The organism is Streptomyces sp. NPDC017095, from assembly GCF_044332325.1.
GTDB lineage: Bacteria > Actinomycetota > Actinomycetes > Streptomycetales > Streptomycetaceae > Streptomyces.
The window spans coordinates 1-230,686 of record NZ_JBIROU010000008.1; the positions used below are offsets into that span (position 1 = coordinate 1).

Genomic DNA, 230,686 nt, shown 5'->3' on the forward strand with positions numbered 1-230,686 from the left:
GAACACGATCGCGGCCAGCACCTCGCGGTCACCGTGCCGGCGCCGGCCACCGCCCTGCGGTCGCGACGGGGCCTCCGGCACCACCCGCTGGAACAGCTCCCACAGCTCATCCGGCACCAGCCGCTCAACTATCCCTGCCACGGCCGGCAGCCTACCGAACCAAATGAGATGACCTGTAAGCCGCGCCGAGAGCTTCGACGATCTCGCCTGCGTTGTGCTCCCAAGTGTTCTCGACCTTCAGCTGGAAGTGCCGCTCGGACCAGTCGGCGGAGGCCGTGCGGTGGACCGGGCTCTGCCGTCCCTCGACGTGCCCGGCGTCCTGCGGCCCGGTGGCGCCCCGGAGTTGGAAGTCGGCGCCGGTCCGGTCGATGTACGCCACCAGGCAGAGCGGGTCCTGCCCGGCCAGTTCCAGCAGCGGCGTCAGGCGTGGCAGCGGCGCCCAGCAGACGATCGGGCTCTGCGGCGGCCGGGAGAGGCGGCAGCCGAGCACCACGTCGCCTCCGGCGGCGAAGACGACCCGGCCCGCGGGGTCCTCCCGGGGCGTGATCGCCGTCAGGGCCTCGCGCACTGCCTGGACGGTCGCCGTGTCCGCGCCCTCTTCCTCCAGCGTCCGGCAGACGTCCCGTACGGCCAGCTCACGCCGTTTGGCGCCCGACTCGTCGTTCTGCCCCGGGCCGAAGTAGACGGTGGCCCACGGACCGTGCCGGTCGAGAAGTGGTTCAAGGAATGACAGCTGCACGGTTCCTCCTCATACGTACCGGGTCCCGGCCGAGTGCCCAGAGGACGCCGGAGGACACGGGACCGCGGGCCGGCAGGCCGCCCGGGTGCGGGACGGAACCACCGGCCGCCCGGTGTGGGACGGGACCGTCAGCCGCCCGGGTGTGCGACGGGACCGCCGGCCGCCCGCGTGCGGCCGGCGACCGCGCCGTCGCCGTGTTCACCGTCCGCGGGCGGCACGGCTCCGGCTACTCGTTCTGGAAGACCGCCTTCTGCACGTCGTTGGGGCCGTCGAACGCGTCCTCGGGTGCGTCGGCGATCTTCTGGACGAGGGTGTCGTCCGCGCCGTTGTCCTTGGCGAGCGCGATGAGGTCGTCGCGGCGGGCCGGGTAGTCGGCACCCTTGAGCGCCTTCTGCAGGTCGATCGGACTGATACTCGCCATGGCGGTCTCCTTGCTCTCGTGATGACGTGCTCGGCCGGATCCGTCGTGCCGGGTCACCGGCACGTACATCGTGACCAAGCACCCCACACCGCGCACGTCGACGCAGCGGACGAGGGTGTCGCCAGCGGCCGGGCAGCAAGGTGCACCCTGCGTGTCCGGGCCGGGCGTGGGCACTCAAAGGTCATGGAGATGCCGACCTCGCCCCTGATCGACCGTTCCCTGCCGGCTCTCGTCCAGGGCTACGCCTGGCTGCCCGGCCTGCTGCGCGACCGCCCCGACGGCGTGGCGCGCACCCGGGTGATGGGCAAGCCCGCGCTCGTCGTGCGCGGGCCGGAAGCGGTGCGTTTCTTCTACGACGAGCACCACGTGTGCCGCGGCGGCGCCCTGCCCGAGCCCGTGCTCAGTACCCTGTTCGGCCACGACGCCGTCCACACCCTCGACGGTGGCGCCCACCGCGCCCGCAAGGAGTTCTTCCTTCCGCTGCTGCACCCCGACCGGATCGCCGGCCTCGTCGAGCAGGTGACCGCCGCGTGGGACGAGGCGGTACGGGAGTGGAGCGGCGCCGAGCAGGTCGTCCTGTTCGACGCGGCCGCCCTGGTGCTCACCCGCGGGGTGTGCCGCTGGGCGGGCGTGCCGCTCGACGGAGGCAGCGCGGAGGAGGAGCAGCTCGCCCGTGACCTGATCGCCATGGTCGACGGCTTCGCCACCGCAGGGCCACGGCACTGGCGTGCGCGGCGCGCCCGGAGCCGTCAGGAGCAGCGCTTCGCCCGGCTGGTCGAGGACGTGCGCTCCGGCAGGACCGCCGCCCCCGACGGATCGGTGCTCGCCGCTGTGTGCGAGCACCGCGAGGGCGGCGAGCTGCTGCACCCGCACACGGCCGCCGTCGAGCTGCTGAACGTCGTCCGTCCCACCGTCGCGGTCAGCTGGTTCGTCGCCTACTCGGCGCACGCGCTGCATCTTCAGCCGAACCAGCGCGAGCGGCTTCGCCGCGGTGACACGGCCTACACGGCCGCGTTCGTGCACGAGGTGCGCCGCTTCTACCCGTTCGCGCCGTTCCTCGGCGGCCTCGCCGTCCGCGACCTGTCCTGGCGGGGCCTGTCGGTGCCGGCCGGCGGGATGGTGCTGCTCGACGTCTTCGGCCAGAACCACGACGAGAAGCTGTGGGGCGACCCGTACGTCTTCCGCCCGGAGCGGTTCCTGGAGCACGCGGTCGAGCGGGACGAGCTGATCCCGCAGGGCGGTGGTGAGCCGCGCACCGGTCACCGCTGCCCCGGGGAGGGCCTGACCATCGGGCTGCTCGAAGCCCTCGCGCTCCGCCTGGCCGCTCTCGACTGCGCCGTCCCCGACCAGGACCTCAGGATCTCCCTGCGGCGCATCCCGGCGCGGGTGCGCAGCGGCTTCGTCGTACGGGACGTGCGGGTGCCGAGCGCGCGCACGCTCACGACCGTGTGAACCCACCCCCCTGTCCGCCCCACCCTGCCCCGCCCCGCCCCGGCCGCCGGGCGGGGCGGACCTCCTCGACAGCCGGGCGCTACGGCGACGCAGGCGCCCCCCGCCTCAATCCCGCTGCTCGGAAGCGTCGGCCCCCGGCTCCCCGGTGCCCGGTTCCGCCAACCGCCGGTGGGCCGCCGCCTTGACCGCGTCGGGCAGCACCTTCCCGGCCAGGCCCTGCGCCTTGGTCTTCAACGACCCGGTCACGGCCTTTGTCTCGCCCTTCACGATCGCCTCGTACGCCTGCTCGGCCACCTGCGCGGGATCGTCCTTCTTCATCGTGCCCATGCGGGTGTCGTCCGCCATGCCCGCCCGGCGGAAGAAGTCCGTGTCCGTGGGGCCCGGCATGAAGGCGGTGACCGTCACGCCGGTGTCCTTCACCTCCTCCGCCAGGGCCTCGGCGAAGGACTGCACGAACGCCTTGGAGGCGTTGTACACCGGCTGGAAGGAACCGGGCATCGTCGAGGCGACGGACGAGGTGAAGGCCAGCCGGCCCGCGCCGCGCGTCACCATGGCCCGCAGCAGCGTCTTGGCCAGCCGTACGGTCGCGGTGACATTGAGGTCGATGACCTCCTGGTCGTCGGCGAGGTCGGTGTCCACGAAGGCACCGCCCCGGCCCACCCCCGCGTTGAGGACGGCGGCGTCGAGCGTCAGGCCGTCGAGCGCGTCCAGCAGCCGGAACCGTCCCTCGGCGGCGCGGAGGTCGGCCCGCACCGCGCGGACCTCCGCTCCCGTCTCCCGCAGGTTCTGGGCGGCGGACTCCAGCCGTTCGTCCTCGGCGTTCACCACGAGGTCGTAGCCGTGCAGCGCGAACTGCCGGGCCAGTTCATAGCCGATTCCGCTGGACGCACCGGTGATCAAGGCGAGTGGCCGTGTGTCAGTCATGGCGAACGGGTAACCGCCGCGCCCTGTGCCACGCCTCGGCGAGGCGCTCAGGGCGTGAGGACTTCCTGGTCCGGGTCGCGCCATTCGGCGAGCAGGACGGTGGCGTCGTCCTCGACGTGCCCGTCGTGGTGGCCGAGTACGGCGTGCATCAGCCGCCGCAGCGTCTCGTGGACGGTGAGACAGTCGGCGTGGTGGCGCACGAGGTACTCGGCGAAGCGCTCCAGGCCGAACTGCCGGCGCTGCGCGTCGCGGGCCTCGACGACGCCGTCCGTGTAGAGGACGAGCCGGTCACCGGGTTGCAGCTGCTCCTGGCAGACGGTCACGGGCAGTTTCAGGCCGACGCCCATGGGTCCGGCCGGCGGACACACCAGCTCGTGGGACCAGCGTCCTGCCCGTACGAGCACCGGCAGGGGATGGCCCCGGTTGATCCAGGTGAGCCGGCCGCTCTTCATGTCCAGGTCGGCGAGGATGCCGGTGACGTAGCGGGTGGTGCCGAACTGCTCGATGAGGGTGTCCTCCACCGCCTGGGAGACGGCGACGAGGCCGGCGCCCTGGCGACGGGCGTTGCGGCAGGCGGCGACCGCCATGTTCGCGGTCAGGCCCGCCCGGGCGTCGTGTCCCATCGCGTCGAACACGGACAGGTGCAGCACGCCGTCGGCCACCGCGTAGTCGAAGGCGTCCCCGCCGACGTCGTAGGCGGGCTCCGACAGCGCGGCGACGGTGGTGGCGCGGCCGGCGAACGCCGAGGGCGGCGTCAGGTGCCACTGCATCTCGGCGCTGACGCTCATCGGGGCCGTCCGCACCAGCCGGGCGTAGGAGTCGCTGAAGGCCCGCTTGCTCAGCACGAGCAGAGCGACCATCGACGCCACCTCGCGCAGCGCGTCCCGGGTCGTCCCGTCGTCCCCCTCGGTGTCCGCCCGCAGCACGCCGAGGCGTTCCACGCCGTCGGTGATGGGCAGCCACCACCGGCAGCGCTGCCGCCCGCCGGCGCGGTCCGGCTCGGCCACCAGGTCGACCCGCTGGAACGCGAGTCCCGCCAGGGTGGAGTCGACGGCCAGTTCCGCGCCGCCCGCGCCGGCGTCCAGGCCGCCGCCGGTGACCTCCCGCAGCACCTTGCCCTGGAGGTCGGCGAGGAAGAACGACACCTCGTGCAGGCCCACCGCTTCCAGGCGGTCGGCCACCATCCGCGGCAGCTCCTCCAGCGTCCCCACATGGCTGGCCATCATGAGGTCGGTCAGTGCGCGCCCCACCTCTGCCGGACCACTCACCTGTCAGGTCTCCCCTCGGCTCCACGTCCCGGCGGCCGCCGGCCGGACGGCAGACCTACCGTCTGCCCAGCGCGGCAGACCTACCGTCTACCCAGCACGACGCGCCTTGCGCACGCCACCGCGCGGCCAGTGGTCGCCCGCGGTCACCCGCCGCCGGAGCGCCGCTGCCAACCGGTTCCGGGATGAGCGGCGGCTTTCCGCCTGGCTCGCACCGGTACGGGTACTCGTGTCGTGATCGCGCACCGGAAGAAGCGACGTGCGGAGGTGTCGGCGATGCGGACCAGGCCCTTGCGGATACTCGGAGCGGTGACCTTCGTCTACGGGATCGCGACGGCGTACCGTCCGGGATTGCTCGCCCGTCCCACGGGGCTGGTGGACGCGCACGGCGACGTCGCCCGGCACACGGCGACGGTGCTGCGCCCGCTGGCCTGGCGTGATGCCGCCACCGGTCTGGCGATGGTCCTCGCTCCGCAGGGCCCGGCGCTCGTCACGGCCTCCGCCGTGCGCCTCGCCTCGGACGTCGGTGACGCCGTCCTCTTCGGCGCCGCGCTCCCCGGCCGGCTGCGCCGGGCCGGGGCGGTCGTCAGCGCTCTGGGCTGGGCCGCTCTGACGGCGGCGAGCCTTGTCGCCGCGCCCGAGGAGCCGGTGCGGCCGGGCGACTGAGCGGCCGTCGCGCCGGCCGGGTGCCGGACGGTTCCGCGGCGGGCGACTGAGCGGCTGCCGCACCGGCCGCGCGGCGGACAGCCCCGCGGCGCTCGCTCCCGCGCCGCCTGCCGGATCCGGCAGGCGGCCTGCCGGGACGCATGACCGGCCTCGTGCCCTCACTCCGGTCCTGAAGCGACACCTCACTCCGGTCCTGAAGTGAAACCACCCTCCGGTCCTGAAGCGAAACCACTCCGTCCAGCGAAACCACTCCGTGCAGGAGCGAAACCACTCCGTTCAGCGGTGCCTCCGTGGTGACGTCCCGCATTCGTGGCCCGCCGAACGAGTGAACCCGCGTGTGCCCCGGCCCGCCCGGAAAGCCCGGGACACGGTGCCGGAGCCGCTTTCCGGTGCGCGGGAGGGCCCGCGTTGAGTGGCAGGGTGCCGTCCGGCTGGCGAGACTGAAATCGGCGGTTCGCGATCGAAGTGGATCCAGCCGGGCATTGGCGATCCACATGTCTTCAGGAGATGGAATGGTGGAGCAGTCCTCCGAGGTCCCCATATCCGGGCCGGACGAACCCGCCGTCACCATGAGCGAGACCGGTCCGGACCGAGGGGAGACCGAAAGGAAACTCGCGGCGGCACTGGCCGAACTCGTGGAGGCCGACCATGTTCCGGCCGACAGCCACTTCTTCACCGATCTGGGTGCCAATTCCCTGGTCATGGCGCAGTTCTGCGCCCGGCTGAGGAAAATCCCGGAGCTGCCTTCGCCCTCCATACGGGACATCTACCGGCATCCCACGATCCGGGGTCTCGCGGCGGCGCTCGCGCCGGTCGGGCCCGTCACCAGCGGTCCGGACGGGCCGCCCGCGGAGCCGGTGGCCGTCGCGACGGCCGCGGTGCCCCGGGCCGGCGCGTCGGCGCACCGGCTGTGCGGAGCTTTCCAGCTGCTGGCCTTCCTGGTCTACTCGCTGGTCTCCGGGTATGTCACGGCCGGCGGATACGAGTGGATCTCCCGGGGTTCCGGACTCGGCGACGTCTATCTGCGTTCCCTGCTGTTCGGCGGCATAGGATTCCTCGCGCTGTGCGCCTTCCCGGTCCTCGCGAAATGGGTGCTCATCGGCCGCTGGAAAGAACGCGAGTTCCCCGTCTGGGGAATGACGTACCTGCGTTTCTGGCTCGTCAAGGTGCTGCTGCACGCGAATCCGATGGTGTTTCTCGCCGGCACTCCGCTGTATGTGCTGTATCTGCGGGCCCTCGGCGCCCGGATCGGAAAGGGCGTCACGATCCTTTCCCGGTCGGTGCCGGTCTGCACCGACCTGCTGACGATCGGCGCCGGGACGGTGATCCGCAAGGATTCCTTCTTCCTGGGCTACCGCGCCCACGCGGGCCGTATCCAGACCGGCCGCGTCTCGCTCGGCCGGGACGCGTTCGTCGGCGAGAAGACCGTCCTGGACATCGACACCGCGCTGGGCGACGGCGCCCAGCTGGGCCACTCCTCCGCGCTGCACCGCGGCCAGAGCGTCCCGGACGGCGAGCGCTGGCACGGCTCCCCGGCGGAGCCCGGCGGCGTCGACTACGTACGGGTCCCGCCGGCCGGGTGCGGCACGCTGCGCCGGGCCTGGTTCGGCACGCTCACGCTGCTGCAACTGCTCTTCCTGTACATACCGCTCGCCGTCGGCGGGCTGTACATGCTCTTCACCGAGGTGCCGGCGATCGGCAAGCGGCTCGATCCGCAGACGGCCGCGCTGACCCGGGCCGAGCTGGTCCCCGACGCGCTGGCCGTCTCGCTCACCGTGTTCTGCGGGTTCCTCGTCCTGGGGCTGCTCGCCCTGTACACGGTCCCGCGGCTGCTGAGCCGGATGGTCAGGCCCGGCCGGGTCTATCCGCTCTACGGCTTCCACTACACGCTGCACCGCGCGACGGCCCGGATGACCAACGTGAAGTTCTTCGCCTGGCTGTTCGGCGACAGCTCGTACATCGTGCACTACCTGCGCGGACTCGGCTACGACCTGTCGCAGGTCGAGCAGACCGGCTCCAACTTCGGCACCGAGGTGCAGCACGAGACGCCGTTCCTGGTCACCGTCGGCAGCGGCACGATGGTGGCCGACGGGCTGTCGGTGGTGAACGCCGAGTACTCGGCCACGTCCTTCCGGCTGTCCCCGGTGACGATCGGGCCGCGCAACTTCCTCGGCAACAACATCGCCTACCCGGCGGGCGGCCGCACCGGGGACAACTGCCTGCTGGCGACGAAGGTGATGGTGCCGCTGGACGGCGAGGTGCGCCAGGGCGTGGGGCTGCTCGGCTCGCCGTGCTTCGAGATCCCCCGCTCGGTGGACCGCGACGCCCGGTTCGACCATCTGCGCACGGGCGAGGAACTGCGCCGCCACCTGGGCGCGAAGAACCGCTACAACCTGCTGTCGATGACGTGGATGCTGTTCGTGCGCTGGCTGCACGTGTTCCTGCTGACGCTGTTCGCGCTCGTCTCCGTGGACCTGTACGGCGTGCTCGGCCATGTGGTGATCGCCGGCTATCTCGCGCTGACGCTGCTGTTCTCCACCGCGTACTACGTCCTGGTGGAGCGCTTCATGACCTCCTTCCGCCCGCTGCGGCCCCAGTTGTGCTCCATCTACGACCGCACGTTCTGGCTGCACGAGCGCCTGTGGAAGGTGCCGGTGCAGTACCTGAACCTCTTCAACGGGACCCCGTTCAAGAGCCTGGTGTGGCGGCTGCTGGGCGTGCGGATGGGCCGCCGGGTGTTCGACGACGGCTGCTTCGTCACCGAACGGACCCTGGCCGCCGTCGGCGACGAGACCACCCTCAACGCCGGCAGCAAGATCCAGTGCCACTCGCAGGAGGACGGCACCTTCAAGTCCGACGGCATCACGCTCGGTGCCCGCTGCACGCTGGGCGTCGGCGCCCATGTGCACTACGGCGTGACCATGGGCGACGGCTCCGAGCTGGCGCCCGACTCCTTCCTCATGAAGGGCGAGGAAGTCCCGGCGGGCGCGCGGTGGGGCGGCAACCCGGCCGTGGACATGCCGGAGACCGGCGGCCGGGCCGCCGGCGCGGGCCGCGCCCCGCACACGACCGACGCCGCTGCGGCTGTCACCAGGTGAGGAAGGCCATCCGATGGGAACGCGCGTGGAAACCGACCGGGAGTTCTGGAGCCGTGTGCTGACCGCGGGCGGCGCGACCACCGTGCCGCGCTGGGCGCGGGAGCCGGTGCCGGGCACGCTGGAGCAGGAGGTGCGGGTCCCGGACGACGTGACCACCGCGGTACGCGCCGTGGTGCGCCGGTCGGGACTGCCGCTGAGCGCGCTGCTGCTGGCGGTGCACGCCAAGGTGCTGGCCGCGCTCTGCGGCGAGCAGGAGGTGGTGACGGGCTACACCGCCGGTGTGCGCGGCGAGCCGCTGCCGTGCCGGCTGACCGTGCCGCCGGGCTCCTGGCGGGCGCTGGTGTCGGCCGCCGAGCGCGCCGAGGCGGCGGTGCTGGCCCACCGGGAGTTCCCGGTGGCCGGGCTGCGCCGGGAGCTGGGCCTGACCGAGCCGCCGTACGAGGTGGTGTTCGGACCGCTGGGCGCCGAGGAGGCGTACGGCGACGACGGTGTGCTCCAGGTGCGCTGGTCCGACCGGGGCGGGCGGCTGGTGCTGCGCCTGCGGTACCGCACGGACGTGCTGGACGCCGACGCGGCGGAGCGGATCGGCGGCTACCACCTGCGGGCGCTGGCGCTGCTGGCGGCCGGTCCGGATGCCGGGCACGCCCAGCAGAGCCTGCTGTCGGCCGCGGAGGTGCGCGAGCAGTTGGAGGGGCTGGCCGGGGCGGAGCGGCCGCTGCCGGACGTGCGCGCCCACGAGCTGTTCGAGCGGCGGGTACGGGAGCGTCCGGACGCGGTGGCCGCGGTGCACGGCAGCCGCGCGTGGACGTACGCGGAGCTGAACGCGCGCGCCAACCGGCTGGCGCGGGCGCTGCTGGCGCGCGGGCTGGGCCGGGAGGACGTGGTCGCCGTCGTCGCCGAACGCGGTCTCGACTGGCTGGCGGCGACGCTGGCGGTGTTCAAGGCGGGCGGTGTCTACCTGCCGGTCGAACCGCACTTCCCGGCCGGCCGGATCGCGGCCATGCTGACGCGGGCGGACTGCCGGCTGGTGCTCACCGAGTCGGACACCACCGGGAGCCTGGACGAGGCGCTGGCCGGTGTGCCGGGAGCACGGAAGCTGCCGGTGGAGACGGCGTACGCGGAGCCGCACGCGGACACCGACCCCGGGGTGCCGGTCGACGCCGGCCAGGTGGCCTACATCTACTTCACCTCCGGCTCCACCGGCGAGCCGAAGGGCGCGATGTGCGAGCACGCGGGTCTGCTCAACCACCTGTACGCCAAGATCGGCGACCTGGGCATCGGCGAGGACACGGTGGTGGCGCAGACGGCGCCGCAGTGCTTCGACATCTCGCTGTGGCAACTGCTGTCCGCGCTGCTGACCGGCGGGCGGACGCTGCTGGTGGGCCAGGACGTGATCGTGGACGTGGAGCGGTTCGTGGACACGCTGGTGCGCGGCCGGGTCGCCGTGGCCCAGGTGGTGCCCTCCTATCTGGAGGTCGTGGTCGCGTACCTGGAGCAGCATCCCCGCGCGCTGCCGGACCTGCGGTGCGTGTCGGTGACCGGTGAGGCGCTGAAGCGGGAGCTGGCGCAGCGCTGGTTCGCGCTCCAGCCGGACATCGGGCTGCTCAACGCCTACGGGCTGACCGAGACCTCCGACGACACCAACCACGAGCTGCTGACCGGCGTGCCCGAGCGGGTGCTGCTGGGCCGGGCGGTGCCCAACGTGCGCGTGTACGTCGTGGACGAGCAGTTGTCGCTGGTGCCCCTGGGCGCCCCCGGCCTGATCGCGTTCTCCGGTGTCTGTGTGGGCCGCGGGTACGTCAACGATCCGGAGCGGACCCGTGAGTGCTACCGCACGGACCCCTACCGGCCCGGTGAGCGGCTGTACGTGGGCGGCGACCGGGGCCGCTGGCACCCCGGCGGCCGGCTGGAGTTCCTCGGCCGCCGGGACAACCAGGTCAAGATCCGCGGCTTCCGCATCGAGATCGGCGAGATCGAGAACACCCTGCTGCGGGTGGCCGGGGTGCGTGACGGCGCGGTGGTCGTGGCCGAGCTGGGCGGCGGGAACAAGCACCTGATCGCCTTCCACACCGGGCGGCGCGTCGCGCCGGAGACGCTGCGCGAGGCGCTGGCGGCGGCGCTGCCCGGCTACATGGTCCCGTCGGCCTTCCACTGGCGCCAGAGCCTGCCGCTGACCGCCAACGGCAAGACCGACCGCAAGGCGCTCACCGCGTGGGCGCAGCAGGAGGCGCGGGCCGGACAGCCCGTCGCCGCCGGGACGGGCGGCGCGGAGCGGGACGCGCTCGGTCCGGCCGAACGCCGGCTCGCGGCGGCCTGGGCGCAGGTGCTGGGCGTGCCCGAGGAACGGATCGGCCGCACGGACCACTTCTTCGACTGCGGCGGCACCTCGCTGTCGGCCGTCCGGCTGAGCGTGGCGCTGGACCGCGCGGTGTCGCTGAAGGACATCACCCGGCACCCGGTCCTGGCCGATCTGGCCGCCGTGCTCGACGGCGCCGGCCGGCGGCGCCCGGAGCTGCTCCAGACCCTGTCGGACCCGGACGGCGCCGCGGGCTGCGCGCTGGTGTGCTTCCCGTACGCGGGCGGCAACGCGGTCAACTACCGGCCGCTGGCGGACGCGCTGGCCGGCAGCGGTGTGGCGGTGCTCGCGGCGGACCTGCCCGGTCACGACCTGGCGGCCCACCGGGAGCCGTTCGCGTCGATCGCGGACGTGGCCGGACAGGTCACCGAGGAGATCACCGCGCGCGGGCTGGACCAGGTCATGCTGTGGGGCCACTCCTCGGGCGCCGCGCCGGCCCTGGAGACGGCCCGCCGGCTCCAGGAGCGGGGCGTGCGGGTGACGCGGGTCTTCCTCGGCGCGCAACTGCTCGGCACCGCCGACGAGCGCGGCGCCGCCCTCGCCGCGCTGACCGCCGGCGGCGACGCGGAGATCGCGGCGCGGCTGGCCGAGGACAGCGGCTACCCGGAGCTGGCCGAGCTGAACGAGCGGCACGCCGAGCACATCGGCGCCGCCTACCGGCACGACTGCGTGGCCGCACACCGCTATCTGCTGGCGGCCCTGGCCTCCCCGCCGCCGGTGCGGCTGTCCGCGCCGGTGACGGTGGTGGTCGCCGCCGACGACCCGCACACCGCCGGCTACGCCGAACGCCACCGGGACTGGCTGCTGCTGGCCGAGCGGGTCGAGCTGCACGAACTGGCCGACGGCGGCCACTACTTCCCACGCACCCGCCCGGCCGGCGCGGCGCGGGCCGTGCTGAGCGCGGCCGTGCCCTTGGCCTCCACCTGAAAGGCCCGTGCCACCACCCGACGGGCGACCGGAAAGGAAACCGAGATGCCGTCCTCATCCCTGGCAGCACCGCTCGACGTGGAGCTGCGGCCGGACAGACCAGCGATGCTGCGCGTCGCTTCGCCAGGCGACGCCGCGAGCTGGGCGGCCGAGCACCGGGAGGCGGTGCGTGCCCAGGTCACCGAGCACGGGGCGCTGCTGGTGCGCGGCCTCGGCCTGGCCCGGACGGAGCAGGCCGGCGCCGTCTTCACCACCCTGGCGGGCCCGCTCATGCCGGAGACGGAGGCGTTCGCCCCGCGCGAGGCGCACGGCGGGGGGCTGTACTCCGCCACGCCCTGGCCGGCCAACCAGCCGATGTGCATGCACCACGAGCTGAGCTACCGGCTGGAGGTGCCCGGCCTGATGCTGTTCGCGTGCCTGACCCCGCCCGAGGAGGGCGGGGCGACGGCGGTCGCCGACGCCGAGGAGGTCCTGCGGGCCCTGCCCGCCGGCCTGACGGAGCGCTTCGAGCGGGAGGGCTGGCTGCTGACCCGCAGCTACAACGACGAGATCGGGGCGTCCCTGGCCGAGTCGTTCGGCACCGACGACCGCGCCGCGGTCGAGCGCTACTGCCGCGCCCACGCCATCGACTTCGCCTGGCAGACCGACGGCTCGCTGCGCACCGAACAGCGCCGCCGCGCGGTCGTGCGGCACCCGCTCACCGGCCGGCGCTGCTGGTTCAACCAGATCGCCTTCCTGAACGAGTGGACGCTCGCCCCGGAGATCCGCGAGTACCTGGTGGACGAGTACGGCCCGGACGGCCTGCCGTTCAACACCCGCTACGGCGACGGCAGCCCGATCGGCGAGGACGTCGTCGAGCTGCTGAACGGCACCTACGAGGAGCACACCCGGCGCGAGCCCTGGCAGGCCGGTGACCTGCTGCTGGTGGACAACATCCGCACCGCGCACAGCCGGGAGCCCTTCGCCGGCGAACGGCTGGTGGTGGTCGGCATGGCCGAGCCCGCCCGCCCGGCCGACGGCTCCCCCGCCCAGGAGGTGAGCGGACGATGACCGATCTGCTGCCCCGGACCGGCCGGGCGGACCGGTCCGGCCCGCCCGCCGCGCCGTCCTTCGCGGTGATCTCCGGCGAACAGGTGACGAAGGCGCTGGAAGGGGCCGAGAAACAGCTCGTGGAGCTGGTGGAGGAGACGTACCGGCTGCACGGCGCCGGGGACTCGGTGAACCCGCCGTCGTACTTCCTGCGTTTCCCCGACCGTCCCACGGCCCGGATCATCGCGCTGCCGGCGTCCATCGGCGGGTCCCTCCGGGTGGACGGCCTGAAGTGGATCTCCAGTTTCCCGGAGAACGTGGCCACCGGGCTGCCCCGGGCCTCCGCGGTGCTCATCCTCAACGACCACGACACGGGCTATCCGTTCGCCTGCCTGGAGAGTTCCGTGATCAGCGCGACCCGGACCGCCGCGTCCGCCGCGCTGGCCGCGGACCGGCTCAGCCGCGGGCGGCCCCGGCCCACCCGGGTCGGGTTCTGCGGCACGGGCCTGATCGCCCGGTACATCCACACCTTCCTGGCCCGCACCGGCTGGACCTTCGAGGCGATCGGCGTGCACGACGTGTCCGCCGCCAGCACCGGGGGTTTCTGCGGCTACCTGCGGCAGAGCGGGGCCACCGAACCGGTCACCGTCCACGACAGCGCGGAGGCGCTGATCCGCTCCAGCGACCTGGTGGTCTTCGCCACCGTCGCCGGCCGGCCGCACGTCGGCGACCCGGACTGGTTCGGCCACAACCCGCTGGTGCTGCACGTGTCGCTGCGCGACCTCGCCCCGGAGGTCCTGCTCGCCTCGGCCAACTTCGTGGACGACGTCGAGCACTGCCTGAAGGCGGACACCTCCCCGCACCTGGCCGAACAGCTCACCGGCAACCGCGACTTCCTCGACGGCACCCTCGACGACGTGCTCCAGGGCCGCATCGCGCCGCCCCGGGACCGGCCGGTGGTCTTCTCGCCGTTCGGTCTGGGCGTGCTGGACCTGGCCGTCGGCAGTTACGTCTACGACCGGGTGGCCCGGGCCGGACAGCTCCGCGTCATCGACGACTTCTTCCACGACCTGCGCCGGTACGGCTGAGGCAGATGCCCTCAGCCCTGGCACCAGGAGGCCCGCCGTGCCCGTGATCACCGCTCCCCACGCCTTCAACGAAGGAAGCCTCTTCGTCGATCTGGAGTCGATATTCGGATACCGCCTCTACCTCAAGTGCGAGGGCTTCAACTTCGCCGGCTCCATCAAGCTGAAGGCCGCGAACGAGATGGTGGAGAGCGCCGAGCGGGACGGAACCCTGACGCCGGATTCCATCCTCGTGGAGTCCTCCTCCGGGAACCTGGGCGTCGCGCTCAGCATGATCGCCGCGAGCAAGGGCCACCGGTTCCTGTGCGTCACCGACCCCCGGTGCAACCTGTCGACCAAGCTGCTGATGGAGGCCCTGGGCGGCCATGTGCACGTGGTGACCGACCAGGACTCCAACGGCGGTTTCCTCGGCACCCGGCTGGAGTACGTCCGCTCGCTGTGCGCGTCGGACGACCGGTACGTGTGGCTCAGCCAGTACACCAACGCCGGGAACTGGCGGGCGCACTACCGCACCACCGCGCCGGAGATCGCCGCTCAGTTCCCGCAGCTCGACGTGCTGTTCGTCGGGACCGGCACCGCCGGCACCCTGATGGGCTGCGCCCGCTACTTCCGCGAGTGGCACCGGCCGGTGCGGATCGTCGCCGTGGACAGCATGGGCTCGGTGGCCTTCGGCGGCAAACCCGGCCGCCGGATGATCCCCGGCCTGGGCATGAGCATGCGCCCGCCGCTGCTCGACGAGTCGTACGTCGACGAGGTGATCCAGGTGGAGGAGGCGGACACCATCCGCACCTGTCACCGCCTGGCCCGGCGCGGCTACCTCTTCGGCGGCTCCACGGGGACGGTGGTCAGCGCGGCGACCGACTGGCTGGCCCGGCAGGACGCGCGCGGGCTGACCGCGGTGGCCATCGCCCCCGACCTCGGCGAGCGCTACCTGGACACCGTGTACCAGACCAACTGGCTCCAGGACCTCTACGGCGACCGGCTGCTCGACGCGGCCGGGCCGGCCGCCACCGTCTGGGACGAGGAGCCGGCCCCGCGGACCCGGCAGGCGCGCCGCCGCCGGACGTAGCGCTCAGGTCTCGGCGAGCGCGGTGGTCCGCGACCGCCAGGGGATCCAGAACGCGGTCGCCGTGACGACCAGGGCGCAGGCCGCCACGGTGGCCATGCCCAGGGTCAGGTTCGCCGCGCTCGCCACGAAACCGATCAGGGCGGGACCGCCCAGCAGGCCGGTGGTGCCCATCGCGGCGACCAGGGCGAGCGCGTCCGAGCCGCGTCCGGCCGCCGCCACGTACACGCACGGGGTGACGGCGGCCGCCCCGAGGCCGACGCAGGCGAAGCCGAGCAGCGTGGGCACCACTCCCCCGGCGAGCAGCGCGAGGGCCAGTCCGGCGGCGGCCACCGCGCTGCCGGTGCGCACCACGCGTCCGTCGCCCCAGCGGGTGCGCCAGCGGTCCGCGCACACCCGGGCCAGCAGCATCATCACGGAGACGACCGCGATGCCGAGCGGGGCGACGCTCGCCGGCGCCTTGACGACGTCCTTCATGTACAGCGTCGACCAGTCGTTCATCGCGCCCTCGGTGACCGTGCCGAAGACCATGGCGCAGCCCATCAGCAGGGTCGTGCCGGAGGGCAGGCCGCGCCGGGCGCGCCGCTTCGGCCCGGCCGCGGCGGCGGAGTCCGGCTGCGGCCTAGGGGCCGGCAGCAGGCCCGGACGGGCGCCGCCGAGCAGGAGCAGCAGCAGGGCCCCGGCGACCGCGAAGTGGACCGCGACGGAAGCGGTCAGCGCGGTGACGCCGGAGGCCAGCAGGGCGGCGGCGAGCAGACCGGCGCTGAAGGTGGCGTGCAACTGGGACATGGCGGTCCGGTCGTACGTCTTCTCCAGGGCGGCGCCCTGCGCGTTCATGGCGACGTTGAGGCAGCCGACCGCGACACCGTCGGCGCACACCGCGAGCAGCGCCAGCGGGTAGTCGGGCACGACGGACAGGGCGGCCAGTACGGCGACCAGGGCCGCGGCGGAGACCAGGGACAGCAGCCGCGAGCCGAGCCGCCGCATCAGCACGGCGACCAGCGGGAAGGAGGCCGCCGCGCCGGCACCGCAGGCCATCAGCAGCAGCCCCACCTCGCCGGCGCCCAGGTCCAGCCGGGTCTTCAGCGCGGGCAGCCGGGCGATCCAGGTGCCGTACTGGAAGCCGAGGAAGCAGAACAGCGCCGCGATCGACCACTTGGCGCGCGGGAAGGACGGTGCGGGCATCACACGGCCTCCCGGGCCTGCCGGGGGCGGGGCACGGCGGGCACCCGGGCGGACATGTAGACGGCGTCGGGGCCGTAGTCGGGCGGGACCGGGGTCGCGGGGTGGGCGTGGTAGCCGTTGGCCCACCAGAACGGCTCCTTGCCGGCGACGGCGACCAGCGAGATGGTGGCGAAGCCGCGGACGCCGGCGGTCTCGGTCAGCCGGCGCACCAGCCGGGTGCCGAGCCCGCGGCGCCGCAGCGGCGCGCTGACGACCAGGTCGTGCAGGTGGAGGTTGGCGCAGTCGTGGTCGGCCGGGTCCGGGCGGGTCAGGTCGGGGCAGCGGAACCGGGGGTAGGGCAGGGCGAGGACGTAGCCGGCGAGCCGGCCGTCGAGGTCGAGGACGAGACAGGTGCCGGCCGGGCCGCGGGCCCGGGAGCGCAGCAGCTCCTCGCCCTCGGCGAGGGAGAGGTCCGCGTACGCCTCGCTCTCCAGCGCGGCCAGCCGCGGCCAGTCGGCCTCGGTGACGGCCCGGATGGGGTCGCTCATGTCAGTGGGGTCCTTCCGGGCCGGGTACGCACACGCACGGCAGCGGGCTGATGCCGTTGAAGCCCTGGGTCGTGTAACTGGTGGCGTAGGCGCCGGCGGACAGGATCCAGACCGGGTCGCCGGAGGCCAGGGACCGGGGCACGCGCACCGGGTGCCGGCCGCCGCCGTAGGCGTCGTCGCTGTCGCAGGTGGGGCCCGCGACGATGGCCGGGACGTACTCCTCGGTCTCCCGTCCGGGGAAGACCATCGGGTGGGTGACCTGGTCCATCTCGTACAGTCCGTTGAACTTGCCCGCGCTCAGGTACAGCCACCGGGCGAGGCTGCCGTCCGGCCGGGTGCGCTCGGTCAGCCGCAGCACGTGCGCCCGGACCGCGCCGTGGTCGGCGACCAGGTGCCGTCCCGGTTCCAGTACGAAGCCGAGCGGGGCGGCGGCCAGGCCGGCCAGGCGTTCCATGCCCTCGCGGAGCACGGTGAGGATCTTGTCCAGCGGCGGTTCGAGCGGGTCGCCGCGCCGGTCGAGGTAGCCGAGCGCGGGCAGCCCGCCGCCGAGGTTGACGTGGTCCGGTGCGATCCCGAGCCCGGCCAGCGTCTCCAGCACCCCGGCGAGCGAGTCCAGGGCCTGCTGCCAGGCCTCGGTGGTCATCTGCTGGGAGCCGACGTGCAGGGACAGCCCGGCCGGGACGAGACCGGCCGCGCGGGCCGTCGTCAGGATGCGCACGGCGTCGTCCGGGGAGCAGCCGAACTTGCGGTCCAGGCCCCACAGGGCGCCCTGGCCGCTGGTGGCCAGCCGGCAGAACACGCGGGCGCCGGGGGCGTGTACGGCGATCGCGGTGACGTCCTCGACGCTGTCGGTGGCGAAGTCGCGGATGCCCAGGCGGTGGGCCTCGGCGATGTCCTGGTCGGACTTGGCGGTGTTGCCGTAGTGGACGCGGTCGGGCCGGGCGCCGGCCCGCAGGGCCTGGGAGATCTCGGCGGGGCTCGCCGCGTCGAAGCCGGCGCCGCGGGCGGCGAGGCAGCGCAGGACGTCGTCGACCGGGCAGGCCTTGACGGCGAAGCGGAGGGTGGCGCCGGGGAGTTCGCGCAGGAGGGTGTCGTACTGCCGCTCGATGCCGGTGAGGTCGTACAGGACGCGGTCGGTGTCGGCGGCGGCGAGGGCCGCGGCGAGGGCGCCGGGCCGCCGGGGGGCGCTCATCGCCGGGCCGCCTCGACGAGGGCGGGCCAGGCCTGCGTCAGGGTGGCGAAGGCGTCGATGTCCCGCTCCGCCCGGTCCAGCAGCTCCTGGCGCTGCGCCGCGAGCCGGTCGGCGAACGCCGTGTAGCGGCCGCCCAGTTTGCGGTAGGCCGTGTCCACCCGGTCCAGGCGCCAGACGTTCTCGTCGCGGGGCAGTGCGGTGCTCTCGCGCAGGAGTTCCACGATCCGCTCGGGGCGGACCCGCTGCCCGCCGTCCAGCAGGCCGGCGCCCTCGGCCGCCATCCGGTCGTAGACGTGGTGGAAGTAGAGCATCGACAGCAGGAACTTCACGAAGCGGCGCTGGTAGGCCGGGAAGCCGGTGTCGGTGCGGCGTTCGGGCGTGTGGAAGTTCTCGATGTGGCGGTTGTGCAGGATGCCGGGCAGGCCCGCGTCGTGGACGAGGTGGAGGAGGAAGTAGTCGCTGCCGATGGTGTCGGTGGCGGGCGGGAGCGGGACCCGTTCGTAGACCGCCCGGTCGAAGGCGACGTTGCACATGTCGACCCGCATCGGGTCGACCAGGGTGAGGGTGGCGTGGTCGCCGGTGAACGGGGCGGTGCCCGCGCCGGTGAAGGACTCCTCCACCAGCTCCCGTTTGCGGTCCTCGGGCCAGTCGCCGGGCGCCCAGAGGCTGACGACGTCCTGGTAGACGGTCTCGTCCAGCCGGCGTATCTCGCTTATGTCGACGGAGAGTTCGCCGATGAAGGAGGCGCCGGCCAGGGAGACGGGGCGGTGGGCCAGGGCCGGGTCGAGGTCGGTGCGGGTGCCGGCGGCCGTGGCGTCGGCGGCGGGCCGGCCGAGCCAGGGCAGCTCGTGGTGGATCGGGAACACCGGCTGCCCGGCGCGGAGTTGGTAGGTGCTGTCGGAGTCCCTGCGGTGCACCGAGTCGCAGCCGAGGGCGGCGGCCAGCAGGAAGGCGCGGTTGGTGCAGGCGCCGTAGGAGACGGCGGACGGCAGCATGAGGCGCAGGAGCCGGTCCGGTCCGGGCAGGCCCGCCTCGCGGATGACACGGCCGAGCAGGTCCCGCTGGGCCTCCTCGTCGAGGTGGTGGACCCGCACGCCGGGCTCCGCGGGCAGGGCGGCGACCGTGCGGGCGTGCGCGGCCCGGTCGCCGGGGCCGGCGGAGTCGAGGACGAGCAGCTCGACCTCGGCGCCGAAGGTCCGTACGGCGTAGGCGGCTTCGGCGTGCAGGGCGGTGATGGCGGCCGGGCAGGCCCGGTTGGTGGGCAGGGTGAGGCAGACGCGGTTCACCGGTCCCCTTCCCCTTCCGCGGCGGCCCAGGAGTCCAGGCCGAGCAGCTTGCGGCCCAGGGCGTTCAGTTCGGCGGGGCCGTAGCGCCGGGCTTCCGGTTCCCGGGCGTCGCCGAGCAGGGTGGCGTTCCAGTCGGGGGTGGCGAGGGTGCGCCAGGAGTGCACGCGCGAGTCGCGCAGCGCGGCGTGCTCCTCCAGCGCGGGCATCATCGACAGGTACTGGACGGCCCGGACAGCGTTGTCGGAGCGGTTGGGCGCCACACCGTGGGCGAGCAGCCCGTTGAAGATCAGCAGGTCACCGGCCTGGAGGTCGGGGCGGACCACCGGGAACTCGGCGCGGTCGGCGGCGGGCCGGACGGGGTCGCGGCCGGACGGCTGGGCGAGGCGCCACTCCTCGAAGCGGCGGAAGAGCTCGGGCGCGCACTGGAAGCCGCCGAGTTCGGGGCGGGTGTCGGTGAGCGCGATGATGCCCTGGACGCGCTGCGGCAGCACGGCGAGGGTGCTGTCGACGTCCCAGTGCAGCTCGATGTCGAAGCCCTCGTCGGTGGGTTCGATCAGGGAGCGGGAACGGGTGCGGACGTTGGGCGGGTTGAGGTTGAGCCGGTCCAGGGTGACCCACAGCTCCGGGCTGTCCCAGACGTCCACGAAGGCGTCGTAGACCCGTCGGCTCTGCCGGCTGTCCCACAGGAGCTGGTGGTGGTAGGCCTCGACGAAGCCGTAGATGTACAGGTGCCGGTCGAGTTCGGAGCGGAACTCCGGCTCCTCGTACCAGGTGTCGGGGCGGTCCGGGTCGAGTCCCTGGAACCGCCAGGCGAAGTCGAGGAGTTGTTTGGCCTCGCCGGGGGTGATGGCCTCGCGTACGACGACGTAGCCGTAGGTCTGCCAGAAGGCGAAGTCCTCCTCGGACAGCACGCGCAGCGGCTCGGTCTTGACGAGGTCGCGCAGCGGGGTCGGGGCGAGGTAGGTCTCGGCGTCGGCGCTGAAGTAGGGGCGGCCGGTCGCCGCGCGGTGGAGGTAGGGGGCGGGGTGGTGCATGTGTTCACTCCGGTGTGGTCGGTACGGCGACACCTTGGAAGGACGTGAGACATGTGCCGGTGGCATGCGTCGGAGCGCGCCGAAGGAGCCACCGGGTTCCCGGTACGCAGGAGAAAAGGGGCCGCCCGCGCAAAGGGGCGGGCGGCCGGGCGGGCGGGTCAGCCGGCGAGGACGGCCTCGGCCGCGGCCACCCCGCAGACACGGGCGGCGCCGTAGGTGGCGATGTGCAGGGCGCCGCGCGGCGGGGCCTGCGGCAGGCCCATCTCGACCACGACGGTGTCGGGCCGGGCGGCGAGCAGGGTGTCGAGCGCGGCGCGCATCCAGTCGTGCCGGTGCGCGTCGCGGACCACGGCGACGATCCGGCGGCCGCCGGACGCGGCGAGCACGGCGTCGCCGGCGCCGTCGCCGGTGAACGCGCCGGAGCCGGTGCCGGGCAGCCGCCGCTTGAGTTCGTCGGCGACGCCCCACGGGGTCTGGTCGCCGACGGCGATGTTCGGCTCCGGGTTGAACTGGGCGACGAACACCGGTGCGGTGACCGGTGCGGGGCCGCCCGCGCGGGTCACGGTCAGGGCGCGGCGGGCCGCGACGAGGCCGATCTCCGGTTCGGGCGTGGTCTTCCCGGCGTCACCGCGGGACGCGGCGGTCCAGGCGGCCAGGTCGCGCACCCGGGCCGCGGCGTCGGCCAGCCGCTCCGCGGGCAGTTCACCGGAGCGCACGGCGGCGACGAGCGCGTCCCGCAGGCCGAGCACGGTGGCCTCGTCGCACAGTCCGCCGCCCACGCAGATGGCGTCGGCGCCGGCCGTGATGGCGAGGACCACTCCGTGCTCCAGGCCGTAGGTGCCGGAGATGGCGCGCATCTCCATGCCGTCGGTGACGATCAGGCCCTGGTAGCCGAGTTCGCCGCGCAGCAGCTCGGTGAGGATGCGCCGGGACAGGGTGCCCGGGCGCTCCGGGTCGAGGGCGGGCACCAGGATGTGGGCGCTCATCACGGCCCGGGTGCCGGCGGCGATGGCCGCGCGGAACGGGGGCAGTTCGCGGGCGTAGAGGGTGTCGGCGTCGACATCGATGCGGGGTACGGCGTGGTGGGAGTCGACGTTGGTGTCGCCGTGGCCGGGGAAGTGCTTGGTGCAGGCGGCGACGCCGGTGGACTGCAGGCCCTCGACCCAGGCGGCGGTGTGCCGGGCGACCAGGTCGGGAGCGGTGCCGAAGGAGCGGACGCCGATGACCGGGTTGTCGGGGTTGGCGTTGACGTCGGCGGAGGGCGCCCAGTCGAAGTTGACGCCGCAGGCGGCCAGGCGGCGGCCCAGCTCGCGGGAGACGGCCCGGGTGAGGTCGGGGTCGTCGACGGCGCCGAGGGCGTGGTTGCCGGGGAAGGAGGAGCCGGTGCGCACGTCGAGCCGGGTGACGTCGCCGCTCTCCTCGTCGATGGCGACCAGCAGGTCGTCGCGTTCGGCGCGCAGCTGCGCGGTGAGCGCGGTGACCTGCTCCTCGCTGACGACGTTGCGGCCGAACAGGGCGACGGAGGCGAGGCCCTCGCCGATGCGGCGGCGGACCCAGTCGGGCGCGGTGGTGCCGTCGAACCCCGGTTGCAGCACCGCGAGGGCGTCCCGGGCGAGGGTGTCGCCGGGGGCGTCCGACGCGGTGGTGGCGATGGTGGTCATCGGGGCGTCATCCCTTCACGGCGCCGTCGGTCAGACCGCTGACAGCCTTGCGTTGCAGGAAGATGAAGAGGATCAGGATGGGCAGCGCGAACAGGGACGAGGCGGCCATGGTGGCGCCCCAGTCGTCGCCGAACGCGGTCTGGAACTGCGACAGCCACAGCGGCAGGGTCTGCTTCTCGGCGTCCTTGTTCAGGATCAGCACGAGCGGGAACTCGTTCCAGGCGGTGACGAAGCCGAACAGCGAGGTCGCCATCAGACCGGGCGCGAGCAGCGGGAAGATCACCTTGACGAAGGCCTGGAGGCGGGTGCAGCCGTCGATCATCGCCGACTCCTCCAGCTCCTTGGGCACGGCGGCGACGTAGCCGCGCAGCGTCAGGATCGTCAGCGGGAGCACCATCACCGTGTAGAAGGCGGTGAGCGGGATGAGGCTGTCCAGCATGTCGTTGTCGCGGACGAGCATGTAGATGGCGATGATCATGACCTCCCAGGGGGCCATCTGCGCCAGCATGAACGTCACGATGAGACCGCGCCGGCCCTTGAACCGCATCCGCGCCAGCGCGAAGGCCGCGAACAGGGCGATGACGAGCGAGAGGAGGACCGACAGGACGGTGACGGTGACCGAGTTGAGGACCAGGGTCCAGAAGTTCTCGGCGTCGACCGCCTTCTTGAAGTGGGTGAAGGTCGCGTTGACCGGGAACCACACCGGGTCGTCGGCGATGATGTCGCCGGTCGGCTTGAAGGCCGTGGCGAACATCCAGTAGACGGGGAACGCGAAGCCGGCGAAGAGGACGACGGCGGTCGCGTTGGGCCAGATGCGGCCGAAGAGCGAGCGCTTCACAGCTCGTCCTCCTCTTGCTTGAGCACCATGCGCAGGTAGTACGAGGTGATGGCGAGCAGGACCAGGATGGTGAGGAAGGAGATGGCCGCGCCGAGTCCGAAGTGCTGGTTGCCGACGCCCTCGACGTAGGCGTAGATCGGCAGGGTCTCGGTCAGGTGGTCGGGGCCGCCCTCGTTCATCGCGAAGATCTGCGCGAAGGCCTTGAACACCCAGATGACCTGGAGGAACGTCGTGGCGTACAGGAACGGCCGCAGGAAGGGCAGGGTCACCGAGGTGAAGCTCTTCCAGGAGCCGGCGCCGTCCAGGGAGGCGGCCTCGTACAGTTCGCGCGGGATCGTGGTGGTGGCCGCGTAGAGGTTGATCGCCACGAAGGGTATGGACTGCCAGACGATGAGCAGGGTGACCACGGCGAAGGTGGAGAACTGGGTCTGGAGCCAGTTGTGGTCGGCCATGGAGTGCCAGCCCAGCTTGTCCAGCACCCAGTTGACGACGCCGAAGCGCTGGGCGAACAGCCACTGGTAGACGGTGGTGGCCGCGACGACCGGCATGGCCCAGGCGAGGACGAGGCCGACCATGAGCAGCAGCCGCATCTTCGGGCCGAGCCGGGCCAGCAGCAGGCCGGTCAGGGTGCCGAGCGCCATGATCAGGACGACGTTGACGGCGGTGAAGACGACGGAGCGCTCGACGACGTGCCAGAACTCCGTGGAGGTCAGCACCTCCCGGTAGTTGTCGACGCCGTTCCACTCGGTGAGGTGCTGGATGAGCTGCCGCGGGTTGAGGTTCTGGAACGACAGCATGCCGTTCTTGACCAGCGGCCAGCCGAGCAGCACCAGGGTGGCCAGCAGCGCGGGCAGCAGGAGCAGGTAGGGGGTGGCGGCGCGGCGCCGGGACGGGTCCGCGGGGGTCCGGTTGTCACCTCGCGGCGGGACCGGCACCCCGGCGTTGCGGACAACGGGCTCCCCGGCCGTGCCCGTGCCTTGGGTCTGCACTGACATCAGTTGCCATCTCTTCCGTGGCCGTACGAAACCACGGCCGTGCGCGCGCACGGCGCATGGGTGGGCCGGGGACGCCCCGTCGTGGCGTCCCCGGCGCGGGTCTAGTTCTGCTGGGCCAGGCGCTTGTTGATCTCGTCCTCGACCTGCTTGGCGGCGTCCGCCGGGGACTTACCGTTCAGCACGGCCGTCATGTAGGACTTGATCGGGTTCGGGTTGTTCTCCACCGCGCCCCACTCGGGGATCAGCGGGGTGGTGCCGCCGACGGCGGCGCCGGGAGCGGACGCCTCGGCGAAGGCGTTGCCCTTGAGGTTGCTCTCCAGCGACTTCTTGTTCGGGATGACGCCGTTGAGCTTGGCCAGCTCGCCCTCGTACTGGTCGGACAGGGCGATCTTCAGGAACTCCTTGGCCAGTTCCTTCTTCTTGCTGCCCTCGGCGACGGCGAGGTTGGAGCCGCCGAGGAAGACGCCTTCGGGCTTGTCCGCACTCTCGCCCGGGAGGGTGAAGTAGCCGAGGTCCCTCTCGATGGCCTTGTTGGCGGTGACGGCCGTGCCGGCCTCCCAGCCCAGGCCGATGAAGGCGCCGGTCTTGCCCTTGGCGAAGACCTCGGCCTGCTGCGGGGTGGCCTCGTCCTTGTCCTTGGGAGCCTTGGAGAAGGAGGCGTACTTCTTGTAGATCTCCATGGCCTTGGCGACCTTGGGGTCGGCGAGGTTGGAGACGTACTTGTCGCCGTCCTTCTTCACCAGGTCGGCGCCCTGGCCGATGGTCAGACCGTCGAAGAAGTACCAGTTCTGGCCGGGCAGGTACAGCGGCTCGGCGTCGGTCTTCTTGTCGATCGCCGCCAGGTCCTGGAAGAACTCGTCCCGGGTCTTCGGGGTGTCCTTGATACCGGCCTTGGCCCAGATCTTCTTGTTGTAGATGACCGTACGGCTGACGAAGTACCAGGGAGCGGCGTACTGCTTGCCGTCGTAGACGGAGGACTGCGAGACCGACGGCGTCCAGTCGGCGCCGATCTCCTGCTTCAGGTCGCTCAGGTCGGCGAGGCCGCCGGTGACCGCGTAGGCCGGGGTCTGGGTGTTGCCGACCTCCAGCACGTCCGGCGGGTTGGACTCGGAGAGGGCGGTGGTGATCTTCTGCTGGATCCCGTCCCACTTCTGCGTCTCGAACTTCAGCTTCGCGCCGGTCTTCTTCTCGAAGGCGGCCGTCACGTCCTTGACCCACTGGTCCGGCGTGGAGCCGTCCATCGCCCAGACCGTGAGCGTCTGGCCCTTGAAGCTGTCCGGCCCGGCGTTCTTGCCGCTGTCGTCGTCGCCCCCGCCGCACGCCGACACGGAGACCATCATGCCCGCGATCGCGATCGCGGCCGCAAGATTGCGCTTCACGCCACCCTCCTCAGGGATGCCACTAACCCCCCACGCCCTCGGCGGTGACCTGCATACGACGCTGTTGCACGTAGGGCTCGGGACCTGGCCACTAATGGTGTAGACCAGTACGGTGGAGCTTGGCCTAGACCTTTTGGAGTGTCAAGGGTGGTTCGGGATGCCGGTCCCGGCCGTTACGAGAAAGTCACCGGAGCGCGTCCGTCCGCGTTCCGTCCGTTTCGCCCGGACCGTTCATTTGGACTAGACCATACGGGAGTTGGTCGCTATAACGGGAGCCCATCGACACAGCCGGGAAGGCAGGCATGACCACCGACGTGAGCAGCGCCCAGCCGCACGGAAGGGCGACCGGCCGCACCGCGCGCGTGCCGAAGTACTACCGGATCAAACAGCAGCTCCTCTCGATGGCCGAGGCGCTGCAACCCGGTTCGGCCATGCCCGCCGAACGGCTGCTCGCCGTGCGGTTCGACACTTCGCGGACCACCGTCCGGCAGGCGCTGCAGGAACTCGTCGGCGAGGGCCGGCTGGACCGCATCCAGGGCAAGGGCACCTTCGTCGCCCAGCCCAAGCTGTACCGCACGCTCCAGCTCACCTCGCACACCGAGGACATGCGCGCCCAGGGCCTCACCCCGGCCTCGCAGATGCTGGACATCGCGGAGGTGCCCGCGGACGAGAAGCTGGCGGGCCTGCTGGACATCGGGCTCGGCGAGCGGGTGCTGCGCATCGAGCGGCTGCGGCTGGCCAGCGGCGACCCGATGGCGATCGAGACGACCCACCTGTCCGTGCGGCGCTTCCCCGGGCTGCGCCGCTCGCTGGCCACCTGCCCGTCGCTGTACACCGCGCTCGCGGAGGTGTACGGCGTCCATCTCGCCGAGGCCGACGAGACCATCGAGACCTCGCTGTCGACTCCGCGCGAGGCCCAGTTGCTCGCCACCGACGTCGGCATGCCGATGCTGCTGCTGTCCCGGCACTCGCGGGACGCGCAGGGCACCCCGGTGGAGTGGGTGCGCTCGGTCTACCGCGGCTCCCGCTACAAGTTCGTCGCCGCCCTGCACCGGCCGGGCGCCCCGGTGATCCGGCGCAGGACGGCTCCCCCGGACCGGGACGCGCTCGGCCTCACCTGACCCGGCACACGCCCCGGACGGAGACGCCGGGACGGCCGGTACCGCGCCGGCCGGTGCGGGGACGGCCGGTGCGGGGACGGCCGGTGCGGGGACGGCCGGTGCGGGGACGGCCGGTGCGGGGACGGCCGGTGCGGGGACGGCCGGTGCCGGCGGGCCGCCGTCACCCCTGGGTCAGGGTGACGTCCTGGTCGGTCAGGGCGTGGAAGGACGGCAGCAGCAGGATGCCCGTGGGGCGCAGCTCCATGAGGGTGGCCTGCACCCGCGCCGGTCCCGCCGCCGGCGCCTCGGTCGAGATCTTCCCGGAGTTCTGCCAGCGGTGCTCGGCGCCGTCGCACTGGGCGAGACCGCCGCCGATGCCGTGCCGCACACGGGCGTCGCCCTGGCTGAGCGAGGAGCTGACGAACACCGGCCCGGTGCCGCCGGTGCAGCGGTAGCTGCCGGACAGGGTCACCGTGCCGTCGGGCGCGATCCGGCCGACGGGGTCGACGGTGACGAGTTCGGCGGGGTCGGCGGCGGCCGGGACGGCGGCGGCGCACAGCAGCGCCGCGGCACCGAGGGCCGCGGCGAGGACGGGCCGGCTTACGCGCATGGAGTACCTCCCTGTTCAGGGGTTCGGGGGTTTCCACTGGTACCGGGCGGCCGGACCGGCGGGCGTGACCGTCACCCCATCGGTGGCGCGTCATTCCACCGGCCGCCGGGTGCGCGGCTCCGTGGACGCCGACGGGCGCACCCCCGGTCCGGTCCGGCGGCCGGCGGGGCGACCGCGCCTTGAAGCGCGGTCAGGGCAGGACCGCGAATCCGTCCAGCTCCACCAGCGCCCGCTCGTCCCACAGCCGTACCACCTGGACCACGGCCATCGCCGGATAGTCGCGGCCCGCCGCCTGCCGCCAGATCCCGCCCAGCCGGCGCGCGTGGGCGCGGTAGGCGGCCACGTCCGTGGTGTAGACGGTGACCCGGGCGAGGTCGGCGGGCGTGCCGCCGGCCGCGCCGAGGGCGGTGAGGAGGTTGCCGAGGGCCTTCTCGAACTGCTCGGGCAGGGTGTCCCCGGTGAGCGTGCCGTCGGCGCCGAGCGCGGTCTGTCCGGCGAGGAACACCACGCGGGAGCCGGTCGCGACGACGGCGTGCGTGAAGCCCGTGGGCGGGGACAGGCCGGGCGGGTTGACGCGTTCGGCCGTCATCGGTCCTCCTCGCGGGCGGCGGCGTACAGCTCCTTGGCGATGATGCTCCGCTGCACCTCGCTGGCGCCCTCGTAGATGCGGGGCGCGCGCACCTCGCGGTAGAGGTGTTCGAGGAGGTGGCCGCGGCACAGGGCGCGGGCGCCGTGCAGTTGGACGGCGGTGTCGACGACGTACTGCGCGGTCTCGGTGGCGAGCAGTTTGGCCATCGCCGCGCGCCGGGGCACGTCGGCGGCGCCCGCGTCGTAGGCCGCGGCCGCCGCGTACACCATCAGCCGGGCCGCCTCGGTGCGCAGGGCCATCTCGGCGACCTGGTGGGACACGGCCTGCAAGGCGCTCAGCGGTCCGCCGAACGCCTCGCGCCGGCGGGTGTGGGCGAGGGTGGCCTCCAGCGCGGCCTGGGCCATGCCGACCGCGAACGCGCCGACGCTGGGCCGGAAGAGGTTGAGGGTGCCCATGGCGACGGCGAAGCCGCGGTCCGGCGCGCCGAGCAGGTCGGCGGCGGTGACGGGCACGGCGTCGAAGTCGAGCGCGCCGACGGGGTGCGGCGCGAGCATCTCCAGCGGCCGGCCGGTGAGCCCGGGCCGGCCGGCGGGCACGAGGAAGGCGGTCACACCGCGTGCTCCGGCGCCGGGTGTGGTGCGGGCGAAGACGGTGTAGAAGTCGGCTTCGGGAGCGTTGGAGATCCAGCACTTGGCGCCGGTGAGCCGCCAGCCGGCGCCGTCGGGCTCGGCGGCGAGGGCGAGGGCCGCCGCGTCCGAGCCGGCGCCGGGCTCGCTCAGCGCGAAGGCGGCGACCGCGCTGCCGTCGGCGACCCGGGGCAGCCAGCGCTCCCGCTGGGCCTCGGTGCCGTGGGTGTGCACCGGGTGGGCGCCCAGGCCCTGGAGGGCGAGGGCGGTCTCCGCCTCGGTGCAGGACCGGGCGAGGGACTCGCGCATCAGGCACAGGTCGAGCGCACCGGAGGTGAACAGCCGGCCGAGCAGGCCGAGCCGGCCGAGTTCGGCGAGGAGCGGCCGGTTGACGCGGCCGGGCCGGCCCCGGCCGGCCAGCGGGCGCAGGCGCTCGGCGGCCAGCGCGCGCAGCTCGGCGCACCACGCGGTCTGCTCCGGTGCGAGTGCGAAAGCGGACACGACCGGTCCTCCCTCCGGGTCGCCCTGCGCGGCGGGTTCCTCGTGCCCTTCCCGCTCACCACCCGAGGCTATCGCGTGCCGTTGACTGCCGTCACCAACGCGATACGCTCGGGGTGCGAGCCCACCACGCAGCCCGTCCGGACAGCCGTCTGGGACCTCTGTCACGGCAAGGGGGCGCCACCGTCATGCATCCCTCGGCCCATGTCGACACGTTCGCGCGCGACCACCTGCCCCCGCCGCACGAGTGGCCCGAGCTGCGGTTCGACCTGCCCTCACTGCGCTATCCCGCCCGGCTGAACTGCGCCGCCGAGCTGCTGGACCAGGCCGGCGCGGACCGCCCGGTGTTCCGCGTCCCGGCCGGCCCCGCCTGGACCTACGGCGAGCTGCGCGCCCGCGTCGACCGGATCGCGCACGTGCTCACCGGCCCGCTGGGCGTCGTCCCGGGCAACCGGGTGCTGCTGCGCGGCCCCACCACGCCCTGGCTCGCCGCCTGCTGGCTGGCGGTGCTGAAGGCGGGCGCGATCGCGGTCACCGTGCTGGCCCGGCAGCGCCCGCACGAGCTGGCGGCCGTGTGCGCGATCGCCCGCGTCGGGCACGCGCTGTGCGACGTCCGGTCGGTGGACGACCTGGCGAGAGCCGCGGTGCCGGGGCTGCGCGTCACGACGTACGGCGGCGCCGGCCCCGACGACCTGCTGCGCCGGCCGGCGCCCGCCGCGCCCTACCCGGCGGTGGACACCGCGGCCGACGACGTCGCCCTGATCGCGTTCACCTCCGGCACCACGGGCCGCCCGAAAGGGTGCGCGCACTTCCACCGGGACGTGCTGGCGACGGCCGACACGTTCTCCCGGCACGTGCTGCGCCCGCACCGGGACGACGTGTTCGCCGGCAGTCCCCCGCTGGGGTTCACCTTCGGTCTCGGCGGACTGGTGATCTTCCCGATGCGGGCCGGGGCCAGCAGCCTGCTGCTCGAACAGGCGGGGCCGCGGCACCTCCTGCCCGCCATCGCCGCCCACCGCGTCTCCGTCCTGTTCACCGCGCCGACCGCCTACCGCGCCATGCTGGAGCGGCTGGACGGCCACGACGTGTCGTCCCTCAGACGCTGCGTGTCGGCCGGCGAACACCTGCCCGCCGCCGTCTGGCGGGCCTGGCACGAGCGCACGGGCCTGCGCCTCGTCAACGGCATCGGCGCCACCGAGCTGCTGCACATCTTCCTCGCCGCCGCCGACGAGCACACGCGGCCGGGCAGCACCGGCGTACCGGTGCCGGGCTGGCAGGCACGCGTGCAGAACGCCGGCGGCAGGCCCGTGCCCGACGGCGAGCCGGGACTGCTGGCCGTGCGCGGCCCGGTCGGCTGCCGCTATCTGGCCGACCCCCGGCAGCGGGAGTACGTCCGGGACGGCTGGAACATCACCGGCGACACCTGCGTCCGCGACGCCGACGGCTCCTTCCGCTATGTGGCGCGCGCCGACGACATGATCGTCTCCGCCGGCTACAACATCGCGGGGCCGGAGGTGGAGGAGGCGCTGCTGCGCCATCCCGACGTGGCCGAGGCCGCGGTCGTCGGCCGGCCCGACGAGGCCCGCGGCCAGGTCGCCGTGGCCTATACGGTGGTGCGTCCCGGGGCCCGGCGCGACGCGGAGGCGCTGCGCGCGTTCCTCCTCGCGGAACTGGCGCCCTACAAGTGTCCCCGCGCGTTCGTCTTCCTCGACGCCCTGCCCCGCACGGCCACCGGCAAGGTCCAGCGGTTCCGCCTGCGTACCCGAAGTGACCAGCAATGATGCCGACGAACTAAAATGATCAACGTGTCCGAGCAGCACGCCCCCAGGTCCCTCATCGTCACGCTCTACGGCGCGTACGGCCGCTTCCTGCCCGGCCCGGTGCCCGTCGCCGAGCTGATCCGGCTGCTGGCCGCGGTCGGCGTGGACGCGCCCTCCGTGCGCTCCTCGGTGTCCCGGCTCAAACGGCGCGGTCTGCTGCTGCCGGCCCGCACGGAGTCCGGCGCGGCCGGGTACGGACTGTCCGCCGAGGCACGCCAGCTCCTGGACGACGGCGACCGGCGGGTCTACGCGGGCACGCCGGTGGCGGACGAGGGCTGGGTGCTCGCGGTGTTCTCGGTGCCCGAGTCGGAGCGGCAGAAGCGGCACGTGCTGCGCTCCCGGCTGGCCGGGCTCGGCTTCGGCACCGCGGCCCCCGGGGTGTGGATCGCCCCGGCCCGGCTGCACGAGGAGGCGGAGCACACCCTGCGCCGGCTGCGGCTCGATCCGTACGTGGACTTCTTCCGCGGTGAGCACCTGGGCTTCGCGCCCACGGCCGAGGCGGTGGCCCGCTGGTGGGACCTGACCGCGATCGCCAAGGAGCACGAGCGGTTCCTGGACGCGCACGCGCCGGTGCTGCACGCCTGGGCGGGCCGTGCCGACACCCCGGCCGAGGACGCCTACCGCGACTACCTCCTGGCCCTGGACTCCTGGCGCCATCTGCCGTACACCGACCCGGGCCTGCCCACCCGGCTGCTCCCGGCCGACTGGCCGGGCGTCCGCTCGGCGGAGGTCTTCCGCGGTCTGCACGAACGGCTGCGGGACGCGGGAGCGCGGTTCGCGGGGCTGTGACGCCCCTGCCGCGGCCCGCGTCTTCAGTCCGCGCTCTGCCGGGCGTCCGGTCCGCCGAGCGTGAGCCGGGGCCTGGGGGCCTCGGTCCGTCCGGTGCGCGGGGGCCGGCTGCCCGCCCGGTACGGCGCAGGCCAGAGCGCTCCGGGGCCGGTGTAGCCCTGTTCGGCCGCCGCGTGCAGGGTCCAGTGCGGGTCGTACAGGTGCGGCCGGGCCAGCGCGCACAGATCGGCGCGGCCGGCGAGGATCAGCGAGTTGACGTCGTCCCAGGAGGAGATGGCGCCGACCGCGATCACCGGGACGCCGGCCTCGTGCCGGATCCGGTCGGCGAACGGCGTCTGGTACGACCTGCCGAACTCCGGGCGTTCCCCGGCCACCACCTGCCCGGTGGACACGTCGATGGCGTCGGCGCCGTGCGCGGCGAAGGCGCGGGCGATCCCGACGGCGTCCTCGGCGCTCGTCCCGCCCGCCGCCCAGTCGGTGGCCGAGATACGGACGGTCATCGGCCACTCGGCCGGCCACACCGCGCGTACGGCGTCGAAGACCTCCAGCGGGAACCGCAGCCGCCGCTCCGGTGAACCGCCGTAGGAGTCGGTGCGCAGGTTGGTGAGCGGGGAGAGGAAGCCGGAGAGCAGATAGCCATGGGCGCAGTGCAGTTCGAGCAGGTCGAAGCCGGCCCGGGCGGCCCGCCAGGCGGCCGCGGCGAACTGCTCGCGGATGTCGGTGAGCTGGGCGCGGGACAGCTCGCGCGGCGTCTGGCCGCCCGGCCGGTACGGCAGCGGGGAGGCGGCGACGACCGGCCAGTTGCCGGTGGGCAGCGGCTCGTCCATCCCCTCCCACATCGGCCGGGTGGAGCCCTTGCGCCCGGAGTGCCCGAGCTGCACGCCGATCGCGGTGCCCGGTGCGTGGCGGTGCACGAAGTCGGTGACGCGCCGCCACGCCGTGGCCTGCCGGCCGGTGTAGAGGCCGGTGCAGCCGGGGGTGATCCGGCCCTCCTCGCTGACGCACACCATCTCGGTCAGCACCAGGCCGGCCCCGCCGAGGGCGCGGGCGCCCAGGTGGACGAGGTGGAAGTCGCCGGGGACGCCGTCGGTGGCGGAGTACATGTCCATCGGGGACACGACGACCCGGTTGCGCAGGGTCAGACCGCGCAGCCGGTACGGGGTGAACATCGGCGGGGTGCCGGGCGGGCAGCCGAACTCGCGCTCGACGGCCTCGGTGAAGCGGGCGTCGCGCAGCCGCAGGTTGCCGTGGGTGACGCGGCGGCTGCGGGTGAGCAGGTTGAAGGCGAACCGGCGCGGCGGCTGGCCCAGGTACAGCCGCAGGTCCTCGAACCACTCCAGGCTGGCCCGGGCGGCCCGCTGGGTGGAGGCGACGACGGGCTGCCGTTCCGCCTCGTAGGCCGCGAGCGCCGCCGGCGGGTCCGGGTGCTCCTGAAGGCAGGCGGCGAGGGCGAGGGCGTCCTCGACGGCCAGCTTGGTGCCGGAGCCGATGGAGAAGTGGGCGGTGTGGGCGGCGTCGCCGAGGAGGACGACGTTGCCGTGCGACCAGCGCTCGTTGACGACCGTGCGGAAGGTGGTCCAGGCGGAGCCGTCGGAGCGCAGCGGGCGTCCGCCGAGGGCGTCGGCGAACACCTTGGCGCAGCGTTCGACGGACTCCCGCGGGCCGGCCTCGGCGTATCCGGCGGCCCGCCAGACCTCCTCGCGCATCTCGATGACGACGGTGGAGGCGTCCGCCGCGTACGGGTAGCCGTGCAGCTGCATCACGCCGTGTCCGGTCTCGGCGATCTCGAAGCGGAAGGCGTCGAAGGCGAAGTCGGCGGCAAGCCAGATGTAGCGGCAGCGGTGCGCGGTCACCCGGGGCCGGAACTCCGCCGCGAGGCTCGCGCGGGTGGCGCTGTGGACGCCGTCGGCGGCGATGACGAGGTCGTACTCCCGCGCGAGCCGGCCGGCCGGCGGTGCCTCGGTGCCGAACCGCAGCTCCACGCCCAGTGCTCGGCAGCGCTCGTGCAGGACGCGCAGCAGCCGGTGCCGGCCCAGCGCGGCGAAGCCGTGGCCGCCGGAGCGGTGCCGTACGCCCCGGTGCACGACGTCGATGTCGTCCCAGCGCACGAAGTGCCGGCGCAGGGCCTCGTGGACGACGGGGTCGGCGTGTTCGATGCCGCCGAGGGTCTCGTCGGAGAGGACCACGCCGAAGCCGAAGGTCTGGTCGGGGGCGTTGCGCTCCCAGACGGTGATCTCCCGGGTGGGGCCCAGCCGTTTCAGCAGGGCGGCGGCGTAGAGCCCGCCGGGGCCGCCGCCGATGACCGCCACGCGCACTCCGGCTCACCTCCCCCGCCACTTCGGAGGCCGCTTCTCGGTGAAGGCCGCGTGGAACTCGGCGTAGTCCTCGCCGTTCATCAGCAGGGCCTGGGTGGAGGCGTCCAGTTCGACCGAGGCGGCGAGCGGCATGTCCAGCTCGGCCGTGAGCAGGGCCTTGGTCTGGGCGTGGGCGAGGGCCGGGCCGTCGGCCAGGCGGCGGGCCAGGGTGTGGGCGGCCGCGTCCGCGCCTCCCTCCTCCGTCAGCTCGCTGATCAGCCCGATGCGCTCGGCCTCGGGCGCCCGGACCGGGTCGCCGAGCAGGAGCAGGCGGGTGGCGTGGCCGAGGCCGACGACCCGGGGCAGCAGATAGGCCGCGCCCATGTCGCCGCCGGACAGGCCGACCCGGGTGAAGAGGAAGGCGAAGCGGGCGGAGGGGTCCGCGACGCGGAAGTCGGCCGCGAGGGCGAGGACCGCGCCGGCTCCGGCCGCGACGCCGTGCACCGCGGCGACCACCGGGAACGGGCACTCGCGGATCGCCCGCACGACCTGTCCGGTCATCCGGTTGAAGTCGAGGAGCTGGGCGGTGTCCATGGCCAGGGTGGCGCCGATGATCTCGTCCACGTCCCCGCCGGAGCAGAAGCCGCGGCCCTCGCCGGCCAGCACCAGCGCCCGCACCGACCGCTCGCGGGACAGTTCGGCGAGCAGGTCGCGCAGGTCGGCGTAGGCGCCGAAGGTGAGGGCGTTGAGCCGGTCGGGGCGGGCGAGGGTGACGGTGGCGACGCCGTCGGTGCACCGCACCCGCAGGTGCTTCCAGTGGGCGGTGCGGGCGGCCGAGCCGGTGAAGGGACTCATGACGTGCGGCCTCCTCGGGCGGTGGTGCCGTACGTTGCTCCCGTCGAAGTTATCACCCTTCCGTGACTGTCGTCACGACCGCGCGACATACGGACCGGGGGCCGTCCGGCCGGGCCTCGCGGGGCGGCGCCCGGCTGCGGCCCGGCGCCGCGGGACCCGTACCATGCCTGGAGTCGAAAAGCAGGACCGCCTGCTGCACGAACGGACCCGCCTTGTACGAACGCCCCGCCGGATCGGCCTCCTGGCGCATCGCGCTGCCGCACACCGCGGCGGCGGTGCCCGTGGCGCGTGCCCTGGTGCGCTCGGCACTGACCGACGTGGAGCACGTGGCCGACCCGGACACGGCGGAGCTGCTGACCGCGGAGCTGGTGGCGAACGCGGTGGAGCACACCGCCGGGCAGGGCCCGATCGAGCTGGTGGTGGAGCTGGCGCCGAGCGGCTGCCAAGTGGAGGTGCACGACCCGGACCCGGCGCCGCCCGGCCAGCTCACCCGGCCGGTGCTGGAGGAGCCCGACGTGTGGCAGGAGGGCGGGCGCGGGCTGCTGCTGATCCGCGCCCTCAGCTCGTCCTGCGGTCACCGCCCCACCGCGTCGGGCAAGGCGGTGTGGTTCAGACTGCCTGTGGTTCCCGCTCAGCGGCGGCGGCCGGCGTGACCTTGGCGGCGGACCGGGCCAGCGTGGAGTGCCGGCGGCCGTAGCCGCCGTAGACCGCCAGGCCCACCGCGAGGAACACGGCGAACTGGAGCCAGGTGCGCCAGCCCGTCTCGTACATCAGGTACGCGCAGAAGGCGACGCCGAGCAGCGGGGCCACCGGGTACAGCGGCACCCGGAAGCTGCGCTCCAGGCCCGGTTCGCGGCGGCGCAGGGCGATCACCGTGATGTTGACGGCGGCCATGATGGCGAGGGTGCCGATGGTGCACAGGTTCATCACGGCGTCGAGGGAGGCGAAGGCCGCCGGGAGCGCGAAGACGAGCGCGACGATCAGCGTGCCGGCGACCGGCGTGGACGTCCTCGGGGAGACCTTCTCGAAGACGCGCGGGACGAGGCCGTCGCGGGACATCGACATCAGGATGCGGGTCTGGCCGTACATCACGGCGAGGACCACCGAGGCGATGGCGACGACCGCGCCGAAGGCGATGACACCGCCGCCGACGGCGGAGCCGGTGACCTCGTTGACGACGTAGGAGAGCGCGGCGGGACGGCCGGCGACCCGGTCGCCGCCGACGGCGCCGATCGCGGCGAGCGCGACCGCGCAGTACAGCAGGGTGACCAGGCCCATGCAGACGAGGATCGCGACGGGGATGTGCCGGCGCGGGTTCTTCGCCTCCTCGCCCGCGGTGGTGATCGCGTCGAAGCCGATGTACGAGAAGAACGCCGCGGTGGTGCCCGCGCCGATGCCGCCGAGGCCTGCCGGGGAGAACGGGGTGAGGTTGCCGTGCTTGAAGGCGCTGTAGCCGATGGCGCAGAAGGCGAGCAGGACCGCCAGCTTCACCGCGGCCATGGCGGCCGTCGCCCGGGCGCTCTCCCGTACTCCGCGCACCAGCAGGACGGAGGCCAGGGCGATGACGATCACGGCCGGCAGGTTGACGACACCGCCCCCGCCGGGGCCCGCGGACAGCACGGCCGGGAGCTGCCGGCCGGTGAGGCTGTGCAGCAGCTCGTTGACGTACTCGCTCCAGCCGACCGCGACGGCGGAGATCGAGACGCCGTACTCCAGCAGCAGGCACCAGCCGACGAGGAAGGCGGTGGACTCGCCGAGCCCGGCGTAGGCGAAGGAGTACGAGGAGCCGGAGACCGGGATCGCACCGCCCAGCTCCGCGAACGAGAACGCGGTGAAGACGCAGGTCAGGGCGGCGAGGACGAAGGAGACGACGACGGCCGGGCCGGCCTGGGCGACCGAGTCGGACAGGCCGACGAAGATGCCGGTGCCGACGATGGCGCCGACGCCGAAACAGATGAGCTGGAAGAGGCCCATGGTGCGCTTCAGGCCGTGTCCTTCGCGGTCGGCGCCGGATTCGGCGACGAGCAGGTGCGGGGACTTGATGCGGGGAGCGGGCATGCGGGTGGTGCTCGTTTCTGGTGGTGCGGGCGGCCGTCGTGGGGCCGCGGCGACGGCGCCGGAAGGGGTGGTTCCGGGCCGCCGGTCAGGATAAGGCCTGGTGAGGCGGGTCAGGCAAGGCTTTCCCGGGCGAGTGTGGCCACCAGCACCGCCTTGATGGTGTGCAGCCGGTTCTCGGCCTCGTCGAAGACGACGGAGTGGGCGGACTCGAAGACCTCGTCCGTCACCTCCAGCGAGCGCAGCCCGTGCGAGGCGTGGATCTGCTGCCCGACCGCGGTGCCGAGGTCGTGGAAGGCCGGCAGGCAGTGCAGGAACTTCACGTCCGGGTTGCCGGTGGCGCGCAGCACGTCCATGGTCACCGCGTACGGCGCGAGGGCGGTGATCCGCTCGTCCCAGACCTCCTTGGGCTCGCCCATGGAGACCCAGACGTCGGTGGCGACGAAGTCGGCGCCCGAGACACCCTCGGCGACGTCCTCGGTGAGGGTGATCCGGGCACCGCTCGCGGCGGCGAGTTCGCGGGCGCGGTCCAGGATCTCCTGGGCGGGCCAGTAGGACTTCGGGGCGACGATCCGGACGTCCATGCCGAGCAGTGCGCCGGTCACGAGGTAGGAGTTGCCCATGTTGAAGCGGGCGTCTCCGAGGTAGGCGAAGGCGATCTGGCGCAGCGGCTTGGCGCTGTGCTCGGTCATGGTGAGCACGTCGGCGAGCATCTGGGTGGGGTGCCAGTCGTCGGTGAGGCCGTTGTAGACGGGCACGCCGGCGTACGCGGCCAGCTCCTCGACCTTGGCCTGGCTGTCGCCCCGGTACTCGATGCCGTCGAACATCCGGCCCAGCACCCGGGCGGTGTCCCGCACCGACTCCTTGTGCCCGATCTGGGATCCGGACGGGTCCAGGTAGGTGGTGTGGGCACCCTGGTCGGCGGCGGCGACCTCGAACGCGCAGCGGGTGCGCGTCGAGGTCTTCTCGAAGATCAGGGCGATGTTCCGCCCGCGCAGGTACTGGGTCTCGGCCCCGGCCTTCTTCGCGGCCTTCAGCTCGGCGGCCAGCTCGATCAGGCCGCGGAACTCCGCCTCGGTGAAGTCCAGCTCCTTGAGGAAGTGGCGGCCGGCGAGGGCGGTCGGGACTGTCGCCATGGGGGCGCTCCAGGGGTATGACTACAGGGGACAATGGAAGTCTATACGACTCTTCACATTTCTATACAGGGTCGCGTTCGACCGGACAGCTCATGCACCGGGGACCGCCCCGGCCCCGGCCCAGCTCGCTGCCCGGGATCTCTATCACCTCGATGCCCTGCCGGCGCAGGTGCGTGTTGGTGGTGGCGTTCCGCTCGTAGGCGACGACGACGCCGGGCTCCACGGCGAGGACGTTGCAGCCGTCGTCCCACTGCTCGCGTTCGGCGGCGTGCACGTCCTGCGTCGCGGTCAGCACCCGGATCTCGCCGAGGCCGAGCGCGGCGGCGATCGCCCGGTGCATGTGCTCCGGCGGGTGGTCGGTGACCTTCAGCTCCTGGGCGCCGACGCCCGGCTCGATGGTGTACGAGCGGAGCATGCCGAGACCGGCGTACTGGGTGAAGGTGCCGGCGCCGACCATCGTCATCACCGTGTCCAGGTGCATGAAGGCGCGCCGCTTGGGCATGTCGAGCGCGACGATCGTGCGCGCGGAGCCGGCCGCGAACAGCTTGTGCGCCAGCATCTCCACCGCCTGCGGGGTGGTGCGCTCGCTCATGCCGATCAGCACGGCGCCGTGGCCGATCACCAGGACGTCCCCGCCCTCGATGGTGGACGGGTAGTCCGCCTGGCCCTCGGACCAGACGTGGAAGGTCTCGGCGCGGAACAGCGGGTGGTGGCGGTAGATCGCCTCGAAGTGGACGGTCTCGCGCTGCCGGGCGGGCCAGCGCATGGCGTTGATGGAGACGCCGTCGTAGATCCACGCCGAGGTGTCGCGGGTGAACAGATGGTTGGGCAGTGGGCGCAGCAGGAAGTCGTCCAGCTCCATGACGTGGAAGCGGACGGAAGCCGGTTCCGCGTGGGCGTCCAGGAACTCCCGCTTGGTCATGCCCCCGACCAGCGCCTCGGCCAGCTCGCCCGGGGGCATCCGGTCGAAGGCGTCCCGCAGATGGCCGGTGGCGAGCGGGCCGTACTCCTTCTCGTCGAAGACCCGGTCCAGGACGAGCGCCCGGGCCTCGGGCAGCGCCAGGGTCTCGGCGAGCAGGTCCCCGAAGAGGTGCACGGCGACCCCGCGGTCGCGCAGCACGTCGGCGAACCCGTCGTGCTCGGCGCGCGCCCGGCGCACCCAGAGCACGTCGTCGAAGAGCAGGGCGTCCTTGTTGCTGGGGGTGAGCCTCTTCAGTTCGAGATCGGGCCGGTGCAGGATGACCCGGCGCAGCCGCCCGGCCTCGGAGTCGACATGGAATCCCATGCCTCCATCCTGACCACCGAACCCCCGCTTCACCCCCTGCCCGACCGTTTCCACGCCACGCACACCGAAAGCGGGCCGGCACATGGCACGGGCCGGCGCCGGACACAGGCTCGGCTCGCGACGCACGGCACCGGTTGGCGCCGGATGCGCGGGCGGCAGGGTTACCGCCCAGCCGCTGGCCAGGACCAGGCGTCCGGCGGCGAGGAGGGGGCCGCCGGAAGTCGCCGGGGCGCCCACGCCCGGGATACGGCACGCCGGGCCGGGACCAGGGTGCTCGGCCTCGCCGCCGAAGCCGAGCACAGCGCACCCGGTGCGCAACGCCACCGGCGCCGGGCCCGGGGCGGCCCGGGGCGGGAAGCGCGGTGGCCGGAGCGGGCGGCGTTCACGGCGGGAAGCTCGGTGACCGGAGCGGCCGGCGTTCGCGGCGGGAAGCCCGGTGACCGGAGCGGCCGGCGTCTGCGGCGAGGAGCGGGGCGGCCCGGCCGCCGGGCCGGGCCGTGCGTTCGGGATGCGGTCGGGGCGCGCGTCCGGGGTTCAACCTGGCCGCACGGCCCCGGGTATGGCCGGGCGTGCGGCCCGAACGCGACTGGACCGTGGCCCGGATACGGCCGGAACCCGTGACCCGAACATGGCCGGACCCATGGCCCGAACATGGCCGGACCCGTGACCCGGACGTGGCCGGACCCGTGACCCGGACGTGGCCGGACCCGTGACCCGGACGTGGCCGGGCCCGTGTCGTCAGGTTTTGTCGGTGATGATTTCGTGGGCGTGGGTGACTGCCTGGTGGTAGGCCGTCCGGCGGGCCTCCAGTGCCTTCCTGTGGCCGGTGATGGCGGACTTCTGCGCGCGGCTCTCCAGGGCGTGCACGGTCTGGATGTAGTCGGTGTCCAGCTTGCAGCGGGCGTCGGCGGAGGCGGTCTTCTTCTCCTTGGCCGACGGTTTGCCGGTGCCGAACCAGTCGGTGTCGACGGACGCCTCGTCCGGGTCGGGGTAGCGGAAGCCCTCGTCCTTCATGCAGTCCGACCAGGCGCGGTCGGCCTTCTTCCAGGCGGCGTCCTTCTTCGCCCGCTGGCGCGCGTCGGACCACAGGTACATGGCGAGCGTGTACGGGCCGGTGAGCCGCGTACCGTCGATCTTGACGGCTTCCAGTTCGGCGTCGAAGAGCTGCCGGGTCGCCTCGCCCGTGCAGCCGCCCCGGGGAATGGCGTGGCCGTGCGCCTGGTGGCTTTCGCCGGCCTCGAACACCCCGGTGAGGGCCGTGTACTGGTCGGCCGGCCACTCCATGGGCTGCTCCGCGGAGTCCTCCTCGCGCCGGTTGTGATAGCCGTACTCGGCCGCCAGGTCCGGGTCGTCCACCCCGTACGGCGTGTCGTCGCCGACCTTGCTGCGGCCGGAGACGGTGCCCTGCCGCACCGGGTAGGTCGACTCGACGGTCCGCACGTCGAGCGACCGGAAGCCGGTGAACCCGAGCCGGACCATGCACTGCCGGGCCAGGATCCACTGCGCCGTACTGACGGTTTTGCCGTCCCCGGAGGCGGGATCCGGCAGATAGGCCTGGAGCGGGAACGACTTCATGGTGTTGAGGCCGCGGGCCGTGTCGTCGGCGTCGTCGTCGCCGGCGATCTGGCAGGCCGACACGGCGAACAGGCCGGTCAGCACGAGAGGGAGGAGTTTACGCACCGGGTCATATGATCAGCCCTCGACCGGCCACGCTGTGACGGAGCCCACAATTCCGTTACGGGACACGCACAGGACGGCCATGTGATCTCCGTTATGGCCGCCGGGAGCCGGGGCTGATGGACTGACCCCTCGTCAACTGACCACTGACAGAGGGGGAACCATGACCAACGGCCAGGGAATCCGGGTACGCGGGAGAGCCGCCGTCGCCGTGACGGCCGGTGCCGTACTGGGCGCGGGGGTCCTCGCGGCCGTCCCCGCCCAGGCGGCGCCCGCCGCACAGGCACCCGCAGCGCAGAAGCCCGCCACGCAGAAGCCCGTCACGGTGCCGCAGGTGTCGGCCCAGGGCGCGTACGCCATGAACGCCGCCGGCGGCAAGCAGCTCTTCGGCAAGGCGCCGGACGGCCGGCTGCGCACCGGCTCCACCACGAAGATCATGACGGCGCTCGTGGTGCTGTCGCAGCGGAAGGTGGACCTCGGGAAGAAGGTGAAGATCAAGAAGGAGTACACGGACTACGTCATCGACCCGGCGACCGGCCAGCAGCGCTACTCCAGCGCCAACCTGATCCTCGGCGACTCGATGCCGGTCGGCGACCTGCTGTACGGCCTGCTGCTCCCGTCGGGCTGCGACGCGGCCTACGCGCTGGCCGACACCTACGGCACCGGTACGACGATGGCCCAGCGGACCAAGTCCTTCATCGCCAAGATGAACAGCAAGGCGCGTGAACTGGGCCTGGACAACACGCACTTCGACTCCTTCGACGGAGTGTCCAACGGGAAGAACCACTCCTCGCCGCGCGATCTGGCCAAGCTGGCGGGGGCCGCGCTGAAGAACAAGACGTTCAAGAAGGTCGTCGGCACGAAGGTCTACGCCGACATGAAGTCGTACCGCCCCGCGGGCGGGACGCACGCCATGAACCCGTGGAACAACTCCAACAAGCTCCTCGGCACCTACCGGGGCGCGTTCGGCGTGAAGACCGGCTCCGGGCCCGAGGCGAAGTTCTGTCTGGTGTTCGCGGCCACCCGCGGCTCCAAGACCGTCGTCGGCACCGTCCTCGCGGCCTCCTCGGCGGACGAGCGGTTCAAGGACGCGACGAAGATCCTCGACTACGGCTTCACCCGCATCCGGTAAGACCCGTCCGCGCCGCCCGGCCGCGGCGGGGCGCGCCGGGACCCGCCAGCCGGGTCCCGGCGTCCGTGGGCGGCGGCCGTGCCGGTTACCGCAGCTGGGACTGCACCTGGGACGAGATCAGTTCCAGGTGGTCCAGGTCGCCGAGGTCCAGGATCTGGAGGTAGATCCGCCGGGAGCCGATGGCGGCGTACCGGCCGATCTTGTCGACGACCTCGGCCGGGGAGCCGGCCAGTCCGTTGGCCTTCAGCTCGTCCACCTCGCGGCCGATCGCGGCGGCGCGGCGGGCCACCTCCTGGTCGTCCTTGCCGACGCAGACGACGAGGGCGTTGGAGTACGTCAGGCTGCCGGCCTCGCGCCCCGCCTCCGCCGCCGCGGCCCGCACCCGGCCGAACTGCCGCTCGCTGTCCTCGACCGAGGCGAACGGGATGTTGAACTCGTCGGCGTACTGCGCGGCGAGCCGCGGGGTGCGGGTCGCGCCGTGACCGCCGATGAGCACGGGGACCTTCTGCTGGGCGGGCTTGGGCAGCGCCGGCGATCCGGTGAGGTCGTAGTACGCGCCATGGAAGTCGAAGGTCTTGCCCGCCTCGGTGGCCCAGAGCCCGGTGACGATCGCGAGCTGCTCCTCCAGCCGGGCGAACTTCTCCTTCGGGAACGGGATGCCGTACGCCTTGTGCTCCTCCTCGAACCAGCCCGCGCCGAGACCCAGCTCGACCCGGCCGCCGGACATCTGGTCGACCTGGGCGACCTGGATGGCGAGCACACCGGGGAGGCGGAAGGTGCCGGCGGTCATGAGCGTGCCGAGACGGATGCGCTTGGTCTCGCGGGCCAGGCCGGCGAGCGTGATCCAGGCGTCCGTGGGGCCGGGCAGGCCGTCCACGTTACCCATGCGCAGATAGTGGTCCGAACGGAAGAAGGCGTCGAAGCCGAGGTCCTCGGTGGCCTTGGCCACGGTGAGCAGGGTGTCGTACGTGGCCCCTTGCTGGGGCTCGGTGAAGATTCGAAGGTCCATACACCTATCCTGCACGGCGTCGGCCGCGGCAACCGCGCGGGGACCGTCCGGCGGGGCCGTCTCCGGACGGGTGAAAACCGGCCGGTCCGTGCCCGGACGCCGGTCGGGGGTTCCGCGTCCGCTCCGGCGCGCCCCTCGTCCCGCCGCGGCGGACCCGGCCGCCGGTCATACGCCGGACGGGCTGCCCTGGGTGTCCTGGCTGTCCTGGGTGTCCGGCGACAAGAGTTCCTCCCGGGCCGCCAGTTTGCGCAGCATCTCGCGGACGCGGTCGCGGGACTCGTCGGCGGCGTCGATGGCCTCCATGCACTGCCAGTACGTCGCCTCGTCGGCGGCGCCGCTGGCCATGCCGACCAGGGATATGCCGACCTCGCCGAGCAGGCCGCCGAGGCAGAGCAGCGTCTCGCGGGCGTCGGCCAGTTCGGTGAGCTGGGCGGCGCGCAGGTCGCCGGGGTCGAGTTCGGGTGGGTCCAGGACGCCGCAGCCCCGGCCCGCCAGCTCCGTCAGCCCGAGAGCCTCGCCGCGCAGCTCCGGCGGGCCGGAGACCGCGAGGCGGCTGCCGATCGCCTGGGCCAGGGCCTGCGCCTGCCAGACCTCCGCCATCATCTCCCCGGTGTCGGTGCCGCGCGCCAGGGCCCGCCTGCTCGCGAGGATGAGCCGTACCGCATCCATCCGGTGCCCCCGTCCCTCCGCCGCGCCCTGTCGCACGGCCCTTGGTGACTCTCTGGTTGTCCACTACCCAGAGTGAAGGCGGTTGAGGCGAAAAGCTAGAGGAAGACGGAAAATGTGGACAACAATTCGGAGTCGGCGGAGAATTCGAGTACGGAGAGTGATAACGGAATCTACGACTCCGGCTGTTGCTCCTCCGGTTCCGCGGCCTCCGCGTCCCCGGTGTCCGGCACCGGGAAGCGGTGTTCGTTGCGGTCGATCTTCGCGGCCAGCGCGGTCAGCGGGTCGATGCCCAGGACGTCGCAGAGCTGGAGGAGATAGGCGAGCACGTCGGCGACCTCGTCCGTGACGCGGTGCGCCGTGCCGGGGTCGTCCATCACCCGCGCGGACTCCTCCGGCGTCAGCCACTGGAAGATCTCGACCAGTTCGGATGCCTCCACCGACAGGGCGGCGACGAGGTTCTTGGGCGTGTGGTACGGCTGCCAGTTCCGCGCGGCGGCGAATTCGGCCAGTCTGCGCTGGAGCCGGGCCAGGTCGGGGTGTTCCGTCACGTGTCCAGGTGTACCACCGTGACGCCCGGGACCCCGGCGGCCCATGAGGCGTCGTGCACCGCGGCCACGCAGCGGATGTGCCCGCGCTCGCCCATCCGGGCCGCCGTGCGCAGCAGTTCGGCGCGCTGGACGGGATCCAGGCCGCGGTCGAAGCCGTCGGCGAGGACGGTGAGGGTGCGCAGGGCGTCCGGCACCTCGCCCGGGGCGTCCATGTCCAGCACGCCGGGCCCGGTCAGCAGGACCAGGGTGAGGGCGAGATAGCGCAGTTCGCCGTCGCCGAGCCGGGCGATCTCGGTGCGCGGGCCGTCGCCGCGGTCGAGCAGCGCCCGTACCGTGCCGTCCGTCCCGGGCTCGGCCACCAGGTCGGCCACCCGGCCGGCGCAGCCCGCGCGCAGCGCCTCGACCAGCCGGCCGTGCCGGCGGGCGCACTCCGCGCGGGTGCGCCACAGCACGTCGGCGAGGTTGTCGCAGCCGGGCAGCAGCCGGCCCGAACCGGTGGGCACCGGGACGCGCATGTGCTCGGGGCGCGGATCGCACGGGAAGACGGAGCGCAGGGCGACGACCATCTGCTCGGCGGCGGCGAGCACATGGCGCTGCCCGTCGGTCTTGCCGGCCACGCGCAGCGGCAGCAGGGCGGTGCCCAGGCGGTCGTCGGGGAGCGGGGCGCGGGTCACCGGGGCGGAACCGGCCGTGTGCCAGGCCGCCTGGACGGTACGGCGCCCTGGGTCGCGCAGCGCGGTCTCCAGCAGGACGACTCCGCGCGCGCTCAGCCGCTCGCCGACGATCCGCAGCTCCGGTTCGGCCTGTACGGCGAGGTCGAGCCGGACCGGGCCCTCGGCGCCGTCGGCCGTGCAGCCGATCCGGAAGCCCCGGCGCCCCTGGGCGTCCGGACGCGCCCGCTCCGGGACACGGGCGGCCGGGTCCGGGAACGCCTCGGCCAGCGGGGCTCCGCCGCCGAGCCGGGCCAGCGCCTCGTAGGCGGCGAGCGCGGAGGTCTTGCCGGCCCCGCTGCGCCCGGCGAACAGGGTGACCGGCCCGAGCGGGAACACGGCACCCCGGTGCCCGGCGAAGGCCGACAGCCGCAGCTCGGTGATCCGGGAACGGAGATCCACGGACGGACGGGAGGACGCGGGGAGGGCTTCGGCGGACACGTCGGCCGGGAGCGACTCGGCGGACACGTCGGCCGCGAACGGCTCGGCGGGCACGTCGGCCGGGAGCGGCTCGGCGAACAGGGAGGGCACGGAGGGCACGGCCATGTGCGGACCGTAGAACTCCGCCGCCACGCCGAACCGTTTCCCCGTCGAAGCGTTCCCACGATCGAGCGACACCCACGGCGCGGCGCCGGGGGCGCGGTGCCAGGGGCCTCGGTCCCGTAGCCGCGGCGCCAGGGGGCCGAGGAAGCCGGGCCGTTGCCCGGGGGTCAGGTGCCGGTGATGCCTGCGCTTTCCATCAGGCCGCTGACCTCCGTGCCCGGTGGGGTGAGGAGGAAGACGTTGCGGTCCACGCGGTGCATGCCGCTGCCCAGCCCGAAGACCACGCCCGTGCTGAAGTCGAGGACGCGCTTGGCGACGTCGCCCTCCGCGCTGGACAGGTCCAGCAGCACCGGCACTCCCGCCATCAGCGTCTCGGCGACCTCGCGGGCGTCCGCGAAGACGTTGACCCGCAGGACCACGAACCGGCGCCGGGTCTCGGTCTCGGCATCCGGCAGCGAGCGGTGGCTCACCGCGGACGGCCAGGAGTCCCGGCCCCGCAGCGGCACGACCTGGGCGAGCCCTTCCCACTGTTCATCGGTGACGTCGTAACGGCTCACCGGCTCCCCCCGACCTGACTCGCACTGAATCGTTGCACCAGCCAATTCTTACGCCAAGTCACCCGTTCGGCCCAACAACGACACGGTGGGCGATCGGTCCGGCCCGGCCTTACTGGTCATCGTTCGGGGGATATCGGCGGAAGAGTCCGGTTCCCGCCCGGTCCCCCACCCGGTCCCGGCCGCCCGGGCCGGTGTGAGCGGCGCAGGTCACGACCGCAAGAAGAGAAACCTCACAGCCCGCGTTCCATCCCGCTTTCAGCCCCCTGCCCTAGCATCCGAGCCATGACGGTCCTGCCTGACGACGGGCTCTCACTGGCCGCCGAGTTCCCTGACCCGACACACGAGCAGTGGCAACGCCTGGTCGAGGGCGTGCTGCGCAGGTCAGGCAGGGAACTTTCCGGCGAGGCAGCCGAGGACGCCCTGTCCACGACGCTGGAGGACGGGCTGCGCACCCGCCCCCTGTACACCGCGCGCGACAGCGCGCCCGACCCCGGCCTGCCGGGCTTCGCCCCGTTCGTGCGGGGCAGCCGCCCGGAGGGCACCGGCGCGAGCGGCTGGGACGTGCGCCCGCGGCACACGGCCCTCGCCGGCGGCGCGGCGGACGCCGTGCTCGCCGACCTGGAGAACGGCGGCACCTCCCTCTGGCTGGTACTGGGCGAGGGCGGCATCCCGGTCGCCGACCTGGACCGCGCCCTCGACGGTGTCTACCTAGACCTCGCGCCGGTCGTCCTGGACGCGGGCCGCGACACCGGGCGGGCCGCCGAAGCCCTGCTGCGGCTCTACGCGGACAGGGGCACCGGCACGGAGGCCGTACGCGGCAACCTGGGCGGCGACCCGCTCGGGTACGAGGCCCGCACCGGCACCGCGCTGGACTTCGCGCCGTACGCCGCGCTGGCCGCGCGCTGCGCCGAGGGCTACCCGGGGCTGCGCGCGCTGACCGTGGACGCGCTGCCGTACCACGAGGCGGGCGGCTCGGCCGCGCAGGAACTGGGTGCCTCGCTGGCCACCGGCGTGGCCTATCTGCGGGAGCTGACCGAGGCCGGGCTCGGCGTCGAACAGGCCGCCGCCCAACTGGAGTTCCGCTACGCGGCCACCGCCGACCAGTTCCTGACCATCGCCAAGCTGCGCGCGGCGCGCCGGCTGTGGGCGCGGGTCGCCGAGGTGTGCGGGGCGCCGGGCGCGCAGCCGCAGCACGCGGTGACCTCGCCGGTGATGATGACCCGCCGCGACCCGTGGGTGAACATGCTCCGCACGACGATCGCGGCCCTGGCCGCCGGGGTGGGCGGCGCCGACGCGGTGACCGTGCTGCCGTTCGACCACGCGCTGGGGCTGCCCGACGCGTTCGCCCGGCGGATCGCGCGCAACACCTCCTCCATCCTGATCGAGGAGTCGCATCTGGCCCGCGTCATCGATCCGGCGGGCGGCTCCTGGTACGTCGAGCGGCTGACCGACGAACTCGCCGGGGCCGCCTGGGAGTTCTTCCGGTCCATCGAGCGCGACGGCGGACAGGCGGCCGTACTGCGCTCCGGGCGGCTGCGCACCGACCTGGCCACGACCTGGGCGGCGCGGTCCAAGAAGCTGGCCAGCCGGCGCGAACCGGTCACCGGTGTCAGCGAGTTCCCGCTGCTGGCCGAGAAACCGGTGGAGCGGGCGCCCGCGCCCGAGCCGCCGTCCGGCGGGCTGCCGCGGGTGCGCCGCGACGAGGCGTACGAGGACCTGCGCGCCCGTTCCGACGCCCATCTGGCGAAGACCGGCGCCCGGCCCCGGATCTACCTGGCGACGATCGGTTCGCCGGCCGAGTACACCGCGCGGGCCTCGTTCGCCGCCAACCTCTTCCAGGCCGGCGGCATCGAGCCGGTCACCGAGGGCGGCTTCGCGGACAGCGGCGCCACGGAGGCCGTGCTGTGCTCCAGCGACGCCCGTTACGCCGAGGAGGCCGGGCAGGCGGCCGAGGCGCTGCGCGCGGCCGGTGCCCGGCACGTGTTCCTCGCGGGCCGGGGCGACCACCCCGGCGTCGACGCCTACGTCTTCGCGGGCTGTGACGCCGTGGACGTCCTGTCCGCGACCCTCGACCGCATGGGAGTGTCCTGATGGGAATCCCCGACTTCTCCGGCATCGAGCTGGGAACCCCGGTCGCCGACGGCACCGACGACGAGTGGCGGGCGGCGCGCGAGCGCGCCACCGGCGGCGCGGAGCCCCTGTGGGAGACCCCGGAGGGCATCGGGGTCAAGCCGCTGTACACCGGCCGTGACCTGGAGGGCCTGGACTTCCTGGGCACCTACCCGGGCATCGCGCCGTATCTGCGCGGCCCGTACCCGACGATGTACGTCAACCAGCCCTGGACCATCCGGCAGTACGCGGGCTTCTCCACCGCCGAGGAGTCCAACGCGTTCTACCGGCGCAACCTGGCGGCCGGCCAGAAGGGCCTGTCGGTCGCCTTCGACCTGCCCACGCACCGGGGTTACGACAGCGACCACCCGCGGGTGACCGGCGACGTGGGCATGGCCGGCGTGGCCATCGACTCGATCTACGACATGCGGCAGCTGTTCGACGGCATCCCGCTGGACCGGATGAGCGTGTCGATGACGATGAACGGCGCCGTGCTGCCGGTGCTGGCGCTGTACATCGTGGCGGCTCAGGAGCAGGGCGTCGCACCCGAGAAGCTGGCCGGGACCATCCAGAACGACATCCTCAAGGAGTTCATGGTCCGCAACACCTACATTTATCCGCCGAAGCCGTCGATGCGGATCATCTCCGACATCTTCGCGTACACCTCGCAGCGGATGCCCCGCTACAACTCCATCTCCATCTCCGGCTACCACATCCAGGAGGCGGGCGCGACGGCCGACCTGGAGCTGGCGTACACGCTCGCGGACGGCGTGGAGTACCTGCGCGCCGGCCGCGCGGCCGGGCTGGACGTGGACGCGTTCGCGCCCCGGCTGTCCTTCTTCTGGGCGATCGGCATGAACTTCTTCATGGAGGTCGCCAAGCTGCGGGCGGCGCGCCTGCTGTGGGCGAAGCTGGTCAGGCAGTTCGACCCGCAGAACGCCAAGTCGCTGTCGCTGCGCACCCATTCGCAGACCTCGGGCTGGTCGCTGACCGCGCAGGACGTCTTCAACAACGTCACGCGCACCTGTGTGGAGGCGATGGCGGCCACCCAGGGCCACACCCAGTCGCTGCACACCAACGCGCTCGACGAGGCGCTGGCACTGCCGACCGACTTCTCCGCGCGGATCGCCCGCAACACCCAACTGCTCATCCAGCAGGAGTCCGGCACCACCCGGGTCATCGACCCGTGGGGCGGCAGCGCCTACGTGGAGCGGCTGACGTACGACCTCGCCCGCAAGGCGTGGGCGCACATCGAGGAGGTCGAGCGGGCGGGCGGCATGGCGCAGGCCATCGACGCCGGCATCCCCAAGCTGCGCGTGGAGGAGGCGGCGGCCCGCACCCAGGCCCGCATCGACTCCGGCCGCCAGCCGGTGATCGGCGTGAACAAGTACCGGGTGGACAGCGACGAGCAGATCGAGGTCCTCAAGGTCGACAACTCCTCGGTGCGCGCCCAGCAGATCGAGAAGCTGCGGCGGCTGCGCGCGGAGCGGGACGAGACCGCCTGCCGGGACGCGCTGGACGCGCTGACCCGGGCGGCCGACGGCACGGACAACCTGCTGGAGCTGGCCGTGCGCGCGGCCCGCGCCAAGGCGACGGTCGGTGAGATCTCCGACGCCCTGGAGAAGGTGTACGGGCGGCACGCCGGGCAGATCCGTACGATCTCCGGTGTGTACCGCAACGAGGCAGGCCAGTCGGAGTCGGTGGACCGCACCCGGGCCCTGGTGGACGCGTTCGAGGAGGCCGAGGGGCGCCGGCCGCGCATCCTGGTCGCCAAGATGGGCCAGGACGGCCACGACCGGGGCCAGAAGGTGATCGCGACGGCCTTCGCCGACCTCGGTTTCGACGTCGACGTCGGCCCGCTGTTCCAGACGCCCGACGAGGTCGCCCGGCAGGCGGTCGAGGCGGACGTGCACGTGGTCGGGGTGTCGTCGCTGGCCGCCGGACACCTCACGCTCGTCCCGGCGCTGCGCGAGAAGCTGGCCGAGGAGGGCCGCGAGGACATCATGGTCGTGGTCGGCGGTGTGATCCCGCCGCAGGACGTGCCGACGCTGCGGGAGATGGGCGCGGCGGAGGTGTTCCTGCCCGGGACGGTGATCCCGGACGCGGCCCACGACCTGGTACGGCGGCTGGCGGCCGACCTCGGCCACGAGCTGTAGCGCCGATGGCAGCGATCGATCTCGACACGTACGTCAAAGGTGTGCTCGACGGGCGGCGGGCCCTGGTGGCCCGTGCCATCACGCTCGTCGAGTCCACCCGGCCGCAGCACCGGGAGCTGGCGCAGCGGTTGCTCACCGAGCTGCTGCCGCACAGCGGCCGGGCGCGGCGGATCGGGGTGAGCGGGGTGCCCGGTGTCGGCAAGTCGACGTTCATCGACGCGTTCGGCACGATGCTGACCGCGCTGGGCCACCGGGTCGCGGTGCTCGCCGTCGACCCGTCCTCGACCCGCACGGGCGGCTCCATCCTGGGCGACAAGACGAGGATGGAGCGGCTCGCGGTCGACCCGGCGGCCTTCGTGCGCCCCTCCCCCAGCGCGGGCACGCTGGGCGGGGTCGCCAAGGCCACCCGGGAGTCGATCGTGGTGATGGAGGCGGCGGGCTACGACGTGATCCTCGTGGAGACCGTCGGCGTCGGCCAGTCGGAGACGGCGGTCGCCGGCATGGTCGACTCCTTCCTGCTGCTCACCCTGGCCCGCACCGGCGACCAGTTGCAGGGCATCAAGAAGGGCGTCCTGGAGCTGGCCGACGTGATCGCCGTCAACAAGGCGGACGGTCCGCACGAACGCGACGCACGGGCCGCGGCCCGGGAACTGGCGGGCGCGCTGCGGCTGATGCACGGCACGGACGCCTTCTGGACCCCGCCGGTGCTGCACTGCTCCGCCCGGGAGGCGGCCGGTCTGGACACCGTGTGGGAGCGGCTGGAGCAGCACCGCACGCTGCTGGACGCCACCGGGCGGCTGGCCGCCAAGCGCCGGGACCAGCAGGTCGGCTGGACCTGGGCGATGGTCCGCGACGAACTGCTGGGCCGGCTGCACGCGGACCCGGCGGTGCGCGCGGCCGCTCCCGAACTGGAACGGCAGGTGCGGGAGGGCCGGTTGACGGCGACCCTGGCCGCGGAACGGATCCTGGCGGCCTTCGAGACCCGCCCGGCCACGCCGTCCGGGACCTGAACGAGGAGAGCGGACGCCCGCCCGGCGCCTCCGCGGCGCGCCGGCGGGCGTCCGCCGCTACGGCCCTCAGCCCTGGGCCGCGATCAGCTCCCGGTACCAGTGGTAGCTGTCCTTCGGCAGGCGCCGCTGGGTGGCGTAGTCGACGTACACGAGGCCGAACCGCTTGCTGTAGCCGTACGCCCACTCGAAGTTGTCCAGCAGGGACCACACGTAGTAGCCGCGGACGTCGACGCCGTCCGCCAGCGCGGCGGCGACGGACCGGAGATGGCCGTCCAGGTAGGAGATCCGGTCGGTGTCGCGGACGGTGCCGTCGGGCTCCGGCAGGTCGTGTTCGGCGGAGCCGTTCTCGGTGATGTGGACCGGCGGCAGCGCGTCCCCGTAGCGCTCCTTCAGGCCGGCGAGCAGTTCGCGCAGGGTGTGCGGGGCGACCGGCCAGTCCATGGCCGTGTGCCTGGCCTGCGGCATGCCGATGCCCTCGAAACGGTTGTCGTCCGCCTGCCGGGTGAGCGGGTCCGGGTCCCGGTACGGCGCGTCCCGGACGACGGAGGGCGTGTAGTAGTTGATGCCGAGGAAGTCCAGCGGCGCGGAGATGACGTCCAGGTCGCCGGCGCGGCGGAACGACCGGTCGTGGAGCAGCTCCGCCCAGGTGTCGTCCTCGGATTCCGGGTAGCGGCCCTTGAGCAGGGGCTCGGTCCAGATCAGGTTGCGCTGGGTCTCCGCCCGCAGGGCCGCCGCCACGTCCCGGGGCCCGCTCGTGGCGGGGACGACGCGGTCGAGGTTGAGCGCGATCCCCGCCTCCCGGACCCCCGCGTCGCGCAGCACCGGCAGGGCCAGCCCGTGGCCGAGCAGCAGGTGGTGCGCGGCGGCGAGCGCGGGTGTCCCCTCGCGGGCGCCCGGGGCATGCAGGCCGTTCGCGTAGCCCAGGAAGGCGCTGCACCAGGGCTCGTTGAGGGTGATCCACCGCGGTACCCGGTCGGCCAGGGAGTCGGCGACCAGCCGCGTGTAGTCGGCGAACCGGTAGGCGGTGTCGCGGTGGCGCCAGCCGCCCTTGTCCTCCAGCTCCTGGGGCAGGTCCCAGTGGTAGAGGGTGACGGCGGGCTCGATGCCGGCCTCCAGCAGGCCGTCGACCAGGCGGTCGTAGAAGTCGAGTCCCGCCTTGTTGCCCGAGCCCGCGCCCGTGGGCTGCACGCGCGCCCAGCTCACGGAGAACCGGTAGGAGCCGACGCCCAGTTCCTTCAGCAGGGCGATGTCCTCGCGGTAGCGGTGGTAGTGGTCGCACGCCACGTCACCGGTGTCGCCCCCGACGATGGCGCCGGGACGCCGCGCGAACGTGTCCCAGATGGAGGGGCCGCGGCCGTCCTCGTCCGCCGCGCCCTCGATCTGGAAGGCGGCGGTGGCCGCACCGAAGACGAACCCGGGCGGGAAGGAAGGGAAGTCGCTCACGAGGATGCCTGCCTCCTGGTCGCTTACGGTACAGCCAGGATCCTGAAGAACTAAACCGGTTCTGTAAAGGTAGTAGCCTCTTCTCACCGCGCAATTTACTAAACGAAGGCTTAAGGGACCTCGCTCGCTGGACAACGTTGTCAGGCGCCGGGCAGAGTGTCCGCCCCGGGATGGCGATCCCGGTCCGCTCAAGGAAGGGCTGATGTGATGGTCGTGTACGGAGCACTCGACATCGGTGGCACCAAGATCGCTGGGGCGCTCGTGGACCCGGAGGGCCGGCTGGTCGTCCGGGCGCATCGCCCCACCCCGGCGCGCGAACCGGCCGAGACGCTGATGGCGGCCGTCACCGCCGTGCTGGACGAGCTGTCCGCGCATCCCGCCTGGGCGGCCCTGACGTGTCTCGGCATCGCGAGCGCGGGCCCGGTCGACACGGCCGCCGGCACCGTGAGCCCGGTCAACATCCCGGGCTGGCGCGGCTTCCCGCTGGTCGAGCGGATCCGCTCGCACCCCCGGGTGCCCGCCCTCGCGCCCGTCACGCTGATCGGGGACGCCGTCGCCATGGCGGCGGCAGAACACTGGCTGGGCGCCGCCCGCGGCGTGGACAACGCGCTGTGCATGGTCGTCTCCACGGGCGTCGGCGGCGGACTGGTCCTGGACGGGCGGCTGCACGCCGGACGCTCGGGGAACGCCGGGCACATCGGGCACATCTCGGTCGACCTGAACGGCCCGGCGTGCCCGTGCGGCGCCCGGGGCTGCGTGGAGGGCATGGCCAGCGGGACGGCCATCGCCGCCCACGCCCTGGCCTCCGGCTGGACACCGCCCGCGGGGACCGCCGCGACCGCGGCGGACGTGGCCGCCGCCGCCCGGCGGGGCGACCGGATCGCCCGGGCGGCGTACGAGCGGGCCGCGCAGGCGCTGGCGGCGGGGATCGCCGCGACGGCCGCGCTCGTCGAACTCGACCTCGTCGTCATCGGCGGCGGCGTGGCACAGGCCGGCGACACGCTGTTCGGCCCGCTGCGCCGCAGGATGGCGGAGTACGCGGTCCTGGACTTCGCCCGCGACCTGCCGATCGTGCCGGCCGGCCTGGCCCTGGACGCGGGCCTGGTGGGCGCCGCCGCGGCGGCCTCCGCGCTGTCGACGGGGGGCGCGGCGGGCGCGGGTGCCGTGACTGTCGTCGGTGCGGGAGCGGGCGCCGGTGCCGCGTCCGTCCTGGATGCGGGACCGGGGTCCGGTGCCGCGACTGTCGTCGGTGCCGCTTCGGCCGGCGGTGACCCATCGGCTGTCGGTGCCGCTTCCGCTGGCGGTGGCACATTGGCTGTCGGCGGAGTGACCGCCGGTGGCGCGGGGACGGCGCGCGGTACGGCCGGTGTGCGGTGAGCGGGCGCGGTACGTCCCGCCCGCGGCGGCAGCCCGGGGAAGGGCCGCCGTCGGGTCAGCGGGCACGGTACGACCCACAGCGGTGAGCGCCTGCGGTACGGCCGGTGTGCGGCATCCACACGCGGTACGACCGGTGTGGGATGACAGCTCACGGGAGCGGGCGCGGTATCGCCACCGGTGCGAGTGTCCGTCGCGTGGTGCCACCATCGCCCTCTCCGGACGGGACGACCGCCGAGCTGTCGTACGGCACGGCCCGCCGCCTGGCCCCCCGGCCTACGGCGCACGGGTACGGCCACCGTGCCGGGTGACCGCGGCACGCTGACCACCTCGCCCGGACGGGATGACCGGCCGCCCTGGCCCTACGAGGCGGCCCGCCCGGCCCGGCCGTAAGGCCACACGCGCCCGCAGGGGACAACCGCCGGTCCTCTCGAAGGGGACGGCCGCGCGGCCCCCGCCGGACCGCACCCTCCCCAACACGCGGGCGCCCCCGACGACCCTCCCCGGAACGAACACCACCCGGCCCGACCTCACCCCACTCTGCTCCTTCCTCCCTCCCTCTCCTCCCCCACCGACTCCCCCTCCGAAAGGAACCCCGTGGACCGTCTCACCAACGCCGTCCGGCCCTATCCCTGGGGCTCGACCACCGCGCTGCCCGCCCTCATGGGGCTTCCGCCGGACGGCTCGCCGCAGGCCGAGATGTGGATGGGCGCGCATCCCGCCGCGCCCTCCCGAGTGGAGCGCGCCGGAAGGCAACTGGGGCTCGACCGGGTCATCGGCGCCGATCCGGCGGGCGAGTTGGGCGACGGCCTCGTGCGGCGCTTCGGGCCGCGGCTGCCGTTCCTGCTCAAACTGCTGGCCGCCGACGCCCCGTTGTCCCTCCAGGTGCATCCCGACGCGGAACAGGCTGCCGCCGGCTTCGCGCGGGAGAACGCCGAGGGCATCCCGCTCGACGCCCCCCACCGCACCTACCGGGACGCCCAGCACAAGCCGGAGATGATCGTCGCGCTCACCCCGTTCACGGGTCTGTGCGGGTTCCGGCCGCCGCGCGAGAGCGCCGAGCTGCTGGACGGCCTCGGGGTGGACCGGCTGGCCCCATACGCCGCCACGCTCCGCTCGGCCCCGGAGGAGACGGCGCTGCGAGAGGTCTTCTCCGCCTTCCTCTCCCTCGGCTCCGACGCGCCGGACCTGCCGGCCGAGATAGGCGGCGCGCTGGCGGCGGCGGCGCGGCGGCCCGGGCCGTTCCGGGAGGTCTACGAGGTGTACGAGGTGATCGCCCGGGCCTATCCGGGTGATCCGGGTGTGCCGGCGGCCCTGCTGCTCCGGCAGGTCCGGCTGGCGCCCGGCGAGGCCCTGTTCCTCGGGGCGGGCGTACCGCACGCCTATCTGGAGGGTCTGGGGGTGGAGGTGATGGCGGCCTCGGACAACGTGCTGCGCTGCGGGCTGACGAGCAAGCACGTGGACGTGCCCGAGCTGCTGCGCGTCCTGCGCTTCAGCGCGCCGCCGACGCCGGTGACGCGTCCGGTGCGCGGGGAGGGCCGCGAAGAGGTGTACCCGGCTCCTGTCGACGACTTCCGGCTGTCCCGTCTCGTGGTGGACGGACCGGACGGGCCGGAAAGCGTGCACGCGTTGCCGGGTGCGCGGCCGCAGATCCTGGTGTGCACCGAGGGCACGGTCCGGCTCGCCGGCGCCGCCGGAAACGAGGTCGTGCTCACGCCGGGCGGCTCCGCCTACGTGCCGGCCGGCGAGGAGATCACGGTCTCCGGTGCGGGCACGGTGTTCCGGGCCACCACGGCCGTATAGCGACAACCGGCCCGGTACTCCCGTATAACGACAACTGAACCGGGACTAAACTTAACCGGTTTGGTCCGGGTGGTTGTCTCCTCAAGAAGTCTCGTTCTAGCCTCTCTCCCAGCCGCCGACCGAGGCATTGCCGCGCATTCCCCACCTGACGCGACGTCAATCTGTGCTTCGGCGGTGACGTGTCGTCCCGCTGCCCGGTGTGAGCCGCATTCCGACGCCCGGGCAGCGGGATCACCAGACCGGCTCGCGTGCATTCCTCTCCGGCGCACGCGCCACCATCTTGGGAGCACAGATGAGAAAGAGACTGGCCACCGCGGCGGGAGCGCTGCTGGCCCTGGCCGCCTCGGTACTGGCCGCGGCACCGGCCGCGCAGGCGGACGCGCAGGCCACGCCGGGCTTCCACGTCGCCGACGGGCGGCTGCTGGACGCGAACGGCGGGGACTTCGTGCTGCGCGGTGTGAACCACGCGCACGCCTGGTACCCCGACCGGACGGCGCAGACCCTGAAGGACGTCAAGGCGCTGGGCGCCAACTCCGTGCGCGTGGTGCTCGCCACCGGCGACCGCTGGACCAAGAACGACACCGCCGACGTCGCGGCCGTCGTCGCGCAGTGCAAGCAGAACCGGCTCGTCTGCGTCCTGGAGGCGCACGACACCACCGGCTACGGCGAGCAGGCCGGCGCCGTCTCCCTCTCCCGCGCCGTCGACTACTGGACCAGCGTCAAGTCGGCGGTGCAGGGCCAGGAGAAGTACGTCATCCTCAACATCGGGAACGAGCCGTACGGCAATACCGGGTACGCCTCGTGGACGGCCGACACCAAGAACGCCATCGCGCGGATGCGGGCGGCGGGCTTCACGCACACGCTCATGGTCGACGCCCCGAACTGGGGCCAGGACTGGTCCTTCACCATGCGGGACCACGCGGCCGAGGTATTCGCCTCGGACTCCGCGAAGAACACGGTGTTCTCGATCCACATGTACGGCGTGTTCAACACCGCCGACAAGGTGAAGGACTACCTGAACCGGTTCACTTCGCAGCATCTGCCCATCGTCGTCGGTGAATTCGGCAATATGCACTCGGACGGCGACCCGGACGAGGACGCGATCATGTCCACCGCGCGCCAGCTCGGCGTGGGCTACCTCGGCTGGTCGTGGAGCGGCAACGGCGGCGGTGTCGAGTACCTGGACATGGCGACCGGCTTCGACGCCTCCCGGCTCACCGCCTGGGGACAGCGGATCTTCTCCGGTGCCGACGGCATCAAGCAGACCGCCAAGGAGGCCGGCGTCTTCTCCGGCACCGGGCCGGCCACCGGGAGCTGCGCGGTCGGTTACCGCATCAGCGACTGGGGCAACTCGTTCAACGCGGACGTCACCATTCGCAACACCGGCGCGGCGGACGTCAAGGGCTGGCAGCTCGCCTTCGCCTTCCCCGGCGGACAGCAGCTCGGCTCGGTCTGGAACGCCAAGGCCGTCCAGCAGGGCACCCAGGTCCAGGCCGGCAACGAGTCCTGGAACGAGACCATCCCGGCCGGCGGCACCGTGAGCTTCGGCTTCAACGGCTCCTCCACCGGCACCAACGGCGTACCGGCCGCCTTCACCCTCAACGGCGCCGCCTGCGCGAAGAGCTGACCGGGTTCCATGGCACGGCGAGAGGGCCGCGTCCGGTGCGGACGCGGCCCTCTCCCGCGCGCACCGCCTACGAAGCCGCCCCCGGCGCCGGCGCGGTGGAGCCGCGCGGTGTCAGCGACGGCGTCGGCGCCTGGTGGTCACCGGTGTGCGTGCCGTCGATCACGTCGAACAGCACGCGCGTCACCTCGGCGCCGAAGTGGTGCACGTCGTGGCTCATGGCCGACATCGTGGGGTGGGTGATCCGGCAGAGCTGGGAGTCGTCCCACGCCAGCAGCGACAGGTCGTCGGGGACGGTGAAGCCCATCTCCGCGGCGACGCCCGCCCCGGCGACCGCCATGATGTCGTTGTCGTAGACGATCGCGGTGGGCCGGTCGCCGGCGAGCAGCAGGCTGCGGGTGGCGCGGGCGCCCTCCTTCTCGTCGAAGCCCGTGGCGATCTGCCGCGCCTCCTCCAGGCCCAGCTCCCGGACCGTGTCGGCGAAGGAGCGGGCCCGGATGGCGCTGTGCCCGAGTTCGGCGGGGCCGCCGACGCGGGCGATACGCCGGTGGCCGAGGGCCGCCAGATAGCGGACGGCCTCGGCGACCGCGGAGGCGTCGTCCGTCCACACGGCCGGGAAGGGCCCCGTCAGGGAGGGATGGCCGACGGCGACCACGGGAAGGCCGAGCCCGCGCAGGGCGGGCACCCGCGGGTCGTCCTCGCGGAAGTCGACCAGGATCGCGCCGGCGATCATCCGGCCGCGCCACCACTCCTTGTAGACCGCGACCTCCTCGTCGGTGTCGCGCACCAGGCGCAGCAGCAACGAGCAGGACCGCTCCACGAGGACGCTCTCGATCCCGGAGACGAAGTCCATGTAGAACGGTTCGAGTCCGAGCAGCCGGGCGGGCCGGCACAGGGCCAGCCCGATGATGTCGACCCGCCGGCTGGACAGGCTGCGCGCGGTGGCGCTGGGGGCCCAGCCCAGCTCCCGGGCCACCGCGAAGATCCGCTCGCGGGTGGCCTGGGAGACACCGGGCTTGTGGTTGAAGGCGAGCGAGACCGCTCCCTTGGACACGCCCGCCCGGGCCGCGACGTCCTTGATGGTGACCCGCTGGTCGGATTCGCTCACACCACGTCCACGCAGAACAAGGCGGCCCGGACGGCGTCGACGGTGACGGGGCCGCAGCCGTGGACCGGGATGCGCGCCTGTTCGCCGGGCAGCAGGGTCTGCCGGCCGCTGTCACAGGCGGCGTCCGGGCCGAGCCGGTCGGGCTGGAGCAGGAGGTCCCTGACGAGAGTATGTGCGCTCACCACGACGTCGACTCTATCCCCCCGGCCGGGCACGGGCTCCAGCGTGACGTCGTAGCGGGGCCGGGGGCAGGCGAAGTCCTTGTCGGCGACCGGGACGTGCAGGGCGCGCAGGGCCGTCCCGGGTCCCGGCCCGTCCGCGCCGGAGGGCTCCGCCGCGTCGGCGACCAGGAACTCCTTCGCGGACCGCGCCTCCGGCAGCAGCCGTTCGGGCACCGCGGTCCGGGCGACGGAGCGCGGTTCGGCGCTCACCTGGAGGACGGCCTCGGCGACGGTGGTGCCGTCGGTCCGCATCCGCCGCAGCGTCACCGCCGTACGCCAGGGCGCCGCCGACTGGTTGACCGCGGCGAGCACCAGTCCGTCCGCGGCGGGCCGGAGGGTGAGGAGGTGGTCGGCGTAGAGGCGGCGCAGCTCGTGGTAGAGCGGCTTGGGGCGGCCGTCGCCGTCGACGGCGGACCAGGAGGTGACCGGCCAGCAGTCGTTGAGCTGCCAGACGATCGTGCCCGCGCACACCGGCCAGTGCGAGCGCCAGTGCTCGACGCCGGCCGCGACCGCGCGGGCTTGGACGAGCTGGGTCAGATAGTGCCAGCGGTCGAAGTCGTTCTCGGGCAGCGGGAGATGGCGGGCGACACCGCGGTTCAGCTTGCCGTTGCCGTCCTCGGCCTTCTGGTGGTGGAGCATGCCCGGGGAGTCGGGCGCGAGCCGTTCGCCGGGCAGCGCGCGGCGCAAGGTGGCCAGCGCGGGCGGTGCCTGCCAGCCGAACTCGGCGACGAACCGGGGCACGCTCTCCAGGTAGTCGGCGTAGTCCCGGCGGTTCCACGCCTCCCACGAGTGGTGGGTGCCGTGCGCGGGGTCGTTGGGGTGGTGGTCCCAGGAGCCGGACCAGGGGCTGCCGGCGGCGTAGGGGCGGGTGGGGTCGAGTTCGGCGACGATCCGGGGCAGCAGGCCCAGGTAGTAGCCCTCGCCCCAGGAGTCGCCGGCGAGCGGGGCCTCCCAGTCCCAGTCCCGGAAGCCCCACAGGTTCTCGTTGTTGCCGTTCCACAGCACGAGCGACGGGTGCGGCATGAGCCGGACGACGTTGTCCCGCGCCTCGGCCTCCACCTCCGAGCGCAGCGGCTGTTCCTCCGGATAGGCGGCGCAGGCGAAGAGGAAGTCCTGCCAGACCATGAGGCCCAGTTCGTCGCAGGCGTCGTAGAAGGCGTCGTCCTCGTAGATGCCGCCGCCCCAGACCCGCACCAGGTCGACGTTGGCCTCGGCGGCCTGGGTGAGCCGGGTGCGGTAGCGCTCGGGGGTGACGCGGGAGGGGAAGGCGTCGTCGGGGATCCAGTTGACGCCCCGGGCGAAGACGCGCACGCCGTTGACGACGAAGGTGAACCCGGTGCCGTGCTCGTCGGCCGAGCGGTCCACCTCGACCGTGCGGAAGCCGATCCGGCGCTGCCAGGTGTCGAGCGGGCCGCCCTCCTCGTCGCTCAGGGCGACGGCGAGGTCGTAGAGGGGCTGGTCGCCGTAGCCGCGCGGCCACCACAGGCGCGCGTCGGGCACCTCCAGGCGCAGCACCGCCTCGTCACCGGTGAGGACGGTCTCGGCGCGGGCCCCGGCCACCTCGGCGGTCACCCGCAGGGCGCGGTCCCGTCCCCGCGCGGTGCGCTCCACCTCCAGCCGTACCTCGACCCGGCCGGTTGCGCCGTCCACGGTGACCAGGGGCCGGACCCGGGCGAGGCGCGCGGTGGACCAGTGCTCCAGCCGGACCGGCCGCCAGATGCCCGCCGTCACCAGCGTCGGGCCCCAGTCCCAGCCGAAGCTGCACGCCATCTTGCGGATGTACTGGGAGGGTTCGGGATAGACGTTGGGCCGCTCCCCCGTCACCGCGCGGACGGCCGCGGCCTCGTCGTAGGCGGAGGCGAAGCGGACCTCCAGCGCACCGGTGCGTCCGGTGACGTCGAACCGGTAGCCGCGGTGCATGTTGCGGGTGGTGCCCAGGGGCCGGCCGTCCAGGGTGAGGGAGGCGGCCGTGTCGAGCCCGTCGAAGACGAGGTCGGTGCGTTCGTGGCCGCTGTCGTGCCCTAGGTGCCGGACGTAGCTCCAGGCCTGGCGGCCCACCCAGGCGACCTCGGTCTCGTTGCGGCCGAGGAAGGGGTCCGGGATGACCCCGGCCGCCAGCAGATCCGTGTGGACGCAGCCCGGCACGCGGGCCGTGAGCAGTTCCTCCCCGTGGCGCAGGCTCCAGCCCTCGGTGAGCTGGGTGACGTCCTTCATGGTGCGGCTCCAATCGCCTGACTCAGGCCGGTCGAGGGACAACGGCGCACAACCTAACGCCCTGATCAACGCACTGTCCATAAACCGGTCTAGCTACGAGACCGTAGGTCACCGAGCGGAAACCCGCATTCCACGGGACTGGTCACTCATCGACGGTAACGATTAGGCATCGCGGTCGAAACTTGAGCTTTACCGGTTAACCAGAGGCTGACATAGTGCCGACATCCCACTCGCAGAGCTGAGCCGCGACCCTGAAGGAGCTGGGCACATGGACAAGAGGAAGGCGCTCACGGGAGCGCTTCTGGCCGTCACGGTCCTCACCGCCGCCGGATGCGCCGGGGGAGGGACGGTCTCCGGTGAGACGGCGAAGGCACCGGCCGACCCCTCCGACGCCTCCGGCACCATCAAGGTCCTCACCCACCGCACCGACCTCGTCCAGAACGGCACGATGGCCCGGTACGCCGCCGAGTTCAACAAGACCTACCCCAAGGTGAAGGTGAAGTTCGAGGCCCTCACCGACTACGAGGGCGAGGTCAAGATCCGGCTGAACACCGAGGACTACGGCGACGTCCTGATGATCCCGGCCGCCGTCGCCAAGAACGACTACCCGAAGTTCTTCGCCCCGCTGGGCACCGCGAAGGAGCTGGGCGGCACCTACCGCTTCAGCGACAAGACCGAGGTCGGCGGCAAGGTCTACGGCATCGCCCAGTTCGGCACGGCCAACGGCTTCCTCTACAACAAGGCCGTGTGGAAGAAGGCCGGCATCCGCGCGTGGCCGGCCACCCCGCAGGAGTTCCTCGCGGACCTGAAGGCCGTCAAGGCCAAGACCGGCGCCGTGCCGTACTACACGAACTTCAAGGACGGCTGGCCGCTGACCGCCTGGAGCAACGACATCGGCTCGGTCACCTGCGACGCCAAGGCCAACGACAAGCTGGCCGGACCGGTCTCGCCGTGGCGCAAGGGCGGCGAGCTGCACACCATCGACTCCCTGCTCTACGACATCGTCAAGGGCGGCCTGGCGGAGAAGGACCCCAGCACCACCAACTGGGAGGCGTCCAAGGGCCTGATCGCCCAGGGCAAGGTGGCCACCATGCAGCTGGGCTCCTGGGCCGTCAACCAGATGCGCGACGCGGCGAAGAAGGCGGGCACGAACCCGGACGACATCGGCTTCATGCCGTTCCCGGTCCAGAAGGACGGCAAGTTCTGCGCCGTCCTCGCCTCCGACTACCAGCAGGCGGTCAACGTCCACTCCTCGCACAAGGAGGCCGCCCGCGCCTGGATCGACTGGTTCACCCAGAAGTCGGGCTACTCGGCGACGGAGGGTGCCGTCCCGGCCCTGAAGTCCGCTCCCATGCCGGGCACGCTCAAGGACTATGTTGACAACGATGTCACCTTCCAGGAGCGCTCGGAGGCGAAGACCGGCGAGGTCAACACCATCGACAACGCCGCGGAGATCGGCCTGAACAAGCCCGACTACCGGCAGAAGTTGGTGGACCTGGCCCGCGGCGCGCAGAAGGGCAGCCTGGACGACTTCTTCGCGGACCTCGACAAGCGGTGGGACGACGCGGCCCGGTCCGCCGGTTCCTGACCGGCACCGGCGTCCGTCCCGTACCGACCGAAGCCAGGCGGGCGGGCGGCGGCTTCGCGGCAGCGGGCGGGACGGCCCCGGCGGCTTCGCGCGCGGCGGACGGGATCGCCGTCGGCGCCGGACCCGGCGGACGCCGGACGGCACCGGCGGGCGGCCGGGTCCGCGGCGGACAGCGGCGGTGTCCGTTCCCCGTCGCCGCGCGGCGCCGTCGGTGCCCGCTCCCCCGCGCCGTACGAGGCCGCCCGCCGCTGCCGGTGCACCGCACCGCCGGTGCCGCCGCCCGTCGTACCGCCGTGAAGACGAAAGGCCCCCGATATGACCGAGACGACCCGAACGGCACCCGCGAAGGTGCCGCGTGCCGCCGCACCACCCCGCCAGACGCCCGGCCCGGACGGCGGCCGGGGCGGACGGGTGCTGCGCCGGCTCACCCCGTGGCTCTTCCTGGCCGTCCCGCTGGCCCTGCTGGTCACGTTCACCTACGTGCCCGTGGGCAACATGATCTACTACAGCTTCACCGACTGGGACGGCGTCAGCCCCGACCGGAACTTCACCGGGCTCGACAACTACGAGCAGATCTTCACCCGGCCCGAGCTGTTCCGGGTGTTCTTCGTCAGCTTCTACTACCTCGCCGCCTCGGCCGTGCAGATCGTGGTCGCGCTGTACTTCGCCACGGTGCTCAGCTTCGACCTGCGCCTGCGCAACCTGTTCAAGGGGATCCTGTTCTTCCCCTACCTGATCAACGGCGTGGCGATCGGCTTCGTGTTCCTGTACTTCTTCCAGGACGGCGGCACGCTGGACTCGGTCCTGTCCTGGTTCGGCGCCGGCTCCGACCACGCCTGGCTCGGCGATCCGGCCTCGGCGAACACCTCGCTGGCGGGTGTCTCCGTCTGGCGTTTCACGGGGCTGAACTTCGTGCTGTTCCTCGGCGCGATCCAGTCGATCCCCGGCGAACTCTACGAGGCGGCCCAGCTCGACGGGGCCTCGCGGTGGCAGCAATTCCGGCACATCATCGCCCCGAGCATCCGCCCCGTGGTCAGCCTCAGCGTCATCCTGGCGATCTCCGGGTCCCTGTCGGTGTTCGAGATCCCGTACATCATGACCACCGGTGCGACCGGCACCACGACCTTCGTCATCCAGACCGTCAAGCTGGCCTTCCAGTTCAACAAGACCGGCCTGGCCTCGGCCGCCGCCGTCGTCCTCCTCCTGATCATCCTGGTGATCACCTGGATCCAGCGCCGCCTCGTGCCCGACGAGAAGGTGGACCTCGTATGACCACGCCCCTGCCCGCCCGGCGCCGTCGCCTGTCCCCGGCCCTGACCTATCTGACGCTGGTCCTGGCGTCGCTGGTCGTCCTGGTGCCGCTCGTCGTCGTCTTCCTGACCTCCCTGAAGACCTCGAAGGAGGTCACCGACGGCGGTGCGCTGTCGCTGCCGCACGACTGGCTCAACTTCCACAACTACGCGACGGCCTTCCACGACGGCAAGATGCTGTCCGCCTTCCTCAACACCACCGTCATCCTGCTGTTCTCGATCACCGGCACGGTGCTCATCGGCTCGATGACCGCGTACGCCATCGACCGGTTCGACTTCCGGGCGAAGAAGCCGGTCATGGCGCTGTTCCTGATCGCCACCCTGGTGCCGGGAGTCACCACCCAGGTGGCGACCTTCCAAGTGGTCAACAGCTTCGGGCTGTTCAACAGCCTGTGGGCGCCCATCCTGCTCTACATGGGGACGGACATCGTCTCGATCTACATCTTCCTGCAGTTCATCCGGGGCATCCCCGTCTCGCTCGACGAGGCCGCGCGCCTGGACGGCGCGAACTCCTTCACCATCTACTGGAAGATCATCCTGCCGCTGCTGAAGCCGGCCATCGCGACGGTCGTGATCATCAAGGGGATCACCGTCTACAACGACTTCTACATCCCCTTCCTGTACATGCCCTCGGAGGACCTGGGCACCATCTCCACCGCGCTGTTCCGCTTCAAGGGCCCGTTCGGGGCGCACTGGGAGGACATCTCGGCCGGCACGATCCTGGTGATCGTCCCGACCCTCGTCGTCTTCCTCTTCCTCCAGCGCTACATCTACAACGGCTTCGCGCAGGGCGCGACCAAGTGACGGACGTGCCGTCAGGACGCGACCCGCCGGCAGACCTCGTCGACCAGCTCGCCGGCCGCGTCCAGCGCGGTGCCCAGGGTGTCCGGGCCCGTGCCGAGCGCGGCGAACACGGCGTGGGCCCGGGCGGCGAACCCGGGCGGAGCGGACGGCAGTTCCCCCGCGGCCCGCACCGCGCCCTTCTCGTTCAGCACCCAGCGCCGGCCGTGGGCGTGCAGGGCGTGCGCGAGCAGCCCCACCGCGCGGAAGAGGCAGCCGGCGACATAGAAGGTGTCGCCGCGCGCCGCCCCCTTGCGGGCGCACGCCAGGATGAACGGAGCCTCCCAGCGCGCCTGGGCGATCAGGGCCGCGCGCAGCGGTTCCGGATAGCGGCGTGTCTCGCGCCGCAGGGCCGTCAGCTCGCCGCCGGGGTCCGCGAGGACCTGCCCGAGGGCGACCTCGCCGGCGTACGCGTGTGAGTACACGCCCAGCGGGTGACCGGGCTGGGTGCCGGTCTCGAAGCGTCCCGCGCGGCAGTCCGCCCACACCCGGCGCACCCGGTCCAGGTCCCGGTAGATCCAGTCGACGCGGTGGCCGTCGACGGTCAGCCACGCCCCGCCGTCCACCCACGGCCCCCAGCCGCCGGGTTCGGTGACCTCGACCGGCGCGCCGGTCAGCTCGGCCGCCAGGCGCCGCAGGGCGGCGGTGTCCAGGGGCGGCCGGTAGTACAGGCCGAGGTCGTAGTCGGAGCCGGGGCCAGGGGTGCCGCTCGCCCGGCTGCCGCCCAGGGCGACCGCGACGACTCCGTCGATGTCCGCCAGCCGCCCGGCGATCTCCCGCAGACGTTCCATGCCCGGCAGCCTGCCCGAGCGCGGCACCGTCCGCGACCCGTTTACCGGCGGCCGGTCCGGGTGCGGCACCGTCCACGGCCCGATTACCGGCAGCCTGCCCGAGCACGGCACCGTCCACGGCCCGTCTACCGGCGGCCGGTCCGGGCGCGGGCACCGCACGCCGGTGCGTACTTGACATAATCAGCCGGTTTTCCATCTCGTTTCCGGCCAACCTGGCCTGCCCCCGGCGCGGGACGCTCACGCCCCCCGCGGCACGGCCGCCCGGCGGGCACACGCCGTACGGCAGGGCCGGGAGCGCTCCTCGCCGCCATCGGGCCGGACGGCTCCGCCACACACGCCGACGCGGTGTTTTCCGGTCGGTGTGAACATCCTGTGGAGCAGCGGGCGACGCGGCCCATAAGGTTGACGCGTAGCAGCCATGGCCGAGCGGTCCGGGAGCCGGCGGCCGCGGTCAAGGGCTTCCAGCTACCCCCCACCGAGGCGGAACACCATGACCATCCGGGTACTCATCTGCGACGAACTGCCCGTCATAGGGAACGGCTTGAGAACGCTGCTCGACGCCGTACCGGACATCGACGTGATCGGCACCACCGACAGCGGTGTGGAGGCCCTCGTGCTGGTCCGCACCAAGCGGCCCGATGTCGTGGTCACCGATCTGAGCCTGCGCACCATGTCCGGTCTGGAGCTGATCCGCCGGCTCGGCAAGGAGGTCGCCGCGCCCCATATCGTCGTCTTCACCGGGTCCGACACCGACCAGACGGTGAGCGACGTGCTGCACGCCGGCGCGAGCTGCCTGCTCGGCAAGGACGCGAGCCCGCAGGAACTGGTCACCGCCGTCCGGGCCGCGGCCGCCGGCCGGACCATGCTCGCCCCGGACATCGCCCACCGCCTGGTCACCTGGTTCCGCGAACAGCCCGCGGCCCGGCAGTCGCGGGCCTACCCGGAGGTCACCGAACTGACCCCGCGGGAGAAGGAGATCACGCGGATGGTGGCCCGGGGCATGTCCACCGAGGAGGTGGCCCGCGAGCTGACCATCGGCGTGGCCACCGTGCGCACCCACCTGTACCGGGTGCGCACCAAACTCGGTGTCCGCGACCGCGCCCAGCTCGTCTCCCTGGCCTACCGGTCCGGGCTCATCCACTCCGCCGCCGGGGCCGCCGGCGAGGCACGGACCGGACCGCGCGAGGACGTGTACGCCGGCTGATCTCACCGGGGCCCCGGCACCGTCCCGGCCGCAAGTCCGGTGCCGTCGCCGGTGCCGTCGTCGTCACCGCCGCGCCGGGCCAGGTCGAGACGGGCGGCGCCGGCCTGCCGCCACAGCGCGGCCGGTGCGCCGTACCGGCCGGACTCCGCCGCGGCCAGCCGGAAGTAGCGGTGCAGTCCGAGTTCCGCGGTCATCGCCCGTACGCCGCAGCTCTGCATGCACACCCGCACCACGTCGCGCGCGGTCTCGGCGGCCATCGCCAGCGCCACCACCGGCGCGGTGCCGGTCCCTTCGGGCGCGTTGTCGACCAGCCACGCCCCCCGGTACACCGCCGCCCTGGTCGCGCGCACCGCCACCATGGCGCGCGCCAGCGGGAAGGCCACCGCGGGCAGATCGCGCAGCCTGGTGTCGAACTGCCGCCGGACGCCGGCGTAGCGGACCGCGGCCTGGTGCGCGCCGTCGGCGATGCCCAGCAGATAGGCGGCCTGCCGCAGCCGGGCCCGGGCCAGCGCGCCGGTGGGCGAGTCGTCCAGCTTCGCGACCACGTCCGCCGCGGTGACCGGCGTGGCCTCGAACCGGACGACCGGCGGCCAGCAGGTGTCGTCCACGCTGCGGCCGGGCGCGCCGGACGGCACCGCGAACAGCACCGGCTCGCCGTCGGTCCGGGCGGCCACCAGGAGCGTGCCGGGCGCGGGGTCGTCGGCCGTGGCGGTGCCGGTCAGCTCCCAGCCGCCCGCTCGCGGTGCCGCGGTGATCCCGGCGCCGGCCGGCAGCGCCTCCAGTCCCGCCAGCGCCGCGTCCGCCGGGCCGCCCGTGTCGGCGGCCAGCGCGCCGGCCCGGTAGGAGTTCCCGCGTGCCGCGTAGCCGAGTTCCTCGCTGACGAGCACCCCGGCCGTCAGGCCGAGGTCCAGGCCGCCGGCGGCGGCGGGCCGTTCGAAGTCGGCCGCGCCCAGGGCGTCGAGGACCGTCCGCGTGGGGCCGAGGGCTCCGTCGGTCACCGGCGCGCCGTGCACCCCGGGCGGGGCGGGGACGCCGGCGAGGGCCGTGCGCAACGCCTTGCGCACCTGGACGTGGAGCGGATCGGGGGTGAGGTCCATGTCAGCGCTTCTCCTGTCCGAGGTTGTCGAACGAGGCGGCCATGATCTGGAGCATCACCTCGGAGGTTCCCGCCGACAGCGTGAGGCCGGGCGCCTCCCGGCGGGCGGAGTCCAGGATGACGGCCGCCCGGGTGCGGCCGGCCCGCTGCGCGGCGTCCGGGATGTCCGCGGCCCACGCGGCGATGTCCTGGGCGAGTTCGCTGCTGTGGTACTTGGCGACGGCGGCCGCGACCGGGTCGACCCGGTCGGCGGCTAGCCCGGTGAGCACCTCCCAGGCCAGGGCGTGGTCGGCGGTCAGCGCGCCGTCCCAGCGGCCGATCCGTTCGAGGTGGGCGTCGTGCGGCGCGTCCGGCTCGCGGTCGAGCAGCGCCTCCAGCGCGGCCTGGAGCCAGTACTCCGCCTTGAGGTGGTAGTCGAGGCCGGTGCGTTCGATGGCCAGGGCCTGGTCGAGCAGCGGCCAGCCCTGGTCGCGCGCGCCGAGGAGGTCGTCGCCGGACACGCGCACCGCGTCGAGGTCGACCCGGTGGAACTGCTCGTCACCGATGCCGGGCAGCACCGACACGGTCACGCCGGGGGCTTTCAGGTCGACCAGGAACAGGCTGATCCCCTGGTACTTGCCGGCACCCGGCGTCGTCCGGGCCGCGCACAGCCCGAGGTCGGCGAAGCGGGTCTTGAGGCTGAACACCTTGGTGCCGGTGATCCGGTAGCCGTCGCCGTCCGGTTCGGCCACGGTGCTCAGCGCGCCGAGGTCCGATCCCGCGTCCGGCTCGGTGTAGAGCACGGACGCGAAACGCTCCCCGCGGGCCAGCGCGGGCAGGTGCCGCCGCCGCTGTTCGGGGCTGCCCGCCATCAGCAGGAACTGGCCGACGATCTGGATGGTGTTGACGTGCGGCGTGTCCGGCACGCCGGCGCGCACCAGTTCCTCGGCGACGATCGCGGCGTCGGTGAGCGGGCGGCCCGCTCCGCCGAACTCCTCGGGCCAGTGCACCGCGAGCAGTCCCCGTTCGCCGAGCAGCCGGTACAGCGGCCGCTGGTCCGGCTCCACACCGGCCGCGGGCACGGCCCCGGCCACCGCCGCGCGCACCTCGGCGGAGCGCAGCGCCTGTCGCACCCGAGCCCGGAACCGCTGTTGTTCCTCGGTGAATCCGTACCGCATGGAGGTCTCCTCAGGAGGCGAGCGTCTGTTCGATCGCGGTGACGATCCGGCCGAGCGCCGGTTGTGTGAACAGGGTGTAGTGGTCGCCGGGCAGGTCGCCGGTGTGGAACGGGCCCGTGCACACCGCCCGCCACCGCTCGGCGAAGACGGGGGCGTGGGCGGCGGTGGCCAGCAGGGTCACCGGACCGCCGTAGGGACCCGGCGGGTGATACGCCTCCAGCGCCAGCGCGCAGAACCGGAAGACGGCGTAGCGGTCGGCCAGCTCCTCGTCGGTGAGGCCGGGTTCGACGCCGAGCGAGGTCAGTGTCTCGCGCAGGCCGGCCTCGCCGGCCCGCGGGTCGTCCAGTACGGCGCGCACCTTTGGGCCGTCCCGGCCCGCCAGCCGGGCGACGTCGTGCACGAACCGCCGCCGTACCGTCGGCTCGTCCAGCGGCACGTCGTCCTCCGCGTAGGAGGCGTCCAGCAGCACCACCGGCGGCCGGCGGCCGGTGTCCCGCTCCAGTTGCCGGGCGGTCTCGAAGGCGAGCACACCGCCGTAGGACCAGCCGGCCAGGCAGGCCGACTCGGGCAGGCCGGCCGCGGTCAGGGCCCGCGCGATCCGGGCGGCGGTCGCCGTCAGCCCGTCCCCGGGAGGCAGCGCGGTGTCCTCGGGGTCGGCGGCGAACCCGGCCACGCCGATGCCCTCGCGCAACGCCCTGACCAGCGGGACGTAGCAGAACAGCGCGCCGCCCGAGGGGTGCAGCAGGACGACCCGGGCCGGGCCGGGCGGCCGCATGGACACCGGTGTCCGGCCGGCCACCGCCGCCTCGGCCTTGCGGCGGTCCGCCAGCAGGCGTGCGAGCAGCGCCTTGCGCGGTCCGGTCAGCCGGTCCGCGCGGTCTCCCGGCGCGGGGTTCACGAGCGCTCCCCCAGACCCTCGATCATCCGGGCGGCCTCCTCGTCGGACAGGTTCTCCAGCAGGTCGAGCAGTTCGTCCTCGCCGAGCCGCGCGGCGCTCGCGGTGTCGACGGCGGTGGCCAGGTGCGCGACGGTGGGCGAGGTGAAGAAGTCGGAGAGCGCGATCTCCACCCCGAACCTGCGGTTGATCGCCGACATCAGCTGGGCGGCCTGGAGGCTGTTGCCGCCCGCCTGGAAGAAGTCGTCGTGCACACCGAGCCGGTCGCTGCGCAGCAGCGGCGCGAGCACCTCGCGCAGCAGCACCCGTTCGGTCGCGGTACGCGGCTCGCCGCCCGCCCGGTCGCCGGCCGCCGCCGGGTCGGGCGCGGGCAGCCGGCGCCGTTCGACCTTGCCGCTGCTGGTGAGCGGGAGTTCGGGCAGGCAGACGAAGTACGACGGGATCATGTACGAGGGCAGGAGCGTGCCGAGCCGCTCGCGCACCGCCGGCACCTGCTCCCCGCTCACCCCGGTCACATAGCCGACCAGGTGCTTGTCGCCGGCGTCGTCGGTCCACGGCCGTACGGTGGCCTGGCCGACGCCGGGCACGGCGGCCAGCGCCGCTTCCACCTCGCCCAGTTCGATCCGCAGGCCGCGGATCTTGACCTGCTGGTCGAGCCGGCCGAGGAAGACCAGCCGTCCGTCCGGCAGCCGCTTGACCAGGTCCCCGGTGCGGTACAGCCGCCCGCCGGGCGCGGTGCCGAACGGGTCGGTGACGAACTTCTCCGCGGTCAGCTCGGGCCGGCCCAGGTAGCCGCGGGCCAGTCCGGCGCCGCCGATGACCAGTTCGCCCGGCACGCCGACCGGCACCTGGCGCAGGTCGCGGTCCAGTACGTGCGCGACGTGGTTGGTCATGGGCAGGCCGATCGGCGGCGAGGTGTCCCAGGTGCCGGCGCACTCCTCGACGATCATCGTCACCGTGCACTCGGTCGGGCCGTAGCCGTTGAACAGCCGCCGGCCCGGGTTCCACCGGTTCACCAGTTCGCCGCTGAACGCCTCGCCGCCGACGAACGCGATGTGCAGCGCGGTGAACTTCTCCGGGGCCAGCAACGGCATCACGGTCGGCGGCAGGTCGACGACGGTGACGCCGGCGCGTTCCAGCAGCGACTGGAGCCGGTCCACGGAGAGCCGTTCGTCCTCGGTGGCCAGGCACAGGCGGGCGCCGGTCAGCAGCGCGGAGAACGTCTCGAACACGGAGACGTCGAAGGTGATCGACGCGAAGCCGAGCACCCGGTCGGCGGGGGTCAGGCCGAACAGCTCCCGGGTGGAGTCGATGAAGTTGACGACCCCGCGGTGTTCGAGGAGGACTCCCTTGGGCCGGCCGGTGCTGCCGGAGGTGTAGATGATGTAGGCGACGTCGCCGGGTCCGGCCGCGAGCGGCGGGTCGCCGGCGGGCATCGTCTCGAGCCGCGCGCGGACCTCGTCCAGCGTGACGACGGGCGCGGCGACCTCGCTCAGCGCCCCGGCGGCCCCGGCGTGCGCGACCACCGCGCGCAGCTCGGCGTCGGCGGCGATCTCCGCGACCCGGGCGGGCGGGTGCGCCGGGTCGAGCGGCACATAGGCCGCGCCGGTCTTGAGCACCGCGAGCACCGCCGTCGGCAGGTCCGCGTTCCTGCGCAGGCACAGGCCGATCCGGGTGCCCGGGCCTGCGCCGTGCTCGCGCAGCAGGGCGGCGAGCCGGTTGGCGCGGGCGTTGAGTTCGGCGTACGTGGTCTCGGTGTCCGCGACGACGACGGCCACGCTGTCCGGGGCCTGCCGGACGCGGGCCTCGAACTCGGCGACGACGGTGGTCTCGCGCACCGGCCGCACCGGTCCCACGGCGATTTCGGCGAGGAACGCCTTGTCCGCCGGGCTCAGCATGTCCGCGGCGGAGAGCGGGGCGTCGGGGCCGGCGGTCAGGCCGCGCAGCAGCGTGTCGTAGTGCCGGGCGAACCGGGCGATGCTCTCGGCGTCGAACAGCCGGGTGTTGTACTCGATGTCCAGCAGCCCGTCGGCGCCGGGAGCGGCCGGTTCCGCCAGGTGCCAGCTCATGTCGAACCGGGAGGTGCCGGTGCGGGCGGTCTCGGGCGAGGTCACCAGGCCGGGCAGGCCGGGCTCGGGCGCCGCGTCGCGCAGGGCGAAGAGGATCTGGAAGAGCGGTGAGCGGGACGGGTCGCGGGCCGCGTCCACCGCGTCGGCCAGCCGGTGCAGCGGCAGGCCGGCGTGCGCGTGCGCGTCCGCCGTCACGCGTTTGACGCGCCGGACCAGTTCGCGGAAGGCCGGGTCGCCGCAGACGTCCGCGCGCAGCACCGTCAGGCCGGTGAAGCGGCCGATCAGCGCGGACACGGACGCGGGCCGTCCGGCGCCGTCCGGGGCGCCGATCACCAGGTCGTCCAGGCCCGAGTAGCGGTGCAGCAGGGTGAAGAAGGCGGCGGCGAGGACGTCGTAGACGCTCGCGTCCTCCTCGCGGGCCAGTTCCCGCGCCCTTGCCAGGCCCTCGTGCCCGACCGGGAAGCGGCCGCCGGCGCCCGCGAAGGTCTGCGTGTCGCCGCGGGGCCGGTCGGCCGGGAACTCCAGCACCTCGGCGCCCGCCAGTGTGTCCCGCCAGTACGCGGCCAGTTTGTCCGGTTCGCCGCCGTCCAGTCCGTCGCGCTGCCACACCGCGTAGTCCGGGTACTGCACGGGCAGTGCGGGCAGCCGGGGGGCTTCGCCGGCGCGCAGCGACCGGTAGGCCTCGGCGAGTTCGGCGGTCAGCAGGCCGAGCGAGGCCTCGTCGGCCACCAGGGCGTGCGCGTCGAACAGGAACAGGTGGTCGTCCGGCGCCACCCTGATCAGCTCCGCGCGCCACAGCGGCGCCCGGCTCACGTCGTACGGTGCGCCGAGCCGCTCGGCGACGAGGGCGCGCGCGGCGGCGAGCCGCTGTCCGGGGCCGTCGCCCGCCGCCTCGGTCAGCGGCAGTCCGACCGGGACCTCGGGCGCGACCACCTGGGCCGGGGCGCCCTCGCGCGGCACGATCGCGGTGCGCAGCGCCTCGTGCCGGGCGACGACCGCGGCCAGTGCCGCACGCAGCGCGCCCACGTCCAGGGCGCCCCGCAGCCGCAGGCACCGCGACACGCGCGGGGCCGGGCTGTCCGGTGCCGTCCGGCCGAGGAACCAGACGGTCTCCTGCGCGTGCGACAGCGGTGCCGGGCCGGTGTCCCCGCGGGGCGCCGGGCCCTGCCGGCCCGCGCCGTCGGTCTGCTCCTTGAGCCGGGCGAGGAACTGCGCGCGGCGCTCCGCCGGCAGCGCGGCGAGACGCTGGGTCATGTCGGTCATCGCAGGCTCCTTGCGGGCAGCGGCGCGTCGGTGACCTGGTCGGCGCGGCGGGCGGGCAGGTGCGCCAGCTCCGTGAGGGCGATGGACAGCACGTCGATGCCGCGCAGGTAGTCCGAGAGCACGATGTGCTCGGTGTCGGCGTGGTCGAGCCGGCTGTCGCCGGGGCCGTAGGTCGCCATCGGGATGTCCCAGACCTCGGCGAGGGTGTTCATGTCCGAGGTGGCCGTCTTCACCACCATCCGGGGCTGGGCGTGCAGCCGCCGGATGCCGGTCACCAGCGCGCGGACGGCCGGGTTGGACCGGTCCGCCCGGCAGGCCGCGACCGCGTTCAGCACTTCGAGGTGGCCGACGGGCAGGCGCTCGCGCAGGTCGCGCACCAGGCCGTCGATGTCGAAGCCCGGCGGGGTGCGGACGCTGAGGTCCGCCGTCGCCGAGGTCAGGTCGGCGTTGAGCTGGCAGAGCGTCGCGCCCGGCCGGGCGAAGGCGTCGTGGCCCGCGTCCGGACCGAGCAGGTCGACCAGCGCGGCCCAGCAGGCGACGGCCAGTTCGGACGCCTTCGGTGCCGGGTTGCTCGGGTGGGTGGCGGGACACTTGACGGTGTAGCGCAGGTCCAGCTTGCCCTTGTAGCCGAGGACCACGCTGGACCAGCCGCTCGGTTCGCCGATGAGCAGCGCGTCCGGCCGGTCGTGGGTGGCCCGGATCGCCATCGCCCCGCGGGAGCCCGGCGTCTCCTCCTCCACGACGCCGATCACCACGATCCGGCCGGGGAAGTCCACGGCGCTGGCCGCGGCGCAGATCATCGCCGCGAGCGGCCCCTTGGCGTCCACCGCGCCCCGGCCGTACAGCTTGCCGTCCTCGGAGCGGACCGGGAGCTGGCCGGGGACGGTGTCCAGGTGTCCGAGCAGCATCAGGGTGGGGCCGTCGCCGCGTTCGATCACGCCGATGACGTTGCCCACCCCGTCGATGTGCGCCTGGAAGCCCAGGTCCGTCATCGCCTCGGCCAGGAAGTCGGCCAGCGCGCGTTCCTGGTAGGAGGAGGACGGGATCTCCAGCATGCCGCGCAGCAGCCCGACGGCGTAGGTCTCGGTGACGTCACCGGACGAGGTGAAGGCCCAGTTCATCGTTGTGCTCGTTCCAGTAGGTGTCCGACGATGCGGTCCGCGACGTCGACCCGGTCGCCGAGGGCGGCCTGGAAACCGGTGAACTCGACCCGGTGGTTGACCTCCAGCACCAGCAGCCGGCCGTCCCGGTCCTCGATCAGGTCGACTCCGGCGATGTCGGCGCCGACCGCGTCGGCGGCGGCGACGGCCAGCTTGGTGATCTCCGGTGTCGCCTCGCACGGCAGGGTCGCGGCGCCGAGCGCCACGTTGGTGCGCAGCGACTCACCGGTCCGGTAGACGGCGCCCAGCAGGTCGCCGCCGACCACGATCGCCCGGATGTCCCGGCCGGGTTTGTCGATCAGTTCCTGTACGTAGCCGAGGTGCGACTGGGGGCCGGACAGCGCGGCGACGTACTCGAACACGCCTTCCGCGGCGGCCCGGTCGCGCAGCGGCACCACCAGCCGGCCCCACGAGCCGGTCAGCGGTTTGACCAGCGCCGGATAGCCGATGGTCTCCAGCGCGTCCAGCGCGGCCTGCGGAGTGAGGCCGAGCGCGGTGCGCGGGACCGGCAGTCCGGCCGCCCGCAGGGCCAGCGTGGTGCGCCACTTGTCGCCGCACACCTCGGTCGCGTCCGCGCTGTTGACCACCTCGACGCCCGCCGCGGCGAGACTGCGGGCCGCGTACGCGGCGCGGACCTGGCCGATCTCCCGGTTGAGCACGAGACGCCAGGGCAGGTCGCGCCGCCCGTCCAGGAACCACTGTCCGCGCGTGTCCACCTGGTCGAAGGCGACACCACGCCGGTCGAGCGCGTCGAACAGCCGTTTCTCGTCCGCGCCGACCCTGCTGGCGAGTACGGCGATCCCGCCGTCGCCCGGATGCTCTGGTGTCACTGACACGTGACCTCCGTAGTAGGACCAGTGGTTGGCCGGACGGCGCAACCGGTCTGCCGCGTCACAGTGGACGGTACGGGCGGGAGGTGCGGTGCGCGTCCGCGACAAGTGCAGCCGCGGGGACGCTTTGTGTTTACTCCGCCCGTCCGCGGCTGCGTGTTTCGCTTACCCGGGCCGGGCGCCGCCCGTGCCACTCTTGACTGGATTCCGGCCACCCGCCGCACCGGCGCCGCGCGTTTTCCGCCCGGCCGCCCAGGAGCCCACGCAGAGGGAAGGGGAAACCGTGGACCACGAAGCAGAACGGATACCGGTGCTCGCATTGTGGAGCGCACCGCGCAGCCGTTCCACCGCGTTCGCGCGGATGATGGCGGAACGGGGCGACCGCGTCGTCGTGCACGAACCGTTCTCCCAAGTGGTCGACTTCGGCGAGGTGAAAGTCGGCGAGCGGGTCGCGCACACGGAACAGGACGTGCTCGCCGAACTGCGTGCCCTCGCCGCGCAGAAGCCGGTGTTCTTCAAGGACACCACGGACTTCGCCTATCCGGCGCTGCTCGCCGACCGGGAGTTCCTGGCGTCCGCGACGCACACCTTCATCATCCGCCACCCGGCCGAGGCCATCGCCTCGCACCACGCGCTCAACCCGCAACTGGGCCGCGACGAGATCGGCTTCGCCCGGCTGTACGAGATCTTCGCGGCCGTGCGGGACGCCACGGGCGCCACGCCGGTGGTGATCGACTCCGACGACCTGCTGGACCGGCCGGCCGAGACCGTGCGGGCCTACTGCGCGGCGGTGGGCATCCCCTTCCTGCCCGAGGCGCTGAGCTGGCAGCCGGGCATGCGGTCGGAGTGGCAGGCGACCAGCCGGTGGCACGAGTCGACCAGCCGGACCGCCGGCTTCACCCGGGGCCCGGACCGCGGCGCCGACGCGGTGGCGGCCGACCCGGTGCTCGCCGCCTACCGCGACTACCACCTGCCGTACTACGAGCGGCTGCGCGCCGCCGCGCTGCGGCCGTGACCGCCCGGCCGCCACGGCCGGCCCGACGGCCCGGCACGGTACGGCGGCATGGCGTCACGGAAATCCGAGGTAATCACCGTGTGGACGAACCGCGCGCATCAGCGGCTTAGTCTGCGCCTACCGAACGGCATTCCAGTGAGGGGGATCACGTGACGGACATGCCGGTGGCCTCCGCTATGACCCGGCTGTGCGATCCGCTCGATATTTCCGGGCATCGCAACAACACGGCCATCTCCGCGGCAACGGAGACAAAAGCGGGGGCATTCAATGTATGGGGAAACTCGTTTGCCGCCGAGTACCTGCCCGCGGGCGGAAGTCTCGTCCAGGTGGCCGGTATTCCTTTCCGGTTTCCTCCGGTCTGCGACGGACCGGACAACATCCGCTGCGCCGGGCAGTTCCTCGGCGTGCCGGAGGGCCGCTACGACTGGATCCATGTGCTGGCGGCCGCCGAACGGCGCTGCGAGGACACGGTCGAGCTGCACTACGCCGACGGCTCGGTCGACGCGGAACCGCTGCGGGTCTCCGACTTCTGGGCGGCGCCCGCGTGGTTCGGCGAGGTGAAGGCGTTCGAGAGCCTCGTCATGCACTATCCGCACCATGTGCAGCGGGACGTCTGCGCGGTCATGTGGGCGCAGCGCGTACCGGTCACCCGGCGTGCCGCCCTGGCCGGCGTCCGCCTGCCGCGCAACGTCGCGGTGCACCTCTTCGCGGTCACCCTCCAGCGAGCGGAGGCCGGCGCATGAGCGAGGAGGTGACGGCACGCACGTCCATGATCACCGGCCCGGCGCCCGAGCTGTGGTACCGCGACCTGATCAGCTGTCTGCAGGCCACCTTCGGCACGGTGCTGGCCCGGGCGGGCGCCGATCCGCTGGCCGTGCTCGGCGCGGGCTGGCGGTTCCTGCACCTGCCGGGCGACGTGCGCTCCGAGGAGTTCTACTACCCGTGCCCGCCCGACGCGTCCGGTGACACCGACCTCGGGGCCGCGCTGGCCCCGCACCACGCGCTGCGCGCCCGCTGGTGGCAGCCCGCCGACGAGGACGACGTGTGGGCGGAGATGCGCGCGGCGCTGGCCGGGGACCGGCTGGTCATCGCCGCGGTGGACAACTTCCACCTGCCGTTCCGGCCCGCGTACGGCGATGTGCACGCCGCGCACCTGGTGGTGGTCTACGGCCTGGACGAGGTGCGCGGGGTGGTGTACGTCTCGGACGCGATGCCGCCCGCCTTCCGCGGTGCCGTCCCGGTCGAGGCGTTCCTGCGCAGCTGGGGCTCGGCCAACCCGACCGACGTCCAGGACGCGTTCTTCAGCGACTCCCGGATCGCCCGGCGCTGTCTCGACGTAACGCTCGACGCCCCGGCGCCGCCGCTGACCCCCGAGCTGCTCGGCGGTTTCCTGCGCACGGACGTCGAGGACTTCACCACGGCCGCGTCGGCCCGTACCGGTCTTGCCGGTTACGACGCGTTCGCCGCCGAGCTGCTCGACCGGTGCCGGGCCGGGGACGCCGGCGCGCTGCGCGAGCTGTACCCGTTCGGCTGGGGCATGCAGGCGCAGGCGTCGCTCCACGGTGAGCTGCTGCGCCGCTGCGGCCACGAGTGGGGCGATCCGGCGCTGGCCGGGGCCGGGCGGGCGGTCGAGTCCGTCGCGCACGCGTGGACCGGGCTGCGGATCACCGGCGCGCACGGGCTGGGCGACGCGCGTGCGGCCGCGGCCGACATCGCGCACCACGCCACCGCGCTGCGCGGCGCGTACGCGCGTGCGGTCGACGCCGTCGGCGCGGCGGCGGCGCGGCTGTGACCGCGCCCGGCCGGAGGCACCGTGACCATGTCGAGAGGACAGTGATGAGCAAGCTGGCAGCGTTCGGCGGTGCCGCGGTGGTGCCGAAGGACCGGCGCCACGTGGACTGGCCGCTGGTCGAGGACGAGGACCGCAAGGCCGTCCTCGACGCGCTCGACGGCGCCAGACTGGTGTCCAACACGGACGGCGCGAACCCGGTGTCCACCCTGGAGGAGCGCTGGGCGCGGCGGTTCGGCTACGGCCACTGCGTCGCGGTGTCCACCGGCACCGCCGCGCTGTCCCTCGCGCTGGCCGGGCTCGGGGTCGGGCCGGGCGACGAGGTGATCGTGCCCGCGCTCAGCTTCATCGCCACCGGGCTCGCGCCGGTGCACCAGATGGCCGTGCCGGTGTTCGCCGACGTCGACCCGGTCACCTTCAACCTCGACCCGGACGACGTGGAGCACCGGATCACCGGCCGGACCAAGGCGATCATCCCGGTCCATCTGCACGGCGCTCCCGCCGACATGGACCGGATCACGGACATCGCGCGCCGGCACGGCCTCGCCGTGATCGAGGACGCGGCGCAGGCGCCCGGCGCGACCCACCGCGGGCGGCCGGTCGGCGGGATCGGCGACGCGGGCGCGTTCAGCCTCCAGGCCACCAAGAACATCCCCACCTGCGGCGAGGGCGGTCTGCTGGTGACCGGCAGCGCCGAGCTGGCCGAGTCGGTGCGCCGGGGCCGGCAGTTCGGCGAGGTCATCGAGAGCGGCCGCGAACGCGACTACGTCTCCTACGGCCTGGGCTGGAACCACAAGATGAACGCGCTCCAGGCCGCGTTCACCGACGCCCAGCTCGCCCGGTTCGACGACTACGAGCGGGCGCGGCAGCGCAACGTCACCGCGTTCCTCCGGCGGCTCGCGCGGCTGCCCGGGCTGCGCGTGCCGACCGCGCTGCCGGGCACCACGCACGCCTGGCATATCCTGCGGTTCCGGTTCGACCCGGCCGCGTTCGGGCTGGACGGGGTGCGGCCCGAGGCGCTGCGCTCGGCGCTGCGGCGGCTGCTGCGCGCCGAGGGCGTGCCGATGTCGCAGTACCAGCTCATGCCGCTGCCCGACCAGAAGGTCTTCGTCGACCGGGTCGGCTTCGGCGGCGGCTATCCGTGGGCGGTGACCGGCGCGTCCGCCCCGGTGGCCAGTGCGGGCTACCCGGTGGCCCGCGCGGTCATCGCCGACTCGCTGACCTTGCAGAAGCGTCATCTGCACCCGGGTTCGGGGCAGTTGCTGGAGCTGTACGCGGAGGCGTTCGAGAAGGTGTGGGCCAACGCCGGCGCGGTGGCGACGCTCGCGGCGGCCGCGTCATGACGGCCACCCGGGCTCCGGCGCGCGAGGCGCTGGAAGCGGTCGCCGCCCGTATCCGCTCGCACGTGGTCGACATGTGCGCGGGTCCGGAGGGCGGCCACCTCGGCGGCGCGTTCTCCTCGGTGGAGGTGCTCACCGCGCTGTACTTCTCGGTGCTGAACGTGGACCCGCTGCGGCCGGAGGACCCGGAACGCGACCGGTTCCTGCTCAGCAAGGGCCACGCCGCCGTCGGCCTGTACGCGACGCTGGCCGAGCGGGGCTTCCTGCCGGTCGGGGAACTCGCCGGTTACGCGCGGCCCGGCAGCAGGCTGATGGGCCATCCGGTCCGCGCGGTGCCCGGGGTGGAGCTGCCCACCGGGTCGCTCGGCCACGGACTGGCGCTGGCCTGCGGGTTCGCGCTGGCCGGCCGGTACGCGGGCCGGGACGCGCGCAGCTTCGTCCTGCTCGGCGACGGCGAACTCCAGGAGGGTTCGGTCTGGGAGGCGGCGATCGCGGCCGCGTCGCTGCGGCTGGACCGGCTCGTCGCCGTGGTGGACCGCAACGGGCTGCAGCTCACCGGGTCCACCGAGCGGATCGCGCCGATGGAACCGCTGGCCGAACGCTGGCGCAGTTTCGGCTGGGCGGTGCGCGAGGCGGACGGCCATGACGCGGCCGGGCTGGCGGAGCACCTGGCCGCCGCCCCCTGGGAGCCGGGCAAGCCGAGCGTGCTGATCGCCCGCACGGTCAAGGGCCACGGGCTGCCGTTCCTCGCGGGCCGGGCGGCCGGCCACTACGTGACGCTGTCGGAGCGCAATCACGCCAGGGCCAAGGCCGCCCTACGGACGAGGGGCACGACCGGATGAGCCGCGCGACCCGAGAAGCGTATCGGGACCGTCTGCTGGCCCTGCTGGGCCGGCACCCCGAGCTGATCTGCCTGGACAGCGACACCGGCCTGTTCAGCGCGGACCACGCCACGGCGGCCGGCGAGCAGTACCTCAACCTGGGCATCGCCGAGCACAACCTGATGGGCATGGCCGCCGGACTGGCCGCGTGCGGGCGGATGCCGTATGTCAACACGATGGCCGCCTTCGCCGCGTCCCGCGCGCTGGAGGCGATCAAGATCGACATCGCCTACAACCGGCTGCCGGTCCGCATCATGGCCACCCACGGCGGGCTCGCCGCGGGCCACCTCGGTCCGACGCACCAGGCGCTGGAGGACCTCGCCGTGCTCCGGGTGCTGCCGGGCATGACCGTGGTGGTGCCGGCCGACGCCGCCGCCACCGAGGCGTTCGTCGAGCAGAGCGTGCACCTGCCCGGACCACTCTACGTCCGGCTCGGCCGCAAGGCGACACCGCCGCTGCCCGCCGCCCCGCCCCCGGTCATCGGGAAGGCGCAGACGCTGCGGCAGGGCGACGACGTGGTGCTCGCGTGCTGCGGTCCCTACCCGGTGCTCGCCTGTCTCGCCGCGGCGGACGCCCTGGCCGGACACGGCGTCGAGGCCACCGTGCTGAACCTGCACACGCTGCGGCCGCTGGACACCGAGGCCCTGGTGGCCGCGGCCCGGCCGGCCCGGCTCGTGGTGACGCTGGAAGAGCACTGGCGCGCCGGCGGCCTCGGCGGCGCGGTGGCCGAGACGCTCGCGGAGGCCGCGCCCACCAGGGTGCTGCGGCTGGGCGTGCCGGACCGGTTCGTCGACACGGTCGGCAACCAGGAACACCTCGTCGAACACTACGACCTCACCGCGGAGCGGGTGGTGAGGACGGTCCGTACCGCCCTCGGCACAGCCGCCCCCTCCCACCCGACCGATCGAAAGGACATCACCGTATGACCACCCCGCAGACCTGCCCGAAGTGTGAGGACGACGTGCGGCTCGGCGAGTCGGTGCGGCTCAACGAGATCGTGGAGTGCCCCGGCTGCCGCAGCGAGCTGGAGGTCGTGGCGCTGGACCCGCCGGTGCTCGCCCTGGCGCCCGAGGTCGAAGAGGACTGGGGAGAGTAGGCGTGCGCGGACACACGACGTGTACCGGGGCCGGGCCGTGATCCGCGTCGCGGTGGTCGGCGCGGCCGGCTACATCGGCGGCGAGCTGCTGCGGCTGCTGATCGGCCATCCCGAGGTCGAGGTGGTCGGCGCGGTCTCGTCCCGGTTCCCGGGCAAGCGGGTCGACGGCGTGCACCCGAACCTGCGGTCCGCCACCGACCTGGTGTTCTGCTCGGCCGAGGACGTGGACGAGTGCGACACCGTGTTCCTCGCCACGGCCCACCGGGCGGCCATGGGCCAGATCGGCCACTGGACGAAACGCGCCCGGCAGGTCATCGACCTGACCGGGGACTTCCGGCTGGACGACCCCGAGGTCTACCGGCGCTACTACGCCACCGAGCACGAGGCGCCGGAGCTGCTCGGCGCGTTCGTGCCCGGCATCCCGGAGCTGCACCGCGAGCGCCTGCGCACCGCCGACCTGGTCAGCGTGCCCGGCTGCATGGCGGTGGCGGGGGTGCTCGCGCTGTACCCGCTGACGGCCCGTGACCTGGTGGAACCGGTCGCGCAGTTCGACGCGCGCACCGGCTCCAGCGGGTCCGGCGCCACCGCGGGCCCGGCCAACCTGCACGCCGAACGCAGCGGCGCCATGCGGGTGTTCGCACCGACCGGGCACCGGCACGAGGCGGAGATCTCCCGGCACCTGGGCATCACGGCCGCGATGACGGCGACCGGGGTGGAGGCGGTGCGCGGGGTGCAGACCCTCTGCCACGCCACGCTGCGCCCCGGCGTCGACAAGCCGGCGGTGCGGCGGGCGTTCCGCGAGCAGTACCGGGACGAGCCGTTCGTGCGGCTGGTCACCTACGAGCGCGGCACGTTCCGCTACCCGGAGCCGAAGATCCTGCTGGGCTCGAACTTCTGCGACGTCGGGTACGCCGTGGACGAGGGGACCGGACGGCTGGTGACCATGGCCGCGCTGGACAACCTCGTGAAGGGCGGCGCGGGCAACGCGGTCCAGTGCCTGAACATCCGCAGGGGGTGGCCGGAGAACCTGGGCCTGTCCTTCCCCGGCCTGCATCCCGTCTGAGCCCCGGTGACTGGAGACACTGTGACCACCAGACCGCTGACCGTCGTCAAGTGCGGCGGCAACCCCGCCGTCGACGCGGCGGGCATCTGCGCCGACATCGCCGGGCTCGTCCAGGACGGCCAGCGCGTCCTGCTGGTGCACGGAGGGTCGGGCGAGATCGCCCGGCTGTCCGGCAGGCTCGGCGTACCGCAGCGCACTCTGGTCTCCCCGGACAAGGTGACCACCAGGTACACCGACCCGGCGACGCTGGAGGTGGTCGTCCTCGCGCTGGCCGGCGGGGTCAAACCGAAGCTGGTCGCGGAGCTGTCCCGGCTCGGGGTGCCCGCGGTCGGCCTCACCGGTCTGGACGGCGGCATGCTGCGCGCCCGCCGCAAGTCCGCCGTCCGGGCCGTGGTGGACGGCCGTACGACCCTGGTCCGGGACAACCACAGCGGCCGGCTCGGCGAGGTGCGCACCGAACTGCCCGACACCCTGCTGCGCTCCGGATTCGTGCCGGTGGTCTCCCCGCCCGCGGCCGACGAGCACGGCCTCCCGGTGAACGTCGACGCCGACCGGGTCGCGGCGGCGCTCGCCGCGGCCCTCGGCGCCGACCGGCTGGTGCTGCTGACCGGTGCGCCGGGCGTGCTCGCCGACCCCGGCGACGACACCAGCGTGCTCGATGCCTACGAGGTGCCGGCGACCGGCGCGCCCGGCCGGTTCGCCGGCGGCGGCATGGCGCTGAAACTCATCGCGGCGCGCGAGGCGCTGGCCGGCCGGGTGGCGTCGGTCCGCGTCGCGGACGGGCGGGTGCCCGACCCGGTGAGCCGGGCGCTGGCCGGCTCCGGCACCACGGTGACCATGGCGCCCGCGGAACCGGCCACCACCCGCATGGACGAAAGGGGGCACCGAACATGACCGGACCCCACGGCACACCCGCCGTGTGGCAGGGCGGCACGGTCTGGCTGACCGGACTGCCGAGCGCGGGCAAGACCACCCTCGCGCGGGGCCTCGCCGAGCGGCTGCGGGCCGACGGGCACCGCGTCCAGGTGCTCGACGGCGACGAGGTCCGCGCGGCGCTGTCCGCGGAACTGGGTTTCTCGAAGGAGGACAGGGACACCAACGTGCGGCGGATCGGCTACGTGGCCGCGCTGCTCGCCGGTCACGGCGTCACCGTGCTGGTGCCGGTCATCGCGCCGTACGCCGGCTCGCGCGCGGCGGTGCGCGAGCGGCACGCGGCGCGCGGTGTCCCCTATCTGGAGGTGCATGTGGCGACCCCGGTGGAACTCTGCGCCGAACGGGACGTGAAGGGCCTGTACGCCAGGCAGGCGGCGGGCGGACTGAAGGGCCTCACCGGGGTGGACGACCCCTACGAGGCGCCGGTCGACCCGGACCTGCGGATCGACACCGGGGGCCGGACGGTCCAGGAGTCGGTCGGCCGGCTGCGTGCCCTGCTCACGGCACGCGGGCTGTCGTGAGCGCCGCCGCCCGGGCCGTGGTCGGCGACCCGCCCGCACCCGCCGGCCGGGAGCCCGCTGCCCGGACCGCGCCGCTGACCCACCTGGAGATGCTGGAGAGCGAGGCGGCGCACATCTTCCGCGAGGTGGCCGGCGAGTTCGACCGGGCGACGCTGCTGTTCTCCGGCGGCAAGGACTCCATCGTCATGCTGCACGTGGCGCTGAAGGCGTTCGCGCCGGCGCCGCTGCCGTTCTCGCTGCTGCACGTGGACACCGGCCACAACTTCCCCGAGGTGCTCGCCTACCGGGACCGGATCGTCGCCCGGCACGGCCTGCGGCTGGACGTGGCGTCCGTGCAGGCGTACATCGACGACGGGCTGCTGCACGAACGTCCGGACGGGACCCGCAATCCGCTCCAGACCGTGCCGCTGCTGGACGCGATCCGCGACGGCCGGTTCGGCGCGGTGTTCGGCGGCGGCCGGCGCGACGAGGAGAAGGCCCGCGCCAAGGAGCGCGTGTTCAGTCTGCGCGACGAGTTCGGCGCCTGGGACCCGCGCAGGCAGCGGCCCGAGCTGTGGCAGCTCTACAACGGCCGCCACAAGCCGGGCGAGCACGTCCGTGTGTTCCCGCTGTCCAACTGGACCGAGCTGGACGTCTGGCAGTACATCGAGCAGGAGGGCATCGAGCTGCCCGCGATCTACTTCGCGCACCGGCGGTCGGTGTTCCGGCGCGACGGGATGTGGCTGGCGCCCGGCGACTGGGGCGGCCCCCGCGACGGCGAGCCCGTGGCCGAGCGGCGGGTGCGGTACCGCACGGTCGGCGACATGTCCTGCACCGGCGCGGTCGACTCCTCGGCTTCGACGGTGGCGGAGGTGATCGCCGAGATCACGGCGAGCCGGGTGACCGAGCGCGGCGCGAGCAGGGCCGACGACCGGCTGTCCGAGGCCGCCATGGAGGACCGCAAGCGAGAAGGGTACTTCTAGACGTGTCAACGGACGTTGCGGAAGCGGAGGGCCGGACCGGCCCGTCGCCCCGGCCGTCGGGCGGCCTGCTGCGGCTGGCCACCTGCGGTTCGGTCGACGACGGCAAGTCCACCCTGGTCGGACGGCTGCTGTACGACACCAAGTCCGTGCTCGCCGACCAGCTGGCGGCCGTCGAGGAGGCGTCCCGCCGCCGCGGCCAGGACGGCCCCGACCTGGCCCTGCTCACCGACGGCCTGCGCTCCGAGCGGGAGCAGGGCATCACCATCGACGTGGCGTACCGCTACTTCGCGACGCCCCGGCGGCGGTTCGTCCTCGCGGACACGCCGGGCCATGTGCAGTACACGCGGAACATGGTGACCGGCGCCTCCACCGCGGACCTGGCGGTGATCCTGGTCGACGCGCGCAAGGGCGTGGTGGCGCAGACCCTGCGGCACTGCGCGATCACGGCGCTGCTGCGGGTCCCGCAGGTCGTGCTGGCGGTCAACAAGATGGACGCCGTCGGCTACCGGGAGTCCGTCTTCACCGGGATCGCGGCCGAGTTCACCGAGCGGGCCCGCGAACTGGGTCTGGCCCAGGTCACCGCCATCCCGATGTCGGCGCTGGCCGGCGACAACGTGGTCGCGCCGTCGACGGCGATGGACTGGTACGACGGCGAGACGCTCCTGTCCCACCTGGAGAGCGCGCCGCTCGGCGCGGACCCGACCGGCAAGCCGCTGCGGCTGCCGGTGCAGTACGTGATCCGCGCACCCTCCGAGGACCGGCGGACGGTGGAACGCTGGCTGGCCGGACAGCTCGCCTCCGGGGTGCTGGAGGTCGGCGACCGGATCGTCGTCCAGCCGGCCGGGACGGCCAGTACGGTCGTCGGCCTCACCGTGCTCGGCCGGCCGGCCCGCCTCGCCTGGGCCCCGCAGTCGGTCGCGGTCCGCGTCGCCGACGACCTCGACATCGCACGGGGCGACGTCCTGGCCGCCCAGCCCGCCGCCGCCCCGCTGCGGCAGCTCGACGCCACCGTGTGCCACCTCGACGAGCGTCCGCTGCGGCCGCGTCAGCGGGTGCTGCTGCGGCACACCACGCGGACGGTGCCGGCGGTCGTGGAGCACATCGACTACCGCATGGACGTCACCGTCGCCCGCCGGCTGCCGTGCGCGGACGGGCTGTCCGCCAACGACATCGGCGGCGTGCGCCTGCGCACCGCCGAGCCGCTCGCCGTGGACGACTACGCCGACAACAGACGCACCGGTTCGTTCCTGCTGATCGATCCGCAGGACGGGGCTACGCTCAGTGCCGGAATGATCGACGCGAGGGCGGACCACCAGCCAGCCAGTCAGTGATCCACTGCCGAGAGGGTGTTACGACGCGATGACCACCACTGTGAGCGGCACCGCCAGTTCCCCGTCCGACCACGCGGCCGCCGCCGAGCGCTGGGCCGCGCCCAACTACCACCCGCTGCCCGTGGTGCTCACCGAGGGCGAGGGCGCCTGGGTGACCGACGCGCACGGCCGGCGCTACCTCGACTTCGTCGCCGGGTACTCCGCGCTGAACTTCGGCCACCGGCACCCGGACCTCGTCGCCGCCGCCAAGGCGCAGCTCGACCGGCTGACGCTGACCGGCCGGTCCTTCCACAACGACCAGTTCGGGCTGTTCTGCCGGGAACTGGCCGAGCTGACGGGCACCGAGATGGTGCTGCCCGCCAACACCGGCGCCGAGGCGGTCGAGTCGGCCGTCAAGGTCGCCAGGAAGTGGGCCTACCAGGTCAAGGGCGTGCCGGACGGCGCCGCCGAGATCGTGGTCGCGGGCGCCAACTTCCACGGCCGCACCACGACCATGGTGTCGGTCTCCACCGACCCGACCGCCCGCCACGAGTTCGGCCCCTTCACCCCGGGCTTCCGGGTGGTGCCGTTCGGCGACGCCGAGGCGCTGCGCTCGGCGATCACCGACAACACGGCGGCGGTCCTGCTGGAGCCGATCCAGGGCGAGGCGGGCGTGGTCGTCCCGCCGAAGGGCTACCTCGCCGAGGTCCGCCGGCTGTGCGACGAGACCCGGACGCTGTTCATCGCCGACGAGGTGCAGTGCGGGCTGGCCCGCGCCGGCGCGACGCTGGCGCTGGACCACGAGGGGGTCCGCGCGGATCTGTACGCCCTGGGCAAGTCGCTGGGCGGCGGACTGTTCCCGGTGTCCGCGGTGATCGGCCGGGCCGACGTCCTCGGGGTGCTCAGGCCCGGCGAGCACGGCTCGACCTTCGGCGGCAGCCCGCTGGCGAGCGCGGTCGGCCGCGCGGTGGTACGGCTGCTGGCCACCGGGGAGTTCCAGGAGCGGTCCCGGGAACTGGGCGCGTACCTGCACTCCCGGCTCGGGGAGCTGGACGGTGTCGCCGAGGTCCGGGGCCGCGGTCTGTGGGCCGGGGTGCAGATCGCCGAGGGCCGCGCGGCCGGGCACGGGGTCTCCGAGGCGCTGGCCGAACGGGGACTGCTGTGCAAGGAGAACCAGGGCCATCTCCGGGTGGCGCCGCCGCTGGTGATCACCCGCGAGGAGATCGACCGCGGGGTCGACGCCATCGCCGGCGTGCTCGGCTGACGGGTCCGCCCGCCGGGTGCGAGTCCTCGCGCGGACGGCCTCCGGAACGCTCAAAACTCCAGCGTTCAGGGGGAGTTGACCGTGATACTGTTTCGGCCGGTGATCCCGTACCACGAGGACCAGCACTCCGTCTGGCCCAGCCGACAGGGGACGAGCCGTCCGGCTGGGCCATCGTCGGGGATCCCGCGCCGAAGTCCGACTGCCCCGATCGCACGCGGGCGGCCATGAGGCCACCGAGCCCGCGCCCGGCGCACCGCACGGAGGTGCCGGACTGATCCTCTCCCCCAGCCGTGCCGCCGTCCCCGGCGCCCGGCCGGATCGCCGGTCTGAACATGACAGGAGGAGCCACCTTGTCGAACGATGTCGCGCCCCACGGCGAACGGTCCCCGGCGGATGCCGCCGAACGGCCGCGCGTGCTGGTCATCGGCGGCAAGCTGAAGCTGGTGCGCAAGGCCCGCGAACTGGGTCTGGACGTCGTGCACGCCCAGTACCCGAACGCCTACGACAGCGGTCACTGGCCCTATGTCGACCAGGCGCTGCTGGTCGACTACGGCGACATCGACCGGCTGCTGCCGCTGGCCGCGTCGCTGCACGAGGCGTACCCGTTCCAGGCGGCCGTGTCGCTGTTCGAACTGGGGCTGCTGCCGGCGGCGCGGATCAACGAGGCGCTCGGCCTGAGCGGCGAGTCCGTCGACACCGTGGAACTGCTGCTGGACAAGTGGCGGATGCGCCGGCACCTGGCCGCCAAGGGCATCAGCCCGGTGGCCTCCGCGATCGGCCGTTCCCCGCAGGACCTGCGGGAGTTCGCCGCGGCGCACGGCTTCCCGGTCATCGTCAAGCCGGTCCGCGAGTCGGGCAGCGTGGGCGTGTTCTGCGTCCGCGAACCGGCCGACGTGGACGCCGTGGCCGAGCGGTACCGCTCCCTGGACGACGCCGACTGGGCCACCGGGGACCTGTTCAGCGACGACTCCTTCGAGGAGTTCCTCATGGAGGAGTACCTGGACGGCCCGGAGGTCAGCGTGGAGACGCTGAGCTTCGACGGCCGGCACGTGGTCGTCGCGGTGACCGACAAGGAGGCCTTCGGCGGCGGCTCCGGCTTCGTGGAACTGGGCCTCACCCAGCCCAGCCGCGCCCCGCAGGAGACGCTGCGCGAGGTCACCCGGCTGGTGACGGACTTCCTGGACGCGGTGGGGCTGCGCAACGGACCGGGGCACACCGAGATCAGGCTGACCTCGCGCGGCCCGCGGATCATCGAGTCGCACAACCGCATCGGCGGTTACGCGCTCAACGAGATGGTGGAGTCCGCCTACGGCGTCGACATGGAGCGGTACGCGCTGGGCATCAGGTTCGGCCTGGTGGAGCCGCTGGCCGAGTCGCCGACGCCGCGGGGCGGGGCGGCCCTGCGGGCGCTCACCCCGGAGCCCGGCCGGGTCGTGGAGATCACCGGCGTCGAGGCCGTACGCGCGGACCCGGCCTTCGTCGACCTGCATCTGAAGGTCCGGCCCGGCGACGAGGTGCGGCCGCTGACCTGGAACGAGGACATCGGCGGGTACGTCGTCGCCCGGGGCGCCGACGCCGCCGAGGCGATCGCCCACAGCAAGCGGCTGGCCGAGGCCATCCACGTGCGCACCGAGCCCATCACGTGAACACCGCGCCGGACCGGTCGAGCGTCGCCGAGCCGCGATTCCGCGACGCGCTGCGCGGCCTGCCCGGCCGGGTGTGGATCATCAGTCTCGGCATCCTGGTCAACCAGGTCGGCAACTTCCTGCCCGTCTTCATCGTGCTGTACCTGACCGAGCGGGGCTATTCCGCCGGTGCCGCCGGGCTGGTGCTGGGCGCCTCCGGGGTGGGCAAGGTGCTCGGCAACGCGGTCGGCGGCTCGCTCGCCGACCGCATCGGCCGGCGGTGGACGATCGTGCTGTCCGCGGTGACCACCACCGCCCTGACCGCGGTCGTGCCGTCCCTCGGCCCGCTGCCCCTCATCGTCGTGGTGGTCGGTCTGATCGGCGTGACCTCGCAGATCTACCGGCCGGCCGCGTCCGCCGTGCTGGTCGACTCGGTCTCGACCAACCAGCAACGCCTCGCCGCCTTCGGGGTGTTCCGGTTCGCGATGAACCTCGGCTCCGCCCTCGGCGGGGTCATCGGCGGCGTGCTGGCCAGCACCTCGTACACGGAGCTGTTTCTCGGCAACGCCGCCGCGTGCCTGCTGTTCGGCGTGGTCGTGGGGCTGCTGCTGCGGGACGCCCCCGGGCCGCGGGCCGGGCAGGACGACGCGGACGCCCGGGCCGACAAGGCGGTGGGGTACCGGCGGGCGCTCGCCGACCGCGCCCTGGTGCGCTTCCTGCTGATGACCGTGTTCGCCGAGTTCGTCTACGTCCAGTCCACCGTCGCCCTGCCGCTGCACGTCGACGCCGTGGGCCTGGGCGAGCGCGACTTCGGTCTGCTCATCGGGCTCAACGGCCTGCTGGTACTGATCCTCGAACTGCCGCTGACCGGCCTGGTCGCCCGGTTCCGGCCGGAGTACGTGCTGGCCGTGGGCAACCTGCTCATCGGCGCCGGTCTCGCGCTGACCGGGCTCATGACCACCATGGGGCTGCTCGCGGCGACGGTGCTGCTGTGGACGTTCGGCGAGATGATCTCCACCTCCGTCGCCCAGGCGTACCTGGGCAGCCTGGCCCCGCCGCGGCTGGTCGGGCGCTACCAGGGCCTGTACGGCGTCGCGTACACGACCGGTACGGGCGCAGGTCCGCTCGTCGGCGGCGCCGTGTACGCGATCGGGCCGTGGGCGCTGTGGACCCTGGTCGGTGCGGCCGGGCTGGTGGCCGCCCAGCTGTGCCTGCCGCGCCGCCGTCCGGCGGCCGCGGTGGCCGAACCGGAATCCTGACCTGAGGGTCGTATCCCTGATGGTCCTGAACGGACAGGAGTGAACTCGTGAGTGACTTCGAAGGACTGGTCGCGCTCGTCACCGGCGGTGCCTCGGGCATCGGGCTGGCCACGGCGGAACTGCTGCGCAGCAGGGGTGCCCGGGTCGCCGCGCTGGACCTGAAGCCGGACGGGCTGCCGGACGGCATCCTGGGCGTGCAGGCCGACGTCACCGACGACGCCCAGGTCAAGTCCGCGGTGGACACGGTGGCCGAGCGGTTCGGCCGGCTGGACGTGGTGGTGAACAACGCCGGGATCGGCGCGGTCGGGGACGTGGCCGCGAACAGCGACGAGGAGTGGCTGCGCGTCCTGGACGTCAACGTGGTCGGGATGGTCCGGGTCGCCCGGCACGCGCTGCCGCACCTGCGGCGCTCGCCGGCCGCGGCGATCGTGAACACCTGCTCGATCGTCGCCTGGGCCGGGATGCAGCAGCGGACGCTGTACTCGGCCAGCAAGGGCGCGGTGTACGCGCTGACGCTGGCCATGGCGGCGGACCACGTCCGCGAGGGCATCCGGGTCAACTGCGTCGCCCCGGGCTCGGCGGACACCCCGTGGATCGACAGGTCGCTCCGCCAGGCACCGGACCTCCAGGCCGCGCGGGACGCGCTGAACGCCTTCCAGCCGATGGGCCGTCTGGTCACGGCCGAGGAGGTGGCGGGCGCGATCGCCTATCTGGCGAGCCCGCTGTCGGGCGCCTCGGTGGGCACCGTCCTCGCCGTGGACGGCGGCATGCACGGCATCCGGCTGCGCCCGCCCGCCGGACAGTAGACCCGCGGGAACCTCGTGGCGGACCGCCGCCGACGACCTCGTACGACCCGGAGCAGCATGATGAGCCAGCAGTCCGCCGAACAGACCGGCCCCGAGGCCGCCGCCCGGCCGCCGCGGAGCAGTCTGTGGCGGCACCGCTCCTTCCTGCTGCTCTGGTCCGGGGAGACGGTCTCCCAGACCGGGGCGCAGATCTCGCTGGTGGCGGTGCCGCTGACCGCGATCAGCGCCCTGCACGCCGGACCGACCGAGGTCTCCTTCCTGACCGCGTTGCAGTACGCGCCGGTGCTGCTGATCACGCTGTTCGCCGGGGCGTGGCTGGACCGGCACCGGCGCAGGCCCGTGCTCGTCGCGACCAACCTGGTGCGTTTCCTGCTGATCGCGCTGATCCCGGTCAGCTATCTGACCGATTCCCTCTCGCTCGGCCTGCTGTACCTGGTGACGTTCGTGATCGGGCTGCTGACCGCGGTCTCGGACGTGGCGTACCTGGTCTACCTGAACTCCCTGGTCTCGCGGGAGCAGTTGATCGAGGCGAACGCGAAACTGGAGGGCGCCTACTCGATCGCGCAGATCGGCGGGCCCGGCCTCGGCGGTGTGCTGGTGCAGGTGGTGACCGCGCCGGTGGCGCTTCTCGCCAACGCCGGGACCTATCTGCTCGCCGCCCTGACGTTCCTCGGCATCCGCGCCCCGGAGACGGTGGCGGAGGCGGAGCGCGAACGGCCGCGGCTGCGCACCGAGATCGCGGACGGGCTGCGGGCGATCTTCGGCCACCGGGTGCTGCGGCTGCTGGCCGTCCAGTCGGCGGCCTACAACCTGTTCGAGCAGATCGTGCTCACGCTGTACCTGCTGTTCGGGGTCCGCGAACTGCGGCTCTCGGCGGGCGAGCTGGGTGTCATCCTCACCACGGCCAGCGTCGGCGGTCTGGGCGGCGCGCTGCTCGCCGGGCGGGCGGCGAAGGCCCTCGGCATCGGCCGGTGCATCGTCGGCTCGATGGTGGTCGCCGCGGCCGGTCTGGTGGTGGTCCCGTTCGCCCCGGCCCGGCCCGCGGTCGCGATCCCCCTGCTGATCGGCGGCTTCGTGGTGTACGGGTTCGGCCTGGGCATCTTCAACGTGCACTCCCTGACCGTGCGCATCGCGCTGGCCCCGGCCGGCCTGCTGGGCCGGATCACCGCGACCTTCCGCCTGATGATCTACGCCACGATCCCGGTCGGCGCGCTGCTGGCCGGCGCGCTCGGCAACCTGGCCGGCATCCGCACGGCGATCACGCTGGGCGCGGTACCGCTGCTGGGGCTGTCGGTGCTGTTCTGGTTCAGCGCGGTACGCCACGCCGAGATCCCGGCGGACGGGACGGACGGCGAGAGCGGTGGCGAGAGCGGTGGCGAGAGCGGCTGAGCGGGGTGCCGCCGGTCAGGGCCGGGCCGGCAGACGCCACTGTGTGAGGTCGGCGACGCCGCCGGCGAGCGTGCTGTCCGCGAGCAGGGCGGCGAGGTACTCCTCGTTGCGGGCGTGGACGTCCTCCCGCGCGGCGGTGAGCGGGCTGTCCTCGGCGAGGTCGAGCAGCCACAGCGGCCGCAGGACGGCGCCGCGCCACACCTTGGCCTTGGTCGCCTTGAGCCCGGCGTGTATCCACCGCACGCCGCGCCCGGCCGCCCACCGCAACTGCTCGTAGTACAGCACGTTGAAGTACTCGTAGGCGCCGCGCAGCCGCGTGTAGTCGAAGCCGGCCCAGCGCAGGAAGACGGTGTCCCCCCACACGTAGTACAGGCAGAAACCGACAGGGGTGTCGTCCAGGGTGCACAGGGCGACCATGGCGGCGTCGCCGAGGGACCGCTCGTGGTTGCGGAACGAGGTCAGGTCCTCGTCCGGCGTGGCCTGGTAGCCGTACTTGGCCTCCGTGCGCACCGCGAGCGGCGCGATGTCCGTGCTGCACTCCCGCAGCGGCAGATGCCGGATGCGGTAGCCCGCCGCGCCGAACGCGGCGATCTCCTTGCGGACGGCGGTGCGCCGCTTCGCGGTCAGGGTGGCGATCCAGGCGTCGAATCCGCCCTCGGGGACCGGCAGCCAGGCGTCGGCCTCCAGCAGCACGGCGGGCGCCGGCACGCCCGCCGCCTGGAGCAGCCGGACGTCCTCGGTGCTCAGGTACATCGCCACGCAGCCCCGCTCCCCGGCCCGCGCGCGGACGCCGGCGAGCAAGCGGGCGACCGCGCCGGGGTCCGGCTCGGGCGTGGCCCGCAGCAGGTGCGTCTGGTAGCCCTCGCGCGGGCCGGCCAGCAGTCCGTCGGCGGCGAGCAGCGGCAGGGAGCGGTCGGCGAGCCGGGCGTTCCAGTCGTACGGCGAGCCCTTCAGGTCCGTCCCGTGGAACAGCGGGAGCGCGACCGCGTCCGGGCCGTCGCCGGCGACCACCGCTTCGACCTCTCCGGCGTGTTCGGTGGCGCAGAAGTCGAGCCAGTCGGCGCTGGAGTAGAAGTTGCGTCCGGTCAGTTGGTCCCAGCCGGCCCGCGAGATGGTGTCGGGACTCCATCGGTCAGACATGCTCCGCCTCCCCCGTCAGCGCCACATCACGGCGTGGACCTTATCGGCCAACTGGGGGGAACGCCACAGGCGCAGGTGACGGCTCGGTCAGCCGACGCAGAACTCGTTGCCCTCGGGGTCGCGCATCAGCACCCAGAAGCCGATGGGCTCGTCCACCTCGCGGACGACCTTGGCGCCGGCGTCGACCAGCCGGGCGACGTGCCGGGCGATCCGCTCCTGGCCGGCCGGTGAGCGGTGGCCGTCGGGGTGGCTGATCTGGACGTCGAGGTGGACGCGGTTCTTGACCTCCTTGTCCTCGGGCACCTTCTGGAAGAGCACCCGGGGGCCGTCGCCGTCCGGGTCGACCACGGCGGCGAGTGTGTCCCAGCGGTCCTCGGGCAGGTCGATGGAGCGCGCGAACTCCTCCCAGGACGCGTGCGGCGGCGGTGGCGGCTGCACCACGTAGTCCAGTGCGACGGCCCAGAACTCCGCCTGTTCGCGCGGGTTGCGGGCGTCGAAGGTGACCTGTGCGCGGATCGCCATGACGATGTCCAGGGTGTGGTGGGGAACGGCCCGGCCCCGGCGGGGCCGGGGCCGGCCTGACCCGTTCATCGTGCACCGCCGGGCGGCACCGCCCAAACGCCGCTACTCCTTTCGGGCGATGACGGCGCCATTCGCCCCGGGTCCGTCGAACGGCACGGTCCGCACCGCGCGGAAGCCCGCGTCGCGCAGCCAGCCGCCGTACTCGGCGGCCGTGTAGTTGCGCCCCCAGGTCCCGGCCAGCATGTTCATGCTCATCAGGGCGGCGTCCAGCGGGCCGGTCCGGTCGTCGTCGACCAGCAGTTCGCTGATCACGATCAGTCCGCCCGGCGGCAGCGCCCGGTGGCAGGCGGCGAGCAGCCGCCGGTTCCGCGGCTCGTCCCAGTCGTGCAGGATCATGGAGAGCAGCACCGTGTCGTGCCCGGCGGGCAGTCCGGGGTCGGCGAAGAAGTCCCCGGGGTGCGTGGAGATCCGTTCGGACAGGCCCGCCGCCGCCACCCGTTTCCCGGTGTACGCGCACACGTGCGGCAGGTCGTAGACGGTGGTGCGCAGGTCCGGGAAGCGGCGGCACAGCTCGATGGCGAAGGCGCCGCCGCCCCCGCCGACGTCGAGCAGCCGGCGGCTCCCGGTCAGGTCGACGGCCGCGCCCAGGGCACGCGCGGTGAGGCTGGACAGCGGGAACAGGCCGTCCCAGAAGGCGGTGGACCGGTTCTCCTCGTCGAAGATGCGGTCCTGCTGCTCGGGCGCCCAGCGGCTGGGGGTGTCGGAGCGCAGGGCCTCGGTGATCCGCAGCCAGCCGGGGGTGGTGTGGTCGCGGACCATGAGGATGTAGTCGCCCAGGTAGTGCGGGCGGGCGCGGACCAGGTAGGTGTCGGCGTCCGGGCCGTTGCGGTAGCGGGGGCCCGCGGCGGGGCCGTCCGGGAGCGGGGTGCCGTCGGTCCGCAGCAGGCCGAGCGCGGCGCAGGCGGTCAGCAGCACCTCGGCCGGGCGCGCGCCCAGGCCGAGCCCGGCGGCCACTTCCGGGGCGGTCGCGCCGTCGGTGGCGGCGAGCCGGGTGAACAGGCCGATCTCCACCGCGGCGGCCAGGGTCTGCGCCGCCCACATGCCGCTGGTGATCCGCAGCAGCCCGGCCGGGCCGGGCGGCGCGGCGTCCGGGGGCCTCGTCGGCTCAGTCATCGTTCTCCTCTTCCGCGGCCGGGCCGCCGAACCGCACCCGCACCTGGTCGAAGACCACGTGCCGGCCGTTCTCGAAGTGCCGTTCGGACTCGCCGGCCAGGTGGTAGACGGGGTGCCGGGCGAGTTCGGCCAGGACGGCCCGGAACTCCAGCCGGGCCAGGCCGGCGCCCAGACAGTGGTGGATGCCGTGACCGAAGCTCAGGTGCTGGTGGGAGGTGCCCCGGTCGAGGGAGAAGCGGTCGGGGTCGGGGAACTTGGCGGGGTCCCGGTTGGCCGCGTCCAGCAGCAGCACGACCCGGGAGCCGCGCGGGATCGTCGTACCCGCGATCTCCACGTCACGGGTGGTGACCCGGGTGAACCGGTCGGTCGGGCACCAGCGGCGCATCGTCTCGTCGCCGACCACGGGGATCAGTTTGGGTTCGGCGCGCAGCCGGCGCTGGACGTGCGGGTTGCGGGCCAGGTTCCACAGCATCCGGCTGATCGTGTTGAGGGTGGTCTGGTGGCCGGCGATGCACAGCGACACGATGATCGAGTGCAGCCGCTCCTCCTCCAGCGGCTCGCCGTCGACGGTGGTGCGGGCGAGCCGGGCCAGGTAGTGGTCGCCGGGGTCGGCGCGGGCCGCGCGGACCTCCTCGGCCAGCAGGTCGCGGAACTGCGGCCAGAAGCCGTCGGCGTCGCCGTCCCGGGACAGGCGCTGCCACAGGTTGCTGGTCAGTTCGCGGACCTTGTCCCGGGCGTTGCCGGACAGCCCGATGGCCAGGGCGAGGACGCCGATGGCCAGCGGGTGGGCCAGTTCGGAGACGAAGTCGCCGTGGCCGCGGGCGGCCATCGGGCCGATCAGTTCGGCCGCCAGGGCGGTGACGGCGACCTCCAGCCGGCGCACCTCCTCGTTGTGCAGCGGCGGCGCCATCAGCCGGCGCAGCTCGCCGTGTTCGGGCGGGTCGAACTCGATCGGTGAGAACAGGGGCATCCCTGCGGCCCTCGGGTGGAACACACCCGAGCCGGAGCTGAAGACGGTGTGGTCCTTCAGGGCCGCCCGGACGTCGTCGTGGCGCGACAGGATCCACAGTCCGCCGTGCGCCGGGGTCCAGCCGACGGCTGAGCGCTCCCGGATCAGGCGGTTGACGTCCTCGGCCAGGTCGGGGGTGTACTCGGGGTCGTGCCAGTCGAACTCCCGCACCAGGCGGTCGACGGCGTCCTGTCGTGCCGTGGTCATCGGTGGCTACTCCTCCTCGTCGGCCCGGGTCACGGTGGCCGCTTCGGTCGTTTCGGCCGTCTCGGCGGACTGGGCCGTCTCGGCCGCCTGCCGGGCCAGTTCCTGGGCCAGGAAGCCGGCGAGCGAGGCGACCGTCGGGTTGCTCCACAGGATCGTCGGCGGCAGGTCGATGCCGAACCGGCGGTTGAGCCGGACCCGCAGGCCGACGGTGAGCACGGAGTCGACGCCGAGGTCCACGAGCGGGCGGTTGGCGTCGATGTCCGCGGCGGGCAGGTTGAGTTCGGCGGCGACCTGCTCGTTCACCTCCGCGAGGGCCTGTTCGGCGAGTTCCTCGCCGGTCAGCGAGAACCAGTCGACGGCGCCGCCCGGGACCGCCGCGTCGTCCTCGGCGGCACTGGTCAGTTCGCTGAAGACCGGCAGCCGCCGCTCGGGCAGCACGCGCAGGACGGCGTAGTACGGGCTGTCGAAGCGGTCCGCGAACGACCAGGCGCGGAAGGCCTCGGCGATCGAGATGCTGCCCAGGCCCCGGGACTCCGCCTCGATGGTGGTGGTGCCGGCGGTGGTCTCGGCCATGCCGGCGCCCCGCCAGGAGGTCCAGGCCAGGCTCACGGTCTCGGTGGCTCCCTGCGCCCCGCGGTAGGCGGCCAGTCCGTCCAGGAAGGAGTTGGCCGCCGCGTAGCTGGCCTGGCCGGTGAGCCGGGCGAGCTGGCCGCAGGAGGAGAAGAACACCATGAAGTCGAGCGTGCCGGGCGGGAACATCCGGTGCAGGTTCATCGCGCCGAGCATCTTCGGGGCCATGGCCTGGTGGAGTCCGGCCCGGTCCACGTGGTCGACCAGGGCGTCGGCGACCACGCCTGCGGCGTGCACGACACCGCGGATCGGCGGCAGGTCCAGGGCGGAGGGGTCCAGGGCGGCGGCGACCCGGTCCGCGTCGGCGATGTCCAGGGCGAGCACCCGGACGGTGGCCCCGAGCGCCTCCAGGGCGAGGACGGCGTCGATCCGGCGGCGCACCGCCGGGTCCTCGACCCGGTCCCAGCCGGAGCGCGGCGGCAGACCGCCGCGGCCGGCCAGGACCAGCCGGCGGGCGCCCCGTTCGACCAGGGAACGGGCGACCTCCAGACCGAGCGCGCCGACACCGCCGGTGATCAGGTAGGTGCCGTCTGGCCGGCACCGCACCCCGCCGGACCCGGCGGGCCGGTCGATCCGGGTGAGCCGGGCCACGAAGACGCCGTCCTTGGTGAGCGAGACGACGTCCTCCGCGCCGGGCAGCGCGGACAGCACCCGCAGGACGCGGGCGGGGGTGTCGCCGTCGAAGTCCGACAGTTCGGCGTCGACGTCGAGCACGCCGCCCCACAGGTCGGTGCGTTCGCCCGCGGTGATCCGGGAGATGCCCCACAGCGGGGCGTGGGCGAGCGAGCTCTGCCGGCCGGGGTGGCGGACGCCCTGGGTGAGGCACCACAGCCGCAGCGGCGACTCGGTGTCGGGGTCGGGCCGTTCGGCGAGCCGGCGGCCGAGCGCCTGGACCGCCTCGATCAGGCTCCAGGAGCAGCGCTCGGCGGCCTCCTCCGGTGTCTCGTCGGGCAGTTGGCGGGGCGGGGCGACGAGCAGCACGCCCGGCTCGTCGAGGGAGAGTTCGGCGATCTCGGTGGCCGAGGCGAGGCGGCGGCAGCGGACCCCAAAGTCGCCCAGGTCGCGGGCGAGGGCCTCGGTGACGGCCGGGTCGCCGAGCAGCAGCAGCCGGGCGGGCCGGACGCCCTCCTTGGCCTCCACGGGCCGCCAGGCGATCTCGTGCACCAGCTCGCGGGGCGCCATGATGCCGCCGGGGCGGTCCTGGACCACGGTGTAGCGCAGTCCGGTCACCTCGCAGACGACCTGGCCGCTGTCGTCCGCGATCCGTACGTCGATGGTGGTGTCGGGGTCGGTGGCCGAGCGGACGGTGTGCACGGTGATGCGCGGCGGCGGGTCGCCCCGGTAGGCGATCGCCTCGATGTGCGAGGAGGTGCGCAGCGAGGTGGCGTCCTCCTTGGTCACGAGTACGCCGCTGACGGTGAGGGCGCCATCGATGACGGCGGTCCAGCTGCTGGGGTGCAGCTTGGGCTCGTGGTCGATGACGACGGTGGCGAGCTGTTCGCGGTCGTTGCGCCGCAGTTCGGTGACCACCCACGGGAAGGTGTAGCCGTCGACGCCCATGTTGCGGAACATGGTGTCCACCCGGGTCCACGTCCACTCCTCGGGGCAGCGGTCCCTGATGGCCTGGACGTCCTCCAGCGGGCGGGCGCCGACGACGGCGCCCCGGTCGACGGTGGCGGTGGTGTGGGTCAGCCACTCCAGTTCCTGGTGGGCGTCGTCGCCCGCGTCGCGCCGCAGGCAACTGGCGAGCCGGGCCTGGTTCTGGTCCAGCACGATCTGGACGACGCGGGGCGGCTGGGCGGCGAGCGGGGTGCGGAAGACGATGTCCCGCAGGCCCGGGCGCCGGTCGCCGTCGGTGGCGGCGGTGACGAAGGTGTGCAGCACCACGGAGGCGGGCACGGTCTCGACGCCGACGACCTTGTGGCTCTGCGCGTAGGGGCGGCAGTCCATGTCGAGGTGGGTCTGCCAGACCTGCTGGGCGGGCGAGCCGGCGACGGTCATCCGGCCGCCGAGCAGGGTGTGGGTGTCCGGGTCGTGGCCGCGGCCGTGGCTCTCGGCGGGGCTCTCCGGGAAGATCCAGTACGGCCGGTGCTGCCAGCGGGTGGTGGGCAGCGGGAGCAGTTCGCCGTGCCGGCCGGGCCAGCGGACGGCGATGCCGTGGCAGTGCAGTTCGGCCAGGGCCCGCAGCAGGGTCGGCACGCCCGGGGTGTCCCGCCGCATGGACACGGCGACGTGCAGGTCGTCGACGCCCAGGTGCTCGGCGGTCTCCCGGACGGACTGGGCGACCACGGGGTGGGAGGAGACCTCCAGGAAGACCCGGTGGCCGTCCTCGACGGCGGCGGTCACGGCCTGCGCGAAGCGGACGGGCGCGCGCAGGTTGGTGCGCCAGTAGTCGCCCGCGCGCGGTGCGGTGCCGCGCGGGTCGGTGAGGGCGCTGCTGTAGAGGGTGGTGTGCGGGGTGCGGGCGGTGAGCTGCCGGGCGGCCTCGGTGACCTCGTCCAGGACCTCGTCCACGTGCGGGCTGTGGAAGGCCACGTCGGTGTCGACGCGGCGCACCTCGATGCCGACCGAGGTCCACTCGGTGACGAGGTCCCCGATGGCGTCGGCGTCCCCGGAGACCACGGTGGAGCGGGGGCTGGCGCAGATGGCGGCGACGAGGCCGTCCCAGCCTTCCAGGTGCTGTTCGACGTCGTCCAGCGCCTCGCCCACCAGCGCCATGCCGCCACGGCCGGCGATCCGTCCCAGCGCGCGGGCGCGCCGGCAGGCGAAGCGCGCGGCGTCGGCCGGATCGAGGGCGCCGGCGGCGACGCAGGCGGCGATCTCGCCGACCGAGTGGCCGATCACGGCCTTCGGGACGAGGCCGCGCGCGGTCCAGGTCTCGGCGAGGGCGACCTGGACGGCGAAGGTCATGGCCTGGACGACGGTGACGGTCCAGGGGCCGCCGTCCTCGATCACCTGGCGCGGGGTCCAGCCCAGCTCCTCCTGGAAGACCCCGGCGAGGGCGTCGACGGCGCGGGCGAAGACGGGTTCGTCGCGCAGCAGGTCGCGGCCCATGCCGGTCCACTGGGCGCCGTGTCCCGAGAACACCCAGACGGGGCCCTCGGCGGCGGGCAGGGCACGTCCGGTGACCACCTCGGGGGCGCGTCCTCCGGCGGCCAGGACGTCCAGTGCGGCGGCGAGTTCGGCTCCTGTTCCGGCCACGACGGCGGCCCGCACGTCGAGGTGGGAGCGGCGATGGGCGAGGGTGTGGGCGACCGCGTCCGGGGCGGCCCCGGGATGGGCGCGCAGCCAGCCGGCGACGGCCCCGGCGAGATCCCGCACCCCCGCGTCGGACATCGCGGACAACGGGAACACCCGCGGCCCGGCGTCACCGGCCGTCGCCGGCCCGGCCCCACCGGCGACCGGCTCCCGGACGGTGGCGGCTGCTGCCGGCTCTTCGACGGTGACGGCGGCGGTGGCTGCCGGCTCCGGGACGGCCCCGGCGGTGGCTGCCGGCCGCGCGGCCGTGCCGACGGATGACGGCTCCGCGGCCGTGCCGGCGGGCGACGGCTGCGCGGCGGTTTCCGTGTTCGGTGGTTCCTGGAGGATGACGTGGCTGATGGTGCCGCCGACGCCGTAGCTGGAGACACCGGCGCGCCGCGGGCCGTCGTGGGCGGGCCACTGCGTGGTCTCGGCCAGCAGGCGCAGTCCGTTGTCGCCGAAGCCCAGCTCCGGGTCGGGCTCCCGGTGCACGCTGGGCGGCAGCGCGCGGTGTTCCATGGCCAGCACGGTCTTGATCACTCCGGCGATCCCGGACGCGGCCTCGACGTGGCCGATGTTGGGCTTGAGGGTGCCCACCAGGCAGGGGTCGGCGGCGGTGCGTCCGGCGCCGAAGACGGCGGCCAGCGCGTGGATCTCGGCGCGGTCGCCGGCCTGGGTGCCGGTGCCGTGCGCCTCGACGTAGTCGACGGAGCGCGGGGAGATCCGGGCGCGGGCGTAGATCTCGCGGAGCATGTGCTCCTGGGCCGCGCCGCTGGGCGCCATCATGCCGTCGGACCGGCCGTCCTGGTAGACGCCGCTGCCGATGACGAGACCGCGCACGGGGTCGCCGTCGCGGCGGGCGTCGGACAGCCGCTTGAGGACCACGACGCCGGCGCCCTCACCGCGTCCGTAGCCGTCGGCGGCGCGGTCGAACGCCTTGCTGCGGCCGTCCGGGGAGGTCGCGCCCGCCGCGTCCAGGGCGACGTTCAGCGCGGGGCTGGCGATGATGTTGACGCCGCCGACGAGCGCGACCGGCGCCTCACCGAGGCGCAGGCCCTGGCAGGCGACGTGCAGGGCGGTCAGCGACCCGGCGCAGGCGGTGTCGACCGCCATGCTCGGTCCCTTGACGTCGAGGAAGTAGGAGATCCGGTTGGCCATGCCGTAGAACGTCGTGCCGTTGACGGCCCAGGCGCCGGTGCGCGACAGGTCCTCCAGCAGCCGTCTGCCGTAGTCGTTGGAGTTGGCGGACATGTACACCCCGGCGCCGGTGCCGCTCAGCGAGAGCGGCGGCACCCCGGCGTCCTCCAGCGCCTCCCAGGCCAGCTCCAGCAGGATGCGCTGCTGGGGGTCGAGGTACTCCGCCTCGCGGGGCGTGATCCGGAAGAACTCCGCGTCGAAGCCCTCGATGTCGTCGAGGTACATGCCCTTGCGGGTGGTCCGGCGCAGGACGGCGGTGGCGTCCGGGCTCTGCGCCGCGTACGGGTCCCAGCGCTTGGCGGGCATCTCCCCGACGGAGCCGCGCCCGGCGAGCAGCGACTCCCACAGGAGCGCCGGGCCGGTGAGATCGGGGGCGAACCGGCAGCTCATCCCGATGATCGCGATGGGCTCCTCCGGCTGCCGAGCCTCGTACTCGTTCACGTGCCCTCCGCTCCGGTTGGTGTTCTCGTCCGTTCCGTTCACGCCGAGACGCCGTTCGCGTCCAGCCGCCGGCGCAGGCTGAGCGGACGCATGTCCGTCCAGACCTCGGCGATGTGGTCGAGGCAGAGCTGCCGGGGGCCGTCGAAGCCGGTCCGGGTCCACCCCGCCGGGACCTCGCGGTCCGTGGGCCAGATCGAGTACTGCTCCTCGGCGTTGACCACGACGTGGTACTGCTGTTCGTCGGTCATGTGCGCACCTTCCGGTGTGTGGGGCGGTCGGGGGGCTGGCGGGCGTCAGGAACGGGCGCGCGGCACGATCGGCGGCAGCCGGTCGGTCCGGCCGCCCCGCTCGCCGGCGCGGGCGACGCGCTCGGCGAGGTCGGCGAGGGTGTCGGCCGCCATCAGTTCGTCCAGGGGCAGGCGGACCGAGAAACGTTCCTCTATCCGGGTCTGGAGCCGGGCGGCGAGCAGCGAGTCGCCGCCCAGCTCGAAGAAGTTGTCGTCGGCGCCGACCCGTTCCACGCCGAGCAGGCCGGCGATAAGCACCGCCAGCCCGAGGGCGGGTTCGCCGTGCGGTGCCCGGTAGGGGCGGGAGGGGCGCCAGGTGCGCCAGTCGGCGGGCGGCAGGGCCCGGCGGTCGATCTTGTCGGAGGTGTTGACCGGCAGCGCGTCCATCAGGACGTACGCCACCGGGACCATGAAGTCCGGCAGGTGCCGGGCGGCGTGCGCGCGCAGGTCGCGCAGCCCCACCGGTCCGTCGGTGACGAGGCAGGCGACGAGCTGGTGCTGGCCGTCCTCCGGCACGCCCACCACGCACACCCGGGTGACGCGGGGATGGCGGGCGAGCGCCCATTCGACCTCGCCGACCTCCACCCGGTGGCCGCGGATCTTCACCACGTCGTCGATGCGGCCGCGGTGTTCCAGGACGCCGTCGGGGCGCAGCCGGCCGGCGTCCCCGGTGCGGTAGAGCCGGCCGCCGGGCGGTCCGTAGGGGTTGGGGCGGAACTTCCGCGCGGTGAGCGCGGGGTTGCCGAGGTAGCCCAGCGACAGCGCGGGCGAGTCCACCCACACCTCGCCGATGGCGCCGGGGGCGACCGGGGTGATGCCGTCCTCCTCCAGCAGGTGCACGGTGACGCCGGGCAGCGGCCTGCCGACGGGCGGCGGCGCGGTCCGCTCGGCGGCGGTGGCGGTCGCCGGGGTGCGGCGGTCCTCCCAGGGGTGCAGGGAGTTGGCGATCTGGAACGCCTCCAGCGAGCCGTAGGACACGGCCACCTCGAACGGCAGGCCCGCGGGCGCCCAGCCGTTGAGCTTGTCGCCGCCGAGGGTCATCAGCCGCAGCGCGGTGCCGGCGGGCCAGTCGAGGCACTGGAGGGTCTCGCCGACCGGGGTGATGACGAAGGCCTGGGTGATCCGGTTCTCCAGCAGCCAGGCGCGCAGGGCCGGCGGGGAGGCGACCGTCTCGGGTTCGGCGATGTGCAGGGAGGCGCCGGCCCACAGCAGCATGCACACCTCGTGGACGGCGATGCCCGCGCCGGCGGGCGCCAGCCAGGAGCCGCGGTCGGCGGAGGTGGTGCGGTTGACGGCGACCCCGGTGGCGACCCCGTGGGTGAGCCAGCGGTGCTGGGCGAGCACGATCTTGGCCCGGCCGGACGAGCCGGAGGTGTGCATGGCGAAGGCCAGGTCGTCCTGGTGGAGCGCGATGCCGGGGTCGCCGGGGTCGTCCGGGTCGGCGGCCAGGTCGTCGACCGGCAGCAGCGGCACCGTCCGGGGCGGGTCGCCGCCGTCGCGGGCGCCGGTCAGGACGACGGCGGGCGCCGCCGTGGCGAGGGCCCGGGCGGTCCGCTCGGCGGGGGCCTTGGGGTCCAGCGACATGCAGACCGCGCCGGTCTTGAGGACGGCGAGCATCGCGACCACCCACTCGACGGACCGGCCGAGGTGCACCCCCACCACGGAGCCGCGCCGCACCCCGTGCGCGGTCAGGCGGGCGGCCAGCACATTGGCCCGGCGGTTGAGTTCGCCGTAGTCGAGCCGCTCGGCGCCGCGGGTGATCGCGAGGGCGCGCGGACGGGTCCGGGCGTGCTCCTCGACCATCGCGGGGACGGTGCGCTGCATGGGACGTGCTCCCTCGGTCGGCGGGGGTGTCGGAAACGCGGCGGTCCGGCCGCGCGGTGCCGGTCGGTACGGCCGGAGTGCTGCCGGTGTCGGTACGGCCGGAGCGGTGTCGGTCGGTGGGCCGATGGGTTGGTCGGTACGGCCGAAGCGGTGTGTGTCGGTACGGCCGGAGCGGTGTCGGTCGGTACGGCCGGAGCGTTGGTCGGTACGGCCAGGGCGGTGCAAGTCGGTGGGGCCCAGGAGTCGGCGGTACGGCACCGGCACGGGCCGGCCGTACCGTGCGGCCGGTCAGTGCTGGTCGTCGTCCAGCGCGGCGAGCATGGCGTCGATCTCGGCTTCGGAGAGCGTGCCGAGCCAGTCCGCGTCCGGGACGTCGATCCCGGCCCGGGGCGCGCGGCCCGCCTCGTCGAGCGCGTCGGCCATCTCCTGGAGACCGGGCCGCAGGAACAGCGTCTCCATCGGGATCTGGGCGCCCAGTTCGGTGTGGATGCGGGAGACGAGCTGGACCACCATCAGGGAGTGTCCGCCGAGTTCGAAGAAGTTGTCCTCGGCGCCGATGCCGCGGCCGCCGGTGTCCAGCAGCTCGGCCCAGATCGCCGCGAGGGCCTCGGCGGTCGGCCCCCGGGGCGGGGTGACCGGCTCGTGGGCGCGTTCCTCCTCCCGGCGCAGCGCCAGGAGCGCGCGTTCGTCCAGCTTTCCGTTGCGGGTCAGGGGCAGCTCCGGGACCACCAGGACGGTGGCCGGGACCATCCACTCCGGCAGCGTGCGCAGCAGGGCGCGGCGCACCCGGGTGGGGGTGAGGCCGGCGCCCTCCGCGGGGACGGCGCAGGCGAGCAGGGTCTTTCCGCGCCGCCGGTCGTCGGTGACGAAGACCGCGCCGGCCGCCACGCCGTCCAGGCGGAGCAGCGCGGCCCGTACCTCGCCGAGTTCGATGCGGTGGCCGCGGATCTTGTGCTGCTGGTCGGTCCGGCCGAGGTGGACCAGTTCGCCGTCGCGGCGGCGCACCGCGAGGTCTCCGGAGCGGTACATCCGGGCGCCGGGGACGGGGCTGTAGGGGTCGGGCAGCATCCGGGCGGCGGTCAGCGCGGGCGCACCCTGGTAGCGCAGGGCCACTCCCCCGCCGCCGACGAAGATCTCGCCGGGCAGCCCGTCGGGCACCGGCTGGAGTTCGTCGTCGAGCAGGTACAGGGACAGGTGGGGCAGCGGGCCGCCGATCGGGGAGGCGGCCCGGGCGGTGTCCGCGGCGGTGACCGGGCGGACGGTGACGTGCACGGTGGTCTCGGTGATCCCGTACATGTTGACCAGCCGGGGCCGGCGGTCGCCGAAGGCGGCGAACCAGTCGGTGAGGGCGGCGGGGTCGAGGGCCTCGCCGCCGAAGACGACGGTGCGCAGGGCGGCGGGCAGCCGGCCGGCGGCGACCGCCACCGCGGCCAGCTGGTGGAAGGCGGACGGGGTCTGGCTGAGCACGGTCACGCCCGCGTGGTCGAGCAGGTCGAGGAAGGCGTCGGGGGCGCGGCTGGTCCACTGCGGGACGACGACGAGCCGGCCCCCGTACAGCAGGGCGCCCCACAGCTCCCAGACGGAGAAGTCGAAGGCGTAGGAGTGGAACAGCGTCCACACGTCGTCCGGGCCGGGGGCGAACTCCGGTTCCGCGGCGGCGAACAGGCGCAGCACGTTGCCGTGGGTGACGACGACGCCCTTGGGCGCGCCGGTGGAGCCCGAGGTGTGGATGACGTACGCGGGATCGCCGGGGCCGGTGTCCGTGGCCGGCCAGGTCGCGGGGGCGTCGGCGAGCGGTGCGGCCGTCCAGTCCAGGGCGAGGGCGTCGGGTGCGGACCCGGGCAGCCGGCCGGCCAGGTGGGGGCTGTGTACGACGAGGGGCACGGCGCAGTCGGCGAGCTGGCGCGCGGTGCGCTCGGCCGGGTTGTCCGGGTCGACCGGCAGGTAGGCGGCGCCGCTGGCGAGGACGCCGAGGACGGCGGTGACCAGGTCGTGGGTGCGGTCCGTCAGCAGGGCGACGACGCTGCCGGGGCCGACGCCCCGCGAGCGCAGGACCCGCGCGAGCCGGCCCGCGCGCTGTTCGAGTTCCCGGTAGGTGAGGCCGCCGTGCTCGTCGCTGACGGCGACGGCGTCCGGCCGCCGCGCCGCCTGGGCGGCGAACCGCGCGTGCAGGGTGCCGGTGACGTGCTGGGCGGCCGGGTCGGGGCCGCGGGTCACGGCGGCCCGTTCGGCGGCGTCGAGCAGGGGTACGGCGGCGAGCGGACGGTCGGGATCGGCGGCCGCCGCGGTCAGCAGCCGGGTGGTCCAGCGGGCGAGGGCGGCGACGGTCTCCGGGTCGAACAGCTCGTCGTCGTAGGGCAGATAGCCGACCACCCGGTCGTCCTCGCACCACAGCTCGGCCATCAGGTCGAAGTGGGTGGCGCCGCCGTCCAGGTCCGCGAACTGCACGTCGAGTCCGGGCAGCCGGGGCGGGGTCGGGGCGCTGTCGCGCAGGCTGAAGGAGGTCTGGAAGACGGGGGTGACGCCGGGCGCCCGGTCCGGCTGGAGTTCGCGCACCAGCATGTCGAAGGGCAGGTCCTGGTGGGCCAGGGCGCCGGTGAAGGCGTCCCGGGTGCGGCGGATCAGCTCGCGCAGCGAGGGGCGGCCGTCCAGGCGTACCCGGACCGGCAGCCAGTTGAGGAAGTAGCCGACCATGCGCTGCTGCGCGGCGCCGAGCCGGCCGGCCACGGGCACCCCGACGACCAGGTCGTCCTGGCGGGTGAAGCGGGCCAGCGCGGCGCTGTAGCAGGCCAGGAAGGCGACGTTGAGCGTGGTGTCGTTCTCCCGCGCGAGCCGGCGCAGCCCGGCCACCGGACCGGGCGGGAACTCCACCCGGTGGAAGCTGCCCCGGCTGCCGCGGACGGCCGGCCGGGGCCGGTCCGCGGGCAGGTGCAGTACGCCGGGCGGGTCGGCCAACTGCTCGCGCCAGTAGTCCAGTTGGCGTTTGAGGCGGTCGCCGTCCAGGGTGCGGCGCTGCCAGTACGCGAAGTCCGGGTAGTGCAGCTCCAGCGGTTCCGAGCGGTCGGGCGCGCCGCGCTCCACGGCGTACGCCTCGCCCAGGTCGGCCAGCAGGATGCCCAGCGACCAGTAGTCGGAGACGATGTGGTGCTGGACGATCAGCAGCAGGTGGTCCTCGTCGCCGAGGCGGTACAGGCGGCAGCGCAGCAGCGGGCCGGTGGCCAGGTCGAAGGGCTCGGCGAGGGCGGCCGAGGCGCGCTCGCGGGCCGCGCGTTCCGGGTCGGCGGCGGTCCGGCAGTCCTCGACGGCCAGCGGTGTGTCCATGGTCTCCAGGACCACCTGGCGGGGGCCGTCCGGGCCGGGTCTGAGGACCGTGCGCAGTCCCTCGTGGCGTGCGGTGACCCGGGTCAGCGCGCCGCGCAGCGCCCCGGTGTCCAGCGGGCCGCGCAGGCGCAGCGCGGTCGGCACATGGAAGATCTCCCGGTGGGTGAGCAGCTCGTTCATGAACCACAGCCGCTCCTGCTCGAAGGAGGCGGGTATGTCGGTGAGTTGGGCCGGCCGTCTGCTCAGGCCGGGCAGCTCGTCCTGGTCCTCCTCGTCGTCCCGCGCCAGGAGGCGCAGGACGAGTGCGCGCCGCTCGGGTGCGAGAGCGGCCAGCCGCCGCTCCAGCGCCTCGTCGAGGCGCGCGTCGTCCGGTCTCCCGGTCATCCCCCCACTCCTTTCCGGTTCTGTGCCCGCCGTGCCGGACCGCCCCCGGGCGCGGGCGCCGTCCTCGGACGCGGGCGCTCTCCCCGGGCGCGCGCGCCGTCCTCCGGCGCGCGTGCCGGCCCCGCGCACCGCGCCGTCCCACCCCACCGGGACCCGCGGGTCCGGTGTCACCGCCCCGGCCTCACCGCGCGGTGAAGCCCCCGTCGACCGTCAGCGCCGCGCCGGTGGTGCCGGCCGACTCCGGGCCCGCCAGCCAGAGGCAGGCCGCGGACACCTCCTCCGCCGAGACCAGCCGGCCGATCGGGTGGAACGAGGCGGAGCTGCGTTCGTAGTCCTCCAGCGAGGCGCCCATGGCCGCGGCGACCGCGGCCGTGCTGGACGGCTCCGCCCGGTCCCCGGCGGCCACCGTGCTCGGGCAGACCGCGTTGACCCGGATGCCGAGGCGGCCGTACTCCAGGGCGAGGGCCTTGGTCAGGCCGATCACCGCGTGCTTGGACGCGACGTAGGCGGAGTACATCTCGTAGCCGACCAGTCCGCCCACCGAGGCGGTGTTGACGATGGCACCGGAGCGCTGGGCGGCCATGGCCGGCAGCACGGCCCGGCAGCACCGCCAGGTGCCGTTGAGGTTGACGTCCACGACCAGTGTCCAGTCCTCCTCGGTCAGTTCGTGCGCACGGACCCCGCCCGGGGTGAGCAGGCCGGCGTTGTTGAGCAGGATGTCGATCCGGCCGAACTCGTCGAGTCCGGCGGCGACCGCCGCGTCCACGGCGGCCTGGTCACGGACGTCGGCGACGGCGGTGACCACCCGCGCGCCGAGGCGCCGGCACTCGGCGGCGGTCTCCTCCAGTTCGCGGCGCCCGGCGGTCGCGTGGGGCCCGTCCTCCTGGCAGCGGTCCAGCAGCAGCAGGTCCGCGCCCTCCCGGGCGAACAGCAGTGCGTGCGAGCGGCCCAGCCCGCGTGCGGCGCCGGTGATCGCGGCGATCCGTCCCTCGATCCGCATGCCCGTACCCCGTCCGTTCAGCCCGCCGCGCGCACGGCGGCGCACGGAAGGGGAAACGGAAGGGGAACACGGGGGAATACGGTCCGCCGGGACGGCGGCGCGCCTTCGTTCCGCTGGACGGACCGGTGCGCGTCTTCGGGCGGATAAAGCGGGCGGCGGTGTTTCGGCGCCTCGATCAGCATGCGTTCCTCGACCCTGTGTTTTCCGGTGGTGACAATGACCAGAGGATCGGACGGCCGTACGGCTTGGCTCTCGATCGGCGGATACGCGGAAAGGACTTCCCGGGCCACGGAACACCGGGGCACACTTCGCACGTTCAACCCATCTGGGCTCCCCCCGCCCGCACGTCCTCAACGTCCGCTCAGAAATGGCCCTTCGAAGGCCACAGCACGCAGTGACAGCCGCCAGTAGAACAGGTGCCCCAGGGGCCGTCAAGGTCATCGGCGGGCCCCGCGACAGCCTTGCGCGACGGACATCGGCCGTCTAGCCTCGCCGTCTACACAGACGGCACGGTACGCCTCCACCCGAATCCGGGAGTTCCGTCGGTGCGCCAATTCCCGCCGGTATCCGCGGTCGTGCCCCCACCATGATCGCGGTCGATCCGATTCCGCTTAGAGAATGCCGTTCGTGCCGGCCGAAGGAATCCGCGAGGCGGATGAATACACGTCTCGGGGGGAACAGTCGGCTCATGGAAACCGCGCCCGCCGGCCTCCGGCGGAATCCCGTTCTCCGGTCCGTGGGCGGAATGCCGTTCTCCGGTCCCCGGCGGAATGCCGTTCGTATCCAGACGTCCTGAGAGGTGAGACCCCGATGCCGGACCGCACCAGCCTGCGGGTCGCCGAACTGTACGCACGCGTGCTGAACAAGGAACACGTCACCGACAGCGACGACTTCTTCCTGCTGGGTGGCACCTCGCTGACCGCGCTGGAACTGCTCGACGCCATCGACGAGACGCTCGGCGTGCGTCTGCCGCCGCGCACGCTCTACTGGGCGACCGTCGTGTCCGAGCTGGCCGAGGAGATCGACGCCCGGCTCGCCGTGCCCACGGAAGGAGCCTGAGATGCGGCTGTCGCGCCCGCCGTTCGCGCCGGTGGCGTTCAAGGACGCGGACCTGCTCGACTCCGCCTACTACGCCGAGGGGGACCCGCACGCGGTGTGGGCCGGGCTGCGGGAGACGGACCCGGCCTACCGCTGCGACCCGGGGGACGGCCGCGAGCCCTTCTGGGTGCTCACCCGGTACGAGGACGTCGCCCGGGTGCTGAAGGACCACCGCACTTTCTCCTCGCGGCGCGGCACCATGCTGTGCATCATCGACCTCAGCATGCCGGACTTCGCGTCCGACGAGATGATGCCGGACACCGATCCGCCGCGCCACCGGCTGCTGCGCGAGCCGGTCAGCAGGGCGCTCACCCCGCGCGCGGTGGCCTCCCAGGAGGTCGCGCTGCGCCGGATCGTACGCGAACTGCTCCGACCGGCCCTGGACGGCGGGGTGTTCGACCTGGCGCAGGCCGCGCTGATGTTCCCGATGGCCTTCACCGGCACCCTGATGGGGCTGCCCCGGGACCACTGGCGGCGCATGGCCGAACTGACCACGACGACCATCGCCTACGACGACCCGGACTACTCCCTGGGCGATCCGCGCAAGACCATCCGGCTGGCCCACCACGAACTCTTCGACCTGTTCCGCACCGAGGTCCGCGACCGCCTGGCCGCCGGCGGACAGGCCGGCGACCTCATCGGCATCCTGCGGTCGATGACCGTGGACGGCGAGCGGCTGACCGAGCAGCAGCTCATCCTCAACTGCTACGCGCTGCTGCTGGGCGCGAACGTCACCACACCGCACGCCACCGCCACCCTCGTGCTGGCGATGGCCGAACACCCGGAGCAGTTCGAGGCCGCCCGCAGGGACCCGGAGCTGCGCCGGCCCCTGGTGCAGGAGACGCTGCGCTGGTCGTCCCCGGCGAGCCACTTCATGCGCTACGCGCTGCGGGACGTGGAGCTGCACGGGCGCACCATCCGCGAGGGCGAGCCGGTCAGCGTGTGGCTGGGCTCCGCCAACCGCGACGAGCGGGTGTTCGAGCGGCCGTACGAGTTCGACGGGACCAGGACCGGCAACCGGCACCTCGCCTTCGGGGTGGGGCCGCACTACTGCGTCGGCGCCGGGCTGGCCACCCTCGGCCTGGAGGTGTTCCTGGACGAGCTGCTGGAGCTGGTGGAGCGGGTGGAGCCGGCCGGTGAACCGGTGCACCTGGCCTCGAACTTCGTCGCCGGCTACAAGCACCTGCCGGTCCGGCTGACGCCCCGCGCGCCGGCGCGGGGGCCGGCGTGAGCGCCCGCGCCGGGGCCTGGTTCGACAACCGGTTCCGGCGTCCGGCGGCGTCGGCCACGCTGTACTGCTTCCCGTTCGCGGGCGGCACGGCCACCTATTACGCGCCCTGGGCCGAGGTGTTCGCCGCCGGCACGGAGCTGGTCCCCGTCCAGCCGCCGGGCCGCGGGCCCCGGATGGGCGAGCCCGGCCCGGCGAGCATCACGGAGATGGCGGACGCGCTGGCGCCGCTGATCGCCGCGGCGCCGACCCGGCCGCTGCTCTTCGGGCACAGCATGGGCGCCATCACCGCCTTCGAGGTGGCCCGGCGGCTCGCCGCGCTGGGACGCCCGGCGCGGGCGCTCTTCGTCAGCGGGCGGCCCGCACCGCCGATCACCCGGCCGCTGACACCGGTGTCGGACCTGCCGCGCGCGGAGTTCGTGCGCATGCTCCGGGAGTACGGATCGGCCCCCGAGGCGGTGCTCGCGCACGAGGAACTGCTCGATGTGCTGCTGCCGATGATGCGCGCCGACTTCGCGCTGATCGAACGGTACGCGTACGTTCCGGGTCCGCCGCTCGACTGCCCGGTGCGCGCCTGGTGCGGCGACGGCGACCCGGAGGTCCGGGCCGAGGACATGGCGCCGTGGTCCGAGCAGACCACCGGCCCGTTCGAGCTGACGGTCCTGCCGGGCGGCCACTTCTTCCTGTCCGACCACCACGAGCTGGTCGCGAAGTCGGTGCTGCGCGCGGCCGGCTGAGCTGCCGGCGGAGCCGGGGCCCGGGTCTCCTTCCCGGGTCCCGGCTCCGCCGCGTCAGCGGTCCGCGGCGGCGGGCGTGAGCGCCGCCGCCAGCTCCCGGACGGTGGTGTGCCGGTACAGCATCGGCACCGGGACCTCCCGGCCGAGGCGCCGGCCGAGCGCGTCGGCGATCTGGAGCAGCACGATGGAGTCGCCGCCCAGCGCGAACACCGAGTCGTCCCGGCCCACCCGTTCCTGTTTCAGGTGCTCGCCGAAGACCTCGGCGATCGTGGTCTCGGCCGGTCCGGCCGGCGGTGCGTAGCGGCTCGGCCGGCGCTCCTCGGCCCGCTCGGCCAGCAGCCGTACGACGTCCGGTTCCCCGGCCGGGGTGCGGGGCAGCCGCGGCACCACGACGAGCTGGGCGAGGGCGCCGTGCGCGGCGAGCGCGCCGGCCACCGCGCCGCGCACCGCGTCGCGGTCGGCGTCCTCCGCCACCACGAGGGCCACCACGACGCTGCCGCCGGCGAACTGGTCCGGGGCCAGCTCGGACGCGAGATGCGGGTTGCGCGGGTCCACGCCGAGCAGCAGGTACGGCCGGGGGTCCGCCAGCGCGCCGAGCAGCAGGCGCAGTCCCTCGGTGGGGTCCAGGGAGCGCAGCCCGCGCCGCTCGGCGGCGGCCACCAGCGGGCTGCCGTCGTTCATACCGGTGCCCGACCACATGCTCCAGGCCAGGCAGCGCACGTACCGGCCCTCGGCGCTCCAGCGGTGGCCGTAGGCGTCGAGCGCCGCGTTGGCCGCCGCGTAGGCGCCGTACGCGGCGCCGCCGAGGTGGCCGTTGACCGAGGAGAACAGCACCACGCCGGTCCGCGGGCGGGTGCGCAGGACGGCCTCCAGCGCCGCGCCGCCCGCGAGTTTGGCGTGCAGCATGTGCCGCAGCCACCCGGGGGTCTCCCGGCGCAGTTCGTGTGCGGCGAGGTCGGTCCACTGGGGTGCCGGGGAGGCGCCGGCGGCGTGCACCGCGAGGTCGAGCGGCGCGCCCCAGTCCCGCTCGGCCTCGGCGAGGGCGGCGGCGAGCGCGGCCGGGTCGGCGACGTCGGCGGCCCGGTAGCGCACGTCGCCGAGCGCGCGCAGGTCGGCGAGCACCCCGGCGTGCCCGGCGGAGAGTTTCTCCTCCGGGGTGCGGCCGGTGACGAGCAGCCGGGCGCCCAGCGCGGCGAGCAGGTACTCGGCGAGGACGGCGCCCAGCCCGCCGAGACCGCCGATCAGCAGGCAGGTGCCGCCGGGCGGCAGCGCGTCCGCGGGGACGGCGAGCCCGGCGTCCGTCTCCACCTGCCGCAGCCGTGGTGCGCGGGTCCCGCCCGGGCGGGCCGCGGCCAGGTCCTCCGGGTACGGGAGCAGGGCCAGCCGTGCCAGTTCGGCGGGCCCGGCGCCGGCCGGCGCGTCCACCAGCCGGACGGCGGCGCACAGGCCCTCGGCGGCGGCCGTGCGGACCAGTCCGGCGAGCGCGGCCCGGCCGGGTGCGACCGGGTCCGTCCCGTCGACGCCGAGCGCGCCCCGCGTCAGCACGGTGACGCCGGCGCCCGGCAGGGTGCGCGCCAGCGCCGACAGCGTGGCGAGCAGCCGCACGGCGGGCTCGTCGGCGGGCCCGTCCAGGTCCGGTCCGCTGTCCCAGGCGCAGACGACCAGGGGGTCCGGCCCGAGCGCGGGCGCGAGCCCTTCCAGGACCCGGACCAGGGCGCCCGGGTCGGACGGATCGACGACGGCCTCCACCGACGGGGCGCCGGGCTCTCCGGACGGCCCTGGAACCGGTTCTACGACGGACTCCACGGCCGGTCCCGCAACGGCGCCCGCGCGCCCCGGCCCGGCGGCGGAATCCGTGGTGCGTCCTGGAAGGGCGCCGGCATCCCCCGGCCCGGCAGCGGACTCCACGGACGGCCCCGGAACCCGGTCCGCGGCGGGCTCCACGGACGGTCCCGGAACCGGCCCCGCGGCGGGCTCCACCGACCGGTCCGGTACGCCGCCGGTGTCCCGCGGCCCCGCAGAGGAAGCCGCAGGCAGTCCCGTGACCACCCGGAGGGGCCTGCCGAGCCGGGCCGTGAGGGCGGCGGGCAGCGGGCTGTCCGGCGGGGCGAGCAGCAGCACCGGCCGGTCCGCGGGGACGGGCGCGGGGTCCGGGACCGGGAGCCACACCCGCTCCAGGACCGGGGCGCCGGCGGTGTCCGGTTCCCCGGCCCGGTGGTCGTAGCGGCGGTCGGCGAACCGGCCGGCCCGGTGTTCCTCCAGCAGCAGCCCGCGCTGCACCTTGCCGCTGGCGGTGCGCGGGAACTCCTCGGCGGTGAGCGGGATCACCGCCTCCGGGTTCAGCGCCAGCTCCCGGGCCAGCGCGCCGCGCACGGCGGCGACGGTGCCGTCCAGATCGCCGGCGGCCTCGTCGTCGGGGACGAAGAAGACCACGATGGTGTCGGTGCCGCGCTCCTCGTCGCGGACCCCGCACACGGCGGCGCAGGCGGGCCGGACGCCGGGGGTCTGTTCGACGACGGCCTCGGCGTCGGCGACGGGGTAGTTCGCCCCGTTGACGATCACCATGTCCTTCTGCCGGCCGGTCAGCGTGAGCCGGCCGTCGCGCAGGAAGGCCAGGTCCCCGGTGTCGAACCAGCCGTCGCCGGTGAACGCGGCGGCGTTCGCCCCGGGGTTGCGGTGGTACTCCAGCAGCAGGGTGTCGCCGGTGACCTGGAGCCGGCCGATACGGCCCTCCGGCAGCACCTCGCCGTGCTCGTCGACGATCCGCAGGGTGACGCCGGCGACCGGCGGGCCGACCTCGGTGAGGAGCACGGCGCCGGGGGCGTCCGGGGGCAGCGTGGCGAGCGGGCCGTCCAGCGAGCGCGGGTCCAGCACGGCCGTGCCGACGGACGGGTCACGGGCGTCGAGGGCGGAGTAGGTCACCCCGGAGGACGTCTCGGACATGCCCCAGCAGGCGACCATCGCGGTGGGCGGCAGGCCGTGCGGGACCAGCAGGTCGAGGAAGCGCCGGGCGGTGCGGGCCACCACGGCCTCGCCGGCGTTGCACAGGTGCCGGGCGGCGCTCAGGTCCCAGCCGCCCGTCCGGATCGCCGTGGCCTCCTTGCAGACCAGCGCGTAGGCGAAGTTGGGCGCCCAGGTGTTGGTCACCCGGTACTCCGACAGCCAGTCCAGCAGGGCCAGCGGGCGCCGGACGAACGCCTCGGTGCGGGCGTTGACGTGCTCGCAGCGCAGGAAGACGTCCCGGACGTTGGACATCACGATGCCGCCCACGTGGTCCAGCGGCATGAAGTTGAGGGTCACCTCGTGCTCGGTGAAGCCGTTGGCGGCGGCCACCGCGTGGGTGCGCGCGGCGATCGACCGGTGGGCGTGGCGTACGCACTTGGGGGTGCCGGTGCTGCCCGAGGTGAGCAGGTGCACGGCCGGGTCGTCGGGGCCGGCGGGGTGGGGCGCGGCGGCCTCGGCGGCGGTGAGGGCGGCGAGCGAGGCGACCCGGGCCGGGGCGCCCGCGCTCCAGCGGGCGGTCAGCGCGGCGGTGGGCGCGCGCAGCGCCTCGTCGGTGAGGATCAGCGGGCGGTCGAGCAGGTCCCAGGCGGCCCGCAGCCGGCGGGTGCCCGCGTTGTCGGTGGTGTGGTCGAGGACCGGGCCCACCGGGGTGGGGACCATGCCGCCGAGGACGCAGGCCCAGAAGCCGGTCAGGAAGGTCCGGCTGTCGGCGCACTGGAGCAGCACCGGGTCACCGGGCCCCAGTCCGGCGGCGCGCAGCCCGGTCAGGGCGCGGCGGGCCTCGTCCAGCAGTTGCGGGTAGGTCTGCCGGTCGGTGCCGCCGTCGGGCAGCAGATAGGTGGTGCCGCGTCCGGGGGCGAGGTCCGCGGCGCGCAGCAGGGCCTCGGTGAGGGTGCGGGGGGCGTCCGGCGGGACGGCGGCCGGCGGGCCCGCGCTGACGGCGGGCCGGTCGCCCGGGACCGGGGTGCCGGCGGGCGGCGCGGTGCGCGGTCCGGCCGCCGGGGCGGTCGGGGCGGTGCGGACCCGCCGGTCGAAGACGACGGCGGCCTCCCGTACGCCCGGCACGGCCTCGGCCAGCCGGCTCAGTACGCCGGGGTAGTCGGCGCCGGTTCGGGCGGCGCCGGTGTGGTGCGCCATGGTCTCCCCCTCAGCGGGTGTCACTGGCCAGCAGGGCGCGGGCGAGGACACGGGCGGTCCGTTCGGTGGGCTGGTTGACGAAGTAGTGGCCGCCGTCCACCTCGTGGTGGGTGTGCCCGGCGGTGGTGTGCTCGGCCCAGGAGCCGAGCGCGGCGGCCGGGACCGTGGTGTCCTCGGTGCCGCGCACGGTGGTGACCGGGACGGGCAGCGGCGGGCGGGGCTCGTACCGGTAGGTCTCCCAGAGGGTGAAGTCGGAGCGGATCAGCGGCAGGAGCATGTCGAGCAGGGCCGGGTTGCGGCGCACCGCCGGGGGCAGACCGCCGCGCCGTTCGACCTCCGCCGCGAGGTCCGCGTCGGGCAGGGCGTGCAGCGGGCGGGCGGGCGGCGGCAGGTGCGGGGCGGGCTGGGCGGCGGCCAGCAGCCGGCGCGGCCACAGCCGGTGCCGTTCGCCCAGTTCGCGGGCGACCTCCCAGCCGAGCAGGGCGCCGGCGCAGTGGCCGTAGAAGGCGAAGTCGCCGGTGCAGAAGGGGCGCAGCGCGACGGCGCAGGCCCGCACGAGGGCCCGCAGCCGGGTCGGCGGGTCCTCCCGGGAGCGGTCCTCCCGGCCGGGCAGCTGGACGACGATCATCTCGATGGCGGGCGGCAGCAGTGCGGGCCAGGTGCGGAAGGCGGAGGCGCCGGCCCCGGCGTGTGGCAGGCAGATCAGCCGCAGCGCGGGGGCGGGCCGGGCGGCCCGCCGGATCCAGGGGGACTCGGCGGTGAACACGGCGTCGGTCATCAGGCGTCCCCGGGCCGCTCGTCCGCGAGGGCCGCGACCTCGTCGTCGCCGAGTCCTTCGACGAGTTCGAGGGCGGCGGCCAGCCGGTCGCGGCGCTGGTCCCGGCGGGCCAGTGCCTCGTCGACGATCCGGGCGAGACCCTCGACGGTGGGGGCGGCGAAGAACTCGGCGATGGAGACGTCGACGCCGAACACCGCCTTGACCCGGGGGGCGATCCGGATGGCCTGGAGGCTGGTGCCGCCGAGCGCGAAGAAGTTGACGTGGCGGCCGATCCGGGTGCCCAGCAGCGGTCCGAAGACCTCGGTGGCGACGGTGCGTTCGGTGGGGGTGCCGTCGTCCATGCCGGTGTCGTCGGGGCCGTCCGGCCGGGCGAACTCGACGGCGGGCAGGGCCCGCCGGTCGACCTTGCCGCTGGCGGTGAGCGGGATCTCGGGGACCGGTACGAACACGCTGGGCACCATGGTCGGCGGCAGCAGCCGGCCGAGGGCGGAGCGCAGTCCGTCCGGCTCCGGCCCGCCGTCCTCCTGCGCCACCACGTAGGCGACGAGCAGGGTGCCGCGGTGCGGGTCCGCCGCCACGTCGGCGACCGCCTGCGCGACGCCCGGCAGGGAGCGCAGGGCGGCCTCGACCTCGCCGAGTTCGACGCGTACGCCGCGGACCTTCACCTGCCGGTCGGCCCGGCCGTGGAAGACCAGGTCCCCGTCGTCGTTCCAGCCGGCGAGGTCGCCGCTGAGGTACATACGCGAGCCGGGGGGCCCGTACGGGTCGGGGCGGAAGCGGTCGGCCGTGAGGTCGGGGCGGCCCAGGTAGCCGCGGGCCACGCCGAGCCCGGCGACGGCCAGTTCGCCGACCGCTCCGGGCGGGAGCAGGCCGAGGCCGCCGTCGACGACGTAGGCGCGGTGGTTGGTCATCGCCCGGCCCATCGGCGGGGAGGCGGACCAGTGCCCGGCGCAGTCCTTGGCCACCACGGTGACGGTCGTCTCGGTGGGGCCGTAGCCGTTGGTGAACCGGCGGCCGCGGGCCCAGCGGGTGGTGAGTTCCCCGGAGAACGCCTCGCCGCCGGCGAAGGCCACGCGCAGCGCCGGGTAGCGGTCGGGGTCGAGGAGTTCCATGATCGCCGGCGGGAGGTCGGTCACGGTGATCCGCTCGTCGGCGAGGATCGCGTCGAGCGCGTCCAGGGAGGAGCGTTCCTCCTCGTCGACGACGTGCAGCCGGGCCCCGGTCAGCAGCGCGCCGAAGATCTCGAAGACGGACACGTCGAAGCCGAGGGAGGCGAAGTGCAGGACCCGGTCGGACGGGTCCAGGCCGAACATCTCCTGGACGTTGCGCACGAACCCGGTGGCGTTGCGGTGCTCGACCAGGACGCCCTTGGGGCGGCCGGTGGAGCCGGAGGTGTAGATGACGTACGCCAGCGACTGCGGGAAGACCACCGCCTCGGGCGGGGAGTCCGGGTACGCCGGGTACTCGTCCGCCTCGCCGGTGACCGTGACCAGCCCGGCCGGGCCGCCCTCCGCCGCCCGGGCGGCCTCCGGTGAGACGAGGACGTGCCGGGCGCCGCAGTCCTCGACGATGGTGCGGACCCGGTCGGCGGGCTGGCCGAGGTCGACGGGGACGTAGGCGGCGCCGGCCTTCAGCACGGCGAGGATGGCGGTGACGGCGGCCGGGCCGCGGCGCACCAGCACCGGCACCCGGTCCCCCGGCGCCACGCCCGCCGCGATCAGGTGCCGTGCCAGCCGGTTGGCGCGGGACTCCAGTGCGCCGTAGGTGAGGTGGCCGCCGCGGCCGGCCAGCGCGACGCGTTCGGGGTGGGCCCGGGCGACGTCCTCGAAGACCCGGTGCAGCACCTCGGGCGGGCGGCTGCCGACGGGCGCGTTCCACCGGGTCAGGATGGCGGTGCGCTCCTGCGCCGCGGTGATCTCCAGGGCGTGCAGCGGGGTCGCGGGGTCGGCACAGCCCTGGGCGAGCAGCAGCAGGAAGCGTCCGGCCAGCCGGCGCGCGGTGGACGCGCGGTACAGCGCGGTCGCGTAGCGGACCCGGACGGCCGGCTCCGGACCGTCCAACGACGTCACTTCCAGCGCGAGTTCGAAGCTGCCCGCGCCGGTGGCGACGCGTTCGGCGCGGATCGCGAGCCCGTCGGCGACGGCGCTGTGCACGGGCTCGGCCCAGGCGTCGAAGCCGAGCTGGACCAGCGGCAGCCGGGAGGGGTCGGGTTCCAGGCCGAGACCGTCCAGGATGGCGCGGAAGGGGGTGGCGCCGTGCCGCAGGGCCTGAGCGCGCCGCTCCCGCACCCGCCGTACGACCTCGGCGAACGCCGGGTCGCCGGCCACCTCCACCCGCAGGGGCAGCAGGTTGCCGCAGTCCCCGACCAGCCGGGCGGAGGGGAACGGTCCGAGCACGCGGTGCGGTATGCCGATGGTGAGGTCGGTGCCCGGCACATGCCGGGACACGAGCGCGAAGAAGGCGCCGAGAAAGACGTCCTCCACTTCGTTCCCGGATTTCTCGGAGAAATCACGCACACGCTTCAGGAGTTCATCCGGAATGCGGGATTCGACGGTATCCGCGGTGAGGTCGAGAACCCGTTGCCGAGGGTGGTCGGCGGGAATCTCGGTGTTCTCCCAGGCGGCCAGGGCACGCTGCCAGAATTCCGTTCCGGCGTGCGCCTCGGGGCCTTCGGCCCAGTTCCGCTGCCAGGCGGCGTACTCGCCGAAGGGGTGGGCCTCGGCGGGGAATTCGGGATTCCGCTCGGCGAGCCGGGCCGGATAGGCCACGGCGAGGTCCGCCACCAGTACGCCGACGGAGCGCGGATCCAGGATCAGATGGTGGGAGACGAGCAGCAGGACGTGCTCGGCGGCCGACAGCCGCAGCAGCCGCAGCCGCAGCGGCGGGGCCGCGTCGATGTCGAACCCGTCGGCCAGTTCGGCCGTCACGATCTCCCGGGCCCTGGCCGCCGCGTCCTGCGGGGCACAGGGTTCGGGCTCCAGCCGGACCGCCCGCGCGGCCTGCACCACCTGCGCACCGGTGCCGTGTTCCCGGGGGAAGACCGTGCGCAGGGCGGGGTGCCGGGCGGTCAGGTCGTCCAGCGCGGCCCGCAGCGCGGGCAGGTCGAGCGGTCCGCTCAGCCGCAGCGCGAAACCGAGTCCGTAGGCGGTGCTGCTGGGCGACACCTTGTCGAACAGCCAGAGCTGCTCCTGCCGGAAGGTGAGCGGCGCGGTGCGCACCCCCGGTTCCGCTCCGTCCAGCCGGGCCAGCAATTCGGCCCGGCGCTCCGCGGAAAGGCCGCGCAGTCTTCGGAGCAACTCGCCTTGTCCAGCCAATTCATCCCCCACTTCACCAGGCGCACAGCCGGCGCCACAGCAAAAACGGCACAAGGACTACGTCGGATACACCGCGAGAAAAAGCTCGGCCGGCGAACTCGGCCGACACATCGCCGACGCTCCGGATCCCCCCGGCGCTCACCCGTCGACGGGCCGATGCGGCACTATTCAAGGACGGACAACGTGTGCCACAGTAGTGCGGCCATCGAGTCTCGACAAGGACGCGTTCATGGATTTGAGCGTCACCCGGAGAACCCTCGACTTCAGACAAGAGCTGCGCGCTCTGCTCGCCTCTGGCGACACCCGGACCCTGCTGGCGGAGGTCCGGGGGCGCGCCGACGGAATGGACGGCGACGTCCGGCCCCTGTACCGGCATCTGGGCCGCGCGGGCGTCCTGGCCCCGTCCTGGCCACCCGAGTACGGCGGGCGCGGCGGGGACTTCACCGAGACGGTCGTCCTGCTGGAGGAACTCGTCGCCCACGGCGTGCCGCAGAGCCTGTACTACATCTCCGTGCAGATCGTCGGCTCGCTGATCCTCCAGGCGGGGACGCCCGGGCAGCGCGCGGCGCTGCTGCCGCGGCTCGCCGCCGGGGACCTGTCCGTCTGCATCCTGTTCACCGAGCCGGAGCACGGCTCGGACCTCGCCGGCATCACCACGCGGGGCCGGCCGCTGCCGGACGGCGGCTGGGCCGTCACGGGCCGCAAGACCTACAACCTGAAGACCGCGTACGCCGATCTCGCGCTGTGCGCGGTGCGCACCGCCCCGGAGCGGAGCCGGTACGAGGGCATCTCCCTCTTCCTGGTCCCGCTGGACGCGCCGGGGGTGCGCGTGCGGCCCCTGCCCAGCCTGGCCGACGAGCAGTTCCACGACGTCCGGCTGGACGAGGCGCGGGTGGCGGCGGACGCGGTGCTCGGCGCCCCGGGCGACGGCTGGTCCCTGATCACCCGGATGTTCGCGGCCGAGCGCAGCGGCCTGGACTACTACGCGCGGGCCCGGCACTGGCTCGGCCTGACCGCCGGCCGGCTGCCGGCCCCACCCGCACCGGACGCCCGGATGCCGACCGCACCCGCACCGGGCGCCCACCTGCCGGACGCACCCGTACCGGACGCCGACGCCTGGGCCGGACTCGCCCGCCACCAGGCGCGGCTGGCCGCCACCCGGCTGCTGACCTGCCGGGCGCTGCAACAGCTCCAGGAGGACCGGCCGGACATCGCCACGGCCTCCCTGTCCAAGTGGCACGCGAGCGAGACCGCGCAGGCGGTGTCCTGGTGGTCGCTGGAGGTGCTGGGCCTGTCCGCCGTCCGCCCGGACGGCGCCGACGCACCGGACCGGGTGCTGGAGGCGGCCCTGCGGGAGGCGCCCGGCATGACCGTCTCGGGCGGCGCGTCCGAGGTGCTGCTCGACATCGTCACCGGCGCACGGCTGCTCGACGACGTGGGAACGGGAGGCTGACCGGTGGATCTGACCCTGGACCCGGTGCAGATACGGCTCGCGGAGGCGGTACGGGCCGCGCTCAGCCGCACCGGCGAGACCCACGCCGAGCTGGCCGCGATCGGGGTGCCCGAACTCGGCCTGCCCGACCGTCTCGGCGGCTACGGCCTGGGGCTGGGCGCCGAGGTGACGGTCGATCTGGAGCTGGGCCGCCAGTTGTGCCCGCTGCCCGCCCGGCGCGAGACGCGCCTCGCGCTCGACCTGCTGCCGGCGGACCGCACCGCCGCCGCGCTCGCCGCCCGGTGCGCCAAGGGCGAGACCCAGCTCGTCACCGTCGGCGTGCACGGCCCGCCCACCGTGCGGCTGGACGAGCGGGGCCGGCTGTTCGGGGACAGCGGGCCGCTGCCCGTCGAGGAGGCCGCGCTCGCGGTGGTCCGGGCGACCGGCCCGGACGGGTCGGCCCGGTGGTGCACGGCCGTGCCCACGGGTCCGGGCGTGGAGCCGGTGGACCATCCGCTGCTCGGACTGCCCGGCCGGCTGCTGCGCTTCACCGGCGCTCCCGCCCAGCCGCTCGCCGTGGACGGTCCGGTCCCGCACCCGGCGCTGGCCGCGGCCCGGGTGCGCCAGGCCGCGGTGCTGACCGGGATCGCCGAGGCCGCGCTCGCGGCGGCGCGCACGCACGTCAACACGAGGCGCCAGTTCGGCACACCGCTGGTGGAGCGCCAGTCGGTGGCGCACCGGCTGGCCCGGCTGACCGGGGAGGGTGACGGCTGGCACCTGCTCGTGCACGAGGCCGCCTGGCGGCACGACCGGGGCGAGGACTGCCGGGCCGTCGCCGCCCAGGCGCTCGCCGCCGCCGCCGAACACGCCCTCGCCTGCGCCCGGCTGGCCGTCCAGTTGCACGGGGTGCGGGGCATGCTGGCCCATTCGACGGCCGCCACCGCCTACCGGCACGCCTCCGTGGAGGCGGTCCGGCTGGGCACACCCCGCCTGCTGTGGCAGGAGGCGGGCGCGCACCTGGCGGCCGGGGACCGCGCGGCCCCCGGCCTGGGCGAGTGACCACCGGGGCGGCGCCCGCCGGGTCCGGCGGGACGGCGGCCGCCGCCCGGACCGGCCGCGCGGACGCCGCCGGCGGGCGGGCCGGTTCAGCCGCCGGTCAGGTCCGTCCGCAGCCGCTCCAGCAGCGCGTCCGGGGCGCTCAGGAAGGTGTAGTGGGTGCCGGGCAGCACCACCGTGGAGGTGTCCGCCCACCGCTCCCAGCCGCCCATCAACCCGTACGGCACCTCCGTGTCCTGGTCCCAGCCGATCACGGTGAGCGGGCAGGAGGCGCCGGCCGCCACCGGGCGGTGGTACTTCCGGTTGGCCTCCAGGTCGGCGCGCATCACCTCCAGGAAGAGGTCGAGCATGTCGGGCGGCGGATCCGCGGAGCCGAGCGCCGCGAACAGTCCGCGCAGCTCGCCTCGCAGCCCCTCCTCGGACAGGCCGAGGAACCGGCCGTACGGCCCGTCCTGCGGGGCCACCTGGGAGGAGACGAAACACCGCTCGGGCGGGCGCAGTCCCGCCTCCTGGACGCGCAGCACGGTCTCGAAGGCCGGCAGGGCCCCGCCGCAGTGGCCGAACACCGCGTACGGCCGGTCCAGATAGGCGGCGATGCCGTTCACCACCTCGTCCGCGAGCTGCGCGTAGGTGCCGTAGTGCGGCTCGCGCATCCGGTTCTCCCGGCCGGGGAGCTGCAGCGGCAGCACCTCCACCGGGCCGGTCCACTGCGGCCAGCCCGCGTACATGGAGGCGCCGCAGCCGGAGTACGGGAAGCACAGCAGCCGGAACTCGGCGTCGGGCGAGGGACTGCGCAGGAACCACCGGGGAATCGCCATCACGCCCACCACCGTTCGGCCGGAAGTCACAGGGAGCTGGAACGCCGCCGATCGTAACGAGCGGCTTTTGTTCTGTCATCAGCTCAACCAGCCTCATTTCTCACGTAACTGACGATATGTCAGTGATTCGCGGAACACCAGGGGGTCCCATGCAGGAGGCGGGCTACAGCATTCCGCTGGCGCCGATCCAGGAGCACTTCGTGAGCGCCGGCGCCGGCGGCACCGCCCAGGGCGAGTGCGTCGCCGTCCGTCTGGCGGGCGCGCTGGACGTGGCGGACCTGCGGCGGGCCGCCCTCGCGCTGCTGCGCCGCCACGAGATCCTGCGCGCGCGCACCGTCACGGCGGCGGACGGCACGACCACGCTGTGGGTGTCCCCCGCACCCGAGGATGCGCCGCTGGAGGTGCTGGACCTGTCCGGCCGGCCCGCCGCCGGGCGCGAGGACGCGCTGGCCGCGGCCCTGGCCGCGTTCGCGGCCCGGGAGATGGATCCGGCGGCCGGTTCGCTGTTCCGGCTGCTGCTCGTCCGCCTCGACGCCGGGGCGCAGGTCCTCGCCCTCGCCGTGCACCACCTCGTCGCCGACGCCACCGCCGTACGGATCATGTGGGACGAGCTGAGCCGGGACTGCGCGGCCGGCCCGGGCACACCGGCCGTACCGGATCCGGACCTCCAGTACGGCGACTACGCGGCCTGGGAGCGGGAGCACCTGCTGCCCGCCGCCGAGCGGACCGACGGCCCCTACTGGCGCTCCGCGCTGGACGGCGCACCCGCCGCCCTGGATCTGCGGACCGACCGGCCCCGCCCCCGGGTGAAGGGCACGGCCGGCCGGCGCACCCGCTTCCGGTTCGCGCCGGAGCTGGCCCCCGCCCTGCACGCCTACGCGGCCGGGCGGCGCACCACGGTCTACTCGGTCGCGCTGGCCGCCTTCGCCGCCCTGATCACCCGCTCCACCGGCGCCGAGGACCTGGTGCTGGGCGTGCTCGCCGCGAACCGGACCTCCGCGCAGACCGCCGGTCTGGTGGGCCAGTTCGCCAACACCCTCCCCTTGCGCCTGGACGTGTCCGGCGATCCGACGCTGGACCGCCTGACCGAGCGCTGCGCCCGCGCGGTGGCCGGCGCGGTGGAACACGGCCGGCTGCCCTTCGGCCGCATCCTCGACCTGGCCCGCCCCGCGCGCGACCCCGGCCGGACGCCGCTGATCCAGCATCTGTTCATCCCGCTCGTGGACGCGGTCGGCACCGGCGAGTTCGCGGGGCTCGCGGCGGTGCCGGTGGAGGTGGAGCGGACCCGGGGCCGGTTCGACACCATCGTGGAGCTGGAGGCGACCGAGGAGACGTGCGGGCTGTGGGTGGAGTACGACACCGTCCTGTACACCGAGGCCGGCATCGCCGCCCTGGCCGCCGACTACGAACGGCTGCTCACCGACTGGCTGGCCGACCCCGGCCGGCCCGCCTCGCGACCGGCGCTGACCGCCCCGCCGCCGGGCGAGGCACCGGCCGCCGACCTCGCCGGCCTGCTCGGGCTGGGTCCCGCCGACACCGTGCTCGCCGGCCCCGCTTTCGCCGAGGCCGAGGCGCTGGCGGCGGCGGTCCGGCGGGCGGGGGCCGCGGCCGGCACGGCCGGCGCCCGGGCCGCCGTCGCGGCCGTGCACATCGGCCCCGCCGGCCGGCCGGAGACCTTGCCCGAGGCCGGGACCGTGCTGGTCGACGGCCCGCTGGACCCGGGCGACGTCTCCCGGCTGCGGTCGGCCGGCGCCACGCGCGTCCTGCGCCTGGTCCGCCCGGCGGGCTGCTCCGTCCTGCTCGCCGTCGACCTGACCGGCCCGTCCGGCACCTTCCCGGCCGTACGGCCCGTCGGCGGCACCCCGCTCCCGCCGTCGGCCCCGCTGGCCACCTGCGCCCCCGCGCCCCTCGTGCTCGACGTCGACGGCCGGGCGGAGCCGACCGGGCTGACCGTGCGGCGCGGTCCGGCGGGCGAACTGTGGCTCCTCGACCCGCCGGAGCGGGCCGGCGCCCCCGGCGGCCCGGCCCCGGACGGCCACCCGGCGCAGGTGCTGGTCCCGGTCGTCGCCGAGCTGTGGGCGGAGACGCTGGGCCTGCCGGAGGTCGGCCCGGACGACGACTTCTTCGCCCTCGGCGGCCAGTCGATGCTCGCCGCCCGGCTGGCCGCGAACCTCCGGGAGAGCCTGGGCGTCGAGATCGGTCTGCGGGTGCTGTTCGAGAACTCCACGCCCGCGCTGCTGGCCGAGGAGCTGCACCACCGCGAGCCGCGGCTCGCGGACATGCTGCGGCTGCTCGGCGAGCAGGACCCGGCCGCCGGTCCCGACGGCGCGCGCGACGCTGCCGCGCGGCCCCGCGCCGACGTCGAGCGGACCGTCCCGCTGCTGGCCGCCCAGCGCCAGCTGTGGCTGGCGGAACAGCTCGACCCGGGCCGGCTGACCCACACCATCCCGCTGCTGCTGCGCATCGACGGGCCGCTGGACACCGCCGCGCTGTGCGCCGCCGTCGGGGACGTGGTGGCCCGCCAGGACGGGCTGCGCGGGGTGTTCACCGAGGCCGACGGCGAGCCCGTGCAGCGCATCCTGCCGTTCCGGGGAGCGGAGGTCCCGGTCACCGACCTGTCGGGACTGCCCGCCGAGGAGCGTGCGGCGCGCAACCGGGCCCTGGAGGAGGAGACCGCGTACGGCGGCTTCGACCTGTCCACGGGTCCCCTGCTGCGCTCGCGGCTGGTCCGGCTCGACGCGCGACGGCACGTGCTGCACCTGCTCTTCCACCACCTGGTCACCGACGAGGTGTCGATGACGGTGTTCATGCGCGAGCTGTCCGTCCACTACCGGCGGCGCACCGGCCAGGACACCGCCGGCCTGCCGGAACTGGAGCTGGACTTCGCGGAACTCGCCGCCTCGGAGCGGGAGATGCTGGCCGGTCCGGAGGGCGCCCGGCTGCGCCGGTACTGGCAGGGCGCGCTGGCCGGGGCGCCGGCGCTGGAGCTGCCGACCGATCATCCGCGGCCGCAACGGCCGGGCCACACCGGTGAGTTCCTCGCCCACCCGGCGCCCCGCGCGCTCGCCGACGCGGTGCTCGCGCTGGCCGCCGAGCGGCGCACCACCCCGTACGCGGTCTTCCTCACGGCCGTCGTGGCCCTGCTGCACCACCTCGGCGACGGCCCGGGGGACCTGGTGGTCGGCGTGCCGACCGAGAACCGGGGCCGGCGGGGCGCGGAACACCTGATGGGCTGCTTCCTCAACGTGGTCCCGGTCCGCGCGGACTGCTCCGGAGACCCCCGCTTCACCGACCTGCTGGAACGGGTCGGGGCGAGCCTGCTGCGGGCCTACGACCACCAGCGGCTGCCGTTCCCGGAGATCCTGGAGGCGGCCGGCGCCGAGCGCCCCGCCGACCGGCACCCGCTCTACCAGGTGACCTGCGAACTCCAGCTGGACGGCTGGATGCCGGTGGACCTGCCCGGCTGCCGCGTGGACTACGAGCTGCTCTCGCACGGCACCGCCCGCTACGACCTCTCCTTCCACGGCCTCGTCCGCGCGGACGGGTTCCAGGTCATGCTGGAGCTGGACACGGGCCTGTGGAAGCCCGAGACCGGCCGTCGCCACCTGCGCCGCCTGACCGCGCTGCTGACCGCGGCCACCGCCGACCCGACCCTCCGGCTGTCCGCGCTGGCAGGCCGCCCGGCGCCCTCGGCGTAACGGCCGGACACGGAGGAACCGGCGGACGGACGCATCGCGTCCGTCCGCCGGTTCCTCCGGCCGTCAGCGGGGGCCGGCCGTCGGTTCCCGTTCGGCCAGCAGCCGCAGGCCGCGCCGGTCCAGCTTTCCGCTGGGCAGTTGCGGCAGCGCGCCGACCGCGTGGAACACCTCGGGCACCAGATGCCCGGGCAGCCTCCCGCGCAGCTCCGCGCGGACCTCCTCCGCGTCGAACCCGGGCCGGGGCACGACGAAGGCCACCAGGACCCGGTCGATGCCCTCGTCCCCGGCGACGGTGGCCCCGCACGCGGCGACCTCGGGGTGGTCGCTGACCGCCGCCTCCACCTCGGCCAGCTCCACCCGGAAACCACGGATCTTGACCTGGTCGTCGGCCCGCCCGAGGAAGTCCAGCGAGCCGTCGGGCCGCAGCCGCGCGAGGTCGCCGGTGCGGTACACGCGCCCGCCGTCGCCGTCCGGGGAGGGCAGGAAGCGCTCGGCGGTCAGGCCGGGCCGACGCCAGTAGCCGTAGGAGACCTGGTCGCCCGCGACGTACAGTTCGCCGATCTCGCCGACCGCGGCCGGGCGGCCCTCCTCGTCCAGGACGTGCACCCGGTTGCCCGGGATCGGCTTGCCGATCGGGGGCAGGGACAGCCAGCGCCCGGGGTCGGCCTCCAGCGGATGGCAGGTGACCGCGTGGGTCTCGACCGGGCCGTAGTGGTTGCTGATCCGGCACTCCGGCAGCCGGCGCAGCAGCTCCCGCAGGGCCCGCGTGCACTGGAGCTGTTCGCCGCCGGGGATGATCTCGCGCAGCGCCGACCGCTCGACGGGCACGTCGTCGGCGACCATCACCAGCGCCTGGAGCCCGACGTAGGGCAGGAAGATGCGTTCCACCCCGGAGTCGATCATCAGTTCCCAGGTGCGGACCGGGTTGCGGCGGGTGTCCTCGTCGACGCAGACCAGCGTGCCCCCGGTGGCGAGCGTGGAGAAGATCTCCTGGAGGGCCACGTCGAAGGAGATCGCGCCGTACTGCAGGGTCCGCGACCCCGGTCCGACCCCGGAGGCGCCGGCCTGCCAGCGGACCAGGTTGGCCAGTCCGGCGTGGGGCATGAGCACGGCCTTGGGGCCTCCGGTGGAGCCGGAGGTGTAGAGCAGGTAGCAGCCGTCCCCGGGGTGCGGCTCGGGCAGTTCCGCGTCGGCCGGCACCTCTTCGCCGGCCAGCGCGTCGGCGAGGACGACCGCCTCCCGGCCCTCGCCGGCGAACGGCCCGACGGTGTGCTCGTGCCCGACGACGATCCGGGCGCCGCTGTCCTGGAGCATCATCATCAGCCGGGCCCGGGGATAGGTGACGTCCAGCGGGAGCACCGTGGCGCCGGACCGCAGGACACCGACCAGCCCGACCAGGAGCCCGGCGCTGCGGTCGGCGGCCAGGGCCACGACGTCGCCGTTGCGCACGCCGCGGGCCCGCAGCCGCCGGGCGACCCGGCCCGCCTGCCGCCACAGCGTCGCGTGGTCGAGGCTCCGGTCCCCGTCCACGACCGCCGGGACCCGGCCGTGCGCGGCGGCCGCCTCGCCCAGTGCGCCGACCACCGTCGCCGCGTCGGTCCGTCGTGTCATCGCCGCTCACCCCTTACGGCCGTGGCGTCGGCGAGGAGGGACTCGACCCGGGCGGCCACCGCCGCGAGACCGGGGTTGCGCATGAGGGAGTAGTGGTCGCCGGCGACCCGGTCGACGGTGAGCCCCGGGGCGAACTCCGTCCAGGTGTCCACCCGTTCGGGAGACCGCTCGGCCTTGATCAGGTGCACCGGGCCGGACAGCGGCCCCGGCGGCCGGTAGGCGGCCAGGTTGAGGATGTGCGAGCGGTACACCGCGTACTGCCGTGACATCTCCTCCAGGTCCAGGACCTCGGGGGCGTCCGCGCCGAGCCGTTCCAGCAGGTCCGCGAAGACCCGCCGGGGCGTCAGCCGGTCGGGGGCCGTCACCGGCAGGTCCAGGTCGAAGTCGGCGCGCACGCCCTCCAGATAGCCTTCCAGGATGCGGGTCTCGGCCCGGGGGTCGTTGACGTCTCCTTCGAACAGGAAGGAGTCGAGCATGATCAGGGGCGGCACGGGCCGGCCGCGCTCGGCGAGGAGCCGGGCCATCTCGAACGCCACGACCCCGCCGAAGGACCAGCCGAGCAGCGCGAACGGGCTCCGCTCGGGCAGTTCGGCCGCAAGCCGCTCCAGATAGCGTTCGGCGAGGGCGGTCAGCGACTCGCCGGGGTGCCGGCCCTCGAACGCGTACACCGTGCGGTGGGTCAGCGCGGTGGCGAGCGGCCCGTAGCAGAACACCCCGCCGCCGGCCGGGTGGACGGCGACCACCAAAAGCGGCGCCGGCCCGGACTGCATCCGCACCAGGCTGCCCTCCGCCCCGGCGCCGCCCGCGACGCTGTTCACCCGGGCCGCCAGGTCGGCGACGGTCCGGTAGCGGAACAGCACGCTCACCGGCAGGTCGACCCGGGTGGCCCGGCGCAGCCGGGTCATCAGCTGGATGGCGAGCAGCGAGTGGCCGCCGAGCAGGAAGAAGTTGTCGTGGACGCCGACGCGTCCGGTGCCGAGCACGGAGCGCCAGATGTCGGCCAGCAGGCGTTCGGTGGCGTCGCGCGGTGCCACGTACGGGGGCCGGTTCTCCTCCGCCGGGGCGGTCGCGCCGAGCGCCTCCCGGTCCGCGGTGCCCGTCGCGGTGAGGGGCAGCGCCGCGTGGAAGACGTAGGCGTGCGGCACGAGCACGCCGGGCAGCACCCGCTGGGCGTGGGCGCGCACGGAGTCGCGCAGGGTGGCGAGGTCGGCCCATTCTCCGGTGCCGGTGCCGGCCTCGCCGGTGGCGGGCGTGAGGTGGGCCGTCAGCCGGGGGGAGCCGTCGGGCGCGGTGCCGGCGACCACCCGGGCGTCGCCGATCGCCCGGTGCGCGGTCAGCGTCTCCTCGATCTCGCCGCGCGGGACGCGGACCTGGCGGACGTGGATCTGCCGGTCCTCGGGGCCGAGCACCTCCAGCAGGCCGTCCTCGCGGAACCGGCCGAGGCTGCCGCTGGGCGTCTCGTCGCCGAGGTCGGCGCGGCGGGAGACGCAGACGCGGCCGGGCGCGCCGACCGGGACGAGCCGTCCGGCCGCGTCCCTGATCCGCACCGCGAGTGCCGGGTCGACGGTGCCGGCCAGGTCGTGTCCGGCGGGCGCGTCGCCGGCGCAGCGCCGGGCGGCGATGTCACCGATGCCCTCGGCGCGGTGGACGGTCCACAGCTCGGTACCGGGCAGCAGGCGCAGGCAGCGGCGTTCGAGCGCGAGGGCGAGCGGTTCGTCGGCGACCACGATCCGGCGCGGCTTCAGCGTAAGGCCGCCGTGCTCGACGGCGTGCAGCACCTCGGTGAGCAGGGCGGGGGCCAGCCGCAGGGTGTCGACGTCCTCGGTGGCGAGGGCGTGCAGCACGGCCTCGCGCAGCGGGCGTCCCGGCTCGGGGACGAGCAGTTCGCCGCCCGCCTCCAGGACCCACAGGGCCTCGTCCGGGGCGACCTGCCCGGGGGCCGCGGCGATGAGCACCGGTGCTCCGGGAGGCAGGTCGAAGGCGCGCCGGCGGCGGTCCACCGCGTGCCGCAGGGCGGGGTCCGCGGCCGGGTCGGGCAGCGGCGGCAGCACTCCGGTGCGGTCGCCGCCGCCTGTCCGTACGGCGGTGGCGGCCGGGCGGCGCGGGGCGGGTACGCCGGTGAGCGGCTCGGCGGCGCCGCCGACGCGCCGGAGTTCCGCGAGGTCCTCGGGGCGGAACAGGTCGAGCGCGGTGAGCGGGGTGTCGGGGGCGGCGACGGCCGCGGTGAGCAGCCGCTCCAGCAGGGCCGCGAGCCGGTCGACGGCCGCGGCCGGGAACAGGTCGCGGTTGTACAGCCAGGTGCCGCCCATCTCGCGCTCGCCGACGAAGACGTTGAACTCCAGGTCGAAGCGGACGATCCCGGTGTCGAAGGGCACCAGGTCGGCGTCGAGTCCGGGCAGGCGCACTCGCTCGTCGGAGGCGGTCTGGAAGTTGAACAGCACCTGGAAGACGGGGGTGACCGTGGGATTGCGGTCGGGCTGGAGTTCGACCACGAGTTTCTCGAACGGCATGTCCTGGTGAGCGACCGCGCCGACGGCGGTCTCCCGCGCCCGGGCGGCCGCCTCGCGCAGGCCCGGCTCCCCGGTCAGGTCGAGCCGCATGACGAGGGTGTTGACGAAGAAGCCGACCATGTCCTGGAGGCCGCCGTGCGTCTGCCCGGCGGCGGGGACGCCCACGACGATGTCGTCCTGGCCGGTGAAGCGTTGCAGCAGCGCGGCGAACGCGGCCAGCACCACGACGAACGGGGTGGTCTTCTCCCGGGCGGCGAACTCCAGGACCCGTTCGCGCAGTCCGGGCGCGAACCGGAACTCCCGCACGCCGCCGTTGGCCCGGTGGTGCACCGGGCGGGCGGCGTCCAGCGGCAGTTGCAGCAGACCGGGCGCGCCGTCCAGCCGCTCGCGCCAGTAGCCGTTCAGCTCCTGGAGCCGTTCGCCGGAGAGCCGGGCCCGCTGCCACCGGGCGAAGTCCAGGTACTGCCGTTCCACCGGTGCCAGGCCGGCCGGTTCGCCGGTGCGTTCCTGCCGGTAGAGGGCGTCCAGCTCGCGGAAGAGGGTGACGATCGACCAGCCGTCGCAGACGATGTGGTGCACGGTCAGCGCGATCAGGTGGTCCTGGTCGCCGGCCCGGACCAGCAGCACCCGCAGCAGCGGTCCGGCGGCCAGGTCGAAGGGCTGTCGTACGAAGTCGCGGACGAGGGCGTCGGCGCGGGCGGCCGGGTCCGGCCCGGCGGCGACGTCGCGCACCTCGATCCGCGGCCGGTACGGCGGACGGACCCGCTGCACGGGGACGCCGTCGGTGCCGGCGAAGACGGTCCGCAGCACCTCGTGGCGCCGGATCACCTCCGCCAGCGCCCGGCCGAACGCCTCCGGGTCGGGTGCCGTACGGCTGCGCAGCACGATCGGGACGTTGTAGGCGCTGCTGCCGGGCACCAGGCGGTCGAGGATCCACAGCCGGCGCTGTGCGAAGGAGACCGGGCCGGTGTGGTTGCCTGCCGTCCCCGCGGAGGCGGCGAGCAGCGCGGCGAGCCGTCCGCGCTTGTCCTCGATGTCGTCGTGGGTCTGTGGGTCCCGCATGGCAGCCGTTCCTTCCGAGAGGTCGTCGGGGTGGTGCCTCAGACAGCGACGCGAAGCTCCTCGGGCACGTCGTCGGCGAGCCGGTGCACCGAGCCGAGCACGATCCACACGGTGGCGGCCCATGCCAGCACGGTGGCCACGAGGAAGGTGGCGGGGGTGCCCGCCGCCGCGGAGATCGCGCTGCCGAGGAGCGGTCCGAGCGCGTTGGCGCCCCAGACGAACGGCAGCGCGACCCCGCCGACCCGGCCCATCGCCTGCGGCGGGGTCGACTTCTGGATCAGGGTCATGATGCCGACGTTGGCGATCGGCACCGTGAAGGAGGAGACGCACTGGGAGGCGATCAGCACCACGATCGCGAAGGTCTTGCCGCCCTGGCCGGCGACCGGGAGCAAGGCGAAGGCGAGGCCCAGCACGAGGTGGGTGAAGATCAGCGAGCGGCCGAGGCCGAGCGCGGCGGTGATCCGCCGGGACAGGACGGCACCGGCCACCACGGCGACGCCGCCCGCGCCGAGCGCGAGGCCGACCTGGCCGGCGCTGAACCCGAGGTCGTCGTAGGCGAAGACGATCACCATGGCGAGGACCATGGACACGGCGGTGTTGCCGAAGGCGGCCATCAGGGTGAGGTTGCGCAGCAGCCGGTTGTCGAAGGTGAGCCGGACCCCGCCGCGCAGGTCCTCCAGGGTGGCGGCGAGGCCGCGCCGGGCGGGCGCGGGGGCGGGTTCCGGGGAGCGGACCGACAGCAGGGCGAGGCTGGAGAGCAGGTAGGACAGGGCGTCCGCCGTCACGGCCTTGGCCGCGCCGGTCGCGGCGACCAGCGCGCCGCCCGCGGAACGCCCGAAGACGATCGACAGCGACCGGCTGAGCTGGGTCTTGGCGTTGGCGTCCGCCAGGTCCTGGCGCTCCAGGAGCTGCGGCAGGTACGCCTGGTAGGCGAGCTGGTAGACGACGTCGAAGACGCCCTTGACCACGGCCACCACATAGAGGTGGGTCAGGGTCAGGTGGTCCAGGGCGGCCAGCAGCGGCAGCGAGCCGAGGGTGACGAACCGCCCGACGTTGGCCAGGTGCATCAGGGGCCGGCGGCGCAGCCGGTCGGTGTACACGCCCATCAGCGGGGCGAGGAGGACGAAGGGTATCCACTGGAGCGCGACCAGCAGGCCGACGCCCAGCGCCCCTTCGCCGAACACGAGGACCGCCAGCGACGGGAGGGCGATGATGCTGATCTCGCTGCCCAGCAGGCTCACCGTCTCGCCGGACCACAGCAGGGCGAAGTCCCGGTTGCGGAACAGCACCGATCTGGTCTTGCCAACCATGGGGTCTACCCAACCTCTCTAGAGCTGTCGGACGCGGTGCGGGGATGCGCGGGGTCCGGCCGCGGTGCCGGTACGCCGGCCGGCGCGGTGCCGCGCCTAGGACACCCGTACCGTCAGGGAGCCGAGACCGGCGGCCCGGGCGACCCGGTCCGCCGCGGCGTCGAGGTCCTCGCGGGCCGGGGCGGAGGCGCCGGGGAACAGGGTCACGGCGAGCTGCCGGTCCGTGACCTCCCAGACGCCGGTGACGCGCCCGCCCACGACCACCAGGGGGGAGATCCAGCCGGCGGTCTTGCTGACCTTGGCCCGGTGCGCGGCGGGCAGGATCTCCTCGGCCTTGGTGCCGGGCCCGAGGATGTACTGGTCGAACCCGCCGAGGAGGTGCACCGAGCGGGCCGGCTCGGTGGCGGCCAGCTCCTCGGCGTGCTCGGTGAGCACGTACGCGGGCCGGCCCTCCACCTCCACCTCGGTGAGCCGGTCGCCGAGTCCGTCCACGAAGGCGCGCAGCACGGTCTTGCGCAGGCTGCCCCGGGAGAGCCAGGCGTCGAACGTCTCCGGCCGGGCGGGTCCGTAGGCGCCGAGGTAGGCGGCCAGCGCCCGGGGGCCGGCCTCGGCCGGGTCGGGCAGCCCCTTCCAGCCGGCCACGCGGGTACGGGGACTGGTGAAGGTGATCCGGCCGCCCTGGCCGGAGCCATAGCAGAGCGCGCCCTGCCAGGCCAGCGGCTTCAGCAGGGCCCCCCAGCCGGACTTGAGCTGCTTCTCCATCCCGGCGAACCGCTTGTCCCGGATCAGCTCGGCGGCCAGGTCCTCCCGGGACAGCTCGGTCCCGTCGAGGATCTCGGGGACCTTCTCCGCCAGTGCGGCCACCTGCTCCGGTGTCGCGCCGAACTCCCGGGTCCAGGCCGGTTTCTCCCAGGTCCGCGCGGAGGCGAGCAGGGAGAGGAAGTCGGCGCCCTGGGCCGGGGCGACCCAGTGCAGCGTGCCGCGCATCACCCAGGTCTTCATCAGGGCGCCCTCGCGCAGCGCCGCCGCCAGCGGGCCGGTGTCCGCGCTCGCGCGGCGCAGGGCGATCGCCAGCTCGGCGGAGGAGGTCACCTGGGCCTGCACCCCGCACAGCCGGCCGACCACCTCGGCCGGGCCGGGATCGGCGAGCGGTTCCAGGAACTGCCGCCGCAGCCGCCACGCCAGCACCTGATCCCAGCTGACCTTCATGACGTACTCCTCGCTGACTTTCGGAGGGCGACTGTCCCGGCGGGCCGTCCCCGGGCGCCGGGCGCGGAGCCGCGCGACGGGCCGCCCGGGGCCCCGTGCCCGCTCGCCGGACCGGCCGCCACGCGGGACGTGATAATCCAATGCCCTTGCCACGCATGGCAGTTGGCGCAAAGGGATGCGCGACAGCCTAGCTGACGAGGACCGCTTTCAGGACGGAACCACGCGCGACCGCGTCCAGCGCCGCATCGTGTTCGGCGAGCGCGAAGGTGGTGACCAGGCCGGCCAGGTCGAACCTCCGGACCAGCGCGGGCAGCAGCCGTACGTACTCCACCAGGTGCGCCCCGCTGAAGGCCCAGGAGCCGACCACGTCGAGCTGCCGGTGCACGATCTGGTGCGGGTTGACGAGGGTGTCCCCGCTGTCCGTGTACTGGCCGACCACCAGGTACGACCCGCCGCGCCGGCACAGCCGCAGTCCCTGGTCGACCGCCGCCGGCACCCCGGTGCACTCCACCACCAGGTCGGCGCCCCGGCCGCCGGTCAGTTCCCGCACCCGGGCCAGGGCGGCGGCGGGGTCGGCGGCGCCGGCCACGTCGACGTGGTGATCGGCGATGCGGGACGCGGCCGCGACCGCGAGCCGCCGCTCGGGACCGCCGGCCAGGATCACCCGGCCGGCGCCGGCCAGCTGGGCCAGCGCGGCGGCGGCCAGGCCGACCGGCCCGCTGCCCTGGACCACGACGGTCTCGCCCAGCCGCACCGGCCTGCGCTCGTACAGCGCGTGCACCATGGTCGGTCCGGCGCAGGCGAAGGACATCGCGGCGAGCGGGTCGACCCCGGCGGGCAGCCGGACCACGGTGGTGCGCGGCTGCAGCACGATCCGCTCGGCCCAGGACCCGGCCAGCGCGGGATCGTCCGTGACCGGCCGGTTGACGCCGTAGGTCCGCCGGTTCTCGCACAGGGTCGGTTCGCGGTGGGTACGGCACGGGACGCACTCCCCGCAGGCGATGGAGGACGCCCACATCACCAGGTCCCCGACCGAGAGCGGGTCGCCGTTCGCGTCGCGCTCCGTTCCCGGGCCGAGTTCCGTCACGGTGCCCAGGCCCTCGTGGCCGAGGACCAGCGGGGTCGGGATGGGCAGGTGCCCCTGGCGGAGGTGGAGATCGGTGCCGCAGATCCCGGCCCAGCGGCTCGCCACCACCAGCCCGCCGGGCGGCGCGGGCGGCACCTCGAACCGTCTGAGCGCCAGCGGTTCGCCGAAGCGCTCCAGGACCACCGCGCGGGCCGTGGTCCCGCCGTCCGTCTGCACCGCCGTCATCCGTCGCCTCCTCGGCCTGCGCCCACCAGGGGTTCGTCGCTGACCCGCAGCGGCCGGTTGTCGCGGCAGATCAGGTAGTCGGGCCGGGGTTCGCCCACCGGCCGGGGTTCGTTGCCGACCGCGTTGTAGGTCGCGATCAGCAGCTTGCGCGGGAAGGGTGACATGTTCGGCGCGGAGCCGTGCACGATCTCGGGGTCGAAGAAGACCACCGACCCGGCCGGGCCCTTGGGGCTCTCCATGCCGCCCCCGCGCACCAGGCCGGCGAGCTGCGCGGGCGTGAGGCTGATGTCGTCGGGGTCGAGATGCTGCGCGGACTTCGTGGCGCGCCGTTGGCCGTCGCCCACCAGCCCGGCCCGGTGCGAGCCGGGCACGAAGATGACGGGGCCGTTGAACTCGGTGACGTCGTCCAGGAACACGCCGACGTTCACCAGCCGCGGCTCGGGCAGGTTGTCCGCGAGCCGCCAGGCCAGGAAGTCCTGGTGCCAGGCCCACTGTTCGCCGGTGAACGGCGGCTTGGCGTTCACCTTGAACTGGAAGAGGTACACGTCCCGCCCCAGCAGCCGGCGCACCGGTGCGAGCAGCCGGCCGGTGCGGACCAGGGCGGCGAACTCGGGCTGGCGCAGGTGCGAGCTGTAGACCGCGCGGACGGTGTCGCCGCGCTCCTCCAGGATGCGCTGGTCCCCCGGGATCCGGCTGTCGCGGTCGAACGCCGCCCGCAGCGCGTCGAGTTCCGCCGCCTGGAACACCGACTCGACGAGCAGAAAGCCTCTCTCCCGGTACCGGCGGACCTGTTCGTCGTTCAGTTGCATGCGTCCCCCCTGGACGTGGTGGTGGTCCCGCGAGGCACCGCCCCACCGGACAGAGAAGTCGGACGCCGCGCCAGGCGGCGGTTCAGGACCAGATCGCGAGCGGGCCGCGGCCCGTGACGCCCAGGAAGAAGGAGAGGCTGACCCTCCGGCCCGCGCCGGCGACCGGGCGGACCGAGTGGAAGTTGCGGGAGTCGAACAGGACCGCGTCCCCGGTCTCGGGGGCGACGACGGCCGCGGGCAGGTGCGCCACCGACTCCTCCGCGTAGCCGTACCCGTCGCGGTGGCGCTCGTCGGCCGGGTCCCAGCGGTGGCGGTGGACGACCGTCTCGCCGCCGGCGTCCGGCATGGACAGGTACCAGTTGAAGGTCAGGAAGCTGGCGGGCGGTTCGTCCAGGGCGCCGGGGAACTCCCGGAGCACCTCGTCGAAGTGGATCTTGGCGCCGTGGGTGATCTCCCGGATCATCCCGGCGAACATCGGGCGTCCGCCGGAGGTGGCGGGGACCAGGTCGTCCCCCCATGCCTCCCGCAGCCGGCCGGCCGCCAGGTCCATCGGGTCGCCGCCGCGCAGCAGCGCCGACCGGGTCCGCACGGACTCCTCGGCGTGCTTCCAGTAGTGCTCGTCCAGACCGTGCGCGCTGTAGAAGTCGTAGGCGGCCGGACCCAGCTTGGCGATGCGGGGGTAGATCAAGGCCTCGTCGTACGCTCCGAGCGGGCAGGTCTCCAGCGCGGACATGACGTCCCGGCAGTCCTGGAGCGAGGAGAAGCCACGGACGCGGACCGCGCCGACCACACCCGCGGCGAGACGCAGAATATGGTCCCTGGTGAGGCTGTCGGTCGTCTCCACATCGAACAACGTGTAAATAGGCGAGCCGTTCGTGCTGACGTCTTCGAGCGCGGAATCCGTCACTGTCCCGTCCATCATCGCACCCTCCCCGAAGCGAATGACTCTTATTCCCCGGCCGTGCACCCGGCCGATCCCCGGACTTCGCCAGGACTACAGTATTTTCCTCAGCCACCCCGGGCGGCGGAAAGTCTGCCGCCGCCACTCCTGCGGATAACCGACCGACACCTCCTCGAATCTCACGCCGTCGTACACGGTGGTGCGGGGCAGATGCAGATGCCCGTACACCACCGCCTCGGCCCGGAATTCCCGGTGCCAGCCGGCGGTCGCCTCGGTGCCGCACCACTGGGCGAACTCCGGGTGGCGCAGCACGCGGGTGGACTGCCTGACGAGGGGCCAGTGGTTCACCAGGACCGTGCGGCTGCCGCCGAGCGCGGCCAGCTTCGGCCTGGTCTCGGCGAGCCGGGCCGCACACCACTCGGCCCTGCTCGGGTAGGGGTCGGGATGCAGGAGGTACTCGTCGGTGCAGACCACACCGGCCGCCCGGGCGGCGGCCAGCCCTTCCTCGGGCGTGCGCGCCCCCCTGGGCAGGAAGGTGTAGTCGTACAGCAGGAACAGCGGCGCCACGACCACCCGCTCCGCGTCCCGCTCCCACACCGGGAACGGGTCCTGCGGGGTGAACACCCCGCGGCGCCGGCACACCTCTACGAGCCGCCGGTACCGGGCGTCCCCGCGCGCCGGGTCGGGGTCGTCACGCGTGGTCCACAGTTCGTGATTTCCCGGGACCCATACCAGTGTCGAGAAATGCCGGCCCAGCTCGTCCAGAGTCCATTCCAGCTGCTCCACGGTTTCACCGACGTCCCCCGCGATGATCAACCAGTCGTCGTCGCGCTCCGGCCGGAGCCGGAGGACCAACTCGGAATTCTCTTCATACGACACGTGCAAGTCGCTGATCGCCCACACGTTCCCGGAGGGCCTCACCCGGTCCAACCTACCTCCGCCACTCCGAATCAGGCCAGTGTTCGGCCGAATTCCCCTTCCCTCACCGACGACTGCCGTATCAAGGTACCGGCGAACGACGACTTTTCAAGGGGGTGGCGGCGGAGGGTCTGCTTCCGTAATTCCCGGGCGGGCCGGGGCCCCGGAGGGGGAACACCACGAGGGCCCGTCCGGCGGCTCGCCGGACAGGCCCTGGGTCTTTCCATACGGGTCCGGCGCTCCGGCGCGGCCCTGTGTTCTCGCGTTGTCGCGGTCAGCCGGCCGGGACGGCCGCCTTCGCGTCGCTGTCGGCCGCCGCCTCCCGCAGTACGGCCGGCAGCGCGGTCAGCTCCTCATGGGTGGGGGCGGTGATCCGCACCCCGGAGACGCGGCCGGGCTCGGTCCCGTCGAAGGCGCGCACCGCGATGCCGGACTCGGCGAACAGCCGGTGGATCTCCCCCGGTTCGTCGCTCTCGACGAACCGGTAGTGCACCGGGACCCCGGTGATGGTGCCGGGGAAGCGGGCGCTGAGCAGACCTTCCAGGCGGTCGGCGCTGTCCAGGAGGGCCAGCCGGGTCCGGTCGATCCAGTCGGTGCCGGACAGCGAGGCGGTGACGACGGCGGCGTCCAGGTAGGACAGCGTCCAGTTGATCTTGCGTTCCGCCACCCGCCTGCGCAGCTCCGTGTTGCGGGTCCACAGCGCTCCGGTGCGCGTGCCGGCCACGCCCAGCAGCTTGTTGGGCGAGCGCAGGACGACGACGTTGTCCAGGCCGGAGTGGACCATGGACAGTTCGCGGTGCTCCGCCATGAAGTCGATGTACGCCTCGTCGACGATGAGGACGGAGTCCGGGTGCGCGCGGCAGAGGTCGGTCAGGTGGTCGCGGTGCAGGTACAGCCCCAGGGGGTTGTTGGGGTTGGAGAAGAACACGTACGGGTATCTGGCCATGGCCGACGCCACGCGGTCCAGCCGGGACTGGGCGGTCTCCGTGACGCCCGGCAGCGGTCCCTCGTGCACGGGGAACCACCGGATGGTGTCGGTGTAGTCGGGGGTGATGACGGCGACCTCGGAGGTCGGCAGCAACTGGGCCAGGACGCGGATGAACTCGGTGATGCCGCGCCCCGGGACCAGGTGCTCGGGCGCGACCCCGAGGAACGTGGCGTACGCGTCGACGAACCGTTCCTCCATGCCGTAGGGGTGGGCCAGGATCTCGCGGGGGTCGACGGACCGCAGGACGGCCTCCACGGCCGGCGGGGGGCCGTAGCGGTTGACGCAGGTGCTCAGGTCCAGATGGATGGAACCGGAAAGGGTGCGCAGATCCCCGCCCTGCAACTCGGTGATCTTCATCGGCGGTGTCAACGGAAGCTCCTCAGGGGTCACATGCGTTCGAAGGACCGGAAGCGCTCCCAGTCCGTCACGGCGGTGTCGAAGGCGTCCTGCTCGACGCGCGCCATGTTCAGGTAGTGGTCGACGACGTCCTCGCCGAACGCGTCCTTGGCCAGTTCGCCGGAGTGCCACAGGGCGGCAGCGTCGCGCAGCGAGGCGGGGACGCGCGGTATGCCGGGGTCCGCGTAGGCGTTGCCGGCGCACGGCTCGGGCAGTTCGAGCCGCTGGTCGACCCCGTGCAGGCCGGCCGCGATCATGGCGGCGACGGCCAGGTAGGGGTTGACGTCACCGCCGGGCACGCGGTTCTCGACGCGCAGACCGGCGCCGCGGCCGACGACGCGCAGGGCGCAGGTGCGGTTGTCGTGTCCCCAGGCGACGGCCGTCGGCGCGAAGGAACCGGGCCGGTAGCGCTTGTACGAGTTGATGTGCGGGGCGTAGAACAGCGAGAACTCCCGCAGCCCGGCCAGCTGTCCGGCGAGGAAGTGGCGCATGACCGGGGACATGCCGCCGCCCTCGTCGGCGAAGACGGGCCGGCCCTGCTCGTCGCGCAGCGAGAGGTGGATGTGACAGGAGTTCCCCTCGCGCTCGTCGTACTTGGCCATGAAGGTGAGCGCGGAGCCCTGCTGGGCGGCGATCTCCTTGGCCCCGGTCTTGTAGATCGCGTGCTGGTCGCAGGTGACGAGGGCCTCGTCGTAGCGGAAGGCGATCTCGTGCTGGCCGAGGTTGCACTCGCCCTTGGCGGACTCCACGGTGAGTCCGGCGGCGCTCATGTGGTTGCGGATGCGGCGCAGCAGCGGCTCGACCCGGCTGGTGCCGAGGACGGAGTAGTCGACGTTGTACTGGTTGGCCGGTTCCAGGCCGCGGTAGGCGCCGCGCCAGGCGTCCTCGTAGGTGTTGTTGAAGAGCAGGAACTCCAGTTCGGTTCCGACGTACGCGCTCCAGCCGCGCTCGGCGAGCCGGTCGAGCTGGCGGCGCAGGATCTGCCGGGGGGAGACGGCGACCGGGCTGCCGTCGTGCCGGACGAGGTCGGCGAGGGCGAGGGCGGTGCCCTCGTGCCAGGGGGTGAGGCGGAGGGTGGCCGGGTCGGTGCGTACGACGAAATCGCCATAGCCCTGCTCCCAGGACGAGGTCGCGTAGCCGTCGACGGTGTTCATGTCGGCGTCGACGGCCAGCAGGTAGTCACAGGCCTCGGTGCCGTGGCCGAGGACTTCGTCGAGGAAGAAACGGGCCGAGAAGCGCTTGCCCTGGAGCCTGCCCTGCATGTCGGAAAAGGCGAGGACGACGGTGTCGATGGCGCCCGACGCGACGAGCCGCGTCAGTTCTTCCACGGACAGCGGCGGTGTGCGGTCTGCCACGGAGCGGGGACCTTCCGGGTTCGGGTGCGGGGTGCGGGGGCCGCGGGCGGCGGCCGGGCGGGTCAGCCGGCCGGGACGCGGGCGGGGAGGCGGAACAGCGAGGCCATGTGCGCGAGGTAGCCGGGCTCGTCGAGCAGGAAGGCGTCGTGGCCGGCGGCCGACGTCGTGTCGTGGTACCGGGTCACCGTCAGTCCGGCGGCGGTCAGCCGCTCGTCCAGTTCCCGGGTGGCCTGCGGCCCGAAGAGCCGGTCGGAGGCGAAGCTGACCAGGTGGACGTCGGGCGTGGCGCCGGGGACGAGGGCGTGCGGCCGGGCGAAGGCGTCGTAGGCGTCCATGGCGGCCGTCAGGGTGAGGTAGCTGTTGGCGTCGAACCGGGCGACCAGCTTGCCCGCCTGGTGTTCGAGGTAGCGCTCGACCGCGAACGGGCCGCGCGCGGCGCCGGTGCCGTCGGGGACGGGCTGGAACCGCCGGCCGAACTTGGCGTCCAGGGACTCGGCCGACATGTAGGTGAGGTGGGCCAGCATCCGGGCGACGCCGAGGCCGTCCACCGGTCCGGGGTTGTCCGGGTCCTCCGCGTACCGGCCCTGCGCGAAACGGGCGTCGGAGCGGATCGCGGCCCGGCCCACGGCGCTGAAGGCGAGGTTGTCGGTGGTCAGGGCGGCGGCCGTGGCGACCAGGACGAAGCCGGCCGCGTCGCCGGGGTGGCGCAGCAGCCACTCCAGGGCCTGCATGCCGCCCAGGGACCCGCCGACCACCGCGTGCAGCCGGCCGACGCCCAGGTGGGCGAGGAGTTCCCGGTGCACCCGCACCATGTCGCTCATGGTGACGGCGGGGAAGTCCGGGCCGTAGGGCCGCCCGTCCGGTCCCGGAGTGCGCGGGCCGGTGGTGCCGGCACAGCCGCCGAGCACGTTGGCGCAGACGACGTGGAAGTGGTCGGTGTCGATCGGCCGGCCGGGGCCGATCATGGGCTCCCACCAGCCCGGCAGGTCCTCGGGGTCGTGCCGGGCGGGGTGCGCGTCACCCGTGAGGGCGTGGCAGACGAAGACCGTGTTGTCGCCGGAGGGGGCCGGTGTCCCGTACTCCTCGTACGCGACGCGGACGTCGCTGAGGGTCCCGCCGGCCTGGAGCCGTAACGGGCGGCCGGCCGGGAAGAGGTGCGCGAAGCGGAGGTGCCGGCTGAGGGGCGCGGCGACATCCGGCGGCGCGGGCCTCTCAGGCGGCACGGGAAGGCTGTCCACGGCTGAAATCTCCCTGTCGTCCGTCGTTTCAGCGGTCTGCGGCGCGTTTGCCGGCGGCCGTCCCGAAGGCCCGGAACAGCGCCTGCGAGACCGGGTCCGAGGCCGCGTACCACTCGGGGTGCCACTGGACGGCGAGGGCGAAGGAGCGCGCGCCGGCCACGGAGACGGCTTCCACCACCCCGTCGTCGGCGGTGGCCTCCACCCGCAGTCCGGGCGCGACCCGGTCGATCGCCTGCATGTGCAGGGAGTTGACCCGGACGGACGGCGGGCCGCCGAGGATGTCCCGGAGCCGGCCGTCCGGGGCGAGCCGTATCTCGTGCGCGGGCAGGTACTGCTGGTCGCGCGGGAGCGAGAGGTCCTCGCGGTGCGCGGTGGTGGGCAGGTCGCGCAGGGTGCCGCCGAAGGCGACGTTCAGCTCCTGCAGACCCCGGCAGATGCCCAGCAGGGGCAGCCCCGCGTCGAGGACCGGGCGGACGGCCGCCAGCGCGAGCGCGTCGCGGTCGGGGTCGCGGGAGCCGGAGGCGGGCGGACCGCCGTAGCGCTCGGGGGCCACGTTGCTCTCGTGTCCCCCGAGCACCAGGCCGTCGAACCGCCCGGCCAGCGCGGCGAAGTCCACGGCGGGCCCGGGGATCAGCGCCACCGCGCAGCCGGCCACCTCCTCCAGCGCCCTGACGTACGCGCGGCGGACGGTGGCGTACGGCACCGCGTCCCAGGTCTCGGTGGAGCAGGCGAGGGCGACGAGCGGGCGCGTCATGCAGCGTCCAGGGCCTGGGCGAGGTCGTCGATCAGGTCGCCGGGGTCCTCCACGCCGACGGCCAGCCGGATCGTGCCCGGGGTGACGCCGGCGGCGATCTGGTCGGCCTCGGGGAGCTGGGCGTGGGTGGTCGACGCGGGGTGGGTGGCCAGCGTGCGGACGTCGCCGACGTTGGTGACGTGGGAGACCAGGCGCAGCGCCTCGATGAACCGGCAGCCGGCCTCGCGGCCCGCCGACAGCTCGAACTGGACGAGCGGTCCGCCGTTGCCGCCGAGGTAGCGCTCGACCAGCTCCGCGTCCTGTCCGGTGACCAGGCTCGGGTGGCGCACGGAGCCGACCTTGGGGTGTCCGGCGAGGAAGGCGGCGACCTGGGTGGAGTTCTCGCCGTGGGCCCGCATCCGCAGCGGCAGCGTCTCCAGGCCCTGGATCAGCAGCCAGGCGTTGAAGGGGCTGAGGGCGGGGCCCAGGTCGCGCAGCAGGGTCTCGCGGGCCTTGAGCAGGTAGCCGCTGCGTCCCAGCGGGGCCTTGAGGTCGCCGCCGGTGTTCGTCCACACCGCTCCGCCGTGGGCGACGTCCGGGGTGGTCATCAGCGGATGCCGGGCGGCGTGCCGCTCCCAGTCGAAGCGGCCGGAGTCGACGATCAGCCCGCCGAGGGTGGAGCCGTGCCCGCCGATGTACTTGGTCGCGGAGTACACCAGGATGTGCGCCCCGTGCTCCAGCGGGCGGCACACGTACGGCAGCATCGTGTTGTCCAGGATCAGCGGCACGCCCTCCTGCTCGGCGAGTTCCGCCACGGCCCCGATGGGGAACAGGCGCAGCCGGGGGTTGGGCAGGGTCTCGCCGAACCAGCAGCGGGTGTTCTCGTCGGTGGCGGCCGCGAAGTTCTTCGGGTCCGCGGGGCTGACGAACCGGGTCTCGATGCCGAACCGGGAGAAGGTGCTGGACAGCAGGTTCCAGGTGCCGCCGTACAGCTCCTCGGAGCTGACGATGTTGTCGCCGGCCTGGCAGATGTTCAGCAGCGCCAGCGCGATGGCGGCCTGCCCGGAGGCCACGGCGAGACCGGCCGCGGCGCCGTCCACGGCGGCCATCCGCTCTTCGAGGACGTCGCAGGTGGGGTTGTTGAGCCGCGAGTAGGCGTGGCCGTCCTCGCGCAGGTCGAAGATGTCCGCCGCGGCGGCGGTGCTGGGCAGCTCGAAGGCCGCCGTCTGGAAGATCGGGGTGACGACGGGCGGGGTGGGCCCCATGCGCCACTCGTACCCGGCGTGCACGGTCGCGGTCCGCGGGCTGCGGAACTGCTTGCCCTGGGCGGGTGTCTCATGCGGTGGCATGCGCGGTCTCCCCGGTCGCTGTGGTGGGCGGGTTCAGGTGCGTGTTCGGATCGGTGTCCGTGGGCGTGGTCATGTACCGGACGATGGCGGACATGGCGCTCTGCTGTCCCTGCGGCCCCTTGTGGAACAGGCCGCCGAACTGGGCGTCCACGGCCGCGTACGCGGGGTCGCGCAGCCGGATCGCGCGCGCCTCGGGCAGCCGGTAGAAGGGGGTCCGGGGGTCGAGGTGGTGCTCCAGGTGGAAGTGGTCGTTGTGGATGCCGGTCAGCAGCCGTTCCCACAGCCGGCTCTTGCGGTTGCGGGTCATGTAGAGGTCCACCCGGGAGTCCCGGACCAGCGGGGTGTGCTCCGACAGCTCGATGTACCAGCCGAGGATCTGGAAGCTGGTCAGGTACGGGAGGAACCAGAACAGCACCAGTCCGACGAGCCACCCGCCGTACCACGCGAGGCCGAGGACGGCGGCCCAGAAGGCCCAGAAGCCGATGCGGTCCAGCCGCTGCTTGCGGCGCTGCACCGGGTTCGCCGCCGCCGCCTGCGCCTTGCCCTCGCCCTTCAGCACGCGGTACCGGTTGCGGACCAGGTAGCGCAGATAGCCCCAGGTCTGCGAGCCCAGCAGCGGCATGACGACGACCCGCCGCACGTACGCCCCGTTGCCCGCGCGCCGGTAGGCACCCTGCTCGATGAAGAAGCGGAGGTCCGGGTCCAGGTCGGGACTGCCCAGCCGCGGGTGGTGGGTGTAGACGTGCGACACCTTGTACGCGTAGTGCTGCTGGAAGATCGGATACGCCGTGAAGACGGTGCCCATGGCCATCTGCCACGTCCGGTTGGCTATGCCCACCCCGTGCGCGCAGTCGTGCAGGATGGTCGACAGGCCGCGCTGGCGGGCCCCGATCAGGACCAGGGCAAGGGGATAGCACCAGTAGGAGCCGTAGACACACAGCAGGATCAGACCCGCGATCCAGACGGCGTCCGCCACCCAGGCGAGCGCCGCGTGCCAGTTGTCCGGGCGGTTCAGCTTCCGCAGGTCCGCCTCGACGTCGGCGGGGAAGCGGTACATGGTGTAGCGACGTCCGTTATAGGCCCACTGCTCGTCTTGCACGTCGTGTCCAGACATGCCGTGGATCTCCTTCCTTTCCGCGACACCAGAATCCAATCAAGGGTGGCATGCGGGGAGTTGGGGGCGGGTAAGCGAAGTGCGCAGCCGCAGAGGGGGAAAGTCAGCGCGTCGTGGACGCGCGCGGGGTGGGTGGGTCTGTAGTGTCCGCCGACACGGCGGACCGGGAGGGTGCCGTCAGGCGGGCCGGCTCCCGGGAACCAAGGTCATATGCCGGTGGCACCCAGGCGCCGGCGGGACGGCGGCCCCGCCGGCGGGGTTTGCGGACGGGAAACGCCGTCCGGGCACGGCGGCGGGCCGGCAGCCGGCCGGGTAACGTCCCCGGAACCCGGGTAACGGCCCCGGAACAAAGGCCCGCGCGAGCCGGGGTGCGGGGGTGCCGGGCGTCCTGGGGTGCCGGCCGGGGAGGCGCGCGGCCGGACGGGAGTGCCGTACGGCCGGTCAGACCAGCCCGACCTCGTAGGCGCGGGAGACGAGCTGGGCGCGGTCGCGGACGCCCAGCTTGGTGCGCACGCGGTACAGATGGGTGAGCACGGTGGCCACGCCGATGGTCAGCTCGCGGGCCACCTCCTCGGTGGACATGCCCCGGGCCACCATGCGCGTCACCGTCCGTTCCCGGGGGGTCAGTTCGGTCACCTCCGGGTGCGGCGCGGGCTCCGGGGCGTCCTGCGCCCGGAACCAGGTGACCAGGCGTTCGGCGACGTCCGGCGCGAGGACGGTCCGGCCCGCGGCCGCCGCCCGGATCGCGGTGACCAGTTCCTGCGGGCTCGCGTCCTTGCCCAGCAGGCAGCTCGCGCCGGCGTGCAGCACATCGCCGACCGTCTCGTCGGCGTCGGTTATCCGGGTGAACACCACGGTGCGGGGCGGCGCGTCCTCGGTGCGCAGCCGGCGGATCAGCTCCAGACCGGACAGGGCGCGCAGGCTCAGATCGGTGACCACGACATCGGGCCGCTCGGTGCGCACCAGGGCGAGGGCCTCCGTGCCGCTGCCGGTCGTGCCGATCACGTCGATGTCCGCCACGGCGTCCAGCAGTGTGCTCAGCCCGTGCCCGATGACCGGCAGTTCGTCGCAGACGAGCACCCGGATGGTCATGCCGTTCCCCGCACGGCCGTGGTGGTCCGCCGATTCGGAATGGCCGGAAACATCGGCTTCCCGGAGGCGCCGGGGCTAAGCCCCGGTGGACCGGTGCGGCTGTGGGTGGGATCTCCGACCGTGCGGCGCAGGCAGACCAACGCGTCTTCTCCTCGGCTCCAGGAGCGCCATGACCCGGTGGTGCGGTCCGTGGCGTCATGCTCGAACTCTCGGCTCATTCACATGAGTTGACGACCCAGGTGGACACTACAGTGATCAACGCCGCACGGCAGGAGCCTTTCCGGCCACGCGGTACCCTCCGCTTCCGCGGCCACTGGAGTTCCCGCCGCCGTCCTCACTAGAGTTGACGACGCGGATGGGGGTTGAAGAGAGGGCAAGGCCGATGGGCGACGACACGCCGGCACTGGGCGGCGCGACGGATTCCGCGCGGACCCTCGCGCAGAAGATCGACCGCCTGTTCACCACAGCGTTCGCGAACGGACGGAAACCCTCCCATGAGGAGGTCGCCACCGCGATCAACATCGCGGCCGGCGAGAAGACGATCAGCGGGACCTACGTCTGGCAGCTCCACACCGGCAAGAAGGCCAACCCGACGAAGCGGCACCTGGAGGCTCTTGCCCGGTATTTCGGGGTCAGCGCGGCCTACTTCTTCGACGAGGTCGAGGCGGCACGGATCGACGAGCAGCTGGACCTGCTCATGGCCCTCAGGAAGGCGGGCATCACCGACCTCGCCCTGCGGGCCAGCGCCCTGTCCGAGGCCGGCCGGCGCAGCGTCGCCGCCCTCGTCAGCGAGTTACGGGAACTGGAGGGCCTGGACCCGTCGAACGTCCCGCCGGCCGACAGGCCGGCCTGAGCGCCGCCACCGGCCCGGGCCCCGGGCCCTTCCGCCCCCGCCCGCCACCGGCCCGGGCCCCGGGCCCTTCCGCCCCGCCAGGCACCGGCCGGGCGGGCCCGGCAACCGTGCCCCCAGCGCCGGTCCGCGCCGGTCCGGGCCGGCGGCTGCCGGGACCGGCCGAGGTGTCACCGGCGACGCGCTGTGCCCGCGCACCCCCGGCCGTCGGCGCCTACGCTGGAGGAAGGGGCCCGCGCAGTCGCTCCTGGAGGACCCATGTCGCAGATCGACGACAAACACGACGCGCTGATCTCCCGGGGAGTACTCGACCTGGGCGCCGCGACCGGGGACGAGGAGCCGCTGTACGACGGCGGGGCGTGCCGGGCCTATCAGTTCGGCCGCATCTACTTCCACCCCCGTATCGGTGACGCCTTCGAGCTGCACGGCCTGATCCTCGACACCTACCTGGAGCTGGGCGCCGAACGCAGCGGACTCGGCTACCCGCTCACCGACGAGTCCGACGCCCCGGACGTCGCCGGCGGTCGCGTGAACGCCTTCGAGCAGGGCACCCTCCTGTTCGACCCGGCCTCCGGGACCGAGGTGCGGCTCACCGACCGGGAGGTGCTGCCGCAGGTGATCGTCAAGGTCGCGGACGGGGTGTCCGTGCCGCTCGAACCGGGCGGCAGCCTCGGCCTCGACGAGCTGGCGTCCCAGGTGCTGGGGCCGGACGGCGAGGCCGCCGTGGAGACGGTCCGCGCGCTGCTTCCCGACCTGACGGCGCACCGCGTCTTCGACTCGGTCTCCGCCGGGCAGCTCCAGGCGATGACCGACCGTGCCACCCAGGACGAACCCGACTACACACCGCCGGACTTCAACACCTACCTGGAGATCGACTGCCCGACGGGGTGCGACACCGAGGCGCTCGCCACCGCCCTCGCCTCGGTCCCGGGCACGGTCGAGTACGCCTACACCGTGCCGGTCGCCTCCGATCCGGTGGTCGGTACCGCGAATCCGCTCTTCGCCCAGCAGGGTTACCTGCGGCCGGCCGGGGACGGCGTCGGCGTGCAGGCGGCCTGGGCCAAGGGCGCGGACGGCGGCGGCACCCAGTTCATCGACCTGGAACAGGGCTGGTTCGTCGGCCACGAGGACCTGCCCGCCCCTCTGCGGCTGATCGACGGGGTGAACCGCAACAGCAGCTTCGCACACGGCTGTGCCGTCGTGGGCGAGGTCGCGGGCACCGACAACGCGCGGGGCATCTGCGGGATCGCGCCGAAGACCTCGGCGCGGCTCATCTCGTACTTCCGCCCCACGGAGGAGCCCAATGCGACGAAGAGCCGGCAGACCGTCGCGGACATGATCATGCGGGCGCAGTCGGAACTCACCCCCGGCGACGTGCTCTTGCTGGAAGTCCAGCTCGTGGCACAGATCGGCGGCACCGACCGTCCCGTACCGGTGGAGACCGACCGGGTCTGCTTCGAGACCGTCAGACTGGCCACCGCCCTCGGCGTCGTCGTCGTGGAGCCGGCGGGAAACGGCGCCGCCGACCTGGACGGCTTCGTGGACCATCTCGGCCGGCACGCCCTGAACCGCACGGCGCCGGGTGAGTTCCGGGACTCGCGGGCCGTCATGGTCGGCGCCGCCGCGTCCGCGCCGCCGCACCGCCGCGGGCCGTCCAGCAACTTCGGCAGCCGCGTCGACTGCTACGCGTGGGGCGAGAACATCGTCACCTCGGGCAACCCGAACGCGCCCACGAAAGCCGACGCGTACTGGACCGGACCCTTCTTCGGCAACACCTCGGGCGCGGCACCGGTCATCGCGGGCGTGTGCCTGCTCGTCCAGAACCTGTTCACCACGCTGAACCCCGGCACCGGCGGGCCCGGCAAGCTCAGGCCGGCGCGCATGCGCGAGGTGCTGACCGATCCCCGGAACAGTACGGCGGGTGCTCCGGGCGCCTCCATCGGCGTGATGCCGGACCTGCGAAAGCTGATCGCGCACGAGTTCGTCTGATCGGGCGCCGTACGGGCTGTGCCGCCGGCCATCACTGACACGAAGTCAGTGGTGGCCGAACCCGTCGTGTCCGTGGTCGTCGTCGCGGTCGTCGTCGTCGCGTCCGTCATCACGTCCGTCGTCGCGGTCGTCGTCATGGCCGTGGTGGCCGGGCGGGAGGTCCACGGTGTCGCAGTAGATCACCGGTCCCTGGGGTGCGGAGGGGGCGGCGGGGCCGTCGGCGGGGATGCCCTCCGTCTCCATGACCAGCAGGCGCAGCGGTGCTCCGTGCCGTACGGCCGGTACGGTGAGCGCGCCGCTGTAGGACGGCGTGCGGGTCGACTCCGCCTCGGCCGAGGTGAGGACGGTGGCGGTGTCCTCCAGGGTCACCCAGCCGAGGTCGTCGTCGCCGACGACGTCGTGCCGGCGCTGGAGGGTGGCGGTGATCCGCGGCCGCGTCGACGCGGTGGGGTCCCAGGAGGGGCCGGTGACCGTGACGGAGAGCGGCGGCCCGGGCCGGACCGTGAGCTGCCGGTCCGGCAGGGTGCGGACCAGATCGGCGAGGACGACCGACGAGACCTCCTCACCGGGGATCGAGGCGGGCTGGTACCGGACCAGTGCGAGCCGTACGAAGGGCAGGCAGGCGTCCTTGGTGTCCAGTTCGAGGTCGCAGAACCAGCGGCCGCCCGGCTCCCCCGCGTCGAACTGCGGGACGAAGCCGACGACCGTCACGGGCAGCGAGCCGCCGGGCAGAGACAGCAGGAGCTTCCTGGGCTGCCCCACCGCGTTGGTGAACACGTCCGGGGTGGGTGCCACGACGGGCGCGGAGCGGTGGACGGGGTCTCGGCCCATCAGGGTGACCCAGGTATCGCGCAGGGACGCGGGGTTGCCGCCGGGCGGCTCGCCGAGGACCACACCGAGCAGTTCGCCATGGCCCGAGGAGAGCCAGGGGCGGGCCAGGTACACCCGGATGCCTCCGCCACGCCGGCGCCGGACCACGGCACCGGACGGCCCCGCGGTCTGCTCCAGGGACAAGGTAGGGACGCAGTACAGGACCTGGGGCGCCGTGGGTGCCGCGCTGCTGGGCACCGAGTGTGCCCGCGCGGCGCCCTGGACGGTCAGCGCGTTCGGGCCGAGTGCGGCCGGCCCCGCAGCGGGAGCGGGAGCGGGAGCGGGAGCGGGAGCGGGAGCGGGCGGGAAGCAGTCACCGAACCGGCTGCCGGCCAGCGGGCGGTAGCGCACCTCGCGGTGCTTGGTGTCACCGAACTCGTGCCGGGTGAGCAGGGGCGGCGTCTTGTCGGCCGTGGCCCTGTCCTCGGCCGCCTGGGTGTCGAAGGTCAGGACACCGTGCTGGAGGACGGCGGGGTCCGTGCCGGGGATGCCGGTCCGGGAGGCCCGCGCCGTGAGCAGTCCGAACACCGGCGCGGTCATGGGCCGGCTGACGGTCCCGTCGGGGCCCTCGTCCGTCACCTCGGTCCACTCCGCGACCAGGTCGATCCGGCCCGTGCTGCTCTCGTCCAGCGCGATGGTGCCCGCGAGCTGCTCGGACGTCGCGTTCCTGGCGCGCGTGCGCGTCGGCGGGGACAGGGTCAGCACGGGGGTCCGCAGCGGCCGCTGGACCGCGTGCACGAGGGTCAGCTCGTGCCAGGGGGTGAACATCCAGTGGCCGTTGGCCGCCGCCAGTTCCAGCGCGTGGTCGGCCTTGCGCAGCTCTTCCGCCCGCTCGGCCTCGGTGCCCGGCGCCGGTTCCCGGGACCAGGCGGCCATGCCCATGAGGTCGGCGTCGAAGTCGAGGGCGGAGCACACCCGGACGGTGACCGCGGCGCCCGGGGGCAGCGACACGGTCAGCACCCGGGACGCCCGGTCGAAGCGGGGCGGCGCGGTGCCTTCGGCCAGCCTCAGCCTGAAGGACCGCGGGCGGTGCCAGGCATCGCCGTCCCAGGGGATCAGGAACGGCGTGCCGGGGGGCATGCCCGGCAGGTCCCACAGGGCGGCTCCGCGGGCCAGGGGGTCGGGGAGGCCGCGCATGGGGACGTCCTCGCCCGTGTGCAGGGCGACCACCGCCGGGTGGTGGGGGTCCGCCGGGTGGCCGGGGGTCGCCGCCGGGTGGCCGGGGGTCGCCGCCGGGTGGCCGGGGTCCGCCGCCGATGAGCCGACGGTCTCCAGCCGTACGCCCGGGCCGGGATCGTTCAGGGCGCCGCTCTCGCGCACGGCCAGTTCGTAGACCGCGTCCTGCACGGCGTGGTCGGTGGAGCCGATGGCCGCGTCCAGCAGCCCGTGCCACTCCACGCACCGCAGCGATGTCTTCGGTGCCACGACGTGTCGTTCGTCGGCGCCCTGGTAAGGGACGTGTCCTTCGCGGGTGACCAGCGGCGACCGGTTGAACTCCGCGGCGTACTGCTCCGCCGTGCGGCCGGCTCCCGGGGCCGGCCGCGGGCCATGGCCGCAGTCGACGGTGAAGCCGGCCCTGCGCCCGAGGTTGGTGAGGCTCTCACAGCCGGGAGCGCCGTCGGCGCCGGCCCCGGAGAAACCCTGCTGCCGCTGCTCCTCGGCATAGGCGGCCCTCGTCATATCACCGAAGAACCCGTCCACGCCGCCCACTTGGCGGTGGCCCACGGCCATGAGGGCCGCTTGGACGACCGCGATGTCGTCGTTGGTCAGGCCGGGCTTGACACGGGCCAGGAGGACGGTCGGCTCGTTGTCCACGGGTGCGTCCGGGACGGCCGGTGGCGGCTGGTCGCCCGGGCTGCTGCGGAGCACCATCCGGAAGGTGGAGGCGCCTTCGGCGAGCGGCAGTCTCGGTACCACCGCCGGCGCCGGGACGGCCTCGAACCGGCGGAAGACCAGCGGCGGATCGGGGACCGCCACACCGGGCAGCCGCATCAGGGCATCGGCCTGCGCCAGGTCGAGTCCGTTGCCCGCCAGGTCGACGGTACGCAGCCGCAGCCGGTAGCGACGGCCGTAGCGCAGGGCCGGCAGCGAACCGCGTGCCGCCCTGACCGTGATCTCCAGCGGCAGTCCCGGCGGCGCCTCGTTCCTGAGGGGCACCGGGGCGTTGGGAGCCTTCTGGGTGTCGGGGTCCCCGTCGTCGGTGTCCAGCACGAGGCCCGGGAAGGGCGCGGCCAGGGACCATCCGCGCCAGACGACCAGCGGTTCGGGTACGTAGAGCGCCGGATCGCCGTGGGGTGAGACCAGGTGGGCCTGGAAGAAGCCCTCGTCGGCGGCCGTCAGCAGCAGTGGCCCGTCCTGGGGCCGCCGGTACTCCACCTCCCGGGCGTGCAGCGAGAACCAGCGCGCGCGGTCCTCGTCCCAGATGTCCAGCCGGTGGCCGCGGACCAGGTCGTCGGCGAAGAGCACGGGAGCGGCCGGCTCCTGCTGCGCGGCCTGGGGCGCCGGCCCCGCGGCCTGCGGACCGGCCGCCTCCCCGTGCGGGGGCCGCGTCCGCTGCTCGCGCTGGTGTGCGACCACGTCGCCGAAGGTCCTGTCCTGATCGGCCGCCCGGTCGAGTGCCGACCGCAGACCGGCCATGCGGTGGTGTCTGACCAGCGCGATCCCATGGGCGCGGACCGGGGACAGCCCGGTGGCCTCCTCGTGGACCTGCAGCAGCTTCAGGGCGGCTCCCTCGACGTCCGCCTGCTCGACGGAGAAGTCGCCCGCGAGCGCGACGAGACCGCGGGCCGGCGACGCCAGCGGGTCGGCGGCGGCCGGCGGGTCAGCGGCGGCCGGCGGGTCGGCGGTGGTCGACGGGTCGGCGGTGGTCGACGGGTCGGGGACGGTAGGCGGTGGCGCCGTGGGCAGGAAGATCCGGCGGGCGGGCGCGGGCGGAACCGGGGGAAGGGGGTCCAGGCCGAAGAAGTAACGGGTGAGGCAGGGGACGTTGTACGTCTGGGGGCCCGGCTCGGGGTGCCACACGGGGAGGACGGTCAGCACCTGCCGGCCGTCGGACTCGGGGAGCCCGGCCGGCAGGACGAAGTCCAGCACCAGCCCGAGGCGTCGCAGCAGCACGGGGTGGTCGCCCAGCGAGGTGAGCATCGTATGGAAGTCCAGCAGTGGCCCGGGCGGGGACGCGTGGGGTCCGGCCGGCGGCTCCCCGGCGGCCAGCGACTGACCCCCGGGCGGCGACCCGTCGGTCCCGGAAGGGCCGGCGGCCGAGGGCCGGTGGAAGGCGTCCAGCTCCGCCAGCTCCACGGGCACGGCGTTGTCGGCCTGCGCTTCCAGGATGTGGGTCCCCGGCCGGCCCGCGAGCATCTCGGCGTGGGCGCGCCGCAGCATGTCGTTCGTCGGGGGCGGTGTCTCGGGCGAGTCCTTCGCCGCCCTGGCGTAGACGCGCTGGGTGAAGTCGCGGACTTGCCGCGCCGAGTAGCTGCGCATCTCCTTCTTGGGGGCCTCGCAGGTGTAGTGCTCCAGCGGGGTGGCCTCGTGGAAGAGACTCGTCCACAGGGCCGTGTCGGGCGCCGGTCCCCGCGGCTTGAGCGGACCGGTGAAGGGCACGGGCGGGGTCGCGGTGCCGTCGGCGGTGGCGAACCGGAAGGTGGCCGCCTTGACCTTCTCGGGCCACGCGAGGAAGTCGGGGAAGCCGGCCAGCGTGGCGTTCACCGCCTCGGCCGGGAGCAGCCGCGGGGCCACGAACACCGACACACGCACCCCGGTACCGTCGTCCGGGAGTCCGGCCGGGAGGACCGTCCAGTTGATGTGCTGTTCAAGGGGCATGGACATCACCCGTGGGGCTGGGGGGCGTACGCCTCGCAGAACTGGCGCCAGTACGGTTCCCGCGGGACGCACTCGGCGAAGGTCGGGTCGCACGGGGCACCGGAGAAGCTCCGTTCGAGTTCGAGCGTGACGGACTTGCTGAAGAAGGCGATCCGTACGCTGACCGTGAGCGTGCCTTTGCCGTGGACCACCGACTGGTGGCCGCTCTTCACATACGTCAGTTCGAGGGAGAACTCGACGGACACCGTGACGATGCCCAGCACACACAGGAATCCGCTGCAGTGCAGATAACCGGTGAGGGAGACGTTGTCGGGCTGCTTCTCCACCTTTTGCAGCGTGAAGCGGATGCCCGCCATGATCGAGACGCCGCCGCTCGCGACCCCGAGGTTCAGCGCCACGGCGCCGCCGAACTCTATGGCCCCCTCGATCCGCTGTACCCCGGTCGTGTTGACCAGCATGGAGAAATAGCCGCCGCCGCCGAGCAGGGACACGGTGACGTTGAAGGGGTGCTCCCGCTCGGAGACGGAGAAGCGGAAGGTGACGGGCTCGGCGCCGAAGGGGATGGCCAGCTCCGCCGCGAGGGAGACGTTCGCCAGGGTGAAGACGCCGATCGTGAGGGCCGGAAGCGCGAACTTGTAGCCCGCCCGGACACCCTTGTCGTCGACGTCCACGTAGGCGCCGGAGCCGAAGACGTCGGCCGGCAGTGCGTCGCGGAGGGTGTTGACGAACTCCAGGTCCTTCTCGAAGGTCAGCGCCACTCCGCTGGCCGTGATCTCGGGCTTCCTGCCGGGGCCGGTCTCGAAGGCCAGCTCGGCGATGTCCACGCGCGCGATCTCGAAGAAGGCGAGTGCGAAGCCGTTCAGTCTGCCCCGCACGACGGCCTGGTCGACCGCGTCCTTCGCGCGGACGGTGCGGGCCTCCAGGGTCAGCACGGCATCGCGCAGATCGACGGGGAACGCGTCAGGTTCGCCCGGGTTCGCCGGTCCCGGATCCCCCAGCCTGGTCTTCCACACGTAGCGCAGCTCTTTGCCCCCTGAGTCCGCCAGGTCGCGCACCCGCAGCACGGGCGCGGGCAACAGGCCGGCGGGGTCGTTCAGGATCGCCTCGATCCGCTCCTCGCTCAGCTCGCGGAGCGTGTCCAGGCCGCCCGCCACGTCGCGCAGATACCGGTCCAGGCAGATCTTGCCGAGGAGTCTGGCCCCGCCGAACGCCTTTCGCAGCTCATCGAGGCTCCGGGCGCCGGTCACCGCCCCGGTGGGGTCCGTCTGGAACACGTCCGGAACGACACCCGCCTGCGTGGTGATCAGGCTCAGCTCGGTCTTGGGGCTGGCGACGCCACCGGCCTGCTCTCCGGCGACGGTGAGCGGAATCGGGGGCTTGAGCCCGAGGTAAGCGCCCGCGGGGTGGTTCTCCATGCCCTGCTTGAGGTAGGTGTCGTCGAACTCGACCGGCACCGCGCCGGCGTTCGCGAGGAACTGCTCCACGGCGGGGACCCGCACCGTCGCCGACCGCACGTGGGGCCGGACGGCGGCGCGCCCGTTCTGCTGCGAGGTGCGCCCGACGGCGAAGGTCAGGGTGTCGACCGCGTGGCTGGTGCTGCCGGAGGCACCGGCCGGTGGCTGCGCCATCGCCATCACCTGACCGCGCAAGCCGACCTGCATGCGGCCGGGGTTTTCGCGGACCAGATCCGCCACCCGGGGCTCCGGGTCCTCGAGTTTGTCGGGTATGAAGATCAGGGGCATCTTGAAGCTGACCGCCCGGCCCTCCGAGTCCGTTCCGATCAGGGTGAACTGGTGGTCGGTTCCGTCGAGGAGTCGCACCCAGAAGGCGTCTGTGTCCTGCAGCGGCACCCTCGGATCATTGGGGTCCCGCACCGTCGTCGAGGGTGACTTGATCGGCGGGGTCACGCGGTCGGTGATCCGCAGGGCGCGGAAGGGCATCTCCCGTCCGGCGTGCGGGAAGCCGGTGTCCGGCCCGTACCCGACCTCCGGCTGCTTGATGATGACGTGCTCCTCCTGCTGGAGGTAGGCGGTGATGCCGTCGTTCGGGGAGGCGACGAACACCCGGCGGAACTCGTGCACGTGGGCGGCCAGGTTACCGGGGGTCATGACGCCGCGGGTGACCACGCGCAGGTACTGGTCCCGGCCCAGGGCCGTGATGTGGTCGTACGCCAGCAGTTCCGGGGAGGGCCGCCCGGCCAGCGGGTACCGGGGCCTGTCGTCCTCGGACACCACGTCCCAGGCTCCGTGCAGATGGGCCGACGCGCCCAGCGGGGTGACGATGAACTGTTCGGCGTGCAGGGGCGCGCTCGGGACGTCGATGGGGCCGTCGCCCGGGACGACGAGTTCGGTCCGGCTGGTGAGGGTGACGAGGTCGTCCAGGTTCCGGGCGGTGAGCGGGGTGTCCGCGAAGCCCCGGCCCGGGAGCGCCGCGACGGCCCGCAGCAGTGCGTCCGCGCCGTGCGCGCCGTGCAGCCGCGCGTGCCACAGCGCGGTGCGCCCGTCGGCCTGGTGGGGCTTGCGCCGGCTCAGCCAGTCCACCTGATCGTCGTAGGTGACCAGCAGCCGGAGGGGGAACTCGATGACGCTTCCGGGAACCCCGTGGAAGACCGTCGACCCGGCGGGGTCCGGGTTCCCCGCGCCGGGCGGGACCGTCAGCGGCACGAGGTGCTGCCAGTCGAGCAGCGCGTCCAGTGACAGGGCCAGGCCGTCCAGGCCGGCCGGCACCGAGAAGGCCAGCGTCGTCGGACCGGCGGTGACCGCTGCGACGGGAACGGGCGGCAGCGGGCTCCCCAGGAGGAAGGACTGCTCGACGACATGCTGCGGCGGCAGCACGGCCAGGACGAACGCCGGCGTGCCCGGCACCCGTGGCACCAGGCGGTGGCCGTCGTAGCGCAGATTGACCAGGCTGATGTCGACGACGAGCATGTCCGCCGGCCGCACCACCCGGAAGGGCCCCTCGGCGAGGTCCTGCACCTCGCCCGGAGCGGGCCGCGGCGGCCTCTCCGGGCCGGGGCCGGGCGGACCGGGCGGCCGGTCTCCGTTTCCGCGGCGGGGCCCGCCCGGGCCGTGCCGGTGCCCGCCGAAGGCGCCGTCCCCGCCGCCGTGGTCCCCGCCGCCGCCGTGTCCACCGCCACCGTGGTCCCCGCCGGGATGGCCGCGCTGCCCGAGCAGCCGCGGGACGACGGGGCGGGCGATGTGGATGGCCATGGGGAAACGCCTCGATCGAGGTCGTGAGCATCGTGGACAGCGCGCGACGACGGCCGCTGCCCCCTCCCTCTGTCCCTCCATTTTCGCTCCGGTGCCTGATCCGCGCCACCGCGCGCCGGCCGCCGTGTCCGCACGCCGGGTCCGGGCCGGGGCCCCCGCCGGCCCTACGGCGACGGAGTCCCCGGGTGGATCCCGGCGCCCACCCGGCCGGCCGCGCCGGTACCACGTCCGGACCGGCACCGATGGCGACCCGGCGGACCGCCCCGGAGGATGGTGCTCGAACTCACGGCACGGCAGCGGGTTTCCTGACGGCGTGCCACACAGGACGGGCTCCGACGGCGTGCCGCGCACGCGCAACCGACGGCAGGAGGTGAAGTGACCGAGTGACTCCCCCCAAGCGGCGCTATGTTGCGCGCCCGACAGCGCGCCGGCCCTCGTTGAAGACCTGGCGGTCGCGGGTGACCCTGTCGGTGATCGTGCTCGTCCTGCTGGCGACGACGATCCTGCTCAGCCGGTTCGGCCTGGAGGACTTCGCGCATGCCCTGACGTTCCCCGGCCGTGTCACCGGCGCCGTCCTCATCGCGGTCTCGGTCACCACGCTGCTGGCCGCCGCCGCCGTCCTGGACCACTGGGTCGGGCGCTGCTTCCCCTACTCCGGCCTGGTCGCGCTGATCGGCGTGTTCGCGGCCCTGCTGAGCAACGCCCTGCTGCTGGCCGAGACCATCAAGGAGGGCGAGTCCCATGTCTATCCGGTGCTGTTCGGCGTGCTCACGGCGGGTTCGGTGTGGGCCGTCTTCGCGGTGTGGCGGGCCTCGGTCTCGGTCCCCGCGCCCAAGCGGCTGGCCGCCGCGGTGATCGTTCCCACGGTCATCGCGATCGGCAACTTCGGCTATCAGAACCTCTATCTGCCCTACCAGCGCGAGACCCGGCCCCTCATCACCCTGTCCTTGGGCAAGGCGGTGCTGAGCAAGGACCGCAAGGCGTTCGCCATACCGGTCGACATCACCCTGCGGAACCGCAGCGACGTGGGCTTCTACGTGCTCGGCACCGAATTCCACGCGATGGGCCAGCGAGTGCCGCTGAGTTCGAAGGACCGGCTGCGCGGGCAGTGGCGGACCGATGCCGAGCAATGGTCCAAGTCCTCGGACATCAACCCCCTGTCCCGCAGGGAGATCCACCAGCCCGGCCAGATGCTGGAGGCACAGCAGTGGATGCCGTACGGCCAGTGGATCGAGTCGAGTGACACCTTCAGCACGCGGCTGGTGCTGCAACTGCCCATGAGCACGCCGTACGACCAGGTGGCGTTCTACGCCACCGCGAGCCTCGCGCGCAAGGACCGGCTGGTGCTCCAGCCGCCCCTCGACTTCAAGGCGCTCTCCTGGGGCAAGCGCCCGGTCCCCGGCTGGGTGAAGGAGCAGCAGAAGAAGGGGATCGACTCCCTCATCTACCAGGCCAGGGTGCACGAGAACAACGCGATCGACGAGCACACGAGGTCCGCGCGCTTCGTCACCGTCTACTGGACCTTCGGTCCGCACGGCGCGCGGCTGGTGACGTCCATCGCGCGGCGGGGCGAGGAGGAGCACAATCCCAGCCCGTCACAACAGCGCGAGGTGTCGGGCCGGTACGGCCTCGTCGACCTCATCGCGGGCCCGTACCAGCAGAACCTGTGGGACATCAAGAGCCAGCGCTGACGGCTGCCGCCGCTCCGGTCCCGCCGGTGTGCCGCTCCAGCCCTTCCAGCCAGGCCACCAGGGCGAGCGAGCTGTTCATGCGGTCCCAGGAGTAGGCGTCCCCGATGCCGAGCCGGGCCTCGCGCACCGCCCGGCACAGCGTCTCCACGTCGAACATCTCCGCGACCAGCGGATGCCGGGCGGAGCGGCACAGGGCGATGAGTTCGTCGCCGTGTGTCCGCAGGCCGCGGGCGTAGAGGTCGTTGAAGGGGACCTTGAACGACCGGCCGCCGATCGGCGCGGGGAGCAGGTCCGCCATGGCCTCGCGGAGGACGGCCTTGGGCCGGCCCGGCCGGAACGCGGCCGCGAAGGGGAGGCGGCGCATCGTGGCGACGACCTCCGGGTCGAGGAACGGGTGCGAGAGGAAGAACCCGTCCCGCCGCGCGCGGTGCCAGGACAGCGGGTCGGGAGCGGCGAGGTAGTTGGCGGCCTCGTACAGCGACTGCTCCGGCCTGCGCCCGAAGACGAACCGGCTCTCCGCGACACCGGCCTGCCGGTAGCCGTGCGCCCGCGCGAAGCCGGACCGCAGCCACGGGGGCCGGCCGAAGGTGCCGAGGCCGCCGAGCACCGTCCGGCCGCGCACCAGTGCGGTGCAGCGTTCGGCCGTGAGCGGAAGGGCCGGCTGGACCACGTAGGCCCGGACGACCTCCCGCAGGCCCCGTTCGCTCCCGGCGGCCCAGGCGCGGGCCTGCCGGGTCAGCTCCCCGAGCCGGCCGGTGCGGGCGAGCCGGTGCAGGTGGAACGGGTTGGCGTCCGCGACGGGATCGGCTCCGCAGCCGGTCAGGAGGGTGTCGCAGTCCAGTCGCGCGGCCTCGGAGTGGAGTCTGCTCCAGAACGGGGCGCGGAAGGCGTGCGCGTGGGGTTCCTGGGTGTCACCGGCGTGGTGCCGGAAGTCGTCGAAGTCGCACACGTCGTCGGCGTCCACGACGACCGGGCGGGCGGCGGGCGCCTGCCGGCGGATCTCCGCCAGCGCGAGGTCGAGGTACGGCCGCTCCGCCGCCAGTTCGCCGCGGGAGAAACGCCCGGCGAGCAGCACGAGGTCCCCGGCGCCGGCCCGCCCCTCGGCCAGCAGGCGGGCGGCGAGCAGCGCGACGCTGGTGGAGTCGGTGCCGCCCGAGACATGGCAGGCCGTCGTGGTGCCCATCCGGCGTCCGACGGCGTCCTCCAGTGCCCGGCGCAGCTCCCGGGCGGCCTGGCGGAGGTCGCCGGCCGCCGGCGCCGGCGGGTCGGCGGCCGGGCGGACGGGGCGCGTACGGCTGAGCAGCCGCCCGTCGGGGGAAAGCTCCACCACTTCCCCGCCGAGGACGCGGTGCACACCGGTGAACGGGGTGAGGTCCGTGTGCGGTTGTGCCAGGTTCCCGGTGAGGTACCGGCAGAAGTAGCGCGGTTCCAGCCCGGTGGCGCTCCCCAGGCTGCGGGCGGAGGTGCTCACGGCCCGCACGCGGCCGCCGGACGCCCGGAAGAACAGGGGGATACGGGCCTGTCCGTCGCGGAGCAGGAAGACGCGGTCGCGGCAGACCAGCACGGCCGCGTAGTCGCCCGCCGGCGGCGGCGGGGCTTCTCCCCGGCGGCCGAAGGCGTCGAGGAGGCCGTGGGCGCCCGCCGTCCGGTCGCGGGCCGAGCCCACCCAGCCGACGACGGCCGCGGTGCCGGCCGGTGAGGAGACCGTCGTCACGAGTCCGCGGCGCGCCATGGCGCCGGCGGTCCGGAAGGCCGGTGCGCCGCCGTCCCAGTCGAGGCGGAGCGCGTCCATGTCACCGTCCCCCGCCGTCGATGACGAGCACCGGGGTGAAGGAGTGTCCGCGCGGGTCGGCGTCCGGGACGCACACGCCGGCCGAGTCGGTCCAGGCGTGCAGGGCCAGCGGGTGTTCGCGCACTCCGATGTGGAGCGTGGCCGCCAGACCGCGCCGCCGCAGCAGGACGAAGGCGGTCACGGCCTCGGACTTGCAGTCGCCGTCGACGAGCCAGCTGCCGCGGCTGTGCCGCAGCACCGCCCGCTTCAGCCGCCCTACCTCCGCCGCGGAGGGCCGGTCGGCCCGGGCGTACCCCGGAGCGGCCAGGGACAGCAGCCGCAGGACGCGCCCGAACCCGATGGTCCGGATCAGCAGGTGCACGCCCCGCAGCCAGAGTCCGACACCGGCGTCCGCGCGCCTCGTCCGGCGGCCCGGCACACACCCGGCCCGGGTGAGAGCGGTGACGAGTTCGGCGCGTTCCTCCGGGCTTCCCGTGGTGAGCTTCCGTACGTCGGCCGCCGCCATCCCGAGGAAACGGGTCCGCTTCCAGTCGGCGATCAGCGCGCCGTCGGACATGCGGGTGACACGGCAGTGCGGTGACAGGATCCTCGCCACGGCCGCCAGGCCGTCACCGTCCGCTGCCACCGCGCATCCTCCAGGGTGTTGCCGTGGACGGTGTCAGGACTGGTACCCGTGACCGTCGTAGAGCCCGCCGCTGAAACCCCGGATCAGCCGGCCGTTGCCGAGCCGGACCAGCCGACGCGACGTGCGACGCCGCAGCATTCGGAGAAACATCGCCTACCTCCAGAGCCTGGCCCGACAGATCAACTCCAGGCTACGCCGCCCGGCATCCCCCGCAACCGGACCACGTCCGCGACGAACGGAACACAGGACGCGGACCGGGCTCCCGGCCGGCGGTACGGCCCCTCGCCCACGACCCGGACCGCGCCCGTCCGCTCCGCCGGAACCGTCCCAACGCGGCCTCGACGCCCGGCTACACCGGCGCGGGTGCCTCCGCCCCGGAGGTGGGCCGGACGAGCGACCGCAGCTTCTCCCGTGTCTCCGGATCGGTCGAGTAGACGACCGTGCCGACCATGCCCCGGGTCAGCAGCACCTTGTACGTGTTGCGGACGAGCCGGTCGATCTCGCTGTCCGGGGTGGCCTTCGTGAAGACGGGGTCCTTGGACGCGGTGCGGTCCACGACCCAGCGGTCCGTACGCCACACCAGGTCGGGGCCGATGATCACGCCCGACCAGTCGTACTCGAAGCCCTGCGCGGTGTAGACGCAGCCGACCTGGCCGAATCCTTCCGGTTCCGTGGCCCACAGGGGCGCGGGCGGGGCCCCGAACACGGACCGGTCGCCGTACACGTTCCACGGCCGCGCCCAGTCGCCGATGACGACGTCGGCGGGGAGCGCGGTCATCTCCGGGGTGACCCTGGTCGTCCACTTCCAGCAGTAACCGGCCGACATCCGGGCGCTGTAGCCCTCCGCGCGCCTGGCGACGAGGAAGTCCTCCAGCTCCCGCGGGCTCTCGGCGGTCCGCAGTTCCAGCTTGCCGTCGGACTCCCACTGGCTGGGCGTGCCGCCCTCCAGGCCGAGCAGGTCGACGACCCACTTCTCGTACGCGTCGCTGCCGCCGCACCGGAACTGGCCGTCCAGTTCGACGACCGTGCAGTCCAGTCCCTGCGCGGCGGCGGCCCGCCGGATCTCCTCCTTGGTGCCCATCTCGCCGGGCCGCACCACCTGGTGCTGGTCCAGCAGGAACACCGGCACCCGGGCGGCATCGATGAGTTCCGAGACCTGCGGCCGGCCGGTACGCAGCTCGGCCTTGGTGTAGCGGTTGGCGGAGGTCTTCCGCAGCCGGTGCGCCTCGTCGCAGATCAGCACGTCGATGTCGTTCGGTTCGGCGTCCATGAAGCTGTTGAAGTACTTGAACAGCTGCTGCACTTCGCGTTTCTTGTGCCCGGCGACCCTGCGCATCGTCTTGGTGAACGACGCCGACCCGGTGGCGTGCAGCGCGGACACCCCGCGCCGGTACAGCTCGCCCAGCAGCGACATCGCGACGACGCTCTTGCCGGACCCGGGACCGCCGGTCACCACGACGACCTGCTTGTGGTTGCCGCGCCTGGCCTTGCGCACGGCGGACATCACCATCTCGTAGGCGACCCGCTGTTCGGCGAGAAGGACGAACTGCTCGCGGTCGCGGATCTCGGCCGCGGCGACGGCCATCAGTCGCTTGGACGGCCTGATCCTGGCCTCCGCCAGCATGTCGGCCGCCTCGGCACCGGGCTTGGCGGCGAGCCGGGAGCGCAGGAAGTCCAGGAAGGCACCGCGCTGGTCGCCCGTGTACATCCGGCCGTACTGGTCCTCCTTGACGCTCCGGAGCCCGGCGATACGGGACTCGGTCGCGTTGTGCAGGAAGGCCACACCGGCGAGGGACTCGGGCCTGCGCTCCAGGGCCGCGTTGAACGACAGCAGGTACTCGCAGTAGCCGCGGACCTGTTCGACCGGGTTGAGGACGGGCTGCGGATAGGCGTCGAGCCGGCACAGGAGAGGGTCGTCCTCGTCCGGGCGGGCCGCGCTCCACTGCTTCAACTCCACGACGACGTAAGACGGCTGCCCCGTGGCCGGGTGCACACCGGCGAGGACGGCGTCGGCGCGCTTGCTGGTGAGGGGCAGGCTGTACTCGATGACGACCTCGACCTCGTCGAGCCCGGCCTCCAGGAGGGCGTTGACCAGAGCGGGGAGGCTGCGCTCCCAGGACCGTATCTCCGCCTGTGCGGGCGTCCGGCCGTGCAGGTGGCGGAAGTTCTCGGTCAGGTGCAGCGCCAGCGACCCTTCGAGGATGCGGGCGGCCACGGACGCCGCGGACTCACGGAACAGCAAGGAAATGCCCCCAGGCAGCACGAAGAAGACTCGTGCGGGTGGGGGCATGTCCTCCGGTGTCCACCGCGCGCCGCCGCGAAGGCGGGTACGGGGCGGATCAGGAAGCCCGTCGGGCCGCTGAGATGTTCGGCCGACATTCTAGGTGAGCGGGGCGATCAAGAGGAGGCGGTTCCGCACGGACTCGGCCACGGCTGACGATGAGGGGGCGGACGACTTGGTGCTCCGGCGGGGCTCGGGTGGTTACGGTACGAGGACGACCTTGCCGACCACGGTGCCGGATTCCGCCAGGCGTACCGCTTCCGCGACCTCGGTGAGCGGGACGCGGGCGGCGACCTGTGGGGTCAGGCGGCCCTCGGCGAGGAGGGCGAAGACCCGGCCCAGGTCGGTGTGCAGCCTGGCGCGGAAGGTGTCGAGCCGGCGGTGTCCGGCCCAGATGTTGTAGAAGTGGGCGCCCTTGCCGTTGGGCAGCGCGTTCCACAGCGTCAGGCGGGTGAGCAGCTTCAGGACCGGCGCCTTGGAGGAGCCCTGCACGTCGCGGGTGGAGGCGGTGCCGTAGGAGACGAGGGTGCCCTTCGCGGCGAGCAGCCGGTAGGAGGAGACGATGCCCTCGCCGCCGACGTGGTCGAACACCGCGTCGTAGCCCTGCGGCGCATGTCCGCGCAAGGTGTCCGCCAGGTCGGGGGCGCGGTAGTCGACGGGCTCGGCGCCCAGTGCCCGGACGGCGTCGTGATGCCTGGCCGAGGCCGTGCCGACGACCCGGGCCCCGGCGATCCGGGCGAGCTGGACCAGGGTGGAGCCGACACCGCCGTTCGCGCCGTGCACCAGGACCGTCTGGCCGGCGCGGACCCTCGCCAGGCGGTGCAGCATCTGCCAGGCCGTGATCCCGTTGACCACGAACGTCTCCGCGTCGGCGGAATCGACGCCCTCGGGCACCTCGGTCAGGTCGCCGGCGTCGACGGTGACCTGGCTGGCCCAGCCTCCCGTCTTGGTCAGGACCGCGAAGCGCCGCCCCAGCAGCCCGTCGGGCACGCCCTCCCCCGTGTCCACGGCCCGTCCGACCAGGTCGTAACCGGGGACGAACGGGAAAGGCGGCTGGTCGTAGTACTTGCCGCGCCGCATCTGCTGCTCGGCGAAGGACACCCCGGCGGCCTCCATCGCCAGCACCACCTGTCCAGGGCCGGCCGGACGCGCGGGCCGGGACCGGAGCTGGATGCCGTCCGGCTCGACCACACCGGGCAGCACCGCTTCCGTGACGGTCGTCGGGCCGGCGGGCACGCGGGTGAAGGGGTTGTTCATGGCAGTCTCCTGGTTATGTGTGGTTGAACACTCACTTGCATGGGCGAAAAAACGGGCGACCGCCGGTACGCCGACACGGGGCCGCCCGCGGGGCGACTTCAGTAGTGCGTGATCCCCGCCGTCAGGGTGCGGGTCCAGGGCGCCGACACGGCGTCGGCGTCGATGGAGACCAGCAGATGACAGAGCATGCCGACGGCGAAGAACTGCTGGACCTGCTCCTCGGTGCCGCCCGAGGCACTGCGGACGTACTCGACCGTGCGGGCGTACCCGGCCCGTACCGCCTCCCTGATCGCCGGCTCGGAGACGGCGGCCGCCTGGGCGTGCAGTTGGACCAGCATGAGGTCGTTGTCGCTGATCAGACGGGCGTAGGCGTCACCCATCGACGCGAGGACCGCCTCGGGGGCGGCGCTCTCGGCATCCGCCGCACCGCCTTCGAGGGCGGCGCGGACCCGGACGAAACAGTGCTCGACGACCGCGGTGAACAGCGCCTCCTTGTTCGGGAAGAGGCGGTACACATAGGCCTGCGAGATGCCGGCGGCCTTGGCCACCTCCGTGGTGGTGGTGCCGAAGTACCCCCGGGCCGCGAACGCCCCGATGGCCGTGCGGAGCACCGTCTCCCGGCGTTCTTCGGCTGTGGACAGTTGGCGCCGTTCCGTCTTCATGTGAGTACTCAATCACTCACTCAGGCGATCCGTCAAGCAGGAGAGGAGAAGCACGCGTGATTGACGCGCGAGAGTGAGAGTGGTTGACTACTCACTTGTTGAAGCAGTGACTAGGCGGCCATCACATCGAAGCGTGCGAAATGTGAGTGAGCCACCACACTCTTATGTGTCCGGAACAACCCCCTCAACCAACTAACTTGGAGAACTCCCGTGTTCACCTTCGCCACCGCACTCCTCACCGCCCTCCCCCTGGCCCTCGGCACCGGAACCCCCGCGCCGGTCGGGATCGACGAGACGGCTCCGGTCATCACCCGGGACGACATCGTCATCGCCGCGCCGCTGAACCGTGTCTGGCACATCCAGACGGACGTCGAGAACTGGCCCGCCTGGCAGCCCGGGGTCAGCTCGTCGGTCAAGCGGACCCCGGGGCCGCTGCGCCCGGGTTCCTCCTGGGTATGGTCCACCGAGGGCCTGGAGAACATCACCTCGACGGTCAAGCAGGTAGAGCCGCGGCGCCGCATCGTCTGGGGCGGCCCGGCCCAGGGCATCACCGCCGTGCACGTCTGGACCTTCACCCAGGCCGGGGACGGTGTGCACGTCCACACCGAGGAGTCCTGGACCGGCGAGCCCGTCACCGCCGACACCGCCTACCTCCAGGCGGCACTGGACGCCTCACTGGACGGCTGGCTGCACCACCTCAAGCAGCGGGCCGAGCAGCAGCCCCGCCCCGAGAGCGACACCCGCCCCTGACCGGCCCCGACGACCCCGGCCGGCCGGCCCGCTCCCCCGACCACCCCGCTCGCCCAGAGGCAAACGCATCCGAACCCCAGAGGCGGACGCACCTCGGCCGAGGGGCTATCGCCGGCGGTCGGCGGCGGCCAGCATGCCGTACGTGGTCAGTCCGTAGCAAAGGTGCGGCACCACGTCCGAGGCCCAGTCCTTCGCCGACCAGCTCTTCGGGTCGCTGATGCCCAACCGCGCCATCGGCAGGTCGGTCGCCACCATGGCCAGGGCGCCGGTGACCACCCCGCCCAGCCACCACGGCGGCCGCAGACCCAGGCCGCGGGTGAGCGAGACGGCCACGCCGATGCCGCACCCGACGGCTATGCCCGACAGCGCGCCCAGCCCCGCCAGCCGGTTGTCCCGGGTCTCGCCCGTTCCGGGAACCGGATGCCCCGCGTCCTCGCTGATCTTGTCCACGGTCCGGGCCGGGGTCTGGCTGGAGGGTCTGCCCCGCAGCGCCATGTCGGCGTAGGTCACGGCGTTCAGTACCGTCGTTCCGGCGGCTCCCGCGGCGCCACCGCGCACTATGTTCTCCTTCATGTCCGGCCGGGTTTCCCCCGATCGGCAGCCGAATCAGGCGGACGGGTGCGGCTGTCGAGCGGCCGGAGGAGTCGGTTCCGCCGACCGCGTCCCGACGCGGCCCAGCGGCCCGGCCGCCCTGGCCTCAGCCACCGTGCGCCACCATGACCGACGGTTCGGTGGGCCGCCCGACCGGAAGAGCCACGCTCGGTGGCCCGCCCGACCGGGAGAAGCCGGCAGGCTCGCGTCGTAGCGGCGGGCCCCGGCCGCGCCACCTGTTCGCCGGGGCCGGACCGGTCAGCTCCGGGGTGCGGACGGTATCCGCTCCCGGTGCGCGGGCTCCTGGCCCGCCTTGTCGACGACGCCGAGTTCCAGTTCGGCCTCGCTGGACAGCAGCGTTCCGGTCTTCCCGTACGAGGTGTCCTTGGTCAGATAGCTGCGGGAGCCGAGGAAGGAGAAGTCCTCCGCGTCGAAGACCCACTCGGTCCGGACGCCGTAGCGCGTGTCGTCACGGGCGATGCCGAGGCCCCGGCGGCCGATCGCGTCGCGGGCCTGCGGGGCCGGGGTGACGCCGGGGATCCGCGCCGCGGCCTGGTAGAGGGCGGCGGCCGTGCGCGGCGGCATCATCCCGCCGAGCAGGGACCCGATCTGCTCGAAGACCGCCTGGTCGCGTCCGCGGCCCTCGGCGTGCGGCGTCCTGGCGTACAGGTAGGCCAGCAGTGCGTCGGGGTCGGTGGGCAGCGAGCCGAGCCAGCGGTAGGTGGGCCGGCCGAGGCCGGCCGGGGTGCCGTCGGTGTCACCGAAGTCGGCGTTGAGGGGGAAGGTCTCGCCGTCCTCCCGGATCAGTCCCAGCTTGTGCAGGGGTCCCGGCTGCTGCGCGATCCACGTCTCACGGTCCAGCAAGGGGCCGAGTACGGCTTTTCCGCTGGTGAGGTCGGCCCCGCGGGTCTTCTCCCGGGCGTAGACGAACTGGTCGTCCCGGACCGTGGGCGTGTCGCGCCGTGCCGCGGCGTCGGAGATGCGGCCCAGCAGCGCCGCCACGGGCCGCATGTCCGCGGCCGCGCGGTGCGGGGCGGTGCCGGCGGACTCGCCGTCGCCGCCGTTCAGGACGGCTCCCGCGGCCAGGGCACAGGCCAGGGTCAGCGCGGTCGCCGGTGCCAGGAGCGCGGGCCGCAGCAGCCGGCGGGCCGGACCCGTACGGATCGCCCGGGTCGCCCGGGTCGCCTGGTCTCGGTCGATGTGGTGCATCAGCAATTCCTTGCGCCGGAGGTGCTGCTCGTGCGGGAGGTCCCGGCCGGCCGGGGCCGGCAGCAGGCGCGCGAGTTCCTCGCGGTCGCCGTCGTGCTCCGGGGAAGTGCCGGTGGTGTGGTCGTTCATATGAGCTCCTCCCGTACGGGCAGGGCCGCGATCGCGGCCGCACTGGTCATCTCTCCGCGGCGGGCGGGTGGTTCCCGGCCTTCCTCCGCCAGGTGCGCCAGCTTCTTGCGGGCGCGCGACAGGCGGGAGCGCACCGTGCCGACGGCGATGCCCAGGGCCTCGGCCGTCTGCTGGTAGTCCAGGCCGGACCACACGCACAGGGCCAGCACCTCCCGCTCCTGGCGGCGCAGCCGGCCGAGGGCGGCCTGTACGGCGCGCAGGCGCCGTGCGTCGTCGATGCGTCCGACCGTCCGGGGCGCGAAGTCCTCCTCGGCGGGCGGCTGCGGCTGACGCGCCAGGAAGAGCTGGCGCCGGCGCAGCGCCCGGCGGGCGTTGTCCGCCTTGTGGGTGGCGATGCCCAGCAGCCAGGGCAGCAGGGAGCCGCCGTCCTCGTGCACCCGTGCGCGGGTCCGCCACGCGGTCAGGAACGTTTCGGACATGACTTCCTCGGCCGCCGACCAGTTGCCGGTCAGCCGCAGCGCGTGGTGGTACACGGCGCGGGCGAACTCCTCGTACAACTGGGCGAACGCCTCACGGTTCCCCTCGCGCACGCGACGGCGCACCTCGTTCTCTGAGTTCCTCACGCTCACTTCTCTCCACGGCACGCAAGGGGTTCCTGTGGCCTGCGTCACGCGGATCATGGCTGCGCCCGGCGGGGTACGGCCGGCCACGGCCCGGATACGGATGGCCGCGACCGCGATACGGCCGGTCGCGGCCGGGGTACGGCTGTCAGCGCGGAAGGCGTCAGCCGGCCGGTGTGCCGATCTGCCGGCGTTCGAGTACGGAGCGCAGCTCGGAGACCACGTGGACGACGGCCGCGCCGGCGGCACCGTCGAGCGTCTCGCCGATCAGCTCGGCCAGTCCGTCGCCGAAGGTCTGCTCGGCCGCGCCGAGGAGCCGCGCGCCGTCGTCGGTCAGGGCCAGCAGCGAGGACCGGCGGTCGGAGGGGTTCGGCTGCCGGACGAGCCAGCCCTGCTTCTCCAGACGGTCGACGCTCTTGCTGGCCGCGCCGACGCCGATGGCGAACCCGGCGGCGAGGTCCGCCACGCGGGACCCGGGATGGTCGCGCAGATGGCGCAGGGCCTCGAACTGTGACGTGACGATCCCGTGCCGTTCGCGCAGTCGGTCGTTGAGGGCGTTGTACAGACGCGTCTCGCAGCGGACCAGATCGGCGAAGAAGCCGACGAGGTCGATCACGCCACCAGAGTTCGCTTCCACAGAATTAGCTTCCACGGCATATAGTCTAGGCGAAGCCACCTACGGCAGGAGCATCGCATGAGCAAGGAACAACGGGCCCGGGTCGACGCGATGATGCGGCAGCCGCGACCCGAGGGCCCCCGGTCGGTCGAGGACCTGCGCGCCGGGTTCACGGCGCTGATGGCCCGGATGACGGTGCCCGGCGGCATCCGCACCGCACGGACGACGCTCGGTGGCCGGCCCGCCCTGCGCGTCGAACCGGACGGCGGGCCGCGCGCCGGGACGATCCTGTACTTCCACGGCGGCGGCTGGGTGTACGGCTCACCCGAGACGGCCCTGCCGCTGACGGGACACCTCGTGGCCGGGACCGGCTTCAGAGCCCTGTCGCCGGACTACCGGCTGGCCCCGGAGCACCCGTTCCCGGCCGCGATCGAGGACACCCTGAGCGCCTACCGCGTCCTCCTCGACAGCGGCACCGACCCCTCGGCCGTCGCGTTCGCCGGCGACTCCGCCGGCGGCGGCCTCGCCGTCACCACCTGTCTGGCCGCCCGTGACGCGGGCCTCCCGCTGCCCGCCGCCATCGTGGCGTTCTCCCCCGGCCTCGACGCCACCCGCTCGGGCGAGAGCATGAGCACCAAGGACGGCATCGATCCCGTCCTCACCCGGGCGGGCGTGGAACACACCGGGGCCATGTACCTCGCCGGGGCCGATCCCCGCCAGCCGCTGCTCAGTCCCGCCGTCCTCGCCGACCTCACCGGCTTCCCGCCGCTGCTGATCCAGGTGGGCACGAACGAGATCCTGCTGGACGACTCCACGCGCCTCGCCGCGCGTGCGCGGGCGGCCGGGGTGGACGTCATCCTGGACGTCACCGCCGACGTGCCGCACGTGTTCCAGGCGTTCACCGGCCTCCTGGACGAGGCGGAGGAGGCGCTGGACCGCGCGGTCCTCTTCCTCACCCAGCGTCTTGGCGCCGGCCGTACGACGCACACGTCGGCGGAGCGGGGACTCCCGCCACTGGCCGGTCCCGTCCGAGCGGGAGGGACCTCGCGGGCGGCCTCCGGGCAGCCCCTGGAACCGGCAGTCCGGGGCGCGGAACGGCCCGACGCTCCCCGCTGAAGCCGGCCCGGCGAAGGAGCGGGTCCGCAGCCGTCGAGCGGCGGACGGGCCGACGGGCCGGGCCGGTGCCGCGCCCACCCCGCCCGCCCTGCCCGCTCCGCCCGCTCAAGGCGTCCCGGACAGCCCGGTCTCATGCCGCCTCGGTTTGCTAACCTGCACCGATGGACGAGGTGTTGGACGAGGGTCCTTTCTTTCACGGCACGAAGGCCGATCTGCGCATCGGAGATCAGCTCACCGCCGGGTTCCGTTCCAACTACCGGCCCGAGATCGTGATGAACCACATCTACTTCACCGCGTTGCGCGACGGCGCGGGGCTCGCCGCCGAACTCGCCGCCGGTGACGGGGCCCCGCGCGTGTACGTCGTAGAACCGACCGGGGAGTTCGAGAACGATCCGAACGTCACCGACCGGAAGTTCCCCGGCAATCCCACCCGCTCCTATCGCAGCAGGGAACCGCTCCGGATCGTCGGCGAGGTCACCGACTGGACGCGACTGACGCCCGAAGCGCTCCAGATGTGGCGGGACCGGCTGGCCGCGATCCTTGTGGACGAGCGCGCCGAGATCATCAACTGAGGGACGTCCGGGGCGAGCTGCGTCATACGACGGGTGGGCGCGGGCCGGTTCACCGGCGGCCCCGGCCGCCACCGGCCGTGCCGGCACGGCTGTTTGTGGGGGGAACGCCAGGGCACAAGCGGGTTACGGACGGCCCCTTCTCGGTGGCACCGTCGCGTGTCCCCGGACCACCGCCCAGGTCGCCGGAGCCCCGCGCCCCCCGTCTTCCCGGCGGGCACGGGAGCCCGCCGACGGCTCGGAAGGCGTGCCGGTCCTCCGCACACCGGCCGAAGGTGAGAGCATCCGCGTCATGGACGACGGACACGGTGACAGGGCTCGATGGTGGGCGGCGCTGCGCCGGACCCCGGTGGCCGTCTGGAACGACGACATCACGGACTGGGCCGCCGCGCTGACCTATTACGCGGTCCTGGCCCTGTTCCCGCTGCTGCTGGTGATCGTCTCGATCCTGGGCCTGACCATGCCCACGGCCCAGCCGGAACTCATCGACCGCATAGCGCGGGCCACTCCGGTCGCGTCCCGCGCGCTGTTGCGCGACGCCCTGCGGCAGATGGCCGGGCAGTCGTCGGCGGCCTGGACACTGGTCTTCTTCGGAGGGGTGGGAGCCCTGTGGTCGGGATGCAGCTATCTGAGCGTCTTCCGCCGGGCGCTGCACGCCATGCACCAGGTCAGCGCGCACCGGCCGGTCTGGCGCACCGCTCCGCGCATCATCGCCACGGCCCTCGTCCTGATCTTCCTGCTGCTCACGTCGACCCTGGCGTTGTTCCTCACCGGGGGCCTGGCCCGGCGGCTGGGCCGGGCGCTGCAACTGGGTACCGGGCCGCAGGAGGTCTGGGACACCCTGCGCTGGCCGGTCGTGGCCGTGGTCGCCGTCATCCTGGTGCTCGTCCTGTACCGCTCGGGCCCGGCGTCCTCCCGCCCCGTCAAGAGGATGGCGGCCGGCGGCACACTGGCGGTGGCGCTCCTGCTGACCGCCTCACTCGGCTTCGCCCTCTACACCGCCCATGTCGGCACCTACCACCGTCTGTACGGTTCGCTGGCGGGCGTCGTGGTCTTCCTGGTGTGGCTGTGGCTGTCCAACCTGGCCCTGCTGGCCGGCGCCCAGTTCAACGCGGAGCTGATGAAGCCCGTGCGAGGAGAGCCCGTACGAGGAGAAGGCGCCGGCGCGCACGTGACCGTCGCCCGCCACGGTGAGCCGGGCTGACGGCACCGGACAGCCCACCGCCTGTACACCGGTGGGCTGTCCGGTGCCGTCAGCCCACCGGCGTAGTACAGACTGCTGCCGGGCCGGGGGCCGTCAGGAGGTGGCGAGCATGCCGTCGCGCAGGCGGGCCAGGAGGCGGGAGATCAGCCGGGAGACGTGCATCTGGGAGACCCCGAGCCGTTCGCCGATCTGGGCCTGCGTCAGTTCCTCCACGAACCGCCAGTGGATGATCCGGCGGTCACGTTCGTCCAGCGCGGCGATCATCGGGGCGAGGGCGTGGAAGTCCTCGACCAGGCCGAGGGCCGCGTCCTCGTCGCCGATGAAGTCCGCCAGCGCGGCCTCACCGTCCTCGCTGCCACTGATCGCCGCGTCCAGCGAGGCGGACTTGTAGCCGTTGGAGGCGAGCTGGGCCTCCACGACCTCGTCCTCCGGGAGGCACATCAGCTCGGACAGCTCTTTGGTCGACGGCGCCCGGCCCAGCCGACTGCGCAGTTCCTCGTTGGCGCGGGCGAGCTGGACGCGGGCTTCCTGGAGCCGGCGCGGGACGTGCACGGCCCAGGAGGTGTCCCGGAAGAACCGCTTGATCTCGCCCACGATGTAGGGCACGGCGAAGGAGGTGAACTCGACCTCGCGGGTCAGCTCGAACCGGTCGATGGCCTTGATGAGCCCGATCATGCCGACCTGGACGATGTCCTCCATCTCCTCGGGGCCGCGGCTGCGGAACCGGCCGGCCGCGTAGCGGACGAGGGACATGTTCATCTCGATCAGCGTGTTCCGGGCGTACTGGTACTCGGGCGTGCCCTCCTCCAGCACCGCGAGCTGGTCGAAGAACACCTTCGACAGCTCCCGCGCATCCTTCGGCGCGACCTTGGAAGGGTCGGCGATCTCCGGAACGTCCACCGTCTGTCCGGCGGTTCGCACGGTCGTCGTCATCATGGGTCCCTCTTCCCCGCTCGCTTCGTCGTCACCGGCCCATCGCCCGGCGAGGCGCGTCTACCCCGTTCTCCTCGTGGCATTCCTCCCTTTGCCGCCGGTTCCCTGCCGGGGCGTGGCTCAGGCGTCGATGATGACGGGGATGATGAGGGGCCGGCGGCGGTAGGTGCGGAACGCCCAGTTCGCCACGGCCCGGGAGATGAGCTGTTCGAGCTGGCGCGCGTCCCCGACGCCTTCCTCGGCCGCGGTGGCCAGGGTCTTCTCGATGACGGGGACGACCGGCTCGAAGGTGGTGTCGTCGTGGACGAAACCGCGGGCCAGGAAGTCCGGGGCCTCGGCCAGGGCACCGGTGTCCGCGTCGACGATCGCCACCACCGTGACCACGCCTTCGGCGGCCAGGGTGAGGCGGTCCTTGAGGGAGGCCTCGGTGGCGCCGCCGACTTCCATGCCGTCCACGTAGACGTTGCCGGCGGGGACCTTGCCGGTGATGGACGCGCGCCCGTCGACGAGATCGACGACGACACCGTCCTCCGCGATGACGACCCGGTCGGGATCGACGCCGGTACGGATGGCGAGGTCGCCGTTGGCCCGCAGGTGGCGCCATTCGCCGTGCACGGGCATGACGTTGCGGGGTTTGACGATGTTGTAGCAGTAGACGAGTTCGCCGGCGCTGGCGTGTCCGGAGACGTGCACCTTGGCGTTGCCCTTGTGGACCACGTGGGCGCCCCACCGGGTGAGTCCGTTGATCACCCGGTAGATGGCGTTCTCGTTGCCGGGGATGAGGGAGCTGGCGAGCAGGACGGTGTCGCCCTTGCCGATGCGGATCATGTGGTCGCGGTTGGCCATCCGGGACAGCGCGGCCATCGGTTCGCCCTGGGAGCCGGTGCACACCAGAGTGATCTTGTGGTCGGGGAGCTTCTCCAGCTCCCGCGTGCTCACCACCAGACCGGACGGCACCTTCAGGTACCCCAGGTCACGGGCGATGCCCATGTTGCGCACCATCGACCGGCCGACGAAGGCGACCTTGCGGCCGTGCTGGTGGGCGGCGTCCAGGACCTGCTGGATGCGGTGCACGTGGCTGGCGAAGCTGGAGACGATGACCCGTCGCGGTGCCGTGCGCATCACCTGCTCGATCGCCGGGTTCAGCTCCCGCTCGGAGGTGGTGAAGCCGGGCACCTCGGCATTGGTGGAGTCGGTGAGGAACAGGTCCACACCCTCCTCGCCGAGGCGGGCGAAGGCGCGCAGATCGGTGATGCGGTCGTCGAGCGGGAACTGGTCCATCTTGAAGTCGCCGGTGTGCAGCACCATCCCGGCGCCGGTGCGGATCGCGACCGCGAGGCTGTCCGGGATGGAGTGGTTGACCGCCACGAACTCGCAGTCGAACGGCCCGAAGCCGCGCCGGTCGCCCTCCCGCACCCGCACCGTGCGCGGCCGGATGCCGTGTTCCTTGAGCTTGGCCTCCAGGAACGCGAGCGTCAGCTTGGAGCCGACGACGGGAATGTCGGACCGCTCGCGCAGCAGGTACGGCACGCCGCCGATGTGGTCCTCGTGGCCGTGGGTGAGGACCACGGCCACGATGTCGTCCAGCCGGTCCCGGATCGAGGTGAAGTCCGGCAGGATCACGTCGACGCCGGGCTGGGTCTCCTCGGGGAAGAGGACACCGCAGTCGACGATGAGCAGCTTGCCGGCGTACTCGAAGACGGTCATGTTGCGGCCGATCTCACCCAGGCCGCCCAGGCCGATGACCCGCAGCCCTCCTTCGGGAAGGGGTGGTGCGGCTTTCAGCTCGGGGTGCGGATGACTCATACGGTGAACGGTACCCGCACAGCGGCGCGGGATGATCCACTGTCTGTGCGATTGTCTGTGCGATCTGCGTGGCGAGAGGGTGAGGGGACGGCGCGGAATCACCGCCGGGTGCCGGGCGGCGCCAGGAAACCCGTCCGCCTGAACGCGTGCAGATAGGCGTCGAGCAGGCCGGCGTCGACGGGCGGGCAGACGAGTCCGCTGCCGGCGAGTGCCGCGTCGGCGTGGTGCCGGCCGAAGGCGGGGAAGACCCCGTCGGCGTACATCTGTTCGACGGACATTCCGCTGTCACCGGCCGGTTCGGCGAACATGGCCACGTACGGGGCCATCGGGTGGTCGGGCCGGCGGGCCGTCAGGTCCGCGAGCATCTTCGTCCAGGCGTCGTAGGACAGCGTCCGGACCGGGTAGCCCAGGGCCACCAGGCGTTCCACCAGCAGGGGCAGGCGGGCGTCACGGGGGTTGGCGAGGTGGTAGACGCGTCCGTCGGGTTCCTGGTGGGTGATGATGTGGGTGATCGCGTCCGCCGTGTAGTCCACCGGCACCAGGTCCAGCGGCAGGTCCAGGTCCGGGGCGAGACCCGTCTCCGCGATGGTGCGGAAGAGGGCGCACATCAGGGTGCCGGTGTTCCACACTCCGCGGTCCGTGGTGCCGGCCACCTCGTGCGGCCGGTGGATGGCCACGGGCAGGCCGCGCCGTCCGGCCTCGGCGACGAGGCGTTCGGCGACCCACTTGGTCTCCGGGTAGCCCAGGGCCAGCCGGCCGGCGTGGTCGAGGGGCGTGTCCTCGTCGACGTGTCCGACGCCGGCGACACCGAAGCCGGCGAGCACGGCGAGCGTCGAGATGTAGTGGACCGGCTTGGTGACGTGCTCGCCCGCCAGCTTCAGCACGGTGCGGGTGCCGTCGACGTTCACCGGCGCGAGCGCCCGGTAGGGATAGGCGAAGTTGACCCGCGCACCGCAGTGCACGACGAGATCGGTGTCGCGGGCCAGGCGGTCCCAGTCACGTGCGCTCAGGCCGAACCGGTGCTGCGCCAGCTCCCCGGGGACGGGTACGACGCGGTCCATGAGCGGCTCCGGGTCCACGCCGTAGCGGCGCATCCGGGCGGCCAGGCGTCCGAGGGCCCCGGCCGGATCGCCGGCGCGGATCAGACAGTGCACCCGTTCCACGCCGTGGCGGAGCAGCCGGTCGGTGAGGTGGACGCCCAGGAAGCCGGTGGCGCCGGTCAGCAGCACCTGTCGAGGTGCGCGACGGTTGCCGGTGGTGGGGGCGGTGTAGCGGAACTCCGGGCCGAGGCGGCTCTCGGCGGTGAAGTCGACCCCCGTGTCCTCGGGGACCTCGCGTCCCGCCAGGAGTTCCGTCACCAGCGCGGCGAAGTCCCGCAGGGTGGGGTCGGCGACCAGGCAGCGGATCATGGCGCGTCCGGAACCGCCGGGCAGCGCGAGCCGTTCCCGTGCCGCGGCGGTGATCTGGGTGGCGCGCAGGGACGTGCCGCCGAGCGCGGAGAACCGCGCGTCGCGGCCGGCCCCGTCCACCCGCAGGACCTCGCGCCACACTCCCGCGAGCACCTCCTCCACCTCCCCCCGGGAGGCGTCGTCCGCGCCGTCCGCCGAAGTCGCGGGCGGCGTCGGGGCGGCCAGCGCCCGGCGGTCGACCTTGCCGCCGGAGGTGAGCGGGAGGCTGTCCACCAGGGTGACGCGGCCGGGCACCATGTAGCTGGGCAGCCGGTCGCGTACGTGCTCGTGCAGCCGGGTCACGAGGTCGCCGTGCCGCCCCCCGGAGTCCGCCACGACAGCGGCGACCAGACGCTGTCCGGCCCCCTCTCCGACGACGTCGGCCGCCGCCTGGCGTACCCGGGGGTGCGACGACAGCACCGCCTCCACCTCGTCCAGTTCGACGCGGTAGCCGCGGAGCTTGACCTGGCGGTCGCGGCGCCCGAGGAACTCCAGCACCCCGTCCGCGCGCCAGCGCGCCAGATCGCCGGTGCGGTACAGCAGTCCGCGCACCGGTCCGGGACTCCACCGGTCCGGCATGAAGTGCTCGGCCGTCCTGCGCGGGTCGTCGAGGTACCCGAGTGCGACCCCTTCCCCGCCGACCCACAGTTCGCCCGTCTCCTGCGGGGCGGCGATCGTGCCGTCCTCGCGCACCACATAGGCGGTCGAGCCCGCGACCGGCGTCCCGATGGGCACCCGCTCGGCGCCTGCGGGAAGGCCGTCCACGCGGTACACGGTGGACAGGGAGGAGTTCTCGGTGGGGCCGTAGCCGTTGAGGAGGGCTCCGGGCCGGCCCCGCTCCAGCACCGTGCGCACCGCCCGGGTACCGAGCACGTCGCCGCCCGCGACGAGGAGGCGCAGACCGGCGAACATCCGCGGCGCGACCAGCGCGTGCTGGTGGAACAGGCCGGCGCTCAGCCACATCACGCTGACCCGCCGGGCGCGCAGCACGTCCTCCAGCGCCTGGCTGTCCAGCAGGTCCGCGTCCTGCGCGAGCAGCAGGCAGGCTCCGTTCCCGAGGGTGGAGAAGATCTCGAAGCAGGAGACGTCGAAGGTCGGGTTCGTGGTGGCGAGCACGCGGTCGCCGGACCGGATGCGCAGTTCCCCCGGCCCGCGGGCCAGCCGGGTCTGGCCTCGGTGCGGGCACACCACGCCCTTGGGGGCGCCGGTCGACCCGGACGTGTAGATGACGTAGGCCGCCTGGTCCGCGTCACGCTCGCGCCACCACCGCGGATCGGCTTCGGCGGGAGCCGTGAACAGTTCGTCCGCGCGGACGGCCGTCGTCGGCTCCGGTACGTCCAGGGGCTCGTCCGCCGCGTGGACCGCCAGCCGCGCCCCGGCGTCCCGCAGGATGCGGTGCAGCCGATCGGCGGGCTGGTCCGGGTCGAGCGGCAGATAGACGCCGCCCGCGTGCAGCACGGCCAGGATGGCGGCCACCGCCTCCGGGGACCTGCGCATCACCACGGCCACCACGTCCCCGGCGCCGGCTCCGCGGACCCGCAGTCCGGTGGCGCCGCGCCGCACGCGCCTGTCCAGCTCCCCGTACGTCCAGGTCCCGCCGTCCCACTCGACGGCCGGGGCGTCAGGCCGGGCACGGACCTGTTCGGTGAAGAGGTGCGGGATGGTGACGTCGCCGGGACAGGTGGCGGCCACCTGGTTCCAGTCGCGGGCGTGCTGGGGCAGGGCGGCGGGAGCGGGAGCGGGGGTGTTCCGTGTCGTCACGACGGCTCCTTGATCGGTACGGGGGCGGGGCGGGTGCCGCCCCGCGCCGCCTTGGCCGGGAAGGCGACGCGGGGAAGCGGGGGAAGCGCGGGCCGGGTGCCGGCGGAGGGGACCCCTAGGGGGCTCGCCTCTCGGCCACGACGCTGTGCACGGACGCCTCCCGGCGCAGCAGGGCGACGGCGAGGGCCGTGGCCATGTCCCTGATCGCCTCGAGCGGCGGGCTCGCCCCCTGGGGGAAGTGCACGTCGATGTTGCTCTTCAGTTCCAGGACCCAGCGGGCCGCGTCCTGAGGGGAGGGAAGCATGCGTTCGTCCCGGATCAGGAACCCGGCGTCCCGCAGGACACCAGTGAGATATGCCAGTGTCTTGCGGTGTTCCAGGGCGAGGTGGTCCGCGTCGTGGGCCGGTGGCGGCGCGGCGGCCAGGAACTCCTCGCTGTAGACCGTCTCCGAGACGACCAGCAGCCCTCCGGGCCGCATGCGCCGGGCCAGTGCCGCGGCCGCGCTCTCGTACACCTCCGGCGGGAAATGCGTGATGGCGCCCCGGGCCACCACCAGATCGTAGGGCTGGTCGCGGTCGGGCAGCTCGGCGATGTCGGCGGCGTCGCAGAGGTAGAAGCGGACGCGGTCCGTGCCGCCCGTCTGCCCGGCGCAGTAGGCGAGTTGCTCGGCACTGATGTTGATCCCGTCCAGCCGCGGGCAGTCCGGGAAGACGTCCGCCAGGTGGAGCAGCGTCGCGCCCCAGCCGCAGCCCACGTCCAGGATCCGCCGGGGAGCGGGCTGCCCGGACAGGAAGCCGGCGGCTACGGCGAGTTGCCGCTCCAGGTAGCGGTGTCCGGCCTCGTCCAGGGACACGGGGCGGGGCGAGTCCGGATGGTCGAAGACGCCCCACTGGAAGTGCAACCGCTCGCCGAGGACCTTCCGCCAGTCACCGGGGGCGTCCTCGTAGGCCCGGACGACGTGCTCGCGGAAGGGGTCGGAGTGGTGGCTGGGGAGCACCTCGTAGGCCGGACCGCTGACACCGTTCATCGTGTTCGCTCCCTTCGGGCGGGGGGTGTGGGGTTCGGCCGGCCGGCTCACCACGCGGCGCCGGCCGGCTTCTCGTCGGCGGTGGCCCGCCACACCTCCAGCAGGGAGCCCGCGACACGGCGGCCGTGGAACAGCGCCTCCTGCGGGTCGTCGCCGCGGTCGAGACCGTCCTGGACGACGGCCAGGGCGAGTTCGTTCAGCGCGTCGTCGCCCGGGTCGTCGTAGTAGTCGAGGAACGGCCGCGGGACCGGGGCGTCCGCGTCGCGCAGCCGCCGTGCGACCGCGGTGGCGCCGGCGTAGTAGACCTGCATGTCGGTGTGGGTCGCCAGGGCCGCCGCCGCCTGGCTCGCGCACATCGCGGTCCAGGAGACGGTGCCGTGGAAGGAGTAGGCGCCGAAGTCCGTCGAACGGCGGTCCAGGTCGGCCCCGTTCATACCGAGGGCGTCGGCGACGCGCAGCAGTTTGGGGGTCGCCTCGTGGACGATGCGCCCCAGGGTCACCCAGAGTTCGGCGGCGGGCGCGGCGGGGAACCGGGTCAGCAGCGTGCCGTACGCGACGAGTTCGACCGCGTGGGCCTGGTACTCCAGCGCGACCAGGCGGCGCAGTGGTGCGAGGGCGCCGGGTCCCGTCAGGGGTGCCAGCGTGAGCGGGCTCCCGGGTTCCGTTCCGGCGACGGCCCGGCGGACGCCGTCGGCCAGGGACTTGGCGTCGTCGTAACCATGCGAGGTCATGTGAGGCCCTTCTTGTCGTGTCTTGCCGTGTTTTGCCGTGTCTTGCCGTGTCGCGTCGCGTCGTAGCCGCGCAGGCCGGCCGGCACTGCGCAGAGCGCGGGTGAGGGGACGGGCGGGCGATCAAGGGGCGGGAGTTCCGCCCGGGTCCGGTGGCGGGAGGTAGCCGGTCGCCCGGAGGCGCCCGAGGTAGAGGTCGATCAGCCGGTCGTCCACCGGCGGGCACGCCGGACCGGCGGTGGCCGGCGGGTGGCCGGCGCCGGTGCGGCCGGGGTGGGGGCGGGCGGTGAAGTACGCCTGCGCGAGGGTGGTGCCGGTGTCCGGCAGGGGCGCGGTGAACAGCGGGAGGTAGGGGGCCATCGGGTGCCGGGGGTCGGCCTTCGTCGCCCGGCCGACCGCCTCCGCCCACTCCGGGTACGGGACGGTGCGCACGTCATAGCGCATGGCTCGCAACCGGTCCACCAGGAGCGGCAGTTGGCCCGCGCGGGGATTGGCGATGTGGTGGAGCCGGCCGTCGGGCCCGGCGTCGGTGATCGTGCGGACGATCCGCTCGGCCGTGTAGTCCACGGGTACGAGGTCGAGCGCCAGGGGTGTGCGGGGGGCCGTGCCGGACTCCGCGATCGTGCGGAACAGCGCGCACATCAGGGTGTCGGTGTTCCATACCCCGCGGTCGCGCGTGCCGGCGATCTGTGCGGGACAGTGGACGGTGCCGGGGAGACCTTGCCGTACGGCGTCGCGGACCAGTTCCTCGGCGACCCACTTGGTCTGCAGGTAGCCGAGCGGGAGCGGACCGGGACGGCTCTGCGGTGCGCGCCCCGTGGTGCGGCGGACCCCGGCGGGCCCGGAACCGGCGTCGGTCCCCAGGGCGGAGATGTGGTGCACGGGCTTGAGCCGGTCCGCGGTGGCCAGCTCGATGACCGTGCGGGTGCCGCCGACGTTGACCGGCGCCAGTGCCTCGTAGGGGTAGGCGAGGTTGACGAGTGCGCCGCAGTGCACGATGAGGTCGCATCCTGCCGCCAGCCGGTCCCAGGCGGTCTTGTCGAGTCCGAACCGTTCGGCTGCCAGGTCTCCCGGGATCACGGTCACCCGGTCGTCCGGACCTCGTGGGTCGACTCCGAACCGCCGCATGCGGGCCGCGACGCGTGCGGCGCCGCGTGCCGCGTCCGGGGTGCGGGTGAGGCAGTACACGCGTTCCGCGCCGGCCCGGAGGAGGCGGTCGACGAGGTGGACGCCGAGGAAGCCGCCGGCCCCGGTGACGAAGACCCGGCCCAAGGCGCCCGCCCGCGGTCGCGGACCGGCGAACGACGGTGTCCACCGCAGTCGCGCCTCGGCACGCGGATCCGGCGTCCCGCCCGGGGCGGGCGCCGCGCCTCGCGCGGCGAGAGCGCGGATCCGCTCGGTGAAGGCCGCGAGCGTCCGGGCGCCGAGCAGTTCGCGGACGAGCGCGCTGCCGTGCTCCGGGCCGAGGCCGAAACCGTGCCGGACGGCCGTGGCGGCCTGCGCGGCCGTCAGCGAGGTGCCTCCGAGGACGAAGAAGTCGTCGTCCCGCGCCACGGCGTCCGCGCCGAGGAGGTCGCACCAGATCCGTGCGACGGTGGTCTCGTCCGCGCCTTCCGGGGCGCGGCGCCCGGGGGATGCGTCCTCGGACCGGTCCAGCCGGGCCAGGAGACGGGCACGGTCCGCCTTGCCGCTCGTCGTCAAGGGGAGTTCGGAGACGCAGACGACTCTGCTGGGCACCATGTGCGCCGGAAGGCGGTCCCGGACGTGGTCGGACAGGCGGGTGACGAGTGTGGCGGCGTCCGTGCGGGGCGAGCGGACCACGACCGCGCCGAGGTGCTTCCCCGGCCCTTCGCCCAGCACGCCGACGGCGACCTCGCGCACCCCGGGATGGCTGGACAGGACGGCCTCGACCTCGTCCAGCTCCACCCTGAAGCCGCGCAGTTTCACCTGCCGGTCCCTGCGGCCCAGGAACTCCAGTACGCCGTCGGCACGTCGCCGTACCATGTCGCCCGTCCGGTAGAGCCGGGCTTGCGTGTCGTCGCCGAAGGGGTCGGGGAGGAAGCGCTCCGCGGTCCGCTGCGGATCGTTGAGGTAGCCGAGCGCCACGCCGTCCCCGCCCAGCCAGAGTTCCCCCTCCTCTCCCGCCCCGGCGGGGGTGCCGTCCGGGCGGAGCACGTGGACGGTGGTGGCGGGGACCGGTGTGCCGATGGGGACGAGTTCGGCGTGCTCGGGCAGCTCGCGCACCACGTGGGAGGTGCTGATGACGGTGTTCTCCGTCGGCCCGTAGCCGTTGACCAGGGTGCCCGGCGGGCCCTGGGCCAGCACGGCGCGGACGGCGCCGGGACCGACCGAGTCGCCCCCCACCATCAGGCAGCGCAGGCCGGCGAACATGTGGGGTGCCGCCTGCGCGTGCACGTGGAACAGTCCCGCGCTCAGCCACAGGGTGGTGATGCGGTGCTGCCGGAGGCGCCGGGCCAGCGTCCCGGTGTCGAGCAGGTCCTCCGGTTCCGGCAGGACCAGGCAGGCTCCGTTGAGCAGGGTGCAGAAGATCTCGTAGCAGGAGACGTCGAACGTCGGGTTCGCCGTGGCGAGCAGGCGGTCGCCGGGCCGCGGGACCGCCGGGTGGTCCGCGGTGACGAAGCGGACCAGGCCCCGGTGGGAGCACAGCACTCCCTTGGGCGTGCCCGTCGAGCCGGACGTGTAGACGAGGTACGCGGCGTCGGTCGCCGTGCGCCCCGCGGACCGCGGGCGTTCCCGCCGTAGGACCTCGCAGTCCTCCAGGTCGGCCTTCCCGTCTCCCAGGTCGGCCTTCCCGTCTTCCAAGTCGGCCTTCCCGTCTCCCAGGTCGTCGGTGGTGACGCGGAGGAGGGGCGGCAGGGAGGGGTGGGCGGGGGTGTCCGGTGCGGTCACGAGGCAGGCGGGCGAGGCGTCCCCGAGCATCGTGGCGAGCCGCCGGGCGGGGGTGCGGGGATCGAGCGGGAGGTAGACGGCGCCCGCCTCCAGGACGGCGAGCGCGGTCACCACCCACTGCGGGGAGGATTCCAGCAGCACGGCCACGATGTCGCCGGCGGCCACGCCTCGGGCCCGCAGGCCCGCCGCGGCGCACCGCACCCGGTCGTGCAGTTCCCGGAACGTCCAGTGGCCGTCGCTCCACACCAGCGCGGCACGGTCCGGTGACCGCACGGCCTGTGCGGTGAAGAGGTCGGGAAGGAGGGCGTCGCGCGGGTAGTCGGTGCCCGTGTCCGCGGGTGTCTCGCCGCGGCCGGGCGGCCGGGGTGCCGTAGACGGCATGACCGGTCCTTTCGTGCGGAACCTGCTCGGTGTCGGGAAGGGGGGCCGCGGTCAGCCGGTGAGGACGACCTTCCCGTCGCGCCCGGACCGCCGCGCGTCCTCGACGGCGGCGGGGAAGTCGGCGAGGTCGTGGCGGGCCGCGACGTCCAGGCCGGGCAGACCGCGGGCGAGGGCGTCCCCGACCTCCCGGGTGAGACGGCCGAGTGCCTGCTCGTCCAGGCGGTCCACACTCGTGGGCAGCCAGAAGCCGCGCACGCGCACCTGGTGGAAGACGAGGTCGTCGGGGCTCACCGGGAGCGGGTCGCCGGACAGCATGCCGTAGGAGACGAACCGGCCTCCCGGGCGGAGACAGCGCAGCGCGGCGCCGCCCAGGTCCCCGCCCACCGCGTCCAGTACGGCGTCCACCCGCTGCCGCCCGGCGACGTCCGCCACCGCGGCGGCCAGTGCGCCGGCGGAGCCGGTCAGCACCGGTTCCGCGCCCGAACGCGCCAGCTCCCGCGCCTGTCCGGGGCGTCTGACGACGGGCAGGCAACGGATTCCGCGCTCACGGGCCAGGTGGATCATCATGCGGCTCACGGCCGACCCGCCCGCGGTGAGGAGCAGGAGGTCACCCGGGCCGAGGGCCACCTCGCGGACCAGCAGCACGGCGGTGAACGGGTTCACCGTGAACTGGCAGGCGGCCTCCGTGGGAAGGCCGTCCGCGACCGGCACCACGGCGTCGGCCGGGACACAGACGTGCTCCTGCCACGTCCCGGTGGCGGAGACGGCCACGCGCGTGCCGGGCGCCGGACCCGTGGTGCCCGGTCCGAGGGCGTCCACGGTGCCCGCCCCCTCGAAGCCGGCGACCGCCCAGCCGCCACCCCCGGCACCGGCGTCCGTCCGCACGGTGAAAGCGGCCTCGCGGCCGTACGCGCCCTGGACGAACAAGAGGTCCGACGGATTGACGGGGCGTGCGGCCAGACGCACCCGCACCTGACCCGGGCCGGGCTCGGGACGCGGCAGCCGTACGAGGCGGAGCACGCGAGCGGGATCGCCGTACCCCTGGAAGACCAGCGCGCGCACGGTCAGTCCCTGCCGGCGCTCAGACAGCGGCCCATGGCCTGGCTGAGCGAGCCGACCGTCTCACGGCCGCTGTGCACCACCTTGTTCACGAGTACGTGGGTGGCGTCGCCGTCCCGCAACGCGTCGGCCAGTTGCTCCGCCGAGCCCGCGCCGCCGGAGGCGACGACCGGGAGCCGGGAGGCGCGGGATGCGGCCCGGGTCAGGTCCAGGTCGTAGCCGATGCCCGTGCCCTCGCGGTCCACGTTGTTGGCGAGCAGCGCCCGGACGCGCAGGTCCCCGAACCGCCGGGCCACCTCCAGGGCGTCCAGCGCCGTACGGGTCGCGCCGCCGTCGACCAGGGTGTGCCACCCCTGTTGCCGGTCGCCCGAGCAGTTGACGACGCCGAGCAGCCGTGCGGCACCGAGCAGCCGGACCGCCTCGGCGACGCGGTCGGGCTGCCGGACCATGCTCGTGCTGACCGACAGCGCGTCGGCGCCCGCGGACAGCACCTCCGTACAGGTCTCGGCCGGGGGCAGCACGCCGTGCTGGACGGAGACGAGCAGGTCCAGGCCGGTCTTCTTCAGTTCGCGCAACAGGTCGGACAGGTAACCGGCCTCGGGCCAGGGGTCGACGACGTCCAGGAACAGTTGCCCGGCGCCGTCCTGTGCGTAGCCGGCGGCGATGCCGGCCACGTCGAGGGGGTCGGCCAGGCCGGGGATCCCGGACGGACTGGTCGCCACCCCCTCGCGCACGTCGATGCAGGGAATCACCCGCCGGGCCGGGGACATGCCGGTGGTGGTGTCGTGTCGCATGGGTCATCCGCCTTGGAGGTAGTGCCGCAGCCGCCGGACGCGTGCGCTGCGGGGTGCGAGGTGGTGTGCCACGGCCAGAGCCGACGTCATGGCCGCTTCCTGTGTCTCCACTGGTGTCGCGCAGTGCCCGAGGAAGAAGAGGCGCTGCCCCTCCCTGACCGCGCCCAGCGTCTGCCGCGCGAGGCTCGCCCGCGGGGTGGGCAGCGTGGCCCGGAACGAGGAGCGGGCCAGTTCCGCGCGGGGCCGCCCGGAGCGGTGGTCGAGCTGGCTGACGAACAGGTCGAGGCCGAGCGAGGGTCCGTACCAGGTCGTCGTCTCGCTCCGGTTCCCGTCCAGGGTGGTGTTGGCGGTGGACCACAGGCTCCGGTCCCCGGGCATCCCGTAGGGGTCCCGGTGCAGTACGTAGGTCACGTCCCGGTACTCGACGGCCGCCAGAGCGGCTCGCCAGGCGTCCGCTCCGGCCAGCCCGCCGATCACCGCCCCGGCGCGGTCCGCCGGGAGGGCCAGGGCGACCGCGTCCACCCGGTCGACGGCGCCGGTGTCCTGCACGAGCGCGAAACCGTCCGCTGCCCGGCGCACGGCGCGCAGGCCGGTGCCCAGCCGCACGGTGGCCGAGCGCGCGCCGGCGGCGAGTCTCTGGACGAGAGCGCCGGTGCCCGACCGGAGGTAGGTCGTGCGGGCGGTCCGGTCCGGCCGGGTGAACGTCGCGCCGACCGCCCGCGCCGACAGGCCGCGCGCCTCCCCCAGCGTGACGCCGTGGAGGGAAGCCGGCAGCGCGCACAGCAGGCGCTCCGCCGGGGACGGTTGCAGGTCCCACGCGTCGAGGACGTCACCGAGCGTGACCTCCCAGGACAGCCCCTCGGTCGCCCACCGGGACGACTCCTCGGCGAACCGGACCACGGCCTCGTGCACGGGGCCTTCGGCCGTGACCTGCCGTGCGGCGCCGGCGGGCGCCGCGGGGGAGACGTGCCGTGCCGGGCCGGCGGGCTCCGCGGGGGAGGCGCACAGAGCGGCGCCTCCCTGGTGCTCGAACACCGTGCGGGAGGCGGTGACAGGTACGAGGTCCTCCCCCGGCAGTCCGGCCATGGCCGCGATGTGCCGCCAGACCGGGGAGACCTCGGCCGGTGTCTCCCTGACACCGAGGTCTACGACATGAGTGCGGCCGTCGGCCGTCGTCAGGACGGAGTCGGCGTTGCCGCCGAGCCGCGGGCGTTCCTCCAGGAGCAGCACCTCGTGGCTCCCGTCGAGCAGCCAGGCCAGCGTCAGGCCGGCGATACCGCCGCCGGCTATGCCCAGGCGCACGGTCGCGTCACCTCAGCCGGTCGCGCGGGTCCGCGCCCGGACGGACGGCACCGGGCCCCGGACCGAGCGCGCGGAGGGCGAATTCCGGCCCGGCGAACGCGTCATCCGCCGCGTGATCCGGGAAACGGGCGGGGAGTACGGGACGGAAAACGGTCTGACGTGTGGTCAACCGGGCGACAGCACACGCGGGGTCGCTATTCAATGACCTCTCCTTTGCGATAACCGAGGCACGTGGAGACGTGTGCCCTGGCCCGGAACGCGAAAACGATCCGCATGCCGGTACCTTCGATACGGCACCCTGCCCTTTGGTACCCGTCGGCTGGAAGCAGGCGACACATTCCGAGGATTCGTCAAGCCGACGGATCGGGGCACGAGTGCGCAGGCGGGACGCGAGTGCGGCACGGCGGAGAAACCGACGGGATCCCGGGCGGGCGCCACCGTCGAAAAGAAGGGAACAATAGCCATGCCGCCACCAGCCCTGCCCCGGACCTTCCGCACCCGTCCCCCGTCACAGCCTCCATGCCGAGGAGCTGCACCGTGCCCAGCGAGGAAGAAGCCTGCCGTCAGGAGATCGCCCGCAGCCTGCGGCAACTGCTCACGGATCTCGACATGATCACCCGCCTTCTGCGCACACTGGTGGACGCCCAGCAGTTCCCGTCCGGTCCGCCGGACCACTCGGTGACGGTGCGCGAGGTCCGGGCTCACACCGCGGAAACGGCGGGGGCTCCGCTCGGGGAAAGAGCGAAGTCGCTCACGGATCGGGAGAACGAAGTATTCCGGTTACTGCTGACCGGAATGACGAACCGGCAGATAGGACGCAGCCTCGGCATAGCCGAGCGCACCGTCAAGAACAACCTGCACTCGATCTACCGCAAACTAGGAGTGGCGGGCCGTACGGAAGCGGTATCGAAATACCTCGGCTCGTCCGGCCGACCGGGCACAGGTTCCGCGGAGGCGAGCCACGGGTGAACGTCTTTGGATCACGCGAGGGCGCGGACGGGCCCTATTCGTTTACCGGGGTGGTGAAATCTTTTCCACGGCGCCCTCACGTGGAATGCAGGCGCTTGTTTCGCCGGCGCGGCACGCGCACGTGCCCTGGACGAGAGTCGTCCAGGGCACGTGACGCGTCATCGCGGTCGGGTCGGAGCGGGCGGTCCGGCCGGCCGGCTCGCGGGGGTGGTCTGCGGATGCGGGGCGGGGGCGGCGTCCGCCGGGGTGGCGAGGCCCGCCGTGGCGCCGAGGCCGTGCCGGGCGTACGCCCGGTGTCTGCGCATGGGGGCTCTCCTGTACGTCTTCGCGCCGCGTCGGCGCAGGAGGTGAGGTGACGGTGCGGCCAGGCGTGCGCCGTGGGCGCCGGTTTCCGCGCCGGTCGTCAGGCGTGCGGGACGGCGTTTCCGGCGGCGGTGCCGGAGCCGGCCGGCCGCATCGCTCCGCGCCCCGGACGGGCGGCGGTGCGCCTGCACACCGGGCGGCCGAAGCGCCGCGCGGGAGCGCCGCGGACACCTCGGCGGGGTTCGGGGTGCGGCCGAGCCCGGAAGCGGCTGCACCGCGGGCGCGACCGGCCCGGGCCGCGCGGAAGCAGGCGCGGCGGTGGTGGGGCGGGGCGTGCCACGGCCGGGGCCGGCTCCCGGAGCACCGTGGCCGCGAGAGCGGGCCCGGCGGCGGACGCGGGGCCCGGGGGCGTGGAATCCATGACCCGGTGGCCGCCCCAGGGTGTTCAGCCCGCCGGAACCGCGTCCGCCGGGTTCGTGTGCCAGTTCGTCACGACCGGCTGGTCCACGACGATGTTCCCCACGGACAGCGAGACGGGGTGCGGGTCGCCGTCGCTGACGGACACGATGACGGTGCTGTACTCGGTGCCGCCGTCGCTGTTCGTGGTCTTCGGGTTGACGCCGGCGTAGAGCGTGGTGCCGCCGCTCAGGGTGATCTCGCCGCCCGCGGACTGCTCGGCGGGGTGGGCCTCCGTACCCCCGGAGCCGAAGGCGACGACCGGCAGCCCGCCAGGCAGCACACAGGTGATGCCGGGCTTCGCGCTGACGCTGATCTGGAGGTAACCGCCGGCCTGGGTCATCGACTTCGCCGCCCAGCGCAGGTCGTTGGAGCCGCAGCTCTGGCCGTAGCCGGTCTTGTCGGCGGCGCCGCCGTCATCGGGCGTGCGGGCCGCGTCCGTGCCCGTGCTCTTGCCGCCACCGCCACCGCCGCTGCGGGCCGTGCCCGCCGTGCCGGCGGCCGACGGGCTTGCTTGGCCGCTGCCTGCACCGCCCGTCCCGGTGGCGCCGGACGACGGCTGGGAGGAGGAAGAGGACGTCGCCGTCGAACTGGCGGTGGACTTCGCCGAGTCGTCGCCGGTGGCGCCGGAGTCGTCCTGGCAGGCCGACAGGAACAGCCCGGCGCCGAGGACGGCGGAGACGGCGAAGGCGGCGCGGAAGCGGTGGTTCATGAGGGGTCCTCTCGATCGGCGGGCACCTGACGGCGCCCTGGGTGACTGCCTCGTCCGATCAGCACAACGGGAGCACCCAGGGATCAGTTCGATGCGGTGGCGCCTTCAGGACGGCTCCGGCACACGGCTGTTACAGAACACACCCGAACCTGGGCGATTACCGCCGGTTTGCCCGTGGTTGGGCCTGGTGTGAGGTGGCTGCGCGAACGGCCGGCGAGGCAACGGGGCTCACCAGGGCGTGCCGCATCCGGTTCCCTCCGCGCGGTGCTTCACCCGCGTCCAGGGAGGGCTGTCACCGTCACGTCCCGGGGTGGCCGTGGCCGTTCGTCGACGGGAGGACACGCAGTGAAGGGTGGGACAGCCCGCTCGTCGCGCCCTCTGCCGAAAGTCGTAGCGGTCGCCCCGGAGACCTGTCCTTCGCCGGATCCGCACAGCGGCCGGCGTCCGGGAGGGTGGCCACCTGTCCTGCCGGAAACCGGAGCAACTGCCGCATGAACGTGAACCTGACCATCGAAGCGCCCTACGTCCTGGGCCCCGCCCTCGCCATCCTGTTCCTGCCGCTCGGCATCCTGCTGCCTCTCCTCACACCGGCCCATCCCAACTCGGCAGGCCAGTTCGCGATGGCGGCGGCAGGGTACGAGGCGCTCCGCAAGCCGTAACCGCCCGTATCCTTTCGTGTTCTCGGGGCCGGCGCCTTGGCGCGTCGGCCCCTTCGCGTTTTCCGTACCGGCCGAGTGCGCCCTCGATGTGACGCAGATCACGGGAAGCGGAGCCGGACTTCCGACAGGTTTCAGAAGTGAGCATTGACATGCGTGCCCGACTACGGGCGGGGGAACCAGCCGCGTTCGCCGAGTTGTTCGACAGTTACGCCCGTGGCGTGTACAACCACGCTTTCCGGCTGACCGCCGACTGGTCGGCGGCCGAGGACATCATGGCCGCCACCTTCATGGAGGCGTGGCGGCTTCGCCTGCGGATCGACTCCGAAGGCGGTTCGCTGCGCCCCTGGCTGCTCGGTATCGCCACCAACACGGCGCGCAACCAGTACCGCAGCAACCGCCGGTACCGGCGGGCGGCCCTCGCTACCGCGGCCGCCGAGCTGAACGTGCCGGACCACGCGGACGAGGTGACCGAGCAGATCGACGACCACCGCAGACTGGCCGTGGCCCTCCGGGCGCTCGCCACGCTGCGCAGACCCGAACGCGAGGTCATCGCGCTGTGCGTGGGAGAAGGACTCGACTACGAGGCCGCGGCGAAGGCGCTCGGGATTCCGGTGGGCACGGTCGCCTCCCGGCTGTCCCGCGCCCGCAAGAAGCTGCGCTCCCTCGCGGACGCCGAACTCGCCCGCCCCGCCGGGCCGGCAGCGGGTGCCGGCGCCGTCCCGGAGGACTTCGTACTCCACGCGACGCGCACCGGGCCGGCCGGACCAGCCGAAAAAACTCGCGGCAGACGGGAAGCCGGGGTGACCGGGCGACAGACAACAGGTGATCGGATCCACACCGTCCGGCCCGCACAGGAAGGAAACCGATGAACGCGAACACGCCCCGGCCCGGCCCGGCCGAGTGGGAGGAAGCCGCACGGCTGCTGTCCGGGACCGCGCGTGACCTGCCGGTGGGCCGCCATGAGCAGCACAAGGAGCGTCTGATGGCCCATATCGAGCAGGCACGGCGTACGCAGGACAGTCCCCCCGCCCCCGCGAAGGACCGCCGGGTGCGGCTGCCCCGCCCGGCGATCGCCCTGCCCGCCCTCGCCGCCGTCCTGGCCGCGGCCGTCGTAGCCGGGACCGCGATGTCCGGCGGGGACGGCGACGGGGACGGATCCGGCCTGCTCGCCGCCGGGCCGGCCCTGACCACGCGGCTCGGCGCCACCAGCCCCGACGGGGTGACCCGGCTGCTCGACCAGGTCTCCCTGGCGGCGGCGGAGGACGACCATCCGGCCGTCGGAGCGGGCCAGTACGTGTACATCGAGTCCAAGACGGCCGACACCTTCGTCAAGACCGTCGGCGACAAGAGCAGCCTGGCCAGCTACCCGCTGCACAAGCGTCAGGTGTGGCACTCCGCCGACGGGACGAAGGGATGGCTGATCGACCCGGCCGTCAACGACAGCCCGGAAGGGGAAACCCTCAGTCTCCCCGACGAGCAGGGCAACACCCCGGTCGCCGGCCTGAACAACCCGTCGTACGACTACCTGGCCAAGCTGCCCACCGATCCCGACGCGCTCCTGTCGAAGATCTACCGGGAGACCAAGGGCCAGGGGAACTCACCGGACCAGGAGGCGTTCACCACGATCGGTGACCTGCTAGGCGAGAGCTACCCGCCGCCCGCGCTCTCCAAGGCGCTGTTCAAGGCCGCCGCGAAGATCCCCGGCGTCGTCACCGTGAACGACGCGGTGGACGCCGCGGGTCGGCACGGCGTGGCGGTCGCCCGGCTGGACGAGACGAGCGGCCAGCGGGAGGAGTGGATCTTCGACGGCAAGACCCATGTGTTCCTGGGCGAGCGATCCGTCCAGGTGCGCAAGGTCCGCGGCCCGGAGGCAGAACTCGTCAAGCCCGGAACCGTCCTGTTCACCAGCGCCATTCTGCGCCGCGCCGTGGTCGACGGCATGAAGCAGGTGCCCACGCAAGCCGGGTGACGACCGCGGCGGGGCCCGAGCGGGGCACCGCGGCACCATGAAACGGCCGCCCACCGCGCCGCCCGAGAGGCGCCGCAAGGTGGGCGGCCGTACGTTCCTCAGGGCGGTGCGCCCGCCGCGCGCCGTGCGGGCCGGCGGCTGCTCGGCCGACGGAAAACCGCGGCGGGATGAACCAGCCCGGCCGGTCCGCCGTTGCAGGCGGTGAAGGCCGCCCGAGGAAGCGAGTGCGTCACCGTACAGAAGAAGCGCAGCGCCCCGCTGGGAACCGCTGCCACCTCTCCAGTCCTGACGGCAACGCCCGCGGAGCAGCCGTACACCGGGCCGGTCGGTTTCGACTGCGACAAGTGCGGCGACAAGCAGCTCTGGGCGACCGGCTGACGGCCGTCTCCGACCTTGCCGGGCTCGTACCGTCCCGGCCGACCAAGGAAGTCCAGGGTGTTGATCGACATATTGGCCGCCGTCGCGCTGCTGCTGTTCGTCATCGGTGTCATCGCCGACGCGAGGCGCTTCGCGAACGCCGTGCTGCTCGGCATCTTCCTCACGCTCATGGCGGTGGCCCACGGACCGGACCTCCTGGCCCTTCACCACGCCCTGGACGACACCTGGCTGACCAGCCCTGTCCTCGGAGGACTGGCCGTACTGCTGGTCTGCTGCCTGCTGATGGGCAACGGGGTGCGGATGGTACGCAAGGAGGGCAGCCGCCCGGCCAACCTCCTGACGCTCGTCGCGGGTCTCGGGCTCCTGTCGCTCCTGGTGCTGACCGTGGTGGCGTTCCTGACCGAGCAGCGCGCGCTGGTCGTCGCCGTCGTCATCGCGGCGCTGCTCACGTGCTATTTCGTCTTCCTCTTCGTGTGTTTCGCCGTGTACGGCTACGCCTACAGCCGCCTGGCCGTGCCGTCCGGCCTCGACTACATCGTCGTCCTCGGGTCCGGTCTGACCGGAGGTGACCGGGTGCCGCCGCTGCTCGCCGCCCGGCTGGACCGTGCGCACGCGGTGTTCGAGGCCCAGGTGGCCCGGGGCGGTGAGCCCGTGCTGATCACGTCCGGCGGTCAGGGCCCGGACGAGGCCGTACCCGAGGCGCACGCGATGGCCGACTACCTGGCGGCGCGCGGGGTGCCGGCCGGGAACCTGCTGCGTGAGACGGAGTCCGCCACCACCGCGGAGAACCTCCGCAACAGCAAGGCCGTCATGGACGAGCGCGGCAACGGCTACCGCTGCGCGATCGTCACCAACGACTTCCATGCCTTCCGGGCCGCGATCATCGCCCGGAGCGTGGGCGTCGACGCCCAGGTCCTCGGCTCCCCCACGGCGTCCTACTTCCGGCCCAGCGCGACCATGCGGGAGTTCGCCGCCGTCGTCCTGCACCACCGGTGGGTGCACCTGACGGTCTGCCTGTGCCTGGCCCTGGCCTGCTGGCTGATCCTCTTGTGACGGCCGGGTGCAGCGCACCCACGGTCGCTGCGCACCACGACCGCCCGTCGAAGCGTCCCGCGTCGGCCCAGCCGAGCCCCGCCCCGCCTCGCCCAGGCGGCCGACCGAGGCCGAACAGCCGGTTCCGCATCCCGTGACGGCGTCCCACGTCACTTGCGTTCCCGCAGGTGGGACGCCGTTTCGGCGTCCCACCCATCCCTGATACGCGGTGAGCGCCACCGGTGGGACACGTCATGCCGCAAGCTGAGCACATCGCAGCCGCCGCTCCGCCGACTCCACGGCGACCGGCCTGCGGCATCCACGTCCGACCCGCCCGGCGACGACTGCCGCGAGCATCCGCCGGCGGAGGTCACGCGGCGCCGGTGAGCGGCCGCCCACCCATCACGGGGAGAGATCATGAGCACCCAGCAGACGACCGTCCTGACCGCCGAGCGCACCGGCTCCACGGCCCCGCGGACCTCCGTACGATGCGAGGACGCGGACGCCGAGCGCTTCGTCCGCGAGCTGTACGCCGAGCACGGGACGGCTCTGCTGGCCTACGCGGCCCGTCGCCTGGACAACGACTGGCACCGCGCCCAGGACCTGGTGCAGGAAACCGCCGTACGCGCCTGGCGCCACGGCCCCTCGCTCAGCCTCTCCGCGGACGGTGTCCGGCCGTGGCTGTTCCGGGTCCTGCAGAACCTGGTGATCGACGAGCACCGGGCGCGGGCGGTGCGCCCCAAGGTGCCGCATCAACTGGACGACGTGGTCATCGCGGTCGGCGACGACACGGACCGGGTGCTGGCCGCGCAGCTGGTGCGGGAGGCGCTGGCGGACCTGACCGGCCGGCAGCGCGAGATCCTGCACGTCATGTACTTCCGCGGCCTCAGCGTGGCCCACGTCTCGGACCTCCTGGGCATCCCGCCGGGCACGGTGAAGTCCCGCACCTACTACGCGATGCGCGCGCTCAAGACGGCCCTGATCACCCGCGGCGTCCACGACTGAACGACCCGCCCCCCAGCCGGGGCCGACAGCCTCCCGGCACGTGTGTCCGCCCCCCAGAAGGCACGCCCCGACACCGAACCAACCAAGGCGGATGCCCGTTAATCCAAATGACGCGCACCGCCCAAACCACCGAGGACGGTCGCGTCACCGACCCCGACGCTTCCTTGCCTTTCTCAGCTCGCCGAGCAGCGTAGTGGCGCCCAGAGCGTCAAATGGGCGTCACGGATGGCGGACCAGCTTCCTCAACCAGTCGCTTCAGCACGACTGCCTGAGAGGCGGCTGCGGCGCGACCACTCCGTTCAGCTTGCACTGGGACTCCTCGGCCGAGGCTCGGACGCGGTTGGCAGAGCGCGTGCCCGCCGGTAACCGCCAGCTCGTGCTGTTCAACCTCCTCACTGGAGATCTTCGAAGAACGGGGTGTGAGCGTCATCCTTCAGTGACAGCTCGTTGCTTCGAGGCGTTGGTCTGGGGAGCGTCATCCGGACTTCAGTGGACGGCGGCGTGCAGGGATGCTGAGGTGGACAGCTGATCGCTGAACTCGGCGTTGGGTCTCGTCACCCTTCGCGCGGAGGAAGGTGAGGGTGAGATCAATGCCCTCGATCTCACCGAACCAGACGTCGGCCGCGGCCCGCATCCTGCGTTGCCGGAGGTCGGCTTCGAGCTCGGAGAGCCAGGCGAACATCTTGGAATTGACGTGGAGCCTTAGGCAGCGGATGCAAACGTGTTCGTGCTGGCATGGGGCGCCGTAGGGGCCCGCAGGAGCCCGCTCGACCTTGCGGCGCTCGAAATGCTCCTCGAACTCCGCCCACTCGTCAGAGGTGGTGTCTCGGTATTCGTCGGTGGGACGGATCTGGCGCCGGTGGTCCTGATAGGGGCAGATGACGCCTTTGTCGAACCCCGCGACGTAACCGCGAGTGGTCTGGACATTCAGGTGCCCGAGCAGGGCCGCACCGACGTGGATCAGCAGGCCGCTGTTGACGAGTTCGGTGATAAAGATCCGGCGGAAGTCGTGCGGGGTAAACTTCAGCCTCTTGAAGCCGGGATGCACTTCGGCGAGGGCGAGGTAGCGCCGCTCGACGCGGACGCCGGAGTGCCGCAGCGTCTCCACCGCTGCCCAGTCCTAGCGAGCTCGTGCACGGTAGGCGGTGAGACGTCGAGGGCTTCGGCGGGGGTTGGTGTTCACATCTGCCGGGCCGAGGTCAGGTCCGCGGTCTGCTGGTGGGACTGCAGGCCGGCGACGGCCTGGACGATATCGCTGATGTGTTCGCGGCGGCCGAGGTGGCGGGTCAGCGCCCGCCAGTTCTTCAGGTGGGCGATGCCGTGCTCGACCCGGATACGTCGCGAGGAGTGCGCTTTGCGCTGCCGCTCGTGCATTTCCTCGTACCAGTCCGGGGCGTTCTTCTTGAACTTGCGGTGCGGTGGCGTGATCACACGCCCGCCGGTCTGGGCGCCCAGGCCCTGGTAGCCGGCGTCGGCAAGGATCTCGACCGCCGGCCCGTCGGCCAGGAGCTGGACCAGCCCTGACTGGCGGGCCTGGGTGATGTCCGCGCAGCTGCCGGGCCTGGTCGGGCTGCAGAACAGCACGCGGCCGTTCCCGTCCGTGACGACCATGGTCTTGACGGCGTTCTGCCTGCTCTTGCCGGAGATGAACCTGTCCCGGTCCTTGCGTCCGGCGGCCGGCCGGCGGACACGGATCTCGGTGCCGTCGATGATCCCCATCTTCCCGTCGGCACCGAGGTGGTCGACGACCTCGGCCAGGGTCCGCAGCCGCACGCCCGGGCTGACGGTGCACCCTCGCCCGGCGAGCAGGGGGGGGGACGCACCTCGCCGATGGCACGGGTGATGGTGGAGCGGTCCACGCCGAACCAGCAGGCCAACACGTCATGAGTGACCCCGTGGCGCAGATGCACGAGCGTCGCCAGGAGCCGGTCGACGAACACCAGCCGGTGCTTCGCACCCCCGCCCACAGCACGCTTCCGCGGCCGCGACGCGAGCTTGGCCTGGTGTCGCTCGTGCCACAACGGCCCTAGCTCGGCTACCAGTTCGCCAATCACGTCGGCCGACAGGCCCGTGATCCTCCGGTCGCTGATGATCGCTGCACGAGACGCGTTCCCCACCACCACACGACCATGATCGACGATCGAAAACTGGACGCCTTACCGCCTACCGTGCACGAGCTCGCTAGAATCTGTTTTCGTCCTCGGCGGCGATGTGGACCATCTCGCCGCTGTCGTTGTTGCGCAGACGCGGCGGGATCAGTGCGGTGTGCCGACTGAGCTTACGATCGGCTTCGCTCAGCAAGCGTGTGTAGCTGGTGCCAGCGAAGGTGAACGACTCTCCCTCGACCCTTCCGCGGCGAACTGGAACAGCTGACGGAAGCGGTCGTAACGGGGAACTCGACGTGCTCGACGAGCACCGGCAGCAGCGGCTGACGCTGGCGGGTGCGTTCGGTGCTGTGTTCGTTGATGCCTTGGCGGCGAGCGCCGAGCCCGCGCAGCTGGGAAGGCGGGACCGGGCAGGGAGCGATCCACGTAGGCCACCGCTCGGGTTTCTGGGCGGCCCAGGTGTGCAGGTTGTAGTAGAAGCTGCGGACGGAGATGACCAAGCTGTCCGCCCCGGCACGCGGAGGGCCGTTGTCCTTGACGGTGATCATCTGCCGCCAGGCGGCGTGGATCTCCGGAGAGATCAGCAGATCGCCCTGATCGGCATTGAGGCGTTCGATCTCCTCCCAGAAGTGTGGACCAGGTGCAGGACCTGGTTCTTCAAGGCGGCGTAGTCGGAGTCCGCGCGCCGCCGAGTGAAGTAATCGATCAGTACCCCGCGCACCGCCTGGTTCCGGATCGGGTAGAGGTCGACGAGCTCCTCGACACTCTTCTGGCCCCGCATGAGGGCGGCGCGCATCGTTGCCGGAACGGTCGGTGGGATGTGGAGGAGCCGGACGGCCAGGCCGCGCTGCTGCCGCGTTGACATACCTACGTCCCGGGTCTCGACTACCAGCTTTGCGGCCGACCGCGAACCGCTGCGGGGCAGGTCACCGAACGGGCGGGGGGTGGCGTGGCCGTGATGGCCGGCTCGGCTGCCATCGGGCCGCCGACGAAGCGGCTGGGGTAGTCCAGGCCTTCGGCGATCGGGCCGTGGCGGCGGCTGACGCCGACGGTGGGGCTCGCGGCGGTCTAGGCACCGAACACCGCCGCGATGTCGTCGGCGGTGTAGCCGGTCGGGTAACTCACCTGGGCGCGGCTGTTTGTAGCGTCCCAACAGGCGTCGAAGATCTCCTCGACCCGCACCGCCGCGTGGCGCAGCACCGCTTGCACCTCGGGCATCGTGACTTTACCGCTGTTGGCCGTCCGATGGGCCGCGGTGTGGCGCAGGTCGTGAAGCGTCCAGTTCGTGCGCAGGCTCTACTGGGCCCGCTGCACCACCCGACGCATCTTCCAGTAGGGCAGAGGCCGGTCCTGGCCGTGCCGCGTGCGCCAAACGGGCTCGCCGGCCTCCGGCGTACCGACGCTGTCCAGGTAGCGGGCCAGCCGGACACATGCCTCCGGCGAAATCAGCACGAGCTCGCGTTCCCGGGTGCCCTTGGTAACGACGTAGAGGTTCGGCTTGGCCCACTGGCAACTTCTGACACCGCCTGGCCCGGCCCGACACTGGCTTGGGCGCCCGCGGGCTCAGGTGGGTCAAGGCCCGGCGTCGCTTGAGGAGGCGGGCACCGGGTTCGTTACCGTACCTCGTCCGTAGTACGCATGGAACGTGTAGAAGCCGCGGACCACCGACAGGGCGTGATGGATCGTCGTCGGTGCGCACCCAGAGCTGAGGTAGGGCTTCCCGATCCGGGGATTGACCGTACCCGGAGGCGGCGACTGCGGGTTGTGCCATCGGCGCTGCGGGTTCGGGACCGTACGCACCAGCCGGTCAGGACGGCCGTCTCCGCCTCGGTCGCCCGTTCCCAGACGACGTCGAGCAGCCAAAGCAGCCGGAACCACTGCAGCATTCCGAACCCGTAGCTACGGGCGGTCAGCGGGCTGCTGTCACTCAGCACCAGGTCGCGCAGGTATGCGGTGACCGGCTCCACCTCGCAGCCGAGGCCGTTGACAACCATGAAGGGAGGGTGGGCGGCCTCACCGGTTTCCACCACGGCACCAGCACGGGGGCAGCTGGGTCCGACGCTCCATCAGTTCGTGACGTGGATCCACTTCGTTCTCCCTGATCGTGATGACCAACACCGCGATCAACGAGGAGAATAAGTGCAGATAAGCGTGCGCCACAACAAGCGGTTGGCGGATGCACTAAGAAACCAGAACGATACGACGATCAGCTCGGCGGCGGAAAGCACGGGGCGCCGATACCTACCCGGTAGCGGTCGTTGCGCACCTCCAGATGGGCGGCGCGAGTGCAGTCACCTGCGCCTGATCCCGAACCGCCCCATCAACCCAGCTCGGTCATCCTTTATACGGCAGCAGGTCGTTGAAGAGATCGCCCGTGTAGTCCCTGGTCCGGTCGGCAGCGTGGTGCACCAGTCTTGGCAGAGCCGCGAAGCAGCGCACCCGAGTGCGTTACGACCTCCGTCGTCACCGCGTCGCCCTACGGTTTCGGCACGTCGTCCGCCTCCGATGTCCCTCCTGGTCGAGAAACTGACCGGTGAATCGGTGGGCCCGCTCCCGTCATCGGCGTCGAAGACGAATGCGGGTCGACAGAGGCTGCCCTGGAATCGGATCCGCTGCCGGTGGCGTGACGGACTCCTCGATCAGTCCAAGAAGGCACTCGCACTATTCCTTCGTCCCTAGACGGTTTCCTACCGCTGCTATGCGTGTCATCGCCGACTGACACTGCACCATCCGTCACTATTGCGACAACGTCTCGCATGCTCGATGCACTAGCCTTTGCGGGTGATGAAGCTGCCCGATGTGATACATCGCGCCGCCGCGTCACCGCCCGTGCTTCATGTCACCGCGCCAGGTGGCACCAATTCGGAGACGGTCACCCGATCGCTCATAGAAGTCGGCACGGTGAACGACTCCGGCTCGCCCCGCATTCAGCACGTAACCGGAGTTGACCGTGATCGAAAACGCCGCGCCCGCTACCGTAGCGCTGCCTGATCTCGTACGCGAGGTCGTCACCGTTGCTGCGGCAGCCGAAATTCTTGAGAAGACCCGCTTGCACGGCTGCAACCCGCGCAAGTTGGATACCTCTCACGCCCGGCGGCTCGCTCGTGACATGTGCAGCGGTAGCTGGGACGACTACAACCCCGACGTCCTGTCTCTGTGCAGCCATGGAGCTGCAATCCAGGGACAGCACCGCCTCGAAGCGGTCATCATCAGCAAGACGCCCCGCAGTTTCCTTGTCGCTCGGGACGTGCCACATGGTGCGGCAACAACGATGGACTGCGGCAAGGCTCGATCGGCTGCGACCGCACTGTCCCTGATGGGTGTCGACGGGCATCGCAAGGACATCTCTTCGACCATCCGGCTGCTGCAGAACTACGACGTCGAACGCAGCAAAGTCGCCTGGCCCGCATGGCGGTCGATCGTGTACACGAATGCCGAGATCGTACGGTTCTTCCAGTCTGAGTACTCCGACCTGCCGGACTTCCTGCCACAGATGACCGCCCTGAAGAGCGGCGTCTACTCCTCCGCGCCAGCGTCACTGGCATGCGCGTACCTGGTCCACAGGGACGGCGGGAGCACCTCGCACGCGGACGACTTCCTCCAGGGCCTGATCTCGGGAGCCCACCTGGACACAACCGACCCCAGGTGGATCGCGCGCCGATACTTCCACAGCCCGGCCCGACCACGACGCGGCAACATCACCAGCCCCCTCCACCTGGGACTGCTCCTGAAGACGTGGAACCTCTGGGTCACCGGCCAGACTTGGGAGATCGCCAACTTTCGCGCGACACAACGCATGCCCGACATCGTCGACGTCAAGGCGCCAGGTCCGGCACAAGCGCAGCAAGCCTTCAGGAATCCGAGCGAGGACGGACCCGTCATTCCACGCCGCCGAGCTGCAGACCGAGCCGCCGTCACTGGACAGACCATGGGCACGATGCACCTGCCCATGGATGAGGGCTTCCCTGTATGAGATGCGTATCCCGGACACGACGATGGCGTTTGACCGCTCGCCCTGCACGACCTGTTCACAAACCGCTACCGGGTCCCACGGCGTCGGCGGGCGGACACGCAACGCCATGCCCCGCCGGCTTCGGACGTGGTTGCCTGCTTGCACATCGACGTGGACGTGCGTCAGGCCCCTTCGACTCTGCCCCCTGGTCGGTCGGCACGCTTGGTCGTCCCCTGTGGCGAGGCCATTACGGAGTGTCGCTGCGACCAGTGGCTGGGATGAGCTGCTGTCACGGCATTGCCGGTGCAGCGGCACGCGCAGCGAGGACCGATATCGCGGTGATGCCGCTCCATACCCGACAGGCCGTCGATGGTGTCCCGCTCTGATCGACTGGGCAAGAACAGGCTGGCGCAAGCGGAACGTCTGTTGACGCTGCTGCCGGCAAGCCGTGGTCGTCCGTATCCGGCGTAACGCCGAATCATCGATCAGATGGTCCCACCGGCGGCACCTCGTTGCGCCACTCGGTTTCACCTGGCCACGCCACGACATCGATATAAGCCACAGACATTGAACCGCGGTGGTGTGGCTGATCATATGAAGGTGGGAGCCCTTACCGAGAGGGCTCCCACCACCTTCCGTGCCCTGTGAAAGGTGAAACACGGTCATGAGCTACTTTTCCAGATCCGGCGCCACTTCGCGCTGGCGCAGGCCCCCTGGTCATACTGTCCCTCATCCGGACGCAGTTTCACCGATCTGCAATGTCCCTTCACACCTGCAGCCTCCCGAAAGCGCCCCTCTCGCAGTGGCCCGGCACAATTCATTGCTCGAACAGCGCACCCTCCTCGTGTTGTGCACCGCGGTCACCCTTGCGAACAGCGTGGGCTACATCGTGGCGTCCGTCATGGGCAATCCACTGGCAGGGCTGGTCGCAGGAGCCTGCGTACTCGGCGGAACCATCAGGTTCTTCCATGAACATACGGGCTGACACCACCGGCGACTGACTACAGGCCCTTGCCGAGCTGACGGTGCACCGCCCGCCTCGCCGTCAACCGTGCCCCATTTTCGATCCAAAAAACAAAGCCGATCCTCGGCAAGGCGGGCAATACCCACCGCGCTGGGCTCACTTCACAGAGCAAGGTCACCCGGTCCAGTAACGTGAGCCCGCTCCTGATCGCGCAGACACGAACTGTGGCTATGGGAAATGCCACTCCAATCGTCCCCTATCTCGATCCATCGGAGTCTGACATGAACGACGAGAGCATGTCTTCCTCTGCACCGCTCCCCTTGCCGGTGCGTGAAACCGTCACCCCTGCTACGGCAGCCGAAATCCTTGAGAAGACACGCCTCCACGGCTGCAACCCGCGCAAACTGGATTCCTCTCACGCCCGGCGGCTCGCTCGAGACATGTGCAACGGTAGCTGGAACGACTACAACCCCGATGTCCTGTCTCTGTGCAGCCATGGAGCTGCAATCCAGGGACAGCACCGCCTCGAAGCGGTCATCATCAGCAAGACGCCCCGCAGCTTCCTTGTCGTCCGGAACCTGCCACATCAGACAGCCACCACGATGGACTGCGGCAAGGCGCGCTCCGCCGCCACCGCGCTGTCCATGGTGGGTGTCGAGCGGCACCGCAAGGACATCTCTTCGACCGTCCGGCTGCTGCGACTCTACGACACCGAACGCAAGAAGGTTGCCTGGCCCGCATGGCGGTCGGTCGTCTACACCAATGCCGAGATCGTGAGATTCTTCCAGTCGGAATATGCCGACCTGCCGGACTTCCTGCCACACATGACTGCCCTAAAGAGCGGTGTGTACTCAGCCCCCGCAGCGTCACTGGCATGCGCGTACCTGGTCCACCGGGACGGCGGGAGCACCTCGCACGCGGACGACTTCCTCCAGGGCCTGATCTCCGGAGCCCACCTGGACACAGCCGACCCCAGATGGGTTGTCCGCCGATACTTTCAGAATCCGGCCCGACCACGACGCGGCAACACTGTCAGCTCACTTCAGCTGGGACTGCTGCTCAAGACGTGGAATCTGTGGATCTCTGACGGAGTCTGGGAGATGGCGTACTTCCGACCCAACGAGCGTATGCCCGAAGTCATCCGTGCTGGCTCGGCATGCAGAACTACCGAAGTGCAGCACGAATCAACTGACCCGGACAGTAAGAAGATGCCCTTGTCACCACGTCGCACCGCACGCCGGACCCGTGTGCCCGACCAGAACACCAACACGGCTCAGGTGCGCTCCTGAACCATCCGTGCCGGGCTTGTGCCGAGTTGAGGCAGCGTGGGTCACAAGGCGGCAGTCGCCGCCAGCTAGCGGGCGCAGGACGCGGCCGACATCGACTGCCTGTCTGACAAGGCATTCCACCCTGTCCTGGTCACCTACCCGCCAGCAGAAACGGGTTCGCCATGTCGTCTGTCTCCCCGCCTGCCAGACGTTGTGCCCCGCTCTCGCGGTGTCCGGCGCCCAGCCTGCGTTCGTTCAGCCTAGCTAGCCCGACGTGCCACCCTCGGCAGCTGTCTGCTATCGATAGCAGCTACAGCTGACGCTGCTCCACAAACCTCGTCGCGCGGGGCGCCTTATCTCCCGGGCGCGTGATGCGGCCCTGTGTAAGGAGATAGTGGAAATGGGCAGGCGCACGGCGTGGATCCACACGAACGGCCAGCGCTTCGCCTCTCACTACCATGACAGTCTGCCTGGATCGACCCCCGGGGGGCTTCCCCTGGATGGGCAGCCGCAGCCCGTCCTCGCGATCGGAGAGGGTGGCGGACTACCGGAGGACATCTCCTGTGGCGCGCCGACGCGAGCCCTCACATTGAACACTGGCTGCATACGTACAGTGGCGCCGGCAGCCTGGGGCTACCGGGTCTGCTGGGAGCAGGTGATCCGCAAGTGGTTCAGCTTCCGCGAACGCAAAGCGGACGTGGAACGGCAGACCCCATTGAACGACATCCTCCGACCTGGCCTCCCCGTGACCTGCTGGACCCCATTCAACGCGCTCGGACTCCCTCGTAGACATGGAACCCCGACAGGATGTCGAGCCCTCAAGGGCAAACCCCAACGCGCAGTACGGCACCGCAGGTCGGGCGCCCTTCTTCACCGACTCAGGAATCGCCACGCACTCCACATGATGCGTCATAGGAAACACGTTACGAGGGACATCGGCGGCTTCTCCATGCCTATGAACACCAAGATTGCCGATCGGACTGCACGGCAATCGTCGTCGTGCCCGGCACGACCTCGTGACAGACACCGCTAGCACTCCATCGGATGCCAGTGTGACGTTGCCGTCGGCGAGGCCGGAGACGCACACGGGAATGAGGCATCCGCTGCCGGCGAAGAGACTCCGGACGGCACGCAGCAGGGCAGCGCTCAGCACGGGCGACGCGAGGTCCGCGGTGGGATAGCCGGCCGGTGTCCCCACGGGGTCCCCGGCCGCGATCCCGGGATCGCGGCCGGGAGGGGCACACCCTGCTCATCCAGTTTCGTGGTTGGCCTTTGAGCCATAGACGGTCAGAAACCCATCGGCCGCGGGTGTGGCGTGGCATGGGGATCGCTGGACCACACGAGGCGCAGCTCGATGTTCTCGGGGCCGACGATGGACCGGATCAACCGTGCTGCCCACCCGTTCCAGTAGACGTACGTCCTGTTGTCCGGCAGGCGGAAGCACGGTGCGTCTAGCGGTAGTTCCGCGGGCACAAATACCGTGCGCTCGATTTCTCCTGCCTCGTCCGGAGGGGAGGACGCATTCTTGTCGAGGCAGTCGGCGACCACCGTAGGAACGTACGCGTAGTAATCACCGGGCTGCGTGCCCGGTGCGGTTACGGGAATGTAGTAGCCGAAGTCCTGGAACCGGGAGCGGGTCTCCTCGGTGAGCCGACGGCTCAGCACCGGGGCAGCCGGATGTCCGCTCGGATACTCCGCCGCCATGCCCTTCGGGTTCCCATGCCACTCGCTGGAAACGCCAGGAGGGAGGTCGTTCGCTTCGCTGTCGAGTTCCCAACCGATGACCGGTCTGCCGTCGATGAGGAGCCCCTTGAAATGATCGCCGAAGGGCGGGACGAGGCGGAATACCTCTAGGGGCGACTCGGATGGTTCGATCATGGTGCCGTCCAGTGTGCGGTCGAGTCCGGAGCGCCGTTCTTGAGCTCGCGGAGAATGTCCGTTCCGATCCTACGGAGTTCGGATCGCAAGGAGTTGGCGATGGTCTCGTTACTTGCGCCGCGCTGCTGCAGCATCTGCACCCGAGCGTTCAGGTGGTCTTCGATGCGCTGCAGGAAGGCGCCCCGGTGCGTGTAATTGTGCGGCGTGGGATGGTCGAGTGGGACGCCGTTGGAGGCGTCGTTGATGTCCACCCCGTACTGCTGGAGGAGCTGGCGGGCACGGGCGCCCGGTGACCAGTGGCCTTTCGCGCCGCCGGACGGCACGATGTGCGCGGCGGCCTGCCCGGGCCGGAAGGTGACCCCGTTGGCCTCCATGTTGCCGCGCAGGATCTTGGCGTTCTCCTTGCACGTGGCAAGGCCGAACAGATCAAGCCAGGTCGCCGGGTTGAGGACGTACGCGCACGGGTTGGGGCCCGGTTCCAGGCCGAGGGGGTCGGGGGATACGTAGCGGGCGGTCTCGGGGTCGTAGTGGCGGAAGTAGTTGTAGTGCAGGCCACCGGTCTCGGCGTCGACGTACTGGCCGGGGAAGCGCAGCGGGGTGTCGGCGAGGGCGCCGGTGTTCGGTGCGGTGGTGCCCCAGGTGGTGGTGCGGGTGTGCCAGGCGATCTCGCCGTCTTCGGTGACGAGTTCGGTGGGGGTGCCGATCAGGTCGGTGACGATGGCGAAGAAACGGGAGTCGACCTCGGTGTCCGACAGTGGCTTGCGCTCGTACTGCGCGAGGGGGCGGTGTCCGTCGTACTCCCAGGTGACGGTGACGCCGGTCGCCGTATGGGTCTCCTCGGCGAGACAGGTGCCGTCCCAGGCGAAGCGGATCTCGTCGAGCCGTGTGACGCCGTCGTCGGCCAGCCGGTACTTGGCGGTGCGGCGGCCGAGCGGGTCGTAGCGGTAGTGCCAGGTCCGGCCGTCCGGGGTGGTGCAGGACGTCAGCCGGTTCTCCGCGTCCCACGTGTACTGCCAGGTCTCGGGTGTGCGGGACAGACGCTTCTTGGTGCGGGAGGTCAGGCGTCCGGCCCGGTCGTAGCGGTACGTGGTGTTGCCCGCGCGCACCAGGCGAGTGCCGGAATAGGTGCGCTGTCCGCGTGCGTCGGGGTCGGCCGGGTGGTCGGGCCAGTGGGCGCCGGTCTGGTTTCCTGCGCTGTCGTACGTGTACTGCTCGTGCCAGCCGCCGCTGTTGGCGGTGGTGGTCAGGGGTCGGCCGACCGGGTCCAGGGTGTGCGTGAGGATGCGGCCGGTGACCTGCTCGGCGAGTTCGGTCAGCTGGCCGTCCGGGCGGTAGGTGTAGCGGCGGTCGCGCAGGAACCGCCGGTCGGCGCCGCTCCGGGCGCTGAGTGTCTGCCGGGTGAGCCGGCCGAGGCCGTCGCGGACCGAGGAGAGCAGTACCCGCTGCCCGATGGTGCGTTCGGTCTCCTGGCCGAGGAGGTCGTGGGCGAAGGCGATGCCGTGCCGGGTGTCCAGTGAGAGACGGGTGCGGTTGCCGAACTCGTCCCAGTCGACGCTGGTTCGCGCGCCGGTCGGGGTGGTGCGGCCGACGCGCTGCCCGGCGTCGTCGTACCGGTAGTGCGTGGTGTGCCCGTCGACGGTCTCGGCGAGCAGCCGGCCCAGGGCGTCGTAGGAGCGGGTCAGGGCCGAGTCCGGGGAGCGCACGCCGGTCAGCCGGCCCGCGGTGTCGTACGTGTAGCTGGTACGCAGGCCCGAGACCTCTCTCGCCACGAGACGGCCGACCTCATCCCGGACGAACGTGAACACGTCACCGGCCGCCGTGCTGGTGGAGACGAGGAAGCCGGCCGGGTCGTGGGCGAAGGTGGTGCGGCGTCCGTCGAAGTCGGTCTCGGCCACCACCTCGCCGCGCGCGTTGAGGGAATACCCCCAGGTCGAACCGAGCGGGTCGGTCACGCCCGTCAGGCGGCGCTCGGTGTCATGGGTGAAGGTATAGGTCGCGCCGTCCGGGGTGGTGCGCGAGGCGAGAAGGTCGAAGGGGCCGTAGGTGAAGGTGGTCACCCCGCCGATGGGGTCGGTGTGCCCGACGCAGTTGCCCTCTCCGTCGTAGGCCCAGGACTCGCGGCTGCCGTCCGGGGCGGTGAGCACGATCAGGCGGCCCTCCGCGTCCCAGGCCATGCTGGTGACTCCGCCGAGCGGGTCGGTGACGGTGAGCGGGCGGCCCAGGGTGTCGCGGGCGCAGGAGGTGGTCGCGCCGCGCGCGTCGGTGACCGAGACCGGGAGGCCGGCCGCGTCCGCGTCGACGGACAGGGTGGTGCCGCGCGGATCGGTGATGCCGGCGAGGGCGCCGGTGGTGTGGTGGGTGAAGGTGGTGGCCGTGCCGTCGGGGGTGTGGACGGCGAGGCGGTTGCCGCGCGGATCGAAGTCCTGGCGGGTGACGGTGCCGTCCGGGCCGGTCACCTCCACGGGAAGGTGCAGAGCGTTGTAGGAGAAGCGGGTGGTGGCGCCGTCGGCGGCGATCACCGCGGTGAGGTCGCCCTCGTCGTTCCACTCCCACCGGGTGGTGTGCCCCGAGGGGTCCGTACGGCTGAGCGGATGGTCGCGGGTGTCCCACTGGTGGTGGGTGGTGTGCCCGAGCGGGTCGGTGACCGCGACGATCCGGCCGTGGTGGTCGGCGCGGTAGGTGGTGGCGTGGCCGAGGGAGTCGGTGTAGGTGGCGGACGTGGTGCCGTCCTCGTCCGGCCCGCTGTACGTGATGCGGGAGTTCAGGATGCCGTCGGTGCCGTGGGTCTCGACGACCCGGCCCGAGTCGTCGTAGACGTACGTGAACCTGGTGCCGTTGGAGTCGTGCCAGCCGGTGATGCGGTGCGCGTCGTCGTAGGTGAAGCGGGTGAGCGCGCCGACGGCGTTGGTCACCTCGGTGAGGTCGCCGCTCTCGTCGTATCCGTACCCGCGCAGCCGGAGCGGTCCGTCCTCGGTGACGGCGTGCAGGCCGGTGACGCGACGGCTGTCCGGGTCGGTGGTGATCGTGAGGCGGTAGCCACCGGAGTGGGTGACTTCCCGCAGTGCGTCGTCCTCGGCCCGCTCGACGCTGACGTGGTTGTGGTTGCGGTCCTCCGTCTTCGTCAGCCACCACACGTCCGCGCGTGCCTGGGAGGGTTCGAAGTGCCGGGTCAGGCCCGTGTACGGGTCCTGCACCACCAGCGCGTACGAGGTGCCCCGGGACACGTATGTCAAAGGCAGCCGCTCGCCCGCGACCGGTTCTACGCGGTCTCCCACGATGTCCGGGGTGCGGGGGTAGTAGAGGCTGGAGCCGTCCTCGCGGCGCCACCACACTCCGTCCGCCTCCGGATCCCGCTCCAGGCGCTCGTCCAGACTGGAGGCCCAGGACGGGCCGAAGCCGATGCCGTGGGTGTAGCCGGACAGGTGAGTGCGGTGCAAGGCCAACGGGAGGACGCCGGGCAGGTCGGCGTCGGTCTGGGCGAGGATCATCTGGCCGGTGGCCATGTCGATCGGGTCACCGCAGGTGAACTTGTTCACCAAAGCACGTGCCCGCCGGGACAGTTCCTCCCGGGACTGCTTCTGACCGTCCCCCCGTGCGGACCCGCCGCCGGAGCCGGGCAGTGCGTGGCCGTCGCCGTCACCGTGTTCGCCGGTCGTGATGGCGGCCACCTTGTCGCGGACACCCAGGTCGTTGTGCTTGTGCAGCCGCGAGGTGGCCTTGACCCGGTCCGGCACGGTCTCCGTGATGTGCGTGGTGATCCGCTTCAGGGCCTTCTCCGAGCCCTGTATCGCGCCGTGCAGCACGCTGTCGAAGACTTTCGTGAACGGGTCGCGGCCCTTGCTGCGGCCGAAGGCCCCCTTGACCCGGTCCAGCGGGGAGGATGCGGCGGTGCGCATGTCGCCGCCGTGCCGGGAGACCCGGTGCGCGCCGTGCTCGAACTCGGCGTGGTCGATGCGGAGGTTCTTGCCCCCACCGGAAGAACCGGAGCCGCCTGCCGAGGCGAGGTGCATGCCGCCGTGTCCGCCCCCGCCACCGTCACCGCCACCGGAAGCGCCGCCACCACCGCCACTGGAAGCGCCGCCGGCCGGCATGGAGAACGCGCCCTCGGCCAGATCGAGGACCATGTCCTCGACCATCGCCTCCAGTTTGGCGTTGACCGGTTCGGTGACCTTGGCGATCACCTCGTCCACGATCCGGTCCACCGCCTCGTCGATGATCCGCTTGACCGCCTGCCGCATCGCCGCGATCTCGGCCGCGCCCAGGACCGCCGACAGACCGCCGGTCACCCACGCGAGCCCGATCGAAAGGCCGACCGACCCGGCCATCATGGCCAGTTCGGCCTCGGCCTTGGTCTTCATCCAGAAGATGATCTCGGCGAGGGCGTCGCACGCGTCCGCGAACAGCCGGGCCAGCTCGGGCAGTTTCTCCAGATGGCTCGCCTGGATCCTGGCCCAGTGCTTTTCCATCGCCTCCACGGCCCAGCCCTCCGAGGAGGACAGGAGCCGGGAGAACGCCAGGTGCGCATCGGCACCGTGCCCCTCGAACCGGTCGGCGAAGTCCCGCATGGCCTCGGCCATTTCGCGGTAGTCGTCCTCGTCGACGTTCGGGAAGTTGATCCCTATGAAGTCCAGGACCTCGTCCAGCCAGCCCGGGATCGTGTAACCCACCCTCGTCCAACCCCCACCAAGCGCGGCAGTTCACCTAGCACGTCATTACGAACAATGACGCGAGTGCATGAACACTAGTTCCTGCGGTTCCGTGGTGTCGGCGGGCCCACCGGGGGCTGTCCTGCGGCTACTTCGGCGGAGACGTCGGCGCGGTTAGACTCGCTCGGTGATCAGTCTGCGGAGGGTCCCGGTGCTGTGGCGCCGATGGGACGTCACGATCCTGGATCTCTCGCTCGGGCTCTTCTTCCTCGTCCAGTCGTTCCTGCCGGTGTTCGCCCGGCACGGAACGCAGCTCGGCGGCGTGCCGCCCCGCCCGTTCGACGGGGTGACCGTGCTGGCCGTCGCCCTCGAATGCCTCCCGCTCGCCGTGCGCCGGCGACGGCCGGTCCTCTGCCTCGCCCTGGTGTCGCTCGGTTTCGCCGTCGATCAGCTGCGCGGTTACCACTTGGTCGCCGGCACCGCGCTGCTCGTCGCGCTGGTGAACGCGGGATGCTTCGTAGAGCGACGCCGGCACGCCACCGCGCTGCTGTTCTCCGTGGCGTACGCGGTGCTGGCCGTCGCCCTCTCCCGTCTCGGCTCGGGCGAACCCGCGAGCGAGTTCCTCATGTGCTACCTGATCATGGCCTTCGGTTGGTGCGCCGGGGCGTGGTTGCGCTCCTTCCGGGCCGCGGAGGCCGAACGCCGTCGTCGCGTCGCCGAGGAGACCCGCGCGGCCGAACGCAGGCGGATGGCCCGCGAGCTGCACGACGTGGTGACCCATCATGTGACGGCGATGGTCGTGCAGGCCGAGGCGGCACGCTATCTGACCGCCGCGCCCGACCGGCTCGACCAGGCCCTGACCGCCGTGTCCGGCACCGGCCGGCAGGCCATCGGGGACCTGCGGCACCTGCTCGACCTGCTCGACCCCGGCTATCGCGCCGGGGGGACGGAGACGGCCGGGCCCGGCACGCCGCCGGCCGGCAAGTTGCTCGTGCTGGTGGAGCAGACGCGCCGGGCCGGGCAGCCGGTGGAGTTCACCGAGCAGGGCACACCGCCGGAGCCGGTCGGCAGTGCCGGCCTCGTGGCCTACCGGGTGGTGCAGGAATCCCTGACGAACGCCCTCAAGTACGCCCACGGCAGCCGCACCTCGGTCCGGGTGCGCCACGGCGAGCAGGAGATCACCGTGGAGGTCAGCACGGACGAGTCCGGCTCCCGGGCGGCATCCCCGGGCGGGAGCGGACGGGGCCTGGCCGGGCTGCGCGAACGGGTCGGCGTCCTGGGCGGCGACTTCAGCGCCCACCCGAGAACGGGCGGCGGTTTCGTCGTCCGGGCACGGATACCTGCGGGGAACCCGTCGTGACCACGCCGACAAGGGTCCTGGTCTGCGACGACCAGATACTGATCCGCACCGGGCTGGTGACGATCATCGATGCCCAGCCCGACCTGGAGGTGGTGGGCGCGTGCGGGGACGGGCAGACCGCGGTCGACCTCGCCGGCACCTTGCACCCGGACGTCGCGGTGATGGACGTACGCATGCCGGTGCTCGACGGCATCGAGGCCACCCGGCTGCTGGCCGGCGCCGGGGTGCGGCATCCCGTCAAGGTGCTCGTGGTGACCACGTTCAACCTGGACGAGTACGTCTACGAGGCGCTGCGCGCGGGGGCGAGCGGGTTCCTGCTCAAGGACGCGCCACCGGCCCGACTGCTGGACGGCATCCGGACCGTGGCCGCGGGCTCGGCACTGCTGGACCCGGAGGTGACGCGCCGGCTCGTGGGCCGGTACGCCTCCCGCATCCGGCCCGCCGAGGACGCTCCGCAGGACATCCCGCTGACCCCCCGTGAGCTGGAGGTCCTCCGTCTCATCGCGAACGGCCTGTCCAACAGCGAGATCGCCGCGACCCTGGTATTGAGCTGGGAGACCGTCAAGACCTTCGTGTCCCGCATCCTCACCAAACTCGGCCTCCGCGACCGCGTCCAGGCGGTCGTCTACGCCTACCGCCAGGGCCTGGTGACCTGACACCCGCGCAGACGGCGTCATGACCGGGGCAACCGGCTGCTCCCCCGCCGTCCGGTGCCCGCACCCGAGCGGGTGCCGACCTTCCCGGCCTGCCCGGCAACAGCCACGTGACAGGCCACGGCCGGGCCGCCCGTACACCGCCGGTCCCGGCCCCTCCCCGGCCGGCACCGGGACCTGCCGGCCGGTGACCAGCCCGCCGCCCGGCCGGTGCGGCACCGGGACCGGCTCACCGACCTCACCGACCTCACCGACCTCACCGACCTCACCGACGTACGCGACCAGGCACGCGCACAGGGCGACGCACCACCATGAGAGGCCCCCCATTGCGCCGCTGAGGTGAGTTCGGCCGGCGTCGGGTGCCGGACCGGGCAGGAATCAGTGCATCCGTGACAAGGCACCCGGCGGAAACAGTGCCGTGCGGATAACCAAGAGCGAGAAGGGGTTGTGCATGCCTGGACTGCCGTCGACGGTGGCCCCACCTGCCGGACTCGCCGACGACCCTCTCAGCGCGACCGACGCGGCGGGGGCGGTCGGCACAGTCCTCGAGCAGGTACTCCACGAACGACTGCGTCACTGTCGTAGCGTCGACGCCGTCTTCGCCCGGGAACTGGCCGACCACCTCGCCGCGCTGGCCGTGCGGGGAGGCAGACGCCTGCGCACCGCGTTCGCCCACTGCGGCTGGCGCGCCGCGGGCGGCTCGGGAGACGCCACCGCCGTCCTGCGCACGGGAGCCGCCCTCGAACTGCTCCAGGCGTGCGCCCTCGTACACGACGACGTGATGGACGGATCCGTGCAGCGACGGGGCGCACCGGCCCTGCACGTGCACTTCGCCCGCGCGCACTGGGCGAGGGGCATGCACGGCCGAGCGGAGTCGTTCGGCACGTCGGCCGCCGTGCTCGCCGGTGACCTGGCGCTGGCGTGGGCGGACGACCTGCTGACGGAGACGGCACTCGGCTCGCCGCACGGCTCGCGCCTGCACGAGGAGTGGCGGGCGATGCGCACCGAGATGGTCGCCGGGCAGTACCGCGACCTGCACGCCCAGGCCGCCCGGTCCTCCGATGCCGACGAGGCGCTGAGCATCGCCACCCTGAAGAGCGCGCTGTACACCGTCGCCCGGCCCCTCGCGCTGGGAGCGTCCCTGGCCGGAGCGGACGAGCACGTGCTGGACGCGCTGCGGGCGGCCGGCCGGTGCGCCGGGCTGGCCTTCCAGCTCCGTGACGACCTCCTGGGTGCCTTCGGCGACCCCGCGCTGACCGGCAAGCCGGCCGGCGACGACCTGCGCTCCCGCAAGCTCACCTACCTCCTCGCCGTCGCCGTCCGGCTCGCCGACGCCACCGGTGACCACCTGGCTGCCGCGGCGCTGGCTCCGGACGCGGACCCGAAGTCCGAGAAGGCCGTACGGCAGGTGCGGTCCGCGCTGCGGCGCACCGGCGCCCGGGACCTGGTGGAGGCCAGGATCGAGGAGCTGACCGACATGAGCCTCGCGCACTTCGAGCGCGCCGGCGCACGCTCCGCCGTGCGGCACGAGTTCGCCGCGCTGGTCTCGCGCGCGACGGGTGTGGCCCCGCGCCGTGCCGAGGAGGTCGCGTGAAGAGGGTGCCGGGGCCGACCGACCATGTCGTCGTGGTGGGTGCCGGGCTGTCCGGGCTGGCCTGTGCCCTGCACCTGCTGGGCGCGGGCCGCCGGGTCACCGTCGTCGAACGGGACGCCGGTCCCGGCGGCCGGGCCGGCCGGGTACGGCTGGGCGGCTACGAGCTGGACACCGGCCCCACGGTGCTGACCATGCCGCACCTGGCCGACGAGGCGTTCGCCGCCGTAGGGGACAGCCTGCACCGCCGCGTCGAGCTGACGGCCCTGGACCCGGCCTACCGGGCGTGCTTCGCGGACGGTTCCTCGCTCGACGTGCACACCGACGGCGAGGCGATGGAGGCGGAGGTGCGCCGCTTCGCCGGACCGGTCCAGGCGGCCGGCTACCGCGACCTGCGGCAGTGGCTGGAACGTCTGTACCGGGTCCAGATGCGCCGTTTCATCGACACGAACTTCGACTCGCCTTTCCAGCTGCTGCACCCGGATCTGGCCCGGCTGGCGGCGCTGGGCGGTTTCGGACGGCTGGACGGCCGCATCGGCCGCTTCCTCTCCGACGAACGCCTGCGCCGTGTCTTCTCCTTCCAGGCGCTGTACGCCGGGGTGGCCCCGGCCCGCGCCCTCGCGGCCTACGCGGTGATCGCGTACATGGACACCGTGGCCGGCGTCTGGTTCCCCAAGGGCGGGATGCACGCACTCCCCCGCGCCATGGCCGACGCGGCGGCGGAAGCCGGTGCCGAGCTGCGCTGGAGTGCCGATGTCCGCACGCTGGAGCGCTCCGCGGGCCGGGTACGGGCCGTCCGCCTGGCCTCCGGCGAGCGCATCCCCTGCGACGCGGTGGTGCTCACGTGCGACCTGCCGGCCGCCTACGGGCTGCTGGGGCGGGCGCCCCGGCGGCCGGCACCGCTGCGCCACTCACCGTCCGCCGTGATCCTGCACGCGGGAACCGACCGCACCTGGCCGCACCTCGCCCACCACACCCTCTCCTTCGGCGCGGCGTGGCAGCGCACCTTCGACGAGCTGACCCGCACGGGCGAGCTGATGAGCGACCCCTCTCTGCTCATCACCCGTCCCACCGCGCACGATCCCGCCCTGGCACCGCCGGGACACCACCTGCACTACGTCCTCGCCCCCTGTCCGAACACAACCGTCGGTCCCCCGGCCGCCGCGTGGCGGGACCTCGGCCCGCGCTACCGCGACCGGCTGGTGGGTGAACTGGAGCGCCGGGGCCTGGACGGGTTCGCGGACAGCATCCAGGAAGAGCTTCTGGTGACGCCGCTGGACTGGGCGGGGCAGGGCCATGCCGCCGGCAGCCCCTTCTCCGTCTCCCACACCTTCGCCCAGACCGGACCGTTCCGCCCGCGCAACCTCGTCAGGGGGCTGGACAACGTGGTGCTCGCCGGCTGCGGTACCACTCCGGGCGTCGGCGTGCCGACCGTGCTCATCAGCGGCAGACTCGCCGCCGCGCGCGTCACCGGCGGCACCGGTACCCGGCGCGCACGGACGGCGTCGCCCCCGGCCGCGGCCGGCGCATCGTCCGTCCCGGCCCGGGCAGGTGCCGATGACCCGTCGTGAACTGGACGCCGCCGGGATCACCGATCCCGCACTGCGCGCCGCCTACACCCGGTGCCGACGGCTCAACGCCCGTCACGGCAGGACCTACTTCCTGGCCACCCGCCTGCTGCCCCTGGAACGCCGCTCCGCCGTGCACGCCCTGTACGGTTTCGCCCGCTGGGCGGACGACATCGTGGACGACCACGACCGCCATCGCGCGCCCGAGGAGCGCGACCGGCTGCTGGGACGTCTGGAGAGCGACCTGGCCGACGGACTGCGCACCGGCACGGGCGACGAACCGGTGGTCCGGGCCCTCGCGGACACCGCCGGCCGCTATGGCATCGATCACGCCCTCTTCGCCGACTTCCTGTCCTCGATGCGTGCCGACCTGACCGTCACCCACTACCCCACCTACGCCGATCTGCAGGGGTACGTACACGGTTCGGCGGCGGTGATCGGCCTGCAGATGCTGCCGGTCCTCGGTACGGTCACGGCCCGGGAGGAGGCGGCACCGCACGCGGCGGCGCTCGGTGTGGCCTTCCAGCTCACCAACTTCCTGCGGGACGTGGGCGAGGATCTCGACCGGGGCCGCGTCTACCTGCCCGGCGATCTGCTGGCCGCGCACGGTGTGGACCGGCCCCTGCTGGAGTGGAGCCGGCGCACCGGGCGGCGCGATCCCCGGATCCGCGCCGCCCTCGTCGCGGCGGAGGCCATGACACGGGACGTGTACCGGACGGCGGAACCGGGCATCGCGATGCTCGATCCCCGGGTACGTCCCTGTATCCGTGCCGCGTTCACCCTCTACGGCGGGATTCTCGACGCGATCGCCGAGCAGGACTACACCGTGCTGCATCGCCGTGCGGTGGTGTCGCGCCGGCGTCGGGCGGCCACGGCCGCGGCCGGTGTGCTGCGCGTGGCCGGCGCCCGGTGGCGTGCTCGCGCCGCGCACCGAGCGGTCCCGGCGGGTGGTCCGGCGGTCGAGTGGAAGGAACCGGTGCGGTGAGCGGTCGAAGGGACGGCGGGCGCTGGTCGCCGCCGTTGCGGCGGCGGAGGTCCGGTGGGGACTGGGCGGCGCAGACACCGACCTGGCGCCAGGCGCGTCCGGCGCTCATCGCCGACGCGCTCGGTCGGGCGTCCGCCCGCCCGTCCGGCAACTGGTTCGTGGTGGGTGCCTCCCGGAACGTGCGCGCGGAGGACCGCCCGTACGGCCGGACGGTCGGTGGTGTGGAGGTCGTGCTGTGGCGCTCCGAGGACGGCGGGCTCCATGCCGGTTCGGGCGTCTGCCCGCACCTGGGCGCTCCCCTGCGCGACAGCCGGGTGGTGTGCGGCGCACTGGTGTGCCACTGGCACGGGCTCGTCCTGGACGGTTCGCCGTCCGCCGGGTGGCATCCGTTCCCGGTGCACGACGACGGCGTGCTCGTCTGGGTGCGGCTGGACGCGGTGGGCGGCGAGGAGCCCACCGAGCGGCCTGTCGTGCCCGCCCGGCCGGCGCGGGGCCGCGGGGTGGACGCGGTGTTCACGGCGGTGGGGCGGTGCGAACCGCAGGACGTGGTGGCCAACCGGCTCGATCCGTGGCACGGCTCGTGGTTCCACCCGTACTCGTTCGTCGACCTGTCGGTGGTGCGGGAGCCGGCGGGCGGCGAGGACGACGCCTTCGTCGTCGACGTCTCCTTCCGGGTGGCGGGGCGGTTCGTGGTGCCGGTGCGGGCCGAGTTCACGGCGCCGGAGCCGCGCACGGTCGTCATGCGCATCACCGACGGCGAGGGCGCCGCATCCGTGGTCGAGACCCACGCGACACCGCTGACCGGGCCCGGTCACGAGCGTCCGCGCACCGCCGTGGTGGAGGCGGTCGTCGCCGCGTCGGACCGGCCCGGCTTCGCCCTGGCGCGGGCCGCCGCCCCCGTGCTGCGCCCGCTGATGCGCCGTACGGCCGGCCGCCTGTGGCGCGACGACCTGGCCTACGCCGAGCGGCGCTATACGCTCCGCAGCATCGGGCGGTTCCCCGGCTGAGCGCAGCACCGGGCGGTTCCCCGGCTGACCGGGCACCGGTCAGCGAGACGAGCGGCGCCCCGCGACGGCTCCGAGGGCCCGGAGCCAAGGTGAGCGGCCCGCCCGGGGAACCGTCCACAGGACCTGGCCGCGCACCCCCCGGTCGGCGAGCAGGGCGTTCGCGGCCAGGAAGCCCGTGGTGGCGGCCCGTTCCATGAGGGCGACGGGCAGGTCGCAGCGGATTGCGTCGCCGGCCAGGGTCAGCCACGGGTGCGGGGTGCGCACCGTGGGGCGCCGGCGGTGGGAGCCGGCCTCGAAGAGCGGACAGTCCGAGCGCCACTCGTGCCGGGCGTCGACGACGCGTGCCTCGCGGGTCTCCGGGTACACCTGGTGCAGCCGGTCGACGAGCATGTCCTGCACCTCCTTCGGTTCGGCCGACGGGGCCACGGCGTAGGCGTGCAGTTCCACGACCGAGCCCCCGGTCCGCGCGGCCCAGCGGGCGGCCTCGCCCTCGTACCGCTCCAGGACGCTGATGTTGTCGAGCCCGCCGTAGCCGCTGGTGCCGAGGAATCCGGGCCGGTCGGCACGGACCGGCCGGTCGAGCCAGAGCCGGGAGACGAGGAACGGCGGTGCGGTGCGCAGGGCCGCGATGTCCTCGCACCAGCCGGGCGTGCCCAGGCCGGGTGACGCGCCGACGACCCGGCGCAGGCTCCCGGGGTCGAGGGCGAGCACCACGGCGTCGTGGCGCCCGGCGCCGGTGTCGGTGTGCACGTGCGCTCCGCCGTCGCCGAGGGGGAGCACGCCGTGGACCGGGGTGCCGGTGCGGATGTCCACGCCGAGGCGCTGGAGGTAGTCGCCGAGCGGGTCCCAGAGCGCCTGGGGGAAGGGTTCGCCGGGCACGTCGAAGAGCAGTCCCTCGGCCGATCCGAGGAAGTAGATGTGGAACATCAGCAGCAGTTCGGCGGCGGACAGCGTGCGCGGGTCGGCGAAGAAGCTGCGGGAGAACACCTCGAACGCCAGGTGGTGCGCGGCTTCCGGGAAACCCACGCCGTCCAGGAAGCCGGTCGCGGTGACCTCGTCGAAGCGTTCGTACACCTCGGGCACCCGCACGTCGAGCAGGGGCAGTGCCGCCCGGGCGTCCATGGCGGCGAGGTCCCGCCAGCCGAAGGTGGGGCTGAGGGCGACGAAGCCGAGCGCGCTGAAGGGCGGCGTTCTCGGGACCCGGGCGAAGCTGTCGGTCAGGCCGCCGCTGTGCCGCAGGGGGTAGTCGGGCAGCGCCGTGAGCCGCGCGAGGGCCGGGTCGGTACGGCGCAGCAGGCCGCGCAGGTTGTAGTACTGGCGGAAGAAGGCGTGGAACCCGCGGGTCATGGTCACGGTGGAGCCGTCCGCCAGCCTGGTGGGCCGGCCGGAGAGCCGGCCGCCCAGTGCGTCCTCTTTCTCGTACAGGGTCACGCGGGCACCGCGCTCGGCCAGCAGGGTGGCCGCGGCGAGACCGGCGATCCCGCCACCGACCACCGCGACGGACGGCTCGTCCCCGCGCTGGAACCGGTCCCTGCCGGGTGGCGGGGCCAGCACCTCGGCCTTGCGGTCGCGGCCTCGCCGGGCGGCAGCGGTACGACGGACCGTCATCGGACTCCCTCCCGGCGGGCCGGGCGCGCGAGGCCGGTGCGGCGGCCGGGGTGGGAAGCGGTGAGGCGACCGCAGGCGCAGACGGCGTGGTCGAGGACGCGGGCCGGGTCGTGCTCGCGCAGGAGGCTCATCGGTGATCGTCTCCGGTTCGTGCGAAGGGCTGGGAGCGTCGGCGGACGAAGGGCAGTTCGGCGGCCGTGCGAAGCATCGGCAGGACCGGGGTGCACAGCCCGATGTGCCACTCCTCCCGCAGGGAGGTGGCGCCGTCGAGGAAGCGCAGCAGGCGCTCGGCCGGGACCCGGCGGAACAGGTCGGTGAAGAAGCGCGGGCCGTCGACGCGCCCGGTGTCCAGGGCGCGCAGCAGGACCGCGTCCATGGCCGAGGCCCTCCGCCCGTGGGGTGGGGGGATGGCGGTGCGCCCGTCGAGCAGGGCGGCGGCGATGGCTCTGCTCTGCCGCTGCACCGCCGCGAAGGTGTAACCGGTGGCCGCACGGGTGGCGCCCCCCGCGGTTCCGATACGGAAGTGGGCGGGACCGGCCCGTCGCGGAAAGCGGGCGTCGGTCATGGGGATGACCCCCTGCTCCGGCCGTTCCACGGTGAGCGCGCCGAGCCCGAGGATGTCCCGGCAGTAGTGCCGCAGAGCCGATTCGTACGCCTCGGTGGTCAGCGCGCTGCCGGAGAACCCGGTGTATTCCACGAGCGCCCGGTCCGGCGCCAGCGGCAGGACGTACCCGAAGGCGAGTCCGTGCGCCGGCTGGGGAACCCGGAAGTCCATCAGATCCGCGACCGAGGGATCGAACCGTTCGGTGGCGGTACGTACGAACCAGCCGCGGAAGTGCTGCAGCCACCGCGTGCGGGCCGGCGGCAGGACAGGCAGCGGCCGCGAGTCGAACACCCGCCGGGCGCGCAGCGTCAGGGACCAGCCCCCGGGCAGCGTGCACCGGACCTCCGCGCCTGCGGACCCACCGCGCACACCGCGTACCGACTCCACCGTCGCGCGCAGGAGACGCCCGCCGTCCGAGCGGGCCAGGCGGCCGTGGACCAGCCGCTCGAAGTCGGCGGAGCGCACCATGCGGTAGGTGAACGGGGCGGGTCGGACAACGACCGGCCGCCCGTCGGTGCCGTGCAGACGCAGCACGGACCAGGACGCGCCGACCGCCTCTTCCAGGCCGTCGGCGCCCGCTGCCCAGTAGCACCAGGTCCGTTCCGCGGGGCGGAGCGGACCGTCCGGCGGCTCGACCACGGTCACCGTGGCGGCGCCGTTCTCCGTCAGCCGGTGGGCGAGGCTGAGACCGGCCGCGCCACCACCGATGACGATCACGTCGGAGTCGTCGGCGGGGCGGGGCGTCACCGGGCTCGCCGTTCGGCGCCGGGGCTTCGGCCGGGGCCCGGGCGCGGCGGCTCGGCGCCGGTCTCCTCTGCCGCGCCGAAGGTCACCGGCCCGGACACGACGACGACGGCGTCCAGCCCCTGGCGGGCTGCCGCCGCTGCCTGCCCGGCCCGGGCGCACGCCCCGGGATCGCGGGCGTCGAAGCCGGCGGCCGGGGCACCGGAGTGCGCCCGCACGGTGTGGGCCAGACGGTCGCGTCCGGCGAGGGCCACCCGGGCGCCCCGGCCGGCCGGTTGGGCGGTGATCGCACCGCCCAGCGCTCCCGTGGCACCGGCCACCAGGACACGGGCACCGCTCACTTCCACGCTTCACCCCTCGATACGGCCAACAGGTCCATCCGATCGTCACTGCTTCGCGTCCGAGGCCGTCCGCGGATGCGGCCGGACACCGCTTCGGCCCACGGCGTCGCTCCTTGCCCCTGGTCGGCGACCACTTCCCTTGTCCCCGGTCGGCGACCACCTCGCGCGCGGCGCGCGCCCGGCGACCCCATGGCGCCATGCACCGGACCGGTCGCCCGGTGGTCCCGCACACGTGTCCTCGACCGGTACCCCGGAACCAGCGGGTACGGACCCGTGCCGCAACGTGGCGCGGAAGCAGCGCTCGCCCGGGGACGAACGACGCGGCCGCGACCGCTGGTCCAGCGGACCGTGTTCCCCGGCCGCTGCCCAGGCGCCACGACCGGGTGCCGTCCGACGGCACCATGTCACGAGCAGGCCGACGACTCCAGAGCGGCGACCGCCTCGGCGAGTCCCGCCGGACGCGCCAGCCCCGCCACCGCCTGTCCCGCCCAGCCGGGTCCCAGCGTCAGCACGACCGGCCTGCGGCGGGCACCGCGCACTCCCCACTCCATGGCCGCGACGTGCTGGGCCAACGGCCGGCTTGCGGTGGTACGGGACTGCGCCCACAGCCCGACCGCGGCCGGCCCGGTCCTGCGCACGGCCGCGACGAGCGACTCGACGGGCAGGGCACCGCCGAACATGCGCACCGGAACGCCGCGCTCCGTCAATGCCGCGGCCAGCACCTCCAACGGCAGGGTGTGGTTCTCCCCCGGCACGCAGGCGAGCACCGTGGTGGCACCGGCACGGGCGGCGACCGTGGGGGGCGTGGCGCGTCGCAGCGCCCCGGAGACGTGCCAGGACAGGAAGTGCTCGACCTCGACGTACTTCTCGCCCGACGTCTCCCACTTGCGGCCGACGGCTTGGAGCGTCGGCACGATCACCTCGGTCCAGGCGACGACCAGTCCGTGTTCGGCGATCGCGGCGAGCAGCAGTTCGTCCAGCGCGGCGGCGTCCAGGCGCAGGGCGGCCCGGGCGATTCCCCGGCATTCCTGGCGTACGTCACCGAGCCGCAGGCCGCTCCCCGCCCGGCTGCGGGCCCGGACCGAGGCCCGCTGTGGCCCGGCGGTCCGTCGGGGTCGGGTCGCCGCCGGTGATTCCCCGCTCAGCGCGAGCCGTGCGGCCTCGGCCGGGGGCAGCCCTGTCGCCGTCAGCGCGCACATCCGCTCCAGCCGCGCAACGTCCCGGGCGGTCCAGCGCCGGTGCCGGCCGCCCGTGTGCGCGTCGGGCCCGAGGCCGTACCGGCGGTCCCATGTGCGGACCGTGGTGGGGGCCACCCCCAGGCGCCGGGCCACCTCGCCGGTGGTCAGTCCCCCGTCGCCGTACGGGCGGTCGCGGTCCTCACCGTCCTCCTCGCCAGACTCGCTCATGCGGCCACTGTACGACGCACAAACGACGCATGTTGATCGCGTCGTTCCGGCGTTCCAGACTCCAGGCACGCGGACGGCGGACCGGCGGACCCGCCCTCCGGGCACGCCCTTTCGTCCCCGGCGACGCACGGCAGGAGGAACGCGCTCATGAACACGACCACGCGACCGAGTGCCGCTCCGGTCCCGCCCGCGGCGGAGACGCGGCGCGAGGAGGACCTCGCCCGCGGCCTCGTCGCCGCCGACGAGGAGGCGTTCGCGGCCATCTACCGGCGCTGGGGACCGCTCGTCCACACCATGGCCACCCGGTCCCTCGGCGACACTCACGAGGCCGAAGACGTGACGCAGCAGGTCTTCATCGGTGCCTGGGGCGGGCGGCACGGCTTCCGCCCGGAGCGGGGCGCACTCGGTGCCTGGCTGGTCGGCATCGCACGCCGCAAGATCATCGACGCGCTGGCCGCCAGGACGAGGCGTCTGGCCCTCGTCGACTCGGCCACCCACGAAGCCGCGCCCGCCCGGCTCGTCCAGGAGATACCGGGCGAGGTGCTCGACCGCGTGCTGCTCGTCGAGGCCCTGTCCCGGTTGCCGCACGCACAGCGCGAGGTGCTCTGCATGGCGTTCTACGAGGACCTGACCCAGGCCCAGATCGCTCAGCGCACCGGTGTGCCCCTGGGGACGGTGAAGAGCCACGCCCGCCGCGGCCTGCACCGGCTGCGCCTGGCCGTCGACCTCGGCGACGCGCACGGAACGGGAAGCTGACCGAGCCGAAGAAGCGACACCGTACGTACCCGTATTCACAAGAAACGATGCGCCGCAGAAGGAAAAACCAAGCGCGAAGTAATGCGGTATCGACCGAAGGCGTCCCCACCCTGAGCGTCAATGGGGGTTGAAAATCACCCATTGGACAGGGTGGCGGGTAACCGGATCATTTTTCCGATACAGGCAGATCGCCGGAATCGCGACACCCATTCGTGGATTACGTTCGAAGATCCGCTCCGGAATGTGTACGCATGGCGCGCAGACCAAAAATCAAGTGGCAGCCCAGGAGGCGCCCGGTATCTTTTGATGCCGTCCGCAGCCACATCCACGATCCAGAGCCGACCCGACCCACAAGGATCCCTGATGTATCTCCGGCTACACGACGCGCAGTTCGACGACCCCGCCTACGACACCTATCTCGAAGCCCAGCAGCGCGCTTACTCCGCACCCGGCTACGAGACGCTGACGAAGTACGGAAGCACGGACCCACGCACCACTCGCGATCCGTTGAGTTACCTCGCTGTTTTCGACGAGACGGCAGGCGACGGGGACGAGAGGCCCGTCGGAGGTATCCGCATCCACCGGAAAATAGCGGGACAGCTGCCGTCGGAGATACACCTCGCGAGCCAGGACTTCAACGATGCCGTGGCGGACGAAGTCGCCGCCGGCGAGTCGGTGGCCGAGATTTGCGGCATCTGGGTGGACGAGGAGTGGAGGGGCCGCAACCTCGCGTCCCTGCTGTGCTTCACCTCCGTCGTGGCGGCGCAGCGACTGGGGGCGACCGTGATCTGTGGCAGCGGCCCCACGGAACGCATCAGGGGATACGAACGGTGCGGTCTCCGTTTCCGGCATGACCGCCCCCTGCACGACCGCCCGTTCCCGGGCATCACGGCGTACTACTCCATCAACCGGGCAGAGGCCATCCGCCATCGCGAGGAGCGACTGGCCGCTGCGGCGGAGCTGCTGGACCGCGCACTGGACGAAGCGCCCCTCATCCCCACCGACGTGGTCCGCGCCGTAGCCGGGCGACTCGGCCTCGGGCACTCCACCGCCCCGGCATCCGCAGGCAACGCGCGTTAGGAGAGCAATGAACCTGGAAGCGCTTCTCGGCAGCCTCGCCCAGACCGCCGGCGACATGGTTCCCTGGCGACCGACGCTGTACGCAGCGGCCGATCCCGAGCAACGTTCCGCCCTGACAGAGCTCCTCGAAAGCGGTGTGGTCACCTCCGTCCACGACACGTGCGCCGACCAGCTGGCGGAGCTCCTGTCCGCCCGGCGCCCCGACTGGCGGCCGGACGCCGACGAGTTGGCCTCCGCGGTCACCGACCACCTCGGCGGCAGGTCCCCGGCGGAGTACGGCACCTGGGCGTGGTACGCCTGGTCGCGGCAGCTCGTCCACGTCCTGCCGCCGGACGAGCACCGCGAGCTGCGTCAGTCCCGCAACCGCTACAAGATCACCGCGGAGGAGCAGGACCTCCTGTCACGGAAGACCGTGGCCGTGGTCGGCCTCTCCGTGGGCGCCGCAAGCGCGGTCACGCTCGCGCAGGAGGGCGTGGGCGACCGTTTCCGGCTCGCCGACTTCGACCACCTGTCCCTCTCCAACCTCAACCGGCTCCGCGCCTCGGTCGCCGATGTCGGCCTGCCCAAAGTCGTCATCGCGGCACGGCAGATGTACGAGATCGACCCCTACCTCGACATCACCGTCTGGCCGGAGGGACTGACCGAGGAGAACACCGACGCCTTCCTCGCGGGCGGTGGCCGCACCGACCTCCTCGTCGAGGAGTGCGACGACATGTTCCTCAAGGTCCACGTCCGTGAACGCGCCCGCGCGCTCGGCATCCCCGTCCTGATGGAGACCAACGAGCGCGGCATGCTGGATGTGGAGCGGTTCGACCTCGAACCCGAACGTCCGCTGCTGCACGGCCTTCTGCAGGGAGTGGGGGCCGCCGGAGTCAAGGCGATGTCGACCCGCGAGAAGCTCCCGCACCTGCTCCGCATCCTCGGCCAGGACGAGCCCTCCGAGCGTCTGGTCTCCTCCCTCGTCGAGACGGGCAAGACCATCTCCTCATGGCCCCAGCTCGCCTCGGGAGTCAGCCTGGGCGCCGCGCTGGTGACGGATACCGCCCGCCGCCTCCTCCTCGGTCAGTTCACCGCCTCGGGACGGTACTTCGTCGATCCCGGCACGCTGATCCGCGAGGGCGCAGAGACCGTCCTGACACCACCGGAGCCCCCGTCCGAGCCCGCCGCGGAGGAGACTTCCGCTCCCCTCCTCCTGCCGCCGGCCGGCAGCGCCGGCGCCACCCTGGGCGAAGAGGGCATCCGCCGCCTGGTCGCCCACGGCATCCAGGCGCCGTCCGGCGGCAACAGCCAGCCCTGGCAGTTCACCGCCCACGACGAGGTGGTGGACTGCCGCGTCGACGCCGCGCAGCCGCAGACCTTGCTCGACTTCGAAGGCCGCGCCACCCATCTGGCCATCGGCGCGGCGGTGGAGAACATCCACCTCGCGGCCCAGGCCTCGGGCTGGGCCTGCCAGGTGCGGTACTTCCCCGCCCCGGCCGACCCCGGCCTGGTCTGCCGGCTCACCTTCTCCAGCGCGCCCGACCTCCCGCGCCCGGCACTCTTCGACTGGATCGAGCACCGCACCACCAACCGCAGTCCCGGCCCCGCTCGCCCGCTCCTCGAGTCGCACGCCGCAGCGCTGACGGACTGCGCCACCGAGAGCGGCGCCCGGCTCCATCTCGTCACCGACCGCGACCAGTTGGACGAGATGGGCCGGGTCCTGGGGGCGGGCGACCGGCTGCGGATGCTGTCCCCGCACCTGCACCGGGACATGATGAACGAGTTGCGCTGGGACCCCGAGGAGGCGCGGCGCACGCGGGACGGCATAGACGTGGCCACTCTGGGGTTCGACGACGTCGATCTCGCGGGCCTCCGTCTGGCACGCCAATGGCGCGGTCTGGCTTTCGTCCGCCGGATCGGCGGCGGCAAAGCCTTCGAGGAGAGCGCCGCGAAGGCCCTCGCCGCCTCGTCCGCCGTCGGCTGCCTCACCATCCCGGGCAAGGGCCCTCACGCCTTCGTCGACGGCGGCCGCGCCCTGCAACGGCTCTGGCTCACCGCTACTTCCCTCGGCTTGGGATTCCAGCCCCACACCTCGCTGCTCTACCTGTTCGCCCGCCTGGCAGGTGGCGGCGAGACCGGACTCGACGCCGCCGAGACCGACGTTCTGCGCACGCTGCGCACCAGGTTCACCGCCCTCGTCCCCGGCAGGCCGGACGAGGCCGAACTCATGCTCTTCCGGCTCTCCTACGCGTCGCCGCCAACGGTCCGCTCACTGCGCCGCCCCGTCGACTCGGTGCTTCGCTTCGAAGGGCCGCCTTCGCGGAGCAGGGCGTGACATGGCTCCGGCACGGCCGCGGAACGCTGCGGGTGATCTTCTCGCCGGCCGGTGCGCAGCCCCGGCCGGTACTCCCGGATGCATCACACCGTTACGGGCACACACTCGTCGAGCAGACCGACGACGTCACTCCAGGCACGTCGCGCGTGCCGGGGGTGGTGGCCCACTCCGGGGCGCACGCGCTGGTTCACCGGGGGATGGTGGAAGGCGTGCAGAGCACCGCCGTAGATTACGAGACGCCAGTCGACTCCCGCGGCCAGTATCTCGGCGACGAAGGCCTCCCGTTGCGCGGGCGGCATGATCGGGTCTTCCGATCCGACCCCCGCCCACACGGGGCAGCGGATGCGCGCCGCCTCGCCCGGTCGGCCCGTGGTCAGGGCGTTGACCGTCCCGATCGCCCGCAGATCGACACCGTCGCGCCCGAGTTCCAGCCCGATGGCGCCCCCGGTGCCGTAGCCGATGACGGCGATCCGGTCGGGGTCGGTCCGCGGTTCGGCGCGCAGCACGTCGAGCGCCGCGTGACCGATATGCCGCATCCGGTCCGGATCCGCGAGCAGGGGAGTCACCCGGGCCATCATCTCGTCGGGGTCGGTGAACCACCGGCCGCCGTGGATGTCGAAGGCGAACGCCACGTACCCCAGCTCGGCCAGGGCGTCGGCCCTGCCGCGCTGGAAGTCGTTCAGTCCGGTCCCCTCGGGCCCCACCAGAACTGCGGGCCGACGGTCGGCGCCGGCCGGGAGCGCCAGGTGCCCGACCATCGTCAGACCGTCGGCCGGGTAGGCGACCGAGCGTGTGGTAACCGTGGTCATGGGAACGGACTGTAGCTAGCTCCGGGCCGGGACGACCGGACCGACAGCGCCGACCGGAACACCGCTGCCACCTCTCTGAAGTGCGGCGATGGGCCGATAGGCCGCCCGATCTCGGTCCCGGTATGTCACCGGCATGGAGTAAAGCCCCGATTGACCCTATATAAGGAAAGCGAGGAGAGGGGACGACCTCAGCACCCTTCTCCCCGCCGGAATGCGCCGCCGCACCGCCGACCGCGACTGGCTCACCGGCTACCGGCTACCGGCTACCGGCTACCGGCGAGTTGATCACCGCGATCCGGCACGGCTGCCGCCGATTCCAGCACCGGCACGGCTCCCGCATTTCAAGGTCAACAGCAAGAAGGGCAAGGTAGTTGTGCGGGTAACAGTGCGGGATTAGAGTGAGCGGCCGTGCTCGGAGTGATCGGCGGGGGCCGGTTGACCCGGGCCTGAGGGAAAGGGATTCCGTCGTGACCGAGACCCAGAAAGCCGCCGCCGATCCCGCGATACCCGACCCAACCGACGGGCTCGACAGCCCCGGCGACATCGAAGTGCTCGCCTCGCTCAGCCCCGACTTCGTCGCCGACCCGTACGTCGCCTACGCGCTGCTGCGCGAGCGCGGTCCGGTGCACCAGGTGATCACACCCGACAGGGGCCGGGTGTGGCTCGTGGTCGGGTACGAGGCCGCGCGCGAGGCCTTCAGCTCCCCGAAGCTCAGCCGGGACTGGCAGCGCGAGTGGCGGCAGGCCGGCTGGACCCCGCCGTACGCCCTGAACATGCTCGGCAGCACCAACATGCTGATGAGCGACCCGCCCCACCACACCCGGCTGCGGAAGCTGGTGGCGCGGGAGTTCACCGCCCGGCGGGTCGAGAAGATGCGCGAGCGCGTCCAGGAGATCACCGACGAGCTGCTGGACCGTATGACGGCGGACGGAGCGCGCCGCGCCGACCTCATCGACGCGTTCGCCTCCCCGCTCCCCATGATCGTCATCTGCGAACTGCTGGGCGTGCCCAACCTGGACCGCGCCGCCTTCCACGCCTGGTCCAACGAGACCCTCGCGCCCACCAGCCCGGAGGCGGAGAAGGAGGCGTACGAGCACGTCATGCCGTATCTCACGGGGCTCATCGCCGCCAAGCGCGAGAACCCCGGGGAGGACCTGCTCAGCGCCCTCGTCCACACGGTCGACGAGGGCGGCGACCGGCTCACCGAGGAAGAACTGCTCTCGCTGGCCTTCCTGATGCTCGTCGCCGGACACGAGACGACGGTCAACACGATCGGCAACGCGGTGCGCGCGCTCCTCGCCCACCCCGAGCAACTGGCGGCCGTACGGGCCGATCCGGCCGGGCTGGCGGCGGGGCTGGTGGAGGAGACGCTGCGCTACGACGGGCCGGTGGAGACCACCACGCCGCGCATCGCCCTGGAGGAGACCGAGATCGGCGGCGTACGGGTGCCGCGCGGTGCCATCGTGCTGATCGCCATGGCCGCCGCGGACCGCGACCCGGCGCGCTATCCCGAGCCGGACCGCTTCGACGTACGGCGCGACGCCCAGGGCCACACCGCCTTCGGATACGGGGTCCACTACTGCCTGGGCGCCCCGCTCGCCCGCCTCGAGGCCGAGGTGGCGCTGCGCTCGCTGCTGGAGCGCTGCCCGGACCTGGCGGCGGACGGGGAGCAGGGCGAGTGGCTTCCGGGGATGCTGATCCGGGGGGTGCGGACGCTGCCGGTGCGGTGGTGACACGCCCGCCGCGGGCGGGCCGAGGGGCGGGTGAGCGCTCGCGGCACGCCGTTCGCGCGGGTCGGCGGGGACTGTGGGCGGCGGGGGCCGCACGGTCCGCAGCGCCGCGACCCGCACTCACCCTCCGGGAGAAGCACCATGTCCGCTGCTGAAGCCGTTGACCTGAGCAGCCTGAGCGCCCCGGCCGGGGGCTCGCAGCGGCTGAAGGGGCACCTCACCCGGCCGGATGGCCCGGGACCCTGGCCGGGCGTGGTCATCGCGCACGAGGTACTCGGCGTCGACGACGTCATGCTCCGCCAGGCCGAGCGCCTGGCCGGCGCCGGGTACCTCACGCTGCTGCCCGACCTGTTCACCGAGGGCGGCGCACGGCGCTGCCTGATCCCCACGATCCGCGCGGCCCTGTCCGGGACCGGGCGTGCCTACCAGGACCTGGAGGCCGCCCGCTCCTTCCTGCTGTCCCGGAGCGACTGCACCGGCGCGGTCGGCATCATCGGCTTCTGCATGGGGGGCGCGTTCGCTTTGATGACGGCCGGACGTGGTGGCTACGACGCGGCGTCCGCCAACTACGGACGGCTTCCCAAGGACCTGGACGTCCTCGCCGACGCCTGCCCCGTCGTCGCCAGCTACGGCGGGAAGGACCGCACCCTGAAGGGGGCGGCCGGCCGGCTGAGCGCGGCCCTCGAACGTCATGGGGTCGTGCACGACGTCAAGGAGTACCCGCAGGCAGGCCATGCCTTCCTCAACGACGCCGAGGCCGGTCCCAGGCCGCTGCGTCCCTTGTTCCGTGTCCTGGACATCGGCCCGGACCCGGACGCTTCGGCGGACGCCTGGCAGCGCATCGAATCCTTCTTCGCCACCCACCTTCACACTCCCCGCACCTGAGCCGCCATCACCTGAGCGGTTCACACGACGCAGACCGCCCGCCCTGGGAGACAGTGCCCCGGGGCCCGCATGCCCGCGGACAGCGCAACCAGCCATGCGCCGGCCCGGCCCGCGGCGGAATCGCGGACCGGGCCGGCGGGGGTGTGGGCGCCCGGGGCCGTCGGACAGGGCGGCTGGGTCAGTCGGTCATGTTGCCCATCTTCCAGACGGTCATGGACTTGACGACACTGCCGTCGCCGAAGAGGCGCAGGCCGAGGGAGTCCTGACGGAAGGGGTAGGCGCGGGTGGTGAGGGACTTGTGGTCGTTCGCGTACGCCTCGACCATCGAGCGGTCGACGAACACGTCCAGCGTCAGGATGCCGTTGGCAAGGGTCAACGGGCCTTGGTCGACGCCGAAGTTCGGCTCGGCGCTGGAGTTGTTCCCGGAACGCGTCCGGTCGACACCCAGCTGTCCTGCGGGAGCGTCGTAGAACAGGCGGGTCCGTTCCTCGTCGCCGGGGCTGCGGAGCACGTCGAGTCCGAACGTGGCGGCGGTGCCGCGTTCCATCGTCAGCTTGATGTGGAGCATGTCTCCCTTGATGGCGGCCAGGCGGGTGTTGGCGTCGGTGAGGGAGGTCGGGGCGCTGATGTCCAGGAGGGGTGCGCCGGTGTGGAGGCGCGAGACCTCCTCCGCGGGGCGGAATCCGAGGTCGCCGTCGGGACGCATGGACAGTTCGATGGGCAGGCCGGCGTTGTGGGCCCAGCCGGCGTCGTAGTGGGCGCGTTCGGTGCGACGGTCCTGGGCGATGCTGAAGACGAGGGAGCGTCCCTTGTCGTCCACCGTTCCGCTGGGGCCGGTGAAGTGGTCGCCGTAGTCCATGAGCCGGGGCTCGGTGGTGTCGGGGGTCCAGCGGCGGCCCTGGGCGTCCCAGGTGCCGACCCAGTAGTAGACGTACTTGCTGCTGTACTCGCCGGGGCCGGCGGGGAAGGCCGGGTTGACGAGCAGGGCCCGGCGCTCGCGGCCCTGGGCGTCCTTGCCGATGGGCAGGAAGGTGGGCAGCTCCCAGACCTGACCGGTCTTGGGGTGAGCCGCCACGTCACCGACCATCAGGGGGCCGGAGTAGGTCCAGTCGGTGAGGTTCTTGGAGGTGTAGAGGAGGGCGGTGCCGCCGATGTCCCTGCCGTCGGTGGTCTGGACGCCGGAGCCCATCAGCTGGAACCAGGTGTCTTTCTCCTTCCAGACGAAGGGATCGCGGAAGTCGCCGAAGCGGACCTTGCGTCCGGCGCCGACGTTCAGGTCGGTGGTCTGGCTGGTGACGAGGGTGGGGTGCATCTTCCACTCGACCAGGTCGCTGTCGCCAGGGTCGACGGGGCGGGCCAGCCCGGTCGCCTGGTTGGGGCGCTGTGAGTCGTTGCCGGCCGTGAAGAGCAGGACGGGCACGCCGTTCTCGTCGTAGGTGGCGTCACCGGACCAGACCCCGTCGGGCGCCACGCTGTCCTCGGTGGGCGCGAGGGCGACGGGCAGGTCGCGCCAGTGGACCAGGTCCTCGCTCACGGCATGTCCCCAGGCGATGTTGTGCCAGTAGGGGCCGTGGGAGTTGTGCTGGTAGAAGAGGTGGTACTTGCCCTTGTACTGGATGGGGGCGTGGGGTTCGTTCATCCAGTGGTTCGGGGCGGTGAAGTGGTAGCCGGGGCGGTAGCGGTCGCCGTCGTAGCGCGAACGGTCCATCTCCATCCGGGCCTTGGGGATGGTGCCGCCCGCGAAGGTCTGCACGTCCTTCTGGTGTCCGGCCGTGACCGATGCCGGGGTGAGGGCGCTGTCGTGGATCTTCACCTCGTCGATGAGGCCGTTGAACATGTTGACGGCGAAGGTGCCGTTGATGATGGCGGGCTGGTTGTGGCGGCCGATGATCAGGGGAACGTCGGCCTTGGCCAGCCGTGCGCTGGTGGGGATGGTGGTCTGGGCGACCTGCTGGCCGTTGAGGAAGAGCCTGATCGCTCCCTCGCCGGGAGCGAAGACGGCGGACAGGTGCGCCCACTTGCCCGTGGCCAGGGCCGCCGGCTTGGGGACGGTCACCTCGTACCAGGCGTCGCCGGTTCCGATGCCGAACTGCCACCTCCCGTGCCGGCCGACGCCGAGGGAGAAGCCCCGCCTGGCCGCCTTGTCCTGCTGGTTGACGACGGCGGACGGCTTGCCGTCGTCTCCCCACTCGAAGGCGCGCGGTGCGACCCACGCCTCGACGGTC

The 230,686-nt window shown here is 73.1% G+C and carries 170 protein-coding genes and 4 pseudogenes (1 of these 174 cut by a window edge); 73 read left to right on the top strand and 101 right to left on the bottom strand.

The window, feature by feature from the left end; genetic code table 11:
• From ACH4OA_RS17225 to ACH4OA_RS17235, 3 genes and pseudogenes are all read right to left on the bottom strand, one after another.
• Window positions 1–141 (bottom strand): annotated as a pseudogene (locus ACH4OA_RS17225) (IS5/IS1182 family transposase); the annotation flags it as partial.
• Window positions 142–151: 10 nt separating this feature from the next.
• Window positions 152–739, bottom strand: a complete 588-nt coding sequence (locus tag ACH4OA_RS17230) for a Vms1/Ankzf1 family peptidyl-tRNA hydrolase (RefSeq protein WP_397969599.1) — start codon at window positions 737–739, stop codon at window positions 152–154.
• Window positions 740–965: 226 nt separating this feature from the next.
• The gene (locus tag ACH4OA_RS17235) at window positions 966–1,160 is read right to left on the bottom strand and encodes a DUF2795 domain-containing protein (protein WP_365883872.1); all 195 of its coding nucleotides are present in this window, start codon (window positions 1,158–1,160) and stop codon (window positions 966–968) included.
• A 189-nt stretch (window positions 1,161–1,349) separates the two neighbouring features.
• Between ACH4OA_RS17235 and ACH4OA_RS17240 the strand changes: the two genes are divergently transcribed.
• Window positions 1,350–2,612 carry a cytochrome P450 gene (locus tag ACH4OA_RS17240; protein ID WP_397939256.1) on the top strand — a complete coding sequence of 421 codons (1,263 nt, stop codon included), beginning with the start codon at window positions 1,350–1,352 and terminating at the stop codon, window positions 2,610–2,612.
• Window positions 2,613–2,717: 105 nt separating this feature from the next.
• Here the strand turns inward: ACH4OA_RS17240 and ACH4OA_RS17245 are convergent, their stop codons facing one another.
• Together ACH4OA_RS17245 and ACH4OA_RS17250 are read right to left on the bottom strand one after the other, a co-directional pair.
• Window positions 2,718–3,536 carry an SDR family NAD(P)-dependent oxidoreductase gene (locus tag ACH4OA_RS17245; RefSeq protein ID WP_397969600.1) on the bottom strand — a complete coding sequence of 273 codons (819 nt, stop codon included), beginning with the start codon at window positions 3,534–3,536 and terminating at the stop codon, window positions 2,718–2,720.
• A 47-nt stretch (window positions 3,537–3,583) separates the two neighbouring features.
• Complete coding sequence (locus ACH4OA_RS17250; protein WP_365881933.1) at window positions 3,584–4,804, bottom strand: PP2C family protein-serine/threonine phosphatase; 1,221 nt, start codon at window positions 4,802–4,804, stop codon at window positions 3,584–3,586.
• A 273-nt stretch (window positions 4,805–5,077) separates the two neighbouring features.
• On the opposite strand from ACH4OA_RS17250, the gene ACH4OA_RS17255 reads away from it, so the two are divergent.
• From ACH4OA_RS17255 to sbnA, 6 genes are all read left to right on the top strand, one after another.
• On the top strand, window positions 5,078–5,467 hold the full coding sequence (locus ACH4OA_RS17255) for a hypothetical protein (RefSeq protein ID WP_397939251.1): 390 nt from the start codon (window positions 5,078–5,080) through the stop codon (window positions 5,465–5,467).
• Window positions 5,468–5,979: 512 nt separating this feature from the next.
• Complete coding sequence (locus tag ACH4OA_RS17260; RefSeq protein ID WP_397969602.1) at window positions 5,980–8,565, top strand: Pls/PosA family non-ribosomal peptide synthetase; 2,586 nt, start codon at window positions 5,980–5,982, stop codon at window positions 8,563–8,565.
• 13 nt (window positions 8,566–8,578) lie between these two features.
• Window positions 8,579–11,848, top strand: a complete 3,270-nt coding sequence (locus ACH4OA_RS17265; protein WP_397969604.1) for an amino acid adenylation domain-containing protein — start codon at window positions 8,579–8,581, stop codon at window positions 11,846–11,848.
• Window positions 11,849–11,893: 45 nt separating this feature from the next.
• Window positions 11,894–12,898, top strand: a complete 1,005-nt coding sequence (locus ACH4OA_RS17270; RefSeq protein WP_397969606.1) for a TauD/TfdA family dioxygenase — start codon at window positions 11,894–11,896, stop codon at window positions 12,896–12,898.
• Window positions 12,895–13,965 (top strand): 2,3-diaminopropionate biosynthesis protein SbnB, encoded by a 1,071-nt coding sequence (gene sbnB / locus ACH4OA_RS17275; protein ID WP_397939246.1) that lies wholly within the window; start codon window positions 12,895–12,897, stop codon window positions 13,963–13,965. The genes ACH4OA_RS17270 and sbnB overlap by 4 nt, the downstream gene beginning before the upstream one ends.
• Before the next feature lie 37 nt (window positions 13,966–14,002).
• Complete coding sequence (gene sbnA / locus ACH4OA_RS17280) at window positions 14,003–15,031, top strand: 2,3-diaminopropionate biosynthesis protein SbnA (RefSeq protein WP_397969607.1); 1,029 nt, start codon at window positions 14,003–14,005, stop codon at window positions 15,029–15,031.
• A gap of 3 nt (window positions 15,032–15,034) precedes the next feature.
• Here sbnA and ACH4OA_RS17285 read toward each other — a convergent pair whose 3' ends face one another.
• The 9 genes and pseudogenes from ACH4OA_RS17285 to ACH4OA_RS17325 all read right to left on the bottom strand — a co-directional run bounded on the left by ACH4OA_RS17285 (window position 15,035) and on the right by ACH4OA_RS17325 (window position 25,125).
• On the bottom strand, window positions 15,035–16,339 hold the full coding sequence (locus ACH4OA_RS17285) for an MFS transporter (RefSeq protein WP_397969609.1): 1,305 nt from the start codon (window positions 16,337–16,339) through the stop codon (window positions 15,035–15,037).
• Window positions 16,234–16,740 (bottom strand): annotated as a pseudogene (locus tag ACH4OA_RS17290) (GNAT family N-acetyltransferase); the annotation flags it as partial. The gene ACH4OA_RS17285 and the pseudogene ACH4OA_RS17290, both read right to left, overlap by 106 nt.
• Window position 16,741: 1 nt before the next feature.
• The gene (locus ACH4OA_RS17295; protein ID WP_397969610.1) at window positions 16,742–17,932 is read right to left on the bottom strand and encodes a type III PLP-dependent enzyme; all 1,191 of its coding nucleotides are present in this window, start codon (window positions 17,930–17,932) and stop codon (window positions 16,742–16,744) included.
• Entirely contained in the window at window positions 17,929–19,218 is a 1,290-nt protein-coding gene (locus ACH4OA_RS17300; protein WP_397969611.1) for a DUF6271 family protein, read from the bottom strand. The genes ACH4OA_RS17295 and ACH4OA_RS17300 overlap by 4 nt, the downstream gene beginning before the upstream one ends.
• On the bottom strand, window positions 19,215–20,252 hold the full coding sequence (locus ACH4OA_RS17305) for a phytanoyl-CoA dioxygenase family protein (protein ID WP_397939238.1): 1,038 nt from the start codon (window positions 20,250–20,252) through the stop codon (window positions 19,215–19,217). Before ACH4OA_RS17305 ends, ACH4OA_RS17300 begins: the two co-directional genes overlap by 4 nt.
• Window positions 20,253–20,410: 158 nt before the next feature.
• Complete coding sequence (locus ACH4OA_RS17310) at window positions 20,411–21,913, bottom strand: glycoside hydrolase family 3 protein (protein ID WP_397939236.1); 1,503 nt, start codon at window positions 21,911–21,913, stop codon at window positions 20,411–20,413.
• A 7-nt stretch (window positions 21,914–21,920) separates the two neighbouring features.
• Window positions 21,921–22,751 (bottom strand): carbohydrate ABC transporter permease, encoded by an 831-nt coding sequence (locus tag ACH4OA_RS17315; protein WP_365881019.1) that lies wholly within the window; start codon window positions 22,749–22,751, stop codon window positions 21,921–21,923.
• Complete coding sequence (locus tag ACH4OA_RS17320) at window positions 22,748–23,746, bottom strand: carbohydrate ABC transporter permease (RefSeq protein WP_397969612.1); 999 nt, start codon at window positions 23,744–23,746, stop codon at window positions 22,748–22,750. Before ACH4OA_RS17320 ends, ACH4OA_RS17315 begins: the two co-directional genes overlap by 4 nt.
• A gap of 101 nt (window positions 23,747–23,847) precedes the next feature.
• The gene (locus ACH4OA_RS17325; RefSeq protein ID WP_397939233.1) at window positions 23,848–25,125 is read right to left on the bottom strand and encodes an extracellular solute-binding protein; all 1,278 of its coding nucleotides are present in this window, start codon (window positions 25,123–25,125) and stop codon (window positions 23,848–23,850) included.
• A 302-nt stretch (window positions 25,126–25,427) separates the two neighbouring features.
• Between ACH4OA_RS17325 and ACH4OA_RS17330 the strand changes: the two genes are divergently transcribed.
• Window positions 25,428–26,246 (top strand): GntR family transcriptional regulator, encoded by an 819-nt coding sequence (locus ACH4OA_RS17330; RefSeq protein ID WP_365884146.1) that lies wholly within the window; start codon window positions 25,428–25,430, stop codon window positions 26,244–26,246.
• 160 nt (window positions 26,247–26,406) lie between these two features.
• Here ACH4OA_RS17330 and ACH4OA_RS17335 read toward each other — a convergent pair whose 3' ends face one another.
• From ACH4OA_RS17335 to ACH4OA_RS17345, 3 genes are all read right to left on the bottom strand, one after another.
• The gene (locus tag ACH4OA_RS17335) at window positions 26,407–26,835 is read right to left on the bottom strand and encodes a DUF6299 family protein (RefSeq protein WP_397969614.1); all 429 of its coding nucleotides are present in this window, start codon (window positions 26,833–26,835) and stop codon (window positions 26,407–26,409) included.
• 190 nt (window positions 26,836–27,025) lie between these two features.
• Window positions 27,026–27,424: a RidA family protein gene (locus ACH4OA_RS17340; RefSeq protein ID WP_365884170.1), complete on the bottom strand. Its 399-nt coding sequence runs from the start codon at window positions 27,422–27,424 to the stop codon at window positions 27,026–27,028.
• The gene (locus ACH4OA_RS17345) at window positions 27,421–28,551 is read right to left on the bottom strand and encodes an acyl-CoA dehydrogenase family protein (protein ID WP_397939230.1); all 1,131 of its coding nucleotides are present in this window, start codon (window positions 28,549–28,551) and stop codon (window positions 27,421–27,423) included. Before ACH4OA_RS17345 ends, ACH4OA_RS17340 begins: the two co-directional genes overlap by 4 nt.
• 185 nt (window positions 28,552–28,736) lie before the next feature.
• Between ACH4OA_RS17345 and ACH4OA_RS17350 the strand changes: the two genes are divergently transcribed.
• Together ACH4OA_RS17350 and ACH4OA_RS17355 are read left to right on the top strand one after the other, a co-directional pair.
• On the top strand, window positions 28,737–30,329 hold the full coding sequence (locus ACH4OA_RS17350) for an AMP-binding protein (RefSeq protein ID WP_397969616.1): 1,593 nt from the start codon (window positions 28,737–28,739) through the stop codon (window positions 30,327–30,329).
• Window positions 30,330–30,344: 15 nt separating this feature from the next.
• The gene (locus tag ACH4OA_RS17355; RefSeq protein WP_397946335.1) at window positions 30,345–31,157 is read left to right on the top strand and encodes a PaaX family transcriptional regulator C-terminal domain-containing protein; all 813 of its coding nucleotides are present in this window, start codon (window positions 30,345–30,347) and stop codon (window positions 31,155–31,157) included.
• A 23-nt stretch (window positions 31,158–31,180) separates the two neighbouring features.
• Here the strand turns inward: ACH4OA_RS17355 and ACH4OA_RS17360 are convergent, their stop codons facing one another.
• Together ACH4OA_RS17360 and ACH4OA_RS17365 are read right to left on the bottom strand one after the other, a co-directional pair.
• The gene (locus ACH4OA_RS17360; RefSeq protein WP_397969617.1) at window positions 31,181–33,472 is read right to left on the bottom strand and encodes a bifunctional salicylyl-CoA 5-hydroxylase/oxidoreductase; all 2,292 of its coding nucleotides are present in this window, start codon (window positions 33,470–33,472) and stop codon (window positions 31,181–31,183) included.
• A 6-nt stretch (window positions 33,473–33,478) separates the two neighbouring features.
• Window positions 33,479–34,306 (bottom strand): enoyl-CoA hydratase family protein, encoded by an 828-nt coding sequence (locus ACH4OA_RS17365; protein WP_397939223.1) that lies wholly within the window; start codon window positions 34,304–34,306, stop codon window positions 33,479–33,481.
• A gap of 212 nt (window positions 34,307–34,518) precedes the next feature.
• Here ACH4OA_RS17365 and ACH4OA_RS17370 point away from each other — a divergent pair, with 212 nt between their 5' ends.
• Window positions 34,519–34,959 (top strand): ATP-binding protein, encoded by a 441-nt coding sequence (locus ACH4OA_RS17370; RefSeq protein ID WP_397969619.1) that lies wholly within the window; start codon window positions 34,519–34,521, stop codon window positions 34,957–34,959.
• On the opposite strand, the gene ACH4OA_RS17375 is transcribed toward ACH4OA_RS17370, so the two are convergent.
• The 4 genes from ACH4OA_RS17375 to ACH4OA_RS17390 all read right to left on the bottom strand — a co-directional run bounded on the left by ACH4OA_RS17375 (window position 34,916) and on the right by ACH4OA_RS17390 (window position 40,462).
• On the bottom strand, window positions 34,916–36,364 hold the full coding sequence (locus ACH4OA_RS17375) for an amino acid permease (RefSeq protein ID WP_365880446.1): 1,449 nt from the start codon (window positions 36,362–36,364) through the stop codon (window positions 34,916–34,918). The genes ACH4OA_RS17370 and ACH4OA_RS17375 overlap by 44 nt on opposite strands.
• Before the next feature lie 110 nt (window positions 36,365–36,474).
• Entirely contained in the window at window positions 36,475–37,497 is a 1,023-nt protein-coding gene (gene argF / locus ACH4OA_RS17380) for an ornithine carbamoyltransferase (RefSeq protein WP_365880444.1), read from the bottom strand.
• A 61-nt stretch (window positions 37,498–37,558) separates the two neighbouring features.
• A complete protein-coding gene (locus ACH4OA_RS17385) occupies window positions 37,559–38,782 on the bottom strand; it encodes an arginine deiminase (RefSeq protein WP_397939218.1) in 1,224 nt (407 codons plus the stop codon).
• Between the two features lie 738 nt (window positions 38,783–39,520).
• The gene (locus ACH4OA_RS17390; protein WP_397969621.1) at window positions 39,521–40,462 is read right to left on the bottom strand and encodes a hypothetical protein; all 942 of its coding nucleotides are present in this window, start codon (window positions 40,460–40,462) and stop codon (window positions 39,521–39,523) included.
• A 160-nt stretch (window positions 40,463–40,622) separates the two neighbouring features.
• On the opposite strand from ACH4OA_RS17390, the gene ACH4OA_RS17395 reads away from it, so the two are divergent.
• On the top strand, window positions 40,623–41,591 hold the full coding sequence (locus ACH4OA_RS17395; RefSeq protein WP_397969623.1) for a D-alanyl-D-alanine carboxypeptidase family protein: 969 nt from the start codon (window positions 40,623–40,625) through the stop codon (window positions 41,589–41,591).
• 85 nt (window positions 41,592–41,676) lie between these two features.
• On the opposite strand, the gene ACH4OA_RS17400 is transcribed toward ACH4OA_RS17395, so the two are convergent.
• From ACH4OA_RS17400 to ACH4OA_RS17420, 5 genes are all read right to left on the bottom strand, one after another.
• The gene (locus tag ACH4OA_RS17400; protein WP_397939213.1) at window positions 41,677–42,600 is read right to left on the bottom strand and encodes an LLM class F420-dependent oxidoreductase; all 924 of its coding nucleotides are present in this window, start codon (window positions 42,598–42,600) and stop codon (window positions 41,677–41,679) included.
• A gap of 165 nt (window positions 42,601–42,765) precedes the next feature.
• Entirely contained in the window at window positions 42,766–43,269 is a 504-nt protein-coding gene (locus ACH4OA_RS17405) for a DUF6099 family protein (RefSeq protein ID WP_365879052.1), read from the bottom strand.
• A gap of 170 nt (window positions 43,270–43,439) precedes the next feature.
• Complete coding sequence (locus ACH4OA_RS17410) at window positions 43,440–43,817, bottom strand: nucleotide pyrophosphohydrolase (RefSeq protein WP_397939211.1); 378 nt, start codon at window positions 43,815–43,817, stop codon at window positions 43,440–43,442.
• Window positions 43,814–45,073 (bottom strand): AAA family ATPase, encoded by a 1,260-nt coding sequence (locus ACH4OA_RS17415; RefSeq protein ID WP_397969624.1) that lies wholly within the window; start codon window positions 45,071–45,073, stop codon window positions 43,814–43,816. Before ACH4OA_RS17415 ends, ACH4OA_RS17410 begins: the two co-directional genes overlap by 4 nt.
• A 164-nt stretch (window positions 45,074–45,237) precedes the next feature.
• Window positions 45,238–45,627 carry a cell division protein SepF gene (locus ACH4OA_RS17420; protein ID WP_365879046.1) on the bottom strand — a complete coding sequence of 130 codons (390 nt, stop codon included), beginning with the start codon at window positions 45,625–45,627 and terminating at the stop codon, window positions 45,238–45,240.
• A 282-nt stretch (window positions 45,628–45,909) separates the two neighbouring features.
• Between ACH4OA_RS17420 and ACH4OA_RS17425 the strand changes: the two genes are divergently transcribed.
• The 3 genes from ACH4OA_RS17425 to meaB are packed head-to-tail and all read left to right on the top strand — an operon-like array spanning window position 45,910 to window position 50,902.
• Window positions 45,910–47,718, top strand: a complete 1,809-nt coding sequence (locus ACH4OA_RS17425) for a methylmalonyl-CoA mutase family protein (RefSeq protein ID WP_397969626.1) — start codon at window positions 45,910–45,912, stop codon at window positions 47,716–47,718.
• The gene (gene scpA, locus ACH4OA_RS17430; RefSeq protein WP_397939205.1) at window positions 47,718–49,892 is read left to right on the top strand and encodes a methylmalonyl-CoA mutase; all 2,175 of its coding nucleotides are present in this window, start codon (window positions 47,718–47,720) and stop codon (window positions 49,890–49,892) included. The genes ACH4OA_RS17425 and scpA overlap by 1 nt, the downstream gene beginning before the upstream one ends.
• A 5-nt stretch (window positions 49,893–49,897) precedes the next feature.
• Window positions 49,898–50,902 (top strand): methylmalonyl Co-A mutase-associated GTPase MeaB, encoded by a 1,005-nt coding sequence (meaB, locus tag ACH4OA_RS17435; protein ID WP_397946327.1) that lies wholly within the window; start codon window positions 49,898–49,900, stop codon window positions 50,900–50,902.
• 66 nt (window positions 50,903–50,968) lie between these two features.
• Here meaB and ACH4OA_RS17440 read toward each other — a convergent pair whose 3' ends face one another.
• Window positions 50,969–52,345, bottom strand: coding sequence for a GH1 family beta-glucosidase (locus tag ACH4OA_RS17440; RefSeq protein ID WP_397969628.1), 1,377 nt, complete (start codon window positions 52,343–52,345; stop codon window positions 50,969–50,971).
• Window positions 52,346–52,552: 207 nt separating this feature from the next.
• On the opposite strand from ACH4OA_RS17440, the pseudogene ACH4OA_RS17445 reads away from it, so the two are divergent.
• The 3 genes and pseudogenes from ACH4OA_RS17445 to ACH4OA_RS17455 all read left to right on the top strand — a co-directional run.
• Window positions 52,553–53,509: pseudogene (locus tag ACH4OA_RS17445) on the top strand (ROK family protein); the annotation flags it as partial.
• Window positions 53,510–54,316: 807 nt separating this feature from the next.
• The gene (gene manA, locus ACH4OA_RS17450) at window positions 54,317–55,522 is read left to right on the top strand and encodes a mannose-6-phosphate isomerase, class I (RefSeq protein WP_397969630.1); all 1,206 of its coding nucleotides are present in this window, start codon (window positions 54,317–54,319) and stop codon (window positions 55,520–55,522) included.
• Between the two features lie 292 nt (window positions 55,523–55,814).
• A complete protein-coding gene (locus ACH4OA_RS17455) occupies window positions 55,815–57,149 on the top strand; it encodes a cellulase family glycosylhydrolase (RefSeq protein ID WP_397969631.1) in 1,335 nt (444 codons plus the stop codon).
• Window positions 57,150–57,216: 67 nt separating this feature from the next.
• Here ACH4OA_RS17455 and ACH4OA_RS17460 read toward each other — a convergent pair whose 3' ends face one another.
• Both ACH4OA_RS17460 and ACH4OA_RS17465 read right to left on the bottom strand, forming a co-directional pair.
• On the bottom strand, window positions 57,217–58,254 hold the full coding sequence (locus ACH4OA_RS17460; protein ID WP_365875078.1) for a LacI family DNA-binding transcriptional regulator: 1,038 nt from the start codon (window positions 58,252–58,254) through the stop codon (window positions 57,217–57,219).
• Entirely contained in the window at window positions 58,251–60,689 is a 2,439-nt protein-coding gene (locus ACH4OA_RS17465; RefSeq protein ID WP_397969633.1) for a glycoside hydrolase family 2 protein, read from the bottom strand. The genes ACH4OA_RS17460 and ACH4OA_RS17465 overlap by 4 nt, the downstream gene beginning before the upstream one ends.
• A gap of 268 nt (window positions 60,690–60,957) precedes the next feature.
• Here ACH4OA_RS17465 and ACH4OA_RS17470 point away from each other — a divergent pair, with 268 nt between their 5' ends.
• The 3 genes from ACH4OA_RS17470 (at window position 60,958) to ACH4OA_RS17480 (ending at window position 64,391) form a co-directional block, all read left to right on the top strand.
• Window positions 60,958–62,277, top strand: a complete 1,320-nt coding sequence (locus tag ACH4OA_RS17470; protein ID WP_397969635.1) for an ABC transporter substrate-binding protein — start codon at window positions 60,958–60,960, stop codon at window positions 62,275–62,277.
• A 315-nt stretch (window positions 62,278–62,592) separates the two neighbouring features.
• Window positions 62,593–63,549 (top strand): carbohydrate ABC transporter permease, encoded by a 957-nt coding sequence (locus tag ACH4OA_RS17475; RefSeq protein ID WP_397969636.1) that lies wholly within the window; start codon window positions 62,593–62,595, stop codon window positions 63,547–63,549.
• Window positions 63,546–64,391, top strand: coding sequence for a carbohydrate ABC transporter permease (locus tag ACH4OA_RS17480; protein WP_397939191.1), 846 nt, complete (start codon window positions 63,546–63,548; stop codon window positions 64,389–64,391). The genes ACH4OA_RS17475 and ACH4OA_RS17480 overlap by 4 nt, the downstream gene beginning before the upstream one ends.
• Before the next feature lie 11 nt (window positions 64,392–64,402).
• Here ACH4OA_RS17480 and ACH4OA_RS17485 read toward each other — a convergent pair whose 3' ends face one another.
• Window positions 64,403–65,218 (bottom strand): nucleotidyltransferase domain-containing protein, encoded by an 816-nt coding sequence (locus ACH4OA_RS17485; RefSeq protein WP_397969637.1) that lies wholly within the window; start codon window positions 65,216–65,218, stop codon window positions 64,403–64,405.
• 490 nt (window positions 65,219–65,708) lie between these two features.
• On the opposite strand from ACH4OA_RS17485, the gene ACH4OA_RS17490 reads away from it, so the two are divergent.
• Window positions 65,709–66,422, top strand: a complete 714-nt coding sequence (locus tag ACH4OA_RS17490; RefSeq protein WP_397946322.1) for a response regulator — start codon at window positions 65,709–65,711, stop codon at window positions 66,420–66,422.
• A 2-nt stretch (window positions 66,423–66,424) separates the two neighbouring features.
• On the opposite strand, the gene ACH4OA_RS17495 is transcribed toward ACH4OA_RS17490, so the two are convergent.
• The 6 genes from ACH4OA_RS17495 to ACH4OA_RS17520 are packed head-to-tail and all read right to left on the bottom strand — an operon-like array spanning window position 66,425 to window position 74,898.
• Window positions 66,425–67,519 carry an acyl-CoA dehydrogenase family protein gene (locus ACH4OA_RS17495; RefSeq protein ID WP_397969639.1) on the bottom strand — a complete coding sequence of 365 codons (1,095 nt, stop codon included), beginning with the start codon at window positions 67,517–67,519 and terminating at the stop codon, window positions 66,425–66,427.
• A 1-nt stretch (window position 67,520) separates the two neighbouring features.
• Window positions 67,521–68,675, bottom strand: a complete 1,155-nt coding sequence (locus ACH4OA_RS17500; RefSeq protein ID WP_397939184.1) for an acyl-CoA dehydrogenase family protein — start codon at window positions 68,673–68,675, stop codon at window positions 67,521–67,523.
• A gap of 10 nt (window positions 68,676–68,685) precedes the next feature.
• Complete coding sequence (locus ACH4OA_RS17505) at window positions 68,686–69,573, bottom strand: thioesterase domain-containing protein (protein ID WP_397969640.1); 888 nt, start codon at window positions 69,571–69,573, stop codon at window positions 68,686–68,688.
• The gene (locus ACH4OA_RS17510; protein WP_397969642.1) at window positions 69,570–72,902 is read right to left on the bottom strand and encodes an amino acid adenylation domain-containing protein; all 3,333 of its coding nucleotides are present in this window, start codon (window positions 72,900–72,902) and stop codon (window positions 69,570–69,572) included. Before ACH4OA_RS17510 ends, ACH4OA_RS17505 begins: the two co-directional genes overlap by 4 nt.
• The gene (locus ACH4OA_RS17515; protein WP_365875056.1) at window positions 72,899–74,023 is read right to left on the bottom strand and encodes a M20/M25/M40 family metallo-hydrolase; all 1,125 of its coding nucleotides are present in this window, start codon (window positions 74,021–74,023) and stop codon (window positions 72,899–72,901) included. The genes ACH4OA_RS17510 and ACH4OA_RS17515 overlap by 4 nt, the downstream gene beginning before the upstream one ends.
• The gene (locus ACH4OA_RS17520) at window positions 74,020–74,898 is read right to left on the bottom strand and encodes a RimK family alpha-L-glutamate ligase (RefSeq protein WP_365875054.1); all 879 of its coding nucleotides are present in this window, start codon (window positions 74,896–74,898) and stop codon (window positions 74,020–74,022) included. Before ACH4OA_RS17520 ends, ACH4OA_RS17515 begins: the two co-directional genes overlap by 4 nt.
• Window positions 74,899–75,175: 277 nt before the next feature.
• On the opposite strand from ACH4OA_RS17520, the gene ACH4OA_RS17525 reads away from it, so the two are divergent.
• The 17 genes from ACH4OA_RS17525 to ACH4OA_RS17605 all read left to right on the top strand — a co-directional run bounded on the left by ACH4OA_RS17525 (window position 75,176) and on the right by ACH4OA_RS17605 (window position 92,145).
• Entirely contained in the window at window positions 75,176–75,907 is a 732-nt protein-coding gene (locus tag ACH4OA_RS17525; protein WP_365875052.1) for a sulfotransferase family protein, read from the top strand.
• A 326-nt stretch (window positions 75,908–76,233) separates the two neighbouring features.
• Window positions 76,234–76,650, top strand: a complete 417-nt coding sequence (locus ACH4OA_RS17530) for a hypothetical protein (protein ID WP_397939180.1) — start codon at window positions 76,234–76,236, stop codon at window positions 76,648–76,650.
• Window positions 76,647–77,699, top strand: coding sequence for a BtrH N-terminal domain-containing protein (locus ACH4OA_RS17535; protein ID WP_397946317.1), 1,053 nt, complete (start codon window positions 76,647–76,649; stop codon window positions 77,697–77,699). The genes ACH4OA_RS17530 and ACH4OA_RS17535 overlap by 4 nt, the downstream gene beginning before the upstream one ends.
• A 44-nt stretch (window positions 77,700–77,743) precedes the next feature.
• Window positions 77,744–79,039, top strand: coding sequence for a DegT/DnrJ/EryC1/StrS family aminotransferase (locus ACH4OA_RS17540; RefSeq protein ID WP_397939176.1), 1,296 nt, complete (start codon window positions 77,744–77,746; stop codon window positions 79,037–79,039).
• Window positions 79,036–79,878: a transketolase gene (locus tag ACH4OA_RS17545; RefSeq protein WP_397939174.1), complete on the top strand. Its 843-nt coding sequence runs from the start codon at window positions 79,036–79,038 to the stop codon at window positions 79,876–79,878. Before ACH4OA_RS17540 ends, ACH4OA_RS17545 begins: the two co-directional genes overlap by 4 nt.
• Window positions 79,875–80,843: a transketolase family protein gene (locus ACH4OA_RS17550; protein WP_397939173.1), complete on the top strand. Its 969-nt coding sequence runs from the start codon at window positions 79,875–79,877 to the stop codon at window positions 80,841–80,843. The genes ACH4OA_RS17545 and ACH4OA_RS17550 overlap by 4 nt, the downstream gene beginning before the upstream one ends.
• A complete protein-coding gene (gene lysW / locus ACH4OA_RS17555; protein WP_365875042.1) occupies window positions 80,840–81,013 on the top strand; it encodes a lysine biosynthesis protein LysW in 174 nt (57 codons plus the stop codon). Before ACH4OA_RS17550 ends, lysW begins: the two co-directional genes overlap by 4 nt.
• A 37-nt stretch (window positions 81,014–81,050) precedes the next feature.
• Complete coding sequence (gene argC / locus ACH4OA_RS17560; RefSeq protein WP_397969644.1) at window positions 81,051–82,076, top strand: N-acetyl-gamma-glutamyl-phosphate reductase; 1,026 nt, start codon at window positions 81,051–81,053, stop codon at window positions 82,074–82,076.
• 21 nt (window positions 82,077–82,097) lie between these two features.
• Window positions 82,098–82,970 carry a [LysW]-aminoadipate kinase gene (locus tag ACH4OA_RS17565; protein WP_397939169.1) on the top strand — a complete coding sequence of 291 codons (873 nt, stop codon included), beginning with the start codon at window positions 82,098–82,100 and terminating at the stop codon, window positions 82,968–82,970.
• Entirely contained in the window at window positions 82,967–83,530 is a 564-nt protein-coding gene (cysC, locus tag ACH4OA_RS17570; protein WP_397939168.1) for an adenylyl-sulfate kinase, read from the top strand. The genes ACH4OA_RS17565 and cysC overlap by 4 nt, the downstream gene beginning before the upstream one ends.
• On the top strand, window positions 83,527–84,492 hold the full coding sequence (gene cysD, locus ACH4OA_RS17575; RefSeq protein ID WP_397939166.1) for a sulfate adenylyltransferase subunit CysD: 966 nt from the start codon (window positions 83,527–83,529) through the stop codon (window positions 84,490–84,492). Before cysC ends, cysD begins: the two co-directional genes overlap by 4 nt.
• A 65-nt stretch (window positions 84,493–84,557) precedes the next feature.
• Window positions 84,558–85,823, top strand: coding sequence for a sulfate adenylyltransferase subunit 1 (locus ACH4OA_RS17580; RefSeq protein ID WP_397939270.1), 1,266 nt, complete (start codon window positions 84,558–84,560; stop codon window positions 85,821–85,823).
• Between the two features lie 28 nt (window positions 85,824–85,851).
• A complete protein-coding gene (gene rocD / locus ACH4OA_RS17585; protein ID WP_397946315.1) occupies window positions 85,852–87,066 on the top strand; it encodes an ornithine--oxo-acid transaminase in 1,215 nt (404 codons plus the stop codon).
• A 350-nt stretch (window positions 87,067–87,416) separates the two neighbouring features.
• Window positions 87,417–88,712 (top strand): ATP-grasp domain-containing protein, encoded by a 1,296-nt coding sequence (locus tag ACH4OA_RS17590; RefSeq protein WP_397939163.1) that lies wholly within the window; start codon window positions 87,417–87,419, stop codon window positions 88,710–88,712.
• Window positions 88,709–89,950, top strand: a complete 1,242-nt coding sequence (locus tag ACH4OA_RS17595) for an MFS transporter (protein ID WP_397939161.1) — start codon at window positions 88,709–88,711, stop codon at window positions 89,948–89,950. Before ACH4OA_RS17590 ends, ACH4OA_RS17595 begins: the two co-directional genes overlap by 4 nt.
• Before the next feature lie 47 nt (window positions 89,951–89,997).
• The gene (locus tag ACH4OA_RS17600; RefSeq protein ID WP_365941757.1) at window positions 89,998–90,756 is read left to right on the top strand and encodes an SDR family oxidoreductase; all 759 of its coding nucleotides are present in this window, start codon (window positions 89,998–90,000) and stop codon (window positions 90,754–90,756) included.
• Between the two features lie 57 nt (window positions 90,757–90,813).
• A complete protein-coding gene (locus tag ACH4OA_RS17605) occupies window positions 90,814–92,145 on the top strand; it encodes an MFS transporter (protein ID WP_397969646.1) in 1,332 nt (443 codons plus the stop codon).
• Window positions 92,146–92,160: 15 nt separating this feature from the next.
• Here ACH4OA_RS17605 and ACH4OA_RS17610 read toward each other — a convergent pair whose 3' ends face one another.
• The 9 genes from ACH4OA_RS17610 to ACH4OA_RS17650 all read right to left on the bottom strand — a co-directional run bounded on the left by ACH4OA_RS17610 (window position 92,161) and on the right by ACH4OA_RS17650 (window position 108,520).
• Window positions 92,161–93,285, bottom strand: a complete 1,125-nt coding sequence (locus ACH4OA_RS17610) for a GNAT family N-acetyltransferase (RefSeq protein ID WP_397939157.1) — start codon at window positions 93,283–93,285, stop codon at window positions 92,161–92,163.
• A gap of 87 nt (window positions 93,286–93,372) precedes the next feature.
• A complete protein-coding gene (locus tag ACH4OA_RS17615) occupies window positions 93,373–93,807 on the bottom strand; it encodes a VOC family protein (protein WP_365878515.1) in 435 nt (144 codons plus the stop codon).
• Window positions 93,808–93,909: 102 nt separating this feature from the next.
• The gene (locus ACH4OA_RS17620) at window positions 93,910–94,980 is read right to left on the bottom strand and encodes a methyltransferase (protein ID WP_397969648.1); all 1,071 of its coding nucleotides are present in this window, start codon (window positions 94,978–94,980) and stop codon (window positions 93,910–93,912) included.
• On the bottom strand, window positions 94,973–96,196 hold the full coding sequence (locus ACH4OA_RS17625; RefSeq protein WP_397969649.1) for a cytochrome P450: 1,224 nt from the start codon (window positions 96,194–96,196) through the stop codon (window positions 94,973–94,975). Before ACH4OA_RS17625 ends, ACH4OA_RS17620 begins: the two co-directional genes overlap by 8 nt.
• Before the next feature lie 6 nt (window positions 96,197–96,202).
• A complete protein-coding gene (locus ACH4OA_RS17630; protein WP_397969651.1) occupies window positions 96,203–101,704 on the bottom strand; it encodes a type I polyketide synthase in 5,502 nt (1,833 codons plus the stop codon).
• Window positions 101,705–101,742: 38 nt separating this feature from the next.
• Window positions 101,743–101,952, bottom strand: coding sequence for an MbtH family NRPS accessory protein (locus tag ACH4OA_RS17635; RefSeq protein WP_365878506.1), 210 nt, complete (start codon window positions 101,950–101,952; stop codon window positions 101,743–101,745).
• 45 nt (window positions 101,953–101,997) lie between these two features.
• On the bottom strand, window positions 101,998–103,815 hold the full coding sequence (locus tag ACH4OA_RS17640; protein ID WP_397939151.1) for an AMP-binding protein: 1,818 nt from the start codon (window positions 103,813–103,815) through the stop codon (window positions 101,998–102,000).
• Window positions 103,816–104,103: 288 nt separating this feature from the next.
• On the bottom strand, window positions 104,104–107,520 hold the full coding sequence (locus ACH4OA_RS17645) for an amino acid adenylation domain-containing protein (RefSeq protein WP_397969653.1): 3,417 nt from the start codon (window positions 107,518–107,520) through the stop codon (window positions 104,104–104,106).
• Window positions 107,521–107,701: 181 nt separating this feature from the next.
• Complete coding sequence (locus ACH4OA_RS17650) at window positions 107,702–108,520, bottom strand: SDR family oxidoreductase (protein ID WP_397939147.1); 819 nt, start codon at window positions 108,518–108,520, stop codon at window positions 107,702–107,704.
• 810 nt (window positions 108,521–109,330) lie between these two features.
• Between ACH4OA_RS17650 and ACH4OA_RS17655 the strand changes: the two genes are divergently transcribed.
• The 3 genes from ACH4OA_RS17655 to ACH4OA_RS17665 are packed head-to-tail and all read left to right on the top strand — an operon-like array spanning window position 109,331 to window position 111,583.
• Window positions 109,331–109,579 carry a phosphopantetheine-binding protein gene (locus tag ACH4OA_RS17655; RefSeq protein WP_365879383.1) on the top strand — a complete coding sequence of 83 codons (249 nt, stop codon included), beginning with the start codon at window positions 109,331–109,333 and terminating at the stop codon, window positions 109,577–109,579.
• A gap of 1 nt (window position 109,580) precedes the next feature.
• Complete coding sequence (locus tag ACH4OA_RS17660; RefSeq protein ID WP_397969655.1) at window positions 109,581–110,849, top strand: cytochrome P450; 1,269 nt, start codon at window positions 109,581–109,583, stop codon at window positions 110,847–110,849.
• Complete coding sequence (locus tag ACH4OA_RS17665; RefSeq protein ID WP_365941759.1) at window positions 110,846–111,583, top strand: alpha/beta fold hydrolase; 738 nt, start codon at window positions 110,846–110,848, stop codon at window positions 111,581–111,583. Before ACH4OA_RS17660 ends, ACH4OA_RS17665 begins: the two co-directional genes overlap by 4 nt.
• A 54-nt stretch (window positions 111,584–111,637) precedes the next feature.
• Here the strand turns inward: ACH4OA_RS17665 and ACH4OA_RS17670 are convergent, their stop codons facing one another.
• The 3 genes from ACH4OA_RS17670 to ACH4OA_RS17680 are packed head-to-tail and all read right to left on the bottom strand — an operon-like array spanning window position 111,638 to window position 119,815.
• Window positions 111,638–115,723, bottom strand: coding sequence for an SDR family NAD(P)-dependent oxidoreductase (locus ACH4OA_RS17670; protein WP_397969656.1), 4,086 nt, complete (start codon window positions 115,721–115,723; stop codon window positions 111,638–111,640).
• A gap of 10 nt (window positions 115,724–115,733) precedes the next feature.
• On the bottom strand, window positions 115,734–116,501 hold the full coding sequence (locus ACH4OA_RS17675; RefSeq protein WP_397939141.1) for a thioesterase II family protein: 768 nt from the start codon (window positions 116,499–116,501) through the stop codon (window positions 115,734–115,736).
• Window positions 116,501–119,815, bottom strand: a complete 3,315-nt coding sequence (locus ACH4OA_RS17680) for an amino acid adenylation domain-containing protein (RefSeq protein ID WP_397969658.1) — start codon at window positions 119,813–119,815, stop codon at window positions 116,501–116,503. Before ACH4OA_RS17680 ends, ACH4OA_RS17675 begins: the two co-directional genes overlap by 1 nt.
• A gap of 229 nt (window positions 119,816–120,044) precedes the next feature.
• Between ACH4OA_RS17680 and ACH4OA_RS17685 the strand changes: the two genes are divergently transcribed.
• Complete coding sequence (locus tag ACH4OA_RS17685) at window positions 120,045–121,268, top strand: acyl-CoA dehydrogenase family protein (RefSeq protein WP_397939137.1); 1,224 nt, start codon at window positions 120,045–120,047, stop codon at window positions 121,266–121,268.
• Between the two features lie 3 nt (window positions 121,269–121,271).
• On the top strand, window positions 121,272–122,306 hold the full coding sequence (locus ACH4OA_RS17690) for an acyl-CoA dehydrogenase family protein (RefSeq protein ID WP_397939135.1): 1,035 nt from the start codon (window positions 121,272–121,274) through the stop codon (window positions 122,304–122,306).
• 86 nt (window positions 122,307–122,392) lie between these two features.
• On the opposite strand, the gene ACH4OA_RS17695 is transcribed toward ACH4OA_RS17690, so the two are convergent.
• Complete coding sequence (locus ACH4OA_RS17695) at window positions 122,393–123,121, bottom strand: thioesterase II family protein (RefSeq protein WP_397969660.1); 729 nt, start codon at window positions 123,119–123,121, stop codon at window positions 122,393–122,395.
• Between the two features lie 149 nt (window positions 123,122–123,270).
• Here ACH4OA_RS17695 and ACH4OA_RS17700 point away from each other — a divergent pair, with 149 nt between their 5' ends.
• A complete protein-coding gene (locus tag ACH4OA_RS17700) occupies window positions 123,271–126,819 on the top strand; it encodes a condensation domain-containing protein (RefSeq protein WP_397969661.1) in 3,549 nt (1,182 codons plus the stop codon).
• 63 nt (window positions 126,820–126,882) lie between these two features.
• Here ACH4OA_RS17700 and ACH4OA_RS17705 read toward each other — a convergent pair whose 3' ends face one another.
• From ACH4OA_RS17705 to ACH4OA_RS17775, 15 genes are all read right to left on the bottom strand, one after another.
• Window positions 126,883–128,430 carry an amino acid adenylation domain-containing protein gene (locus tag ACH4OA_RS17705; protein ID WP_397969663.1) on the bottom strand — a complete coding sequence of 516 codons (1,548 nt, stop codon included), beginning with the start codon at window positions 128,428–128,430 and terminating at the stop codon, window positions 126,883–126,885.
• Window positions 128,427–132,002 (bottom strand): condensation domain-containing protein, encoded by a 3,576-nt coding sequence (locus tag ACH4OA_RS17710; protein ID WP_397969665.1) that lies wholly within the window; start codon window positions 132,000–132,002, stop codon window positions 128,427–128,429. The genes ACH4OA_RS17705 and ACH4OA_RS17710 overlap by 4 nt, the downstream gene beginning before the upstream one ends.
• A gap of 38 nt (window positions 132,003–132,040) precedes the next feature.
• Window positions 132,041–133,312 (bottom strand): MFS transporter, encoded by a 1,272-nt coding sequence (locus ACH4OA_RS17715; RefSeq protein ID WP_397939126.1) that lies wholly within the window; start codon window positions 133,310–133,312, stop codon window positions 132,041–132,043.
• A gap of 96 nt (window positions 133,313–133,408) precedes the next feature.
• A complete protein-coding gene (locus ACH4OA_RS17720) occupies window positions 133,409–134,521 on the bottom strand; it encodes a DNA glycosylase AlkZ-like family protein (RefSeq protein WP_397969667.1) in 1,113 nt (370 codons plus the stop codon).
• A 187-nt stretch (window positions 134,522–134,708) separates the two neighbouring features.
• Window positions 134,709–135,833 (bottom strand): zinc-binding dehydrogenase, encoded by a 1,125-nt coding sequence (locus tag ACH4OA_RS17725; RefSeq protein WP_397939122.1) that lies wholly within the window; start codon window positions 135,831–135,833, stop codon window positions 134,709–134,711.
• Window positions 135,830–136,642, bottom strand: a complete 813-nt coding sequence (locus ACH4OA_RS17730; protein WP_397969669.1) for a phytanoyl-CoA dioxygenase family protein — start codon at window positions 136,640–136,642, stop codon at window positions 135,830–135,832. Before ACH4OA_RS17730 ends, ACH4OA_RS17725 begins: the two co-directional genes overlap by 4 nt.
• Before the next feature lie 82 nt (window positions 136,643–136,724).
• On the bottom strand, window positions 136,725–137,564 hold the full coding sequence (locus tag ACH4OA_RS17735) for a putative 2OG-Fe(II) oxygenase (RefSeq protein WP_397939118.1): 840 nt from the start codon (window positions 137,562–137,564) through the stop codon (window positions 136,725–136,727).
• A gap of 72 nt (window positions 137,565–137,636) precedes the next feature.
• Complete coding sequence (locus ACH4OA_RS17740; protein ID WP_365872798.1) at window positions 137,637–138,398, bottom strand: metallophosphoesterase; 762 nt, start codon at window positions 138,396–138,398, stop codon at window positions 137,637–137,639.
• A 337-nt stretch (window positions 138,399–138,735) separates the two neighbouring features.
• Window positions 138,736–139,818 (bottom strand): aminotransferase class I/II-fold pyridoxal phosphate-dependent enzyme, encoded by a 1,083-nt coding sequence (locus ACH4OA_RS17745; protein ID WP_397939114.1) that lies wholly within the window; start codon window positions 139,816–139,818, stop codon window positions 138,736–138,738.
• A 17-nt stretch (window positions 139,819–139,835) separates the two neighbouring features.
• Window positions 139,836–141,200 carry a glutamine synthetase family protein gene (locus tag ACH4OA_RS17750; protein ID WP_397969671.1) on the bottom strand — a complete coding sequence of 455 codons (1,365 nt, stop codon included), beginning with the start codon at window positions 141,198–141,200 and terminating at the stop codon, window positions 139,836–139,838.
• A gap of 62 nt (window positions 141,201–141,262) precedes the next feature.
• Entirely contained in the window at window positions 141,263–142,438 is a 1,176-nt protein-coding gene (locus ACH4OA_RS17755; RefSeq protein ID WP_397969673.1) for a homoserine O-acetyltransferase, read from the bottom strand.
• Window positions 142,439–142,466: 28 nt separating this feature from the next.
• Window positions 142,467–143,192 carry a gamma-glutamyl-gamma-aminobutyrate hydrolase family protein gene (locus ACH4OA_RS17760; RefSeq protein ID WP_397939108.1) on the bottom strand — a complete coding sequence of 242 codons (726 nt, stop codon included), beginning with the start codon at window positions 143,190–143,192 and terminating at the stop codon, window positions 142,467–142,469.
• The gene (locus tag ACH4OA_RS17765) at window positions 143,189–144,520 is read right to left on the bottom strand and encodes an O-acetylhomoserine aminocarboxypropyltransferase/cysteine synthase family protein (RefSeq protein ID WP_365872788.1); all 1,332 of its coding nucleotides are present in this window, start codon (window positions 144,518–144,520) and stop codon (window positions 143,189–143,191) included. Before ACH4OA_RS17765 ends, ACH4OA_RS17760 begins: the two co-directional genes overlap by 4 nt.
• Window positions 144,507–145,634 (bottom strand): fatty acid desaturase family protein, encoded by a 1,128-nt coding sequence (locus ACH4OA_RS17770; RefSeq protein WP_397969675.1) that lies wholly within the window; start codon window positions 145,632–145,634, stop codon window positions 144,507–144,509. Before ACH4OA_RS17770 ends, ACH4OA_RS17765 begins: the two co-directional genes overlap by 14 nt.
• Before the next feature lie 441 nt (window positions 145,635–146,075).
• A complete protein-coding gene (locus tag ACH4OA_RS17775; RefSeq protein ID WP_397939104.1) occupies window positions 146,076–146,726 on the bottom strand; it encodes a response regulator in 651 nt (216 codons plus the stop codon).
• 382 nt (window positions 146,727–147,108) lie between these two features.
• Here ACH4OA_RS17775 and ACH4OA_RS17780 point away from each other — a divergent pair, with 382 nt between their 5' ends.
• A complete protein-coding gene (locus ACH4OA_RS17780) occupies window positions 147,109–147,579 on the top strand; it encodes a helix-turn-helix domain-containing protein (protein ID WP_365872782.1) in 471 nt (156 codons plus the stop codon).
• A 255-nt stretch (window positions 147,580–147,834) separates the two neighbouring features.
• Window positions 147,835–149,565 (top strand): S8 family serine peptidase, encoded by a 1,731-nt coding sequence (locus ACH4OA_RS17785; RefSeq protein ID WP_397969676.1) that lies wholly within the window; start codon window positions 147,835–147,837, stop codon window positions 149,563–149,565.
• A gap of 45 nt (window positions 149,566–149,610) precedes the next feature.
• Here ACH4OA_RS17785 and ACH4OA_RS17790 read toward each other — a convergent pair whose 3' ends face one another.
• Together ACH4OA_RS17790 and ACH4OA_RS17795 are read right to left on the bottom strand one after the other, a co-directional pair.
• Window positions 149,611–154,254: a peptidoglycan-binding protein gene (locus tag ACH4OA_RS17790; RefSeq protein WP_397969678.1), complete on the bottom strand. Its 4,644-nt coding sequence runs from the start codon at window positions 154,252–154,254 to the stop codon at window positions 149,611–149,613.
• Window positions 154,255–154,259: 5 nt separating this feature from the next.
• Window positions 154,260–157,463: a hypothetical protein gene (locus ACH4OA_RS17795; protein WP_397969680.1), complete on the bottom strand. Its 3,204-nt coding sequence runs from the start codon at window positions 157,461–157,463 to the stop codon at window positions 154,260–154,262.
• A gap of 458 nt (window positions 157,464–157,921) precedes the next feature.
• Between ACH4OA_RS17795 and ACH4OA_RS17800 the strand changes: the two genes are divergently transcribed.
• Window positions 157,922–159,154: a hypothetical protein gene (locus ACH4OA_RS17800; protein ID WP_397939097.1), complete on the top strand. Its 1,233-nt coding sequence runs from the start codon at window positions 157,922–157,924 to the stop codon at window positions 159,152–159,154.
• On the opposite strand, the gene ACH4OA_RS17805 is transcribed toward ACH4OA_RS17800, so the two are convergent.
• The 5 genes from ACH4OA_RS17805 to ACH4OA_RS17825 form a co-directional block, all read right to left on the bottom strand.
• A complete protein-coding gene (locus ACH4OA_RS17805; RefSeq protein ID WP_397969682.1) occupies window positions 159,138–160,946 on the bottom strand; it encodes an asparagine synthase-related protein in 1,809 nt (602 codons plus the stop codon). The genes ACH4OA_RS17800 and ACH4OA_RS17805 overlap by 17 nt on opposite strands.
• A gap of 1 nt (window position 160,947) precedes the next feature.
• Window positions 160,948–161,571: a lasso peptide biosynthesis B2 protein gene (locus tag ACH4OA_RS17810; protein WP_397969684.1), complete on the bottom strand. Its 624-nt coding sequence runs from the start codon at window positions 161,569–161,571 to the stop codon at window positions 160,948–160,950.
• Between the two features lie 349 nt (window positions 161,572–161,920).
• Window positions 161,921–163,813 (bottom strand): DNA/RNA helicase domain-containing protein, encoded by a 1,893-nt coding sequence (locus tag ACH4OA_RS17815; protein WP_397969685.1) that lies wholly within the window; start codon window positions 163,811–163,813, stop codon window positions 161,921–161,923.
• Window positions 163,814–164,053: 240 nt separating this feature from the next.
• Complete coding sequence (locus tag ACH4OA_RS17820) at window positions 164,054–165,109, bottom strand: medium chain dehydrogenase/reductase family protein (RefSeq protein WP_397946296.1); 1,056 nt, start codon at window positions 165,107–165,109, stop codon at window positions 164,054–164,056.
• A 98-nt stretch (window positions 165,110–165,207) separates the two neighbouring features.
• Entirely contained in the window at window positions 165,208–165,771 is a 564-nt protein-coding gene (locus ACH4OA_RS17825) for a TetR/AcrR family transcriptional regulator (protein WP_397939087.1), read from the bottom strand.
• Window positions 165,772–165,981: 210 nt separating this feature from the next.
• Between ACH4OA_RS17825 and ACH4OA_RS17830 the strand changes: the two genes are divergently transcribed.
• Window positions 165,982–166,521, top strand: coding sequence for an SRPBCC family protein (locus tag ACH4OA_RS17830; RefSeq protein ID WP_397969687.1), 540 nt, complete (start codon window positions 165,982–165,984; stop codon window positions 166,519–166,521).
• A 105-nt stretch (window positions 166,522–166,626) separates the two neighbouring features.
• Here the strand turns inward: ACH4OA_RS17830 and ACH4OA_RS17835 are convergent, their stop codons facing one another.
• The 4 genes from ACH4OA_RS17835 to ACH4OA_RS17850 all read right to left on the bottom strand — a co-directional run bounded on the left by ACH4OA_RS17835 (window position 166,627) and on the right by ACH4OA_RS17850 (window position 169,686).
• On the bottom strand, window positions 166,627–167,094 hold the full coding sequence (locus tag ACH4OA_RS17835; protein WP_397939083.1) for a hypothetical protein: 468 nt from the start codon (window positions 167,092–167,094) through the stop codon (window positions 166,627–166,629).
• A 276-nt stretch (window positions 167,095–167,370) separates the two neighbouring features.
• A complete protein-coding gene (locus tag ACH4OA_RS17840) occupies window positions 167,371–168,450 on the bottom strand; it encodes a CU044_5270 family protein (RefSeq protein WP_397969688.1) in 1,080 nt (359 codons plus the stop codon).
• Window positions 168,447–169,052, bottom strand: a complete 606-nt coding sequence (locus tag ACH4OA_RS17845; protein WP_397969833.1) for an RNA polymerase sigma factor — start codon at window positions 169,050–169,052, stop codon at window positions 168,447–168,449. The genes ACH4OA_RS17840 and ACH4OA_RS17845 overlap by 4 nt, the downstream gene beginning before the upstream one ends.
• Window positions 169,053–169,233: 181 nt before the next feature.
• The gene (locus tag ACH4OA_RS17850; protein WP_397969690.1) at window positions 169,234–169,686 is read right to left on the bottom strand and encodes a MarR family winged helix-turn-helix transcriptional regulator; all 453 of its coding nucleotides are present in this window, start codon (window positions 169,684–169,686) and stop codon (window positions 169,234–169,236) included.
• A gap of 78 nt (window positions 169,687–169,764) precedes the next feature.
• Between ACH4OA_RS17850 and ACH4OA_RS17855 the strand changes: the two genes are divergently transcribed.
• From ACH4OA_RS17855 to ACH4OA_RS17865, 3 genes are all read left to right on the top strand, one after another.
• Window positions 169,765–170,802: an alpha/beta hydrolase gene (locus ACH4OA_RS17855; protein WP_397969692.1), complete on the top strand. Its 1,038-nt coding sequence runs from the start codon at window positions 169,765–169,767 to the stop codon at window positions 170,800–170,802.
• A gap of 161 nt (window positions 170,803–170,963) precedes the next feature.
• Window positions 170,964–171,374: an NAD(+)--rifampin ADP-ribosyltransferase gene (gene arr, locus ACH4OA_RS17860; RefSeq protein WP_397939076.1), complete on the top strand. Its 411-nt coding sequence runs from the start codon at window positions 170,964–170,966 to the stop codon at window positions 171,372–171,374.
• Window positions 171,375–171,663: 289 nt separating this feature from the next.
• Window positions 171,664–172,575: a YihY/virulence factor BrkB family protein gene (locus ACH4OA_RS17865; protein WP_397939074.1), complete on the top strand. Its 912-nt coding sequence runs from the start codon at window positions 171,664–171,666 to the stop codon at window positions 172,573–172,575.
• Between the two features lie 93 nt (window positions 172,576–172,668).
• On the opposite strand, the gene ACH4OA_RS17870 is transcribed toward ACH4OA_RS17865, so the two are convergent.
• From ACH4OA_RS17870 to ACH4OA_RS17910, 9 genes are all read right to left on the bottom strand, one after another.
• A complete protein-coding gene (locus ACH4OA_RS17870; protein WP_397939072.1) occupies window positions 172,669–173,511 on the bottom strand; it encodes an RNA polymerase sigma factor SigF in 843 nt (280 codons plus the stop codon).
• Window positions 173,512–173,628: 117 nt separating this feature from the next.
• Window positions 173,629–175,314 (bottom strand): ribonuclease J, encoded by a 1,686-nt coding sequence (locus ACH4OA_RS17875; protein WP_365872747.1) that lies wholly within the window; start codon window positions 175,312–175,314, stop codon window positions 173,629–173,631.
• 98 nt (window positions 175,315–175,412) lie between these two features.
• Window positions 175,413–178,523, bottom strand: a complete 3,111-nt coding sequence (locus ACH4OA_RS17880) for an amino acid adenylation domain-containing protein (protein WP_397969693.1) — start codon at window positions 178,521–178,523, stop codon at window positions 175,413–175,415.
• Between the two features lie 115 nt (window positions 178,524–178,638).
• Window positions 178,639–179,550 carry an SAM-dependent methyltransferase gene (locus ACH4OA_RS17885; RefSeq protein WP_397969695.1) on the bottom strand — a complete coding sequence of 304 codons (912 nt, stop codon included), beginning with the start codon at window positions 179,548–179,550 and terminating at the stop codon, window positions 178,639–178,641.
• Between the two features lie 47 nt (window positions 179,551–179,597).
• Window positions 179,598–180,281: a hypothetical protein gene (locus ACH4OA_RS17890; protein WP_397946289.1), complete on the bottom strand. Its 684-nt coding sequence runs from the start codon at window positions 180,279–180,281 to the stop codon at window positions 179,598–179,600.
• A gap of 120 nt (window positions 180,282–180,401) precedes the next feature.
• The gene (locus ACH4OA_RS17895; protein WP_397969696.1) at window positions 180,402–183,569 is read right to left on the bottom strand and encodes an amino acid adenylation domain-containing protein; all 3,168 of its coding nucleotides are present in this window, start codon (window positions 183,567–183,569) and stop codon (window positions 180,402–180,404) included.
• A gap of 51 nt (window positions 183,570–183,620) precedes the next feature.
• The gene (locus ACH4OA_RS17900; protein ID WP_397939063.1) at window positions 183,621–184,631 is read right to left on the bottom strand and encodes a zinc-dependent alcohol dehydrogenase family protein; all 1,011 of its coding nucleotides are present in this window, start codon (window positions 184,629–184,631) and stop codon (window positions 183,621–183,623) included.
• A gap of 2 nt (window positions 184,632–184,633) precedes the next feature.
• Complete coding sequence (locus ACH4OA_RS17905; protein ID WP_397969697.1) at window positions 184,634–185,422, bottom strand: HisA/HisF-related TIM barrel protein; 789 nt, start codon at window positions 185,420–185,422, stop codon at window positions 184,634–184,636.
• 3 nt (window positions 185,423–185,425) lie between these two features.
• Window positions 185,426–186,724 (bottom strand): FAD-dependent oxidoreductase, encoded by a 1,299-nt coding sequence (locus tag ACH4OA_RS17910; RefSeq protein WP_397969699.1) that lies wholly within the window; start codon window positions 186,722–186,724, stop codon window positions 185,426–185,428.
• Window positions 186,725–187,261: 537 nt separating this feature from the next.
• On the opposite strand from ACH4OA_RS17910, the gene ACH4OA_RS17915 reads away from it, so the two are divergent.
• Entirely contained in the window at window positions 187,262–187,693 is a 432-nt protein-coding gene (locus ACH4OA_RS17915) for a LuxR C-terminal-related transcriptional regulator (protein ID WP_397969701.1), read from the top strand.
• Window positions 187,694–187,851: 158 nt separating this feature from the next.
• Here ACH4OA_RS17915 and ACH4OA_RS17920 read toward each other — a convergent pair whose 3' ends face one another.
• Both ACH4OA_RS17920 and ACH4OA_RS17925 read right to left on the bottom strand, forming a co-directional pair.
• Entirely contained in the window at window positions 187,852–187,998 is a 147-nt protein-coding gene (locus ACH4OA_RS17920) for a hypothetical protein (protein ID WP_365873651.1), read from the bottom strand.
• 443 nt (window positions 187,999–188,441) lie between these two features.
• The gene (locus ACH4OA_RS17925) at window positions 188,442–189,164 is read right to left on the bottom strand and encodes a DUF4232 domain-containing protein (RefSeq protein ID WP_397969702.1); all 723 of its coding nucleotides are present in this window, start codon (window positions 189,162–189,164) and stop codon (window positions 188,442–188,444) included.
• Window positions 189,165–189,655: 491 nt separating this feature from the next.
• On the opposite strand from ACH4OA_RS17925, the gene ACH4OA_RS17930 reads away from it, so the two are divergent.
• The 6 genes from ACH4OA_RS17930 to ACH4OA_RS17955 all read left to right on the top strand — a co-directional run bounded on the left by ACH4OA_RS17930 (window position 189,656) and on the right by ACH4OA_RS17955 (window position 194,207).
• Complete coding sequence (locus ACH4OA_RS17930) at window positions 189,656–189,823, top strand: hypothetical protein (protein WP_397969703.1); 168 nt, start codon at window positions 189,656–189,658, stop codon at window positions 189,821–189,823.
• Window positions 189,824–189,972: 149 nt separating this feature from the next.
• Window positions 189,973–190,692, top strand: a complete 720-nt coding sequence (locus tag ACH4OA_RS17935; RefSeq protein ID WP_397969705.1) for an RNA polymerase sigma factor — start codon at window positions 189,973–189,975, stop codon at window positions 190,690–190,692.
• Window positions 190,689–191,792 (top strand): CU044_5270 family protein, encoded by a 1,104-nt coding sequence (locus ACH4OA_RS17940; protein ID WP_397939052.1) that lies wholly within the window; start codon window positions 190,689–190,691, stop codon window positions 191,790–191,792. The genes ACH4OA_RS17935 and ACH4OA_RS17940 overlap by 4 nt, the downstream gene beginning before the upstream one ends.
• A gap of 192 nt (window positions 191,793–191,984) precedes the next feature.
• Complete coding sequence (locus ACH4OA_RS17945) at window positions 191,985–192,170, top strand: hypothetical protein (RefSeq protein ID WP_397969706.1); 186 nt, start codon at window positions 191,985–191,987, stop codon at window positions 192,168–192,170.
• Between the two features lie 57 nt (window positions 192,171–192,227).
• Window positions 192,228–193,223: a YdcF family protein gene (locus ACH4OA_RS17950; RefSeq protein ID WP_397969708.1), complete on the top strand. Its 996-nt coding sequence runs from the start codon at window positions 192,228–192,230 to the stop codon at window positions 193,221–193,223.
• A gap of 396 nt (window positions 193,224–193,619) precedes the next feature.
• A complete protein-coding gene (locus ACH4OA_RS17955) occupies window positions 193,620–194,207 on the top strand; it encodes a sigma-70 family RNA polymerase sigma factor (RefSeq protein WP_397969709.1) in 588 nt (195 codons plus the stop codon).
• A 475-nt stretch (window positions 194,208–194,682) separates the two neighbouring features.
• Here ACH4OA_RS17955 and ACH4OA_RS17960 read toward each other — a convergent pair whose 3' ends face one another.
• From ACH4OA_RS17960 to ACH4OA_RS17980, 5 genes and pseudogenes are all read right to left on the bottom strand, one after another.
• Window positions 194,683–195,315 (bottom strand): tyrosine-type recombinase/integrase, encoded by a 633-nt coding sequence (locus ACH4OA_RS17960; RefSeq protein ID WP_397969711.1) that lies wholly within the window; start codon window positions 195,313–195,315, stop codon window positions 194,683–194,685.
• 71 nt (window positions 195,316–195,386) lie between these two features.
• Window positions 195,387–195,980, bottom strand: coding sequence for a transposase family protein (locus tag ACH4OA_RS17965; protein ID WP_397969712.1), 594 nt, complete (start codon window positions 195,978–195,980; stop codon window positions 195,387–195,389).
• A 107-nt stretch (window positions 195,981–196,087) separates the two neighbouring features.
• Window positions 196,088–196,330 (bottom strand): annotated as a pseudogene (locus ACH4OA_RS17970) (transposase); the annotation flags it as partial.
• Window positions 196,331–196,892: 562 nt separating this feature from the next.
• A complete protein-coding gene (locus ACH4OA_RS17975) occupies window positions 196,893–197,177 on the bottom strand; it encodes a hypothetical protein (RefSeq protein ID WP_397969714.1) in 285 nt (94 codons plus the stop codon).
• 203 nt (window positions 197,178–197,380) lie between these two features.
• Window positions 197,381–197,530: a hypothetical protein gene (locus tag ACH4OA_RS17980; protein ID WP_397969716.1), complete on the bottom strand. Its 150-nt coding sequence runs from the start codon at window positions 197,528–197,530 to the stop codon at window positions 197,381–197,383.
• Between the two features lie 1,732 nt (window positions 197,531–199,262).
• On the opposite strand from ACH4OA_RS17980, the gene ACH4OA_RS17985 reads away from it, so the two are divergent.
• The 3 genes from ACH4OA_RS17985 to ACH4OA_RS17995 all read left to right on the top strand — a co-directional run bounded on the left by ACH4OA_RS17985 (window position 199,263) and on the right by ACH4OA_RS17995 (window position 203,529).
• Window positions 199,263–200,285 (top strand): hypothetical protein, encoded by a 1,023-nt coding sequence (locus ACH4OA_RS17985; RefSeq protein ID WP_397969718.1) that lies wholly within the window; start codon window positions 199,263–199,265, stop codon window positions 200,283–200,285.
• Between the two features lie 1,224 nt (window positions 200,286–201,509).
• Window positions 201,510–202,517: a hypothetical protein gene (locus ACH4OA_RS17990; protein ID WP_397969720.1), complete on the top strand. Its 1,008-nt coding sequence runs from the start codon at window positions 201,510–201,512 to the stop codon at window positions 202,515–202,517.
• A gap of 334 nt (window positions 202,518–202,851) precedes the next feature.
• Window positions 202,852–203,529 (top strand): type ISP restriction/modification enzyme, encoded by a 678-nt coding sequence (locus ACH4OA_RS17995; protein WP_397969835.1) that lies wholly within the window; start codon window positions 202,852–202,854, stop codon window positions 203,527–203,529.
• 254 nt (window positions 203,530–203,783) lie between these two features.
• On the opposite strand, the gene ACH4OA_RS18000 is transcribed toward ACH4OA_RS17995, so the two are convergent.
• Window positions 203,784–204,374, bottom strand: coding sequence for a hypothetical protein (locus tag ACH4OA_RS18000; RefSeq protein WP_397969721.1), 591 nt, complete (start codon window positions 204,372–204,374; stop codon window positions 203,784–203,786).
• Complete coding sequence (locus ACH4OA_RS18005) at window positions 204,371–209,041, bottom strand: DUF6531 domain-containing protein (RefSeq protein WP_397969723.1); 4,671 nt, start codon at window positions 209,039–209,041, stop codon at window positions 204,371–204,373. Before ACH4OA_RS18005 ends, ACH4OA_RS18000 begins: the two co-directional genes overlap by 4 nt.
• 166 nt (window positions 209,042–209,207) lie before the next feature.
• Between ACH4OA_RS18005 and ACH4OA_RS18010 the strand changes: the two genes are divergently transcribed.
• The 6 genes from ACH4OA_RS18010 (at window position 209,208) to ACH4OA_RS18035 (ending at window position 216,184) form a co-directional block, all read left to right on the top strand.
• Window positions 209,208–210,380, top strand: a complete 1,173-nt coding sequence (locus ACH4OA_RS18010) for a sensor histidine kinase (RefSeq protein ID WP_397969725.1) — start codon at window positions 209,208–209,210, stop codon at window positions 210,378–210,380.
• Window positions 210,377–211,036: a response regulator gene (locus tag ACH4OA_RS18015; RefSeq protein WP_397969727.1), complete on the top strand. Its 660-nt coding sequence runs from the start codon at window positions 210,377–210,379 to the stop codon at window positions 211,034–211,036. The genes ACH4OA_RS18010 and ACH4OA_RS18015 overlap by 4 nt, the downstream gene beginning before the upstream one ends.
• Before the next feature lie 448 nt (window positions 211,037–211,484).
• Window positions 211,485–212,627, top strand: coding sequence for a polyprenyl synthetase family protein (locus tag ACH4OA_RS18020; protein ID WP_397969728.1), 1,143 nt, complete (start codon window positions 211,485–211,487; stop codon window positions 212,625–212,627).
• The gene (locus tag ACH4OA_RS18025; protein ID WP_397969729.1) at window positions 212,624–214,195 is read left to right on the top strand and encodes a phytoene desaturase; all 1,572 of its coding nucleotides are present in this window, start codon (window positions 212,624–212,626) and stop codon (window positions 214,193–214,195) included. The genes ACH4OA_RS18020 and ACH4OA_RS18025 overlap by 4 nt, the downstream gene beginning before the upstream one ends.
• Window positions 214,182–215,177, top strand: coding sequence for a phytoene/squalene synthase family protein (locus ACH4OA_RS18030; RefSeq protein ID WP_397969730.1), 996 nt, complete (start codon window positions 214,182–214,184; stop codon window positions 215,175–215,177). The genes ACH4OA_RS18025 and ACH4OA_RS18030 overlap by 14 nt, the downstream gene beginning before the upstream one ends.
• Complete coding sequence (locus ACH4OA_RS18035; protein ID WP_397969732.1) at window positions 215,174–216,184, top strand: DUF5914 domain-containing protein; 1,011 nt, start codon at window positions 215,174–215,176, stop codon at window positions 216,182–216,184. Before ACH4OA_RS18030 ends, ACH4OA_RS18035 begins: the two co-directional genes overlap by 4 nt.
• A gap of 39 nt (window positions 216,185–216,223) precedes the next feature.
• Here the strand turns inward: ACH4OA_RS18035 and ACH4OA_RS18040 are convergent, their stop codons facing one another.
• The 4 genes from ACH4OA_RS18040 to ACH4OA_RS18055 form a co-directional block, all read right to left on the bottom strand.
• Window positions 216,224–217,792: an FAD-dependent oxidoreductase gene (locus ACH4OA_RS18040; protein WP_397969733.1), complete on the bottom strand. Its 1,569-nt coding sequence runs from the start codon at window positions 217,790–217,792 to the stop codon at window positions 216,224–216,226.
• A gap of 127 nt (window positions 217,793–217,919) precedes the next feature.
• Entirely contained in the window at window positions 217,920–219,143 is a 1,224-nt protein-coding gene (locus ACH4OA_RS18045) for a lycopene cyclase family protein (protein ID WP_397946278.1), read from the bottom strand.
• Entirely contained in the window at window positions 219,140–219,481 is a 342-nt protein-coding gene (locus ACH4OA_RS18050; RefSeq protein ID WP_397969735.1) for a hypothetical protein, read from the bottom strand. Before ACH4OA_RS18050 ends, ACH4OA_RS18045 begins: the two co-directional genes overlap by 4 nt.
• Before the next feature lie 404 nt (window positions 219,482–219,885).
• Window positions 219,886–220,887, bottom strand: a complete 1,002-nt coding sequence (locus ACH4OA_RS18055; protein WP_397939027.1) for a MerR family transcriptional regulator — start codon at window positions 220,885–220,887, stop codon at window positions 219,886–219,888.
• Between the two features lie 147 nt (window positions 220,888–221,034).
• Here ACH4OA_RS18055 and ACH4OA_RS18060 point away from each other — a divergent pair, with 147 nt between their 5' ends.
• The 3 genes from ACH4OA_RS18060 to ACH4OA_RS18070 all read left to right on the top strand — a co-directional run bounded on the left by ACH4OA_RS18060 (window position 221,035) and on the right by ACH4OA_RS18070 (window position 225,037).
• On the top strand, window positions 221,035–221,643 hold the full coding sequence (locus ACH4OA_RS18060) for an RNA polymerase sigma factor (protein ID WP_397946276.1): 609 nt from the start codon (window positions 221,035–221,037) through the stop codon (window positions 221,641–221,643).
• Window positions 221,644–222,006: 363 nt separating this feature from the next.
• The gene (locus ACH4OA_RS18065; RefSeq protein WP_397946275.1) at window positions 222,007–222,723 is read left to right on the top strand and encodes a GNAT family N-acetyltransferase; all 717 of its coding nucleotides are present in this window, start codon (window positions 222,007–222,009) and stop codon (window positions 222,721–222,723) included.
• A gap of 7 nt (window positions 222,724–222,730) precedes the next feature.
• The gene (locus ACH4OA_RS18070) at window positions 222,731–225,037 is read left to right on the top strand and encodes an Rv1355c family protein (RefSeq protein ID WP_397969737.1); all 2,307 of its coding nucleotides are present in this window, start codon (window positions 222,731–222,733) and stop codon (window positions 225,035–225,037) included.
• A gap of 83 nt (window positions 225,038–225,120) precedes the next feature.
• On the opposite strand, the gene ACH4OA_RS18075 is transcribed toward ACH4OA_RS18070, so the two are convergent.
• Window positions 225,121–225,846 (bottom strand): dienelactone hydrolase family protein, encoded by a 726-nt coding sequence (locus ACH4OA_RS18075; RefSeq protein ID WP_365873690.1) that lies wholly within the window; start codon window positions 225,844–225,846, stop codon window positions 225,121–225,123.
• 542 nt (window positions 225,847–226,388) lie between these two features.
• Between ACH4OA_RS18075 and ACH4OA_RS18080 the strand changes: the two genes are divergently transcribed.
• Window positions 226,389–227,579, top strand: coding sequence for a cytochrome P450 (locus tag ACH4OA_RS18080; RefSeq protein WP_397939268.1), 1,191 nt, complete (start codon window positions 226,389–226,391; stop codon window positions 227,577–227,579).
• Window positions 227,580–227,717: 138 nt separating this feature from the next.
• On the top strand, window positions 227,718–228,461 hold the full coding sequence (locus ACH4OA_RS18085) for a dienelactone hydrolase family protein (protein ID WP_397969738.1): 744 nt from the start codon (window positions 227,718–227,720) through the stop codon (window positions 228,459–228,461).
• A 178-nt stretch (window positions 228,462–228,639) separates the two neighbouring features.
• On the opposite strand, the gene ACH4OA_RS18090 is transcribed toward ACH4OA_RS18085, so the two are convergent.
• Window positions 228,640–230,686, bottom strand: partial view of a GH32 C-terminal domain-containing protein gene (locus ACH4OA_RS18090; RefSeq protein ID WP_397969740.1) — the 3' portion only. It continues 839 nt past the right edge of the window; 2,047 of the gene's 2,886 nt are visible here — the last part of the coding sequence; its start codon lies off the right edge, out of view; its stop codon occupies window positions 228,640–228,642.

Coding starts and splice junctions, on each gene's coding strand:
- ACH4OA_RS17235 (WP_365883872.1), bottom strand. CDS start 1,160: ATGGCGAGTATCAGTCCGATCGACCTGCAGAAGGCGCTCAAGGGTGCC.
- ACH4OA_RS17240 (WP_397939256.1), top strand. CDS start 1,350: ATGCCGACCTCGCCCCTGATCGACCGTTCCCTGCCGGCTCTCGTCCAG.
- ACH4OA_RS17245 (WP_397969600.1), bottom strand. CDS start 3,536: ATGACTGACACACGGCCACTCGCCTTGATCACCGGTGCGTCCAGCGGA.
- ACH4OA_RS17255 (WP_397939251.1), top strand. CDS start 5,078: ATGCGGACCAGGCCCTTGCGGATACTCGGAGCGGTGACCTTCGTCTAC.
- ACH4OA_RS17260 (WP_397969602.1), top strand. CDS start 5,980: ATGGTGGAGCAGTCCTCCGAGGTCCCCATATCCGGGCCGGACGAACCC.
- ACH4OA_RS17265 (WP_397969604.1), top strand. CDS start 8,579: ATGGGAACGCGCGTGGAAACCGACCGGGAGTTCTGGAGCCGTGTGCTG.
- ACH4OA_RS17270 (WP_397969606.1), top strand. CDS start 11,894: ATGCCGTCCTCATCCCTGGCAGCACCGCTCGACGTGGAGCTGCGGCCG.
- sbnB (WP_397939246.1), top strand. CDS start 12,895: ATGACCGATCTGCTGCCCCGGACCGGCCGGGCGGACCGGTCCGGCCCG.
- ACH4OA_RS17295 (WP_397969610.1), bottom strand. CDS start 17,932: ATGAGCGCCCCCCGGCGGCCCGGCGCCCTCGCCGCGGCCCTCGCCGCC.
- ACH4OA_RS17305 (WP_397939238.1), bottom strand. CDS start 20,252: ATGCACCACCCCGCCCCCTACCTCCACCGCGCGGCGACCGGCCGCCCC.
- ACH4OA_RS17310 (WP_397939236.1), bottom strand. CDS start 21,913: ATGACCACCATCGCCACCACCGCGTCGGACGCCCCCGGCGACACCCTC.
- ACH4OA_RS17320 (WP_397969612.1), bottom strand. CDS start 23,746: ATGTCAGTGCAGACCCAAGGCACGGGCACGGCCGGGGAGCCCGTTGTC.
- ACH4OA_RS17330 (WP_365884146.1), top strand. CDS start 25,428: ATGACCACCGACGTGAGCAGCGCCCAGCCGCACGGAAGGGCGACCGGC.
- ACH4OA_RS17335 (WP_397969614.1), bottom strand. CDS start 26,835: ATGCGCGTAAGCCGGCCCGTCCTCGCCGCGGCCCTCGGTGCCGCGGCG.
- ACH4OA_RS17340 (WP_365884170.1), bottom strand. CDS start 27,424: ATGACGGCCGAACGCGTCAACCCGCCCGGCCTGTCCCCGCCCACGGGC.
- ACH4OA_RS17350 (WP_397969616.1), top strand. CDS start 28,737: ATGCATCCCTCGGCCCATGTCGACACGTTCGCGCGCGACCACCTGCCC.
- ACH4OA_RS17355 (WP_397946335.1), top strand. CDS start 30,345: ATGATCAACGTGTCCGAGCAGCACGCCCCCAGGTCCCTCATCGTCACG.
- ACH4OA_RS17365 (WP_397939223.1), bottom strand. CDS start 34,306: ATGAGTCCCTTCACCGGCTCGGCCGCCCGCACCGCCCACTGGAAGCAC.
- ACH4OA_RS17375 (WP_365880446.1), bottom strand. CDS start 36,364: ATGCCCGCTCCCCGCATCAAGTCCCCGCACCTGCTCGTCGCCGAATCC.
- argF (WP_365880444.1), bottom strand. CDS start 37,497: ATGGCGACAGTCCCGACCGCCCTCGCCGGCCGCCACTTCCTCAAGGAG.
- ACH4OA_RS17385 (WP_397939218.1), bottom strand. CDS start 38,782: ATGGGATTCCATGTCGACTCCGAGGCCGGGCGGCTGCGCCGGGTCATC.
- ACH4OA_RS17395 (WP_397969623.1), top strand. CDS start 40,623: ATGACCAACGGCCAGGGAATCCGGGTACGCGGGAGAGCCGCCGTCGCC.
- ACH4OA_RS17400 (WP_397939213.1), bottom strand. CDS start 42,600: ATGGACCTTCGAATCTTCACCGAGCCCCAGCAAGGGGCCACGTACGAC.
- ACH4OA_RS17405 (WP_365879052.1), bottom strand. CDS start 43,269: ATGGATGCGGTACGGCTCATCCTCGCGAGCAGGCGGGCCCTGGCGCGC.
- ACH4OA_RS17415 (WP_397969624.1), bottom strand. CDS start 45,073: ATGGCCGTGCCCTCCGTGCCCTCCCTGTTCGCCGAGCCGCTCCCGGCC.
- ACH4OA_RS17425 (WP_397969626.1), top strand. CDS start 45,910: ATGACGGTCCTGCCTGACGACGGGCTCTCACTGGCCGCCGAGTTCCCT.
- scpA (WP_397939205.1), top strand. CDS start 47,718: ATGGGAATCCCCGACTTCTCCGGCATCGAGCTGGGAACCCCGGTCGCC.
- meaB (WP_397946327.1), top strand. CDS start 49,898: ATGGCAGCGATCGATCTCGACACGTACGTCAAAGGTGTGCTCGACGGG.
- ACH4OA_RS17455 (WP_397969631.1), top strand. CDS start 55,815: ATGAGAAAGAGACTGGCCACCGCGGCGGGAGCGCTGCTGGCCCTGGCC.
- ACH4OA_RS17465 (WP_397969633.1), bottom strand. CDS start 60,689: ATGAAGGACGTCACCCAGCTCACCGAGGGCTGGAGCCTGCGCCACGGG.
- ACH4OA_RS17470 (WP_397969635.1), top strand. CDS start 60,958: ATGGACAAGAGGAAGGCGCTCACGGGAGCGCTTCTGGCCGTCACGGTC.
- ACH4OA_RS17475 (WP_397969636.1), top strand. CDS start 62,593: ATGACCGAGACGACCCGAACGGCACCCGCGAAGGTGCCGCGTGCCGCC.
- ACH4OA_RS17480 (WP_397939191.1), top strand. CDS start 63,546: ATGACCACGCCCCTGCCCGCCCGGCGCCGTCGCCTGTCCCCGGCCCTG.
- ACH4OA_RS17485 (WP_397969637.1), bottom strand. CDS start 65,218: ATGGAACGTCTGCGGGAGATCGCCGGGCGGCTGGCGGACATCGACGGA.
- ACH4OA_RS17490 (WP_397946322.1), top strand. CDS start 65,709: ATGACCATCCGGGTACTCATCTGCGACGAACTGCCCGTCATAGGGAAC.
- ACH4OA_RS17495 (WP_397969639.1), bottom strand. CDS start 67,519: ATGGACCTCACCCCCGATCCGCTCCACGTCCAGGTGCGCAAGGCGTTG.
- ACH4OA_RS17500 (WP_397939184.1), bottom strand. CDS start 68,675: ATGCGGTACGGATTCACCGAGGAACAACAGCGGTTCCGGGCTCGGGTG.
- ACH4OA_RS17510 (WP_397969642.1), bottom strand. CDS start 72,902: ATGACCGACATGACCCAGCGTCTCGCCGCGCTGCCGGCGGAGCGCCGC.
- ACH4OA_RS17515 (WP_365875056.1), bottom strand. CDS start 74,023: ATGAACTGGGCCTTCACCTCGTCCGGTGACGTCACCGAGACCTACGCC.
- ACH4OA_RS17535 (WP_397946317.1), top strand. CDS start 76,647: ATGAGCGAGGAGGTGACGGCACGCACGTCCATGATCACCGGCCCGGCG.
- ACH4OA_RS17540 (WP_397939176.1), top strand. CDS start 77,744: ATGAGCAAGCTGGCAGCGTTCGGCGGTGCCGCGGTGGTGCCGAAGGAC.
- ACH4OA_RS17545 (WP_397939174.1), top strand. CDS start 79,036: ATGACGGCCACCCGGGCTCCGGCGCGCGAGGCGCTGGAAGCGGTCGCC.
- ACH4OA_RS17550 (WP_397939173.1), top strand. CDS start 79,875: ATGAGCCGCGCGACCCGAGAAGCGTATCGGGACCGTCTGCTGGCCCTG.
- lysW (WP_365875042.1), top strand. CDS start 80,840: ATGACCACCCCGCAGACCTGCCCGAAGTGTGAGGACGACGTGCGGCTC.
- cysC (WP_397939168.1), top strand. CDS start 82,967: ATGACCGGACCCCACGGCACACCCGCCGTGTGGCAGGGCGGCACGGTC.
- rocD (WP_397946315.1), top strand. CDS start 85,852: ATGACCACCACTGTGAGCGGCACCGCCAGTTCCCCGTCCGACCACGCG.
- ACH4OA_RS17605 (WP_397969646.1), top strand. CDS start 90,814: ATGATGAGCCAGCAGTCCGCCGAACAGACCGGCCCCGAGGCCGCCGCC.
- ACH4OA_RS17610 (WP_397939157.1), bottom strand. CDS start 93,285: ATGTCTGACCGATGGAGTCCCGACACCATCTCGCGGGCCGGCTGGGAC.
- ACH4OA_RS17615 (WP_365878515.1), bottom strand. CDS start 93,807: ATGGCGATCCGCGCACAGGTCACCTTCGACGCCCGCAACCCGCGCGAA.
- ACH4OA_RS17620 (WP_397969648.1), bottom strand. CDS start 94,980: ATGACTGAGCCGACGAGGCCCCCGGACGCCGCGCCGCCCGGCCCGGCC.
- ACH4OA_RS17625 (WP_397969649.1), bottom strand. CDS start 96,196: ATGACCACGGCACGACAGGACGCCGTCGACCGCCTGGTGCGGGAGTTC.
- ACH4OA_RS17635 (WP_365878506.1), bottom strand. CDS start 101,952: ATGACCGACGAACAGCAGTACCACGTCGTGGTCAACGCCGAGGAGCAG.
- ACH4OA_RS17640 (WP_397939151.1), bottom strand. CDS start 103,815: ATGCAGCGCACCGTCCCCGCGATGGTCGAGGAGCACGCCCGGACCCGT.
- ACH4OA_RS17645 (WP_397969653.1), bottom strand. CDS start 107,520: ATGACCGGGAGACCGGACGACGCGCGCCTCGACGAGGCGCTGGAGCGG.
- ACH4OA_RS17650 (WP_397939147.1), bottom strand. CDS start 108,520: ATGCGGATCGAGGGACGGATCGCCGCGATCACCGGCGCCGCACGCGGG.
- ACH4OA_RS17655 (WP_365879383.1), top strand. CDS start 109,331: ATGCCGGACCGCACCAGCCTGCGGGTCGCCGAACTGTACGCACGCGTG.
- ACH4OA_RS17660 (WP_397969655.1), top strand. CDS start 109,581: ATGCGGCTGTCGCGCCCGCCGTTCGCGCCGGTGGCGTTCAAGGACGCG.
- ACH4OA_RS17670 (WP_397969656.1), bottom strand. CDS start 115,723: ATGGCGCACCACACCGGCGCCGCCCGAACCGGCGCCGACTACCCCGGC.
- ACH4OA_RS17675 (WP_397939141.1), bottom strand. CDS start 116,501: ATGACCGACGCCGTGTTCACCGCCGAGTCCCCCTGGATCCGGCGGGCC.
- ACH4OA_RS17685 (WP_397939137.1), top strand. CDS start 120,045: ATGGATTTGAGCGTCACCCGGAGAACCCTCGACTTCAGACAAGAGCTG.
- ACH4OA_RS17695 (WP_397969660.1), bottom strand. CDS start 123,121: ATGGCGATTCCCCGGTGGTTCCTGCGCAGTCCCTCGCCCGACGCCGAG.
- ACH4OA_RS17700 (WP_397969661.1), top strand. CDS start 123,271: ATGCAGGAGGCGGGCTACAGCATTCCGCTGGCGCCGATCCAGGAGCAC.
- ACH4OA_RS17705 (WP_397969663.1), bottom strand. CDS start 128,430: ATGACACGACGGACCGACGCGGCGACGGTGGTCGGCGCACTGGGCGAG.
- ACH4OA_RS17710 (WP_397969665.1), bottom strand. CDS start 132,002: ATGCGGGACCCACAGACCCACGACGACATCGAGGACAAGCGCGGACGG.
- ACH4OA_RS17715 (WP_397939126.1), bottom strand. CDS start 133,312: ATGGTTGGCAAGACCAGATCGGTGCTGTTCCGCAACCGGGACTTCGCC.
- ACH4OA_RS17720 (WP_397969667.1), bottom strand. CDS start 134,521: ATGAAGGTCAGCTGGGATCAGGTGCTGGCGTGGCGGCTGCGGCGGCAG.
- ACH4OA_RS17725 (WP_397939122.1), bottom strand. CDS start 135,833: ATGACGGCGGTGCAGACGGACGGCGGGACCACGGCCCGCGCGGTGGTC.
- ACH4OA_RS17730 (WP_397969669.1), bottom strand. CDS start 136,642: ATGCAACTGAACGACGAACAGGTCCGCCGGTACCGGGAGAGAGGCTTT.
- ACH4OA_RS17735 (WP_397939118.1), bottom strand. CDS start 137,564: ATGATGGACGGGACAGTGACGGATTCCGCGCTCGAAGACGTCAGCACG.
- ACH4OA_RS17760 (WP_397939108.1), bottom strand. CDS start 143,192: ATGACGCGCCCGCTCGTCGCCCTCGCCTGCTCCACCGAGACCTGGGAC.
- ACH4OA_RS17765 (WP_365872788.1), bottom strand. CDS start 144,520: ATGCCACCGCATGAGACACCCGCCCAGGGCAAGCAGTTCCGCAGCCCG.
- ACH4OA_RS17770 (WP_397969675.1), bottom strand. CDS start 145,634: ATGTCTGGACACGACGTGCAAGACGAGCAGTGGGCCTATAACGGACGT.
- ACH4OA_RS17775 (WP_397939104.1), bottom strand. CDS start 146,726: ATGACCATCCGGGTGCTCGTCTGCGACGAACTGCCGGTCATCGGGCAC.
- ACH4OA_RS17780 (WP_365872782.1), top strand. CDS start 147,109: ATGGGCGACGACACGCCGGCACTGGGCGGCGCGACGGATTCCGCGCGG.
- ACH4OA_RS17785 (WP_397969676.1), top strand. CDS start 147,835: ATGTCGCAGATCGACGACAAACACGACGCGCTGATCTCCCGGGGAGTA.
- ACH4OA_RS17790 (WP_397969678.1), bottom strand. CDS start 154,254: ATGCCCCTTGAACAGCACATCAACTGGACGGTCCTCCCGGCCGGACTC.
- ACH4OA_RS17795 (WP_397969680.1), bottom strand. CDS start 157,463: ATGGCCATCCACATCGCCCGCCCCGTCGTCCCGCGGCTGCTCGGGCAG.
- ACH4OA_RS17805 (WP_397969682.1), bottom strand. CDS start 160,946: ATGGACGCGCTCCGCCTCGACTGGGACGGCGGCGCACCGGCCTTCCGG.
- ACH4OA_RS17820 (WP_397946296.1), bottom strand. CDS start 165,109: ATGAACAACCCCTTCACCCGCGTGCCCGCCGGCCCGACGACCGTCACG.
- ACH4OA_RS17825 (WP_397939087.1), bottom strand. CDS start 165,771: ATGAAGACGGAACGGCGCCAACTGTCCACAGCCGAAGAACGCCGGGAG.
- ACH4OA_RS17835 (WP_397939083.1), bottom strand. CDS start 167,094: ATGAAGGAGAACATAGTGCGCGGTGGCGCCGCGGGAGCCGCCGGAACG.
- ACH4OA_RS17840 (WP_397969688.1), bottom strand. CDS start 168,450: ATGAACGACCACACCACCGGCACTTCCCCGGAGCACGACGGCGACCGC.
- ACH4OA_RS17855 (WP_397969692.1), top strand. CDS start 169,765: ATGAGCAAGGAACAACGGGCCCGGGTCGACGCGATGATGCGGCAGCCG.
- arr (WP_397939076.1), top strand. CDS start 170,964: ATGGACGAGGTGTTGGACGAGGGTCCTTTCTTTCACGGCACGAAGGCC.
- ACH4OA_RS17865 (WP_397939074.1), top strand. CDS start 171,664: ATGGACGACGGACACGGTGACAGGGCTCGATGGTGGGCGGCGCTGCGC.
- ACH4OA_RS17870 (WP_397939072.1), bottom strand. CDS start 173,511: ATGATGACGACGACCGTGCGAACCGCCGGACAGACGGTGGACGTTCCG.
- ACH4OA_RS17875 (WP_365872747.1), bottom strand. CDS start 175,314: ATGAGTCATCCGCACCCCGAGCTGAAAGCCGCACCACCCCTTCCCGAA.
- ACH4OA_RS17885 (WP_397969695.1), bottom strand. CDS start 179,550: ATGAACGGTGTCAGCGGTCCGGCCTACGAGGTGCTCCCCAGCCACCAC.
- ACH4OA_RS17890 (WP_397946289.1), bottom strand. CDS start 180,281: ATGACCTCGCATGGTTACGACGACGCCAAGTCCCTGGCCGACGGCGTC.
- ACH4OA_RS17895 (WP_397969696.1), bottom strand. CDS start 183,569: ATGCCGTCTACGGCACCCCGGCCGCCCGGCCGCGGCGAGACACCCGCG.
- ACH4OA_RS17905 (WP_397969697.1), bottom strand. CDS start 185,422: ATGCGACACGACACCACCACCGGCATGTCCCCGGCCCGGCGGGTGATT.
- ACH4OA_RS17920 (WP_365873651.1), bottom strand. CDS start 187,998: ATGCGCAGACACCGGGCGTACGCCCGGCACGGCCTCGGCGCCACGGCG.
- ACH4OA_RS17925 (WP_397969702.1), bottom strand. CDS start 189,164: ATGAACCACCGCTTCCGCGCCGCCTTCGCCGTCTCCGCCGTCCTCGGC.
- ACH4OA_RS17930 (WP_397969703.1), top strand. CDS start 189,656: ATGAACGTGAACCTGACCATCGAAGCGCCCTACGTCCTGGGCCCCGCC.
- ACH4OA_RS17935 (WP_397969705.1), top strand. CDS start 189,973: ATGCGTGCCCGACTACGGGCGGGGGAACCAGCCGCGTTCGCCGAGTTG.
- ACH4OA_RS17940 (WP_397939052.1), top strand. CDS start 190,689: ATGAACGCGAACACGCCCCGGCCCGGCCCGGCCGAGTGGGAGGAAGCC.
- ACH4OA_RS17955 (WP_397969709.1), top strand. CDS start 193,620: ATGAGCACCCAGCAGACGACCGTCCTGACCGCCGAGCGCACCGGCTCC.
- ACH4OA_RS17975 (WP_397969714.1), bottom strand. CDS start 197,177: ATGTCAACGCGGCAGCAGCGCGGCCTGGCCGTCCGGCTCCTCCACATC.
- ACH4OA_RS17980 (WP_397969716.1), bottom strand. CDS start 197,530: ATGCCCGAGGTGCAAGCGGTGCTGCGCCACGCGGCGGTGCGGGTCGAG.
- ACH4OA_RS17990 (WP_397969720.1), top strand. CDS start 201,510: ATGAACGACGAGAGCATGTCTTCCTCTGCACCGCTCCCCTTGCCGGTG.
- ACH4OA_RS18000 (WP_397969721.1), bottom strand. CDS start 204,374: ATGATCGAACCATCCGAGTCGCCCCTAGAGGTATTCCGCCTCGTCCCG.
- ACH4OA_RS18020 (WP_397969728.1), top strand. CDS start 211,485: ATGCCTGGACTGCCGTCGACGGTGGCCCCACCTGCCGGACTCGCCGAC.
- ACH4OA_RS18030 (WP_397969730.1), top strand. CDS start 214,182: ATGACCCGTCGTGAACTGGACGCCGCCGGGATCACCGATCCCGCACTG.
- ACH4OA_RS18040 (WP_397969733.1), bottom strand. CDS start 217,792: ATGACGGTCCGTCGTACCGCTGCCGCCCGGCGAGGCCGCGACCGCAAG.
- ACH4OA_RS18055 (WP_397939027.1), bottom strand. CDS start 220,887: ATGAGCGAGTCTGGCGAGGAGGACGGTGAGGACCGCGACCGCCCGTAC.
- ACH4OA_RS18060 (WP_397946276.1), top strand. CDS start 221,035: ATGAACACGACCACGCGACCGAGTGCCGCTCCGGTCCCGCCCGCGGCG.
- ACH4OA_RS18065 (WP_397946275.1), top strand. CDS start 222,007: ATGTATCTCCGGCTACACGACGCGCAGTTCGACGACCCCGCCTACGAC.
- ACH4OA_RS18070 (WP_397969737.1), top strand. CDS start 222,731: ATGAACCTGGAAGCGCTTCTCGGCAGCCTCGCCCAGACCGCCGGCGAC.
- ACH4OA_RS18075 (WP_365873690.1), bottom strand. CDS start 225,846: ATGACCACGGTTACCACACGCTCGGTCGCCTACCCGGCCGACGGTCTG.
- ACH4OA_RS18085 (WP_397969738.1), top strand. CDS start 227,718: ATGTCCGCTGCTGAAGCCGTTGACCTGAGCAGCCTGAGCGCCCCGGCC.